This is a genomic window from Micromonospora vulcania, from assembly GCF_042658605.1.
Lineage (GTDB): Bacteria > Actinomycetota > Actinomycetes > Mycobacteriales > Micromonosporaceae > Micromonospora > Micromonospora vulcania.
In genome coordinates, this window is sequence record NZ_JBHSQS010000011.1 from 1 (window position 1) to 226934 (window position 226934).

211 protein-coding genes, 4 tRNA genes, 3 pseudogenes and 1 riboswitch (1 of these 219 running past the window's edge) are annotated in these 226934 nt (G+C 70.8%); of the genes and pseudogenes, 108 read left to right on the plus strand and 110 right to left on the minus strand.

Translation table 11 applies throughout. From position 1 onward, the window contains the following. Positions 1 to 121: 121 nt before the first annotated feature. The 5 genes from ACFQGL_RS19175 to dnaK form a co-directional block, all read right to left on the minus strand. Positions 122 to 316, minus strand: coding sequence for a hypothetical protein (locus tag ACFQGL_RS19175; RefSeq protein ID WP_377513553.1), 195 nt, complete (start codon positions 314 to 316; stop codon positions 122 to 124). 135 nt (positions 317 to 451) lie between these two features. Beyond that, positions 452 to 892: a heat shock protein transcriptional repressor HspR gene (locus ACFQGL_RS19180; protein WP_377513554.1), complete on the minus strand. Its 441-nt coding sequence runs from the start codon at positions 890 to 892 to the stop codon at positions 452 to 454. 30 nt (positions 893 to 922) lie between these two features. Continuing rightward, positions 923 to 2113 (minus strand): molecular chaperone DnaJ, encoded by a 1191-nt coding sequence (gene dnaJ / locus ACFQGL_RS19185; protein WP_377513555.1) that lies wholly within the window; start codon positions 2111 to 2113, stop codon positions 923 to 925. Between the two features lie 85 nt (positions 2114 to 2198). Further along, positions 2199 to 2957: a nucleotide exchange factor GrpE gene (gene grpE / locus ACFQGL_RS19190; protein ID WP_377513556.1), complete on the minus strand. Its 759-nt coding sequence runs from the start codon at positions 2955 to 2957 to the stop codon at positions 2199 to 2201. 47 nt (positions 2958 to 3004) lie between these two features. Next, positions 3005 to 4864: a molecular chaperone DnaK gene (gene dnaK / locus ACFQGL_RS19195; protein ID WP_377513557.1), complete on the minus strand. Its 1860-nt coding sequence runs from the start codon at positions 4862 to 4864 to the stop codon at positions 3005 to 3007. Positions 4865 to 5084: 220 nt separating this feature from the next. Between dnaK and ACFQGL_RS19200 the strand changes: the two genes are divergently transcribed. Genes ACFQGL_RS19200 through ACFQGL_RS19210 form a run of 3 tightly spaced genes read left to right on the plus strand, consistent with a single transcriptional unit; the run spans position 5085 to position 9891 of the window. Next, complete coding sequence (locus ACFQGL_RS19200; protein ID WP_377513558.1) at positions 5085 to 6929, plus strand: ABC transporter; 1845 nt, start codon at positions 5085 to 5087, stop codon at positions 6927 to 6929. Continuing rightward, positions 6926 to 8611: a GTPase gene (locus ACFQGL_RS19205; RefSeq protein WP_377513559.1), complete on the plus strand. Its 1686-nt coding sequence runs from the start codon at positions 6926 to 6928 to the stop codon at positions 8609 to 8611. The genes ACFQGL_RS19200 and ACFQGL_RS19205 overlap by 4 nt, the downstream gene beginning before the upstream one ends. A gap of 56 nt (positions 8612 to 8667) precedes the next feature. Next, positions 8668 to 9891 (plus strand): hypothetical protein, encoded by a 1224-nt coding sequence (locus tag ACFQGL_RS19210; protein ID WP_377513560.1) that lies wholly within the window; start codon positions 8668 to 8670, stop codon positions 9889 to 9891. A gap of 85 nt (positions 9892 to 9976) precedes the next feature. On the opposite strand, the gene ACFQGL_RS19215 is transcribed toward ACFQGL_RS19210, so the two are convergent. After that, on the minus strand, positions 9977 to 10600 hold the full coding sequence (locus tag ACFQGL_RS19215) for a phosphatase PAP2 family protein (RefSeq protein WP_377513561.1): 624 nt from the start codon (positions 10598 to 10600) through the stop codon (positions 9977 to 9979). Between the two features lie 87 nt (positions 10601 to 10687). Between ACFQGL_RS19215 and ACFQGL_RS19220 the strand changes: the two genes are divergently transcribed. The 7 genes from ACFQGL_RS19220 to ACFQGL_RS19250 all read left to right on the plus strand — a co-directional run bounded on the left by ACFQGL_RS19220 (position 10688) and on the right by ACFQGL_RS19250 (position 21119). Continuing rightward, positions 10688 to 11365: a hypothetical protein gene (locus ACFQGL_RS19220; protein WP_377513562.1), complete on the plus strand. Its 678-nt coding sequence runs from the start codon at positions 10688 to 10690 to the stop codon at positions 11363 to 11365. Positions 11366 to 12008: 643 nt separating this feature from the next. Beyond that, positions 12009 to 13184: a pyruvate dehydrogenase (acetyl-transferring) E1 component subunit alpha gene (gene pdhA / locus ACFQGL_RS19225; RefSeq protein ID WP_377513563.1), complete on the plus strand. Its 1176-nt coding sequence runs from the start codon at positions 12009 to 12011 to the stop codon at positions 13182 to 13184. Then, complete coding sequence (locus tag ACFQGL_RS19230; RefSeq protein ID WP_377513564.1) at positions 13184 to 14173, plus strand: alpha-ketoacid dehydrogenase subunit beta; 990 nt, start codon at positions 13184 to 13186, stop codon at positions 14171 to 14173. The genes pdhA and ACFQGL_RS19230 overlap by 1 nt, the downstream gene beginning before the upstream one ends. A gap of 5 nt (positions 14174 to 14178) precedes the next feature. Beyond that, a complete protein-coding gene (locus ACFQGL_RS19235; protein WP_377513784.1) occupies positions 14179 to 15642 on the plus strand; it encodes a dihydrolipoamide acetyltransferase family protein in 1464 nt (487 codons plus the stop codon). A gap of 217 nt (positions 15643 to 15859) precedes the next feature. After that, entirely contained in the window at positions 15860 to 15997 is a 138-nt protein-coding gene (locus ACFQGL_RS19240) for a hypothetical protein (protein ID WP_167454674.1), read from the plus strand. Positions 15998 to 16339: 342 nt separating this feature from the next. Next, complete coding sequence (locus tag ACFQGL_RS19245) at positions 16340 to 19156, plus strand: LppU/SCO3897 family protein (RefSeq protein ID WP_377513565.1); 2817 nt, start codon at positions 16340 to 16342, stop codon at positions 19154 to 19156. Between the two features lie 130 nt (positions 19157 to 19286). Beyond that, the gene (locus ACFQGL_RS19250) at positions 19287 to 21119 is read left to right on the plus strand and encodes an NHL domain-containing thioredoxin family protein (RefSeq protein WP_377513566.1); all 1833 of its coding nucleotides are present in this window, start codon (positions 19287 to 19289) and stop codon (positions 21117 to 21119) included. A 54-nt stretch (positions 21120 to 21173) separates the two neighbouring features. Here the strand turns inward: ACFQGL_RS19250 and ACFQGL_RS19255 are convergent, their stop codons facing one another. From ACFQGL_RS19255 to ACFQGL_RS19265, 3 genes are read right to left on the minus strand one after another with little or no spacing between them, the layout of a single operon-like run. Next, complete coding sequence (locus ACFQGL_RS19255) at positions 21174 to 21923, minus strand: LamB/YcsF family protein (protein ID WP_377513567.1); 750 nt, start codon at positions 21921 to 21923, stop codon at positions 21174 to 21176. Then, entirely contained in the window at positions 21907 to 22869 is a 963-nt protein-coding gene (locus tag ACFQGL_RS19260; protein ID WP_377513785.1) for a 5-oxoprolinase subunit C family protein, read from the minus strand. Before ACFQGL_RS19260 ends, ACFQGL_RS19255 begins: the two co-directional genes overlap by 17 nt. After that, positions 22767 to 23423: a 5-oxoprolinase subunit B family protein gene (locus ACFQGL_RS19265; RefSeq protein ID WP_377513568.1), complete on the minus strand. Its 657-nt coding sequence runs from the start codon at positions 23421 to 23423 to the stop codon at positions 22767 to 22769. Before ACFQGL_RS19265 ends, ACFQGL_RS19260 begins: the two co-directional genes overlap by 103 nt. Positions 23424 to 23530: 107 nt before the next feature. Between ACFQGL_RS19265 and trhA the strand changes: the two genes are divergently transcribed. Continuing rightward, a complete protein-coding gene (trhA, locus tag ACFQGL_RS19270) occupies positions 23531 to 24208 on the plus strand; it encodes a PAQR family membrane homeostasis protein TrhA (RefSeq protein WP_377513569.1) in 678 nt (225 codons plus the stop codon). A 60-nt stretch (positions 24209 to 24268) separates the two neighbouring features. Here trhA and ACFQGL_RS19275 read toward each other — a convergent pair. Further along, positions 24269 to 24554: pseudogene (locus ACFQGL_RS19275) on the minus strand (DUF6458 family protein). 112 nt (positions 24555 to 24666) lie between these two features. Here ACFQGL_RS19275 and ACFQGL_RS19280 point away from each other — a divergent pair. Beyond that, complete coding sequence (locus tag ACFQGL_RS19280) at positions 24667 to 25206, plus strand: SixA phosphatase family protein (protein WP_377513570.1); 540 nt, start codon at positions 24667 to 24669, stop codon at positions 25204 to 25206. Between the two features lie 42 nt (positions 25207 to 25248). On the opposite strand, the gene ACFQGL_RS19285 is transcribed toward ACFQGL_RS19280, so the two are convergent. From ACFQGL_RS19285 to ACFQGL_RS19300, 4 genes are all read right to left on the minus strand, one after another. Further along, positions 25249 to 25518: a DUF6458 family protein gene (locus ACFQGL_RS19285; protein WP_030487564.1), complete on the minus strand. Its 270-nt coding sequence runs from the start codon at positions 25516 to 25518 to the stop codon at positions 25249 to 25251. A 244-nt stretch (positions 25519 to 25762) separates the two neighbouring features. Next, positions 25763 to 27619, minus strand: coding sequence for an acyl-CoA dehydrogenase (locus tag ACFQGL_RS19290; RefSeq protein ID WP_377513786.1), 1857 nt, complete (start codon positions 27617 to 27619; stop codon positions 25763 to 25765). 137 nt (positions 27620 to 27756) lie between these two features. Continuing rightward, positions 27757 to 28887, minus strand: a complete 1131-nt coding sequence (locus ACFQGL_RS19295) for a PP2C family protein-serine/threonine phosphatase (protein WP_377513571.1) — start codon at positions 28885 to 28887, stop codon at positions 27757 to 27759. Between the two features lie 101 nt (positions 28888 to 28988). Further along, positions 28989 to 29621, minus strand: a complete 633-nt coding sequence (locus tag ACFQGL_RS19300; RefSeq protein WP_377513572.1) for a septal ring lytic transglycosylase RlpA family protein — start codon at positions 29619 to 29621, stop codon at positions 28989 to 28991. A gap of 187 nt (positions 29622 to 29808) precedes the next feature. On the opposite strand from ACFQGL_RS19300, the gene ACFQGL_RS19305 reads away from it, so the two are divergent. The 3 genes from ACFQGL_RS19305 to ACFQGL_RS19315 are packed head-to-tail and all read left to right on the plus strand — an operon-like array spanning position 29809 to position 31944. Further along, entirely contained in the window at positions 29809 to 30360 is a 552-nt protein-coding gene (locus ACFQGL_RS19305) for a phosphoribosyltransferase family protein (RefSeq protein ID WP_377513573.1), read from the plus strand. A gap of 33 nt (positions 30361 to 30393) precedes the next feature. Next, positions 30394 to 31455, plus strand: coding sequence for a questin oxidase family protein (locus tag ACFQGL_RS19310; protein WP_377513574.1), 1062 nt, complete (start codon positions 30394 to 30396; stop codon positions 31453 to 31455). Between the two features lie 57 nt (positions 31456 to 31512). Then, positions 31513 to 31944 carry an ASCH domain-containing protein gene (locus ACFQGL_RS19315; protein ID WP_377513575.1) on the plus strand — a complete coding sequence of 144 codons (432 nt, stop codon included), beginning with the start codon at positions 31513 to 31515 and terminating at the stop codon, positions 31942 to 31944. An 11-nt stretch (positions 31945 to 31955) separates the two neighbouring features. On the opposite strand, the gene ACFQGL_RS19320 is transcribed toward ACFQGL_RS19315, so the two are convergent. Further along, complete coding sequence (locus ACFQGL_RS19320; RefSeq protein WP_377513576.1) at positions 31956 to 32837, minus strand: LLM class flavin-dependent oxidoreductase; 882 nt, start codon at positions 32835 to 32837, stop codon at positions 31956 to 31958. A gap of 126 nt (positions 32838 to 32963) precedes the next feature. Between ACFQGL_RS19320 and ACFQGL_RS19325 the strand changes: the two genes are divergently transcribed. Together ACFQGL_RS19325 and ACFQGL_RS19330 are read left to right on the plus strand one after the other, a co-directional pair. Further along, positions 32964 to 33158 (plus strand): hypothetical protein, encoded by a 195-nt coding sequence (locus ACFQGL_RS19325; protein WP_377513577.1) that lies wholly within the window; start codon positions 32964 to 32966, stop codon positions 33156 to 33158. A gap of 130 nt (positions 33159 to 33288) precedes the next feature. After that, complete coding sequence (locus ACFQGL_RS19330; RefSeq protein WP_377513578.1) at positions 33289 to 33990, plus strand: dihydrofolate reductase family protein; 702 nt, start codon at positions 33289 to 33291, stop codon at positions 33988 to 33990. Positions 33991 to 34007: 17 nt separating this feature from the next. Here the strand turns inward: ACFQGL_RS19330 and ACFQGL_RS19335 are convergent, their stop codons facing one another. After that, positions 34008 to 34373 (minus strand): VOC family protein, encoded by a 366-nt coding sequence (locus ACFQGL_RS19335; RefSeq protein ID WP_377513579.1) that lies wholly within the window; start codon positions 34371 to 34373, stop codon positions 34008 to 34010. A 147-nt stretch (positions 34374 to 34520) separates the two neighbouring features. Here ACFQGL_RS19335 and ACFQGL_RS19340 point away from each other — a divergent pair, with 147 nt between their 5' ends. After that, a complete protein-coding gene (locus tag ACFQGL_RS19340) occupies positions 34521 to 34772 on the plus strand; it encodes a hypothetical protein (RefSeq protein ID WP_377513580.1) in 252 nt (83 codons plus the stop codon). Positions 34773 to 34808: 36 nt separating this feature from the next. Here ACFQGL_RS19340 and ACFQGL_RS19345 read toward each other — a convergent pair whose 3' ends face one another. Then, positions 34809 to 35216, minus strand: a complete 408-nt coding sequence (locus ACFQGL_RS19345) for a hypothetical protein (protein ID WP_377513581.1) — start codon at positions 35214 to 35216, stop codon at positions 34809 to 34811. 11 nt (positions 35217 to 35227) lie between these two features. Beyond that, positions 35228 to 35713, minus strand: a complete 486-nt coding sequence (locus tag ACFQGL_RS19350) for a hypothetical protein (RefSeq protein WP_377513582.1) — start codon at positions 35711 to 35713, stop codon at positions 35228 to 35230. Between the two features lie 150 nt (positions 35714 to 35863). Here ACFQGL_RS19350 and ACFQGL_RS19355 point away from each other — a divergent pair, with 150 nt between their 5' ends. The 3 genes from ACFQGL_RS19355 (at position 35864) to ACFQGL_RS19365 (ending at position 37447) form a co-directional block, all read left to right on the plus strand. Beyond that, entirely contained in the window at positions 35864 to 36364 is a 501-nt protein-coding gene (locus ACFQGL_RS19355; protein ID WP_377513583.1) for a hypothetical protein, read from the plus strand. 78 nt (positions 36365 to 36442) lie between these two features. Then, positions 36443 to 36937, plus strand: coding sequence for a GNAT family N-acetyltransferase (locus ACFQGL_RS19360; RefSeq protein ID WP_377513584.1), 495 nt, complete (start codon positions 36443 to 36445; stop codon positions 36935 to 36937). 66 nt (positions 36938 to 37003) lie between these two features. After that, positions 37004 to 37447 carry a GyrI-like domain-containing protein gene (locus tag ACFQGL_RS19365; protein WP_377513585.1) on the plus strand — a complete coding sequence of 148 codons (444 nt, stop codon included), beginning with the start codon at positions 37004 to 37006 and terminating at the stop codon, positions 37445 to 37447. Positions 37448 to 37805: 358 nt separating this feature from the next. On the opposite strand, the gene ACFQGL_RS19370 is transcribed toward ACFQGL_RS19365, so the two are convergent. Beyond that, on the minus strand, positions 37806 to 38168 hold the full coding sequence (locus tag ACFQGL_RS19370; protein ID WP_377513586.1) for a hypothetical protein: 363 nt from the start codon (positions 38166 to 38168) through the stop codon (positions 37806 to 37808). 476 nt (positions 38169 to 38644) lie between these two features. Here ACFQGL_RS19370 and ACFQGL_RS19375 point away from each other — a divergent pair. From ACFQGL_RS19375 to ACFQGL_RS19385, 3 genes and pseudogenes are all read left to right on the plus strand, one after another. Then, positions 38645 to 38812: pseudogene (locus ACFQGL_RS19375) on the plus strand (AAA family ATPase); the annotation flags it as partial. A 363-nt stretch (positions 38813 to 39175) separates the two neighbouring features. Further along, positions 39176 to 40018: an AAA family ATPase gene (locus ACFQGL_RS19380; RefSeq protein ID WP_377513787.1), complete on the plus strand. Its 843-nt coding sequence runs from the start codon at positions 39176 to 39178 to the stop codon at positions 40016 to 40018. A 197-nt stretch (positions 40019 to 40215) separates the two neighbouring features. Beyond that, on the plus strand, positions 40216 to 40761 hold the full coding sequence (locus tag ACFQGL_RS19385; protein WP_377513788.1) for an HNH endonuclease: 546 nt from the start codon (positions 40216 to 40218) through the stop codon (positions 40759 to 40761). Positions 40762 to 40821: 60 nt separating this feature from the next. Here ACFQGL_RS19385 and ACFQGL_RS19390 read toward each other — a convergent pair whose 3' ends face one another. Together ACFQGL_RS19390 and ACFQGL_RS19395 are read right to left on the minus strand one after the other, a co-directional pair. Further along, positions 40822 to 41043, minus strand: a complete 222-nt coding sequence (locus tag ACFQGL_RS19390; protein ID WP_377513587.1) for a ribbon-helix-helix protein, CopG family — start codon at positions 41041 to 41043, stop codon at positions 40822 to 40824. Between the two features lie 75 nt (positions 41044 to 41118). Further along, positions 41119 to 41457: a hypothetical protein gene (locus tag ACFQGL_RS19395; RefSeq protein WP_377513588.1), complete on the minus strand. Its 339-nt coding sequence runs from the start codon at positions 41455 to 41457 to the stop codon at positions 41119 to 41121. Between the two features lie 273 nt (positions 41458 to 41730). On the opposite strand from ACFQGL_RS19395, the gene ACFQGL_RS19400 reads away from it, so the two are divergent. From ACFQGL_RS19400 to ACFQGL_RS19410, 3 genes are all read left to right on the plus strand, one after another. After that, a complete protein-coding gene (locus ACFQGL_RS19400; RefSeq protein WP_377513589.1) occupies positions 41731 to 42486 on the plus strand; it encodes an XRE family transcriptional regulator in 756 nt (251 codons plus the stop codon). A 2-nt stretch (positions 42487 to 42488) separates the two neighbouring features. After that, positions 42489 to 42956, plus strand: coding sequence for an NUDIX hydrolase (locus ACFQGL_RS19405; RefSeq protein ID WP_377513590.1), 468 nt, complete (start codon positions 42489 to 42491; stop codon positions 42954 to 42956). A 322-nt stretch (positions 42957 to 43278) separates the two neighbouring features. Beyond that, complete coding sequence (locus tag ACFQGL_RS19410; protein WP_377513591.1) at positions 43279 to 43935, plus strand: restriction endonuclease; 657 nt, start codon at positions 43279 to 43281, stop codon at positions 43933 to 43935. 106 nt (positions 43936 to 44041) lie between these two features. Here ACFQGL_RS19410 and ACFQGL_RS19415 read toward each other — a convergent pair whose 3' ends face one another. After that, entirely contained in the window at positions 44042 to 44731 is a 690-nt protein-coding gene (locus ACFQGL_RS19415; RefSeq protein WP_377513592.1) for an HAD family hydrolase, read from the minus strand. Next, entirely contained in the window at positions 44728 to 45570 is an 843-nt protein-coding gene (locus tag ACFQGL_RS19420; protein WP_377513593.1) for a GntR family transcriptional regulator, read from the minus strand. Before ACFQGL_RS19420 ends, ACFQGL_RS19415 begins: the two co-directional genes overlap by 4 nt. 139 nt (positions 45571 to 45709) lie before the next feature. On the opposite strand from ACFQGL_RS19420, the gene ACFQGL_RS19425 reads away from it, so the two are divergent. The 8 genes from ACFQGL_RS19425 (at position 45710) to ACFQGL_RS19460 (ending at position 52241) form a co-directional block, all read left to right on the plus strand. After that, a complete protein-coding gene (locus ACFQGL_RS19425) occupies positions 45710 to 46108 on the plus strand; it encodes a transcriptional regulator (protein WP_377513594.1) in 399 nt (132 codons plus the stop codon). Between the two features lie 276 nt (positions 46109 to 46384). After that, on the plus strand, positions 46385 to 48022 hold the full coding sequence (locus ACFQGL_RS19430; RefSeq protein ID WP_377513595.1) for an FtsK/SpoIIIE domain-containing protein: 1638 nt from the start codon (positions 46385 to 46387) through the stop codon (positions 48020 to 48022). Continuing rightward, entirely contained in the window at positions 48019 to 48282 is a 264-nt protein-coding gene (locus ACFQGL_RS19435) for a hypothetical protein (protein WP_377513596.1), read from the plus strand. Before ACFQGL_RS19430 ends, ACFQGL_RS19435 begins: the two co-directional genes overlap by 4 nt. Before the next feature lie 6 nt (positions 48283 to 48288). Further along, the gene (locus ACFQGL_RS19440) at positions 48289 to 48489 is read left to right on the plus strand and encodes a hypothetical protein (RefSeq protein WP_377513597.1); all 201 of its coding nucleotides are present in this window, start codon (positions 48289 to 48291) and stop codon (positions 48487 to 48489) included. After that, on the plus strand, positions 48486 to 49061 hold the full coding sequence (locus ACFQGL_RS19445) for a DUF2637 domain-containing protein (protein ID WP_377513598.1): 576 nt from the start codon (positions 48486 to 48488) through the stop codon (positions 49059 to 49061). The genes ACFQGL_RS19440 and ACFQGL_RS19445 overlap by 4 nt, the downstream gene beginning before the upstream one ends. Continuing rightward, positions 49058 to 50806 (plus strand): replication initiator, encoded by a 1749-nt coding sequence (locus tag ACFQGL_RS19450; RefSeq protein WP_377513599.1) that lies wholly within the window; start codon positions 49058 to 49060, stop codon positions 50804 to 50806. The genes ACFQGL_RS19445 and ACFQGL_RS19450 overlap by 4 nt, the downstream gene beginning before the upstream one ends. Beyond that, on the plus strand, positions 50803 to 51018 hold the full coding sequence (locus ACFQGL_RS19455) for a helix-turn-helix domain-containing protein (protein WP_377513600.1): 216 nt from the start codon (positions 50803 to 50805) through the stop codon (positions 51016 to 51018). Before ACFQGL_RS19450 ends, ACFQGL_RS19455 begins: the two co-directional genes overlap by 4 nt. Next, on the plus strand, positions 51018 to 52241 hold the full coding sequence (locus tag ACFQGL_RS19460; RefSeq protein WP_377513601.1) for a tyrosine-type recombinase/integrase: 1224 nt from the start codon (positions 51018 to 51020) through the stop codon (positions 52239 to 52241). Before ACFQGL_RS19455 ends, ACFQGL_RS19460 begins: the two co-directional genes overlap by 1 nt. A gap of 60 nt (positions 52242 to 52301) precedes the next feature. Here ACFQGL_RS19460 and ACFQGL_RS19465 read toward each other — a convergent pair. Beyond that, a tRNA-Gly gene (locus ACFQGL_RS19465) sits at positions 52302 to 52372 on the minus strand. Between the two features lie 70 nt (positions 52373 to 52442). After that, complete coding sequence (locus tag ACFQGL_RS19470) at positions 52443 to 53009, minus strand: pyridoxamine 5'-phosphate oxidase family protein (protein WP_377513602.1); 567 nt, start codon at positions 53007 to 53009, stop codon at positions 52443 to 52445. A gap of 99 nt (positions 53010 to 53108) precedes the next feature. Here ACFQGL_RS19470 and dcd point away from each other — a divergent pair, with 99 nt between their 5' ends. Beyond that, the gene (dcd, locus tag ACFQGL_RS19475; protein ID WP_377513603.1) at positions 53109 to 53687 is read left to right on the plus strand and encodes a dCTP deaminase; all 579 of its coding nucleotides are present in this window, start codon (positions 53109 to 53111) and stop codon (positions 53685 to 53687) included. 77 nt (positions 53688 to 53764) lie between these two features. On the opposite strand, the gene ACFQGL_RS19480 is transcribed toward dcd, so the two are convergent. Next, complete coding sequence (locus tag ACFQGL_RS19480) at positions 53765 to 54805, minus strand: C40 family peptidase (protein WP_377513604.1); 1041 nt, start codon at positions 54803 to 54805, stop codon at positions 53765 to 53767. Positions 54806 to 54817: 12 nt separating this feature from the next. Beyond that, a riboswitch (cyclic di-AMP (ydaO/yuaA leader) is annotated at positions 54818 to 54950 on the minus strand. 233 nt (positions 54951 to 55183) lie between these two features. On the opposite strand from ACFQGL_RS19480, the gene ACFQGL_RS19485 reads away from it, so the two are divergent. Continuing rightward, entirely contained in the window at positions 55184 to 57163 is a 1980-nt protein-coding gene (locus ACFQGL_RS19485; protein ID WP_377513605.1) for an N-acetylmuramoyl-L-alanine amidase, read from the plus strand. Between the two features lie 59 nt (positions 57164 to 57222). On the opposite strand, the gene ACFQGL_RS19490 is transcribed toward ACFQGL_RS19485, so the two are convergent. The 5 genes from ACFQGL_RS19490 to ACFQGL_RS19510 all read right to left on the minus strand — a co-directional run bounded on the left by ACFQGL_RS19490 (position 57223) and on the right by ACFQGL_RS19510 (position 63483). Next, entirely contained in the window at positions 57223 to 58236 is a 1014-nt protein-coding gene (locus ACFQGL_RS19490; protein WP_377513606.1) for a C40 family peptidase, read from the minus strand. A 168-nt stretch (positions 58237 to 58404) separates the two neighbouring features. Further along, complete coding sequence (locus ACFQGL_RS19495; RefSeq protein ID WP_377513607.1) at positions 58405 to 59406, minus strand: hemolysin family protein; 1002 nt, start codon at positions 59404 to 59406, stop codon at positions 58405 to 58407. Continuing rightward, positions 59399 to 60769 (minus strand): hemolysin family protein, encoded by a 1371-nt coding sequence (locus tag ACFQGL_RS19500; protein WP_377513608.1) that lies wholly within the window; start codon positions 60767 to 60769, stop codon positions 59399 to 59401. Before ACFQGL_RS19500 ends, ACFQGL_RS19495 begins: the two co-directional genes overlap by 8 nt. Before the next feature lie 64 nt (positions 60770 to 60833). Then, positions 60834 to 63032, minus strand: a complete 2199-nt coding sequence (locus tag ACFQGL_RS19505; RefSeq protein WP_377513609.1) for a (Fe-S)-binding protein — start codon at positions 63030 to 63032, stop codon at positions 60834 to 60836. 187 nt (positions 63033 to 63219) lie between these two features. After that, positions 63220 to 63483 (minus strand): cell division protein CrgA, encoded by a 264-nt coding sequence (locus ACFQGL_RS19510; protein WP_377513610.1) that lies wholly within the window; start codon positions 63481 to 63483, stop codon positions 63220 to 63222. 221 nt (positions 63484 to 63704) lie between these two features. Between ACFQGL_RS19510 and ACFQGL_RS19515 the strand changes: the two genes are divergently transcribed. The 4 genes from ACFQGL_RS19515 to ACFQGL_RS19530 are packed head-to-tail and all read left to right on the plus strand — an operon-like array spanning position 63705 to position 67266. Beyond that, the gene (locus ACFQGL_RS19515) at positions 63705 to 64508 is read left to right on the plus strand and encodes a DUF881 domain-containing protein (RefSeq protein ID WP_377513611.1); all 804 of its coding nucleotides are present in this window, start codon (positions 63705 to 63707) and stop codon (positions 64506 to 64508) included. After that, a complete protein-coding gene (locus ACFQGL_RS19520) occupies positions 64505 to 66325 on the plus strand; it encodes a class E sortase (RefSeq protein WP_377513612.1) in 1821 nt (606 codons plus the stop codon). The genes ACFQGL_RS19515 and ACFQGL_RS19520 overlap by 4 nt, the downstream gene beginning before the upstream one ends. 3 nt (positions 66326 to 66328) lie before the next feature. After that, entirely contained in the window at positions 66329 to 66613 is a 285-nt protein-coding gene (locus ACFQGL_RS19525) for a hypothetical protein (RefSeq protein WP_377513613.1), read from the plus strand. Positions 66614 to 66615: 2 nt separating this feature from the next. Beyond that, on the plus strand, positions 66616 to 67266 hold the full coding sequence (locus tag ACFQGL_RS19530; RefSeq protein WP_377513614.1) for an aminodeoxychorismate/anthranilate synthase component II: 651 nt from the start codon (positions 66616 to 66618) through the stop codon (positions 67264 to 67266). Positions 67267 to 67271: 5 nt separating this feature from the next. Here the strand turns inward: ACFQGL_RS19530 and ACFQGL_RS19535 are convergent, their stop codons facing one another. Genes ACFQGL_RS19535 through ACFQGL_RS19570 form a run of 8 tightly spaced genes read right to left on the minus strand, consistent with a single transcriptional unit; the run spans position 67272 to position 77008 of the window. Continuing rightward, positions 67272 to 67964, minus strand: a complete 693-nt coding sequence (locus tag ACFQGL_RS19535; protein ID WP_377513615.1) for a SanA/YdcF family protein — start codon at positions 67962 to 67964, stop codon at positions 67272 to 67274. A gap of 31 nt (positions 67965 to 67995) precedes the next feature. Continuing rightward, positions 67996 to 69819 carry a Stk1 family PASTA domain-containing Ser/Thr kinase gene (gene pknB, locus ACFQGL_RS19540; protein WP_377513616.1) on the minus strand — a complete coding sequence of 608 codons (1824 nt, stop codon included), beginning with the start codon at positions 69817 to 69819 and terminating at the stop codon, positions 67996 to 67998. Beyond that, entirely contained in the window at positions 69816 to 71228 is a 1413-nt protein-coding gene (locus tag ACFQGL_RS19545) for a serine/threonine-protein kinase (protein ID WP_377513617.1), read from the minus strand. The genes pknB and ACFQGL_RS19545 overlap by 4 nt, the downstream gene beginning before the upstream one ends. Position 71229: 1 nt before the next feature. Next, a complete protein-coding gene (locus ACFQGL_RS19550; protein ID WP_377513618.1) occupies positions 71230 to 72735 on the minus strand; it encodes a peptidoglycan D,D-transpeptidase FtsI family protein in 1506 nt (501 codons plus the stop codon). Then, the gene (locus tag ACFQGL_RS19555; protein ID WP_377513619.1) at positions 72732 to 74222 is read right to left on the minus strand and encodes an FtsW/RodA/SpoVE family cell cycle protein; all 1491 of its coding nucleotides are present in this window, start codon (positions 74220 to 74222) and stop codon (positions 72732 to 72734) included. The genes ACFQGL_RS19550 and ACFQGL_RS19555 overlap by 4 nt, the downstream gene beginning before the upstream one ends. 30 nt (positions 74223 to 74252) lie before the next feature. Further along, complete coding sequence (locus ACFQGL_RS19560; protein WP_377513620.1) at positions 74253 to 75731, minus strand: PP2C family protein-serine/threonine phosphatase; 1479 nt, start codon at positions 75729 to 75731, stop codon at positions 74253 to 74255. Beyond that, positions 75728 to 76213, minus strand: a complete 486-nt coding sequence (locus ACFQGL_RS19565) for an FHA domain-containing protein FhaB/FipA (protein WP_074315675.1) — start codon at positions 76211 to 76213, stop codon at positions 75728 to 75730. The genes ACFQGL_RS19560 and ACFQGL_RS19565 overlap by 4 nt, the downstream gene beginning before the upstream one ends. Positions 76214 to 76219: 6 nt before the next feature. Beyond that, complete coding sequence (locus ACFQGL_RS19570) at positions 76220 to 77008, minus strand: FhaA domain-containing protein (protein WP_377513621.1); 789 nt, start codon at positions 77006 to 77008, stop codon at positions 76220 to 76222. A gap of 207 nt (positions 77009 to 77215) precedes the next feature. Here ACFQGL_RS19570 and ACFQGL_RS19575 point away from each other — a divergent pair. The 3 genes from ACFQGL_RS19575 to ACFQGL_RS19585 all read left to right on the plus strand — a co-directional run bounded on the left by ACFQGL_RS19575 (position 77216) and on the right by ACFQGL_RS19585 (position 79286). Further along, positions 77216 to 77298 (plus strand) — tRNA-Leu (locus tag ACFQGL_RS19575). A 69-nt stretch (positions 77299 to 77367) separates the two neighbouring features. Continuing rightward, entirely contained in the window at positions 77368 to 78483 is a 1116-nt protein-coding gene (locus ACFQGL_RS19580) for an NAD-dependent epimerase/dehydratase family protein (protein ID WP_377513622.1), read from the plus strand. Further along, positions 78480 to 79286: a WecB/TagA/CpsF family glycosyltransferase gene (locus tag ACFQGL_RS19585; RefSeq protein ID WP_377513623.1), complete on the plus strand. Its 807-nt coding sequence runs from the start codon at positions 78480 to 78482 to the stop codon at positions 79284 to 79286. Before ACFQGL_RS19580 ends, ACFQGL_RS19585 begins: the two co-directional genes overlap by 4 nt. A gap of 66 nt (positions 79287 to 79352) precedes the next feature. Here ACFQGL_RS19585 and ACFQGL_RS19590 read toward each other — a convergent pair whose 3' ends face one another. Then, the gene (locus tag ACFQGL_RS19590; protein ID WP_377513624.1) at positions 79353 to 81224 is read right to left on the minus strand and encodes a S8 family peptidase; all 1872 of its coding nucleotides are present in this window, start codon (positions 81222 to 81224) and stop codon (positions 79353 to 79355) included. Positions 81225 to 81436: 212 nt separating this feature from the next. Here ACFQGL_RS19590 and ACFQGL_RS19595 point away from each other — a divergent pair, with 212 nt between their 5' ends. Next, complete coding sequence (locus ACFQGL_RS19595) at positions 81437 to 82036, plus strand: hypothetical protein (protein ID WP_377513625.1); 600 nt, start codon at positions 81437 to 81439, stop codon at positions 82034 to 82036. Here the strand turns inward: ACFQGL_RS19595 and ACFQGL_RS19600 are convergent. The 3 genes from ACFQGL_RS19600 to ACFQGL_RS19610 all read right to left on the minus strand — a co-directional run bounded on the left by ACFQGL_RS19600 (position 82004) and on the right by ACFQGL_RS19610 (position 83688). Then, positions 82004 to 82405, minus strand: coding sequence for a hypothetical protein (locus tag ACFQGL_RS19600; RefSeq protein WP_377513626.1), 402 nt, complete (start codon positions 82403 to 82405; stop codon positions 82004 to 82006). The two genes, ACFQGL_RS19595 and ACFQGL_RS19600, sit on opposite strands and share 33 nt — an antisense overlap. Positions 82406 to 82615: 210 nt before the next feature. Continuing rightward, entirely contained in the window at positions 82616 to 82837 is a 222-nt protein-coding gene (locus tag ACFQGL_RS19605) for a DUF397 domain-containing protein (RefSeq protein ID WP_377513627.1), read from the minus strand. Continuing rightward, positions 82807 to 83688 carry a helix-turn-helix domain-containing protein gene (locus tag ACFQGL_RS19610; RefSeq protein WP_377513628.1) on the minus strand — a complete coding sequence of 294 codons (882 nt, stop codon included), beginning with the start codon at positions 83686 to 83688 and terminating at the stop codon, positions 82807 to 82809. Before ACFQGL_RS19610 ends, ACFQGL_RS19605 begins: the two co-directional genes overlap by 31 nt. A 632-nt stretch (positions 83689 to 84320) precedes the next feature. Here ACFQGL_RS19610 and ACFQGL_RS19615 point away from each other — a divergent pair. Then, positions 84321 to 84605: a hypothetical protein gene (locus ACFQGL_RS19615; RefSeq protein WP_377513629.1), complete on the plus strand. Its 285-nt coding sequence runs from the start codon at positions 84321 to 84323 to the stop codon at positions 84603 to 84605. Between the two features lie 98 nt (positions 84606 to 84703). Further along, positions 84704 to 85132, plus strand: coding sequence for a hypothetical protein (locus tag ACFQGL_RS19620; protein ID WP_377513630.1), 429 nt, complete (start codon positions 84704 to 84706; stop codon positions 85130 to 85132). Positions 85133 to 85139: 7 nt separating this feature from the next. On the opposite strand, the gene ACFQGL_RS19625 is transcribed toward ACFQGL_RS19620, so the two are convergent. Both ACFQGL_RS19625 and ACFQGL_RS19630 read right to left on the minus strand, forming a co-directional pair. Continuing rightward, on the minus strand, positions 85140 to 86159 hold the full coding sequence (locus ACFQGL_RS19625; RefSeq protein ID WP_377513631.1) for a PASTA domain-containing protein: 1020 nt from the start codon (positions 86157 to 86159) through the stop codon (positions 85140 to 85142). A gap of 193 nt (positions 86160 to 86352) precedes the next feature. Continuing rightward, a complete protein-coding gene (locus ACFQGL_RS19630) occupies positions 86353 to 87051 on the minus strand; it encodes a PASTA domain-containing protein (RefSeq protein ID WP_377513632.1) in 699 nt (232 codons plus the stop codon). A gap of 122 nt (positions 87052 to 87173) precedes the next feature. On the opposite strand from ACFQGL_RS19630, the gene ACFQGL_RS19635 reads away from it, so the two are divergent. Then, a complete protein-coding gene (locus tag ACFQGL_RS19635) occupies positions 87174 to 88568 on the plus strand; it encodes a hypothetical protein (RefSeq protein WP_377513633.1) in 1395 nt (464 codons plus the stop codon). 20 nt (positions 88569 to 88588) lie between these two features. On the opposite strand, the gene ACFQGL_RS19640 is transcribed toward ACFQGL_RS19635, so the two are convergent. Further along, the gene (locus tag ACFQGL_RS19640) at positions 88589 to 90067 is read right to left on the minus strand and encodes a glutamate-cysteine ligase family protein (protein WP_377513634.1); all 1479 of its coding nucleotides are present in this window, start codon (positions 90065 to 90067) and stop codon (positions 88589 to 88591) included. A 296-nt stretch (positions 90068 to 90363) separates the two neighbouring features. Further along, entirely contained in the window at positions 90364 to 90945 is a 582-nt protein-coding gene (locus ACFQGL_RS19645; RefSeq protein ID WP_377513635.1) for a YceI family protein, read from the minus strand. 100 nt (positions 90946 to 91045) lie between these two features. Here ACFQGL_RS19645 and ACFQGL_RS19650 point away from each other — a divergent pair, with 100 nt between their 5' ends. Next, positions 91046 to 91537 (plus strand): MarR family winged helix-turn-helix transcriptional regulator, encoded by a 492-nt coding sequence (locus ACFQGL_RS19650; RefSeq protein ID WP_377513636.1) that lies wholly within the window; start codon positions 91046 to 91048, stop codon positions 91535 to 91537. Between the two features lie 204 nt (positions 91538 to 91741). Here ACFQGL_RS19650 and ACFQGL_RS19655 read toward each other — a convergent pair whose 3' ends face one another. The 3 genes from ACFQGL_RS19655 to ACFQGL_RS19665 form a co-directional block, all read right to left on the minus strand. Continuing rightward, a complete protein-coding gene (locus ACFQGL_RS19655) occupies positions 91742 to 94435 on the minus strand; it encodes an ATP-binding protein (protein ID WP_377513637.1) in 2694 nt (897 codons plus the stop codon). 135 nt (positions 94436 to 94570) lie between these two features. After that, entirely contained in the window at positions 94571 to 95719 is a 1149-nt protein-coding gene (locus ACFQGL_RS19660) for an acyl-CoA dehydrogenase family protein (RefSeq protein WP_377513638.1), read from the minus strand. Positions 95720 to 95800: 81 nt separating this feature from the next. Then, positions 95801 to 97333, minus strand: coding sequence for an acyl-CoA carboxylase subunit beta (locus tag ACFQGL_RS19665; protein WP_377513639.1), 1533 nt, complete (start codon positions 97331 to 97333; stop codon positions 95801 to 95803). A 185-nt stretch (positions 97334 to 97518) separates the two neighbouring features. Between ACFQGL_RS19665 and ACFQGL_RS19670 the strand changes: the two genes are divergently transcribed. Beyond that, positions 97519 to 98082, plus strand: a complete 564-nt coding sequence (locus ACFQGL_RS19670) for a snapalysin family zinc-dependent metalloprotease (RefSeq protein WP_377513640.1) — start codon at positions 97519 to 97521, stop codon at positions 98080 to 98082. A 60-nt stretch (positions 98083 to 98142) separates the two neighbouring features. On the opposite strand, the gene ACFQGL_RS19675 is transcribed toward ACFQGL_RS19670, so the two are convergent. After that, complete coding sequence (locus ACFQGL_RS19675) at positions 98143 to 99063, minus strand: hydroxymethylglutaryl-CoA lyase (protein ID WP_377513641.1); 921 nt, start codon at positions 99061 to 99063, stop codon at positions 98143 to 98145. A 955-nt stretch (positions 99064 to 100018) separates the two neighbouring features. Between ACFQGL_RS19675 and ACFQGL_RS19680 the strand changes: the two genes are divergently transcribed. After that, entirely contained in the window at positions 100019 to 100798 is a 780-nt protein-coding gene (locus tag ACFQGL_RS19680) for a hypothetical protein (RefSeq protein WP_377513642.1), read from the plus strand. 87 nt (positions 100799 to 100885) lie between these two features. Here ACFQGL_RS19680 and ACFQGL_RS19685 read toward each other — a convergent pair whose 3' ends face one another. The 4 genes from ACFQGL_RS19685 to ACFQGL_RS19700 all read right to left on the minus strand — a co-directional run bounded on the left by ACFQGL_RS19685 (position 100886) and on the right by ACFQGL_RS19700 (position 107675). Further along, positions 100886 to 102223, minus strand: coding sequence for an acetyl-CoA carboxylase biotin carboxylase subunit (locus ACFQGL_RS19685; RefSeq protein WP_377513643.1), 1338 nt, complete (start codon positions 102221 to 102223; stop codon positions 100886 to 100888). A gap of 72 nt (positions 102224 to 102295) precedes the next feature. After that, a complete protein-coding gene (locus ACFQGL_RS19690) occupies positions 102296 to 102895 on the minus strand; it encodes a TetR/AcrR family transcriptional regulator (protein ID WP_377513644.1) in 600 nt (199 codons plus the stop codon). Between the two features lie 83 nt (positions 102896 to 102978). After that, complete coding sequence (locus ACFQGL_RS19695; RefSeq protein ID WP_377513645.1) at positions 102979 to 105885, minus strand: hypothetical protein; 2907 nt, start codon at positions 105883 to 105885, stop codon at positions 102979 to 102981. A 2-nt stretch (positions 105886 to 105887) separates the two neighbouring features. Then, positions 105888 to 107675 (minus strand): HSP90 family protein, encoded by a 1788-nt coding sequence (locus ACFQGL_RS19700; RefSeq protein WP_377513646.1) that lies wholly within the window; start codon positions 107673 to 107675, stop codon positions 105888 to 105890. Between the two features lie 118 nt (positions 107676 to 107793). On the opposite strand from ACFQGL_RS19700, the gene ACFQGL_RS19705 reads away from it, so the two are divergent. Continuing rightward, positions 107794 to 109062, plus strand: coding sequence for an MFS transporter (locus ACFQGL_RS19705; protein ID WP_377513647.1), 1269 nt, complete (start codon positions 107794 to 107796; stop codon positions 109060 to 109062). Here ACFQGL_RS19705 and ACFQGL_RS19710 read toward each other — a convergent pair. Together ACFQGL_RS19710 and ACFQGL_RS19715 are read right to left on the minus strand one after the other, a co-directional pair. After that, a complete protein-coding gene (locus ACFQGL_RS19710; RefSeq protein ID WP_377513648.1) occupies positions 108953 to 109234 on the minus strand; it encodes a VanZ family protein in 282 nt (93 codons plus the stop codon). The genes ACFQGL_RS19705 and ACFQGL_RS19710 overlap by 110 nt on opposite strands. After that, on the minus strand, positions 109158 to 110315 hold the full coding sequence (locus tag ACFQGL_RS19715; RefSeq protein WP_377513649.1) for an FAD-dependent oxidoreductase: 1158 nt from the start codon (positions 110313 to 110315) through the stop codon (positions 109158 to 109160). Before ACFQGL_RS19715 ends, ACFQGL_RS19710 begins: the two co-directional genes overlap by 77 nt. 107 nt (positions 110316 to 110422) lie before the next feature. Here ACFQGL_RS19715 and ACFQGL_RS19720 point away from each other — a divergent pair, with 107 nt between their 5' ends. The 3 genes from ACFQGL_RS19720 (at position 110423) to ACFQGL_RS19730 (ending at position 112803) form a co-directional block, all read left to right on the plus strand. Beyond that, complete coding sequence (locus ACFQGL_RS19720) at positions 110423 to 111010, plus strand: TetR/AcrR family transcriptional regulator (protein ID WP_377513650.1); 588 nt, start codon at positions 110423 to 110425, stop codon at positions 111008 to 111010. Positions 111011 to 111085: 75 nt separating this feature from the next. Further along, positions 111086 to 111625, plus strand: a complete 540-nt coding sequence (locus tag ACFQGL_RS19725) for a SigE family RNA polymerase sigma factor (RefSeq protein ID WP_377513651.1) — start codon at positions 111086 to 111088, stop codon at positions 111623 to 111625. Further along, on the plus strand, positions 111622 to 112803 hold the full coding sequence (locus ACFQGL_RS19730) for a hypothetical protein (protein WP_377513652.1): 1182 nt from the start codon (positions 111622 to 111624) through the stop codon (positions 112801 to 112803). The genes ACFQGL_RS19725 and ACFQGL_RS19730 overlap by 4 nt, the downstream gene beginning before the upstream one ends. Positions 112804 to 112849: 46 nt before the next feature. Here ACFQGL_RS19730 and ACFQGL_RS19735 read toward each other — a convergent pair whose 3' ends face one another. The 3 genes from ACFQGL_RS19735 to ACFQGL_RS19745 all read right to left on the minus strand — a co-directional run bounded on the left by ACFQGL_RS19735 (position 112850) and on the right by ACFQGL_RS19745 (position 115093). Continuing rightward, positions 112850 to 113752, minus strand: a complete 903-nt coding sequence (locus ACFQGL_RS19735) for a sulfurtransferase (RefSeq protein WP_377513653.1) — start codon at positions 113750 to 113752, stop codon at positions 112850 to 112852. A 106-nt stretch (positions 113753 to 113858) separates the two neighbouring features. Continuing rightward, a complete protein-coding gene (locus ACFQGL_RS19740) occupies positions 113859 to 114626 on the minus strand; it encodes an SGNH/GDSL hydrolase family protein (RefSeq protein ID WP_377513654.1) in 768 nt (255 codons plus the stop codon). A gap of 119 nt (positions 114627 to 114745) precedes the next feature. Next, positions 114746 to 115093 carry a hypothetical protein gene (locus tag ACFQGL_RS19745; protein ID WP_377513655.1) on the minus strand — a complete coding sequence of 116 codons (348 nt, stop codon included), beginning with the start codon at positions 115091 to 115093 and terminating at the stop codon, positions 114746 to 114748. A 145-nt stretch (positions 115094 to 115238) separates the two neighbouring features. Between ACFQGL_RS19745 and ACFQGL_RS19750 the strand changes: the two genes are divergently transcribed. The 6 genes from ACFQGL_RS19750 to ACFQGL_RS19775 all read left to right on the plus strand — a co-directional run bounded on the left by ACFQGL_RS19750 (position 115239) and on the right by ACFQGL_RS19775 (position 119727). Then, positions 115239 to 116042 carry a helix-turn-helix domain-containing protein gene (locus ACFQGL_RS19750; RefSeq protein ID WP_377513656.1) on the plus strand — a complete coding sequence of 268 codons (804 nt, stop codon included), beginning with the start codon at positions 115239 to 115241 and terminating at the stop codon, positions 116040 to 116042. After that, positions 116033 to 116218, plus strand: coding sequence for a DUF397 domain-containing protein (locus tag ACFQGL_RS19755; RefSeq protein ID WP_377513657.1), 186 nt, complete (start codon positions 116033 to 116035; stop codon positions 116216 to 116218). The genes ACFQGL_RS19750 and ACFQGL_RS19755 overlap by 10 nt, the downstream gene beginning before the upstream one ends. Positions 116219 to 116310: 92 nt before the next feature. Next, the gene (locus ACFQGL_RS19760) at positions 116311 to 118080 is read left to right on the plus strand and encodes a proline--tRNA ligase (RefSeq protein WP_377513658.1); all 1770 of its coding nucleotides are present in this window, start codon (positions 116311 to 116313) and stop codon (positions 118078 to 118080) included. 58 nt (positions 118081 to 118138) lie between these two features. Continuing rightward, complete coding sequence (locus ACFQGL_RS19765; RefSeq protein WP_377513659.1) at positions 118139 to 118564, plus strand: CBS domain-containing protein; 426 nt, start codon at positions 118139 to 118141, stop codon at positions 118562 to 118564. A gap of 72 nt (positions 118565 to 118636) precedes the next feature. Continuing rightward, positions 118637 to 119065, plus strand: a complete 429-nt coding sequence (locus ACFQGL_RS19770) for a SufE family protein (protein ID WP_377513660.1) — start codon at positions 118637 to 118639, stop codon at positions 119063 to 119065. A 20-nt stretch (positions 119066 to 119085) separates the two neighbouring features. After that, on the plus strand, positions 119086 to 119727 hold the full coding sequence (locus tag ACFQGL_RS19775; RefSeq protein ID WP_377513661.1) for a DsbA family oxidoreductase: 642 nt from the start codon (positions 119086 to 119088) through the stop codon (positions 119725 to 119727). 93 nt (positions 119728 to 119820) lie between these two features. Here the strand turns inward: ACFQGL_RS19775 and ACFQGL_RS19780 are convergent, their stop codons facing one another. From ACFQGL_RS19780 to ACFQGL_RS19800, 5 genes and pseudogenes are all read right to left on the minus strand, one after another. Further along, positions 119821 to 120369, minus strand: coding sequence for a YbaK/EbsC family protein (locus ACFQGL_RS19780; RefSeq protein ID WP_377513662.1), 549 nt, complete (start codon positions 120367 to 120369; stop codon positions 119821 to 119823). Positions 120370 to 120410: 41 nt separating this feature from the next. Next, the gene (locus ACFQGL_RS19785; RefSeq protein ID WP_377513789.1) at positions 120411 to 120605 is read right to left on the minus strand and encodes a hypothetical protein; all 195 of its coding nucleotides are present in this window, start codon (positions 120603 to 120605) and stop codon (positions 120411 to 120413) included. A gap of 441 nt (positions 120606 to 121046) precedes the next feature. Then, a pseudogene (locus ACFQGL_RS19790) lies at positions 121047 to 121454 on the minus strand (SDR family oxidoreductase); the annotation flags it as partial. Positions 121455 to 121652: 198 nt separating this feature from the next. After that, on the minus strand, positions 121653 to 123026 hold the full coding sequence (locus tag ACFQGL_RS19795) for an MFS transporter (RefSeq protein WP_377513663.1): 1374 nt from the start codon (positions 123024 to 123026) through the stop codon (positions 121653 to 121655). Between the two features lie 59 nt (positions 123027 to 123085). Beyond that, positions 123086 to 123403: a hypothetical protein gene (locus tag ACFQGL_RS19800; RefSeq protein ID WP_377513664.1), complete on the minus strand. Its 318-nt coding sequence runs from the start codon at positions 123401 to 123403 to the stop codon at positions 123086 to 123088. Positions 123404 to 123564: 161 nt separating this feature from the next. Between ACFQGL_RS19800 and ACFQGL_RS19805 the strand changes: the two genes are divergently transcribed. Then, positions 123565 to 128049, plus strand: a complete 4485-nt coding sequence (locus ACFQGL_RS19805) for a cation-translocating P-type ATPase (protein ID WP_377513790.1) — start codon at positions 123565 to 123567, stop codon at positions 128047 to 128049. Positions 128050 to 128118: 69 nt separating this feature from the next. On the opposite strand, the gene ACFQGL_RS19810 is transcribed toward ACFQGL_RS19805, so the two are convergent. Next, positions 128119 to 128682, minus strand: a complete 564-nt coding sequence (locus tag ACFQGL_RS19810) for a DUF3592 domain-containing protein (protein ID WP_377513665.1) — start codon at positions 128680 to 128682, stop codon at positions 128119 to 128121. 154 nt (positions 128683 to 128836) lie between these two features. Here ACFQGL_RS19810 and ACFQGL_RS19815 point away from each other — a divergent pair, with 154 nt between their 5' ends. The 5 genes from ACFQGL_RS19815 (at position 128837) to ACFQGL_RS19835 (ending at position 132195) form a co-directional block, all read left to right on the plus strand. Further along, positions 128837 to 129394 carry a class I SAM-dependent methyltransferase family protein gene (locus ACFQGL_RS19815; protein WP_377513666.1) on the plus strand — a complete coding sequence of 186 codons (558 nt, stop codon included), beginning with the start codon at positions 128837 to 128839 and terminating at the stop codon, positions 129392 to 129394. 118 nt (positions 129395 to 129512) lie between these two features. Further along, positions 129513 to 129767, plus strand: coding sequence for a type II toxin-antitoxin system Phd/YefM family antitoxin (locus tag ACFQGL_RS19820; protein ID WP_377513667.1), 255 nt, complete (start codon positions 129513 to 129515; stop codon positions 129765 to 129767). After that, on the plus strand, positions 129764 to 130138 hold the full coding sequence (locus ACFQGL_RS19825) for a type II toxin-antitoxin system VapC family toxin (protein ID WP_377513668.1): 375 nt from the start codon (positions 129764 to 129766) through the stop codon (positions 130136 to 130138). The genes ACFQGL_RS19820 and ACFQGL_RS19825 overlap by 4 nt, the downstream gene beginning before the upstream one ends. Before the next feature lie 397 nt (positions 130139 to 130535). Beyond that, positions 130536 to 131153, plus strand: a complete 618-nt coding sequence (locus tag ACFQGL_RS19830; RefSeq protein ID WP_377513669.1) for a hypothetical protein — start codon at positions 130536 to 130538, stop codon at positions 131151 to 131153. After that, complete coding sequence (locus tag ACFQGL_RS19835; protein WP_377513670.1) at positions 131131 to 132195, plus strand: helix-turn-helix domain-containing protein; 1065 nt, start codon at positions 131131 to 131133, stop codon at positions 132193 to 132195. The genes ACFQGL_RS19830 and ACFQGL_RS19835 overlap by 23 nt, the downstream gene beginning before the upstream one ends. Before the next feature lie 542 nt (positions 132196 to 132737). Here the strand turns inward: ACFQGL_RS19835 and ACFQGL_RS19840 are convergent. Next, positions 132738 to 133019 (minus strand): YrhB domain-containing protein, encoded by a 282-nt coding sequence (locus ACFQGL_RS19840; protein ID WP_377513671.1) that lies wholly within the window; start codon positions 133017 to 133019, stop codon positions 132738 to 132740. A gap of 222 nt (positions 133020 to 133241) precedes the next feature. On the opposite strand from ACFQGL_RS19840, the gene ACFQGL_RS19845 reads away from it, so the two are divergent. The 10 genes from ACFQGL_RS19845 to ACFQGL_RS19890 all read left to right on the plus strand — a co-directional run bounded on the left by ACFQGL_RS19845 (position 133242) and on the right by ACFQGL_RS19890 (position 141708). Next, positions 133242 to 133553 carry a putative quinol monooxygenase gene (locus ACFQGL_RS19845; RefSeq protein ID WP_328419608.1) on the plus strand — a complete coding sequence of 104 codons (312 nt, stop codon included), beginning with the start codon at positions 133242 to 133244 and terminating at the stop codon, positions 133551 to 133553. Further along, positions 133550 to 134764, plus strand: coding sequence for a helix-turn-helix domain-containing protein (locus tag ACFQGL_RS19850; RefSeq protein ID WP_377513672.1), 1215 nt, complete (start codon positions 133550 to 133552; stop codon positions 134762 to 134764). The genes ACFQGL_RS19845 and ACFQGL_RS19850 overlap by 4 nt, the downstream gene beginning before the upstream one ends. A gap of 219 nt (positions 134765 to 134983) precedes the next feature. Further along, positions 134984 to 135415, plus strand: a complete 432-nt coding sequence (locus ACFQGL_RS19855; protein WP_377513673.1) for a hypothetical protein — start codon at positions 134984 to 134986, stop codon at positions 135413 to 135415. An 88-nt stretch (positions 135416 to 135503) separates the two neighbouring features. After that, complete coding sequence (locus ACFQGL_RS19860; protein WP_377513674.1) at positions 135504 to 135968, plus strand: hypothetical protein; 465 nt, start codon at positions 135504 to 135506, stop codon at positions 135966 to 135968. A gap of 3 nt (positions 135969 to 135971) precedes the next feature. Beyond that, a complete protein-coding gene (locus ACFQGL_RS19865; RefSeq protein WP_377513675.1) occupies positions 135972 to 137402 on the plus strand; it encodes an FtsK/SpoIIIE domain-containing protein in 1431 nt (476 codons plus the stop codon). Then, the gene (locus ACFQGL_RS19870) at positions 137399 to 138013 is read left to right on the plus strand and encodes a DUF2637 domain-containing protein (protein WP_377513676.1); all 615 of its coding nucleotides are present in this window, start codon (positions 137399 to 137401) and stop codon (positions 138011 to 138013) included. The genes ACFQGL_RS19865 and ACFQGL_RS19870 overlap by 4 nt, the downstream gene beginning before the upstream one ends. Then, positions 138010 to 138654, plus strand: a complete 645-nt coding sequence (locus ACFQGL_RS19875) for a GGDEF domain-containing protein (protein ID WP_377513677.1) — start codon at positions 138010 to 138012, stop codon at positions 138652 to 138654. The genes ACFQGL_RS19870 and ACFQGL_RS19875 overlap by 4 nt, the downstream gene beginning before the upstream one ends. Beyond that, on the plus strand, positions 138651 to 140381 hold the full coding sequence (locus tag ACFQGL_RS19880) for a replication initiator (RefSeq protein WP_377513678.1): 1731 nt from the start codon (positions 138651 to 138653) through the stop codon (positions 140379 to 140381). Before ACFQGL_RS19875 ends, ACFQGL_RS19880 begins: the two co-directional genes overlap by 4 nt. Further along, complete coding sequence (locus ACFQGL_RS19885) at positions 140378 to 140560, plus strand: helix-turn-helix domain-containing protein (protein WP_334626924.1); 183 nt, start codon at positions 140378 to 140380, stop codon at positions 140558 to 140560. The genes ACFQGL_RS19880 and ACFQGL_RS19885 overlap by 4 nt, the downstream gene beginning before the upstream one ends. 35 nt (positions 140561 to 140595) lie before the next feature. Then, on the plus strand, positions 140596 to 141708 hold the full coding sequence (locus tag ACFQGL_RS19890) for a tyrosine-type recombinase/integrase (protein ID WP_377513679.1): 1113 nt from the start codon (positions 140596 to 140598) through the stop codon (positions 141706 to 141708). Positions 141709 to 141763: 55 nt separating this feature from the next. Here ACFQGL_RS19890 and ACFQGL_RS19895 read toward each other — a convergent pair. From ACFQGL_RS19895 to gyrB, 6 genes are all read right to left on the minus strand, one after another. Then, positions 141764 to 141839 (minus strand) — tRNA-Ala (locus tag ACFQGL_RS19895). Positions 141840 to 141867: 28 nt separating this feature from the next. Further along, entirely contained in the window at positions 141868 to 141996 is a 129-nt protein-coding gene (locus ACFQGL_RS19900; protein WP_363749982.1) for a DLW-39 family protein, read from the minus strand. 42 nt (positions 141997 to 142038) lie between these two features. Then, positions 142039 to 142112 (minus strand) — tRNA-Ile (locus tag ACFQGL_RS19905). A gap of 151 nt (positions 142113 to 142263) precedes the next feature. Continuing rightward, positions 142264 to 143172, minus strand: a complete 909-nt coding sequence (locus ACFQGL_RS19910; RefSeq protein WP_377513680.1) for a DUF3566 domain-containing protein — start codon at positions 143170 to 143172, stop codon at positions 142264 to 142266. Between the two features lie 4 nt (positions 143173 to 143176). After that, the gene (gyrA, locus tag ACFQGL_RS19915) at positions 143177 to 145699 is read right to left on the minus strand and encodes a DNA gyrase subunit A (RefSeq protein ID WP_377513681.1); all 2523 of its coding nucleotides are present in this window, start codon (positions 145697 to 145699) and stop codon (positions 143177 to 143179) included. Positions 145700 to 145829: 130 nt separating this feature from the next. Further along, the gene (gene gyrB / locus ACFQGL_RS19920; protein ID WP_377513682.1) at positions 145830 to 147776 is read right to left on the minus strand and encodes a DNA topoisomerase (ATP-hydrolyzing) subunit B; all 1947 of its coding nucleotides are present in this window, start codon (positions 147774 to 147776) and stop codon (positions 145830 to 145832) included. A gap of 522 nt (positions 147777 to 148298) precedes the next feature. On the opposite strand from gyrB, the gene ACFQGL_RS19925 reads away from it, so the two are divergent. Further along, complete coding sequence (locus ACFQGL_RS19925; protein ID WP_377513683.1) at positions 148299 to 148853, plus strand: hypothetical protein; 555 nt, start codon at positions 148299 to 148301, stop codon at positions 148851 to 148853. Here ACFQGL_RS19925 and ACFQGL_RS19930 read toward each other — a convergent pair. The 6 genes from ACFQGL_RS19930 to dnaA form a co-directional block, all read right to left on the minus strand. Next, the gene (locus ACFQGL_RS19930) at positions 148838 to 148978 is read right to left on the minus strand and encodes a hypothetical protein (RefSeq protein ID WP_377513684.1); all 141 of its coding nucleotides are present in this window, start codon (positions 148976 to 148978) and stop codon (positions 148838 to 148840) included. The two genes, ACFQGL_RS19925 and ACFQGL_RS19930, sit on opposite strands and share 16 nt — an antisense overlap. Positions 148979 to 149065: 87 nt before the next feature. Next, on the minus strand, positions 149066 to 149710 hold the full coding sequence (locus ACFQGL_RS19935; protein WP_377513685.1) for a DciA family protein: 645 nt from the start codon (positions 149708 to 149710) through the stop codon (positions 149066 to 149068). Then, positions 149700 to 150833: a DNA replication/repair protein RecF gene (recF, locus tag ACFQGL_RS19940; protein ID WP_377513686.1), complete on the minus strand. Its 1134-nt coding sequence runs from the start codon at positions 150831 to 150833 to the stop codon at positions 149700 to 149702. Before recF ends, ACFQGL_RS19935 begins: the two co-directional genes overlap by 11 nt. A gap of 16 nt (positions 150834 to 150849) precedes the next feature. Further along, positions 150850 to 151722 (minus strand): phosphogluconate dehydrogenase (NAD(+)-dependent, decarboxylating), encoded by an 873-nt coding sequence (gene gnd / locus ACFQGL_RS19945; RefSeq protein ID WP_377513687.1) that lies wholly within the window; start codon positions 151720 to 151722, stop codon positions 150850 to 150852. Between the two features lie 40 nt (positions 151723 to 151762). Then, entirely contained in the window at positions 151763 to 152896 is a 1134-nt protein-coding gene (gene dnaN / locus ACFQGL_RS19950) for a DNA polymerase III subunit beta (protein WP_377513688.1), read from the minus strand. A gap of 786 nt (positions 152897 to 153682) precedes the next feature. After that, positions 153683 to 155503: a chromosomal replication initiator protein DnaA gene (gene dnaA / locus ACFQGL_RS19955; protein WP_377513689.1), complete on the minus strand. Its 1821-nt coding sequence runs from the start codon at positions 155501 to 155503 to the stop codon at positions 153683 to 153685. Between the two features lie 632 nt (positions 155504 to 156135). On the opposite strand from dnaA, the gene rpmH reads away from it, so the two are divergent. The 9 genes from rpmH (at position 156136) to ACFQGL_RS20000 (ending at position 164783) form a co-directional block, all read left to right on the plus strand. Further along, positions 156136 to 156273: a 50S ribosomal protein L34 gene (gene rpmH, locus ACFQGL_RS19960; protein ID WP_007453904.1), complete on the plus strand. Its 138-nt coding sequence runs from the start codon at positions 156136 to 156138 to the stop codon at positions 156271 to 156273. 34 nt (positions 156274 to 156307) lie between these two features. After that, entirely contained in the window at positions 156308 to 156724 is a 417-nt protein-coding gene (rnpA, locus tag ACFQGL_RS19965) for a ribonuclease P protein component (protein WP_377513690.1), read from the plus strand. Between the two features lie 35 nt (positions 156725 to 156759). Continuing rightward, a complete protein-coding gene (gene yidD, locus ACFQGL_RS19970) occupies positions 156760 to 157005 on the plus strand; it encodes a membrane protein insertion efficiency factor YidD (RefSeq protein WP_377513791.1) in 246 nt (81 codons plus the stop codon). Beyond that, positions 157002 to 157991: a membrane protein insertase YidC gene (yidC, locus tag ACFQGL_RS19975; protein ID WP_377513691.1), complete on the plus strand. Its 990-nt coding sequence runs from the start codon at positions 157002 to 157004 to the stop codon at positions 157989 to 157991. Before yidD ends, yidC begins: the two co-directional genes overlap by 4 nt. Positions 157992 to 158202: 211 nt before the next feature. Beyond that, positions 158203 to 158808: a Jag family protein gene (locus ACFQGL_RS19980; protein WP_377513692.1), complete on the plus strand. Its 606-nt coding sequence runs from the start codon at positions 158203 to 158205 to the stop codon at positions 158806 to 158808. 4 nt (positions 158809 to 158812) lie between these two features. Continuing rightward, positions 158813 to 159679 (plus strand): 16S rRNA (guanine(527)-N(7))-methyltransferase RsmG, encoded by an 867-nt coding sequence (gene rsmG, locus ACFQGL_RS19985; RefSeq protein WP_377513693.1) that lies wholly within the window; start codon positions 158813 to 158815, stop codon positions 159677 to 159679. A 259-nt stretch (positions 159680 to 159938) separates the two neighbouring features. Next, on the plus strand, positions 159939 to 161258 hold the full coding sequence (locus ACFQGL_RS19990) for a ParA family protein (RefSeq protein WP_377513694.1): 1320 nt from the start codon (positions 159939 to 159941) through the stop codon (positions 161256 to 161258). A gap of 27 nt (positions 161259 to 161285) precedes the next feature. Continuing rightward, positions 161286 to 162296 (plus strand): ParB/RepB/Spo0J family partition protein, encoded by a 1011-nt coding sequence (locus tag ACFQGL_RS19995; protein ID WP_377513695.1) that lies wholly within the window; start codon positions 161286 to 161288, stop codon positions 162294 to 162296. A 1413-nt stretch (positions 162297 to 163709) separates the two neighbouring features. Continuing rightward, positions 163710 to 164783: a hypothetical protein gene (locus ACFQGL_RS20000; RefSeq protein ID WP_377513696.1), complete on the plus strand. Its 1074-nt coding sequence runs from the start codon at positions 163710 to 163712 to the stop codon at positions 164781 to 164783. Between the two features lie 236 nt (positions 164784 to 165019). Here ACFQGL_RS20000 and ACFQGL_RS20005 read toward each other — a convergent pair whose 3' ends face one another. Continuing rightward, entirely contained in the window at positions 165020 to 166024 is a 1005-nt protein-coding gene (locus ACFQGL_RS20005; protein WP_377513697.1) for a D-alanine--D-alanine ligase family protein, read from the minus strand. A gap of 7 nt (positions 166025 to 166031) precedes the next feature. Next, positions 166032 to 167345, minus strand: coding sequence for an aminotransferase-like domain-containing protein (locus ACFQGL_RS20010; protein WP_377513698.1), 1314 nt, complete (start codon positions 167343 to 167345; stop codon positions 166032 to 166034). A gap of 294 nt (positions 167346 to 167639) precedes the next feature. Between ACFQGL_RS20010 and ACFQGL_RS20015 the strand changes: the two genes are divergently transcribed. Then, positions 167640 to 168305 carry a GNAT family N-acetyltransferase gene (locus tag ACFQGL_RS20015; protein ID WP_377513699.1) on the plus strand — a complete coding sequence of 222 codons (666 nt, stop codon included), beginning with the start codon at positions 167640 to 167642 and terminating at the stop codon, positions 168303 to 168305. A gap of 51 nt (positions 168306 to 168356) precedes the next feature. Here the strand turns inward: ACFQGL_RS20015 and ACFQGL_RS20020 are convergent, their stop codons facing one another. From ACFQGL_RS20020 to murJ, 7 genes are all read right to left on the minus strand, one after another. Continuing rightward, positions 168357 to 169523: an N-acetylmuramoyl-L-alanine amidase gene (locus ACFQGL_RS20020; protein ID WP_377513700.1), complete on the minus strand. Its 1167-nt coding sequence runs from the start codon at positions 169521 to 169523 to the stop codon at positions 168357 to 168359. A 170-nt stretch (positions 169524 to 169693) separates the two neighbouring features. Next, the gene (gene trxA, locus ACFQGL_RS20025; protein WP_377513701.1) at positions 169694 to 170017 is read right to left on the minus strand and encodes a thioredoxin; all 324 of its coding nucleotides are present in this window, start codon (positions 170015 to 170017) and stop codon (positions 169694 to 169696) included. A gap of 30 nt (positions 170018 to 170047) precedes the next feature. Then, positions 170048 to 171001 (minus strand): thioredoxin-disulfide reductase, encoded by a 954-nt coding sequence (gene trxB / locus ACFQGL_RS20030; RefSeq protein ID WP_377513702.1) that lies wholly within the window; start codon positions 170999 to 171001, stop codon positions 170048 to 170050. 182 nt (positions 171002 to 171183) lie between these two features. Then, the gene (locus ACFQGL_RS20035; RefSeq protein WP_377513703.1) at positions 171184 to 172161 is read right to left on the minus strand and encodes a hypothetical protein; all 978 of its coding nucleotides are present in this window, start codon (positions 172159 to 172161) and stop codon (positions 171184 to 171186) included. Continuing rightward, positions 172158 to 172880 (minus strand): RNA polymerase sigma factor SigM, encoded by a 723-nt coding sequence (gene sigM, locus ACFQGL_RS20040; RefSeq protein ID WP_377513704.1) that lies wholly within the window; start codon positions 172878 to 172880, stop codon positions 172158 to 172160. Before sigM ends, ACFQGL_RS20035 begins: the two co-directional genes overlap by 4 nt. Before the next feature lie 43 nt (positions 172881 to 172923). Further along, positions 172924 to 174528: a protein kinase family protein gene (locus ACFQGL_RS20045; RefSeq protein WP_377513705.1), complete on the minus strand. Its 1605-nt coding sequence runs from the start codon at positions 174526 to 174528 to the stop codon at positions 172924 to 172926. Positions 174529 to 174974: 446 nt separating this feature from the next. Further along, entirely contained in the window at positions 174975 to 176714 is a 1740-nt protein-coding gene (gene murJ, locus ACFQGL_RS20050; protein WP_377513706.1) for a murein biosynthesis integral membrane protein MurJ, read from the minus strand. Positions 176715 to 176840: 126 nt separating this feature from the next. On the opposite strand from murJ, the gene ACFQGL_RS20055 reads away from it, so the two are divergent. Further along, positions 176841 to 178301, plus strand: coding sequence for a CCA tRNA nucleotidyltransferase (locus tag ACFQGL_RS20055; RefSeq protein ID WP_377513707.1), 1461 nt, complete (start codon positions 176841 to 176843; stop codon positions 178299 to 178301). A 93-nt stretch (positions 178302 to 178394) separates the two neighbouring features. Here the strand turns inward: ACFQGL_RS20055 and ACFQGL_RS20060 are convergent, their stop codons facing one another. Both ACFQGL_RS20060 and ACFQGL_RS20065 read right to left on the minus strand, forming a co-directional pair. After that, entirely contained in the window at positions 178395 to 179912 is a 1518-nt protein-coding gene (locus tag ACFQGL_RS20060) for a flotillin family protein (RefSeq protein WP_377513708.1), read from the minus strand. Positions 179913 to 179937: 25 nt separating this feature from the next. After that, positions 179938 to 180459: a hypothetical protein gene (locus ACFQGL_RS20065; RefSeq protein WP_377513792.1), complete on the minus strand. Its 522-nt coding sequence runs from the start codon at positions 180457 to 180459 to the stop codon at positions 179938 to 179940. A 78-nt stretch (positions 180460 to 180537) separates the two neighbouring features. On the opposite strand from ACFQGL_RS20065, the gene ACFQGL_RS20070 reads away from it, so the two are divergent. Both ACFQGL_RS20070 and ACFQGL_RS20075 read left to right on the plus strand, forming a co-directional pair. Continuing rightward, entirely contained in the window at positions 180538 to 181026 is a 489-nt protein-coding gene (locus ACFQGL_RS20070) for a methylated-DNA--[protein]-cysteine S-methyltransferase (protein ID WP_377513709.1), read from the plus strand. Positions 181027 to 181115: 89 nt separating this feature from the next. Then, positions 181116 to 182051 carry a hypothetical protein gene (locus tag ACFQGL_RS20075; protein ID WP_377513710.1) on the plus strand — a complete coding sequence of 312 codons (936 nt, stop codon included), beginning with the start codon at positions 181116 to 181118 and terminating at the stop codon, positions 182049 to 182051. A 60-nt stretch (positions 182052 to 182111) separates the two neighbouring features. On the opposite strand, the gene ACFQGL_RS20080 is transcribed toward ACFQGL_RS20075, so the two are convergent. After that, positions 182112 to 183191: an inositol-3-phosphate synthase gene (locus tag ACFQGL_RS20080; protein ID WP_377513711.1), complete on the minus strand. Its 1080-nt coding sequence runs from the start codon at positions 183189 to 183191 to the stop codon at positions 182112 to 182114. 23 nt (positions 183192 to 183214) lie between these two features. Next, positions 183215 to 183853, minus strand: a complete 639-nt coding sequence (locus ACFQGL_RS20085; RefSeq protein ID WP_377513712.1) for a PadR family transcriptional regulator — start codon at positions 183851 to 183853, stop codon at positions 183215 to 183217. Between the two features lie 175 nt (positions 183854 to 184028). On the opposite strand from ACFQGL_RS20085, the gene ACFQGL_RS20090 reads away from it, so the two are divergent. From ACFQGL_RS20090 to ACFQGL_RS20100, 3 genes are all read left to right on the plus strand, one after another. Continuing rightward, positions 184029 to 184478 carry a DUF5318 domain-containing protein gene (locus ACFQGL_RS20090; protein ID WP_377513713.1) on the plus strand — a complete coding sequence of 150 codons (450 nt, stop codon included), beginning with the start codon at positions 184029 to 184031 and terminating at the stop codon, positions 184476 to 184478. Positions 184479 to 184675: 197 nt separating this feature from the next. Next, positions 184676 to 187561, plus strand: coding sequence for a transglycosylase domain-containing protein (locus ACFQGL_RS20095; protein ID WP_377513714.1), 2886 nt, complete (start codon positions 184676 to 184678; stop codon positions 187559 to 187561). 121 nt (positions 187562 to 187682) lie between these two features. Further along, a complete protein-coding gene (locus tag ACFQGL_RS20100; protein WP_377513715.1) occupies positions 187683 to 189194 on the plus strand; it encodes a glycosyltransferase family 87 protein in 1512 nt (503 codons plus the stop codon). Positions 189195 to 189225: 31 nt separating this feature from the next. Here the strand turns inward: ACFQGL_RS20100 and ACFQGL_RS20105 are convergent, their stop codons facing one another. Next, positions 189226 to 191514, minus strand: coding sequence for a hypothetical protein (locus tag ACFQGL_RS20105; protein ID WP_377513716.1), 2289 nt, complete (start codon positions 191512 to 191514; stop codon positions 189226 to 189228). Continuing rightward, positions 191511 to 192302: a deoxyribonuclease IV gene (locus ACFQGL_RS20110; RefSeq protein ID WP_377513717.1), complete on the minus strand. Its 792-nt coding sequence runs from the start codon at positions 192300 to 192302 to the stop codon at positions 191511 to 191513. The genes ACFQGL_RS20105 and ACFQGL_RS20110 overlap by 4 nt, the downstream gene beginning before the upstream one ends. A 637-nt stretch (positions 192303 to 192939) precedes the next feature. Between ACFQGL_RS20110 and rpsF the strand changes: the two genes are divergently transcribed. The 4 genes from rpsF to rplI all read left to right on the plus strand — a co-directional run bounded on the left by rpsF (position 192940) and on the right by rplI (position 194592). Continuing rightward, positions 192940 to 193230: a 30S ribosomal protein S6 gene (gene rpsF, locus ACFQGL_RS20115; protein WP_117668160.1), complete on the plus strand. Its 291-nt coding sequence runs from the start codon at positions 192940 to 192942 to the stop codon at positions 193228 to 193230. A gap of 80 nt (positions 193231 to 193310) precedes the next feature. Then, positions 193311 to 193850 (plus strand): single-stranded DNA-binding protein, encoded by a 540-nt coding sequence (locus tag ACFQGL_RS20120; RefSeq protein ID WP_377513718.1) that lies wholly within the window; start codon positions 193311 to 193313, stop codon positions 193848 to 193850. A 41-nt stretch (positions 193851 to 193891) separates the two neighbouring features. Beyond that, positions 193892 to 194131: a 30S ribosomal protein S18 gene (gene rpsR, locus ACFQGL_RS20125; protein WP_013289355.1), complete on the plus strand. Its 240-nt coding sequence runs from the start codon at positions 193892 to 193894 to the stop codon at positions 194129 to 194131. A gap of 14 nt (positions 194132 to 194145) precedes the next feature. Continuing rightward, a complete protein-coding gene (gene rplI / locus ACFQGL_RS20130) occupies positions 194146 to 194592 on the plus strand; it encodes a 50S ribosomal protein L9 (RefSeq protein ID WP_377513719.1) in 447 nt (148 codons plus the stop codon). A gap of 75 nt (positions 194593 to 194667) precedes the next feature. Here the strand turns inward: rplI and ACFQGL_RS20135 are convergent, their stop codons facing one another. After that, the gene (locus ACFQGL_RS20135) at positions 194668 to 196230 is read right to left on the minus strand and encodes a hypothetical protein (protein WP_377513720.1); all 1563 of its coding nucleotides are present in this window, start codon (positions 196228 to 196230) and stop codon (positions 194668 to 194670) included. A gap of 383 nt (positions 196231 to 196613) precedes the next feature. On the opposite strand from ACFQGL_RS20135, the gene ACFQGL_RS20140 reads away from it, so the two are divergent. Next, on the plus strand, positions 196614 to 199307 hold the full coding sequence (locus ACFQGL_RS20140) for a replicative DNA helicase (RefSeq protein WP_377513721.1): 2694 nt from the start codon (positions 196614 to 196616) through the stop codon (positions 199305 to 199307). Positions 199308 to 199329: 22 nt separating this feature from the next. On the opposite strand, the gene ACFQGL_RS20145 is transcribed toward ACFQGL_RS20140, so the two are convergent. The 5 genes from ACFQGL_RS20145 to ACFQGL_RS20165 form a co-directional block, all read right to left on the minus strand. Continuing rightward, positions 199330 to 200007 (minus strand): maleylpyruvate isomerase N-terminal domain-containing protein, encoded by a 678-nt coding sequence (locus ACFQGL_RS20145; RefSeq protein WP_377513722.1) that lies wholly within the window; start codon positions 200005 to 200007, stop codon positions 199330 to 199332. A 103-nt stretch (positions 200008 to 200110) separates the two neighbouring features. Continuing rightward, the gene (locus ACFQGL_RS20150) at positions 200111 to 200485 is read right to left on the minus strand and encodes a TFIIB-type zinc ribbon-containing protein (protein ID WP_377513723.1); all 375 of its coding nucleotides are present in this window, start codon (positions 200483 to 200485) and stop codon (positions 200111 to 200113) included. A gap of 19 nt (positions 200486 to 200504) precedes the next feature. Further along, positions 200505 to 201137 (minus strand): phosphoribosyltransferase, encoded by a 633-nt coding sequence (locus tag ACFQGL_RS20155; RefSeq protein ID WP_377513724.1) that lies wholly within the window; start codon positions 201135 to 201137, stop codon positions 200505 to 200507. Positions 201138 to 201178: 41 nt separating this feature from the next. Beyond that, positions 201179 to 202498, minus strand: a complete 1320-nt coding sequence (locus ACFQGL_RS20160; protein WP_377513793.1) for a glycosyltransferase 87 family protein — start codon at positions 202496 to 202498, stop codon at positions 201179 to 201181. A gap of 105 nt (positions 202499 to 202603) precedes the next feature. Continuing rightward, a complete protein-coding gene (locus tag ACFQGL_RS20165) occupies positions 202604 to 205129 on the minus strand; it encodes a putative bifunctional diguanylate cyclase/phosphodiesterase (protein ID WP_377513725.1) in 2526 nt (841 codons plus the stop codon). Positions 205130 to 205525: 396 nt separating this feature from the next. Here ACFQGL_RS20165 and ACFQGL_RS20170 point away from each other — a divergent pair, with 396 nt between their 5' ends. From ACFQGL_RS20170 to ACFQGL_RS20190, 5 genes are all read left to right on the plus strand, one after another. Further along, positions 205526 to 208723 (plus strand): AfsR/SARP family transcriptional regulator, encoded by a 3198-nt coding sequence (locus tag ACFQGL_RS20170; RefSeq protein ID WP_377513726.1) that lies wholly within the window; start codon positions 205526 to 205528, stop codon positions 208721 to 208723. Between the two features lie 267 nt (positions 208724 to 208990). Then, on the plus strand, positions 208991 to 209482 hold the full coding sequence (gene moaC, locus ACFQGL_RS20175) for a cyclic pyranopterin monophosphate synthase MoaC (RefSeq protein WP_377513727.1): 492 nt from the start codon (positions 208991 to 208993) through the stop codon (positions 209480 to 209482). Further along, positions 209479 to 209949: a MogA/MoaB family molybdenum cofactor biosynthesis protein gene (locus ACFQGL_RS20180; RefSeq protein ID WP_377513728.1), complete on the plus strand. Its 471-nt coding sequence runs from the start codon at positions 209479 to 209481 to the stop codon at positions 209947 to 209949. The genes moaC and ACFQGL_RS20180 overlap by 4 nt, the downstream gene beginning before the upstream one ends. A 59-nt stretch (positions 209950 to 210008) precedes the next feature. Further along, positions 210009 to 211259 carry a molybdopterin molybdotransferase MoeA gene (locus ACFQGL_RS20185; protein ID WP_377513794.1) on the plus strand — a complete coding sequence of 417 codons (1251 nt, stop codon included), beginning with the start codon at positions 210009 to 210011 and terminating at the stop codon, positions 211257 to 211259. Continuing rightward, the gene (locus ACFQGL_RS20190) at positions 211256 to 211684 is read left to right on the plus strand and encodes a molybdenum cofactor biosynthesis protein MoaE (RefSeq protein ID WP_377513729.1); all 429 of its coding nucleotides are present in this window, start codon (positions 211256 to 211258) and stop codon (positions 211682 to 211684) included. The genes ACFQGL_RS20185 and ACFQGL_RS20190 overlap by 4 nt, the downstream gene beginning before the upstream one ends. A gap of 4 nt (positions 211685 to 211688) precedes the next feature. Here ACFQGL_RS20190 and ACFQGL_RS20195 read toward each other — a convergent pair whose 3' ends face one another. After that, positions 211689 to 213134 carry a glycosyltransferase 87 family protein gene (locus ACFQGL_RS20195; RefSeq protein ID WP_377513730.1) on the minus strand — a complete coding sequence of 482 codons (1446 nt, stop codon included), beginning with the start codon at positions 213132 to 213134 and terminating at the stop codon, positions 211689 to 211691. A 215-nt stretch (positions 213135 to 213349) separates the two neighbouring features. Further along, the gene (locus tag ACFQGL_RS20200) at positions 213350 to 213895 is read right to left on the minus strand and encodes a DoxX family protein (protein WP_377513731.1); all 546 of its coding nucleotides are present in this window, start codon (positions 213893 to 213895) and stop codon (positions 213350 to 213352) included. 135 nt (positions 213896 to 214030) lie between these two features. Here ACFQGL_RS20200 and ACFQGL_RS20205 point away from each other — a divergent pair, with 135 nt between their 5' ends. After that, positions 214031 to 214579, plus strand: a complete 549-nt coding sequence (locus ACFQGL_RS20205) for a GNAT family N-acetyltransferase (RefSeq protein WP_377513732.1) — start codon at positions 214031 to 214033, stop codon at positions 214577 to 214579. Positions 214580 to 214612: 33 nt separating this feature from the next. Here the strand turns inward: ACFQGL_RS20205 and ACFQGL_RS20210 are convergent, their stop codons facing one another. The 3 genes from ACFQGL_RS20210 to ACFQGL_RS20220 form a co-directional block, all read right to left on the minus strand. Then, positions 214613 to 215854, minus strand: coding sequence for an AAA family ATPase (locus ACFQGL_RS20210; RefSeq protein ID WP_377513733.1), 1242 nt, complete (start codon positions 215852 to 215854; stop codon positions 214613 to 214615). A 134-nt stretch (positions 215855 to 215988) separates the two neighbouring features. Further along, positions 215989 to 216405, minus strand: coding sequence for an LppU/SCO3897 family protein (locus tag ACFQGL_RS20215; protein ID WP_377513795.1), 417 nt, complete (start codon positions 216403 to 216405; stop codon positions 215989 to 215991). 523 nt (positions 216406 to 216928) lie between these two features. Next, entirely contained in the window at positions 216929 to 217525 is a 597-nt protein-coding gene (locus ACFQGL_RS20220; protein WP_377513796.1) for an LppU/SCO3897 family protein, read from the minus strand. A gap of 363 nt (positions 217526 to 217888) precedes the next feature. Here ACFQGL_RS20220 and ACFQGL_RS20225 point away from each other — a divergent pair, with 363 nt between their 5' ends. Both ACFQGL_RS20225 and ACFQGL_RS20230 read left to right on the plus strand, forming a co-directional pair. Further along, positions 217889 to 218893, plus strand: coding sequence for an EamA family transporter (locus ACFQGL_RS20225; protein ID WP_377513734.1), 1005 nt, complete (start codon positions 217889 to 217891; stop codon positions 218891 to 218893). Positions 218894 to 218903: 10 nt separating this feature from the next. Then, complete coding sequence (locus ACFQGL_RS20230; RefSeq protein WP_377513735.1) at positions 218904 to 219557, plus strand: prepilin peptidase; 654 nt, start codon at positions 218904 to 218906, stop codon at positions 219555 to 219557. A 27-nt stretch (positions 219558 to 219584) separates the two neighbouring features. Here the strand turns inward: ACFQGL_RS20230 and ACFQGL_RS20235 are convergent, their stop codons facing one another. The 5 genes from ACFQGL_RS20235 to ACFQGL_RS20255 form a co-directional block, all read right to left on the minus strand. Further along, positions 219585 to 222764 (minus strand): UvrD-helicase domain-containing protein, encoded by a 3180-nt coding sequence (locus tag ACFQGL_RS20235; protein WP_377513736.1) that lies wholly within the window; start codon positions 222762 to 222764, stop codon positions 219585 to 219587. Between the two features lie 61 nt (positions 222765 to 222825). Beyond that, positions 222826 to 224070, minus strand: a complete 1245-nt coding sequence (locus ACFQGL_RS20240) for a metallophosphoesterase (protein WP_377513737.1) — start codon at positions 224068 to 224070, stop codon at positions 222826 to 222828. A gap of 13 nt (positions 224071 to 224083) precedes the next feature. Next, positions 224084 to 224329, minus strand: a complete 246-nt coding sequence (locus ACFQGL_RS20245; RefSeq protein ID WP_377513738.1) for a MoaD/ThiS family protein — start codon at positions 224327 to 224329, stop codon at positions 224084 to 224086. Between the two features lie 12 nt (positions 224330 to 224341). After that, positions 224342 to 225355 carry a GTP 3',8-cyclase MoaA gene (gene moaA / locus ACFQGL_RS20250; protein ID WP_377513739.1) on the minus strand — a complete coding sequence of 338 codons (1014 nt, stop codon included), beginning with the start codon at positions 225353 to 225355 and terminating at the stop codon, positions 224342 to 224344. Further along, the gene (locus ACFQGL_RS20255) at positions 225352 to 226266 is read right to left on the minus strand and encodes a fructosamine kinase family protein (protein WP_377513797.1); all 915 of its coding nucleotides are present in this window, start codon (positions 226264 to 226266) and stop codon (positions 225352 to 225354) included. Before ACFQGL_RS20255 ends, moaA begins: the two co-directional genes overlap by 4 nt. Before the next feature lie 193 nt (positions 226267 to 226459). Between ACFQGL_RS20255 and ACFQGL_RS20260 the strand changes: the two genes are divergently transcribed. Continuing rightward, positions 226460 to 226934 carry the 5' end (the start) of a DUF4192 domain-containing protein gene (locus tag ACFQGL_RS20260; protein ID WP_377513740.1) on the plus strand. It continues 569 nt past the right edge of the window, so 475 of the gene's 1044 nt are visible here — the first part of the coding sequence; the start codon lies at positions 226460 to 226462; its stop codon lies beyond the right edge, outside the window.

Genomic DNA, 226934 nt, shown 5'->3' on the forward strand with positions numbered 1-226934 from the left:
GGCGCGGGGCGCGGGCGCGGGCGCGGGGCGCGGGCGCGGGCGCGGGGCGCGGGCGCGGGCGGGGTGGCGAACGGGCCGGGACCCCCCGTGGGTCCCGGCCCGCACGTTGGTTACCGGTTGGTCAGTCCTGCTTCCGCTGGGTTTCGGCTCGGGCCTGGTCGACACCGTGGTCGACCTGGTCGGCGAACCGCCCTTCGATGATGCGGTCCCGGAAGCTTCCCTCGGTCACCTTGTCGAACTTCTCGCGGACGGTGTCGGCCAATGTTTCCAACCGGTCCTCCGTTTGCTGGGCCACCTTCTTCGCCGGATCCGCCATCGCTCCCCCTCGCCATGCCGGTAGTCCGAATTAAGCCGATAGAACCCGTATCGACAGGCTAACCGAAACGGCCCGGCCCGCGCCGGAATTCCGGAGTGGACCGGGCCGAGAAATCGGAACCGGGTGAGCGACGAGTCAGCGGTCGGGCATCCGCCGGGGCCGCCACACGACCAACGCGGTGGACGTGCGGTTGGTCGGCACCAGATCCCGACCCGGGAAGCGGGCCAGCGACTCCAGCTCGGCCACCCGGCGGTACGCGGCGTCCAGCTCGGCCTCCAGCCGGGCCACCCGCTGCTGCGCCTGCTCCAGCAACCGTTCCAGCCCGATGATCCGCTTGACCCCGGCCAGGTTGATACCGTCGTCCTGGCTGAGCCGCTGCACCTCACGCAGCAGCACCACGTCACGGACGCTGTACCGGCGCCCGCCACCGGCGGCCCGACCGGGCTGCACCAACCCCAGCCGGTCGTACTGGCGCAGGGTCTGTGGATGCATGCCCGCCATCCGTGCCGCGACCGAGATCATCAGCACCTTGGCTTCGTAGGCAGGGTCACTCGAACCGAGGAACTCGCCCGACATCCCAATCACCTCCGCGTCCATCGCACCGGACTAACTGAACCGACGCACCCGTGCGTCGAGATGTTCCCGCGCCGCCGGCGGACTCTGCTCGGCGTACGCCTCCAGCGCCGCTCGCGCCTCGTCCGACAACCGGGCCGGCACCACCACGTCGAGCGTGACCAGCAGGTCGCCGGCCTGCCCGTCGCGGCGGACCACACCCTTGCCCCGGGCCCGAAGCACCCGACCGCTCGGCGTGCCCGGCGGAACCCGCAGGGTCACCGCGCCGTCGAGCGTGGGCACCCGCAGGTCCGTGCCGAGCACGGCCTCCGCGTAGGTGACCGGCACGGTCAACGTCAGGTCGTCGCCGGTACGCCCGAACAGCTCGTCCGGCCGAACCTTGACGTGTACGAACAGGTCGCCGGCCGGACCGCCACGCTCGCCCGGCTCGCCCCGCCCGGCCAGCCGGATCCGCTGACCGTCGGCCACCCCGGCCGGGAATCGCACGTTCATCGTGCGGGTCTTGGTGACCCCGCCGCTGCCGTGGCACTCCGGGCACTTCTCCTCGACCACGGTGCCGACGCCCTGGCAGGTGCGGCACGGCTCGGAGAAGCTGAACGAGCCCTGGTCGCGGGTGGTCACCCCGGCACCGTGACAGACCGGGCAGGTACGCGGCTGGGTGCCGGGCTTGGCGCCGTTGCCGTGGCAGGTGTCGCAGACGCCCGGAGCGCGCAGCGTCAACGGCAGCGTCACCCCGTGCACGGCGTCGCCGAAGTCCAGCGCGACCTCGGTCTCCACGTCCCGGCCCCGGGCCGGGCCGCGCGGCGCGGCCTGCTGTCCGGCCGCTCCGCCGGAGAAGATCGAGCTGAACAGGTCCTGGAAGCCGGCCGCACCGCCGAAGCGACGGTCGCCGCCCCCGGCCGCCCCACCGCCGAACATGTCGGAGACGTCGAACGGCATGCCGCCCGGCTGGCCCCCGCCCCGGGCGTTGCGCCGGAACGCACCCGAGCCGAACAGCGAGCGCATCTCGTCGTACTCCCGGCGACGGCCGGCGTCCGACAGCACGTTGTACGCCTCGGACGCGGCCTTGAACCGCTCCTCGGCCTTGGGATCGCCCGGGTTGTGATCCGGGTGGGACTCCCGGGCCAGCTTGCGGTACGCCTTCTTGATGTCATCCGCGGAGGCGGCCTTGTCCACGCCGAGCACGGCGTAGAAGTCCTTCTCGAGCCAGTCCTTCGAACTCACCGGTTCACCCCCTTCCGACCTTCGTGGCCCGGCCGTCCCGCCCACCGCCAGGCGATGGACGGAACGGCCCGGTCACCGTTTCGCACTATTCCGGATCCGCGACCGCGACCAGCGCGGGGCGCAACAGCCGCTCACCGAGCTGGTAGCCGCGCCGCATGACCTGTACGCACGTCGGCTCGCTGACCTCCGCCGAGGTCTGGTGCGCGACCGCCTCGTGCTGGGTCGGGTCGAACGGGTCGCCCTGCTCGCCGAAGGCGGTCAGGCCGAACTTGCCCAGCGCGGTGGTGAGCTGTTCCGCCACCGTGCCGAACGGCCCGACCAGGTCGCCGTGTTCCCGAGCGCGATCCAGGTCGTCCAGGATCGGCAGCAGTGCGGCCAGCACCGAGCCGGTCGCCTGCTCCTGCACCAGGCTGCGGTCCCGATCGACCCGCTTGCGGTAGTTGGCGTACTCCGCCGACACCCGCTGCAGGTCCCGGGTCCGCTCGTCCAGCTCGGCCCGGAGCGCCTCCAGCTCGGCACCCAGCGACGAGCCGGTGCTGCCGTCCACCGGCTGCGCCGGCGCGTCCACCACCGGCGGACCGGACGGTTGCGGACCGTCTGTCGCGTCGACCTCGACCTCGATCTCGTCGACCACGATCTCGGCGTCCTCGACCAGGCCCTCGGCCGGACTGTCGCTGCTCGCGTCGGCGGCGGCGCCCTCCGGCTCCGCCGTGTCGTCGCTGATCTTGCGGTTGTTGCGGATGACGACCCGCTCCCCGTCGCCGGTGGCCGGCTCGGTGGGCGCGGAGCCACCCGGCGCCGACCCGGTGTCGCCCGGGTCGGCGGCTCGTGGCCTCTGCGTCATGCGGCTACCTCATCCCTTCGCCGTGGATACGTGTCGGAGGCCGACGGTCACTTCTTGCCGTCCTCGTCCACGATCTCCGCGTCGACCACGTCGTCGGCGCCGCCAGCCTGCGCACCGGTCGCGCCGGTGGCACTCGGGCCGGCCTCGCCGCCCGGCTGCTGACCCTGCTCGGCCTGCTGCGAGTAGAGCAGCGAACCGGCCTGCTGGGAGACCTGCGCCAGCCGCTCGTGCGCAGACTTGATCTTCTCGATGTCCTGACCGCCGAGGGCGCCGCGCAGCTCACCGAGCGCCTCGTTGAGCTGCTCCCGGTTCTCGCTGGGCAGCTTGTCGCCGCTCTCGGCCAGGAACTTCTCGGTCTGCCACTGGAGCGCCTCGGCCACGTTGCGGGTCTCGGCGTCGTCGCGGCGGCGCTTGTCCTCCTCCGCGTGCTCCTCGGCGTCCCGGCGCATCCGCTCGATGTCGTCCTTCGGCAGCGAGGAGCCGCCGGTGATCGTCATCTTCTGTTCCTTGCCGGTGCCCAGGTCCTTGGCGTGCACGTTGACGATGCCGTTGGCGTCGATGTCGAAGGCGACCTCGATCTGCGGCACGCCGCGCGGCGCCGGCGGGAGGCCGGTCAGCTCGAAGGTGCCGAGCTTCTTGTTGTAGGCCGCGATCTCCCGCTCGCCCTGGAACACCTGGATCAGCACCGACGGCTGGTTGTCGTCCGCCGTGGTGAAGACCTCGGAGCGCTTGGTCGGGATGGTGGTGTTGCGCTCGATCAGCTTGGTGAAGATGCCGCCCTTGGTCTCGATGCCCAGGCTCAGCGGAGTCACGTCGAGCAGCAGGACGTCCTTGACCTCACCCTTGAGCACACCCGCCTGGAGAGCGGCGCCGACGGCGACGACCTCGTCCGGGTTGACGCCCTTGTTCGGGTCGCGACCGGTGAGCTGCTTGACCAGGTCGGTCACGGCGGGCATCCGGGTCGAACCGCCGACCAGGATGACGTGCTCGACGTCGGAGATCTTGATCCCGGCGTCCTTCACGGCCTGCTCGAACGGGCCCTTGCAGCGGTCCAGCAGGTCCTGCGTCATCCGCTGGAACTCGGCGCGGCTGAGCGTCACGTCCAGGTGCAGCGGGCCGGCCGAGCCGGCCGTGATGTACGGCAGGTTGATGTTGGTGGTGGTGGCGGCGGACAGCTCGATCTTGGCCTTCTCGGCGGCCTCACGGAGCCGCTGGAGGGCCATCTTGTCCTGACCCAGGTCGATGCCGTGCTCGCCGCGGAAGGTCTTCACCAGGTGATCGATGATCCGCTGATCCCAGTCGTCACCGCCGAGGTGGTTGTCACCGCTGGTCGACTTGACCTCGATGACGCCCTCGGCCAGCTCCAGCAGCGACACGTCGAAGGTGCCGCCACCGAGGTCGAAGACCAGGACGGTCTGCTCCTTGGAGCCCTTGTCCAGCCCGTACGCCAGGGCGGCCGCGGTCGGCTCGTTGACGATCCGCAGCACGTTGAAGCCGGCGATCTCACCGGCCTCCTTGGTGGCCTGGCGCTGGCTGTCGTTGAAATAGGCCGGAACGGTGATCACCGCGTCGGTGATCTGCTCGCCCAGGTACGCCTCGGCGTCCCGCTTGAGCTTCATCAGCGTCCGGGCCGAGATCTCCTGCGGGGTGTACTTCTTGCCGTCGATGTCGACGGACCAGTTCGTGCCGACCTCGCGCTTGACCGACCGGATCGTCCGGTCCGGGTTGGTCACCGCCTGGCGCTTGGCGACCTCACCGACGAGCACCTCGCCGTTACGGGCGAACGCGACGATCGACGGGGTCGTCCGCGAGCCCTCAGCGTTGGCGATGACGGTGGGCTCACCGCCCTCGAGAACGCTGACGCAGGAGTTCGTCGTGCCGAGGTCGATACCGACCGCACGTGCCATCTTCGCTTCCTCGCTTCGTAAGGTTGAGCAGGTGGCGGGCACCGCCCGCGAGCTGCTGGCGGGCTCCGCCCGCAGCGGGCCACACCACAAGTTGAGTGAACCGGACTCAATAGTGCCACGCCTCGGCGAATCGTCAAGTCGGGTTGAGCCGACCCGACGCAACCCAGCCGTTATTACCGTCCGGTTGTCTTCCCTTGCATCGGTCGGGCACGCTTTAGCGGTGACGACGCCCGGCGATTCCGCCACCCGTTCCGGCGCGCCCGCCGTCGCAGCCCGCACCGGCCCGCCGGACGCCGCGGAGGAGCCGCCCGCCACCATCGGGGACGACAGCCTCCCCGGCGCGCTGGCGGGCCTCCGGGCCGCGATCGGCGCGAGCCGGTACCCCCTCGCGCTGCCCTCGGCCGAGTCGGCCCGGCACACCGCCACCGCCCTCACCGACCAGCTCGACGACTACCTCCTGCCCCGCCTCGCCCGGCTCGACGCCCCGCTGCTCGTGGTGGTCGGCGGCTCCACCGGCGCGGGCAAGTCGACCCTGGTCAACAGCCTGGTCAAGGCCCGGGTCAGCGCCGCCGGCGTGCTCCGGCCGACCACCCGCTCCCCGGTGCTGGTCTGCAACCCGGCCGACGCGGCCTGGTTCCGGCAGGGTGACCTGCTGCCCGGGCTGACCCGGACCACCGAGCCCAGCGAAGATCCGCGCTCGCTGCACCTGGTCACCGCGCCGGCCCTGCCCGCCGGCCTGGCCTTCCTCGACGCACCGGACATCGACTCGGTGGTCGACGCCAACCGGGCGCTCGCGGGCCAGTTGCTGGCCGCCGCCGACCTCTGGCTCTTCGTCACCACCGCCGCCCGGTACGCCGACGCGGTGCCCTGGGAGCTGCTGCGCAGCGCCCGGGCCCGGGGTGCGGTGATCGCCATGGTGCTGGACCGGGTGCCCGCCGAGGCCACCGACGAGATCGCCGCGCACCTGGCCGAGATGCTGGCCGCGCAGGGCCTCGGCCGGGCGCCGCTCTTCGTACTGCCGGAGACCTGGGTCGACGGCCAGGGGCTGCTGTCCGAACGCATCACCGCGCCGCTGTCCGACTGGTTCGCCCGGTTGGCCGGCGACGCCGACGCCCGCTCGGCGGTCGTCCGGCAGACCCTGGACGGCGCGCTGGCCGCGCTGCACCCGGCTGTCGAGGAGCTGGCCGACGCCGCCGATGAGCAGGTCACCGCCGCGGACGGGCTGGACGAGCGGGTCCGGGCGGCGTACCGGGGTGCCGAGCGCACCGTCGAGCAGGGCCTGAAGGACGGTCGGCTGCTGCGCGGTGAGGTGCTCGCCCGGTGGCAGGAGTTCGTCGGCACCGGCGAGCTCTTCCGCACCCTGGAGGCACGGATCGGGCGACTGCGGGACCGGCTGGTGGCCGCCGTCACCGGGCGGCCGGCACCCGCTGCCGAGTTGCGGAACGCCATCGAGTCGCAGTTGGTCACACTGTTGCGCGGGGTGGCCTCCGAGGCCGCCGAATCCGCGTACACCGGGTGGAAGGCGCATCCGGCGGGGGCTGGTCTGCTCGACCCGGCGCTCGCCCACCCGAGCGAGGATCTGCCCGAGCGCGCCGAACGGCTGGTCCGGGACTGGCAGCGTGGCGTGCTGGAGCTGGTCCGGGTGCAGGGCGGCGACAAGCGGTTCGTGGCCCGCACCGCCGCGTACGCGGTGAACGCCACCGGGCTGGCCGTGATGATCGCCGTGTTCGCCTCCACCGCGTTCATCCCGACCGGGCTGGAGCTGGCCACCGGGGCCGGCACCACGGTCGCCGCGCAGGCCGTACTCCAGGCGATCTTCGGCGACCAGGCGGTGCGTACCCTCGCTGCCAAGGCCCGTGTCGACCTGCTGGCCCGGGTGCGGACGCTGCTGGACGCGGAGGCCGACCGGTTCCTCGCCCGTACCGCCGACGCCCGCACCACCACGGACGCCGGCGCCGGCCTGCGCGAGGCCGCCGGTCGGGTCGAGCTGGCCCGGCACCGCAGCGGCCTGACCACTGGCGACGGCGACACCGCGCTGGCCGCCGACGAGGAGGATCCGCGGTGACCAACATCACCGGCCGGGTACGCGAGGCGTTCCGTGGTGACCAGCGGGTCGACCCGGACGCGCTGATCGCCCGCCTGGAGGCGGTACGCCGGTTCCTGACCGCGGCGGACGGCCTGCTGCCGGACACCGAACTGGTGCCCGCGCACACCCTGGTCGAGCGGGCCGGCACCCGGCTCGCGCTGTCCCGCGACCACACCGTGGTCGCGCTGGCCGGCGCCACCGGCAGCGGCAAGTCCAGCCTGTTCAACGCGCTGGCCCGGCTGGAGCTGTCGCCGGTCGGGGTGCGTCGGCCGACCACCGGTGTCACGCACGCCTGCGTCTGGGGCCCGCTGGAGGGCGCGACGCGGCTGCTCGACTGGATCGGTGTGCTGCCCCGGCACCGCTTCGTCCGGGAGAGCGCCCTGGACGCCGACGACGAGACGGCGCTGCACGGGCTGATCCTGCTCGACCTGCCCGATTTCGACTCGGTCCAGCGGTCCCACCGGCTGGAGGTGGACCGGCTGCTCGGCCTGGTCGACCAGGTGGTCTGGGTGGTCGACCCGCAGAAGTACGCCGACCGCGTGATCCACGACAGCTACCTGCGCGAGTTCCACCGGCACCGGGACGTCACCCTGGTCGTGCTCAACCAGGCCGACCGGCTGCCGCCGGCCGATCTTCCCTGGGTGCTCGACGACCTGCGCCGGCTGCTCGACGCGGACGGGCTGACCGGCGTACCACTGCTGGCCACCACCGCCATCGACCCCGCCGGGATGGTCGGGCTGCGCAGCGCGCTGGAGCGGACGGTCGCCGAGCGGCAGGCGGCGCTGCGCCGGCTCGCCGGTGACGTCGACACCGTGGTCGCCGGGCTGGACGAGTTGGTCGGCTCGGCCCGACCGGCGGGTGGACCGGACGACACCGCCGTCGGCGCACTCAACAAGGCACTGGCCGGGGCAGCCGGTGTGTCGGCGGTGACCGAGGCGGTGGAGCAGGCGTACCGGCACCGGGCCGGCGCGGCGACCGGCTGGCCCGTGGTCCGGGGATGGCGGCGGCTGCGGCCCGACCCGCTGCGCCGGCTGCACCTGCCCGGTCCCTCCGACGGCCCGACCGATCCGGCGGAGAGCCTGGTCGCGGCCACCTCGGTGCCGGATCCGACGGCGGCCCAGCGTTCGGCGCTCGGGTTGGCGATCCGTGCGGTGGCCGACCGGGCCGCCGCCGAACTGCCCGCCGCCTGGCCGGCCGCGGTCACCGCCGCCGCACGATCCCGCCTCGGCGACCTGCCGGACGCGCTGGACCGCGCGATCGCCGGCACCGACCTCGGCCTGGGTCGGCGACCGCTCTGGTGGCGGCTGGTCGGTGGCGTGCAGTGGCTGGTCACCCTGGCCGCTCTGGTCGGGCTGGGCTGGTTGGTGCTCGGCTACGCGCTGCGGGCGCTCGGCCTACCCGCGCTGGACAACCCGATGGTCGGGCAGGTGCCACTGCCCACCCTGCTGCTGCTCGGTGGCCTGCTGGCCGGACTGCTGGTGGCGGCGCTCACCCGACCGGCGGTGCGGTGGGCGGCCCGCCGAGCGCGGAGTCGCGCCGAGCAGCGGCTGACGGCCGAGGTCGCCCGGGTGGGCGAGGAGTACGTGCTCGCCCCGGTACGGATCGTGCTCGGCTCGTACGCCCAGGCGCGCGACGCGCTGCGGGACGCCGCCCGCCGCTGACTTCCACGGGCCTCGCTAGCGCTCTCCGTACCCCCGCAGCGGCGTAGGGTCGGTGCATGGCCACGCCTCAGACCCCCTACGACGCGGTGCTGCACGCCGCACGCGACGTGACCAAGCTGGATACCGCACTGGACGCCGAGATGCTCGGCAGCGCGTTGCTGGGCAGCGTCTACGCGATCGCGGAGACCGACCGGGACACCGCCGTACGGGAGTTCGTCACCGGTTTCCTCGCCGCCACCTCCCGCCGTCGGGTCGCGTCGGCGACCACCATCCGGCAAGTCTTCGCCGCGCTCGTCCCGACCGCCGAGGGCACCGAGCGGGTGCGCCCGGGCAGCCAGGCGCCCGCCTGGACGGGCCAGCTCGGCCGGGTGCACCTCACCGGCAGCTGGGCGTACGGCGACGTGTACGGCGACCAGACCTCCTACCTCGCCACCTTCGCCTACGACGACGCGGCTGGCGGTCCCGAGCACGCGCTGGTGGCACTGGTGGATCACAACATCGGGATCACCAAGGACGTCTTCGTCGGCGGGCCGGCGGAGCGGATCCTGGACCAGGTCCGGCAGATGTGCGCGGACGACGAGCTGACCTGGTTCCGTAGCGAGGACCCGGCCCGACTGCGCGGCGAGGTGGCCCGTCATCTCGCGGTCACCGACGACATGGGTGAGCTGCCCGGCGAGGGCTCGCTCGGCACCGACCGGGCGCTGGTCGGCGCGCGGCTGGCAGTGCTGCCCATCGCGGCCCACCCGACCGGCCCGGCGGAGGTCGAGCCGCTCTCCGCCGCCGAACGCACCGATCTGGTGCGGCGCTTCCTGGCCGCGCCGGAGGCCGCACGGTTCGGGCTGGACTCCGTGGACGGCGCGGAGCTGGCCTCTCTGCACTTCTGCCTGAGCCTGTTGCTGGACCACTCGGCGACCTTCCCGGACGCCGACCCGATGCGGTGGAGCCCCGCGGTGGCCGGGCTCTTCCTGCTCGACTGGGTGCACCGCCGGGCGGTGCTGGACATGGACGACGCGGCGATGCTGCCCCGGGTGCTGCGCGCCTGGGCGCGGTACGCGTCACGCCAGCGCGGCCTGCCCGAGGCGGCGGCGACGCGGACCGACGAGGCGATCGAGGAGATGGTGCCGGAGTTCGCCCGCCTCTATTCGACCGGTGAGCGGCGCAGCCCGGCCACCGCCGCGGTGGCCCAGCTGATGGCCGACGGCGTGGATCCGGACGACCCGGCCGCGCTGGACGCCTGGATCGAGGCCAACCGGCACCGCCTCGCCGACGACGGCGCCTGACGGCACGGGCCGGGCGGCATCAGGCCGCCCGGCCCTCCCGGCCCTCCCAGTGAGGTCCGATCACGCTCAGCCCTTGCTCACTGCGCTAACGCAGCAGCCCGAAGATCACTCCGGCGATCAGGGCACCGAGCACTCCGCCGGCCAGTACCTGCGGCACGGTGTGGTCCTGCAGCCGCACCCGGGACCAGCCGACCACCGCCAGCAGCGGAGCGGCGACCAGCAGCCGAGGTCCGAAGGTGAATGCCAGGATGACCAGCGAGCCGGCGGCCACCGCCGAGTGGATCGACATCTTCCACCAGTGGCTCACCCCCACCGTGACCACCAGGCCGACCAGCCCGGCCACGGCCAGTGCCAGCAGCGGGCGGGGCGCACCGAGCACGACGAGCAGGGCCAGTCCGGCGGCGACCGAGCCGACGCCGACCAGCAACGGCACGCGGCGCTGCTCCCGCCGGCCGATGTGGTGGTCGGTGAAGCGGCCACGGCGTACGCCGCCGACGATGTAGGCGAACGGAATGCCGGTGACGAAGAGTGTGGCGAGCAGGCCCCAGGCCAGGCCGTGACCGGCGCCCCGGGAGGTGTGCCAGCTCACCGCGACCATCAGCAGTGACACCAGCACGGCCGGCGCGGTCAGCTCGGTGACCAGCCGGGCGACCCGTAGCGCCGGCCCGGGCCGGGCGATGACCGGGCGGGGTTCCGCACCGCCGCCCACGCCACCCCCTCCGGTACGCGCCTACCACCGAACAGCGCCGGCACCGGGTCGGTCGCGCCTGATGGTCACCGTACCGCTGGCGACCCGGTGGAGTGCGTCGGACCGGGCAGCGGCGACGGGCTGGCCGTGGGGGTCGACGGGCCCGCTGTGGGTGACGGAGCGGTCGGGCTGGGCCGGGTGGTGACGGAGGGCGGGCTGCTCGGGCTCGGCCGGCCGGACGGTGAAGCGGGGGTGGCGGGCGGCGGCGGTGTGGTGGCCGGCTCGGACAGGGTGCTGGTCGGCTCAGCGGTCGGAGTCGACGTCGGCTCCGGAGTCGATGTCGGGCTGGGGGTCGGGCTCGGGGTCGGGTCTGGTGTCTCGGTCGGCGGGTCGGTCGGCGACGGCACCGGCGACGGACTCGGCGCGGAGGTTGTCGGCGGAACGCCCCAGGTCGGCCGGGCCACCGGCGGCGGCGGTTCCACCCACCTGGCCGGTGCCGGGTCCCAGACGACCGGCCCGGGGACCGACCGGTCCGGAGTACGCGAGGGCTCGGGCAGCCAGCCGGGGGTCGCCGTCGGGCCGACGCTGGGCGTGCCGGGCGGCGGGAGGGCAGGCTGGCTGGTCATCGGCATCGGAATCACCACCGGACCCACCGACGGGGTGGGGATGAACGGGATGCTGCTGTCCGGCAGCGCGGTGCTGCCCGGGGTGGCCGAGCCCGCGCTGATCGCGGCGAGGATGGGCATCGACGCGGTGCCAGCCAACAGGGCGACGGTGAGCAGGTAACCGCGCGACGGGCCACCCACGCCGTACGCGCGGTGCGCACCGACGACGCGCCGGTAGCCGGCGGCCGACCGGTGCCGGCCGAGCGTGGGTGCGCCGGGACCATCACCTGGCTCGTGCACGGCACACCCCTTGTCGTCGGCCCTCGGCAGGCCCTGGAAGGACGCCACCGGCTGGAGAACACCGGCAAATCACTCGTACGGCGCGATCCTGCGGGAATCAGCCTCACCCAGTTACCGTCCGTCAGCCAACCTCCACCGCGTGTCGACACGCGGAGGTGACCGAACGGTGACGAATCGCCACTGGACGGTCGGTGGTCTCGCCGGGGCAGGATGGCGACAAAGGTCGCCAAACAGGGGGCGGTCGGAACGGGGGGCGGGCGTACTGTGGGCGCGCTCACCAGCTCTGCGAATATGGAGCACGACGGCAACGCAGCCGTGACCTCCGCGCACCCTCGCGGCAGGCGCGGTTGAGCGCCGGCGCTCCCGAACCGGGTTCGGCCAGAATCCGGCTCACGCCGCGCGGCAACCCCCACCGGGGCTAGGCGCGGCCGCCAGGAACCGGTCCGGCAGCAGCCGGACAGGCGCACGAGTTGCGCGGCCGGGTAACCCCCCGGTGCCGACGCAGACACGACAGGGAGAGACGGATGGCAAAGGGCGACCCCGGGGGCACCACCCGCGCCAGGCGCGCGGCACCCCGTTCCAAGAAGGGCGCGGTCGGCGATCCCGAGCTGGTGCAGCTCCTCACCCCCGAGGGCGAGCGGATCGACAGCGTCACCGGGTCGGACGGCACCGAGTACCGCGTCGACTTCACCGACGAGGAGTACCGCGGGCTCTACCGCGATCTCGTGCTGGTCCGCAAGCTGGACGCCGAGGCGACCGCTCTCCAGCGCCAGGGCGAGCTGGGCCTGTGGGCCAGCCTGCTCGGCCAGGAGGCCGCCCAGGTCGGCTCCGGGCGGGCGCTGCGGACGCAGGACATGGCCTTCCCGACGTACCGGGAGCACGGCGTCCTCTACTGCCGGGGCATCGACCCGATCATGCCGCTCGGTCTCTTCCGCGGCGTCGACCAGGGCGGCTGGGACCCGAACGAGTTCAAGTTCAACATGTACACGATCGTCATCGGTGCGCAGACCCTGCACGCGACCGGCTACGCCATGGGAATCACCATGGACGGCAAGACCGGCACCGACGACGGCGAGGCGGCCATCGCCTACTTCGGCGACGGCGCCACCAGCCAGGGCGACGTGAACGAGGCGTTCGTCTGGGCGAGCGTGTTCAACGCCCCGCTCGTCTTCTTCTGCCAGAACAACCAGTACGCGATCTCCGAGCCACTGGAGCGGCAGACCCGCGTCCCGCTCTACCGGCGGGCCGCCGGCTTCGGCTTCCCCGGCGTACGGGTGGACGGCAACGACGTGCTGGCCTCGTACGCGGTCACCCGGCACGCGCTGGACAACGCCCGGCACGGGCAGGGCCCGAGCCTGATCGAGGCGTACACCTACCGGATGGGCGCGCACACCACCTCCGACGACCCGACCCGCTACCGGATCGCCAGTGAGGTCGAGGCGTGGCAGGCCAAGGACCCGATCGCCCGGGTCAAGGTCTTCCTGGAGAAGCAGCAGATCGCCGACGCGGGCTTCTTCGCCGAGGTCGACGAGCAGGCCCGCCGCGAGTCGGTGCACCTGCGCGAGCGGGTGCTCGCCATGCCCAACCCGGAGCCGGTGACGATGTTCGACCACGTCTACCCGAACGGGTCTCCGCTGCTCGACGAGCAGCGCGCGCAGTTCAGCCGCTACATGGAGTCGTTCGAGGGGAGCGCCCACTGATGGCCACGGAGACGCTCACCCTCGGCAAGGCCCTCAACACCGGCCTGCGCCGCTCCCTGGAGAACGACCCCAAGGTCATCATCATGGGCGAGGACGTCGGCAAGCTCGGCGGCGTCTTCCGGATCACCGACGGGCTCCAGAAGGACTTCGGCGACCAGCGGGTGATCGACACCCCGCTGGCCGAGTCCGGCATCATCGGCACCGCGGTCGGCCTGGCCATCCGCGGCTTCCGGCCGGTCTGCGAGATCCAGTTCGACGGCTTCGTCTACCCCGCGTACGACCAGATCGTGTCGCAGGTGGCGAAGATGCACTACCGCTCGGGCGGCAAGCTGCGCGTCCCGATCGTGATCCGGATCCCCTACGGCGGCGGCATCGGCGCGGTGGAGCACCACTCCGAGTCGCCGGAGGCGTACTTCGCGCACACCGCCGGCCTGAAGGTGGTCACCTGCTCCAACCCGCAGGACGCGTACGTGATGATCCAGCAGGCCATCGCCTCGGACGACCCGATCGTCTTCCTGGAGCCCAAGCGGCGCTACTGGGAGAAGGGGCAGGTCGACCTGGACGCGTCGGTGTCGGAGGCGTACCCGCTGCACTCGGCGCGGGTGGTCCGGCCCGGCACGGACGTCACCGTGCTGGCCTACGGGCCGATGGTGCGGACCTGCCTGGACGCGGCGACCGCCGCCGCCGAGGACGGCCGGGAGCTGGAGGTCATCGACCTGCGCTCACTCTCCCCGCTGGACCTGACGGCCGCCTACGAGTCGGTGAAGCGCACCGGCCGAGCCGTGGTGGTGCACGAGGCGCCGTCCAACATCGGCCTCGGTGCCGAGCTCGCCGCACGGATCACCGAGGAGTGCTTCTACTCCCTGGAGTCACCGGTGCTGCGGGTGACCGGCTTCGACACCCCCTACCCGGCCGCCCGGGTCGAGGAGGAGTACCTGCCCGACCTCGACCGGGTGCTCGACGCCGTCGACCGCACCTACGGCTGGTGAGCGACATGTCCCGGATCAAGACGTTCAACCTGCCCGACCTGGGCGAAGGGCTGACCGAGGGCGAGATCCTGGCCTGGCTCGTCAAGGTCGGCGACACCATCGAGCTGAACCAGCCGATCGTCGAGGTGGAGACGGCCAAGGCGGCCGTGGAGATCCCGGCGAAGTGGGCCGGCCAGGTGCACCAGATCTTCCACCCGGAAGGCACGACCGTGGAGGTCGGTTCGCCGATCATCGCGATCGACACCGACCCGGGCGCCGGCCCGATCGACGCGCCGTCGACCACGGCCACACCGGACGGCGACCTGCCCACCCCGTCGGCGGCCTCGCTGGCGGCGGTGGAGGTGGCACCAGCCGAGGGCATGGTCGAGCCCGGTCTGATCGGTGGTGCCGCTCCGGGTGGGCGTACCGCCGTGCTGGTCGGCTACGGCCCGCGTACCACCGCCGCGAAGCGCCGTCCCCGCAAGGGCGCGGTCCCGACGCAGGCCGCGGCGGCGCCGGCACCGGTCGCACCGGCACCGCAGCCGACGCCCGTGGTGGCGCCGACTCCGGCTCCGGCCGGCAACGGCCGGGGCGGCGCGACGAACGGCGGACTGGTGCTGGCCAAGCCGCCCGTGCGCAAGCTCGCCAAGGATCTCAGCGTCGACCTGGGCACGCTGACCGGATCGGGGCCGTTGGGCTCGATCACCCGGGAGGACGTGCAGCGGGCGGCGAGCGGTGCCGTGGCGGTCACCGCCACGGCGGTGGCCACCAGCGCCGCGAGCTTCGGCGCGGACCGCGAGCAGCGCATTCCGGTCAAGGGGGTACGCAAGCTCACCGCCGAGAACATGTCCCGCTCGGCGTTCACCGCCCCGCACGTGACGGAGTTCCTGACCGTCGACGTGACCCGGGCGATGAAGGCTCTGGACCGGCTGCGCGGTCGGCGGGAGTGGCGCGACGTTCGCGTGTCGCCACTGCTGCTGGTCGCGAAGGCCGTGCTCCTGGCGGTCCAGCGGCACCCGATGGTCAACTCGACCTGGGCCGGCGACGAGATCGTGGTCAAGGAGTACGTCAACCTCGGCATCGCGGCGGCCACCGAGCGCGGCCTGATCGTGCCGAACGTCAAGGACGCCGGCCGGCTCTCGCTGCGGGAACTGGCGGACGCGCTGACCGACCTGGTGCAGACCGCGAAGTCCGGCCGCACCTCGCCGGCCGACATGTCCGGCGGCACCCTGACGATCACCAACGTCGGGGTGTTCGGGGTGGACACCGGTACGCCGATCCTGCCCCCGGGCGAGTCGGCGATCCTGGCCTTCGGCGCGGTGCGCGAGATGCCCTGGGTGCACAAGGGCAAGGTCAAGGCGCGTCAGGTCACCACGCTGGGGCTGAGCTTCGACCACCGGATCATCGACGGCGAGCTGGGCTCGAAGTTCCTGCGCGACATCGGCGACTTCCTCAGCGATCCGGAGGCGGCGCTGCTCGCTTGGACCTGACCGTCCGAACGCCAGCCACGGCCGGTGTGCCACGGGTTAACACCCGGCACACCGGCCGTGTCCGTTGGGCGACGAAACCGTAGGCCAACTAGCCTCTGGACCTTCGATTGTTAGGCAGGTGTCTCAGCTCACCTAATAATCGATGGAAGTTGGCCGGGTTCTGCGGTTGAATAGACACATCAGGGGCTGACAACCGAATAGCTAGGGGGACCCACCAATGAGCATGATCGAGCGAATCCGCAACCACCGCGACGCCACCCGCCGCGCCCGTGCCATCGAGCACGCGCTGCGCTCCGCGAACTCGCCGGCGGTCCGCGAGGAACTCCTCGTCATCGCCCAGCGTCACATGAGCTGACGCTCCACGACATTCCTCTTCTCCTCCAGATCGATGGCCCGCCCGGCCCACCGGGTGGGCCATCGGCGTTTCCCCACCCCTTGGCACCGGGATTCCGCCCCGCCGCAGCGCCCGGTACGGTGGGCTTCGGTCGCCGCCCCTCGGCCCGGCACAGGCTGAGCCGATAGAAGCTGCTCGACACCGACCGGCAACGCGGAGTGACGACCGGTGCTCCTTGGACGCCCCGAGCGGCAACCGGATACGGTGCGGGGAGCCGGCACGGCCGTACGCCGGCGACGCCGGCAGCCATGCCGAGGAGATGATCGGCACCAGCGGCCGACATGTGATGGAGGAGGCGCACCCATGACGTCCGAGGGCCCGCACCGCACCGGCCAGGAGCCGGACGAGGTGTCACCGGGCGCCGGCGTACCGGCGTCGTACGGCGACCGTCCGGCGCAGCCGGACAACGGTTACAACGCCGCCGGCCCCGATCTGGGCTGGGCACCCCCGCCACCGGCGCGGTCGACCCCGCCAGCCCCGGCCTGGGCTGCCCAGTCCGAGCAGCCGCCGACCCCCGCCTGGGGTGCCGCCCCCGCGCCGCAGGCCGCCGAGCCGGCGCAGCCCGCCTGGGCCACCGGCGGTGGCGCACCGGAGCAGGCGCAGCCCGCCCCGTGGACGACGCAGCAGCAGGGCTGGACGCCACCCGAGCAGAGCGGTCCCAGTTGGACCGCCGCCACCGAGCAGCCCGACTGGGCGCAGGCCCAGCCGGCCGTACGGGGCGCCGCGCAGGTGCCGCCGGCCACCGCCGCCTGGCCGGCCCAGGACGACCCCGCGCGCTCCGGCGGCTGGAGCACCGACACCCAGCAGGACGACCCGTCCCGCTCCGGCGGATGGGGCGCGGCCGCACAGGCCAGCCCGCCCGCCGGTGACTGGCGCGGTGCCGAGCCGCAGCAACCCGAGTCGACGCAGGCCGCCGGCTGGTCCGGCACCCCTTCGCAGGACGACCCGGCCGCCTCGGGCGGCTGGGCAACCGGTTCCGCCGGTCGGGACGACCAGCCTGTGTGGACGCCTGCTGAGCAGTCACCCCAGGCCTGGGGCCAGGCTGCCGAGCAGACCGAGCAGCCGGCTCCCGGGTGGGGGCAGGCCGAGCCTGCTGCTGCGGCACGTGGCGCGGCTCAGGTGCCGGCACCGGCGGCGAACTGGCCCGGCCAGGATGACCCGGCCCGGTCCGGTGGTTGGGCCGCCCAGCAGCAGGCACAGCCCGGTGGTTGGGGTGACGGCGCTGACGGCCAGCAGGACCAGGCCGCGCAGCCCGCCGCCTGGGGTGGCGACGCCGGCCGCCCGCAGCCGGACTGGGTGATTCCGGCGCAGGACCAGCCGTCCGACCAGCCGGCAGCGACGGGCTGGACCCCACCGGAGCAGCCGGCCGGCACCTCGGCCCGGGCCAGCGCCAGCGTGCCCGGCAGCGACGGGGTTCCCGCCTGGACCGCTTCCCCATCCCCGGACAACAACGCCGCCCAGGGCAGCGCCAGCGTTCCGGAAGCCCAGCCGTGGGCACCCGGTGAGGTGTGGGGTCGCGCCGAGGCGGAAGCCTCGGCCCAGTCCCGCGGTGGCTGGGAGCAGCCCCAGGCCGACCAGGCACCGGCCTACCAGCCCGGTCCCGCGCCGGGCATCTCGCCGGCCAACGCGGTGCCGCTGCCCCCGCAGGAGCAGCGTGTGCCGGGTGCCAGCCTGGCCGCCGCCCCGCCGGCCGACTACGCGCCGCAGGCCCCGTACGCCCCGGTCCCCGAGCAGCCGGCATACGCCGAGCGGGAGACCCCGGAGGCCCCCGCACAGTACGAGGCGGAACCGGCCGGTTGGGGCCACACCGAGGAGCCTTCGTCCGGTGGCGCAGTCGTGCCCGCCCCGCGTACCTCCCCGGAATCTGGAGCGGGCCGCGCGGTCGTACCGGTGCCGGAGGCCGAGTCGGCGGCCGGCGCGGCGGGCCGGGCCTCCGCGAGCGCCTCGGTGCCGCTGGCCAGCCGGGTGATGCCCCCGGCCGACCAGGCGATGCGCCCTGCCGCCACGTCCTCGCCACAGCCCCGGGTGTACGGCCGACCGGCCCGATCCGAGGCCGAGGAGCAGCCGGAGCAGTCAGCCCCGGAGGCGTTCCAGGTCGACCCGGGCCCCGAACGCCAGGGTGCGCCCGACTGGCAGACCAGCCCCGAGCGCCAGGGTGCGCCCGACTGGCAGAACGGGCCCGAGCGCCAGGGAGCGCCCGACTGGCAGAACGGCCCGGACCGCCAGGGAGCGCCCGACTGGCAGAACGGGCCCGAGCGCCAGGGTGCGCCCGACTGGCAGAACGGCCCGGACCGCCAGGCCGCCCCGGACTGGCAGAACGGGCCGGAACGGCAGGGTGGCCTCAACTGGGGCGGCGAGCCGGCGGCCGAGCCCCGCTTCGACGACCGGGGTCCGTCGGCGCCGAACGGGTTCGGTGAGCCCGCGCAGGCCGGGTCCGTCCCGGCTGCGTTCCCGCCCGGTGTGCCGTCGTTCGTCGACGCGCCGGGCAACAACCGGCCGGTGAACGGTGTCCGGCCGCACGCCGGTGCCGAGCGCCCGGCCGACCGGTTCGACGGCCCCGGTTCGCCGGCCGCTGGCACCGCCACAGTGAACGGCACGCCGGGTTTCGGCGGCCAGAGCTTCGGCGGTCCGGGCTTCGGCGGCCCGGCCAGCGAGCCGGCACCGGGTGGCGGCTTCCCGCCGGCCTTCCCACCGGCGCCCCAGCAGCCCACGCCGTCGTGGGGCCAGGAGTCCGCCGAGTCGGACCAGGGCCGGTTCGACGCGTTCAAGCCGGACGCCGAGCCGAAGGCGGAGCCGCCCGCGCCGAAGGTACGCAACGGCCGGGTGCTGGCCGCGGTGCTGGTCGCCGCGGTACTCATCCTGGCGGTGCCGCTCGGCCTGCTGATGCTGCTGGGCAAGTTCGGCGGGGACGACGCGCCCGGCTTCGACCCGGCGGTCGGCACCTGCGTCAAGCAGTCCGGCCAGGGCGCCTCGGCGGCGGACTGCGGCGACGCAGGCGCGTTCACCGTGGTCTCCAAGGTGGACGCGAAGGACAAGTGCGCCGATCCGGCCCAGCCGCACGTGGTGCTGCCCGGGGACGGCACCAACCGGGTGCTCTGCCTCAAGCCGGCCACCAACTAGACCCACCGACGGCGGGGGCCACGGGCAACCGTGGCCCCCCCCGTCGTACCCGGGCAGGCTGGTCGCGCCCATCTCGGTGGCTCGGCCCCCTCCGGCGGATGGTGGGCCGGTGGTCAGGCACGATAGGTGCATGAGTGCACGAGTACGGGCCCCCGAGCTGCGCGGTCGGGGCTGGCTGAACACCGGTGGACGCGATCTGAAGCTCGCCGACCTGCGCGGCAAGATCGTCCTGGCGGACTTCTGGACCTTCTGCTGCATCAACTGCCTGCACGTACTCGACGAGCTGCGCCCGCTGGAGGAGAAGTACGGCGACGTGCTCGTCGTGATCGGCGTGCACTCGCCGAAGTTCGAGCACGAGAAGGACGCCGACGCGCTGGCCGCCGCCGTGGAACGGTACGGCGTGCACCACCCCGTACTCGACGATCCCGAGTTGGACATGTGGCAGCAGTACGCCGCCCGGGCCTGGCCGACCCTGTCGGTGATCGACCCGGAGGGTTACGTGGTGGCCACCATGGCCGGCGAGGGTCACGCCGAGGGGTTGGCCCGGCTGATCGACGAGTTGATCGCCACTCACGAGGCCAAGGGCACCCTGCACCGGGGCAGCGGCCCGTACGTCCCGCCGCCCGCACCGGAGACCGCGCTGCGCTTCCCGGGCAAGGCGGTGCTGCTGCCGGACGGCAACCTGCTGGTCTCCGACTCGGCCCGGCACTCCCTGGTCGAGGTGGGCCCGGACGGCGAGACTCCGATTCGCCGGATCGGCTCGGGCGACCGGGGCCGGGCCGACGGTCCGGCCGGGGCGGCGACCTTCTCCGAACCGCAGGGCCTCTGCCTGCTGCCCACGCACGTCGCCGAGGTGGCCGGCTACGACCTGGTGGTCGCCGACACGGTCAACCACCTGCTACGCGGCGTACGCCTGGAGACCGGTGAGGTGGTCACGGTGGCCGGCAGCGGCCGGCAGTGGCGCGCCGAGGTCGACGACCACGCGCACGACGCGATCGCCGTGGATCTTTCCTCCCCGTGGGACCTGGCCTGGTACGACGACAAAGTCATCATCGCGATGGCCGGCATCCACCAGCTCTGGTGGTTCGACCCGATCAAGCGGACCGCCGGCATGTACGCCGGCACCACGGTCGAGGCGCTGCGCGACGGCCCGCTGGACGAGGCGTGGATGGCTCAGCCGTCCGGGCTTTCCGTCTCGGCGGACGGCGCCCGGCTCTGGGTCGCCGACAGCGAGAGCAGTGCCATCCGGTACGTCGAGAACGGCGTCCTGGGCACCGCCGTCGGGCAGGGCCTGTTCGACTTCGGTCACGTGGATGGGCCGGCGGAGTCGGCGCTGCTCCAGCATCCGCTGGGCGTGTGCGCACTGCCGGACGGCTCGGTGCTGATCGCGGACACGTACAACGGCGCGGTCCGCCGCTTCGACCCGGCCAGCAACCAGGTCTCCACCGTCGCCGACGGGCTCGCGGAGCCGAGCGACCTGGTGCTCACCCCGGCCGGCGAGGTGCTGGTGGTGGAGTCCGCCGCGCACCGGCTGACCCGACTGGCCCCGGGCGCGCTGTCCGCCGCCGGCGCCAGCACGGTGGACGGCCCCCGGCACCGCACCGAGCGGAAGCCGACCGACGTCCCGGCCGGCGAGGTCACCCTGGACATCGTCTTCACTCCCGCACCGGGGCAGAAGTTGGACGAGACGTACGGGCCGTCGACCCGGCTGGTGGTCTCGGCGTCCCCGCCGGAGCTGCTGGTGGAGGGTGCCGGCACGGGCACCGAACTGTCCCGCCGGCTGGTGCTCAACGGCGACGTCACCGGCGGGGTACTCCAGGTGACCGCCCAGGCGGCGACCTGCGACGCGGACGTCGAGCACGCAGCCTGCCACCTGACCCGGCAGGACTGGGGCGTACCGGTCCGGGTGGTCGACGGCGCCGCGACCCGGCTCCCGCTGGTCCTGCGCGGCCTCGACGCCTAGCTGAAAGGAAGGGTCCCTTGTTATACAAAATCCGATAACAAGGGACCCTTCCTTTCACGCGAACGGGGCCAGCGGGACTTCGGCGTCGATCAGGGTGGCCCGGACCAGTTCGGTGGCGGAGACCGCGCCGGGAGTGTCTCCGTGTACGCAGATCGACTGCACCGGGCAGGGGATGACGGTGCCGTCCACGGCCACCACGGTTCGTTCGGTGGCCATCCGTAGCGCCCGGTTGGCCACCTGCTCCGGGTCGGTGACCAGCGCGCCGGGTGAACCACGCGGCACCAGGGCCCCGTTGGGCAGGTAGCCGCGATCGGCGAACGCCTCGGCGACGACCGGCAGGCCCGCGCCGACGGCGAGCTGGGCGAGCATCGAGCCGGGCAGGCAGAGCACCGGCATCTCGGGGTCGTGGCCGGTGACCGCGGCGACCACCGCCGCCGCCTGGGACTCGTCGGTGCTGGCCGCGTGGTAGAGCGCGCCGTGCGGCTTGAGGTAGCGGACCCGGGTGCGGAACAGCTGGCAGAACGCGCTGAGCGCACCCAGTTGGTAGGTCACCTCGTCGCGCAGCTCGGCGAAGTCGTACTCGATGCGCCGCCGACCGAAGCCGGCCAGGTCCCGGTAGCCGACCTGCGCGCCCACCGCGACCCCGCGCCGGGCCGCGCCCTCGCAGACCCGCCGCATCGTGGACGGGTCGCCGCCGTGGAAGCCACAGGCGACGTTGGCGGACGTGACCAGGTCCAGCAGCGCCTCGTCGTCGCCGAGCCGCCAGATGCCGAATCCCTCGCCCAGGTCAGCGTTGAGGTCCATGGAATCTGACGGTAGTACCTGGCCGGGCCTGCGCGAGCGGGGTCACGTCGGACACCACCCCGATGACCGGGTATCCACCGGTGGTCGGATGGTCGGCGAGGAAGATCAGGGGTTGTCCGTCCGCAGGCACCTGCACCGCGCCGAGCACGATGCCCTCGCTGGGCAGTTCGCCGGCGATCGCGCGGGGCAGCGTCGCGCCGGCGAGCCGCGCGCCGACCCGGTTGCTCACCGGGCTGACGGTGTACGCAGTGCCGAACAGCCGGTCCAACGCGGCTGGCGTGAACCAGTCGTCACGAGGGCCGGGATGCAGCGTCAGGTGCAGCTCGGCCGGGGCGGCTGTGCCGACGGTCAGGTCCACCGGTGCGGGCTCACCCAGCGGCTGCCCGAGCGGCAGCCGGTCCCCGTCGCGCAGCGGAGGAGGCCCCAGCCCGGAGAGAGTGTCGGTGGCCCGGCTGCCGAGCACCGGCGGTACGTCGATTCCGCCCGCCACGGCCACCCAGCTCCGTACGCCCCGGGGGGCGGGGCCGATCCGCAGCACCGTACCGGCCGGCAGGCTGAGCGGTCGGCCGGTGTCGCCGGGCCGGTCGCCGGCGTGCACGGCCACCTCCGCGCCGGTGATCGCCACGGTGGCGGCCCGGGTCAGCCGCAGCACGCAGCCGGTCAGGGTGATCTCCAGACCGGCGGCGTGCTCCGGGTTGCCGACCAGCCGGTTGGCCAGCCGCAGGGCGGCGGGGTCGAGGGCACCGGAGCGGGGTACGCCCAGGTGCGCCCAGCCGGGCCGACCCAGGTCCTGCACGGTGGTGAGCGCGCCGGCGCGGAGCACCTCGATCTCGACCGGCCCGGTCACGCCGCCGCCATCCGGACCTGCGCGCCCGGGCCGAGCCGGGCCGGCGGGTCGGCGTGCACGTCGAAGAGCACCAGGTCGGTGCGGCCCACCAGCAGCCAGCCACCGGGGGACGCGCCCGGGTAGATGCCGGCGTACGGGCCGGCGAGGGCGACCGAGCCGGCCGGAACCCGGGGGCGGGGGGTGGCCAGCCGGGGCAACGCCAGCTCGGCGGGCAGCCCGGTCAGGTAGGGGAACCCGGGGGCGAAGCCGCAGAAGGCGACCCGGAACCGGGTGTCGGTCAGCCGGCGCAGCACGGCCGGCACGTCGACCCCCCAGTGCTCGGCGACCGTCGGCAGGTCCGGGCCGTCGAAGTCGACCGGTACGACCACCTCCGCGTCGGCGGTCACCCGGCCGGTCGCATCCTCGCCTTCGACGGCGGCGGTGACCGTCCGTGCCCAGCGGGACAGCAGCTCGGCTGTGGCCACCGAGTCGGGCAGGCCGTCGAGCAGAACGGTGTTGGCCGCCGGCACGATTTCGGCGGCGATCAGTTCGCCCTGCGTACGGCGTCGCCACAGCTCGGCCCGCCACGCCTCGACCAGGGCTGGCACGGGTACGTCGGCGGAGGCGGTGCAGTCGAGCAGCAGGGCGTGCGCCCCGACGGGTCGGATCCGCATCCGCTCATCCTCGCCGATGTCGTGCCGGGCAGGTGTTCACGGTGGTGGTGCCGGGCGTCACCAACACGACTACTTGTAAGTAACCTACGGTGCCGTAACCTGATGGCGTGACCACCTCAGCCCCGCTCCGACTGAAGCCAGTCGACATCGGTAAGCCCCGGATGCGCGGCTGGCTGCACACGTACGCCTTCTTCGTCGCCCTGGTCTGCGGCATCGTGCTCTGCTCGATCGCCGCCAACCGACCGGGTTGGGCGCCGTTGGTGAGCTGCGTCGTCTACAGCCTGACCGTCTGCGGTCTCTTCGGCACCAGCGCGCTGTACCACCGTCGAGTGTGGTCCGAGCGTGGCTACCAGGTGATGCGCCGGATGGACCACTCGATGATCTTCGTGTTCATCGCCGGCACGTACACGCCGTTCTGTGTGCTGCTGCTCGACGCCCGTCCGGCCACCGTGATGCTGGCCCTGGTCTGGGGCGGCGCACTGGCCGGCGTGGCGCTCAAGGTGGTCTGGCCGCACGCGCCGCGCTGGGTCTCCGCGCCGCTCTACCTGGCACTCGGCTGGGTGTCGGTGGCCATGCTGCCGGAGATCCTGCACGGTGGCGGCGTCGCGGCTCTGGTGTTGCTGATCGTCGGCGGCGCGGTCTACAGCGTCGGCGCGGTGTTCTACGCGCTGCGCCGGCCCAACCCGTGGCCGACCGTCTTCGGGCACCACGAGTTCTTTCACGCCTGCACCCTGCTGGCCGCGCTCTGCCACCACATCGCGATCTACTTCGCCCTGTTCGCCTGAGCGCACACGCGAGCCGGGGCCCCGCCACGCTGCGGGACCCCGGAGTGCGCGAGCGAAGGGTCAGACCGGCCGGCCCGGTCGGCGCACCTCGCGGTACTCCCGCATGACCTGGTCGTCCTGGACCGGCACCACGCGGTCGGCCACCACCCGGTCGGTAGCGACCGGCGGCGACCACCGTGCGGCGGCGGCTGCTCCAGAAGTAGAGGGTGACGAGCAGGCCGGCGACTCCGGCCAGCATCAGCACCCAGCCGACCACGGCCAGGTTCAGCCAGCCCAGATCGGCCTCCACGGCGAATGCGAAGATCGCGCCCAACGCGATCAGGAAGATGCTGCCACCAATGCCCATGTCTCGCTCCTCGGCTCTAACCTGGCGTACGTCCCGCCGCGGCCGTCGGTAGGGGTGCGGCACCCATCGACATACCCCGGCACGAAGATCGCCAATCGGGCAAGCTGGGGGCATGACGGACGCTCACGCCGAGACGCGGACACTGGTGTTGCTCCGGCACGCGAAGGCCGAGCAGGGTAGCGACGAGATGGACGACGCCGACCGGACGCTCAGCACGCGCGGGCACGCCGATGCCGAGGCGGCCGGCGCCTGGCTGGCCCACCACGGGTTGCTACCCGACGTGGTGCTCTGCTCGACGGCCCGACGTACCCGACAGACCTGGCACGGGGTGGCCATGGGCATGACCGGCTCGCCGCCGGAGGGCGGGCCGGGCGGTCCCCGCCCGAGCGTGCGTTACGAGCCCGGGGCGTACGACGCCCACCCCGAGGAGCTGTTGGCGCTGGTCCGCACCGTCGAGCCGGCAGCCCGGACGGTGCTGCTGATCGCCCACAATCCGGGCATCTCGCTGCTCTCCGCGTTGCTCGACCCGGAGGGGGCAGCCGAGGAGGGTCTGCGGACCGCAGAGGTGGCGGTGCACCGCAGCACGCTCGGCTGGTCGGAGCTGGAGCGCGCGGGCGCGCCGATCACCGAACGGCACACCGCACGCGGCTGAGCCACCCGCCGATGCTCGACGGGTGGCTCAGTCGTACGCGGCTCAGGAGGGCGGCGCGGTCGGTGGCGGCGGATCGGGCGGCGGCGGCATCATCGCCGTGGGGTGGGAGAGCCGGTTCTCCTCCACGATGAGCGTCCGGGCGCGCTTGCGCCGGTCCTGCCAGAACCAGACCGTGGTCAGCAGCACGGCCAACCCGGCCAGGATGAACACCCAGCCGACCGCCCGTACGTCTATCCACCAGACGTTGGCTCTGAGCGCGAAGGTCAGGATTGCGCCGATCGCGATCAGAAAGATGCCGCTTCCTACACCCATGTGCGCTGCACTCCCCCGTGCGGTGGCTCTGGGCGTGCTCTGTCGTGGTCATGCGACGGTTACCCGCCACGCCGCCCGCGTACCCGACCGGGCTCGCCCAATGCGGGGGCCGGGAGCGACACGAACCCGGCAGGCGGACGCCGGAACCGGACACGGCAACGGCCGGTGGGGCAGTTGCCCCACCGGCCGTCGGTGTCGGCGCCGGGTGGTGCGACCCGGAGCCTTCAGGCGTGCCGTGGAACGGTCAGAAGGCCTCCTCCGGGAGGTCCATGATGTCGAGGTCGGCACCCTCGATGATCCGCCGGTCCGCACCGATGCGCGGCAGCACCTCACGGGCGAAGAACCGGGCAGCGGCCACCTTGCCGGTGTAGAACGCCTTGTCGGTGCTGGAAACCTCGCCGGCCAGCGCCTTCAGCGCCACGTCGGCCTGCTTCTGCAGCAGCCAGCCGACCACCAGGTCGCCGATGGCCAGCAGGAACCGCCGGCTGCTCAGCCCCACCTTGTAGAGCGCGCGGGTGTCGCCACCCTGCGCCTCGCCCAGCCAGCCGGTCAGTACGCCGAGGATGTTCTGGATCTCGGCGAGCGCCTTGCCGAGCGCCTGACGCTCCTCCTTGAGCTGGCCGTTGCCCGCCTCGGAGGAGATGAACTCCTGGATTTCGCCGGCGACCGCCAGCAGCGCCTTACCGTTGTCCCGGACGATCTTGCGGAAGATCAGGTCGAGGCTCTGGATGGCGGTGGTGCCCTCGTACAGGGTGTCGATCTTGGCGTCCCGGACGTACTGCTCCAGCGGGTAGTCCTGGAGGAAGCCGGAGCCGCCGAAGGTCTGCAGCGCTTCGTGGCCGAGCAGCTCGTACGCACGCTCCGACCCGACGCCCTTGACCAGCGGCAGCAGCAGGTCGTTGACCCGCTTGGCCAGCTTGGTGGCCTTCTCGTCGCCGGCCGCCTCGGCGATGGCGACCTTGTCCTGCCAGGTGGCGGTGTAGAGGACCAGGGCGCGCAGACCCTCGGCGTACGACTTCTGCAGCAGGAGCGAGCGCCGCACGTCCGGGTGGTGGGTGATGGTGACCCGCGGCGCGGTCTTGTCGCCCTGCCGGATCAGGTCGGCGCCCTGCACCCGGTTCTTCGCGTACTCCAGGGCGTTGAGGTAGCCGGTGGAGAGCGTGGCGATCGCCTTGGTGCCGACCATCATCCGGGCGTACTCGATGATCATGAACATCTGCCGGATGCCGTCGTGCTTGTCGCCCAGCAGCCAGCCCTTGGCCGGTACGCCGTGCTCGCCGAAGGTCACCTCGCAGGTGTTGGAGACCTTCAGGCCCATCTTGTGCTCGACGTTGGTGGCGTAGACGCCGTTGCGCTCGCCCAGCTCGCCGGTGGTCTCGTCGAAGTGGTACTTCGGCACGACGAAGAGCGACAGGCCCTTGGTGCCGGGGCCGCCGACACCCTCCACGCCCACCGGGCGGGCCAGCACGTAGTGCACGATGTTGTCGCTGAGGTCGTGCTCACCCGAGGTGATGAAGCGCTTGACGCCCTCGATGTGCCAGGTGCCGTCCGGCTGCTGGATGGCCCGGGTACGACCGGCGCCGACGTCCGAGCCGGCGTCCGGCTCGGTGAGCACCATGGTGGAGCCCCACTGCTTGTCGATGAAGAGCTTGGCCCACTGCCGCTGCCGCTCGGTGCCCTCGACGTGCAGCACGTGCGCGAAGGACGGACCGGAGGCGTACATCCAGACTGGAGCGTTCGAGCCGAGCACCAGCTCGGCGAGTGCCCACCAGAGGGCGCGCGGGGCGTTGGTGCCACCCAGCTCGGGCGGCAGGTCCAGCCGCCAGAACTCGGAGTCCATGAACGCCTGGTAGGACTTCTTGAACGACTCCGGCAGCGGCGCGGTGTGCGTGGCCGGGTCGAAGACCGGTGGGTTGCGGTCACTGTCCGTGTAGCTGGCGGCCAGATCCTCCCGGGCGAGGCGGTCGACCTCGGCGAGGAAGCTGCGGGCGGTGTCGGTGTCGAGATCCGAGTACGGCTCCTGGCCGAACGCCCGGTCCGCCCCGAAGACCTCGAACAGGTTGAATTCGAGATCCCGGAGGTTGCTCTTGTAGTGGGTCATGCTCACTGGCCCCGCTTCCGGACAGGTGTTACCGATCAGTAACCCCGACTGTATTACTCGCGGGTAGCCACCGACAAGCCGATCGACCAAGTGACGGCCATTACACACTCGCGCGCCGCAGCGCTCGGGCCGACCGGTCAGCTCTCGGCGGCGCCGACCTCCCAGCTGGGTACGGCCGCCGTCGCGCCGGTCCGGGCACCGACGTACTCCATCAGGACCAGCGCGATGTCGTCGTCGAGCCGCCCCTGCACCCACTCGACCAGAGCGGTCTCCAGCGAGGCCAACCCGTCGGCGACGGTGCCGTGGCCGAGCAGTCGCCAGGCCCGGTCGGCGGTGGGAAAGAACTCGCCGTCCCGCCGAGCCTCGCCGAGGCCGTCGGTGAACAACAGCAGGCGGTCGCCGGGCTCCAGGCGTTCCACCCGGGGACGGACCACCGGCATGAACCCGAGCGGGGGCGCCGGCGCCGGTGGCTCCAGCGGGATCACCGCGCCCCGACGCAGCAGCAGCGGCGGCGGGTGCCCGCAGTTGACGATGGTGAGCGTGCCGCCGCGCTCCTCCACGAGCGCCGCGGTCACGAAGTCCTCGTCGCCGACGTTGCGGGCCACCGCGCGGTCCAGGTCGGTGACGACGGCGCGCAGGTCGGCCCGTTCGTAGGCCACGTGGCGGTAGGACCCGAGGACGATGCTGGCCAGCCGGACCGCGTCCAGGCCCTTGCCGCGTACGTCACCGATGATCATGCGTACGCCGTAGGGCGTGTCGATCGCCTCGTACAGGTCGCCGCCGATCTCGGCCGTCGCGGTGGAGGAGATGTAGCGGCCGGCCACCGCAAGCGTGCCGACCTGCGGCCCGAGCGGGCGCAGCACCGCCTGCTGTGCCACCGCGGCGAGCTTGGACAACTCGGCGATCTGCTCCGCCTGCCGCTGCCGCACCCAGGCCACCGCCGCGGCCAGCCCGGTGGCGACCGCCACCCCGACCGCGTTGACCGAGGTGGCCAGCAACATCTCCGGATCGGCCAGAGCGAAGCCGGCCCCGATCAGGGTCGCCGCGACGCCCACTCCCAGCACCACCCGCCAGGACGCCACGGCGGCCGCCAGGAGGGGCGCGGCCACCAGCAGCGCGACGTAGTGCGCCGAGCGGCCGTCCGCCAGATCCACCGCCGAGACGATCGCGAGCAGACCGAGGGCCGCGCCGAGGCCGGCGCGGGATCCGGGGCTCAGTGGGCGGCGGCGGCCCGACTGGAGGAGTCGCGTGGGTACGAGGAACAGCATGCCTGATCCGCGTGCACGGGTGAATGAACCTGGCCCGTCGTCCGAGAGAGTTCTGTCCACCCGGCCCAGGTGCGCGACCGGATCAACACCGCCCGTACCGCTCAGCCGAGCACCTCGTAGCGCACCGTGAGCGCGCCCACGTCGACCGAGGCGATGGTGGCGAACGCGGCCCGGGAGAGGTCCAGGCAGCGGCCGTCGATGAACGGACCGCGGTCGTTGATCCGGACCACCACCGACTTGCCGTTGGCCGGGTTGGTCACCCGGACCTTGGTGTTGAACGGCAGCGTCTTGTGCGCGGCCGTCAGCGCGTTCGGGTTGAACGACTCGCCGTTCGCGGTGAGCTGACCATCGGAGTAGAAGGAGGCACCGCACGAGCCGCTCTCCAGCACCTTCGGTGCCGCCGTGGTCTTCTTCGCGGTAGCACTCGGCTTCGGCGCGGCGGTGCGGGTCCGGCCCCGGGAGGCGGCCTGCGCCGACCGGCTCGCGGACGGGCTGGCCGTCGCGCTCGGCGAGGCGCTGGCGCTCGGGGAGGCGGCCGGCGAGGTGGGGGCGAGGCTGCTGGCGGCGACGGTCGGGGTGAACTCGACAGCGGCCGTCCCGGACTGGGCGGAGCCCGAGGTCAGCTGCACGGCACCGACGGTGCCCCCGACGGCGAGGACGACGCCGACCGCCGCGGTGGCCGCGATGCCCGCCGGAGAGGAGAAGATGCGGGTACGGGAGTGCCTACCTGCCACCGGCCCGGTCCTTTCGTCGAATGAACAAACCGGGTCGGACCGTAACGAGAGAAGTACTTCCGAAGTCAACGTGATCATTGTGGTATGCCCGTATTTGCACTGGTACGTGTAGCCGATCATCCGAGGTGGGGTGGGCCGGCCGGCCCGGGTGCCGACACGTCGGGAGTGCGTACCGCAGGATGGGCGAATGGCCGCCAATCTGACCGAACGCCTCGTCACCCTGTTCCGCTGGATCGACCCCGGTCCGGGCACCAGCCACCTGGTCAGCGACATCTCCGGCTGGTGGCGGGACCCGGCGGTGCTGGCCGAGCTGGGACCGGCCCTGGCGGCGCCGTACCGGGCCGCCCAGCCGACCGTGGTGCTCGCCCCGGCGGTCACCGGGCTGCTGCTCGGGCCACTGGCCGCCACCGCCCTCGGTGTCGGCTTCGTGGCCGCCTACAAACCCGGTGACGGACGGCTGCCCGCCGGGCCGCTCACCTGGGCACAGAGCCCGCCGGACTACCGCGGCCGGCAGGTCGACCTGGCGGTCCGGGACCGACACCTCGGCCCCGGCGACCGGGTCCTGGTGGTGGACGACTGGGTACGGACCGGGGCGCAGATCCGCGCCCTCTACGACATTTGCGCGGCACGCGGCGCCGAGGTGCTGGGCACCTCGGTGGTTGCCGTCGACTGCCCACCCGAGGTCGCGGCCGAACTGCGGATCACCGGGCTGGTGACCGGCGCGGATCTGCCGGGTTGACCTCAACCTCGCTTCAAGCCGGACGATCGATGGATGAGTGACGGAATCCTGGACGAGGCGTACGAGCGACTCCACCACACCGGCCCGGAGTACGAGGGCTGGCTGTCCAACCACGGGCCGATGGCCGTCGAGGCGCTGGCCCGGCACGGCCACCAGCAGCGGGTGCACCGCTGGCTCGACCACTACCTCGGCCGACTCGACGAACTGCCTCGCGGGCTGCGCCCGATCGACGACTGGCGGGCGGCGTTGGGAGACCCGAAACGGGCCGGGGACTGGCTGGCGTACTTCGACCGGCAACTGCGCGAACACCCCTGGCGGGAGGTGCTCGGCACCTGGTGGCCCCGCCTGCTGCCCGGCATCGCGGCCGGCGCCACCCACGGCGTGATCCGGGTCGGGCACGCCGTACGCGCCCTCGACACACCCGACGCCGGCCCGCAACGCCGCACCGAACTGGGCCAGGCGCTCGGCTACTGGGCGGCCCGCTGGCAGCCGGTGCCCGGTGCCGACCGGCTCATCGACCTGGCGGCGGGGGATCAGCCGAACGACTCCGGCGATCGGGGTGCGGTGGATGTGGCCACCGCGTTGGCCGGGCTGCCCCGGATCGACGACCGCTCCGGGGGCATCCTCGATCGGCTGGGCCGGCTGCCCCGCGTACCCCGGTGGGAGCCGGCGCTCGCGGCGCTGCGCCCCGCGCGGACGCCGGCCGAGGCGGAGCGGGGGCTCACCACGCTGGTGCACCGGGCCGGCCTGGACTACCTGCGCTTCGGGCACGCCGCGCCGGTCATGCTGGTGCACGCGGTGACCGCACCGACGGCCGTGCTGCGTACCCTGCCGGCCCTGGATCGGGCGCTCTGGGCGCCGAGCCTCGCCGCGGCCTGGGCCGCGACGGCGGCCATGACCTCGGTGTACGCCCCAGCGGACGGGATCGCGCCGCCCACCGTGCCGGTCGCACCCCCGGCGGAGGTCTTCGCCCGCGCGGCCCGGCACGGCGACGAGCACGTGGTGAAGCTCGCCGACGCGGTGCTGGACGCGCACGCCGCCACCGGCGACGACCGGCTGCTCGCCGCCGCCGGCTACGCCGGTCAACTGATCTGATCGGAGGCCCGCGTATTACGGCGGCGGCGCGGGCCACGCTCGCCTAGCCTCGGCAGGATGTGGCCTCGCATCGGTGAACTGCGCGCGCTCGCCCTCGGCACCCCCGGCGAGCTGCGGGAGACCCTGAACACCCTGGTGCTGGCCGGGGTGAAGACCGCGACCGCCGGCCGGCTCGCCGAATACGCGCAGGAGGGCGAGGAGCTGGAACGGGTCGGCGAACGGCTGGCCCTGGTCGATGACGACGACGCGCTGGCCGGCCTGGTGGAGATCACCGGCGTGGAGGTGGTCCGCTTCGCCGACGTGCCGTGGGACTTCGCCCGGGCCGAGGGCGAAGGAGACCGCTCGATCGAGGAGTGGCGGGCCGGTCACTCGGCCTACTGGGCGCGGCTCGGCACCCCGGTCGAGGACGACACCCCGATCGTCTGCCTCCGACTGCGGTTGGTCTCCGCCGGCGAGGGCGGCGTGGCCAGCGGCGACCTCGGCACCTGAGCCCCGGTCAGTCAGCCGCGCAGCTCGGGCAGCAGCCGGGTCGCCACGTCCGCCAGGACGGCCTCGTCGCCCGCGTACCAGCTGCTGGCCCGTGGCCAGTGCGTCACCACGTCGGTGAAGCCGAGCCCGGCGGCCCGGCCGACCTGGTCGGCGAAGAACTGCGCACTGCTGAGCGAGAAGACCGGTGCCGAGTCCAGTGACAGGTAACGGTCCAGAGTGGCCGGATCGCGGCCGGCCTCATCCAGCGTCCGGTCCAGCCGCGCGGACAGTGCCGTCACGCTGGCCCACCAGCTCTCCAGGTCGTTGTCGTCACCGGTCCCGGTGGTCACCCAGCCCTGACCGAAGCGGGCCACCAGCCGCATCGACCGTGGCCCGTTGGCGGCCACCACGAACGGTACCCGGGGCTGCTGGAGGCAACCGGGATTGTTCCGGGCGTCCACCGCGGCGAACCAGTCGCCGCGCCACGTCGTGCCGTCCTCCCGCAGGATCAGGTCCAGCAATTCGGTGAACTCTGTGAACCGGTCGACCCGCTGGCGCGGCGGCAGGGTCTCGCCGCCCAGCACCGCCGAGTCGAAGCCGATGCCGCCGGCGCCCAGACCGAGCAGCAGCCGGCCTCCGGACACGTCGTCCAGCGTGGTGATCTGCCGGGCGAACGCGGCCGGGTGCCGGAAGTTCGGCGACGCCACCAGGGTGCCCAGCCGCATCCGCGAGGTCACCGTGGCGGCGGCGGTCAGCGTGCCCATCGAGTCGAACCACGGGCCGTCCACGAGGTCCCGCCAGCCCAGATGGTCGTACGTCCAGGCGTGGTCGAAGCCCCACTCCTCGGCCTGGCGCCAGCGGCGCTGCGACTCCGTCCAGCGCTGATCCGGCAGGATCACGATGCCAATCCGCATGATCGCCAGCCTAGCCGCGTCGGGCCGTTACCCGGTCGATTGCCGCCGCTGGCACCGCCTCGAACAGGGAGCTCGCCAGCTAGACCGGGGACGCCGGCGGTGCCGGTTCTTCGCTACCGTCTCATCGTGGACCTACCTGCGCGGCGGATCGGCACGGTACGAACGCTCGGCACCGTGTCGTTGGTGGCCGGCTTCATGACCACGCTGCTCAGCCTGTCGTCCGGCTACCACGGGCTCAAGGCGCACATCCTCGCCGCCTTGCTCATCCTGACCGGCATCGGCCTACGGATCGAGGCGGCGATCACCGACCGCAGGGCGTAGTTCCGCCGCCACCGACCGGCTGATGTGACGCCCGCCACTCTGGCGGTTTGTAGGGGTTCCCTCGGCGGCTCCGACCCCTCGGTGAGCGGGCACCCGGACGGGGTGTCGCCCGAGGAGAGGACCACCCGAGATGACGAAGGTGACCGCACAGCTGTCGGTGTCGGTGGGCGGTTTCTACGCCGGCCCGGTGCACAGCGGCGACGGCGACTGGATCGACTCCGCCGAGAGCGCCGCGTTCTTCCGGGTCACCCGCTGGGTGACCGAAGCGTCGGCGTGGCGCGAGCGGCAGGGCTTCGCCGGCGGGGAGCGGGACACCAACTCGGACGTGGTCGCCGAGTCCTTCGGGGCGGCCGGCGCGTACGTAATGGGGCGTCGGATGGCGGACGGCGGTGAGGTGCCGTGGGGCGACGAGCCGCCGTTCCGCGCGCCGGTCTTCGTCGTCACGCACCGCCCCCGCGAGACCCTGCTGCGCGGCGGTGGCACCAGCTTCACGTACGTCACCGACGGCGTGGCCAGCGCCGTCGAGCAGGCGCGCGCCGCCGCCGGTGGCAAGGACGTCGCGGTGGCCGGGGGCGGCAGCCTGGTGCGGCAGGTCATCAAGGCTGGCCTGCTCGACGAGTTGGAGCTGCACGTCGTACCGGTCGTGCTCGGCACCGGCCTGCGGCTGTTCGACGCGGACCTCGACCTGGACGAGAAGGAGGCGATCGAGTTGACGCCGACCCGCGTCATCTCCACGCCGCAGGTGACCCACATCCGCTACAAGGTCGGTGGTCGCGCCGCGCTCGTGCTCGACGACCGGGGTAGCGGCGGTGGCCCGACGACGGTCGGCTGACCATCGGCGACCGGCACCTACAGGCGGGACAGCACCAGCAGACGGTTGCCGTCGGGATCGGTGACCCGCGCGGAGCGCTCGCCCCACGGCTGGTCGGCCGGCTCCTCGGTCACCGTCGCGCCGCCCGCCCGCAGTACTTCCATGGCCGCGTCACAGTCATCGGCATAGACACACAGCTCCCAACGGCAGGTATGGGAAGGGCCGCCGGCATCCGGGTCGGCGGCCAGGCCCAACTCACTGCTGCCCAGCCGGAGCGCGACGAACTCGGGATCGCCGTCATCCGGAAAGCGGTAGGTCAACTCAAAGCCCACGACCTCCAGGTAGAACGCGATCAACCGCGGCAGGTCGTGCGTAGTCACGATCGGAAACGCTTCGGTGAACACGGGACCACCTCCAGGCCGGACATTAGCCGGCACGGATGCCTACCGCACCAACCTCGACGGCGCTAGTCCCCGTTGACCCTGCTCAATCTGCGACCTAAAGGACGCGACATGGCCTGCCGGTTCCCCTACGGTTCCAGCGTGTCTCGAATGCCGACTCCCTCGGACGACTGGCGCCACGACGAGTTGCGGCGGCTGTGCGACCGTGAGCGTGCGATGACGGCCGAGCTGGCGGATACCCGCGACGCGATCGCGCGGCTCGTCAGGCAACTCCTGCCGGCGCACACTCCGAAGTCGAGGACCGAGCCAGTCGTACAGGCCAGCGGGTACGCCCGCTGGATGATCGACAACATGCGCGACGGCAAGCTGCGGCTCCGACCCGGTTCGCCAGGCGAGTATTGAGCTTGCGTCGGGAAGCCTGGGCCGGGACCGGCACTGTCAGTCGAGCGATCGAGCCACTGACCGCCAGGCGTCGAACGCCCACCGGAGGTGCGTGGTGTCGGCGCTGGTGAAGACCGTTTGCAGGTATGTGGCGTCGACGAAGTTGTAGCCGTAGAGGACGTATTTGACCTCGCCGTCGTGACGGTAGAGCCAAGCGGCGCGATGACCGATCCCACCGCTACCGCCCTCGCCCACCTTGCCGGTCGGGTTCGGTGGCAGCTCGGCATCGAGCGAGGCGATGATGCTGGCACCGTCCGCGCACCGCCATTCGCCTCCCGTTGCGACGCGTACCGTCCGGCCCGGGGCGTGCCACGTCGTGCCGCCAAGCGTGGTGCGACCCCGCGTCCAGGAACCGAGCAGCTCTATCGACCAACCATCGTCCAACGACGTACGGCCCTGATTCATCGCGAGCCCCGCTACTCGTGACGAGCTTCATGCGTAGCCGCTTCGTTGAACCGCCGGCCAAGGAGGGCTGCGCCGCGGAACAGCAGAGCGAGCAGGGTGCCGATGATGCTGGCGGTCAGCAGGGTCCAGGGATCACCCATGACCAGACGCGCCAGTGCGTAGGTGGTCAGCACCACGAGCACAGCCAGCAGGCCCCATTTGAGCCGGTGGATCACCCGGCCGGATCGGGCCAGCCTGTTCCTGAGCAATTCGTTCGTCGCTCCCGAACGGGCGTAGATCACGGCCCCGACGATGATGGCAACCGAGAGCTGCGCGGCGGCACCGCCGATGGCGAACGGCAGCCCGGGCAACTCACCGGCGGTCACCATTGCTGTGCCGCCCGCGGTGAAACCAGTCAAACCGAGGAACACGACCGTGCCTGCCAGGACGCTCTTGCGGGCGCCGCGCCGGGCGGCGGCCGGATCGGCAAGGGGCACGCGGTCGTTGCGTACGTCCATGGGTCAGGTCTCCTCGGCTGCTGCGTCCAGCGACGCCGGTCGCCACAACCTAACGTGCTCGCCCCACTACCGCTGTCCCACGAGCTGCGGTGGCTCCCACCCCCGCGCCGGGGAGGCTAGCCTCTACCGCACTGTGACAGGGGTGCGAGTGTGCAGCATCGGCTGCGGCTGGTGATGGCTGAGCCGCCGGCGGGTCGCCTGCCGGGCCAGCCGTACATTCCTGCCGCCAGGTTCCGCCGCACCCAAGCTGAACGCGTCGATCAACTGCTGTCCTGGGAACGGCCGGACCAGGCGTTCTTCGCGGCTGGCGCGTGCCACGTGCTCGCCTGGGTTGCCGCCGAGCAGTACGCCTCAGCCGGCTTCGGCATCGTCGGACTGCGTCAACGGGATAGGCCGTACGTCAGCCACGTCATCCTCAGCAACGGCAGCTGGGCCTTCGACCACGACGGCTGGACTCCGTTGCCCGAGCTACTGCGCGCCACCGCGGAGTACGAACCAGAACCGGACTGGGAACTACTGCCAATCACGTCGACGCTTCGGGACTTCTGCACGGCTCACAAACACCGAATGCCCGAGCAGTACGCCCACGACCCGCTGCCACGTGCCCGGATCTATCTGCGACAGCGGCCCCGCCCACCGGAGGTGGGCTGATTCCTCCGTACACCCTTGGGGCGCGGAGCGACTCGGGACGTCGGCCTGTGCGTCCGGTGGATCCGGCATGATGGCGGCATGCCGAGCCCCGTCGTCCTTCGGACGGTCCTGCCCGACGACGTGCCCGTCGTGGAACGGCTCTGGCAGCTGTACCGGCACGACCTGTCCGAGTTCCGGGGCACTATGCCGGACGAGACGGGGGTGTTCACCCCTGGCCGCTTGCCCACCTACCTCGACAACCCGGACAGCTCCGGCTACCTCATCTGCCAGGACACCAGGCCCGTGGGCTTCGCCTTTGTGTCCGGCCTGGAAGTCCAGCCGCTGCGCATCGCCGAGTTCTTCGTCGTGCGAAGTGTGCGCCGCTCAGGCGTCGGACGTCTCGCCGCCCAGCAACTCTTCGCCAACCACACCGGACGCTGGGAGGTGGCCTTCCAGGAGGAGAACCCCGGCGCCGCCCGCTTCTGGCGCCAGCTCGCCGCCGAGGTCTGCCCGGCGGGCCACCGCGAGGAACGGCGCGCTGTTCCCGGCAAGCCGCACATCCCTCCAGACTCGTGGCTACTGCTGACGACCTGACACGCACGCTGGATCACACGACTGGACCTCGAAGGAGTACCGGGAATGAGACTGATGATCCGACGGGTGGAGCGGATCGAGACGCCCGTCATGTTCGTAACGGCCAAGGACGGTTCCGACGAGATCGGGCCGGCCTGGGATCGTCTGGAGACGATGCTCGGGTCGCTGAGGGGGCGCAGGTTCTTCGGCGTGTTCGATGACTCGGACGTCTACCGCTGCTGTGTTCAGGTCCGAGCCGGTGACGACGCCGCCCGCCTCGGCCTGACTCTCGGCGTCGTTCCAGGTGGCCGCTATCTGTGCGCCACGGTGCGTGGGCCGCAACCGGCGGCATATGCCCTCCTCACGCCAACGTTCGAAGAGCTGCGGCGCTCGGGTGAGCGAGACGACACCCGGCCGAGCATCGAGTACTACCGCCGCCACGACAGGATCGACCTGCTGATGCCCCTGCGGGACGGTGCCCGAGAACGGCACCAGCATGATCGCCGAGGGTTCGAAGATCGAAGGCCCTGACCGGGACTCGCGTCCTGACCAGGGCCTTCGTGTGGAGCGGGTGACGGGAATCGAACCCGCACTGTCAGCTTGGGAACTCGCTGGGGCCTGGGCATAGCCCAAGGTCAACGCTTCGCGGTCCTGGTCACGGAGCCCTTGGTTGACCGAGGTTCCCCGTGGTTTCCCGGCGCGACGGGCACGTAGGGGGCACGCCCGGCGGCCGGGTACGCCTGGGTGAGTAAGGCGGACCCGTACCGGCCCGCTCGGTGGCAAGCCAGTCCGGGGTGTGGACTGGCGCGGCAGCCGGAAGCCCCAACCCCGGCGGCGGCCAGCCCCGCCCGGCTTCCGAACCACCTGTGCACCCCAGCAAGGTCCGGCCCTATCGCAGGAATGCGCGCTCGTCGACCTGGCGGGATGGCTCGCCGAGGAAGGTACCGAGCGGCACCGGTCCGTACGCGAGGTTGAGGGTGTCGAGACGGTAGGACCAGTCACCGCCACACGACCCGACGAAGCGGTAGTTGATCTGCCACCGGACCCACTCACCCCGACGAAGCAGTACGGCGGGCGGGCGCCGATAGCGCCGGGGCATCCCGAACGGCGTGACGACCAACTCGACCCGTAGCCGCTCATCGACCAGGCGAAGGAGAACGTCGCGTTCAGGATCCTCGCGCAGGGTTTCCTCAGGTCTGAACGCGCTCGACTCCCGCATGTTGACCAGGTGAGTGAGGGGAACCGCCTGCACCGGCAACATGAACGCGACGGGGGCAGCATTCCGCCGGGCGGCCTCAGTGCCACCGCGTGATTGCTTGGTCCACGAGGTCCGGACCCACTGCACGACGGCATCCATACCTGGATACTCAACCGGACCTGCTCCAGCGAGCAACCCACATGCGGGTTTGCGATGGTCCCCGCTCCACGCGGGTGCGGTTGCCCGGCGGTGGTCGGTGGCTTCCCGCCCCGGCCGCGAAGCGGTCCGGGGCGGCTTCCCGCCGGACGGCCCACCGCACCCGCGCCGCGCGCAGCGCGGCGCCTTGATCCAATACAGAGTGATTCGGCAGCAAGCAGCATGGAACAATGGGCTGGGAACGCTGGCTTCGCGGCAGAGGCTGGGTCTGGTTAGGTGGAACGCACTTGGATGTGTTGCTTCGCCGTAACATGGGGGTGTCGCCAGCGGTATTGGAATCGGAAACCGGATTGTTCGACGGAGAGAGTTGTTGCATGTACATATCTCAACTGCGACTTACCGACATTCGCGGGTTTTACGACGAGCGGAGCGTGGAACTTGATCTTAAACGGCCTGACTCCTCGCACGCCGGATGGACGGTAATTGCAGGGAGGAACGGGTCCGGCAAGACATCTCTTCTGCGCGGGATGGCTCTAGCTATTAGCGGCCCCGCCGTGGCTCGAAACTTAGTCCCCGGATTTGAGAACTGGATATCGGTAGGGCACGTTTTTGGTAGGGCAGCAGTTCAAGTTGTATATGACCAAAAGGTAGACCGCACCGGCGGCAAGGGTGGAAGATTGCCAGACGGACCATTCTGGGCGGGCTTGGAATGGATTGCGCCATCGGAGGAGGAACATGGCCCCAGGCGTTTTGCTCAACCCGCATTAGTCGACTATCAGCCGAAGTCGAAAGCGAAGACAGTGCCACGTAGAGGGCCCTGGCAAGATAACCCTACCGGGTGGTTCTGTGCGGCCTACGGACCCTTTAGGCGACTAGAGGGCGGCTCCGGGAATGCGCAGCGCTTGATGCTGAGCCCAGGGCCAGTAGCTCGCCTGGCTAGTCTTTTCCATGAAGATGCCTCTCTGGCTGAGGGCGTTGGATGGCTGATCGAGCAGCATCTTCGATCCCTAGAGGAGAGGCCGGGGGCCGAAGAGGTTAAAAATGCAGCGATAGAAGTTCTCAGAGACGGACTCCTACCCGATGGTTACGATATTGCAAGAGTAGATTCAGAAGGCCTCTGGGTTACCAAGGATGGTCACCTCTACCCATTGCGAGAGATGAGCGACGGATACAGGACTGTCGCCTCTCTAGTTGTTGACTTGATCAAACAGATACATGAAGCGTATGGTGAATTGCTCGTTGACTTCAGTGGCGCCACTCCGCGAATTACAGCGCCAGGCGTCGTTATAATCGACGAGATCGACGCACACCTCCATGTGTCCTGGCAGAAGAGAATAGGCGAGTGGCTGAAAGGCCATTTCCCTCAGATTCAATTCATCGTTACAACTCATAGTCCGTACATCTGTCAATCAGCAGATCCCGGCGGTTTAATTAGCCTGCCGGGCCCCGAGGAGATGCGACCCCCACGTGTGGTCGATGAAGATTTGTACGAGAGAGTTGTTTTTGGTAGTGGTGACGATGCGGTAATGTCGGATCTCTTCGGCCTCGACACACCCTATTCAGAGCGCGCTGAGGCTCTCCGAGCGGAACTGGTGCAGCTAGAAGCGGCCGTTGTCACCGGTCGCGCAACTCGCCAGGAGTCCGAAAGGTACCGTGATCTTTCTAGAACACTAACAAGCTCTCCTGTCGCGAGAACGGAAGAGGTGGCCGCTCGTCTCCATCTTCGCGAATTGGGGCGCGAAGAGTGATTAGGATTTCGCGACCCAACCTCCCGGAGTCGCTTGAAACACGCATGGCAGCACTGGGGCGTGAAATTTCTGCGGTTATCACAGCCGAAAGGGCCACAAAGGCGCGCGCGTTGTGGAGGTCAACCACCACCAGGTCTAACGTCAGGAATCCAGTTCATCGCATCCTCTCTGACATGGCACCCGGTCGTGAACACTGCATGTATTGTGGCGACAATCATGGCACTGACGTCGACCACTTCGAGCCGATCGCCCGCAATCCCTCACGTACCTTCGATTGGCTTAACTACCTCTTGGCATGCTCTGCATGCAATAGTCACCAGAAACGGGACTCTTTCCCTGTAGACATGCGAGGCAGACCTCTTCTAATCGATCCTACCGTCGAAGATCCTTTCGATCACATGTTTCTGTCGCTGGGCGTGGGTGCCTACTCTCCGCTCACCGATAAGGGCACGGCGACAATTTCGATCTGCGGCTTGAACCGCCCCCTATTGACGAGGGGCCGAGTCCAAGCATTACGTGTTGTCATTCTCTGCATCGAGCGATGGAGTATCGCTCGGAACGAAAATGACGAACTCTCTATGCGTGAAGCAGTATTGACCGTCCGCGAACAGCCATTTGCGGACGTATGCCAAGCCATGTTACGCCAAGCTGTCGAGCCGGGAGTTAAAGGCTCCCTTGCAATTCCAAATCGGATTGTTCCACTATTGCGTGACGAGCCACTTCGCTCCGCTCTGCTCAATTGATCCTTTGATCATACAATCCGTGGTTCCCGTGCATCTTCGAACAAGAGGCATCTTCCGATATCAGACCAGGTAAATATCCTTTTCCAAACCATCTGTTAATACAATTTTGAAGTGGCCGTTTGGTGCCATCTCGTGCAGCAGAGTGGCGAGCCTTACCGCGCGGTTAAGGGCGTCAGTTCGACTGCTGCCCTGCCCAGCGGCAAGCCGAGTTAGGGCAGCATCGGTGGGCCGAGTGAGATTAACAGTGACTTTTACAAGCCGGGGCATGCTGGTCTCGTTCATAGAAGCGGAAACCCTAACACGTATTGGTTAGCTGATTCACGCGGACCAACTGTTAGGCGGCTCAAGATTCGACTCCTAGATGGCGCTACACGGGTCGCTGTGGCCGTACAGATACAGGCACCGCCCCTGACTGGGAACGATGCTTCCGCAATAGAGGGGGTGCTGATTAAGCTGGTCGTCCTCAAGACTCACCGAAGTGTCATTCGGCACAAATTCCGGAATGAAGGCAAGGAAGTCGGCGAGCCGCTCGGCTATTCCAAGCGCGCATCCGAGCGTGGGGGCCTTGAAGGGGATGTGGATGACAAACCGCGAGTCGGGCTGCGATAGGTCCACGAGCGGTAGTGGGCGCTGGGTCGCGGTTGGCGTGATTGAATTTCTTGGTGGCGGGCTGCTTGCGTAGCGTGCGTCGGTCACGTGTTAGCTCCTTGGGCTCGTTGCGGTCGGGGTGCGGGCGCCGGCGGGGGGACCTAACCCGCACCCCGACTGGTGCTGTCGTACGCACCTGCCCTCGCGGCCCTTGCGGCGAGCACGAGACCAGGGCCGTCCCCGTACGACGTTGGGTAGTCAACCGGCGACCGGTCGTACGTCGCGCCTGCCCTGGTAGACCCCTCGCGAACGTCTAGGGCCTTCGCGATACGTCCTGTGACGGTCTTGCAACGTCCCGTCCGGAAAACGTCCAATGGAGATATGAATGAACGTCTGAGGACGGTGATGGTGCGGCGGGGCGTCGCTGTTGAGGACCTGGCCGGTGAATGCGGCGTCGACCCGAAGACGGTCGAGCGGTGGATCACCTCTGGGCGAATCCCGCATCGGCGTCATCGGTGGGCGACGGCGCGGCGGCTGGGTGCGGAAGAGGCGTACCTCTGGCCTGACGTACTTGCCTCGGTCACTGCCAAGCGTGGTGAGGCGAGTCGGGCCGAGCTGATCGAGGTGTTCCCGGATCGGGCGTCAGTTCCGCGTGAGACGTGGCTACGGCTGTTGTCGGAGGCGCAGGAACGGGTGGACGTGCTGGTCTTCTCCGGGACCTTCTTCGCGCAGATACAGCCACGTGTCGCCCGGATGCTCGCTGACCGCCTGTCGACCGGGGTGCAGGTGCGGCTCTGCTTTGGCGATCCGAACAGCGACGCGGTGACGGTCCGTGATCGGGAGGAGGGCCTGGGAGGCACGCTCGCGGCGAAGATCCGAGCGTCGCTGACGTACTACCGGGAGATCGCGGGGATGGACGGCTGCGAGATCCGGTTGCACCCGACCACGCTCTACAACAGCCTGTTCCGGTACGACGACGAGATCCTGACGAACCCACACGCGTACGGCGAGGCTGCCAGCGCCAATCCGACGTTCCATCTCCGTAAGGTCGACGGTGGCAGCCTGTTCGATCACTACGTGAGCAGTTTCGAACGGGTGTGGGCTACCGCGATGCCGTGGCTGGGTACGGAGGTCTGAGCGTGGGACGTATCGAGTACTGGAACGATCCGGATGCGCCGAAGGCGAACACACTCGTACCTGCGTGCGGGGTCTTAGCGGTCGACGACCAGGGCGCGATCCTGCTTCAACGGCGGCGCGACACCGGCCAGTGGGCGCTGCCGATGGGCAAGCTGGAGATCGGCGAAACCCCGTCGGAATGCGCGATCCGTGAGACTCGCGAGGAGACCGGCGTCGACGTCGAGGTGATTGGCATCCTGGGCGTCTACTCCGACCCAGGCCACATCGTGGCGTACTCGGACGGTGAGGTGCGTCAGGAGTATGAAGTTACTTTGTTAGCACGTCCAATTGGTGGTGTGCCGACATCGAATGAGGAAGCGAGCGAGGTCGCGTGGTTCCGTCCCGAGAAGTTAGGAGGACTTGATATCCACCCCACTATGCGTCGGCAGATTGCAGATTACCTCGCTAGACGTTTTCCGTGCGTCGATTGACTCGAACCGTATTCGATCTTCTCGGAAAGGAGTAGCAGTGGATTTGCGCGTCGGGTCGGTCGTGAAGTGGCGGATAAATTCTTCGTCCGATACGAGTGGTGGTCTCGACTCTCCGCTCGGTCGGACGTCAACGAGGAAGGCTTCCAGTGACACGTGGTCGATACCTTCACGTGATTACTATCGGAACTTAGACGACGACCCTCGGGGTCCCTACCGGCAGGTGGACCTATTCAGTGCGCGGCATTTGCCGGGACTCGTTTATCCATTGCGCGGATACGTTCCACCCCTCGGGAGATCATGGAGGTATTCCGAGGATAACCTCGTGAAGTTCGACGACGATGAGCGAATCCTTTGGAGGCCGAGAGGAGCGCCGAGACTCAAGCGCTTTTACACGGAGGTGCTTGCGGCAGCTCTTTCGCGGATTCGTGAAGGAGTCACGGATGCGGTGGTACCAGTGGGTCCAGCGCTTCGAATATCTGTCGAACTTATTCTTCGTGAGGCGATGCGGGATGTTGCTAGACGAGTAGCGCTATTTCCAACCGAATTATTCTCGCTTGAATGGCGAGACTTGGAGAGGATTCTCCGAGAGGTATTCGAGGGCCTTGGATTCGGTACTGAACTGACCCGATCTAGTCAAGATGGCGGATTCGATCTAGCTCTGTCCTGTCGCGTTGATGAGCGCGAACTGACGTACCTCGTCGAGGTCAAGCACTGGAAGACTTCGAAGCCCGGAAGGAGGATCTACTCCGATTTCGTTGATGTCGTTGTGAGTAATGGTGCGAGTAAGGGATTGTTGATATCCACTTCGGGATTCGGGAGCAAGTTGCTACATGGGCGCGTTGAGGTAGATCGGCAGCTAGTGAGACTTGGGGCTGCCGACAAGGTGGTGGAGTTGTGTCAGTTGTATGTTAGAAAGGAATTTGGACTCTGGGAGCAGGGTTTGATGCTGCCTACGCTTCTCTGGAATGGAACGAACTAAGCGAAAATCGAACCTCGCCACTTTTGTCGACTGGGTTTCAACGCTCGGAATGGCAATTACCTCGGCGGTGGTGGACACAGTCGTGGGTTGCAAGAACGCAGCAAAGCTACAGCTCCTCGTGTGCGAGTGCGGTGGCGAGTTCGGCCATGCTGCCGATGATGGCTTCGGCTTTGGCGAGGCGGGTGCGTTTGCCTCGTTTGTTGGCGTATCCGATGGCGGTGACTCGGGCGGCCTGGGCGGCTTCGATGTCGCTCTCGGAGTCGCCGACGAGGATGGACTGCTCGGGGTCGGCGTGTAGCTCGCGGATGGCGGCGAGGACTGGTGCCGGGTTGGGCTTCATCTGGTCTGGCTGGCCGTGGGTGCGGCCGATGATTGGGTGTATGTAGTCGGTGAGGCGTCGGGCGGTGAGGTAGGCGCGTACTGCTTCGGCGGAGTTGTTGGAGACGATGGCGACGCGTCGGCCGGTTTGGTGGGCGGTGACGATGACTTCGCGGGCGTACGGGGTGGGTTCGGCGGTGGCAGCCGCGGTGACCTCTGCGGCTCGGAGCGCGTCGTCGATGCGGCGGGTGATGGTCGGTTGGTTCAGGGTGGCGGTGAACCGGAGCACGGCGAGCGGGTCGGTCTCGGTCTGGATGTGCTCGGGGATGGTCACGCCCTGGGCGACGAGCAGGCGGCGCAGCTCGGTCGCGACGGTGGCGGCGGGGTAGTTGGCGAAGATGCTGCACACGGGGCCGTCGAAGTCGAGCAGCACGTAGCGGGTGCGGTCGGCGATGGTGCGCAGGTTGGTCCGGCTCACGACGTGTACTCGCGGGCGATGGTGCGCCACATGCTGTCGAACCAGGCGCGGGCCTGCTCGACGTAGAGGGCGTCGTTGGAGGAGTCCTCGTCGCTGGGCGTAAACGGGAAGAGGATGGCGTCCTTGCCCATGGCGTCGTAGATGGCCATCGGCTTGCCGTCGATGGTGACGGTGTGTTCGACGACGGGGTAGAAGCCGAAGAAGGCTTCTTCCTCGTTGATGACGAACAGCTTGAACAGCGGGGCGGCGTTGTGGACGCGTACCTCGGTTGATGCGCTCTTGACCAGGTCCAGGTCTGCGAGTTCCTGGACGGCGTCGATGACGGCGTGGATCGACCGGTCGGTGATCCGTTGGGCGCGGGCGCGGATGGCGGGGTCGTCGGCCTGGTCCTCGGCGCGGCAGGGGATCGCCATCGGGGCGGTCATGTCGGAGATGAGGATGCGGAGCCGGATCGACTCGGGGGTGAGTCGGCCGATGCGTACCTTGTCCAGAGTTTCCTGGATCGCGTTGTAGAGCGTTTCACCGGAGAAGCCGGCGAAGTCGATCGTGACGTGGGTGGCCTCGAAGGCGCGCTCGACGTGTGGGCGTAGTCCGACGGGGCGTTCGGTGTTGGCGCGGACGAAGGTGCCGCTGCCCTGGCGGGTGACGATCAGCCGTTCCTCCTGGAGCTTGCGGAGGGCGGCTTTGATCGTTTCGCGGGCGACGCTGAACCGCTCGACCAGCTCGTGTTGCGAGGGCAGCTTCTCGCCGGGGGCGAACTTGCCGGTCTTGATCTCGGCGCGCAGGGCTGCCGCGATCTGCTGTGACGGTGTCCGGGGGTCGTCGGGGTCAAGACTCATGCGCGGACGATACCGCTGACTAGCCAAGCTAGGAAAGTTTTCGATCTATCCCTTGACATGGCTAGCCAAGCCGACCTACCTTTGATCCACACCGCTTGGCTAGTCAGGATAGCCAGGCAGACAGTGGAGGTTCGAGCAGATGGCTCTCAGGGGCGGAACGAGGTTCTCGGTCCGGTGTGAGGACGTGTTCCCGGCGGGGTGTGCGTTGGTGCCCGAGTCGATGGGCGAGGTGGAGGACTACGACGAGAAGACCGGCCGGCGGTCCCCGGCGAAGGACAAGGTGACCGGCCAGCGGGTGTGGCAGGTGAAGGTGATGGACCTGGACCCGGAGCTGGGGAAGCGGTCGCGGGAGACGACGGTGAAGATCTCGGCTGACTACCAGCCGGCAGCCCCGACCGGTGCCTACTTCGAGCAGGTGGAGTTCGACGGGATGACGGTCACGCCGTACGTGGCCAACAACGGTCGGATGGCGTATTCGCTGCGGGCGACCGGGATGCGCGCTCCGGCGGGCGTGAGCAGCGGTAAGGCGGCGGCGTAGCCGCATCAGGTACGGGCGGGGCTGTCTGGTCTTGGCGGACGGCAGCCCCGCCCTCTGTCTTCCCCTTCCCCCATTTCTGAGGAGAGGTTCCAACGTGTCCAAGCGTAGGCGCCAGCCTGCCCAAAAGCGGGTGCGGTGCGGCGTGTGCCAGGCAAATTACGACCCGACCAGCGGCGGCACGGATGGCCGTTGCCCGCTCTGCGTCGACCAACTTGTCCTGCCGCTGCCTCCAGTTCGGGATGCCTCGGGCCGGTTCGTGTCCCTGCGGGGTGGCCGATGATCGGGCGGCGGCCTCGGGGCCAGGTGGTGATGACCACCGGCGGTGACTTCGTGGTGTTCCGGCCGAAGCGGTTCGAACTGCCCGTCTGGGCGGTGATCCTCGGCCTGCTCGCCCGGTGGACCGGTAAGGCGGTCTGGTGGTGCCTGCGGCACCCGATCGCCACCACCTCGACCGGCTTCGTCATCGCGGTCTACATCGACTACGGCTGGTCCGGACTGCTGGTACCGCTGGTCCTGGCCGGCGCGGGCTCGGCGGTGTGGCGGTGGAAGCACGAACCGTCGTGGTGGACGTGGCTGGCGGGTCCGTTGCTCGGCCGGTTCCGGCAGGCGTTCGTCTACCGGCGGGTCTGGCGTGAGGCAATGACGCTGTGCGGGCTGGCCAACACGTACGACCATCAGACCGTCCTGCCCGAGCTGCTGTCGGTGCGGTCGGACCCGGCCCTCGATGTGCTGACGATCCGGATGGTGCGCGGCCAGACCCCGACCGACTTCCAACGGGTCACGGCGAACCTGGCGTACGCGTTCGGCCGACGGTACGCACGGGTGTACTCGGAACGGCCCGACGATGCCCCGACCCGTACCGGCCGGTGGGCGTGGTTGCTGCGGTTGGTCGACCGGATGCGGTTCCGGGACCGCCCGACCGTGGTCTACCTGGTCCTGGTGCGTACGGACGCGCTGCGGACGATCGTGCCGCCGTTCCCCGTACCTGCGGTGCCGGACTTCAGCGCGCTTCCGCTGGCCCGGCGGGAAGACCTGCGGACCTGGTGCCTGCATCTGCTCGCCACTCACGTCCTGGTCGGCGGCGCCACCCGACGAGGTAAGGGCTCGGTGCTCTGGTCCCTCGTCCGGTCCCTCGCTGGCGGGGTCGCCTCCGGGCTGGTCCGGCTGTGGGTGATCGACCCGAAGGGCGGGATGGAGTTCGCGCTCGGGCGGCCGATGTTCGCCCGGTTCGCCTGCAAGTCCTTCGAAGCCATGGCCGACCTGCTCGACGAAGCCGTAGCCATGATGCGCGAGCGACAGACCCGGCTGGCGGGCAACGTCCGGGTGCACACCCCGACCGTGACTGACCCCTTGGTCGTGGTCGTCATCGACGAGATGGCGGCGCTGACCGCGTACCTGCAAGACGCGGAACTGCGTAAGCGGATCGCGGCCTCGCTGGGGATGCTGCTGTCGCAGGGTGCCGGCGTCGGGGTCCTGGTCGTGGCCGCGTTGCAGGACCCACGCAAAGAGGTGCTGCCGTTCCGGGACCTGTTCCCGACCCGGATCGCGCTCGGCCTGACCGAGGAATCCCAGGTGGACATGATCCTCGGCGACGGCGCACGCGACCGGGGAGCGCTGGCCGATCAGATGCCTCGCTGGGCGAAGGGTGTCGGCTACGTCATCCTCGACGGCACCCCGGAACCGATGCGGGTCCGCTTCTCCTATCTGACCGACGAGCAGATCCGCGACATGGCACGGGAGTACCCGGCCCCCGCCGACGCGGCGGACATCCTCGCCCAGGTCGGCCGGGAAACCGCCACCGAACCTGTCCGCGTCCCGCTGCCCCGGCGACCGGCGGCCGGGCCGCTGATCCCGGACACCTTGCTGAACCTCCTCAACCGCGACACCGACAACCGAGGAGGCGAGCGGCAGTGACCACCACCCCGAACACACGGCGCTTCTACCGGCTCCGCGCACCCAACGGCACCGACCCGGACACCGCCGTCTCCGTACGCGTCGACCCCGACCGGCCCGACCCGTACCCCGTTTACCTCGCCGTCGGCGGCGGCCGGCGACGCATGTACCTCACCGCCGACGAGGCATGGACCCTCTGGCGCTGCCTCTCCGAAGCCGTCGTAACCCTCGGCGACCCACCCGACCACATCCACACCACCATCCGACCGGCCGGGAGGTAACCAGCCATGACACCCCTCAACCGACTCCCGTACCTGGTCAACCTCATGCGCCGGCCGCTGCGAATCCGGCTCGTCGGCCCACCCGACCAGGCTGCCGCCGCACTCCAGGGCATCGCTCACCTGGTCCTCCGGCGCCGGGACATGAACGGCCGACGTATCCGCATCCACATCACCATCCGCACCCGTCCCAGCGGGGGTGACCGATGATCCGCCAACGCGCAGAGAACGCGGTCAAGGTGCTGATCCTGCTCGCTATTGGCGGGATGGCCGGGGCTGCCGCGTTCACCCACGTACATGACCTGACCGTCGCTCACGGCCAGCCCAACTGGATCGGCTGGGCCAATGCCGTAGCGGTCGAACTCATGGCCATCTACCTCGGCCTGGAAATCCGCTCCCGGCGCCGTACCGGTCGACCGGTCGGGTTCGTCGGCGTCCTCCTCGTCGCCTTCTCCCTGCTCTCACTCGCAGCCCAGGTCGCCGAAGCCGAACCCACCGTCTGGGGCTGGATCGTCGCCGCCGTCCCGTCCCTCGCCTTCCTCGCCCTGGTCAAGGTCGTCCTGTCCAGCGCTCCCGCTGCTCTCACCGTCGCCGACGATGAGCGCCTGGCTGCCGTCGACGAACCCGAACCGGAGCCCGTCGCGGTCGACCCCGAACCGGTACGGGAACCCGTCGTCTACGCGCCCGTCGTTCCACCGGCACGCCCGGCGGCCTCGGCGGTACTGCCTCCGCTGGGCGTCGTACACCCGACCCGACCCGGCGTCGTCGGGATGAACCGATGACCGCCCCCACCCTGCCCGGCCTCGAACCGGCCACTCCCGAACCTCCCCGGCCCGGATCACGGGCGGCCCGGATGGCGCTTCCTCGCTCCATCGACGTACTCAGGGACATCGCCACCGAATACGGCGTCTGCATCCGGCCACTCCCCATGCGTCGAACCGACCTCGACACCGGACTGACCGAGGTCATCGACCTTCCGTGCGGGGCGACCCGTGAGGACAAGTGCCCGCCGTGCGCGAAGAAGAACCGGCGGCTACGGCAGGCACAGATCCGGGAAGGCTGGCACCGGTCCGACGAACCCCTACCTCCACCGGAACCGGCAACGGAGGAACAGAAGGCTCTGATCGTGCTACGGGCGCACTTCGAGTTCGCCCGGGACGAAGCCGTCCGCTCGTCGCAATGGGACCAGGTCGCCGACCTCGACGAAGCAATCCAAGAGGTGGAAGAGGCCATCGCGGCGGAAGGACTACGCGGCCGGGTCGGACCACCGCATCGGGTCGACGGTGACGACCAGGCCGACGAAGACAACGGCCCTCGGCGGAAGCGCTCGACCCGGCGGCGGCAGGACGCACCCGAGCTACCCCGCCGCAAGGTCGAAGCACGCACGCTCGGCAAGACGTACAAGGCACCGGACGGCAGCACCTACCAGCCGTCGATGTGGCTGACCCTCACCCTCGACTCCTACGGCCCGGTTCTCTCCGACGGCACCCCCGTGAACCCCGACCGGTACGACTACCGCCGCGCAGCCTGGGACGCGGTCCACTTCCCCCGACTCCTCGACCGGTTCTGGCAGAACCTCCGCCGCTGCGAGGGCTGGAACGTCCAGTACGCCGGCTGCGTCGAGCCGCAACGACGCCTCGCCCCACACGCCCACTTCGCCATCCGGGGCACCATCCCGCGCGACACCCTCCGCACCGTGGCGGCGGCCACGTACCACCAGGTGTGGTGGCCGAGCGTGGACGTACAGCTCTACCACCGCAACCGACTACCGATCTGGGACGAGCAAGCCTCGGCCTGGGTCGACCCGGACACCCGGCAACCGCTGACCACCTGGACCGAAGCCCTCGACGCACTCGACCAGGACGAAGAAGCCGAACCCGTACACGTCGTCCGGTTCGGCGCCCAGGTCGACGCACGCGGCGTCATGCCCGGCACCGCCGACGCCGAACGAACCATCCGGTACGTCACGAAGTACATCACCAAAGCCACCGGCGACTGCCACAAGATCACCACCGACCGGCAGCAACGCCACCTCGACCGGCTCTGGCACCAACTCCAGATCACACCCTGCACCGACCGGTGCCCCAACTGGCTCCTCTACGGCATCCAGCCAAAGAAGGCGCACGCCAAGCTCAAGCCCGGCCGCTGCAAGGGCAAGGTCCACCAACGGGAAACCCTCGGCATCGGCGGCCGACGCATCCTCGTCTCCCGCGACTGGTCCGGCAAGACCCTCGCGGACCACAAGTACGACGCACGCGCATGGGTGAAAGCACTCCTCGGCGTCACCACCGACCTTGCCGGGGTCGAGCACGTCCAGGGCGCCACCATCGAACGGGTCCGGCACGCGTGGGAACTCGCCCGACCACACGACCCCGACGTGACACCCCTTGCCCACCGGCTCATGCGCTCCATCTCCGAACGCGCCCGGTGGCGCTCCGAACTCCTCGCGGCCAAGGACAGGGCTGCCCAACTGCCGACACCAGATCTTTCGGCAACTGGCAACGGCACCACCACCGGGGAGGCATGAGCATCGTGGAGAACCTGTTGACGGTCGACGAGGCGGCAGAGCGACTGCGGACCTCTCCCCGGTTCGTCCGGCGCCTGATCGAGGAACGGCGCATCGCATACGTGAAGCTCGGCGCTCACGTTCGAATCGAACAGGCCGAGCTGTCGGCGTTCGTTGCTGCGGGTCGGGTCAAGCCGATGACATCGGTGGTCAACCTCGGGAGGGCTGCCTAATGCCCGCGAAGAGGCGGCACTTCGGCCGGGTTCGCAAGTTGCCTTCGGGGCGCTACCAGGTGCGCTACCCCGGACCGGATGGCGTGCTGCGGCCGGCGTCAACGACGTTCGAACGCAAGCGAGAGGCCGATCTCTGGCTTTCGGCAAAGGAAGCGGAGATCGCGCGCGGTGACTGGCTCGACCCAGAGGCGGGCAAGGTCGGCCTCCGCGAGTACGGCGAGTCGTGGATCCGGGAACGGCCCAAGCTGCGGCCGAAGACAGTCGTTCTGTACGAGGGCCTGCTCCGGCTGCACATCGCTCCGGCGCTCGGCAAGCTGACGTTGACCGAGGTGACCACTCCTCGGCTGCGTAAGTGGCGGCGGGACCTGCTCGACGCGGGCGTAGGACCGGTGACGGTGGCAAAGGCGTACCGACTGCTGCGGTCGATCCTGAACACGGCCGTCTCCGACCGGCTGATCACGAAGAACCCTTGCGAGATTCCGGGTGCCGGCCTGGAGAAGAGTCCGGAACGGCCAACGGCGACGATCGAGCAGGTGTTCACGATCGCCGGGGCGGTGCCTGAGCGGTACCGGGTGCTCGTGCTGCTGGCCTGCTTCAACTCGCTGCGCTGGGGTGAGCTGGCCGCGCTGGCGCGTAAGCATGTCGACACGGTGGAGGGAACGGTGGTCGTCGAGCGGTCGGTGGTGGAGCTGCCCACAGCAGAGCTGGTGTTCGGTCCGCCGAAGTCGGACGCGAGCGTGCGCGTGGTGACCCTTCCGATGATCTTCCTGCCGGACGTGGTGCGGCACCTGGCGGACTTCACCGGGAAGGGTCCGGAGGCGCTGCTGTTCGTCGGGCCGAAGGGTGGGCCGCTGCGCCGGTCCAACTTCCAGGATCACTGGCGCAAAGCCATCGCTGAGGCTGGCATTCCCGGCCTGCACTTCCACGACCTGCGGCACACCGGGAACACCTGGGCAGCGGAGACGGGCGCGACTCTGCGGGACCTGATGGACCGAATGGGCCACTCGACCACCCGTGCCGCACTGATCTACCTACACAAGACGGCGGGCCGGGATCGGAAGATCGCCGATGCGCTGAGCAAGCTCGTGGAGGATTCGCGAGGCACCACGGCGAAGGACACGGCCGGTGTCGACGACCAGGGCGCCACCGACCCGGCGGCCGGGGGCACGGACGGGCACGCTGATCGCGAGGGGCACGCAGGGGGCACGACGCCCGACCAGTGATCAGAAATAGCGAAGGCCCAGCGTCAGGAAAAGTCCTCTGACCTGGGCCTTCGTTGTCTGAGCGGGTGAAGGGAATCGAACCCTCACTATCAGCTTGGGAAGCTGATGTTCTGCCATTGAACTACACCCGCAAGCGGGACCACTGTACCTGAGTCACCGAGCACGTGCACCCAGGTACCCCCGCGTAGCGCCAGCGCCGGGTCAGGCGGCCGTGCGTTGAACTTCACGACTGCGCCGGGCCGGACGGGCCTGCGGGACGGCGGCCGGCTCGGCCGCTGCGGGCGGAACATGCGGGTCGAGCCAGACCTGGACAGCGGGCCCGCCCGGCGTGCCGAGCGACCCACCCGGAACGCCGGTGCCGTGCTGCTCGCGGTGGGTCAGCATCGCCACGTCGACCGTGAACTCGAACAGCCGCCAGTCGACCTGCGGCGCGGCCCGGACGGTCTGCGCCAGCCGGGCCACCCGGGCCGGATCGGTCACCGGCAGGGCGTGACCTGCCACGTACGCCTCGTCGTCGCTCTCCTCCGGTGGGAACGAGTGCAGCGCGTAACGGCCGTCGCGTTCGAGGTCGCGGCGCTTGGGCGAGTCGATGATGAAGCAGAAGAGACCCTCGTCGGTGATCACCGGGGAGACCGGGTGCACCCGGGGACCGCCGTCGGCGCGGACCGTGGCCAGATAGCCGAAGCCCGGCCCGTACTGCTGAAGAAGAACGCGGATCCCGTCGGCGAGGCGGGGCTCGTCGGCGGCGAAATCGGACCAGGAAGCCATGCGAGCATTCTATCGAACAAATGTACGAGCAGCGACCTCGGCGCGCTGGTCACCGGCACCGAATCCGGTAGTTGCCGCTGACGCCGCTATGGTGGTCCGATGCTGCTCTCCGACCGCGACCTGGTCTCCGAGATCAAGGCCGGCACGCTGGGCCTGGAGCCGTTCGAGCCCACCCTGGTCCAACCGTCCAGCATTGACGTACGGCTCGACCGGCTGTTCCGGGTCTTCAACAACCATCTCTACACACACATCGACCCGGCCATGCAGCAGGACGACCTGACCTCGGCGGTCGAGGTGCCCGACGGCGAGCCGTTCGTGCTGCACCCGGGGGAGTTCGTGCTCGCCTCGACGCTGGAGGTGATCTCGCTCGGCGACCAGCTCGCGGGCCGACTCGAGGGCAAGTCGAGCCTGGGCCGACTCGGGCTGCTCACCCACTCCACCGCCGGCTTCATCGACCCGGGCTTCTCCGGCCACGTGACGCTGGAGCTGTCCAATGTGGCGAACCTGCCGATCACCCTCTGGCCGGGCATGAAGATCGGGCAGCTCTGCATCTTCCGACTCTCCTCACCGGCCGAGCACCCGTACGGCTCGATGGTCTACGGCTCGCGGTACCAGGGGCAGCGCGGGCCGACTCCGAGCCGCTCCTGGCAGCACTGGCGCACCTGGCCCACCCGGTAATCGACTCGTCGTGTGTTAAAAAGGGGCCCTTTCTCTACCGCAGGCGGTAGGAAGGGCCCCTTCCTTACATCTCAGGCTCAGCCGGGGCGGCCGTAGCTGTGGATCGGGCCGTCGTCGACCTTCTTCATCTTCACGGGTTGGCCCGCCTGCGAGGCGTGCACCACCCAGCCACCGCCGACGTACATGCCGACGTGGTGGATGTCGCTGTAGTAGAAGACCAGGTCACCGGGGCGCAGGTTGGCCCTGCTGACGTCCTTGGTCACCCGGCTCTGCTGGGCCGCGTTGTGCGGGAGTGACACCCCGGCCTTGGCCCAGGCGGCCAGCATCAGCCCGGAGCAGTCGTACGAGTTCGGGCCCTCGGCGCCCCACACGTAGGGCTTGCCGATCTGCGCGCAGGCGAACTTGACCGCCACGCCGGCGGCACCGCCGGGGTAGCTGCCCGGGCAGGGCGCCGGACGCAGTGAGCCGCCGCCGCCGTTGCCGTACACCTTGAGGCGCAGCTTCTGCAGCTTGTCGATCTCCTCGTTGATCTGCTTCTTCTTCGCCGCCAGCTGGGCCTCGGTGACGGTCAGCTGGGCGACCATCTCGTCCAGCGGCGCCTTCTGCCGGGCCAGCTCGTCGCGCAGGTCGGCGACCTCGCGTACGTCCTGCTGCTGGTTGTGCGCGAACCGGTCGAGCATCTCGAGCTGCCCGACCACCTCGCCGGGCGACTGGCTGCCCAGGACGGCGTTGACGGTGGCGACGTTCTCGCCCTTGTAGGCGCGGACGGCCAGGGCGCTGACCTTGTCCATCGCGGCGTCGACCTGGCGCTCCAGCGGGGTGATCCGGGCGGCCAGCGCGTCGGCCTGCCTGCGCTTGCCGGCCAGGTCGGCGCGCGTGGCGTTGTGCCGTTCGATGATCGGTTCGAGCTTGTTCCAGTCGGCGTCGATCTGGCGCTCGATCTCGGCGACGGACGGGTCGGCGTGGGCCGCCGTGGCGCTGCCGGTCAGAACGACGGCGACGCCGACCAGCGCGGCGAGGGCGGTGGTGAAACGGGACCAGCGTGGGCGCGGCACAGTCGCCGTCGGGCCGGCTGACGCCGGCCGCTCGGACGACGGCCGCGGGGCATGGTGTGCCACCGGGCTCCGTACTCCTTCTTCCTGACCGCCTACCGGGTTAGCTGACGGGTTCGGGCGGGAAGTGGGCGCCCTACCGCAGGTGCGGATTCACCCCGAGAAACCTGGGTCCCCGGTTCGCTCGGAAGCGACTCGGCGGTGTCGGTCCGTTACCGCCCGGGGTGGGCGGACCTGCTATCGGCCCGACGAATGACCAGAGTAGAGACGGCTGTTACCGATCCGCAACCCGTGCGGCCGTGACACTCCGTATCGATTGGAAGAAGTTACGCACGGTACGCGAAGAAATTCTTCCGATTGCTTCGATAGATGGAAAGGTATTGACGCGAGCTCCGAGCGGCGCGAAGGTGACCTCACCTTGACCCGTCAGATATAGGGGGTTCGATGCACCATTCAACCCTGCCGACCGGCCGGCGTGCGCTGCTCGCCACCGTGGTCGCCGCCGCGATCACGGTGCCGATACCCGCCGGCCAGGCCGCCGCCGCACCGACCGTCGACCGGCAGCAGCAGTATGCCGCCGCGGCAGCCGAGTACGGCGTACCGACCGACGTGCTGCTCGGCGTCTCCTACCTGGAGTCGCGCTGGGACAGCAACGCCGGCACACCGAGCACCGGCGCCGGCTACGGTCCGATGCACCTGACCGATGCCCGACAGGTGACCGCCCGGTCCGAGGGCGTCCACCACGACGCCGGCACCGAGGACCCGCGCGGTGACGACGCACGGCCCGCGCCGGCCCTCGCTCCGCGGCCGGCCGAGGACAACGCTCCGCCCGCCGCAGCGTTGCAGACCGTGGACGCCGCCGCCGAGCTGACCGGTGCCACCCCCGAGGCGCTGCGCAGCGACGTGGGCGTGAACATCCGGGGCGGGGCGGCGCTGCTGGCCTCGTACCAACGGGAGCTTGGCGCCCCGGTCGGCGCCGGCACCGACCCGGCCACCTGGTACGGCGCGGTGGCCCGCTACGGCGGCGCGGACACCGCGGACGCCGCGGCGGCCTTCGCCGACGAGGTCTACACGACCATCGGCACCGGCGAGTCCCGGGTGACCGACGACGGCCAGCGGATCACGCTGCCGGCGCGCGCGGTGCAACCGGAGCGTTCCTGGCTGGACCGGCTGGGCCTGCGCCGACTCGCCCGCCCGGACGGGCTGGAGTGCCCCCGCACCATCTCCTGCGAGTGGATCCCGGCGCCGTACGCGGCGTTCGGCGACGGTGACTACGGCAACCACGACCTCTCCGACCGGCCCGCCCGGCAGAAGATCGAGTACATCGTCATCCACGACACCGAGGCGAGCTGGGCGACCACCCTGAAGCTCGTCCAGGACCCGACCTACGTGAGCTGGCACTACTCGCTGCGCTCGGTGGACGGGCACGTCGCCCAGCACGTGAAGACCAAGGACGTCGCCTGGCACGCCGGCAACTGGTTCGTCAACGCCAAGTCGGTGGGGCTGGAGCACGAGGGCTTCGCCGCGGAGGGCACCTGGTACACCGAGGCGATGTACCGGACCTCGGCGAAGCTGGTCCGGCACCTCGCGCTGCGGCTGGGCATCCCGCTGGACCGACAGCACATCATCGGCCACGACAACGTGCCCGGGACCATCGCCGCGAACGTACGCGGGATGCACTGGGACACCGGCCCGTACTGGGACTGGACGCACTACTTCGAGCTGCTGCACGCGCCGCGGCTGGACACCGGCACCCCGGCCACCGGGCTGGTCCGGATCGACCCGGACTTCGCCACCAACCAGCCGGCGTTCACCGGATGCGTCACCGCCGGTGTGCCGTGCCCGCCGCGCGGCTCGTCAGCGGTGATCCTGCGTAGCGCGCCGGCCGCGGACGCACCTCTGGTCAACGACATCGCGCTGCGCCCGGACGGCACCCCGAACACGATGGCCGTCTCGGACCATGGCGCACGGGCCTCCGCCGGGCAGACGTACGCGCTCGCCGGGCGCCAGGGCGACTGGACGGCGATCTGGTACCTCGGCCAGAAGGCCTGGTTCCACAATCCGGCGTCCGCGCCGACCGCCAGTTGGACTGTCGGCGTGGTGGCCACCCCGAAGCCGGGACGGGCCACCATCCCGGTGTACGGGCGGGCGTACCCGGAGCAGGCCGCGTACCCGGCCGGAGTGCCCTACCAGACGATCTCGCCGCTGCAGTACACGCTCGCCGCCGGGCAGCGGTACGCCGTCGGGGCGGTGCTGGCCGGCGAGTACTACCGGGCCACCACGTTCGACGGCTCCTCGCCGGGCGACTGGACGGTCATCCGGGGCCAGAACCGTTACGCGCAGATCCAGTTCGGCCACCGCATCATGTACGTCGACCTCGCCGACGTGCAGCTCCTGCCGTCCCCGGTGGGCGCACCCCGCTGAACAACGAACGACGAGGGCCCCCGGTCGTCCGACCGGGGGCCCTCGTGGCGTCTGCTGGATCAGCCGGGTCTGCGGAACCCGGCGACCGGCATGTAGTTGATGCTGGCCACCTGCACCGGCTTACCGGCGCGTGGCGCGTGCACCATCTTGTCGTTGCCGAGGTACAGGCCGACATGGTGCAGGTCGCTGAAGAAGAAGACCAGGTCACCGGGGCGGGCATCGGCCCGCGAGATGGCCTTGCCCTCGTGCCACTGGTCGCCCGTGTGGTGGGTGAGGCTGATCCCGGCTGCCTTGTAGGCGTACTGGGTCAGGCCCGAGCAGTCGAACGAGTTCGGGCCGGTGGCGCCCCAGACGTACGGATCGCCGACCTGCTGGCAGGCGGTCTTGATCGCCTTCTGGGCGGCCGCGTTGACCACGCCGTTGATGGTCGGGCAGCCCTCGGTCTTGACCGTGGTCTTCGGCAGGGCCGCCTCGAGCCGCTTGATCTCGGCGTCGATCTGCTTTTTCTTGGCCGCCAGATCGTTCTGCTGCTTGGTCTGGGTGACGATCAGCGCGTCCAGCTTCTGCTTCTGGCCGTCGTACTTGGCCCGTACGGCCAGCACGCCCTCGACCTCCTTGCGCTCCTGCGCGGCAAGCCGGTCGAGAACGGTGAGCTGCTCGGTGAGCGTGTCCGGCTTGGCGCTGACCAGCAGCGCGCCGATGTCGTGCGACGGCCCGGAGATGTAGTAGCGGGACGCCAGGTCACCGACCCGGTTCAACGCCAGCTGGCTCTGCAGTGCCAACGGCTCGATCTTCTTTTGCAGGTCTCCCGACTTCTTCCGGTTGACCTTCAGCTGCGCCCGCACCTTGTTGTACTGCTCGATGGTGGGCTCCAACTGCTCCCACTGCTTGTCGATCTGCGCTTCGATCTCGTCGACCGAGGGCGCGGCCTGCACCGGCGCGGTGAGCATCCCGGCACCGACCGCCGCGGCAGCGGCCAGGACGAGCAGACGCTGGGCGACCCGACGGAGACCGCCTGATCGAGCGGACAATCCTGGGGCGTGACGATGAGGGGGCATGGTTGCCACCGGCACCGACTCCTTTGCAACCGACCGCCGGGCGCCTCGCGGGAGGGAAGGGCACGAGGCAGACGACCTACAGCGGTCGGTGCCTCACATTAGGGAAGCGCCGGAAAGGAATCAAGGCGAGCGCCGTCACCATCACAGTTCAGGTATCGCCTGAATACCAAGGGTATTCGCCGATCAACCAACGATCGCCGTCAATACATCGTCGAGTGTCACCACACCGAGCGGACGCCGGCCGTCGCTGACCAGCACCATGTGCCGCCGCTCGCGGCGCATGGCCAGCAACAGATCGGCCAGCGTACGTTCCGGCGGCACCACCGCCAGCGGCCGGTACACCTGCGCCGGCACCGGTGCCCGGCGAGCCTGCCCGGCGTACCCGAGGACGTCCTTGACATGGACGAAGCCGAGCACCCGCCGGGTGGATCGCTGCACCACCGGGAAGCGGGACCGGCCGGTACGGGTCGCCAGGACCTCCAGCGACGCCGGTGAGACGTCCTCGGCCACCGTCACCACCGTCGACCACGGCTGCAACGCGTCCGCCGCCGTCCGGCTGTGCAGGGCCAGCGCGCCGGTGATCCGGGCGTGCTGGTCCGCGTCGAGCAACCCCTCGGTACGCGCCTGGGAGACCAGTCCGGCCAGTTCCTCGGCCGTGAAGACCGTCTTCACCGCCTCGGACGCCTCGATCCGCCACAACGCCAGCACCCGGCGGGCCGCCCACTTCATCGCCAGCAGCAGCGGTTTGGTGGCCACGCAGAACGCCAGCATGGCCGGGCCGAGCCAGAGCGCGGAGACCTCCGGACCGGCCAGCGTGATGTTCTTCGGCACCATCTCGCCGACCACCGTGTGCAGGAAGACCACCACGCCCAGGGCCAGCACGAACGCCACCGGGTGCACGGCCCGGTCGGGCAGACCGGCCGCGTGGAACGGTGACTCCAGCAGGTGGGCCAGCGCCGGCTCGGCGATCGCGCCGAGGCCCAGCGAGCAGACCGTGATGCCGAGCTGCGCGCCGGCGATCATCAGCGGGATCTGGTTCATCGCCGACAGTGCCCAGCGGGCCCGCTTCGAGCCGGCCGCCAGCGGCTCGATCACCGTCCGTCGGGAGGCGATGAGCGCGAACTCGCTGCCCACGAAGAACCCGTTGCCGAGCAGCAACAGCACGGTCACCAGCAGCTCAGTCATCGTCGTCCGGATCCGCCGGGCGCAGCACCCGGACCTGCTCGATCCGGTGCCGCTCGACCTCCACCACGGTGAACTCCCAGCCGCCTGCCTCGACCGTCTCACCGGGCAGCGGGATGTGCCCGAGCCGAGCCATCAGGAAGCCCGCCAGGGTCTCGTACGGCCCCTCGGGCAGCCGGAAACCGGTCTGCTCGGCCAGCTCGTCGGAGCGCAGCACCCCGTCGACCAGCACGGTGCGCTCGCCGCCCGGCACGGTCAGCTCGGCCGGACCGGCGTCGTCCACGCTGGCCGGGTCGAACTCGTCGGCGATCTCCCCGACCAACTCCTCGACCAGGTCCTCCACGGTCACCACGCCGTCCGTGCCGCCGTACTCGTCGACCACGATGGCCAGGTCGGCGCCGGCCGCCTTCAAGGCGGCCAGCACCCCGTCCAGGTCCAGGCTCTCCGGCACGTACACCGGCTCGCGGGCCACCGAAGCGACCATGGTCGACGCGCGGGCGGCCAGCGGCACGCCCAGCGCGTCCGGCACCCCGGCCACGCCGGTGACCAGGTCCAGGGTCTCCTCGTACACCGGGAACCGGGTCCGCCCGGTACGCCGGGACTCCTCGAGCAGCTCGGCCACGGTGGCCGTGGCGCGCAGCGCGACCACGTCCACCCGAGGTGTCATCGCCTCGGCGGCACGCTTGTCACCGAACCGGATGGTCCGGCGCAGCAGCATCGCGGTGTCCGTGGGCAGCGCGCCGGCCCGGGCCGAGATGGCCGCCAACAGGCCCAGTTCCTCCGGCGAGCGGGCGCTGGCCAACTCCTCCTGGGGCTCCACCCCGAGCGCCCGGACCAACCGGTTCGCCGAGCCGTTCAAGCCCCGGATCAGCCAGCCGAACGTCCGGGAGAACCGGTGCATGGGACCGGCGGTGGCGAGTGCGGCCGGCATCGGCCGGGCCAGTGCCGCGTTCTTGGGCACCAACTCGCCGAAGAGCATCGAGAGCAGGGTCGCCAGGGCCAGCGCCAGGAACGGGGTGTACCGCTCGGTCGCGTCCCCGGCCAGCGGGCGCAGCAGCGGGGTGAAGATCCGGGCCAGGGCCGGCTCGGCCAGATAGCCGGTGAGCAGCGCGGTGATGGTGATGCCGAGCTGCGCACCGGAGAGCTGGAAGGACAATTCGCGCAGCGCGGTGCGTACCGTCAGGGCGGCCTCGTCACCGGCGGCGGCCCGCCGGTCGATCTCCGCACGGTCGACGGTGACCAGGGCGAACTCGGCCGCGACGAAGAACGCGTTGCCCGCGGTCAGCGCAACGAAGCCGACCAGGGGCAGCAGAGTGGTCAAGAGCAGACCGTCGATGTTCGCCTCACCTCGGCGAGATTCTTGCATGACGACGGCGGCGACACCCGTGGGTGCCGCCGCCGTCGATCGTTCCGATCCGGGGGTACGCGGCTCAGCCGGCGACCGGCGCGCTCTCCTTGTCGCCCTGCGGCTGCTCCGGCTTGACCGAGCGGAGCAGCACGCTGGCCACGTCGATCACCTCGACCTGCTCGCCGGCGCCCTTGCCGTTGACCCCGTCGTTGAGCATCGTCGAGCAGAACGGGCAGCCGACGGCGACGGTCTTCGCGCCGGTGGCCATGGCCTCCTCGACCCGGTCCACGTTGATCCGCTTGCCGATCTTCTCCTCCATCCACATCCGGGCACCGCCGGCACCGCAGCAGAAGGAGCGCTCGCTGTTACGCGGCATCTCGGTGAGCTCGCCCTGGATGGCGTCGCCGAGCACCTCGCGGGGGGCCGCGAAGACCCGGTTGTGGCGGCCCAGGTAGCAGGGGTCGTGGTAGGTGACTCCGCCGTCGACCGGCTGCACCGGGGTGAGCTTGCCGGTGGACACCAGGTGGGCCAGCAGTTGGGTGTGGTGGACCACCTCGTACTCGCCGCCGAGCTGGCCGTACTCGTTGCCCAGGGTGTTGAAGCAGTGCGGGCAGGTGGCGACGATCTTGCGGGACGTCTTCTCCCGACCCTCGAACGCCTCGTTCAGCGTCTCCACGTTCTGCTGGGCGAGCATCTGGAAGACGAACTCGTTGCCGATCCGTCGTGCCGGGTCGCCGGAGCAGGTCTCGCCCTCGCCCAGGATCGCGAACTTCACGCCCGCCTCGTCGAGCAGCGTGGCCACCGCTCGGGTGGTCTTCTTGGCCCGGTCCTCGAACGCACCGGCGCAGCCGACCCAGAACAGGTACTCGAAGTCGTCCACCTCGCCGACCCGGGGCACCTCGAAGTCGAGGCCCTTGGTCCAGTCCTCGCGGGTGTTCTGCGGGGCACCCCACGGGTTGCCCTTGTTCTCCAGGTTGCGCAGCATCACGCCGGCCTCGGAGGGGAAGCTCGACTCGATCAACACCTGGTAGCGGCGCATGTCGACGATGTGGTCCACGTGCTCGATGTCCACCGGGCACTGCTCGACGCAGGCACCGCAGGTGGTGCAGGACCAGAGCACGTCCGGGTCGATGACGCCACCGGACTCCGCGTCGCCGATCAGCGGGCGGTCCGCCTCGGCCAACGACAGCACGTCCAGGTGGGCGAGCTGCGCGGCGGTGGCCTTCTCCTCGCCGGTCAGGTCCTTGCCACCGCCGGCCAGCAGGTAGGGCGCCTTCGCGTACGCGTGGTCGCGCAGGCTCAGCACGAGCAGCTTGGGCGACAGCGGCTTGCCGGTGTTCCAGGCCGGGCACTGCGACTGGCAGCGACCGCACTCGGTGCAGGTGCTGAAGTCCAGCAGGCCCTTCCAGGTGAACTGCTCGACCTGGGCGACGCCGAACTGGTCCTTCTCCGGGTCGGCCTCCTCGAAGTCGAGCGGCTTACCCTGGCTCGTCATCGGGCGCAGCGCGCCGAGGCCGGAGCCCGCGGGCCGGGCCGGCTCGCGCTTGAAGAAGATGTTGAAGAACGCCAGGAAGCGGTGCCAGGCGACGCCCATGGTGACGTTCAGCGAGATGACGATCAGCCAGGTCATCGAGATAATGATCTTGATGGCGGCGGCGACACTCACCCCGGCCGCCCAGTCGGGCAGCACCGCACCGACCGCGTGACTGACCGGAGTGGCCCAGAGCGGGAACTCGAAGTGGTCGGTCGCGACCTTGAAGCCCCGGATCACGAACCCGAAGATCAGGACCAGCAGCACGACCCACTCGACGAAGTAGCCCTGCCACATCGTCGAGCCGGTGAACCGGGACCGACCGCCCGGCCGGTTCGGCCGGTTGCGCAGCCGGATCACCATCAGCACCAGGATGCCGGCCAGACCCAGCACGCCGATGATCTCGGTGGCCAGACCGAAGACCGTCCAGTGCCCGATGATCGGCAACCCGCCGCCCGGCGTGACCACCTCGAAGTACGCCTCGAGCACCAGCAGCGACAGCACGATGAAGCCGACCATCACGAACCAGTGGGCCGCGCCCACCACACCCCACTTGAGCATCCGGGTGTGGCCGGCGGTCTCCACCAGCATGGTCTTCGTACGGGTGGCCTTGTCGCCGAACCGCTCGGGCGCGGGCTGACCAAGCCGGATGACGGCCACCAGCTTCAGGACCGCGCATACCGCAAGCCACACCGCAACCGCGGTGATGGCGGCCGCGAGGATCGTGGTGACGATCTGGACGCTGCCCATCGAGTTGGCCTCCCGGTCTGCTGCCTGTCCGGTGCAGCCTACGCGCAAGGTTACCCAGCAGTAACGTGAGTCTTCTCGCACTTGGCCACGCCGCCCTGCGGACACCATAGGGTGCCCCGCCCGGTCCTGCCGGGCAGGGGCTCCGCGGGGTGACGTGGGTCCTGCGACGCGTCAGCGCCGGAGGGGCTCAGCGCCAGCGAGAGAGCAGGATCAGCGAGGTGACCATCGCACCGAAGCCGACCGCGAGGTTCCAGTAACCCCACGTCGCGACCGGGTACTCCTGCTCGGACAGGTAGTAGACCACCAGCCAACCGATGCCAGCCACGATCAGAGCGACCGCGGTGAGCGGCAGCCACACCGGGCTAGGCTTGCGCGACGACCCCGCCGTCGTCGGACGGACATCCGTCGGCGGGGTGTACACCTTCTTCTTGCGGACCTGAGACTTGGGCACGACGCTCTCCAGAGGGGGTGACGACCTCGTCCGGCCTGACAACCGGGCGCGGGGGCGACGGTCCATGGCCAATAATGTTCGACAGCTAGCGTAGTCCCGAAGGGCCGCCCAGACCACGAATGGGGTCAGGCCGACGCACGGAGTGACCCAAAAGGCAGGACTGTTCGCATCACCGGCCCGGCCGGAGCGGACCGATCCCCGACACGCGGAAGGAACGGTCGGTGGAGTACACATCCGGCGCCGCCTCCTGGCAGAAGGTCCTCCGACGGGCCGTCGCGGGGCTACTGCCCGGGCGACCCCGTCAACGCCGACCCGGCTGGTCGATCGGGGTGCCCCTGATCGCCGCGGCGGCGGGGCTGCTCTTCACCACCAGCGCGACCACGGCAAACGGCACCGCGCTGCGCGAGGATCGTCGGCCCCAGCTCAACCAGCTCATCGCGGACCGCGCCGAGCAGGTGGCCGCGAGCGAGCTCCGGGCCGCCAACCTGCGCGGCCAGGTCGAGCAGCAGACCGACACGCTGGCGCACTCGGACGGCCCGATCAAGGCCCAGCAGGACCGCGCCAAGGGCAGTCTCCAGTCCGCCGGGTTCACCAAGCTGGCCGGCACCGGAGTGACGGTGGAGCTGAACGACGCACCACGCCGCAGCGACCAGACCCCCTCGGACGCCAGCAACGACGACCTGGTGGTGCATCAGAGCGACGTACAGGCGGTGGTCAACGCGCTCTGGGCCGGCGGAGCGGAGGCCATGTCAATCATGAACGTCCGCGTGCTCACCACCAGCGCGGTACGCTGCGTCGGTAACACCCTGCTGCTCCATGGCCGGGTGTACTCCCCACCGTTCAAGATCGTGGCAATTGGCGACCCGGCTGCCCTCCAGCACGCCCTCGCCAGCTCTCAGGGAGTCCGGTTGTTCAAGGACGCGGTCGACGACTATCAGCTCGGCTACAAGGAGACCGTCTCCGCGGTGGAGGTCCCGGCCTTCGAGGACTCGACCGCCCTGCGCTCGGCGACGGTGCCCCGATGAGCGGCCCGGACGACCGGCGCGACGGGCGCCACCGCGACCAGGCCGACGATCCGACCGCGTTCCTGCCCAAGGTCGACCGCCCGGAGCAGACACCGCGCCGGCCGGGCCCGACCGGCAACTGGCCCGATCCGGTGCTGCCGACCCGTGCCAGGACGACACCCCCGCCAGCGGCTCCCGAACCGCCAGCGACCGCTCGGCCGCCCCGCGAGGGTTGGTCGACCCCGCCCCCGGTCGGCCACACCCCGCCCCCGGTCGGCCACAGCCCGAGCACCGACCGCCCGGCCCAGCCGAGCGCTGGTCGACCCGATCCCCAGCGCGCCCCGGGTCACCCTCAGAGCGAGGCACCGCCGCCCTGGCCCGGCACCCCGGCGGCCGGGACGGCCCCGCAGAGCCGTCCCCCCACCGCCACGCCAGGCGTACCGACCGGACCCGGTCCGGGACCGGTCCGGCCGGCGGCTCCCGGCAGCGCGCCCGACCGCCGCCCGGTCACCGGCCCGGCGCCCGCCGGTCCGGCGGCTCCCGGCACCCAGCCCGTCAGTCCGGCCGCTCCCGGCCCCGCGCCCGCCCGCCCGCCGGCCACCGGCGGCGGCACGTCCGCCCGCCCGCCGGCCGGCGGCACGCCCGCTCCGACGACCAGGCCGGGTGGGACGCCGCCTCCGCTGACCAGGCCGACCAGCGGTCTGCCGGGCAGCACCTCGCCCCACCTGGGTACGCCCGGCGGGCCGCCAGCCCGGCCGGCCGCTCCCGGATCCCGTCCGGCGACTCCCGGCACCCCGAGCGCACCCGGTGGCGACGCACCGACCGCGTTCATCCCCAAGGTCAGCGCCGGGCCCAGCCGACCGACCGGCTCCCCGGCCACTCCGGTCTCACCGGCCGGGCCGAGCCGCGCCGCAGACCCGTCCGCCACCGCGCTGATCCCGGCGGTCCCCGCCGGGCCCACGATCCGGCCACCGTCGCTCGACTCCACGGCGCTGATGGGTGCCGTCCCCCGTACGTCGACCGCCGACGAGCCGGCCGGCACCGGAGAGAGCGCCGACGAGCCGCCCCGCCCCCGGCGCGGCGAGCGGGTGGTGCAACTCCGGGCGCACCAGACCGACGATGGCTACAAGAGCGTCTACTCGGAGCTCACCCGCCCGTCGTTCACCTCTCGACTGCGCAGCGGCATCCGGGTCACCGGCGAGGTCCTGATCACCTTCGGTCTGGTGGTGCTGCTTTTCGCCGGCTACGAGGTCTGGGGCAAGTCGGCCATCGTCGACGCCCACCAGAACGACCTCAGCAACGAACTGGCCCAGGAGTGGGCTCCGACCGACGACCCGACGGTCGTTCCGTCGGCCACCCCGAGCGTCAAGCCGTCACCGCCGGTGCACGGCAAACCGATCGCGGGCCTCTACATCCCCAAGCTCGACAAGAACTGGGTGGTGGTCGAGGGCGTCACCCAGGCCGACATCCGGTACGCCCCAGGGCACTACCCGACCAGCGCGCTGCCCGGTCAGGTCGGCAACTTCTCGGTCGCCGGCCACCGCAACCGCGCCACCTTCTGGCGGCTGGACGAGCTGGACGACGGTGACGCCATCGTGGTCGAAGGCAAGACCGACTGGTACGTCTACAAGGTGTCGAAGACCCGGATCGTCAAGCCGACCCAGGTCGAGGTGGTGGCGGCGGTGCCGGGAGAGCCCGGCAAGAAGGCGACCAAGCGGATGCTCACCCTGACCACGTGCAACCCGAAGTTCGACAACTACCAGCGCCTGATCATCCACGCCGAGCTGGATCGGACCCAGCCCAAGTCGGCGGGCCGCCCGGCGGAGCTGGGGGGCTGACCGATGTACGCGTTCATCTGGCGCAAGCTGCCGTTCGGCCTGGTCGGCAAGCTGACCGGCTCGGTGCTGCTGGTCGCCGCCACGGTGGCCCTGCTCTGGTATGTGGCCTTCCCGTGGGCCGAGCCGCTGCTGCCCTTCGACGACGTGCAGGTCACGCAGGATTCCGGCACACCGGGGGATCCGGGCGATGCGGACTCGGTGACCGGGAAGACCCCGGCCGGCGAGGAGCACGAGCTGCCCTACGACACCGACCAGAACAACTCCGCGCCCCCCTCCCCGAACGGCTGACCATGCGCGTCCTGGTGATCGACAACTACGACTCGTTCGTCTTCAACCTGGTGCAGTACCTCGGGCAGCTCGGCGTGGACTGCGAGGTCCGCCGCAACGACGAGATCGACGTCGCCGAGGTGGGCCGGGTCGGCGCGGCCGGCATCCTGCTCTCACCCGGGCCGGGCAGCCCCGACCGCGCCGGCATCTGCCTGGACGTCATCCGGGAGTACGCCGGGAAGCTTCCGATCTTCGGCGTCTGCCTCGGTCACCAGGCGATCGGCGAGGCGTTCGGAGCGACCGTGACCCGCGCCCCCGAACTGCTGCACGGCAAGACCTCCGAGGTGCGGCACCACTCGGTCGGTGTGCTCGCCGGTCTGCCCGAGCCGTTCACCGCCACCCGCTACCACTCGCTGGCCGTGCTGCCCGAGACGCTCCCCGACGAGCTGGAGGTCACTGGCTGGACCGGCTCCGGCGTGGTGATGGCGATGCGCCACCGGACGCTACCGATCGAGGGCGTGCAGTTCCATCCGGAATCGGTGCTCACCGAGGGCGGCCACCTGATGCTCGCCAACTGGCTGGCCACCTGCGGTCACCCGGAGGCCCTGGAGCGTGCTCCGGCGCTGGCCGCCGAAGTGGACGCGCGTCGACTGGCCGCCTTCGCCACCGCCTGACCCGGTCAGCCCCGTAGCGCGTCCTGGACCGCTGAATTCTCTGGTGAACTGACCGCCGGAGACCGGCCCCAGCCCGCGTCCCACGCCGCCTTGCCACTGGCGAAGTAGTCCCGGACCGACTTCCCGGCGATCAGGAACGGCCCGCAGCCTGCGCAGCGAGCTCTCACTCCGTCGACGTCGATGCCGAGATGTCGGCAGAGCGTCACCGCCCGGTTCACGTGGTAGGACTGGGTCACGATCAGTGCCCGCTCGATCCCGTACACCTCGCGTGCCCGGGCACAGCTGTCATAGGTGTCCAGGCCGAACGGGTCGGCCACCACGCGACGCGGGTCGACACCGAGCTCGACGAGGTACGACGTCATCGCGGCCGGTTCGTCACCCGACGTGCCGCCCCCGTCGCCCGACACGAGAACCACCCGAGCCCGCCCGCTGTTCACCAATTCGGCGGCGGTCTCCAAACGGCCGGTCAGCCGGTCACCCGGTTGGCGACGATCGGCCGCCACGGCGGTGCCGAGGACGATCACCACGTCGGAGGACGGCGCGTCGGCCTCGTCGTACACGTGGCCGTGCGCCGCGATCGTCGTCCACAGCCAGGGAAGGCTGGCGAGCAGCAGGGCGACCAACCCGAGGACGGCCGCGCGGCGGAGGCGACGAGGCCATCGACGCACCCGGTCGGCGACGGCTTCCGGAGCGCTCATGCCGACGGGCCCGAAGACCGGGGCACCCGGCCTAATCCTCGGGCAGCCGGATCGGCGGCGGGAACGGCTGCCCGGTGCCGCCACCGTTGCCCGGAGTGGACGGCGTGTTCGTCGGGGTCGCGGTTGGCGACGTCGTGCCCGTGGGCGGCGTCTCGACCTTCTCCGGGATGCCGATCTCGATCGTCACCGTCTTGCCCTGCGCCAGCTCGGTGCCGGGATCCGGGTTCTGCGTCTGTACGCGGCCGGCCTGGTCGGCCGGCACCTCGGTGCCGTCGCGGAACCTGGGGACGTAACCGGCCTCCCGGAGTTCCTTCTCGGCCTCGCTCCGGGTGGAGTTGATGACGTTCGGGACCTTGCTGACATTGCCCCGGGAGACGTCGAGCGTCACCTTGGTGCCCTGGGCGACGGTGGTCCCCGACGGCGGGCTGACCCTGACCACGATGCCCTTCTGGGCCGGGTTGTCCACCTGCCGTTCCACAACCACCAGTCCTCGCTCCACGAGCTGGGGCTTGACGTTCTCGAACTGGGAGTTGACCAGACCCGCGGGGATCTGCACGTCCGGCTTGCCACCGCAGATCTTGATGATCACCGTGCCGGCCTGCTCCAGCCGGGCGTTCGGCGCCGGGCTCTGCTCGACCACCGTCTCCGGCTTACAGGTGCTGTTGAACACCGGCTCCCCCGTCTGGGGCTGGAAGCCGGCGTTACGGATCTCGGTGAACGCGGCCTCCTGGCTCTTGCCGGCGAGCGTCGGAACGGACTTCAGGTCCTTGTCCTTCTGCTGATTCCAGAGCAGGGCGGCGACCAGGGCGATCACCGCCAGCACGCCGACCGCGCTGAACGTCGCGATCAGCCAGGACGACGCCTTGCGTTGACGGGGGTCACCGACACGGGCCGGGACCTGCCGGGTCTGCTGCGTTCCGCCACCGGCCGGGTAGCCCGCTCCGCCACCGGCAGTCGGGGCCATCGCCACCGTCTCGGCCTCCCGCATCACCGGGGTGGCCAGCACCGGGCGGCCCGCGGCGGCACGAAGCAGGTCGGCCCGCATCTCGCCGGCGCTCTGGTAGCGGTTGAGCGGGTTCTTCGACAGCGCCTTGAGCACGATCGCGTCGACCGCCGGAGTGACGTCCGGGTTGATGTCGCTCGGCGTCGGGGGCGTCTCCCGCACGTGCTGGTACGCGACGCTGACCGGGCTGTCCCCGACGAACGGCGGGTGCCCGCAGACCAGCTCGAACAGCACGCAGCCAGCGGCGTACACGTCGGAGCGGGCATCCACGGCCTCGCCACGCGCCTGCTCCGGGGAGAGGTACTGCGCGGTGCCGATGACCGCGCTGGTCTGCGTCATGGTGGTGGCGCCGCTGGCCAGCGCCCGGGCGATGCCGAAGTCCATCACCTTGACCTGGCCGGTCTGGGTGAGCATGACGTTGCCCGGCTTGATGTCCCGGTGGATGATGCCGTGCCGGTGGCTGAACTCCAGCGCCGCGCACATGTCGGCGCAGATCTCCAGTGCCCGGCGGGGCTGCAACCGGCCCTCGGCGCCGAGCACCTCCTTGAGGGTCCGGCCGTTGACGAACTCCATCACGATGAACGGCAACGTCTCGCCGGTCGGCGCGGTCTCCTCGCCGGTGTCGTAGACGGCCACGATCGCGGGGTGGTTGAGCGAGGCGGCGTTCTGCGCCTCCCGACGGAACCGCATCTGGAACGTCGCGTCCCGGGCGAGGTCCGTACGGAGCATCTTGATCGCGACGTCCCGACCGAGCCGGAGGTCGCGACCGCGGTGCACCTCGGCCATGCCGCCGTAGCCGAGCAGCTCGCCGACCTGGTACCTGCCACCGAGCAGGCGGGCCTGCGCTGTCATCGCGTCTGTCGTCCTTCGCTCGTCGTCGTCCCGCCGTCACCCGGCTGGAGCCGTACCTCCCGACGGTACGACGTCCGGGTCGGATCGTCGCGCCCGTCGAGCCGTAGCGCGCCGGACGTCACCGTGTGCGGTGCCAGCGCCCCGGATCGCCCATTCTTGTTCAGGTTGTAGGAAATCACGCCGGAGCAGACCAGGACCAGTACGGCCAGCAGGATGGCGAGAAGCACCATTCCGGGCCGGGACCGGCGGGGGTTCGCGGTCGACAACGCCGGCCCGGCCTGCCGGGCGTACGCCGGTGGGTGCTCCTGACGGGTCTGTGCCGGCGGCACCGCCGCGGCGCCGCGCGGGTAGCTGGTCGGGGCGACCGGCGTGCGTGCCTGCGGGACGGCCGGCGCGACGGTCGTGGGTCGGAGCTGCTGCTGCTGGGCCGGCGCGATGGCGGCCGGGCGTTGCACGGCCGGCGGGCGGGGCGGGGCAGCCGGCGGGCGTAGCTGCTGCGCCTGCGGCACCTGGGCTCGGCCGGGAGCGGCGGGCGAGGCCGGTGCCGCGGAAATCGGCCCGGGGTGCCCACCACCGGCACGGGCCTGCTGGGAGAGTGCGGCCTTGAGCTGACGGGCGACCCCGGCGAGGGCGGCCGCGCTGGGCCAGCGGGCGGCCGGGTCCTTGGCCAGCGCCCGTTCCACCAACGCCCGGACCTGCGGCGGGATGTCGGAGGGCAGCGGCCGCGGCGTCTCCCGGACGTGCCGCATGGCGATGTCGAGCGGGTTGTCGCCCTCGAACGGTCGCCGCCCGGCGAGGCACTGGTAGGCGACCACGCCAAGCGCGTACACGTCGGAGGCCGGCGTGGCCACACCGCCGGTGGCCTGCTCCGGCGAGATGTACGACGCGGTGCCGAGCACCGAGCCGGCGGCGGTGAGCGAACCCACCAGGTCGGAACGGGCGATGCCGAAGTCGGTGAGCACCAGCGTGCCGTTCGGCCGGACGAGCAGGTTGCCCGGCTTCACGTCCCGGTGCACGATGCCCTTCTCGTGGGCGGCGTGCAGCGCGTCGGCGGCCTGCGCGACCAGCGCCATCGTCCGGGCCGGAGTGAGTCGGCCGACCCGGCTCAGGGTGGACGACAGGGCATCACCCTCGACGTACTCCATCACCAGGAAGGCGATCTGCTGGTCGTTGCCGAAGTCGTAGACGTCCACCACGCCGGGGTGGTTGATGGTGGCCATGGTCCGGGCCTCGCCACGGAACCGCTCGCCGAAATCGGGATCGTCGAGCAGGGCGGGGAGCAGGCTCTTCACCGCGACCGTCCGGCCGAGCACCTGGTCGGTGCCACGCCAGACGTCGCCCATGCCGCCGCTGGCGATCCGCTCGTCGAGGCGGTAGCGGTTGCCGAGCTGGACACCGGGGCTGAGCATGTCAGCGACCTCCGGGGTCGGCGATGGCCGCCCGCATGATCTGGCCGCCGATCCGGGCCGCCTCGGCGCTACCGCCCGGGCCGGCCTGCTCCAGCTCCACGCAGACCGCGGAGACGGCGTTGCCGTTCTTGTCCAGGGCGAAGCCGATGAACCAGCCGTGGTCGGGGCGATCCGGGGCGGACTGGGCGGTGCCGGTCTTGCCGCCGACCGTGTAGCCGCTGATCGCGGCCTTCCGGCCGGTGCCGTTCTGTACCACGCTGACCATCATGTCGCGCAGGTCGCCGGCGACCGGGCCGGTGACCGGCTGGCGCAGATCTCGCGGCTTCGCGGTGTAGTAGCTGGTCGTCCGGTCCGGGGCGAGCAGCTGCCGGACCAGGTACGGCCGCATCTGGGTGCCGCCGTTGGCAACCGCGCCCGCGATCATCGCGCCCTGAAGTGGGGTCATCCGGACGTCGCGCTGACCGATCGAGGACTGGGCCAGCGCGGCCGGGTCGTCCGTCCCGTCGGCGTTCTGCATGGTGCCGGTCCGGCTGGCAGCCGTGGGCAGCCCTCCCTCGCCGAGCTGACCGACGGTGAGGTCTTCCTGCTCGAAGCCGAACTGCCGGGCCTTCTCCTTGATGGCGTTGGCGCCGAGCCGCACGCCGAGCTGGGCGAAGCCCGTGTTGCACGATTCGGTGACCGCGTCCAGCAGGGTGACCTGCGACTCCGGGCAGATCGATGCGGCGGCGTTGCGGATCGGCTCACCGGAGGTGGGCGGGGTGTAGCTGGGACCGGCCGGGATCTGGGTGCTCTTGGTGACACCGTTCTCCAGCGCCGCCGCGGCTACCACGATCTTGAAGGTGGAGCCCGGCGGCAGGGTCTCGGAGAGCGCGCGATTCTTCAGCGGTTCTTCCGGGTCCTGCTCGAGCTTGGTGTACGCCGCGGCGGCCTCGGTGCCGGTGTGGCTGGCAAGCGGGTTCGGATCGAAACTGGGCATGGAGACCAGCGCCTGCACCGCCCCGGTACGCGGGTCGATGGCGATCGCCGCGCCCCTCTTGGCGTCCACCTGGTTGTTGCGCAGCTGGTCGTACGCCACGTCCTGGGCCCGCTTGGAGAGCGTGAGCAGCACGTTGCCGCCACCGGTGTCGTCGCCGGTGAACATGTCCTTCACCCGGTCACCGATCAACTGGTCGCTGGTGCCGGCCAGGAAGTCGTTCTCGACCTGCTCGATGCCCTGGTCGGCCAGGTTGACCGGCTTGTAGCCGAGCACGTGGGCATACTTGGCGCCGCCCGGGTAGGTGCGCAGGAACTTCAGCGTGCCGGTGGTCTCCTTGCTGGTGGCCACTGCCGTGCCGCCAGCCTCGATGTTGCCGCGCTTGCGCTTGTAGTCGGCAACCTGGACCCGGCCGTTGTAGTCGCTGGTGCGGTATTCGTCGGCCTTGTAGGCCTGGATCCAGTTCAGGTTCGCGAAGAGCAGGCCGAACAGGACCATGACGACGACGCCGACACGGCGCAGGGGTGCGTTCACGGCTTGATCACCTCCGTGGGAGCACCGTGCAGCTGCTCGGGCGGGCCGGCGGCGGGCCGGGAAGCCTTGCCAGCGGCCCCGGTGACCGGTCGGCGGGCTCCGTCGGAGACCCGCAGCAACACCGCGATGAGCAGCCAGTTCGCCATCAGTGACGAACCACCGGCGGACAGGAACGGGGTGGTCTGACCGGTCAGCGGGATGAGCTTGCTGATCCCGCCGACGATCACGAAGACCTGCAGACCGAGGGTGAACGCGAGACCACCGGCGAGGAGCTTGCCGAACGAGTCCCGCACCGCGAGGGCGGCACGCAGCCCGCGCTCCACGATCAGCAGGTAGACGACCAGCAGCGCGGAGAGCCCGAAGAGGCCGAGCTCCTCACCGATGCCGGCGAAGATGAAGTCGTTCTGCACCTCGGGCAGAATCCCCGGCTGGCCGCCGCCCGGCCCGGCACCGAAGAGGCCACCCGTGCCGAGCGCGAGCAGCCCTTGCACCAACTGGTAGCCCTTGTCGGTCGGATCGGCGAACGGGTCGAGCCAGATCTCGGCGCGCAGGTAGAAGTTGGCGAACGGGCCGCCGACCGTCTCGCCGAGGACGTAGGCGAGGTACGCGCCACCGAAGAAGAGCACCAGGCCGATCAGCAGCCAACTGACCCGTTCGGTGGCGATGTAGAGCGTCACCACGAACATGCCGAAGTAGAGCAGCGAGGTGCCCAGATCCTTCTCGAAGACCAGCACCAGGACGCTGATCAGCCAGACCCCGACCACCGGGCCGAGGTCGCGGCCACGCGGGAAGTCGATGCCGAGGAAGCGCCGGCTGGCCAGCGACAGCACCTCGCGCTTGCGGACCAGGTAGTAGGCGAAGAAGACCAGCAGCGCCAACTTGGCGAACTCACCCGGCTGAATGGAGAAGCCGGCGACCTGGATCCACAGCCGGGCGCCGTTCCTCTCGGAGATGCTGGTCGGCAGCACCGCCGGGAGCATCACCAGCACGATGCCGGCCAACCCCAGGGTGTACGCGTACCGGGAGATCGATCGGTGGTCGCGCATGAGGGCGAGCAGGCCGGCAGCGAGGATCACCGAGGCGAGCGTCCAGGCCAACTGGCGCCCGCCCTGCCCCGCGAAGACGGCCAGGCCCTCCCGGTCGGCAACCGGGGCGTCGCCCAGGTCGATCCGGCGCAGGAAGCCCACCCCGAGCCCGTTGAGCAGGGCCACCGCCGGCAGTAGGGCCGGGTCGGCGAACGGGGCGAGGAAGCGGATGACCAGGTGCAGGCCGAGGAAGACCGCACCGAGCGCGGCGGCGGGCATCCAGAAATCCGGGGTGACCGTGTCCAGCAGGTTCGCCTCGACGGTCGCCCCGTACGCGGCCACCAGCACCAGGGCGAGCAGCAGCAGGGACAGCTCGGCGTTGCGCCGGGACCGGGCCAGGCGCACGCCGGACTGCTCGCCCGTGGTGGCGGGCGAGGTTGCCGGTGTGGCCGCTGCGGTCACGGGTGGAGTCCTTGGGATCTCAGCCGACACTCACTCGGTAGACCGGCAACCGGCCGGATCGAGCGTCGGCGGGGCCGAGTCGGAGGGCGTCGCGTCGGGCGTCGTGGTCGGGGCGGTGAAGCCGGCAGCGGTGGTGGCACCGGTGGTCGGGCTGGCGGTGACGACCCCGTTCGGGGTCGCCGACGCGCTGGCGCTCGGGCTGCCGTTCGGCGCCGGGGTCGTCACGCCCGGGGTCGGAGTAGGCGTCGGCGTCGGCGTGCCGCCAGCCGGGGCCGTGTCGGACGGGCAGAGCGGCTTCAGGTTGGGGTTGCTCGGGGTGTCGCTGGTCAGCTCGGCCAGCTGGCGCTCGGCGTCCGGCTCGTTCTTGGCCCGGATGCCCACCTTGACGGTGTCCTGCGCGGCCACCGTGAGGTCGTCCAACCGGGTGCCGCTGGTGCGGTGCACGGTGGAGAGGTCCATCCCGGCGATTTGGCCCTGGACGCCGCGGAAGACGGCGACCTGGCCCTCCTCGGTGGCACCCACGTAGTACTGCCGCTGGGTGTACGTCCAGCCCCCGAAGACCCCGCCGCCGACGATCACCAGCAGGGCCAGCGCCATGGCGGCGGCCCGCACCGGCCGGTGCTTGGGCCGCTCCGGCTCGTCGTCCGAGGCGGCCGGCTCCTCCGGCGCGGCCGGGCGCGGCGCGGAGAGCGCCGAGGCCCGCGCGGCCGGGGTGGAGTCGTCGGCGGAGGTGGCCATGCCCCGGTCCCGGGCAGCGGCACCGCCGACGATCGGGGTCGCCTCGACGATGTCCTGATCGGTGGCGTCGGCGATGATCACCGTGATGTTGTCCGGTCCGCCGCCGCGCAGCGCGAGCTGCACGAGCCGTTCGACGCACTGCTGCGGATCGACGTACTCACGCAGGGTCTCGCCGATGGTCTCGGCACTGACCACACCCGAGAGCCCGTCGCTGCAGATCAGATAGCGGTCGCCGGGAAGCACCTGGCGCACCGAGTACTCCGGGTCGATGTCCCGGCCGTCCAGGGCCCGGGTCAACAGCGACCGCTGCGGGTGGCTGCTCGCCTCCTCGGCGCTGATCCGGCCCTCGTCGACGAGCATCTGGACGTACGTGTCGTCCTTGGTGATCTGCGCGAACTCGCCGTTGCGCAGCAGGTAGGCCCGCGAGTCGCCGATGTGGACCATGCCCAGCTTGCTGCCGGTGAAGAGGGTCGCGGTCAGCGTGGTGCCCATCCCCTCCAACTGCGGGTTGGCGTCCACGGTGTCGCGGAGTTGTTGGTTGGCGGTGCCCACGGCCGAACGCAACGCGTCGACGAGGGCGTCACCCGGGACGTCCTCGTCGAGCGGCGCCATGGCACCGATGACGATGTTGCTGGCGACGTCACCGGCGGCCATGCCGCCCATGCCGTCGGCAACGGCGAGTAGCCGCGGCCCGGCGTAGACGGAATCTTGATTGCCGTCTCGGATCAGACCGCGGTCGCTGTGGGCCGCATAGCGCAGGGTCAGAGTCATGGCCGTAATTCGAGGGAAGTGCGGCCGATCCGGATCGGCACGCCGAGGGGGACGGGGGTTGGTCCGGTGACCTTAGCGCGATCTAGGTAGGTGCCGTTAGTCGAGCCGAGGTCCTCGACGAACCACTGCCCGTCACGCGGCACGAGCCGGGCGTGCCGCGCGGAGGCGTAGTCGTCGGTGATGACCAGGGTGGAGTCCTCGGCCCGACCGATGGTGATCTGCGCTTCACCGAGAGTGATTCGGGTGCCAGCCAGCTGGCCGGCGGTCACCACCAACTGGTGGGCCGCCCTGCCCCGCTTCACCTTCGCCGGTTTGGCCGCCTGCCCCGTCGAGGCGCCCACCGCGCGCGGTGCGGCCACCAGACGACCCGACCGGGCACCCGCGAAGAGGTCCCGGCGGATGACGCCGACCACCGTGAACACGAAGATCCACAGCAGGATCAGGAACCCGAACCGGGCGACGGTGATGACCAGTTCCGGCAAGGCGGGTCAGCCGTCCACGCGGAAGGTCAACGTCGTGGTGCCGAGCTGGATCATGTCGCCCGGGTTGAGGGCGACGGCGGAGACCCGCTGGCCGTTGACCATGGTGCCGTTGGTCGACCCCAGATCGGTCAGCACAACCTGGCCGCCGTCGAAGTCCAGCCGGGCGTGTCGCCGGGAGATGCCGACGTCGGGCAGGCGCAGGTTGGCCTGGTCGCCGCGACCGATCACCGTCGACCCCATCTGGAGGGGATAGGTGCGCCCGTCGCCGGACACCAGCCGGACGTTGCGGGTGCCGCCCTGGCCGGGCGGAGGGCCGTAGCCACCGCCCTGGTCGTACGCGGGGTAGGCGGGCGGACCGGCGTCGTAGCCGGGTGCCGAGACCGGGGCGACCTCGCCACCGGTGTAGACCTCGGCGGTGACACGGAACATGCCCGTGTCCAGGCCCTCACCCCGTTCGATCTCCACGATCACGTCGCCGTAGACCGTCCAGGCCTGCTCGCCGATGAACTCCGCCTGCGACTGGGCCAGTTCCTGGGCCAGCGCGGCGGCGTACGGCGCCAGCCGACTGTGGTCGTACGGCGAGAGATCGATCACGTAGCGGTTGGGCACCAACGTGCGCCCACCGGCCAGGATCGCCTTGTGCGCCTCGGCCTCCCGCTGCATGGCGTTGAGGATCTCCACGGGGTGGACCACCCCTTTGAAGACCTTGGCAAAGGCCCCTTCGACCAGGCCTTCCAGACGCTTCTCGAAGCGTTGCAGCACGCTCACCGGCTCCTCCTCGGGTCCCGAGGACATGATGGTATCCGGCCGGCGCGCGCGCAGCTCACACGCCGCTCGGCCGCCTGCTACCGGCCCGTTCGGATGGGCCGGGACTACCGTGCTACTCTTTCGTCCGCCACGAACGGTAACCGCTCGTGGCGAGCGCCGGGGACAGCGTAATATCTCCGGGGCCCGTTGGAGACGACGGGCTCGGGGCGGCTAAAGTGTTCCGGGTCGTGCCACGGGGATGTGGCGGAATGGCAGACGCGCACGGTTCAGGTCCGTGTGCCCGAAAGGGCGTGGGGGTTCAACTCCCCCCATCCCCACCCACAGACGAGGGCTCCGCGGAATGCGGGGCCCTTCCGTCATATTCGGGGCGTGCCGGACGTCACGCTATGCTCCGATGGTTTCTGCCTCCGATGGACCAGGAGTGGCGTGTGAGTGTCGCGTTGGTGACCGGGTCGGGCGGTCTGATCGGCTCCGAGGCGGTCCGGCACTTCGCCGGCCTCGGTCTGGACGTCGTCGGCATCGACAACGACATGCGCCGGTACTTCTTCGGCGAGGACGGGTCGACCTCGTGGAGTCTGCAGCGGCTCGGCCGTGACCTGGGTTCCGCGTACACCCACTTCGGGGTGGACATCCGGGACCGGGACGGCCTGGAGCAGGTGTTCAAGAAGTACGGCTCGGACATCGCGGTGGTGATCCACAGCGCGGCGCAGCCGAGTCACGACTGGGCGGCCAAGGAGCCGTACACGGACTTCGACGTGAACGCCGGCGGCACGCTCAACATGCTGGAGAACACCCGCCGGCACGCGATCGACGCGCCGTTCATCCACTGCTCGACCAACAAGGTCTACGGCGACCGGCCCAACAATCTGCCGTTGATCGAGCTGGAGACCCGGTACGAGCTGCCCGAGGACCACCGCTGGTACCAGGGCATCACCGAGGACATGTCGATCGACAGCTCGCTGCACTCGGTCTTCGGTGCCTCCAAGGTCGCCGCGGACGTGATGGTGCAGGAGTACGGGCGCTACTTCGACATGAAGACCGCCTGCTTCCGGGGCGGCACACTGACCGGCCCGGCCCACTCGGCGGCCGAGCTGCACGGGTTCCTTGCGTACCTGATGCGCTGCGTGATGGAGGGCCGGACGTACAACCTGTTCGGCTACAAGGGCAAGATGGTCCGCGACGCGATCCACTCGCGGGACGTGCTGACCGCGTTCGAGGCGTTCTTCCGGGCACCGCGCTCGGCGGAGGTCTACAACCTCGGCGGCGGCCGGCACTCCAACACCTCGCACATCGAGGCGTTCCGGATCGCCGAGGAGATCGCCGGCCGCGAGGCGCAGATCAACTACGTCGAGCAGAACCGCACCGGCGACCACCAGTGGTACGTCAGCAGTATGGCCCGGTTCGAGGAGCAGTACCCGGACTGGAAGATCACCTATGACGTGCCGATGATCCTGCGCGAGATCTACGAAGCCAACGTGGACAAGTGGGTGCCCCAGGCATGACTGCCCAGACCAAGCGGAACGTCCTCGGCGTCCTGGTCGACGCCACCGACTACGCCACCGCGACCGACGCGGTGGTGACCGCGGCGCACGAGCGACGCCCGCTCGCGCTGACCGCGCTGGCTGTGCACGGCGTGATGACCGGCGTGCTGGACCCGGCGCACAACGCCCGGCTCAACTCGTTCGACGTGGTCACCCCGGACGGGCAGCCGGTGCGCTGGGCGCTCAACCTGCTGCACCACGCCGGGCTCACCGACCGGGTCTACGGGCCGACGTTGACCCTGCACGTGCTCTCCCGCTTCGCCGACGAGGGGCTGCCGGTCTACCTGTACGGCTCGACCGACGAGACGCTGGCCAAGCTGATCCCGGCGCTGGAGCGGATGTTCCCGGCACTGAAGATCGCCGGGGTGGAGTCGTCGAAGTTCCGGGCGGTCCAGCCGGGCGAGGACGCCGAGATCGCCGACCGGATCCGGTCCAGCGGTGCCCGGCTCGTCCTGGTCGGGCTCGGCTGCCCGCGCCAGGAGGTCTTCACGTACGCGATGCGGCCGCTGCTCGACATGCCGCTGATGGCGGTCGGGGCGGCCTTCGACTACCACGCCGGGCTGCTGCGTCAGCCACCGTCGTGGATGCAGCGCGCCGGGCTGGAGTGGTTCTGGCGGCTCGGCCTGGAGCCCCGGCGCCTGTGGCGTCGCTACATGATCCTCAACCCGGCATACCTGGCCCGGCTCGCCGGCCAAAAGACCGGTCTGTGGAAGGCCCGCCCGCCGGCGCCGGCCACCGAGCGGCCCGCCACGTTCGCGGTCTGACCCCGATTCGTACGGCCCGAGGCCCCACCCGATGTTCCGGGTGGGGCCTCGGCCGTAGCGACATGCTCAGAGGGTCAGGGTCCAGGTGTTGATGTAGCCGGTGTCACCGGCGTACACGTCCCGCACCTGCAGCCGCCAGGTGCCGTTCGCCGCCTCGCTGGAGACGTTGGCGGTGTACGTCGTGTTCACGTTGTCGGCGCCGTCGAAGTAGCTGCTGTTCTTCAGCCGGTACGCCGAGCCGTCCGGTGCGACCAGGTCGATCACCAGGTCACCGCGGTAGGTGTGCACGATGTTCACCGCGACGGTCGAGGTCGCCGAGGCGTTGCGGCCGCAGCCGGCGATCGTGATCGAGCTGGACACCGTGGCGCCGGTGTCCGGGATCGCGACGTCGGTCCCGTTGCTGCCGGAGCAGCCACCGCCACCCGAACCGGTCACGGTCAACGTGTAGGTGGCCGTACGGGTGCCCGCCGCGCCACTGCCGGTGATGGTGACGGGGTAGCTGCCCGCCGGGGTGCTCGCCGAGGTGGCGATGGTGAGGGTGGACGAGCCGCCCGAGGTCACCGTCGACGGGCTGAACGACGCGGTCGCGCCGGCCGGCAGGCCGCTGGCGGAGAGGCTCACCGACTGGGCGGAGCCGGCGGTGGTCGCCGTGCCCACGGTGGCCGTCACCGAGCCGCCCGGTGCGGTGGAGCCGGAGGTCGGCGACACCGATACCGAGAAGTCGTTGGCCGGCGGAGTGCCGTTCACGACGTAGAGCAGCTGGTTCGGGGTGCCGGTGCCGACGTTGGTCACCATGTTCGGGGTGGAGTTGTTGACCAGGTAGTCCCGCACCTGCTGGGGGCTCCAGGACGGGTTCGCCGAGAGCACCAGTGCTGAGGCGCCGGCGACGTGCGGCGATGCCATCGACGTGCCGCTGATGGTGTTCGTCGCACTGGTGCTGGTGTACCAGGCCGAGGTGATGTTGACGCCCGGGGCCAGGATGTCGACGCAGGTGCCGAAGTTGGAGAAGCTCGCCGCGGCGTCGTTGTTCTGCGTCGCACCCACCGTGATGGCGGAGGCGACCCGGGCCGGGGAGTAGTTGCAGGCGTTCTGGCGGACGCCGAGGCTGTTGCCGTTGCCGGCGGCGACCGCGTACGTGACGCCGGAGCTGATCGAGTTGGCGACGGCCGTGTCGATCGAACTGTTGGCGCCACCGCCGAGACTCATGTTCGCCACCGCCGGCTTGATCGCGTTGGCGGTCACCCAGTCGATGCCGGCCACCACCTGGGCGTTGGTGCCGCTGCCCTGGCAGTTGAGCACTCGGACGCCGACGATCTGCACGCCCTTGGCCACCCCGTACGCCGAGCCGCCAACCGTGCCGGACACGTGCGTGCCGTGGCCGTTGCAGTCGTCGGCGGAGCCGCCGTCCACCGCGTCGAAGCCGGAGACGGCCCGTCCGCCGAAGTCGTTGTGCCCGTACAGCACGCCGGTGTCAATGATGTAGGCGTGCACGTTCGACGCCGTGTTCGGGTAGGTGTAGGAGCTGTTCAGGGGCAGGTTCCGCTGGTCGATCCGGTCCAGGCCCCAGGATGGCGGGTTGGTCTGGGTACCGGCGATCGAGACGGTGTGGTTCTGCTCGACGTACGCCACCGCCGGGTCGGCGGCGATCCGTGCGGCCGCCTTCGCGCCGACCCGGATCTCGAAGCCGCGCAACGCCGCGCCGTAGGTGCGGGCAACCGTGCCGCCATGCCGACCAACGAGCCGGCTCGCGTTGTCGCCGACCGTGCCCCGGCTGACGGCGGTGTCCTTGAAGACGACGATGTAGCTGTCCGCGACGGCCGTGTCCCCGCCCGCCGCCCGGACAGTTCCCGTCGGCTCAGCGGCCAGGGCGGGTGTGGCAGCGGCCAGCAGGGTCAGTGTGGCCACCCCGACGAGTACGGACCTGTGGGCAAGACCCATCTCCTACCTCCCTCCGACCGGCAGCCGCCCGACGCGGGTCCCGCTCAGATCCATGGCAGCCGATCTTCCCGAGAGTAGGCCAACGCAGTGATGAAGATAAACATGTCGAATCTTTCATAACGCGGAGAGGATGCCCCTACGGGATGGCGTCCGGGACGAACAGGGGCTGCTCCCCGATTCGCGGACGGCCGCGACGGGCAAGGCTGTCCAGCATGGAGAGCCCCCTCGCCGCACTGCTGCCGATCGTCGTCGTCTGGCTGGCCGCTGGCGTGGTCGCGGACGGCCTGCCCCGGCTCGATCGCGCCCGCGCACTGCGCCGACGCGCCGGCCAACTGCTCATCCTGACCCTCACGGGTCTGACGCTCACGGTGACCGTGCTGGCCGTGGGGCTGTTCAGTGTCGGGAACGCCCCGGCTGACCAGGCCGCCACCGCCCTCAACCTCGCCGGACTTCCCGCGCTCGTGGTGACGGTATGCACCGTACGCCGGGTGCGTCGGCTCTGGGCGGGCGCGGGAGCGTTCGCCGCGGCGCCGGAGACGCCCGCTCCGTACGGCCTGCGGGCCGCTGCGGCACACCCGCTGATCGGGCTGCCGTTGCAGGTCACCGGCCTGCTGACGGTGCCCGCGGTGATCGCGGCGAGCGACACCGACCTGTTCGCCGCGCCGGGTGTCACCGGTCCGGCGATCACCGTCGGGGCGCTCGGGATCCTGGCCATCGGCGTACGGCACGCACTACGGCACAGCCGGCTCGCCGAGCGGGCCCAGCCGGAAACGCCTCGATCAACGCGATCGGCCGGACCCCTGCACGTATAGCAGTTCCAGGATCGCTCGGGTCGCCTCGAACCAGCGGTCCAGCCAGCCCGGCGGCGGCACGCTGCCCCTGGGCGGCAGCTCCAACAGCAGACCGCGCAGCAGCGGGTGGTCGGCCAACGACCCGGCGGACTCCGTGGGCCAGCCGGTGGGCGGGAAGGACGGCTCGATCAGCGGATTCGGGTCCAGCGACGGCAGAGTGAGCGGCCCATCGGCCGCCTCGGACGGCGACGCGTCCCGCCCGCTCAACTCCTCGTCGGTCGAGACCACCTCGGTCAGTACGGTGTCCCGGCGAGCCCCGCGGTATTTACCACCGAATCGTTCCGGCTTGGCCGGACCATTGGTGAGGTTTTCTGACCCGATCGTCGTCATCCGTCTCGCCTACCTCGCTCGGTTGCGGGATGCGTGCGGCGCGTCGTCGACCAACGCCGTACCGATCGGTTCAACGAGACGGACCCCCGGCGGCGACGGGAATCCCGGCGGAACCTCGTCCGGGGTCGCCGCCAACGTGGCCGGCAACGCCCGGATACGGGAAGTCCCCCGTCCGGTCGGGACCGGACGAGGAACCACCCGACCACGCGATCAGGCTGGGCCGAACGCACCGCCTCTGGTGCCGGCGACGAAGGCGTGCCAGCCGCCCGGGCCGAAGACCAGGGCCGGGCCGGCCTTGTCCTTCGAGTCCCGCACTCCGACCGCCCCGGTCACGTACGCCACCTCCACGCAGTTGTCGCAGTTCGGCCCGCTCTTCGAGCTCTTGAACCACGTCGCCCGCGTCAGGTCCACGGGGAACCCCTTGGTCGCCATTTCCACAACGGCTCCTCTGCCAGTTTTGCGATGTGTGCGACGGACTCCTCCGGGCGGATGGCAGCGGCGCGGATGTGATCGAAGATGAAGCTGTACTTCTGTAGTTCGTCGCTCTTCTCGAGGAAGAGCCCACCCGTGGCGTTCTCCGCGTACACGACATCCGGATCACCGGGCTCAGGGAAGCTGAGGATCGTGAAGGTGCCGTCCATGCCGGCGTGCGCGCCCACCTCGAAAGGCAGGATCTGCAACGTCACGTTCGGCAATTCGGCAACCTCGACCAGCCGTTTCAGCTGGCCACGCATCACTTCGTCCCCGCCCACCGGCCGGCTCACCACCGCCTCATCGAGCACCACCCACAGATCGACCGGATCTTCCTGGGTCAACAACGACTGACGGCCCAATCGGACACGCACTCTCTGGTGGACCTGATCCGCGGTGAAGTCCGGCCGGGCGGCGCGGATCATCGCACCGGCGTACTCCTCGGTCTCGAGCAGACCGGGCACCACCTGCTGCTCGTACGCCCGGATCGAACTCGCCGCGGCCTCCAGCCCGACGTACGCCCCGACCAGCACGGTGCTGTAGGGATGCCACCAGCCCTTCTGTCGGGCCTCCCGGGCAATTTGTACGAGTTCGTCGCTTTCGGCACCCACCACGCCGTAGATCCGCAACATGTCCCGAACGTCGCGTGGGGTGGCCGTGGTGTGGCCGGTCTCGATCCGGGAGACCTTCGACGACGAGCACTCCAACTGCTCGGCGACCACCTCGATGGTGATCCCGGCCGACTCCCGCTGGCGGCGCAACTCGGCACCGAGCCGCCGCCGACGGATCGTCGGGCTACGCCGCTCGCTCACGGCGCCTCCCCAGTGCCTGGTTCTGGCTCCCGCCGCTGGCTGCTCGACCCCACCCGGGCTACCTCCGGTCGACGCGCCGGTGGCTGCCGCTCGCCGCGGGCGCGATCGTCGACCGACGAGCGGTCGCGGCGAGGGGGTGGTGCCGGTCATCGGCCGGCCGCGACGGGCGAAACCGGCCCTCAGTGTGCCGTCCGGACGTGAGTGGCTTCAAGCGCTGCTTTGCGCGAGCCGCTCACGTATCGGCAAAAGTCGACGTGCAACTTGCATGACGCACGTCCCTGATGCACTCTGTCCGTATGGCACGGGTCACTCAGAGTCTCCGTCCGCTCCCCCGGAGTGGTGATCCCACCGTCCCGGGGAAGCCGGGCGCGACGTGGGCCCGGTACGCAACACCGAGACCTGCTCCGGGGTAAAGACCCCGCCGCTGCAAGCCGGCTTGGCTGCGGCGGCGGGCGCGGTTCCCCGGAAGCAGCCGGGTGATGGTCGGGTGGCGGCACGCCACCAGCGGGGTACGGCCCGACCACCACCACCCACACCACGGTCCACGAGGCACGACCCCGTCCGCCGGGCCGAAACGTCCCCGTTCAGATATCGCCGGCAGAACCGCCGGCCAACCCTCCCCAGGAGCCCATGTGCTTCCCCGCTCCGGTGACGTTCTGCACGTGACTCGCGCGGCGAGTGTCCAGTTCCTCAGACCCATCATGTTCCGGGTGATCCGGGTGATGGACTGGCCGACCTACGACGGTTGGCTCTGGCTCGAAGGCTACGAGTTGAACGCGGCGGGGGACGCGGTCAACCGTCGGTCGATCTTCGTACAACGGGAAGGGCTCCAACAGGTGCAGGCCGCACCCGAGCCCCGCCCGCACACCGTACGGACCCGGCGACCGGTCGTCCGTACTCCCGCCCGGGTGGGCTGACCCGCGCGAACCGCCGTCGGTGGGCGTGCCGTCGCCATAGAATTGGTACGCCCACCCCGGCACCGTTCCACCCGCACGTCCAGGGCCCTGAGCCTGGGATGGTCATGGTCAATCAGCCCGCCGTGCGGCGGCACCACCGCTCTCGTATCGCCTACGCTCTCGGACTCCTCGCCCTGCTCGGGGCCGTGACCACGATCGTGGTCCTGGTCCGCGATCCAGCGATGTCGTCCACCCGGCTGACCACCCCGGTGCCGGCACCGGAGATCACCGTGGTCGACGCCGACCCACCGCCGGACGACGAACCCGGCTGGGCCGGTGCCGGTGCCACGGCCAGTGCCGATGCCACCGCCAGTCAAGCCGGGGCGTCCGGCGCCGGGGCCGGCGGTCAGCAGGAGATCACCGAGGCCGCTCCGGCCCGGCACACCGACGAGGACGTCCGCCGCTCACTGTTCTGGTCCGGGCTGTTCGGCCTGACCATCTCGCTGGCCGGCCTCGGTCTGGTCGGCACCCGTCGACGAATGTGGTGAGCGCCGGTCAGGGCGTACCCGTCGCAGTCGGGCTCGACCCGGTCGGCCCGGTGCCGGTCGAGGGCCGGGCCTGGGAGACGATCAGCACCAACTCCTCGTCCGCCGGCACCGTCGTGCCGGCCTCCGGCTCGGTGCCGACCACCGTGCCCGGCGGCAACGCCGACGGGCGGTACTCCACCCGGTAGGTCAGGCCGAGTCGGCCCAGCAGCCCCTCGGCAGTGGCCTGCGACAGGCCGGCGAGCGGCGGCACCGGCACCTCGGCCGGCGCGGTGGTGGTGGCCGGCGGGCTGCTCGGCGACGCGGTGGTCGGTGCCGCCGAGGTCGGGGTCGCGCTGGTCGGTGCGGCACTGGTGGCACTGGCGGGCGGGAGTGACGGGGTGGGTCCGTCGTCGTCGTCCCGATCGTCCCGCGCCGCGAGGAGTACCCAGAGCGCGGTCCCGAGCAGGCCGGCGAGCAGCAGCGCGAGCACGCCCCAGAGGATCGGCAGCCACCAGCGTCGGCCGGCCTGCTCCTCGGCGTACCACTCCCCGGCGGGTTCGGTCGGTCGGGACGGTCGCACCTCCGCCCGCCCGGACCAGGGCGCCGGGGTCGAGCGCTCGGCGGGCATCCGCGCGGTCCGGTCGGCCGGCGTGCCGGGCTGGGTCAACGCGGAGCGGTCGATCGGCATGGTCTGGTCAGGCGACGCGGCGGGCCCACCCGGCCCGGCGCGATCGATCGGCGCGGTCTCGTCGGACGACGCGGCGGACCCACCCGGCACGGTGCGATCGATCGGCGCGGTCTCGTCGGGCGACGGGAGCCGTCGTGGCGGCGGGGCCGGCTCGGTCGGCTGGGTCGGCTGGGCCGGCTCGGTCGGCTGGGCCGGCTCGGTCGGCTGGGCCGGCTCGGTCGGCTGGGCCGGCTCGGTCGGCGGGGCCGGCTCGGTCGGCGGGGCCGGCTGGGGTGGCTCCGGCCGGTTGCCGGACGGCATCGGGCGGGTCCGGTCGTCGTCGGGCTCTCCGGCGGGCGGCTCCTGGCGGTCGTCGCTCATCGCACGTCCTTTCCCGAACCGGGCGGGCGGCATGGCCCTCGACCGCCAACCTAACCGCCCGCAGCATCATCGGTGGGGATCAACGGCCCGAACCGCCCGGCCCGGATACCGGCGGCCACGCTGAGTTCCGGGCCGAGCGTGCCGGGTGCGCTGCCGGTTCGGTACGGCGGTGTAGGTGAAGTCGCCGCAGCGATCAGAGCGTGGGTTTGACGACCGGCTGGCTGGGCGGAGCCGCCCCGCACCAGATGCTGACCTCGTCGTTCCAGCGGGCGGTACCGTCCTCGGTCGGGTCCTGCCGGCTGACCTTTCCGCTGCGTCCGCTGCGGTAGCGCGGGTAGAGCCCCTCTTCGACCAGTTCGTCGGCAGCCTTGGCGCAGTCGTCGCCGACCACATCGGGCACCTCGGCGATGGGCGCCGGCCCAGCCACCTGAAGTTGCACGGTGGTGCCCCGGGACACCTCGGTGCCGACGACTGGTGAGGTGCTCTCGACCGTACGACCGAAGCCGGTGCCGAAGACCAGCCGCCAGCCCAGTCGCTGCTTTCGCAACGCGTCCCGGGCCTGCACGAAGTCGGTGCCGACCACCGGTGGCACGGTCAGCCCGGTCCCCTTGGTCGAGGTCGCGGAGGTTCGTGGGGCCGAGGGCGTGGTCCGACCGGTGCTCGGCCGAGATGCGGTCGCCCGGCCGGTCGGCGTACCGGGCGTGGTCACCGCCGCCTGCGGCACCTCCTGCGGTGCGTCGTCCCTGCTGGCCAGCCACCAGCCGCCAGTCGCACCGATCACAGCCATGAGCACGGCGACCAGCCCGCCGCCCAGCAGCACGGTGGCCCGGCTCGCACCGCCGTCGCCCTGGCCGTCGGCGGAATCCTGCCGACCCGTGTTTCCGTCCGTCATACCGCCCACCGCCTCATCACCGGCGACCGTACCGCTCGCCGCCCAATCCGTTGCGCCGGCGGTCCACTCCGGCAGGTCGCCGCGACTCGCCGCGCCGACGACGGGACGTTACGCTGCCCGGCATGGCCAGACGGGGCTGGGGAGTATCGATCGCAACGGCGATCGGGGTCGCTGCCGGCGCTGGTGCCGCGCAGCTGGGGTTCGGCTACGGGCTCGGCGTCATCACCTGGACGCCCACCGATGCCGGGGCGGCCGACACCGCCTGGGCGGGAGGCCTCGCCTGGGCGACCTGGCTCGCCGCCAGCTCGACGGTGCTGGGCGCGGTCTGTGCGCAGCGGCTGCATCAGCGGGCCGTGCCGCCGGTGACCGTTGCGGATTCGACGACTCCCCTCGCCGAAGGCGCCGGAGTGGCGGACGGGTCCGACCCGGTGGAGCCGACGACACCCGGGACCGCGCGGGCAACTGCGGTCGAGAGCACCGACCGGCCGAGCACGACAACCCGGCGAGCCACCCCGCACACCGAGCGCGGGGGCCTGCTGCGGCGGGTCGCCGTGGCCCTCGGCGCCGGGTTCGGCGGACTGGTCACCGTACTGCTGGTCGCCGTACCGGCCCGGGTCGCGGTGGGCGCCGACACGGGTTCACCGCAACGGGTAGCGGCCGTACACGCGGGGCTGGGCATCCTGATCGGCGTGCTCGTGGCGGTGTGGGCGCTGCGCTCCCGTACCGCCGCGGCGAACGTGACCGCGACGGCCGCCTGGCTCTGGCTGCTCGCGGTGGTCTCGGTGATCGACGGAGTACGCGTCGGGCGCGGACTGACCGGTGCCCAACTCGGCACCTGGCAGCTCGATCCGGACCTCCCGCGGTACTGGATCGGGGACCACCTTTACTGGCCTGGTGCACTGCTGGCGCTCGTGCCCGCGCTGCTGATCGGCGCGCTGACCGCTCGACGGGCCGCCCGATCGGCCGGGCACCGGGTGGGCGCGGCGGCCTCCGGCGCAGCCGGTCCGCTGCTCGTCGCACTCGCCTACCTGACCACCGTGCCGCACTGGTCGACACCGGGTCCCGAGCAGTTGTCCACCCAACTGATCGCCCCGTACGCGGTGATCGCCGGCATCGGCGGCTCGGTGCTGGTCGCCGCCCTCGCCGAGCGGGCCGACCGGAACCGGACCGCTGAACCGAACCTGGCCACCGACTCCGAATCGACCCCGACCTCGACCTCGACCCCGACCTCGACCGTTGGGGCTGAACCCGAGCCGTTGGCGCCCGGCTCGTCGGCCGGGACCGCCGCTCGTCGCGGCGGGTCGGACACCGGCACCGCACCGACGACCGGGGCGAATCGTCGGACGCGCGACGCGACCGCCGTACCTCGGGTGCCCGCGCCGCGGACGGCCCCGGACCTCACCGACCCAGCCGCACCAGCCAACCCTGCCGACGGCGAGGCAGCCAAGGCCGCCCCGGCCCCGAGCAGCCGGCGCAACCGACCGACGCCCCGCCCAACCCGTCCCACCACCGACTGACCCAACCGGCGGGCGGCTGGTTAGTCGACTGGCCAGGTGTGGACTGGTTCGTTGCTCCGCTGGAGTTCCGCGTAGCGCTGGACCATGTGGTGCAGGGCGGCGTCCCGGTCCATGCCTCGGTGGTGCTCCGCAGCCCAGACCGCCTCGGTCTGCCAGACGGCACCGTTGCGGCCGGTACGGCAGCGCTGCTCGATGATGCCGAGCAGTCGATCCCGCTGCTCCGGCACGACCCCGAACCCGTCCAGGCCAGCCGCCGCGGTGGGCAGCAGTTGCTCCAGCACCAGCTTGGTGACCGGCACGTCGCCGACCCCGGGCCAGTGCAGTACGGCGTCCAGGCCACGTCGGGCGGCGGCGTGGAAGTTCTCCTCGGCGGAGCTGAAGGTGAGCTGACTCCAGATCGGCCGGTCCGCCTCGGCGAGGCCCCGCGCCAGTCCGAAGTAGAAGGCGGCGTTGGCCAGCATGTCCACCACCGTCGGGCCGGCCGGGAGCACACGGTTCTCCACCCGCAGGTGCGGGCGGCCATTCATGATGTCGTAGACCGGGCGATTCCACCGGTAGACCGTGCCGTTGTGCAGCCGCAGCTCACCGAGCTTGGGCACGCCACCGGCGTGCAGCACCTCCACCGGGTCCTCGTCCTCGCAGATCGGCAGCAGTGGCGGGAAGTACCGGACGTTCTCCTCGAACAGGTCGAAGATCGAGGTGATCCACCGCTCGCCGAACCAGACCCGGGGGCGTACGCCCTGGGCTTTCAGCTCGTCCGGGCGGGTGTCGGTGGCCTGCTCGAACAGGGCGATCCGGGTCTCGGCCCAGAGCTGGCGGCCGTACAGGAAGGGAGAGTTCGCCCCAACCGCCACCTGGACGCCGGCGATGGCCTGGGACGCGTTCCAGTAGTCGGCGAAGCTGTCCGGTGCCACCTGAAGATGAAACTGGAGGCTGGTGCAGGCGGCCTCGGGTGCGATCGAGTCGGTGTGGGTCCGCAACTGCTCGACGCCACGGATGTCGAGCTCGATGTCCTCACCTCGGGCACCGACGATCTGGTCGTTGAGCACCCGGTAGCGCTCGTTGGTGGAGAGGTTGTCCTCGACCAGGTGCCCCTCGGTGAGGGTGGGCAGGATGCCGACCAGGACGATCTTCACATCGGACTTGGCTGCGCGCTCTTCGGCACGGGAGAGGCTGCTGCGCAGGTCGTGTTCGTAGTTGGCGAAGCCGGCGCCCTCGATCAGCCGGGGTTCGGCGTTGAGTTCCAGGTTGAACTGCCCCAACTCGGTCTGGAAGAGCGGGTCGGCGATGTCGGCGAGGATCTCCTCGTTGCGCATCGCCGGCTCGGCTGCCGAGTCGACCAGGTTGAGTTCGATCTCCAGGCCGGTCATCGGTCGGTCGGCGTCGAAGCCGAAGTCGTCCAGCATCAGGGCGAAGACGTCCAGGCACCGCCGGACCTTCTGCCGGTAGCGGACGCGGTCCTCTCGGGAGAAGGCGCCCTGCACGACGTCCCTGCCCATGTGTCCTCCCGGCGACTGGCGCGGTCCGGATCCACCTGTCCCGGAATGCGCATTGTGAACCATCCACGTTAAGAGCGCTCGCCTGGTCAGGGCCAGAGGCCGGCGCCGAGGATCCCGACACCGACCGAGCGGACTCACCCGTGAAGCCACCTGTACCCAGCGAGCCCGCGCCGCATCGGGTGGCGGCGCGATCAACTCGTGACAATTCACACGCGATCGAACGGCCGGGTGCCGGAGACGGCGCCGGGCCCGCGCCGATGTTCGACGCGGGCCCGGCGTACCGGCGATCCGAGGGATCAGGCCTGGCGGACGCCCTCGCCCTCGATCTCAATCTTGATCTTGCGGCTGACCAGCACGCCGCCGGTCTCCAGGGCGACGTTCCAGGTCAGACCGAACTCCTCGCGGTCGATCTCGGTGCTCGCCGAGAAGCCGAAGATGTCCTGGCCGAACGGGCTGCGGCCGACACCCTCGAACTCCACCGTCAGGTCGACCGGACGGGTGACGCCCCGGATGGTCAGCTCACCGGAGAGCACGAACTCGCTGCCACGGCGGGACTTGACACCGGTGCTGCGGTACTCCAGCGTCGGGAAGTTCTCGGCGTCCAGGAACTCGGCGCTGCGCAGGTGCGCGTCCCGGTCGGCCTGGGTGGTGTCGATGCTGGCGGCCTGGATGGTCGCAACGACCGAGGACTGCAGCGGGTCCTCGGCGACGGTGATGGTGGCGGTAGCCTCGTTGAACTCACCGCGAACCTTGCTGACCATCATGTGCCGGGCGACGAAGCCAACACGCTTGTGCGCCGTGTCCAGCGCGTAGGTGCCGGGGGTCGGGATGGTGAGGCCGTCCCAGTCGCGGGTAACCGCTTCGGTGCTGCTGGTCATGCTGCTGTCCTCCAGGAGAATTGTTTAGTAGCCCAACGACTGCCTGAGCAACTATAGCGGCTGCAACATTCCCCGTGTCAAGTACTGGTATGGTGAACCGGTGACCAACGTGTTCGACGACCCCCGGATCACCGCCGTTGGCCTGCTCGTCGAGGCACACGCGGGGCTGCAGGCCCGCTTCGCCGCTCAACTTGAGGAGCACGGCTTCTCCACGGTCGAGTTCGAGGTGATCACCCGACTGGCCCGCTCGCCGGGCAACCAGTTGCGGATGACCGACCTCGCCGCGCAGACCTCCCTGTCCACCAGCGGAGTCACCCGGGTGGTGGACCGGATGGAACGCGACGGGCTCCTCGCCCGCCAGGCCTGCCCGTCCGACCGGCGCAGCTCGTTCGCCGTGGTCACCGCCGCCGGCATGCAACGGCTGGACGAAACGCTGCCTGGGCATCTGCGGATCATCGAGCAGTGGTTCACCGGCCAGCTCGATCCCGAGGCACTGGCGGCGCTGCTGGACGGCCTGCGCCGGGTCCGCGACGCCGTGCACCCGTGCGCAACGGCCGGCAGCACCGACGGCGACTCCGTGACCCAGTGCTGAACGCCTCGGACACCTACCGGCAGAAAGACCGGCAGAACTGACCTTGACAACCGGACATAGCGCCTGTTGAGCCTCTTTTCCCCCGGCTAGCGGTGGCAGGCTTCGCCCACCGGGGATTCACCGGGGGGTGACGGCGCGGGCGAACAGCGAGGGGCAGAACCAAGGGGGCTCTTCGTCCGCGCCACTCCCAGCCCGACTGCGGCTCTACCGGGAAGCCGGCCCGCCACGGGCGGCGGTCAGTGCGTACAGCAGTGCCGTCTCCTCCGGCAGCAGCCGGATGCCGCTCTCCCGGCAGACCTGGTCGAGCCGATCGAGGATGGCCGGGTCGGCGGTGCTCGCCGCGAGCCCGACCAGGGCCTCCACCACGTCGCGCCGGCTCTGGCCGGCCTCGGCGGCGGCGGCGAACCACTCGGCCGCCAACTCCCGGTCACCCCGGTGCAGCGCCAGGTTCCCCTCGATCAACGCACAGACCGCCGCACCCGGGCCGCCCCAGCCCAGCACGACACCGTTCGGGCGTGGTCTGGACGGCCCGTCCCGCTCCGAGCGGGGCCGCAGAGGTACGGCCACCGCCAGCTCGGCGGCGCTGGCGCGCAACTCGGTGAGCACCTCGGTCGCCTCGTCACCGCGACCGTCCTGGGCGAGCGCCAGGCCCACCGTCCCGAGCAGCCGTCGGCGATGACGTGGATCACCCAACTCGGACAGCACCGCCATGACCCGTCGTCCCTGGTCCACCGCGTCGGCGTACCGACCCTCAAGGCGGGCGACCTCGGCCCGGTTCGCCCAGGCTAGTAACCGCAGCCGCTGTTCCCCGCACTCGGCGGCGAGCCGGTCCACCGCAGCCAGCCGGCGATGCGCCGCGGCCAGGTCGGCGGCCCGGATCTCGTGCCAGGCGAGGCTGTTCTGGGCCACCGCCATGTCCCGGATCCGGCCGTTGCGGGCAGCCAGTCGGAGCACCGCCTCGGCGTGCTCGCGGGCCTCGACGCGCCGCCCGACACCGACCAGCAGCGCGCCCAGCACGATCCGTGCCTCCAGCTCCCCGGTGATGTCGCCGATCTGCTGGAACGTGTCCAGTGCGGCCTGCGCGGTCGGCAGTTCATCGGCACCCGCGCCGTGCTCGGCGGCGAGCCGGGCCACCCCGACGGCCGCCCAGCCGCGCAACACGGGCTCGGCGTGGACGGTCCGTGGATCGGCCAGCAGCCGGCGCAGCCACTGCCGGCCCGTGACGTCGCGCCCACGGAAGCGCCACCAACGGGGTAGGCAGGCCGCCAGGCGAAGCGCGGTGAGCGGGTCGTCGCTGGCCGCGTGCGCCAGCGCGGAGCTGATGTCGCTGCTCACCTCGTCCAGCCGATGCACCGCGGCGGACAGGCCGGGACCGACCAGGTCGGCGGCGGTCCGTGCCACCAGCCGGGCGATCACCACCGCGTGCCGGCGTCGGATGAAGGCGAGCTCACCGTCGCCGGCCGCCTGCTCGACGGCGAAGTCGCGGACCGCGTCGAGCAGTCGGAATCGGAACGCCCCGGTGCCCCGTACGCTCAGCAAGCCGAGTTCGACGAGCCGGTCCAGCAACGGAACGGGGTCGATCGCCACGGTGCCGTCCTGGTCGGCATCGTCGACGAGCATCTCCTCGGCCAGTTCCACCGACCAGCGGTTGCCGAACACGGCGAGCCGGCGCAGTGCGGCCCGCTCGTCCGGCGCGAGCAGCCGGTAGCTGGTCGCCACCGCATCGCGGAGTGTGACCGCCTCCGTTGGCGGGGCGGTGTCCACGCCGGCCGGGCGACGTGTGGTCACGTCCGGTCCGTCCCAGCCGGGACGGACCGCCGGCTCGCTGGGAGTGGGCAGGTCGAGCACCCGGTCCCCGTACCGGTCGAGCAGTTCGGTGAGGTCCAGGATCCGGCCCCGGGCGGCCATCAGTTCGATGGCCAGGGGCAGCCCGCCCAGTCGGCGGACCAGTGCGGCCAACGCCGGTAGCTCGTCCACGGTCGCGGGCGCCCGACGAACCTGGGCCAGTCTCGCGGTGAACAGCGCGACTGCCGGCCACGCCCCGAGCGCGGCCGGCCCGGACCGTTCGGCGCCCACCGGTGGCACCTCGAGTGGCGCGACCGGCCACACCCGCTCGCCGGGCAGCCCGACCGGATGCCGCCCGGTGACCAGCACCCGCAGCGAGGGCAACGCCCCGGTCAGTCGGTGCAGCGTCTCGGCCACCGGGCCGGGGGCGCGCTCCACCGCGTCCACCACCAGCAACGCCGGCCGGCCAGCGATCCGGGCCACGAGTTCCGGTGCCCTGCTCGCGCCGAGCACGGCCACCGAGGCGGCGAGCACGTCCGGCCCGTCCGAGCCCTCGCCGACCAGAACCCCGGCCACGCCGCCCGGATGAGCACCGGCGACCGCGTGCGCCACCGACAGGGCCAGAGCGGTCTTACCGACCCCGGCCAACCCGACCAGGCTCACCAGCCGGGGGCCGCGCTCCTCGGTCAGCATCCCGGCCAACTCTTTGACGTCGCGGTCCCGGCCGATCAGTGCGACCGACGGCGGTAGGGCGACCGGCGGGTCGGACCCGGCGGGCTCGGCCGTCGGCGCGGCGGTGCCGGTGATCGTGAGCGCCGCCGGGATCGCGTCCGGCCGAGACTGTTCACCGCCACTCGGGCCGCGGGCCGCGGCCAGGAACGCCGACCGGGTGGCACCGGTCAACTCCAACGCTCCGGCGAGCAACTCCACCGTGGTGCGCTGCGGCCGGACCGACCGACCGCGCTCCAGGTCACGCACCGTCCGCACACCCACGCCCGCACGGGACGCCAGCTCGGCCTGGGTCAGGCCGACGGCACGTCGGTGCCCGCGGAGCAGCTCCGGCAGCCCGGTACGGCCGGCCGGGCTCCGCGACCGATCATGATCCGGAGTCATGGGCAGGAAGAGTACGGATCGACCTCGGCCATCGGCAGTCGTACGTCGGGCTGCCGACGTACGCTCGCCGATATCCGACAGCCGAAACGGGAGCCCGTGCCGGATTCGGTCGGTGGACCGATCCCGGGCGGTCGCTCAGAGGCCCAGGTCGCGAGCGATGATCATGCGCTGCACCTCGCTGGTGCCCTCGCCGATCTCCAGGATCTTGGAATCCCGCCAGAACCGGGCCACCGGGTACTCGTTCATGAACCCGTAGCCGCCGTGGATCTGGGTGGCCTCCCGGGCATTGTCGACGGCGATCGTGCTGGCGTGCAGCTTGGCGATGGCGGCCTGCCGCTTGAACGGCTCGCCGGCCAGCATCCGGGCTGCGGCGTCGTAGTAGGCGAGCCGGGCGGTGTGCGCCTTCAGCTCCATGTCGGCGATCTTGAACTGGATCGCCTGGTTGGCACCGATCGGTCGGCCGAAGGCGTGCCGCTCCTTGGCGTACTTGATCGACTCGTCGACGCAGCCCTGTGCGAGACCGACGGCCAGCGCGGCGATCGCGATCCGGCCCTCGTCGAGGATCTGCAGGAACTGGGCGAAGCCCCGGCCCCGCTCGCCGAGCAGGTTGGCCGCCGGCACCCGGCAGTCGTCGAAGGTCAGCTCGTGGGTGTCCGAGGCGGTCCAGCCCACCTTCGAGTAGCCGGGCGCCACGGTGAAGCCGGGAGTGCCGGTGGGCACGATGATGGTGGACAGCTCCTTCGAGCCGTCCGGGTTCGTGCCGGTGACCGCGGTGACGGTGACCAGGGCCGTGATGTCGGTGCCCGAGTTGGTGATGAACGCCTTCGAGCCGTTGATCACCCACTGGTCGCCGTCCAGCACCGCGCGCGTCTGGGTGCCGGCGGCGTCCGAACCGGTGCCCGGCTCGGTGAGCCCGAAGCCGGCCAGCGCCTCGCCGCTGAGCAGCTTTGGCAGCCAGGTCGCCTGCTGCTCCGGCGTACCGAAGCGGTAGATCGGCATCGCGCCGAGCGAGACCGCCGCCTCCAGCGTGATCGCGACGCTGGAGTCGACCCGGGCGAGCTCCTCCAGGGCGAGGCAGAGCGCGAAGTAGTCGCCGCCCATCCCGCCGTGCTCCTCGCCGAAGGGCAGGCCGAACAGGCCCATCTTGCCCATCTGCCGGATCACCTCGTACGGGAAGGTGTGCCGCTCGTAGTGCTCGGCGATGACCGGTGCGATCACCTCTCGCGCGAAGTCCCGCACGCTCTCCCGCAGCGCCGTTTGGTCGTCGGTGAGCCGGAAGTCCATCTCATCCTCCTGTGTGGACGGGCCGCTGGGCGCTCGTGACGCCGAGGCGGTTCGCGGTGGCGGGTCGGGCCGGTCGTCCGGTCAGACCGGGGTGACGCCGTGCCGGCGCCGGGAGAAGTGCCGGTCCTTGGTACGCGCGGCGGCGAACCGCCGGACCAGGTCGGTACGCAGGTCGTGCGGCTCGACGATGGCGTCCACCACCAACTCGCTGGCGAGCCGGACGATGTCGATGTCCTGCTCGTACTCGGCCCGCTTCGCGGCGACGAAGGCGGCCCGCTCGTCCGCGTCCGGGATGGCGGCGATCTTGTTGGCGTAGACCGCGTTGACGGCCGCCTCGGCTCCCATCACCGCGATCTTCGCCGACGGCAGTGCGATGGTGGCGTCCGGCTCGAAGCCGGGACCGGCCATCGCGTAGAGACCGGCGCCGTACGCCTTGCGCACCACCACGCAGATCTTCGGTACGGTCGCCTCCGAGATCGCAGTGATCATCTTGGCCCCGTGCCGGATGATGCCCTGCTTCTCCACCGCGCTGCCGACCATGAAGCCGGGCACGTCGCTGAGGAACAGCAGAGGCACGTTGAACGCGTCGCAAAGCTGCACGAACCGGGTCGCCTTGTCCGCCGAGTCGACGAAGAGCACGCCACCCTTGAACATCGAGTTGTTGCCGAGCACGCCGACGACCTCGCCGTCCAGGCGACCGAAACCGATGGTCAACTCCTTGGCCCAGAGGGCCTGGATCTCGAAGAAGGAACCCTCGTCGAGCAGCCCCTTGACGTACCGCCGCATGTCGAACGCCTGCCGTTCGCTCGCCGGCACCAGCGCCGCGAGATCGGCCTTCGCCGGCGCGGCGACCGGTGCGGCGGCCGGCGGCGTCTGCGTCCAGTTCGCCGGCAGGTACGACAGGTAGCGCCGGACCACGTCGAGCGCGTCGGCCTCGGTCTGGCAGAGGAAGTGCCCGACGCCGGATTCGGCGGTGTGCACCTTCGCTCCGCCCATCGCCTCCAGGGTGGTCTTCTCGCCGGTGACCATCTCGACCATCCGGTCGGAGCCGAGGTACATGCTGGCGTTGCCGTCGACCATGGCCACCACGTCGCAGAACGCCGGGATGTACGCCCCGCCCGCGGCGCTCGGCCCGAACAGCGCGCACACCTGGGGGATCGAGCCCGAGGCGCGAACCTGGTTCCAGAAGATCTTGCCGGCGCCACGCCGGCCGGGGAAGAGGTCGACCTGGTCGGTGATCCGGGCGCCGGCCGAGTCGACCAGGTAGACCATCGGCACGCTGGTGGAGTACGCCCGTTCGATGATCCGGATGATCTTCTCGACGGTGCGGGCTCCCCAGCTGCCGGCCTTGACGGTGGAGTCGTTGGCCATCAGGCAGACCTGGCGGCCGTCGATGGTCGCGGTGCCGGTGACCACGCCGTCGGCGGGCAGACCCTCGGCCAACGCGTTGGCATAGAGGCCGTCCTCGACGAACGAGCCCTCGTCGACCAGGAGCGCGACCCGCTCTCGGGCAAAGAGCTTGCCCTTGGCGGCGTTGGCCGCGTGGTACTTGTCCGCGCCGCCGGACCGGGCCCGCTTGCGCAGCTGCTCCAGTGCCTCACCGTCGAGCGTCACGCCGACTCCCTCGCCATCCAGACCTGAACGATCGTTAGGCTAGCGCATCCACGCGAGCCTCGGCGACCCATGGCCGGATCCGAGTGGCGGGGACCAGCGAGCAACCACTGTTTCGAACGAAACATTGAAATCTATTAATCTCTCAGATTAGGCTCCTGGCACCCCCTCTCAGATTGGAGTCAGCGATGACCTCACGACTCAGTCGGCTCGCCGTCGCGTTGGTGGCGACGGCAGGTGCCACCCTCGGCGTCACGGTCGCCAACCCGGCGCCCGCGTCCGCTGCCATGACCATCTGCTACAACACCAGCCAGGCAGGTGCCTACGCCGGCACCGCCAACTCGGCGGCCTCGATCTGGAACAACGCCACCTCGAACCTGACGCTCTCCGCGAACTGCGGCTCCAACCTGCGGATCTACCAGATCACCGGCGGTGGCTCGTACGCCGTCCGGACCAGCCTCGGCAACGGCCGGGTCTACATCGACACCCAGCAGGCGGCGCAGTACAGCCCGCTGCGGATCATGACCCACGAGATCGGGCACATCCTCGGCCTGCCGGACAACTACAACGGCAACTGCGCGCTCCTGATGTCCGGCGGTAGCGCCGGCACCAGCTGCACCAACCCGTACCCGAGCACCGCCGAGGCCAACCGGGTGACCAACCTCTTCGCCGGCACCCGCATCGCCACCGACAGCACCGGCGCGGACATCTTCCGCGACAGCTGGCCGAGCATGCTTACCTCGGTGAACTGACCGACCGGATACGTCGGAGGGGCCGGCATCGTGCCGGCCCCTCCCCGCGTTCCGGACCGATCAGCTCGGCATCGGCGTCAACCGGGTGCGAGGGCCTGCGCGCAGCACGCCGGACGGAAGCTTCTTGCCCAGCAGATGCTCGGCCAACTCGGCCGCCTCGATCAGGGCCGCCAGGTCGATGCCGGTGTCGATGCCCATGTCGTGCAGCATGTGCACGGCCTCCTCGGTGGCCAGGTTGCCGCTCGCCCCCGGCGCGTACGGGCAGCCGCCCAGACCGCCGACGCTGGCGTCGAACTCGGTCACCCCCAGCTCCAGCGCGGTCAGCAGGTTGGCCAGCGCGGTACCCCTGGTGTTGTGGAAGTGCAGCAGCACCGGCACGTGCGCGTTGCGGTCGCGTACCGCCGTCAGCAGCTCTCGGACCCGACGTGGGGTGCCCATGCCGGTGGTGTCGCCGAACGCCACCCGGTCCGCGCCGTCGCGGACCACCCGGTCCACGATCCCGGCCACCCGCTTCGGGTCGACGTCCCCCTCGTACGGGCAGCCGAAGCTGGTCGCGACGATCACCTCGACCCGCGCGGACGCGCCGTGCAGCAGGTCGATCAACTCGGCGATGTCGTCCAACGACTCGTCGGTGGAGCGGTTGACGTTGCGCCGGTTGTGCGTGTCGCTGGCGGACACCACCACCTCGATCTCGGTGAACCCGGCGGCGAGCGCCCGCTGGGCACCCCGGGTGTTCGGCACCAGCGCCGAGTAGCGCACCCCGTCGGCCCGCACCGCCCGTCGCCACACCTCGTCGGCGTCGGCCATCTGCGGGATCGCCTTCGGGTGCACGAACGACACCGCCTCGATCCGGCGTACGCCGGTGGCGGAGAGCGCGTCGAGCAGCCGCACCTTCGCGTCGGTCGGGATCGGCTCCTCGTTCTGCAGCCCGTCGCGCGGCCCGACCTCACGGATCGACACGGAATCTGGCAGGTCCGCCATGGGTGGTCACCTCACTGTCTGCTCTGCTGCGGGCAACGGTAGCGGCACCCGCCTCGCTAGCCGGTGGCGCGAAGTGTAGGACGGACAACGTGTGCGCCAGACCTGTATCGAGTTGGCCCGTCCGGCCAGGCTCCGGCCACCTCTTCGGCGGATGAATCGGGCCGGAAGGTTCCGTTCAACCTCGGCGCGATGGAACCACGGACACCAGGGTGGCTACGTTGGTGCCGGCGCGACGACGGGGCCGACCCTCGGTTCGACCCCATCGTCAGTACGCCTCCGGTGGTCAGCGCTGCGACGGTCCTTCCAAGAGCTCCGCAGCGCATCGGAGTGCGGTCGAGAGGGCGCCGGCGCATGCGGCGGCGTCCTCCCGACCCACGACCAGGGCCATCACCACGGCGCCATCGGTGCCCAGGGATGCCCTTCGCAGCATTCGGACCGTACGCAGGCCCGCGCTAAGCCACCGTTCGCCATTGCCGTTCATCTCTCTTCCTCCCGGTAATCGGTCCGCAATAGCGACGGGATTGACAGTCGGTGGAAGTTCCACGGCTGTCCCACCGATCGACAACCAATCCAGGTGTTTCCCGTCCGCTACGACAACGACCCGATCCGATGAGCATGACGATCTTGTGACCGGGTTGCCGTCGGGCTACCCGGCCAACACGGGAGGCGGCGGCAATGTGGCCACGACCCAGCCAAAGTTGGTCTGTCGCAAGGCCGAACGCCGGTTGACCGGCGGTCCAACCCGGCCAGGCACCCGGCCAGAATCTGACTGGTGACACAGCCGCAAATACACCGATGCTTGATCAGAGGCGGTACAAATACTGGTCCGTGTCATGTGAGCTCTTGGAAGGACCCACATGATGAACCAATTGAGGGGACCGACATGACCACCGAAGCCGATGTGCCGTTCCCAGCAGAGGAGCGCACCCGAAGACACCACCTGATACCGCGATCGGTGCTCGAAGCGAAGTACCTACAGCGCTGGAAGGACCCCGCCGTGTCGGCGTACGCCCTGGCGGTCCGCGACGTCGTGGAGAACTGCCCCGAGATCGGGCCGATCGACCCCTGGCAGAAGCTGGCCGACCGGATCTGCCTGCCCCGTTCCGATCGTGACCGGGCCAGTGCCCGTAAGAAGCTGTCCCGTCTGCGCAAGAAGCTGTCCCGACACTTCACCGCCGAGAGCAAGGGCCCGCCCTGGCAGACCGTGGTGCTCGTGGTCGAGCACGCCCTGCCAGCGGAGTTGCGGCAGCAGAAGCTGGCCGAATTCGCCAGGTTGTACGAGTTCGCCCGGGGCGAGAAACCGCCGACCGGGGACCGCGACGAGCGGGCCGAGGATGCGGTCGAGCCACGGAGCGGCCCGGACACCGAGCGGAAACTGCTCCAGCGGATTGCCGAGTTGGAACGGAAGCTGCTGGCCAGCAGGGTGGAGGTCAGCCAGTTGCGGGCCGACCAGGCGGCTCAGTCGCTCGGCCTCAGCCCAGCACCGGACGACCTGCCCCGACAACGCGCGCCGTTGAGCGGCCCGCCGGCCGGCACTCCGAACACCAGACACTTCCCGCCGGCCCAGGCCAGAGGCGGCGGTTCCGCGGAGAGTCACTACCGGCAGCCGCGGCTGGACATGGCCTCCATCGGACTACCCGGCCAGAGCCGGGGCGAGCGTTATTGGGTCGTGCAGCTCAGGCACGGTCGTCAGCCGGAAGGTGGCGCACCGAGCAACCTGCGTAGCAACCTCTGACGGTCGGTGGCCGACAGGCGGCCGGCGCGGCCGACGGGATTCAGCCCGCGTGGCCGTGCCGGCCGCCTGTGCACTCGACCAGGTGGGTCAGCGCATCCGACCGACGATGCCGGTGTCGTAGGAGCCGGAGAGGAACTCGTCGTTCTCCAACAGCTCGACGAAGAAGGGCAGGTTGTTCTTGGGACCCGCGATCTGGAACGCGGCCACCGCCGTCCGGGCCCGCTCGATCGCCTGCTCGCGAGTGTCGCCGCTGACGATCAACTTGGCCATCAGGCTGTCGTAGAACGGGGTGACCGTGTTGCCCTCGGTGTAGCCGGAGTCCACCCGGACGCCGTCGCCGGTGGGCTCCACCCAGGTCTTGATCACGCCCGGGCCGGGCAGGAAACGCTTCGGGTCCTCGGCGTTGATCCGCAGCTCGATGGCGTGGCCACGCGGGGCCAGCGCGGCCGGGTCGAAGGTCGGGGCCAGCCCGGACGCCACCCGCAACTGCTCCTCGACCAGATCGACGCCGTAGACGTACTCGGTGACCGGGTGCTCGACCTGGAGCCGCGTGTTCATCTCCAGGAAGAAGAACTCACCGGAGGCCGGGTCGAACAGGCACTCCACCGTGCCCGCGTTGCGATAGCCGACCGCCTCGCCAGCGCGTACCGCCGCGGCCAGGAGACGCTCGCGCAGCTCGGGCGACACCGCCGGCGACGGCGACTCCTCGACCAGCTTCTGGTTGCGTCGCTGCACCGAGCACTCCCGCTCGCCGAGCGCCACCACCCGGCCGTCGGCCAGGCCGAGGATCTGCACCTCGACGTGGCGTACCCGGGGGAAGTAGCGCTCGATCAGCACCGAGCCGTCGCCGAACATCCGCTCGGCGAACGCGCGCACCTTGTCGTACTCGATGCGCAGCCCGGCCTCGTCGGTGGCCACGCCCATGCCCATGCCACCGCCACCGGCGGCGGCCTTGACCATCACCGGATAACCGATCTCGGCGGCGGCGGCCACCGCCGCGTCCAGGTCGGCGGCCGGATCGGTGGTGCCGGGCGCGACCGGCACGCCGGCCGCCGCCATCAGGTTCCGGGCATTGATCTTGTCGCCCATCGCGGTGATCGCGTCCGCGCCGGGGCCGACCCAGATCAGGCCGCTCGCCTCGACGGTACGGGCGAAGTCGGCGTTCTCCGACAGAAACCCGTACCCGGGGTGGATGGCCTGCGCGCCGGTCGACTTCGCGGCGGCCAGGATCGCCTCGGTGTTGCGGTAACTCTGCGTCGGGTTGGGCGGGCCGATGAGCACCGCCTCGTCCGCCTCGGCGACGAACGGCAGGTGGGCGTCGGCCTCGGAGTACACCGCAATCGCGCGGATGCCGAGCCGCTTGGCGGTCCGGATGATCCGGCGGGCGATCTCGCCCCGATTGGCGACGAGCAGCGACTCGATCATGTTTCCTCCCGGCGTCCGGATGTTGGGACGATGGTTAGGGAATCATGACCGGCGGGCTTTTGACGAGCCGGCTCAGGCGAGCAACGCGGCCAGGGTCGCGCCACGGAGCAGTTCGGCACGGCGGCGACGGTCCACCTCGCCACCGAGGAACGGGGTCGAGTTCATCAGACCGAACGCGGCGTGCGCGAGCACCCGCGCCTCGCCGTCCGGCATGCCCGGGTGCAGTGCGGTGAGCACGGTCACCCACTCCTCGACATAGAGCCGCTGCAGGCGGCGGATCCGCCGACGCGGCTCATCCGGCAGGCGGTCCAACTCGTGCAGGTGCAGCGCGATCACCGCAGGGTTGGCCAGCGCGAACTCGACGTGGAAGTCGATCAGTGACTCCAGTACGCCACGCGGATCGTCCGGCTGGCCGGCGGAACGCTCCCGCCCGCCGGCCAACAGGCCCTCGCTGACCGGGATCAGCGCGGCGGCCAGCATCGCCTCCTTGCCGGCGAAGTGGTGGTAGAGCGCCGGACCGGTGACCCCCGCGGCAGCACCGATGTCGTCCATCGACACGCCGTGGTAGCCGCGAGCGGCGAACAGGCCGACCGCGATCTCCAGGATCTCGTCCTTGCGGGACCGGCGCCGACCCGCGCCCGCCGCCCCCCGTGCCTGCTGGTCCACTGTCACCGGGCAAGCGTAGACCGCCAACTCGCCGTGGTGGAGCGGTGGTTACCGGTCGGTTGCACAGGTGGCCGCGTCGGCCGACGCGCTCAGTCGTCCGGGTCGAGATCGTGCTCCGTCCGCAGTGCGGCGGCCTCCGCGGGCCGATCCAGCAGATCCAGTGCGCGTGCCAACAACCAGGCCGTCTGGCGGACCGGCCGCGAGTCGGCCGGTAGCCCACCGAGCACCCGGCGCAGCAGCGGCTCCGCCTCGGCCGGCCGCTCCAGGCGAAGCAGCAGCTCACCGGCGAGGATCTCCACCTGCGCGGCCTCACCGAACGCCTCGATCGACCGCAACCGGTCGGGTACGCCGGCGAGCCGATCCATCGCCTCGTCCGGTCGGCCCTCCCCGACGAGCACCCGCGCGCCGACCTCGGCCGCCATCGCCAGCTCGTACGTCACCGGCGGCGACTGCTCCTGCTGCCCGGCCAGCGCCGCCGCCAGCCCGTCCACCTGCTCGACGGCGTGCAGAGCCGCCGGCCGGTCGTCGGACCAGAACCAGGCGTACGCCTCCCGCCGTCGGGCCCGCAGCTCGTCGAGTGGCAGGTCGGCGAGCCGGTACGCGGTCGCAGCCGCCGCGAACCGCTCGCCGGCCACCGCGTCCCGGTCGGCGTCGTAGAGGATCCCGCCGGCCTCCTCCAGCACCTGCGCCCGGTGTGGGAGGTTGTCCGGTCCGTCCAGATTGCTGGCCAACTGCTCCAGCAGCGCGAGCGCCGGGTCGATCTCGCCGAGCGCGGCGTAGACGCCGGCCAGCAGGTGGCGACAGCGGTCCGCCTCGGCCTGTGCGCCGAGCCGGTCCAGCCCGAGGACCGCCTCCTCAGCGACCTCGGCCGCCTCGGCGAGCCGGCCCACCACCCGGTACGCGTTCGCCAACTCCCAACGCAGGAAGGCGTCCCCCTCGGCGCCCCGCTCCACGCAGAGCGTCACCGCCTCGACGAAGTCGTCCACCGCCTCGGCGGAACGCCCAGCGGCGAGCAGCGCCCGGGCCCGGGCGACCCGGACCGGCAACTCCCCGTCGACCGGTGCCACCAGCAACGCCTCGTCGCAGGCGGCCACCGCGTCGGCCGGCTCGTCCACCATGCCGGCGTACGCCAGGCAGGCCGCCGTGACCAGCTCACCGACGCCCAGCTCACGGCCCAGCCGGCGGGCCTCGTCGGCCGCTGCGAGCGCCTCGTCGACGCGGTCCAACTGCCCCAGCAGGTGTGCCCGGTGCAGCGCGATCCGGGTCGCCAGGTAGCGGTCACCGCCGGCGTCGGCCGGCACCCGGTCGAGCGCGTCGAGCGCGTCCGCCCAGCGTTCCCGGTGCAGCAGCGCCAGCGCCACCCGGTCGTGCCCGGCGGCCCGCTGTCGGGCGTCGCCGAGCCGATCCAGCACGTCGGCGGCCTCCCGGACCAGCGACAGCCCCTCCTCGGTCTCCTCGTCGGCCCGGGTCAGCAGCACGCCGAGCCGCCCGGCGACCACCTGGGCGGGCAGTTCGTCAGCCGCCTTCCGGTACAGGTCCAGGGCGGCCCGGTTCAGCTCGACCGCGCCCTCGAAATCGCCCTCCTCGCCGCGCTCGGCAGCACGCAGCGTCAGCCGCTGCGCGACCGTACGCTCTGGCAGCTCGTCGGCACCGAACCGGTCGTCGAAGGCCACCAGCGCCGCGCGGAACGTGGCGAGGTCGTGCCGGCTCCAGCTCTCCTCGGCGAGTTCCAGCAGTTCGTCCGGCTCCGCGTTGGCCGGCAGGTTCACCGTGGGCTGGTCGCCGACGCCCGCCCGGGCCCGGCCACCCCGGTCGACGGCGGCCGGCGCCGCCCCCTGGTCGAGCGGGATGGTCGGCTCGTCCCCGGTCGGGCGGGCCGGACGACGGCGGACGCTCGCGGAGAGCGGCAGATGCTCGCCGGTCGGCCGCACGGCGATCCGCCGGGCGATCCACTCCGACTGGTTGCTGGTGCCGTTGCGGGTGTCGAAGCGCGCGGCCAGCTCGGTCGCGGTCGCGGCCAACTCGTCGGCCAGCGCGGCTGTCGACACCTCACCGGCCGGCCGGCCCTCGGCGGCGCGGCGGTACACGGTCGACGCGCCGACCCGCTCGGCCTGGCGCAGTGCGGCGGCGGCCCCCGCCGCGAAGTGCATGGCGGCGGCCGGGGACGGCGGCCGGTCCAGCCAGTCCAGGTGCCGCTCGACCAGCTCCATCGCCCGCGCCTCGTTGCCGGTCAGCGTGCAGAACTCGATGTGGTCGCCGATGTCCCACAGGTCGGCGAGGTTGCCGCGCAGCCGGCGGTACGCCTCGCGGTGCGCGTCCCGCGCCGCCTCACCCCGGCCGGTGCGCAGGTATGGCAACAGCAGCGCGGTGAGGATGGCCTGCGGCTGCTCGGTGCAGGTGAGCCGGCCGGCGAGCACCGGCTCGGCGAGCGCCACCGCCTCGGCGTCCCGCCCGGTGTCGGCGAGGTAGCCCACCTGGCTGGTCGGGTCGCAGCCGGCGCAGTCGGAGAGGTCGTCGCGTGGGGTGGTCTGCCAGAGCCGGTACCAGTGCGCGGCGGCCTCGGCGTCGCCCACGTGGTCGGCGACCCGGAAGCGGTGCTTGTGCACCGTCTGCAGGCTGTGCCCGCCGGCCCGGTAGCGCCGCTCCATGTCGTCCAGCACCGCGTACGTGCGGTCCAGTGGCACCTCCGGGAACTTCAGCAGACCGGACACCATGTACTTGAAGTGCCAGAGCAGCTGGTGCAGGTGGCGCTGGTGGTAGGGCTGCGGGTCGCGGTCGAACTCGGACAGGCACCAGGAGAACGTCACGAAGGACTTCGCCGGTTCGCCGCCGTAGATGTAGCCGGTGGTGGCCTGCATCCGCGTGACGAAGGCGAGGTGCCGGTCGTCCGCGGTGTCCACCCGGCGCAGCAACTGCTCCAGCGCGGCGATCTGCCCCGCCCCGTACGGCATGTCGGCGATGCCACGCAGCACCCGCCACAGATCCTCGTCGCCCATGCTCACTCCCGTCCCGGCACGGCCCGGCCGAGCAGGCCGAGGAAGGAATCGTTCAGCAGCGCGGCGTCGGCCGCGCGGATCGGATGGTGGCCGAGTAGCAGCGCCTGCCCGTACAGCGCCTCGATGGCGAGCCCGACCAGCTCCGGGTCGGCCAGCATGGTGACCCGGCGGACCAGGGGGTTGCGGTGGTTCAGCACCAGCTGCGGACGGTCCGGCGGGGCGGTGGCGGCGAGCGCGTCGAGCACACCACCCCACAGCTCGTCGGCCCGGTCCCGGCTGGCCGCGAGCTGGTCGTTGAAGGCCGCCGACCGGCTGACCAGATAGAGCGCGGGCAGCGAGACCGGGTCGTACGCCCGGATGACCACCTCGCAGCCTGATCGCTCGACGGCCCGCTGCGCGGCGTTGAGGAACGGCCGCAGCGCCAGCTCCACCTGCGGGTCGAGGGCGTCGAAGCGGGTGGTGAGGTCGCTCGGCTCCAGCCGCTCGATGAGCACCGAGCGGTCCACCGCCGGCAGCCGCTCGATCAGCTCGGTGTCGTAGGTGTAGCCGGCGTTGACCACGGCCAGGTCCTGCGCGGCGGCCACGGCGGCGAGCTGGCGGAACTCGTCGAGGCTCGCCGCGTAGCGGAGCACCCCGTACCGCTCACGGAACTCGGCGAGGGTGAGGGTGCCCACGTTGGTGTCCATCGGCCACCACCGGTCGACCAGCCGGAGCATCTCGTCGTCGTGCAGCGCGAGGGCCTTCACGCCGAGGTGGTGCACCTGGAGAAACTCGGCCAGCCGGTGCGGGTCGTGCCGGGCCAGCCGGACCAGCCAACCGCGTACCTGGTCGCCGAGCGCTTCCCGGGTGGCGGTGAGCAGGGTGTCCTCGTAGAGGGCCTCCCGGCTGGCGGTCGGGCGCAGTTCGGTGGCGTCCACCACGCAGTGCGCGAAGAACGCCCAGTCCGGCAGCAGCCCGTCGGCGTGCTCGGTGAGCAGCATCCGCTTGAGGTAGACGCGGTGCCCGGCGCGGGCGGCCGGATTCACCGGGGTGGGCAGGATGAAGGCGACCCCGGTCACCCCGGCCTCGGGCACCGCCAGCGGCAGTACGTCGAACGGGTCGACGCCGAGCGTCTCCCGGGCGTACCGGATCAGCGCCGCGCGGTCCAGCGGCGCCTCCGGCGTGGTCGGCCAGGGCGGCTCGCCGGTGGTGGTGGTCACGTCGCCGACCCGGACGGTGACCGGCAGCAGCGAGCCGAAGAGGCGGGCCAGGTCGGTGACGGTCGGCGTGCTGAACCACTGGTCGGCGTCGCGGCGGGGCACCAGCGTGACGGTGGTGCCCGGCTCGGCGCGGGCGGCCTCCGGCGGTGCCACCGTCACGGCGTAGCGGCCGTCGGCGTACCCGGTCCAGCGGACCGTGGGCTGGTCGCCGTGCCGGGTGAGCACCTGGATCTCGTCCGCCACCAGGAAGCAGGAGAGCAGGCCGATACCGAACTGGCCGAGGAACTCGTGCCGGGAGAAGCCCAGCTCGTCCCGCTTGGAGCTACGGCCGATGGTGGCCAGCAGCTCGTGCACCTGCGCCTCGGTCAACCCGATGCCGGTGTCGTGCACCCGCAGTGTGCCGTCCCCTGTGCTGTCCGGTGGCTCGATGCGGACCAGCGCCGGCGCGTCCGGCTCGTTCGCGCGCCGCGCGGTTATCGCGTCCACCGCGTTCTGCAACAGCTCGCGGACGTAGACCCGCGGGCTGCCGTAGAGGTGATGACTGAGTAGGTCGACCACTCCACGGAGGTCGACCTGGAAGGTGTGGTCCACGCCTGAGTGCTCCCCGGTCCGATACCGGCGCTCACCGTACCGATGATCACTGCCCGGCGCGGTCCCCTTATGCGGCCGACTTGACCCTCGACCCGGTCGAACCCGCACTGTCGGCGGCATGAGCTCCTCCGCACTCGGCCGGGACTTCCGGCTGCTCTGGTCCGCCGCCGTCTCCTCCCGGTTCGGCGATGCCCTGCGTACACCGGCGTTGGCGCTGTTGGCCGCGACGGTGACCCGCGACCCCCGGGTCATCGCGGCGGTCACCGTGGCCGGGCAGTTGCCGCCGCTGCTCTTCGGCCTGCTCGGCGGCGTGTACGCGGACCGCTGGGACCGCCGTCGGACGATGGCCCTGGTGGACGGGTTGCGCGCCGGCGTGGTGGCGGCGCTGGCCGTGGCGATCGCCCTCGACCGGGCCGGAGTGTTGACGCTGCTGGTGGCCGCGTTCCTGCTCGCCGCACTGGGCACGCTCTTCGACTCCGCCTCGTTCGCGCTGCTCCCCGCGTTGGTGCCACCTGCCGCGTTGCCCCGGGCGAACGGCCGCCTCCAGGTGGGCACCGCGGTGGCTGGAGGTTTCCTCGGCGCTCCCGCCGCCGGCGTCCTCTTCGCCGTCACCCCCGCCCTGCCGTTCACGCTCGACGCGCTCACCTTCGCCGCAGCCGCGCTGCTCGTGCTGGCCCTCACCCCGTCACCCGCGCCGCCCACCGGATCGGGGGCGCCGCGGCGACCGGTGTGGGGCGAGATCGTCGAGGGGCTGCGGTGGCTGCGCGGTCACCAGACTCTGTGGAGGGTGACCCTGCTCGCCGCCGCGAGCAACCTGGCGATCAGCGGTCTGCTGGCGGTGCTGGTGCTCTACGCGCTGGACGTCCTGCGGGTGCCTCCGGCCGGGTACGGGCTGTTCGCCGCGAGCGCCATCCTGGGCGGCATCGCCGGGGCACTCGGGGCGGGGCGGCTCGCCGCCCGGCTCGGCACGGTGTCCGCGCTGCGCGTCGTGCTCGCCGTGCAGACCGTCGCGCTGGCCGGGTTCACGGTGTCCCGGCACCCGGTGCCGGGTGGGCTGGCGTTGGCCGTCTTCGCCGCCGGGACGGTGGTGTGGAACAGCCTGTCCGCGTCGTACGGGCAGCAGCACGTGCCGGCCGGGCTGCTCGGGCGGGTGGGTGCCGGCCAACGGATGGTCGGGCTGCTCACCGCACCGGTCGGCGCGGTGCTCGCCGGGCTGATCGGCGCGGCGTACGGGACGGTGCCGGTGGCGGTGGCCGCCGCGGGCACGTTCGCGCTGGTCACGCTGGCGGCGTGGCGGACACTGCGACCGGCCGCTCCGGTGCCGCCGACCGCCGCGCCCACCAGCGGCGGGACAGCAGACCGGCCAGCGCCGCACCCGTCGCGTTGAGCAGCACGTCGTCCACGGAGGAGATCCGACCGAGGTCCAGCGCGTACTGGAGGGTCTCGACGAGCAGTGAGCCAGACCTGACCCATCGGCGCAGCCTAGCTGGGCTGCCGTTCGCGGTGGGACAGCCCGGAGAGGCGCAGCGCGATCTGTCGCCGGGCCGGCGGTACGGCACCGAGCAGCCGGAGCAGCACGTCGCGGAACGGCCGCCGGGCCGGGGAGAGCGTGGCGAGCCGGGTCAGCCCGGCGGCGAAGCTCATCACGTCCTCGGCCATCGGGCGCTGCCGGGCGCTGTAGTCGTCGAGCAGCGTCTCCGGGCCGCCGGCGAACACGTCGGCCAGGCTGGTGCCGAGGGCCACCGCATCGCAGATGCCGAGGTTCATTCCCTGCCCACCGGCGGGACTGTGCACGTGCCCGGAGTCGCCGGCCAGCAGCACCGGCCCGGAGCGGAAGGTGTCGGCGATCCGGTGGTGCACCCGGAACCGGGAGCCCCACAGCACCTCGGTCAGCCGGTCGGGTCGCCGCTCCGGGCCCCGCTCGTCGAGCAGTGCCTGGAGGTAGGCCAGGTCCGGTTCGGCGGGGGCCGTCGGCACGGCGGCGACCAGCCGGACCACCCCGTCCGGTAGCGGTGCCCAGATCAGTGGTCCGGAGCGGGCGAGGAAGAGCGCCGCCTCGTCCCGGGGCAGCGCGCTGCGCACCCGGACGTCGGCGAGCACGAAGGACTCCTCCTCGCTCGGGCCGGTGAAGCCGATGCCGGCCAACTGCCGGACCGTGCTGTGCAGGCCGTCCGCGCCGACGATGAACCGGGCCCGCAGCGGGGCCCCGTCGAGCTGCGCGACCACCCCGTCAACGCTCCGGCTCAGACCGGTCAGCCGGCACGACCGTCGTACCTGCACACCGAGGTCGGCCAACCGCTCGGTGAGCACCGCCTCGGTGACCGACTGGGAGACCATCAGCGCGTAGGGGAACGGGGATGGTAGCTGGTGGAACGGCACCGCCAGCAGCACGCGATCGCGGTCGCGCACGGTGAAGCGCGGCGCCCGCACGCCCTGGGCGACCAGCGGCGCCGCAGCGCCGATCCGGTCCAACACCTCCAGGGTGTACGCGTGCACGACCGCCGCGCGGGACGTCTCCGGTGGGCGGGCCAACTGGTCCACCACGGTCACCTCGACCCCGCGTCGGGCCAGCGTCAGCGCGGTGGCGAGGCCGGTGGGACCGGCCCCCACCACCAGAACGTCGGTACTCGTGGGCAGCATGGCCACCTCCGGAACGACTTATGCCAACGAGTGTTGGCAAACAATTGTTGGCAACGCTAGGCCCGACTACGTTGTGTGTCAACACCTGTTGGCATACGGTCGTTGACATGACAGCGCCGGCCCAGCCGACCCACCCCCGCCGCTCGGACGCCACCCGCGCGGCGATCCTGCGCGCCGCCCGCGAACGGTTCGCCGCCGACGGCTACGAGCGCGCCACGATCCGGGCGATCGCCGCCGACGCCCAGATCGACCCGTCGATGGTGATGCGCTACTACGGCAGCAAGGAGGGGTTGTTCGCGGCGGCGGCCGAGTTCGACCTCCGACTGCCCGACCTGACCAAGGTGCCGCCCTCGCGACTCGGCGAAACGCTGATCCGGCACTTCCTCGCCCGGTGGGAGGGCGACGAGACGCTCGTCGCGCTGCTGCGGGCCGCCAGCACCAACCCGGGCGCGGGCGAGCGGATGCGGGGCATCTTCGCCGATCAACTCACCGGAGCCGTGGCCATCTTCGGCACCGACCCGGCAACCACCGGCCGACGGGCCGGCCTGGTGGCCAGTCAGGTCCTCGGCCTGGCCTTCACCCGCTACATCGTCCGGCTGCCGCCGATGGCGGACGCGGACCCGGAGGAACTCATCCGGTGGATCGCGCCGACCCTCCAGCGCTACCTGACCGGATCACCCGACGAGGCCGCCTGAGACCTGGCCCAACCTTTTACCCCTTGCCATGCGTCTGCCAGGTGACGTGGAAAGTGACGGCTGGGAGGGGGGCGGATGGGACCGACGGCGACCGACGGACGCGACGGTTACGTCGCCTTCGTGGAAAACCACCAGCACCGGCTGCTGCGCGCGGCCTACCTGATCTGCGGCAACCGGCACCAGGCCGAGGATCTCCTCCAGGACGCGCTGCTCAAGTTGGCCCTGCGCTGGACCTCGGTCCGTGAGGGCGACCCCGCCGCGTACGTACGGGCCATCCTCTACCGGGACGCGGTCTCGTGGTGGCGTCGCCGGCGCCGCGAGTGGCTCAGCGCCGTACCGCCGGAGCAGGTGGCGCACGACCGGGACGGCGCGCTGCGGCTGACGCTGCACGACGCGTTGGGCCTGCTGCCGCCCCGCCAACGGGCCGTGCTGGTGCTGCGCTACTACGAGGACCTGACCGAAGCGGCCACCGCCGAAGCGCTCGGGGTGACCGTCGGCACCGTGAAGAGCCAGTGCCACGCGGCGCTGCGCCGGCTCCGCGAGGTGGCCCCGGACCTCACCCCGCACCCGGCGTCTCCCGACGACCTCGCCACCGGCTTGGAGGTGAACCCGTGAACGAGCAGGACCTGCGCCGCCTACTGACCGTCAGTGTCGAGGACGTCCGGCCCAGCCACCCCGCGGTGACCGGGTGGGAGCGGGCCCGGCGTACCCGGCGTACCCGCCGCGCGGTCGGCGCGGTGGCGGTGGCCGTGCTGCTGGTCGGCGGCGGCACGGTGGCCGCCCTACGACCGCCCGCCGACCAGCCGCCGGACGGGCCGGTCGCGCCGACCGTCGCGCCCAGCCCCGCCCCGCCGGTGGTACGGGTCCCCGCCGAGCTGACCTACCCGCCCGACCCCCTGAACCGGCTCGGCGCACCGGCGACCGTGTCGCTCTCCGCCCGGCCGGTCCAGCGGGCACTGGCCCTGTTCCAGCCGTTGGACCAGGAGCTCCGCACGGACGGCCCGGTCCGGGTGCTCGGCGACGACGGCGTGGTCCGTGCCCTGGACGTGGTGACCCTGACACCCACCCGGGACGAGGGCGGCAACCAGGCGCCCGCCGTCAAGCCGGGCGTGCTGTCGCCGGACGGCCGGTCGGCCGCGTTCCCACAGACCAACGAGCTGATCCTGGTCGACCTCACCACGGCAGGCGTACGCCGGATCCCGCTCGCCGGCTTCCTGGAGCTGGTGGTCTGGGCGAACGACCGGGTGCTGGTCGGCGCGGACGCCAAGACGTACGCGGTCGACCTCGCCTCCGGTGCGGCGAGTGAAGTCGAGGTCTCGCCCTGGGATCTGGTCGCGCCGGACCCGGCGGCCGGCCGTGAGGCGGCGCTGGTCGAGGTGGGCGGCGAGCGGGACGGCCTGTTCGTCCGCAGCCGGACCGCCCGCGAGGGAACGCTCCGCTCCGAAGAGCCGGTCACCAGTGCCCTGCTGCCGGCGCCCTACCGGATCAACGAGTTCTACGGCCGGGGTTGGCTGCACGGCGCACGGCTGGTCCGGGCGGCGTGGATCACCAGCGACGAGATCGACGGCGCCGAGGGGGTGGCCGAGTTGGACGCCCGCACCGGGGCGGTGGCCCACGTGCTGGACCTGGGCCGGGACCGGTGGAAGGGCTGCTGCGAAGTGCTCGGCTGGGACACCCGGGGGGCCGTGCTGCTGCGCGTACAACCGGGCGGTGTGCTGCGCTGGCACCCGGAGACGGGGGAGATCACCGGCGTGGTCCGCGAGCTGAACGGGGTGGTGGCGCTGGCCGGCTGAGCCGTCCCCGCGCGACTCCCGGTCGCGCGGGGACGAGCCCGGCTCGTCAGGCGGCGAGGCCGCCGGGCTGGTCGCCCTTCACCACGGGGGCCCGGACCAGGTTGCCCCACTCGGTCCACGAGCCGTCGTAGTTGCGCACCTGCGGGTAGCCCAGCAGGTACCGCAGCACGAACCAGGTGTGGCTGGACCGCTCACCGATCCGGCAGTACGCGATCACGTCGTCGTCCGGGCTGAGCCCGAGCTGGTCGGCGTAGATCGCGCGCAGCTCGTCGAACCCCTTGAACGTGCCGTCGTCGTTGGCGGCGGACTTCCACGGCTTGCTGACCGCGCCGGGGATGTGCCCGCCGCGCATCGCGCCCTCCTGCGGGTAGTCCGGCATGTGCAGCATCTCGCCGGTGTACTCACCCGGAGACCGGACGTCGACCAGCGGCCGACCAGCGGCGATGTGCGCCATCACCTGCTCGCGGTAGGCCCGCAGGGGTGCGTCGTCACGCAACGGCACCGGGTAGTCGGCGCGCGGGCGGGTCGTCTTGTCGCGGGTCACCTCGCGGCCCTCGGCGATCCACTTCTGCCGGCCGCCGTCGAGCAGCCGCACGTCGGCGTGGCCGAAGAGCGAGAAGACCCAGAGGGCGTACGCGGCCCACCAGTTGAAGTTGTCGCCGTAGAAGACGACGGTGTCGCCCCGGCCGATGCCCTTCGCGGCACACAGCTCGGCGAAGCTCTCCGCGTCGAGGTAGTCCCGGGTCACCTGGTCGTTGAGTTCCAGGTGCCAGTCGACCTTGACGGCACCCGGGATGTGACCGGATTCGTAGAGCAGCACATCCTCGTCGGACTCGATCACCACGAGGCCCTCGTCGCCCAGGTGCTCGGCCAACCACTCGGTGGTGACCAGCCGCTGCGGGTCGGCGTACGACTGAAGACGGGGATCAGGATCGTTCGGCACAGACATGATCCCCAAGTTACGCCGCAACGCTGCCCGCCGACCCACCATCGGCGATCGGATACCGCGGATGCGACGCAGCGCACGTGACCGTGCCGCAGTGGGTGAGCACCCGTCAGTCGACGATCGGTCCGAGCAGCGGACGCTTCGCGGTGACCGTGTCGCCGGACGACCGGCCGGTCAGCCGGCGCTTGATCCACGGGGCCAGGTGCTGCCCGGCCCAGCGCAGGTCGGCCGCGCGGGCGGCGAGCCACGGCGAGGGTGCCGGGTGCGGCGGAACCAGCAGCCATTCCTCGTCGCAGCCCACGCCGAGCGCGGTGAGCACCTGCCCGGCGACCCGCCGGTGCCCGGCCGGCGAGAGGTGCAGCCGGTCGGTGCTCCAGAGCATCGGGTTGAGGAACGTGTCGTCGGCGTACAGGTCGACCATGATCGCGCCGTGCCGCTCCGCGGTCTCGCCGACCGCCTGGTTGAGCAGCTCCACCCGAGGGGCGACGAGCCGCTGACCGGGCAGCCGGGCCATCACGTCCGCGAACCGGAAGAGCAGCACGTCCGCGCCGCCCGAACGCAGTTGCCGGACCACCTCGTCGAAGCGGGCGACCAGAGTGTCCGGGTCGAAGGTGCGGCGCAGCACGTCGTTGCCGCCGGCCGCGAAGCTGATCAGGTCGGGCTTCATCGCCACCGCGGCGGGCACCTGCTCGGCGACCACGCCGGGGAAGAGCCGGCCCCGGATGGCCAGGTTGGCGTAGCGGAAGTCCGGTCCCGCCTCGGCGGCGAGCCGGGTCGCCACCAGGTCCGCCCATCCCCGGAAGGTGCCGTCCGGGTACGCGTCGTCCATACCCTCGGTGAAGCTGTCCCCGACCGCGACAAAACTGCGCCAGCGCACCCGCGCCCCCCTCACGCCATTCGTTGCCTGCGGCGACAAGTCTTTCACCGGACGGCGCTGCCCGGTCACCGGTGGGGTGTGGGGCACGCCACCCGACCACGGCATCCGCGCGATGCCGGTCATCGGTCCGGATCGACGATCGGTCGGCGGTGTGGCCCCCAGGCGACGAACCGCTCGAACAGCTCGCGCGGCGTCGGGCCGTCGTACGGGTTCAGCCGGAACAAATCGTGCGTCGCCTCGTGGTAGAGCCCGGAGAGGTAGATGGCCAGTTCGACGTAGTGGTTCTCGTACTCGGCCTTGAGCAGTAGCCGCGCGTCCGCGCAGGGCCACGGCAGCCCGCAGGCCCGGCACAACCACAGCGGACGGATCGGCAGGTGCGGCCGGTGGCCCGGTGGGTACGGCCGAGGCCGGTCGGCGTACGGGCCGAGCCGAGGTACCGGCAGCTCACCGGACAGGCGTTTGTGCATCTCGACCTCCTTCAGGCGTACGTGACACTCTGCTGAAGGACGAACTACTGTCGGAAGGCATCGACGGCGGTACGGGCGAGGTCGGGTCGGTGCGCGGCGATCGTCCGGAGCGGCCGGGGAAACGCGGAGGGACTGTGGAGGACATGTGGAAGGTGAACCGACCACGGAACTGATCCGGGCACAGCTGCGTCGACTGCGGCTGAGGGCCGAGCTGAGTCAGGAGGAATTCGGGAAGCTCGTCCACTTCTCCGGCTCGCAGGTGTCCGCTGTGGAGCTGGGTCAGCGCCCACTCGACCGGTTCTTCCTCAAGCGGGCGGACGAGGTGCTGGGCACGGGCGGGCTGCTGATGTCGCTGCTGAAGCTGGCCGAACGCGACGGGCAACCGAGCTGGCTCCGTCCCTGGCTGGAAGCCGAACGCCAGGCCCAGCAGATGCGGTGTTACCAGCCGACCCTCATTCCAGGGTTGCTCCAGACGGAAAACTACGCGCGGGCAGTGATCCGGAGTGACAACACGATCAACGACGATGAGGTCGAGAAGCGCCTCGCGGTCCGGATGGATCGGCAGACGATCCTTTGCCAGGCAGACCCACCCGTGTACGTCGCGGTCGTCGAGGAAACCGTTCTGCGCCGTTCGGACGAGAGCGTCCAAGCGCTCATGGCTGAACAGGTGACGCGCCTTGTCGAGTGTGCGGAGCGCCCGCACATCAGCATCCACATCATCCCGACCGACATCCCCATGCACGTCGGACTGGTGGGTCCGTTCGCTCTGGCGCGAAGTGGCGACGGTGGCTGGGTTGGCCATCTGGAGACTCAGCTCGGCGGCGTGGTGGTCGACCGGGACCAGGATGTCGCTATCCTGCTCGCCAGGTGGGAGAGCGTCCGCAGTCAAGCACTGCCTCACCGGCAGTCGGTCGAGCTGTTGAAGGAAGTGATGACGTCATGGAGCTGATCGGCGCTACCTGGCGCAAGTCCACCCGCAGCGGCACGCAGGGCGACTGCGTGGAGGTGGCCGACAACCTCGTCGGCGTCGTCGGTGTGCGGGACAGCAAGGATCCGTCCGGCCCGGTGCTCACCTTCGATCCGCAGTCCTGGCGAGCCTTCGTCACCTCTGCCAGACGACGCTGACTCCGCCGCACCGGAGCTGATCCATCCGGGAACCGCGACGCACCGGACGAATTGGTTCGCCCATCCGGCCGGAACGGTCCTACGCTGCGCCCATGCTGCTACGCATGTCGACCCTGTTGCTGCGGACCCTGCGCGAGGACCCGGCCGACGCGGAGGTGCCGAGCCACCGGCTCCTGCTGCGTGCCGGCTACATCCGTCGCGCCGCACCGGGCGGCTACACCTGGCTGCCGCTGGGCAAGCTGGTACTGGACCGGATCACCGAGGTGGTACGCGCCGAACTGATCGCCATCGGTGACCAGGAGGTGCACTTCCCGGCGCTGCTGCCGGCCGAGCCGTACCGGACCAGCGGCCGGTGGGCGGAGTACGGCGACGACATCTTCACCCTCGCCGACCGGCGTGGTGCCGAGCACCTGTTGGCGCCGACTCACGAGGAGATGGCGGCGCTGCTGGTCAAGGACCTGTTCACCTCGTACCGGGACTTTCCGGTGACGCTGTTCCAGGTGCAGACGAAGTTCCGCGACGAGGCCCGGCCCCGGGCCGGTCTGCTGCGTGGCCGGGAGTTCCTGATGAAGGACGCGTACTCCTTCGACCTGGACGACGCGGGGCTGCGGGACGCCTACGCGCGGCACCGGGCGGCGTACCGGCGGATCTTCGATCGGCTGGGCCTGGACTACACGGTGGTGCACGCGATGTCGGGCGCGATGGGCGGCACGGCGTCGGAGGAGTTCCTGGCCGCCACTCCGGTCGGTGAGGACACCTTCGTCGGCTGCACGGCCTGCGACTACGCGGCGAACACCGAGGCGGTCACCACCCGGGCGCCGGCCGCCGTCGACGCGGCGACGCAGCCGGCCGTCGAGGTGTACGACACCCCGGACACCCCGACGATCGCCAGCCTGGTGGCGTTGGCCAACGCGCGTCGGCTGGGCGGTCGGGACGGCTGGACCGCCGCCGACACGTTGAAGAACGTGGTGCTGAGCGTCCGCCAACCGGGCGCGGATCGGGCCGAACTGCTGGTGGTCGGGCTGCCGGGTGACCGGGAGGTCGACCTCAAGCGGGTCGGCGCCGCGCTGCACCCGGCCCAGGTGGCCGTCTTCGAGGCGTGGGACGACCACCCCGAACTGGTACGCGGCTACATCGGGCCGCAGCTGCTCGACAAGCTGGCCATCCGCTACCTGGTCGATCCGCGGGTGGTGCCCGGCTCGGCCTGGTTGACCGGGGCGAACGAGCCGGGCCGGCACGCCACCGATGTGGTCTGCGGGCGGGATTTCACGCCGGACGGCACGATCGAGGCCGCCGAGGTGCGCGCCGGTGACCCCTGCCCCACCTGCGACGGTGGTGAGCTGACCATCCGGCGGGGCATCGAGATCGGGCACATCTTCCAGCTCGGTCGCCGGTTCACCGACGCGTTCGCCGTCGACGTGCTCGGCCCGGCGGGCAAGCCGGTCCGGCCGACCATGGGCTGCTACGGCATCGGGGTGTCCCGGGCGGTGGCGGCGGTAGCCGAGCAGCACCACGACGACCGGGGGTTGAGCTGGCCGGCGGCGATCGCGCCGTGCGACGTACACCTGGTGGTGGCGGGCAAGGGCCCGCAGCTCGACGCGGCGCTGGAGCTCGGCGGCCAGCTCGCCGCGGCCGGCCTGCGGGTGCTGGTCGACGACCGCACGCACGTCTCGGCCGGGGTCAAGTTCACCGACGCCGAGCTGATCGGCATCCCGCGCGCCGTCGTGGTCGGCCGCCGACTCGCCGACGGGTACGTCGAGCTGCGCGATCGGGCCGGCGACGGGCGCACCGAACTGCCGCTGGCCGGTCTGGTGGAACGCTTGGTCGACGAGGTACGCCAGGAACGTGGAAACCTGGTGTAGCCACCGCGTCACGGGGTACCGCAGTTCGATCGGGTGGAAACGTATTCGGAGGGCTCTCATGACCGGTTACCGGGTCAGCGACGTGATGACCAAGCAGGTGGTCTACCTGCCGGCGGAGACCACCCTGGACGAAGCCGCCAAGGTCATGAAGGAGGCGGACATCGGCGACGTCGTGGTCACCGACGGCGCGAGCCTCGCTGGGATGCTCACCGACCGGGACATCGTGGTCCGGGCGGTGGCCGAGAACAGCTCACCCGCGGCCACCACCATCGGCTCGATCGTCACCCGCGAGGTCGTCATGATCGAGCAGCACTGCACGGCCAGCGAAGCGGCCACGCTGATGCGGGACCGGGGCATCCGCCGGGTGCTGGTCTGCGACTCCGACCGCAAGCTGGTCGGCATCGTGTCGCTCGGTGACCTGGCCATGCAGCTCGACCCGACGAGCGCCCTCAGCGAGATCAGCGAGCAGTCCCCGACCACGTGACCCGCACCACGCCTCCGTCGCACACCGCCCGGTGCGGCGGAGGCCGTGCGGCGACGGCGGTAGCCTCGTCGCATGGCTGATATGCCGGCCCGACTGGCCGAGATCGTCGACGAGTTCGCCGCCGCGCCGCGCGACCTGGTGCTGGAGATGCTGCTCGAATACGCCGACGTCATTCCGTCGCTCCCGGTCGATGCCGCCGAGCGCGAGGGCATGGAGCAGGTCCCGGAGTGCCAGACGGCATTCTTCCTGCGGGCCCGGGTGACCCCGGAGCGCACCGTGGAGACGCTCTTCGACTGCCCACCGGAGGCGCCGACCACCCGGGCGTTCGCCGGCATCCTCGCCGAGGGGCTGGCCGACGCGAGCGCCGAGGAGGTGCTGGCCGTGCCGGACGACCTCTACCAGCGGATGGGCCTGGCGCAGGCGATCAGCCCGCTGCGGGTGCGCGGCGGCACCGCGATCCTGGGCCGGCTCAAGCGTCAGGTCCGGGAACAACTCGCCTGACCGAAGAGTTGCCACCGATCATGGAGATCGAGATCTACGCGGACGTCGTCTGCCCATGGTGCTACATCGGCAAGCGACGGCTGGAGCAGGCCCTCGCCACGTACGACGGTGACGTGACCGTCCGCTACCGACCGTTCCAGCTCGACCCGTCACCGGTGCCGGAGCCCCGCCCACTGCTGGAGGCGATGGCTGGCAGGTTCGGTGGCCTGGACCGGGCTCGGCAGATGTTCGCCCACGTGACCGAGGTCGCGGCGGGTTCCGGGGTCCGGCTGGACTTCGACCGGGCGGTCATCTCGAACACCTTCGACGCGCACCGACTGGTCGCCTATGCCAACGAGCACGGCCGGGCGGGCGAGATGGTGGAGGCGCTCTACCAGGCGCACTTCACCCAGGGCGTCAACCTCGGCTCCCGGGAGGCCCTGGCCACGGTGGCCGGCGGGATCGGCCTGGACGCCGCCGACGTCCGCCGCTTCCTCGACTCCGACGAGCAGACCGCCGAGATCGCCGCCGAGCTGGCCACCGCCCACGAGTTGGGCATCACCAGCGTGCCGACCTTCATCCTGGCCGGCAAGTACGCGGTCTCCGGCGCGCAGGAGGTGGAGACGCTGCTGGCCGCGCTGACCGAGGTCGAGCAGCGCGAGGCGGCGGCACACTCCCGCTGAGCGGGCCGCACCACGCCACGACGCAGCCGATCAAGGCACCGGCATCGACCGCCGCGATGTTTCACGTGCAACGGTATCGATGCCGGTGTCTGGTCAGGCCGGCCTGGCCAGGCCCTCCACCACCTGAGCGCCGGGCAGCGCGCCCAACGCCGGCCCCGGCAGCGCGATCTTGCTGTGCCGTACGCCGGACCCGATGATCACGTGCGGCGTGGCGATCACCCGCGCGTCCACCAGGATCGGCCACTGCGCCGGCAGCCCGATCGGGGTGATGCCGCCGTATTCCATGCCGGTCAACTCGACCGCATCGGCCATCGGGGCGAAGCTCGCCTTGCGCACGTCGAGCGCCCGGCGGGCCACGCCGTTCACGTCGGCCCGGGTGGTGGCCAGCACAATGCAGGCCGCGTAGCGGACCACGCCCTCACGCTTCCCGGCCACCACGACACAGTTGGCCGACACGTCCAGCCCCACCTCGTACGCGGCGCAGAACGCGGCGGTGTCGGCGAGGTCGGCGTCGATCGGCGCGACCAGCACGTCGTCGACGTCCACCGGCGCCTCGGCGGGCCACTGGGCGATGGCCGCCGCCACCGGCGGGGCGAGCAGGTCGAGGCGGACACGGGCCGGTTCGGTCTTCAGCGTTCCCATCACGGATGCGATCCTCGCACCCGTCGCGCCGAACGGCAGCCTCAACTGCCCGCGAGGAAGGCGTTGTCGCGCAGGAAGCTGCGGTCGCGGGAGGCAGCCAGCTCCTCGGCACGCCGGGCAGCGACCCGCTGCGCCTCCAGGTCCTCCATGGCATGCCGGACACCCAGCCGGATCACCCCGTAGAGGAAGACGAAACCGAAGACGTAGAGCAGCACGGTGACCACGACAGCGAACATGGCGTCACCGTAAGACGAACGTGAACCGGGATTCTCCTCATGACCGCCCGGTTCCCCCGTACGTGTCGGCGAGATGGTCCGCCCAGGTACGCGAGCCCTTGGGCAGCGCCTCGGTGACCAGGCCACCGGCGCGCAGCTCGCGACCGAGGCGACCCGGGATGCTACCGGCAGCAGCGGCCGGCGTGACCCTCGGGCCTCCCGCCAGGCACGGACCGCCTCGTCGAAGCGGAGCACCTGCGGCCCACCGAACTCCTCGACGGCGCGCAGCGGCCCGGCGACCAGCCGAGCGGCCAACCGCGCCGCCACCTCCGCCGGGTCGACGGGCTGAGCGAGCACCCCTCGATCCCCGATCACCGGCCCGAGGCGGGAGCTGGTGGTCAGCAGGTCGTCCAGGAACTGCGGAAACTGCGTGGCGCGGAGCACCGACCAGGGCACCGGGCCAGCCGCGATCACCTGCTCGGCGGCGAGCTTGTGCCGGTAGTACGGGATCGGCACCCGGTCCACCCCGACGATCGAGATGTAGACCAGGTGCTGGACGTCGGCCGCGCCGGCGGCGAGCACCAGCCGGCCGGTGCCCAGCACGTCCACCTGGTGGGTCCGCCTCTGCGGCGACGACGCCAGGTGCAGCACCGCATCCACCCCGGTCACCGCCTCGGTCAACCCCTCGCCGGTGGCCAGGTCGGTCACCACCCACTCCACCCCGGAGCCGGTACGCGGCCGTCGGCTGGTGGCCCGGACGCTGATCCCGTCGTCGTTCAGCCGGGCCAGCAAGGCTTCGCCCAGGTGGCCGCCCGCCCCGGTGACCAGAACCCTCATCCCGTACTCCCGTTCCGCCGCGGACCGCGGCATCCGTCGGCCCACCGACCTGTCCGACGCCCGGTCCGCGCCGCGCCGTGGGCTCACCTGCCCATGACGGCACGACACGACCGCCTGTGACCCGGTGTGCGGCGGGTCACCCCGAGCGGATCAGGTCCAGCACGGTCAGCAGCGCGAAGAACGCCGCCATCCTCCCGGCCCTCCCGGCTCGGACAGCATCGAATCCGAGAATCACCCGGGCCGTACGCTGCCGCGCACCACCACCCGGCCGGCCAGGAGCGCACCGAGCAGTGCCAGGCCGGCGGCCACCACCAGGGTCGCGGTGTAGCTGGCCGGACCGGGCGAGCTGCCGGCGGCCAGCACCGCACCGGTGAGCGCCAACACGGTCGCCGCGAAGAGCGAGTCACCCAGTTGCAGGGACGAGCTGTTGCGGCCCTGCTCCCCGGGAGCGGACAACTCCAGGGTGAGCACCGACAGCGAGGGATAGAGCAGCCCCATGCCGAGACCGGCGACCGCCCAGCCCAGCACGGCGACGAACACCGGCACCTCGGGCCGTACGGCCAGCGCCACCGTGGCGGTGCCGACCGTGATGCAGGTCAGCCCGGCCCGGGGCAGGCTGGCGCGGGATGCCGGCACCGGGATCCGGCCCTGCACCCACGAGCCCACCGACCAGGCCAGCGCGCCGACCGTGAGCACCAGCCCGGCTGCGGTCGGCGACAGACCCCGCTCCCGGGAGAGCAGCAACGGGATGACCACCTCGGCACCGACGAACGCGGCGGAGGCCAGACCCCGCAGCCCGATCACGGTCGGCAGGCCTCTGGCCGCCCGGAGGAACCCGGCCGGCAGCAGGCGCGGGGCACAGACCAGCAGCCCGGCCACGGCGAGCGCGATCAGGGCGACGGCGGTCGCACCGCGCTGCTGCCCCCCGATGTGCAGCAGTGCGGCACTCACCGCGGCCCCGCAGGCCCAGCCGATCCGGGCCGCCGCGCCGGCCGGCACCCGGGCCGTCGCGCTCCGACCGAGCGACCGCAGGCCGGGGTGGATCAGCAGCACCGCCGGCACGGCCACCACCGGTACCACCATGAAGACCCAGCGCCAGCCCAGATGCTCCACGATGAGACCGGCCACCGCCGGTCCGACCAGTGACGGTACGACCCACGCCGCCGCGAACGCGGCGAAGATCCGCCGGTGCAACTCCTCCGGGTACGCGTGCCCGACGATCACGTAGAGCGCCACCGAGAGCAGCCCGGAGCCGAACCCCTGCACCACCCGGCCGACGACCAGCGCGCCCATGGCCGATGCCGTCCCGGCGATCAACAGCCCGACCACGAACCACGCGACGCCCTGCCACATCGGGCCCCGGGGTCCCCGCGCGTCGCACCAGATTCCGGAGACCACCATGGCCAAGACACCCGCGGCGAACGGGCCGCCGAAGGCGATTCCGTACAGCGCGAGCCCGTCCAGGCTGCGGGCGACCGTCGGCATCGCCGTACCGACCGCCAGCGCCTCGAACGCGAGCAGTGAGATCAGCGCGACGCTGCCCACCGTCATCGCCCGGTGCCGGGGTGCGAACAGCCCCGGTGGGGCGGGCACGGTGGTCAGCATCCACCGATCATGCGACCTCAACCGGGATTGAAGTCAATCATCGGTGACCCGGCTCTCGGTCAGGCGTCCTTCAACGCCTGCCCGACGCCCCGCACCAGACCCGAGAAGTGCTGATCGGCCAGCAGGTGCCCGGCGGTGATCGCCAGGGCCAGCGGCCACTCGATGACCTGGAGCGCGGCGAGCACCCCGAGCCCGGCGTAGTAGGCGATCTTGTCCGGCGGTGGTACCGCCACCTCGCCCAGCATCGGCACCTCCACCCGCCGGGAGTACATCCGGACGGTCTCCTGCGCCCCGTTGAGATTTCGCGTCAGTGTGCTCATTCCGGTCCTCCCCGTGTCCGGTGATGGTCGCCGGGTTCCACCGCCCACCCCGTCCATGCGCCACCGCCAGGGGAAAGTTCCCCCATGCCGGGGGCATAACGGATGGCGGGGCGGGAAGCCAGGCCGCCGGACGTGATGCGGTGGGGGGACGAGATGACCGACGGCAGGAACAACAGCAGCGGGGAGTCGGGCCGGCGTCCGTCCAGCCGTACGCCTCGATGACGGCGGCGGGTCGCGCAGCCGGCCGGTTCCTGCCGTCCCTCGGCGTGCCGAACCTGGTGGGTGAGGCGTCCCGGACCATCGGCTCGGCCGCGAACAAGCTGGCCCGGACCGCCGGGCTGACCCGGCGGCGGGTCTGGTCCCGACCCGGCCGGCACCACATCGAGGTGCACGGCGTCTGCCAGGACGGCGGTGACCGACTGGCCCGCCAGGTGGAGCGTGCGGTGGAGCGGGTGCCCGGCGTGGCGTGGGCCCGGGTGAACGCCCCGTCCGGCCGGGTGGTGGTCGCCATGCAGACCCCCGAGCCGAAGCTACGTGACCTGATCACCGCGATCGCCCGGATCGAACGGACCTGTGACCACGAGCCCGACCCGGAGATCCCGCCCCCGCACCCGCCGGAGGAGGGGCCGCGAACCCCGCGCACCCTCGGCGCGTTGGCTTCGGACGCGCTGGGCCTGACGATCTCGGCGGCCACCCGGATCCTGCCGTTCGCGCCGGTACCCGGCGAGGTGGCCGGGTTGTTCACCGCGATGGACCTGCAACCGAAGCTGCACGCACTGGCCGGTCGAGGGCTGCGCGCCGACCCGCGCGCCGACATGCTCTTTCCGCTCGCCGAGGCGGTGGTGCAGGGGCTGGCCGGTGGCTGGGCCGGGATCGTCCTGGACGGCGCCCAACGGATCGTGCAGTGGGGTGAGGCGCGGGCCCAGCTCACCGCGTGGGAGCAGGCCGAGCCACGGCTGACCGGGGACCCGGAGCACGCCGTCGCCCGCTGGACGGTCGGCGAGCGACCCCGGCCGAAACCGGACGGCCCGGTCGAGCAGTACATCAACCGGGCGCTGGCCGCCGGCGCGGCCGCTGCGGCGGCCGCTGCGCCGTTCGCCGGTCCCAAGCGGGCCGCCGCGCTGGGCCTGTCCGCCCTGCCCAAGGCTCCGGGCAGCGGGCGCGAGGGGTACGCCGCCCAGCTCGGCCGGATCCTGGCCCGACGCGGTGTGATCGCCATGGACGGCAGTGTGCTGCGGGAACTGGACCGGCTCGACACGCTGGTGCTGGACTCCGCGATGCTCGGCTCCGACCGGGGCGTACTGGCCGACCTGGCCCCGGCACCCGGAGTGGACATCGACCAGGTGGCGGAGCGGGCGTTCGCGCTGTTCGACCCGGCGGATCCGGCCGGCTCGCGAACGGCCGACGGTTGGCGGCTCGGGCCCCTGAACCAGGTGCCCGCTGCCCAGACCACCGAGATCCCGGACGGCGACCGGTTGCGGGCGGCCGGCGGCCAACTGCTCGGGCTGGTCCACGGTGACCGGCTCGCCGCGCTGCTGCGGGTCGAACCGGAGCCGGCCCCGGGCGTCGACGGCCTGCCGACCGCCGCTCGACACGCGGGCCTGCGGCTGATCGTGGCCGGCGGCGACAAGCAGCGGTACGGCTTCGCCGACGCCGTACTGCCGGGCGGGGAACAACTCGCCGACTCGGTACGCACGCTGCAGCGCGACGGGGCCGTCGTGATGCTGGTGTCCGCCGACCGGACCGCGCTCGGCGCGTCCGACTGTGGCCTCGGAGTGGCCGGTCCGGAGGATCTGCCGCCGTGGGGGGCGCACCTGCTGGTCGGCGCGGACCTGCGGGTGGTCGCTCTGCTCGTCGAGGCGGCCGGGGTGGCTCGGCGGATGACCCAACAGAACATCCGGCTCGCCATGGCCGGCACCGGCCTGGGTGCGCTGAGTGCGTTCACCGCCGTACCGACCCAGCTTCCCCACCGGACGTTCCACGCGGTCAACGGCGCGGCCGGGCTGGCCTTCGCGCACGGTGTCTGGCGGGCCCGCAGACTGCCCGACCAGCCGGACACCCCGGCAGCGGTGGCGACCGCCTGGCACCTGATGCCGGTCAGCACCGTGTTCGACCGGCTCGGTAGCGGCCCGGACGGCCTGGACAGCGCGGAGGCCCAACGCCGCAACGACGGACACGGCGCGAGCGACGGTGCCACACCCGCGGGCGGTGGCCTGCTGCGCGCGTTCGTGGACGAGTTGGCCAACCCGCTCACCCCGGTACTGGCCGCCGGGGCGGTGCTCTCCGCGTCGTTCGGCTCGCTCGTCGACGCCGCGCTGGTCGGTGGTGTGGTCGGCGGGTCCGCCCTGATCGGTGCGGTGCACGAGCGCAACACCGAACGATCACTGGCGGAGTTGCTGTCCCGGTCGGCGGTGACCGCCCGGGTCCGTCGGGACGGCACCGAGCGGGTGGTCGCCGCCGAGGACCTGGTCCTCGGGGACGTCATCACCCTCGAATCGGGTGATTCGGTACCCGCCGACTGCCGGGTGCTCGAATCCGTCGGGCTGGAGGCGGACGAGTCGTCACTGACCGGCGAATCCCTGCCGGTCGGCAAGTCGGACCGACCGGTGGTCGCCGCCGCCGTCGCCGACCGGCACTCGATGCTGTACGACGGCACCACGATCGCCGCCGGGCACGGCACCGCCGTGGTGGTGGCCATCGGCGCCGACACCGAGGCGGGACGCAGCCTGGCGTTGGTCCGGCAGGCACCGCCGACCAGCGGAGTCGAGGCTCGGCTGGGCAAGTTGACCAGCGCCGCCATTCCACTGGCCGCCGGTTCGGCGGTGGCGGTGGCCGGCGCCGGCCTGCTTCGGGGCGTACCGCTGGCCGAAACGGCGGCGACCGCCGCGAACCTGGCCGTGGCGTCGGTGCCGGAGGGGCTGCCTTTTCTGGTCAGTGCGGCGCAGCTGGCCGCCGCCCGGCGGCTGGCCGAGCACGGCGCCCTGGTCCGCAACCCGCGCACCATCGAGGCGCTGGGTCGGGTGGACGTGCTCTGCTTCGACAAGACCGGCACCCTCACCGAGGGTCAGTTGCTGCTCGCCGGGGTCGGCGATGGCGTCGCCGACCGGTACTCCCCACTGGACCGGCTGGACGACCGACTCCGGTTGACACTCGCCGCGGCGTTGCGGGCCACTCCCGCCGCAGCCAACCCCGAAGAGCTGGCGTTGCAGACCGACCGGGCGGTCCGGCGAGGTGCCGGGGTGGCCGAGGTGGTGGAGCAGACCGGTGCTCCCGGCTGGCAGGCTGCCGGCGGACTGCCGTTCGAGCCGTCCCGCGGCTACCACGCCAGCGTCGGGGAGAGTGACGGCCACCTGCTGCTGAGTGTCAAGGGCGCACCGGAGACCGTGCTGCCGCGCTGCTCGGACCGGCGCACCGACGGCCGGCGAGAACCGCTGGACGACGCCGGCCGGGCGGAGCTGCAACGGGTGCTGGCCGACCGGGCGGGGGCGGGACACCGGATCCTGGCCGTCGCCGAGTGCCAGGTCGACGACTCGAAGGTGACCGACGAGGACGTCCGGGGGCTGACCTTCGTGGGCTTCCTGGCCCTCGCCGACGGCGTCCGGGAGAGCGCCGCCCCCGCGGTACGCCGGATCCGGCAGGCCGGCGTGCACACCATCATGATCACCGGAGACCACCCGGCCACCGCCGAGGCGATCGCCGCCACCATCAGCGAACACGACGAGCAGCGCGTGGTCACCGCCGGCGAACTCGACCAACTGGACGACGAGGCACTCGCCGAGCGCCTAGCCAGCACCGACGTGGTGGCCCGCTGCACCCCGGCGCACAAGGTACGCATCATCCAGGCGCTGCAGAAGTGCGGGCGGACCGTGGCGATGACCGGCGACGGCGCCAACGACGCCCCCGCGATCCGGCTCGCCGACGTGGGCATCGCGCTCGGCCAACGGGGCACCCCGGCGGCACGGGCCGCCGCCGATCTGGTGGTCACCGACGACCGGCTGGAGACCATCATCGCCACCCTGGTCGAGGGTCGGGCCATGTGGTCGTCGGTCCGGCACGCGCTCAGCATCCTGGTCGGCGGCAACCTCGGCGAGATCGCGTTCAGTGTGCTCACCGCAGCGGCAACGGGTCGCTCCGCGCTCACCGGGCGGCAGTTGCTGCTGGTCAACCTGCTCACCGACCTGGCACCGGCGCTGGCCATCGCGGTCCGTCCGCCCGCGTCGGATCGCACCGACGACCTGCTTCGGGAAGGCCCGGACGCCTCGCTCGGTGAAACCCTCACCAGGGAGATCGGGCTGCGCGCCGCGTCCACCACGCTGGGCGCCACCGTCGGCTGGACGTTGGCCCGCTACACCGGCCGCCGCCAGCGGGCCGGCACGGTTGCACTGGTCTCGCTGGTCGGCACCCAGCTCGGCCAGACCATCCTGGCCGGCGGCACGAGCCCGATGGTCCTGGCGTCCACGGCGGCGTCGCTGGGGGTGCTGGTCGTGGTGGTGCAGACGCCCGGCGTCAGCCAGTTCTTCGGCTGCACCCCGCTGGGGCCGGTCGGTTGGACCATCGCCACCGGTTCCGCGCTCGGTGCGACCTTCGCCAACGGCGCGCTGACCAGGCTGGCGGAGCACCTGCCGCAGTCCCGGCCCGACGCACAGAGCCCGGCTGAGCAACCGACGTCCGGCGGCACCCGCCAGGACGAGCGTCATACCTGAGAGTCATATTTATACCTGAGAGTCATAATGCTCAACGCGGCGTCTGACCCCGCCGCAGTCGGCCCGCGGTCAGCGTCGGATTCTCCGCTTGTGCTTGGAACGGCTCGTGAAACCGGCGCCGCCCCAGACCGAGGCAGCAGGCCGCCGCCGCGAACGGGGCGGGCGGGGCGGAAACCAGCGTCCAAAGGGGATCCGGGAGAGCAGCAGGGGAATCGCCAGGACCAGTACCGCGAAACCGGCGGCGCCCAACACTCCTTGAAATCGACCACGATGCCCGCTGAGCTGGCCGAAGTCGGTGACGAAGTCGGTCGGGTCCGCGCGGTTGACCCAGATCGGCACCTGGTCGCCGGCTGATCGGCACACCTCGACGCAGGCGACCTCCTGCTCGTACGTCCGGCCGGACACCTCGTACCGGAAGTACATGGTCTGCGAGCTGCCACCGCGCTTCGTCACCTGGTCGTAGACGACCGCCCGCGCCGGCAGGCCTCGAACCCGAAGTTCGGTCCCCCAGTCGTCGAGCGCGGTCTGCGTGTGGAACGGCAGCCAGAGCAGCGCCCCACCGGCCACGACGAGCAGCACGCACCCGAGGGTCACCACGGCCGGAGACCGTCGCAACATGATCACGAGACGCACCCGGTCATGATGTCGCCCAGGTGCAACCCTTGGCCGCCGGTACCGCTGGCCATGGCCTGGCACAGTGACTCGGATGACCACCCGGACGCACTGGCAGACGTGGCATGAGCCGTACGCCGACGAAGACTCCCCGCTGTCGCGTCGACTGCGGCTGGTGCAGCAGCACATCGCCTCGTGGCTCGACCAGCGTTCCGAGCAGCGGTTGACCGTGGTGAGCGCGTGCGCGGGGCAGGGCCATGACCTGATCGGCGTCCTGGCCGCACGGCCCGACGCCCATCGGGTCCAGGCAACCCTTCTTGAGTACGACGCGGGCAATGTCGCCGCCGCCCGAGCCGCCGCCCGCCAGGCCGGGCTCTCGAACCTCGTGGTCGAGCAGACAGACGCTGGGCAGCTCTCGTCGTACGCCGGCGCGGTTCCGGCTGATCTGCTGCTCATGGTCGGTGTCTTCGGCAACGTCTCCGACATCGACGTACGGCGAACCGTTGCCGCCCTGCCCCAGTTGTGTGCGGAGGGCGCCACCGTGATCTGGACCAGGGCGCGGCGGGCACCGGACCTGACACCAGCCATCCGGTCGTGGCTCCGTGATGCCGGCTTCGCGGAGGAAGCGTTCCACGCTCCGGACGACGTGCTTTTCACCGTCGGCGTTCATCGCCTCGTTGGCGCACCGCAGCGAGTGAACGCCGCGGAAACGGTTTTCACGTTCCTGCACTGATCACGTCGCGATTCACCACCGCCCGCCTCTCAGGACTCCGCCCCAAGCAGCCGAACCAATGGCGCTTGGGGTCAAGCAGGGTAAACTAAGCGCTTAGCTAACCGGAGGAGGTTGCGCCATGTCGGCCGAGGCCGCGCACTACAACATGCATGATGCCAAGACCCACTTGTCGCGCATCATCGAACGGGTGGAACACGGCGAGGAGATCATCATCGACCGGGCCGGCACACCGGTGGCCAAGGTCGTGCCGCTGGTCCGGCGGGCCAACCGCACCGCGGTCGGATCCCTCGCCGGGCAACTGGACCTCTCCGGCGACTGGGACTCACCACAGACCAACGCCGAGATCGCCACCGACTTCGGCATCGGCGCATGACCCTGCTGCTGGACACCCACGTCGCGCTCTGGGCCATCACCGGCGACGCGACCCTTGGCACCGATTTCCTCGACCGACTACGCCACGATCCGGACATCTTCCTCTCCCCGGTCACCCTGTGGGAGATCACCATCAAACAGAGCACGGGGAAACTCGCCGGCCCCCCTGACCTCGCCGAGCGGATCAAAGACATGGGCTTCCGCGAACTACCGGTGACCCACGCCCACGCCATCGCCGCAGGCCGTCTGCCACCGCATCACCGCGATCCCTTCGACCGCATGTTGGTAGCCCAGGCGATCACCGAGAATCTGGCCCTCGCGTCCCGCGACGCGTCAATAGCGCTGTACGACGTGGACGTCCTGAAGGTCTGATCGAACTGCCCCGAGGGCGACTACTTCCCGACCGAACAGTGGTCCGACAAGCAGGTGAGATCAACCAAGGGAAAGTGCTGGTGGAGCCCAGGGGACTCGAACCCCTAACCCCTGCCTTGCAAAGATCAAGACTGCTGTCGGCCGGCGTCGGCCAGTGCGGCTGACCTGCTCGTCCCGTCGGCTTGCGTCCACTCATGACCGGCTCGGTCCGCCGGCTTGGCTGTACGGATGGCTGTACAGCTGACGCCTCTCTCCGGAATCCTGGTGCGTGGAAATCCCACCCTCGCACAGACGTTCTATCTGAGCTACCCTCGCGTATTCCTGCGGGACCCTCTGCCGCGCAACCCGCCGAACCGGAAGGCTTGAGTGTGAAATCTGGGGTGATAATATCACCGGCATGGCCACCGAAGCCGAGCGTGAGTTCATCCTGGCTGCCCTCGCACCCGTCTGCGAGCCTCTGCACGAGGCTCTCACCAAGGGCAGCGAGCGAGCTCTTGACCACTTCAAGCGCCACGACATGAGCGCCAAGGACTACGCGCCCTTCGTGGCGCACCTGACTCGCGGTCACGTCATCGACATCCTCAGTAACACGAGGCTGGGCGAGTGGCGGGTGGCTCGGCGGCGGCCTAACGGCCAGGCCCTCCTCCACAACGGGGCGATGAACCTTCGGCTCCTCCGTCCGAACCACGAGGGCGCCATCCCTGCTCCCGGGCCGAATCAGGCTCGGATCGACTACTACCGGAACCCGGACCGGACTCTGTTCGGGCCGGCTTCAAGCAAGTTGATCGGAATTTGGACCTTCGACGAGGAGATCGGACAGCCCGAGGTCCGGGTGGTTCGTCCGGTTGGGGCCTGGAAGAACGGCCAGAAGGCTAGGCTCGATCTGGACTTCATCCTGCCCGAGGACCCGGACGAGCTGAACAACCTGGAGTTCGTTCCCACCGACGAAGGGCTGACCCTGCCAATTGCGTTCGAGGAAGGGGATGGTGGAGGTGTCTACGGCTCTGGCGGGTGAGCGGATCCGCGCTGTTCGTCGACTGCTCGGCATTTCTCAAATCGAACTCGCCGAAGCGGCCGGCGTCAGCCAGTCCCTTATCTCGCAAGTTGAAAACGGCGTAAAGGAGGCGACAGATGACCTCCTTTACGCCGTTGCGTCTGCAACGAACACTCCGAAACTGTTCTTTGACATACTGCCACCGGAGATCCCGCTTGGTTCACTCCGTTTCAGGAAAGCTGCCAGCGCCAGAGTTGGTGACACCAAGCGCGTAAAGGCTCTTTTCGATGAGGCGTATCGAGTAGTTTCCTCGCTTTTTGCCGAGACACACTATCCGCTGCCTGATCTCCCCATTGCACAAGGGGACATTACCGCCGATGACATTGAGCGGTTAGCAAATGAGACTCGTGAAGCATTGCAGATCGGGGACGATGGTCCAATCCGGCACCTGACGCGGTCTTGTGAACGCGCAGGTATTGCGGTCGTCCCACTGACGTTGCCAGGAAGCCACGACGCATCGGATGAGATCGTCGGGCATTTTGGCATCTCGTTCTGGCCCAGCAGAGAAGAGCCTGCTCTAGTTGGATACTTTAGTAATGGGCCTGGGGATCGACTGCGCTACACCCTAGCTCATGAACTCGGGCATCTAGTTCTCCACACTCGACGTCGATCGGCAGCAGATCCAGAAGCCGAAGCGAATAGATTCGCCGGGGCGCTACTGATGCCCCAGGAGAGAGCCAAGACGGTTTTTGAATCTGGTCTGACACTGAAAGAGTACGCCCGGCTTAAGGCGCACTGGGGAATTGCAATCCAAGCGCTGGTCATGCGAGCCGCACACCTCGATCTCATTAGCGAAGAAAGAAAATCTTCTCTCTTCCGCCAGATCTCGGCCAGGGGTTGGCGGAAGCAAGAGCCGGTCATGGTTCACCCCGAGCAGCCGATGTTGGTCAATCATCTAATGGCGATCAAGTACGGGAATTCTGGGACTTACGCTAAGGCTTCCGAGAAACTTGCTTTGGGCGCGATGGTGCTGCGATCCCTAGCACCGAAGATGGCGGCGTAGCCGCGTTGAACGTTAAACGCTGCTAGAGCCCTCGTTGAGCAGCCGGGCCACGGTCACCAAAAGGCTGCAACACGGCCCGTCGGCAGAGGCCCGGCTGCTGCTCACGCCGAAGCTGCCATCCCGTCTGCCGCCGACCCACACACCGTGGTGCGGTCCAGGGCCAGGGCGACAAGGTGGAGCGCCCCACCGGACGAACGACCTTGTCGCCCTGGCCCTGGACTGCTCGGCTCTGCCTAAGTCGGTGGCTGGCGGGATGGCATCCCACCACCCACGAACCGCAACCATTCGGCAACTCCATCTCGGAGTCGTCTGGCCCCCGCCGGAGGCAACGCCCTTGTCGGCCGGCGCGCCGGCTGATGCCGGCGCTTGCGCCGCCAGCAGGCCGAGCGCGACCGGCGCGGCCCGCTTGCGGGCCGCCTTGATTCTGTAGAGGGCAATTCGGCAACGAGCTATGCCCAGCATCTGTCCTCCGTCGGCTGACGTGCGACAGTCGTCCGCCAACTGATCAGCGACGTCCGCGCGGATCGTGGCATGTAGTGCGTTCAGCCGAGGGTGGGCCGGCCCTCGGCGATCTGTTCTTCCACCGGCCGACCGGACCAGGACAGCCATGGGTCCGCGCCGGACTTGGGCACAACCACAGGCCCGTTGCCGGCCAACGCGTCGGAGATGCGGCCTGACTCGACGAAGGCGCGGGACTGGTAGCCCACGGACCACGCGGTCTCGTGCTCCCACGCACCGGTGACCACCCATTCACCGGTGCGGATCTCGTCAATGCGGTCAGCGAGGAAGGCAGATGCGATCTCGCGAGCCTCTTCATCGGTCATGCTCGCGACCCTAACGCCGGGACGACATGCAGGACCGAGCCAAGGCGCTGTCATCGGCTACTCCGTGCACTCACACTCCGCCGACCTAGCGCTAAGCCCTAACCCCCGTCGCACATCACCGGAGGAGATGTGTAGCGGATCAGTTGGCGGATCACAGCTACGCCCAGCATCGCCGGTACCATGGCGTACATAGAGTGCGGCTCACTATCCAGGAGGTTGCCCATGTTCGCGTTGGTAGTCCGTTTTGACCTCAAGGATGAGGATGCTGCGGCGGGCTTCGATCGGCTCGCGGCCGAGACGTTGCCCGGCATTCAGCAGGACGAGCCGGGCACGCTCGTGTACGCCACGCATCTGGTGGAAGGTGAGCCGTTGGCGCGTGTCTTCTACGAGGTCTATCGGGACCGTGCGGCCTTCGACGCGCACGAGCGTCAGCCTCACACCCTGCGGTTCCTGTCCGAGCGCGAGCAGTACTTGTCCGGCGTCCGGGTGGAGTTCTTGGACCCGCTCGGCAGCAAGGGCGTGAGTGGGTCATGAGTGACGGCACACCCTCGGAGCGGGCCGTCGGTCGACGGATCGCCTTCTACCGGCAACGTCGTGGGCTGTCACAGCGGGAGTTCGCCCGCCTGATTGATCGCTCGGAGACCTGGCTATCCCAGGTTGAGCGCGGCGTGCGGAAGATCGATCGAATGACGGTCCTTGAACGTCTCGCAGGCGTCTTGGAGGTGCCGCTTTCCGAGCTGGCCCCTGAGGCGCCGGTTGTCGCCGCCGCTCACGAGGAGCCACCCGCCGCGACCGAGCTGGGCCTTGCGCTCAGCTCCAGTCACGCCCTGGCGGCGGTGCTCGGCACCAGCCACGACCCGGCTGACGTTGATGAGTTGTCGGCCAGAGTCGCGGAAGCCTGGACGTACACGCACGCCTCCGAGTTCAGCCAGGTGGGTGCGATGTTGGTGGCCCTGCTGCCGGACCTGGAAACTGCGGCACGGACGACGGAGGGTGAGGCGCAGCGGGCAGTGTTTGCGGCTCTCGCGCGGGCCTACCACGCCTGTGCTGCCGTGCTCGCCAGGATGTCCGAGCCGGGCGCGGCTTGGGTGGCCGCCGACCGGGCGATCAGTGCCGCCGAGCGATCCGGGGACACGCTACTCATGGCAGAGGGAGCGTTTCGCCTGACGCTGGTGTTCCAGGCTGCTCGGAGGCTCGATCGCGCACAGCAGACAGCCGCCACAGCAGCGGCCGCCCTGGAGGATCGGGCGGAGGCGGACGAGCCGGAAGCGCTCTCGATCTGGGGTGCTCTGCACCTGCAGCTAGCCGTGGTGGCTGCCCGGCGGAACGACGCGGAAGCGGCTTACGAAGAGCTCGCGATTGCCGGTCGGGCAGCGCAACGGCTTGGCGAGGACCGGAACGACTACAACACCGAGTTCGGCCCAACCAACGTCGCACTTCACGAAGTTGCGGTGGCGGTCGAGTTGGGGGACGCGGGTCGCGCGCTGCGTGGCGCTGCAAACGTGGATCCGTCCAGCCTCTCGCCTGAGCGACAGGGCCGCTTCCTTATCGACGTGGCTCGCGCTCATTCTCAGCGACGGAACGTGCCCGGTGTGGTCGAGGCGCTTTCACGCGCAGTCGAGGTAGCACCGGAGCAAGCACCCGCTCACCCACTAGTGCAACGGCTCATGACGGACATGCTGCGGTCGGATCTGGCCGATGAGCCGGGCCTCCGTGAGCTTGCGGACCGGCTTGGCCTGAGCTAGTCCAACGTCCACGCAGGACGGCCCTCCGCTGCAACCCAATCGCCCGCCACCAACCCTCTCCGGTTGGTGGCGGGCGATTTCCATGCGCAGTAGTCAATCTCTAGCACTTTAAGTGTTGCCTAGTACTAAAAGTGCGGCTAGCGTGATGCCATGCGGCGCGAGCCGCACTCAAACCGCCAGAGCCGGCCGAAGGCCAGCGGCAGACGACAGGAGTCGACAGTGGCAGTCCCCAACTCGATCAAGGTTCCGGTTCCGTTCGATTACGTCTTCCCGCAGGGTGCGCTGTGCCTGGGCGTGGAGCCGATGACGGACTTCGACAAGCGCGGCCAGGGCGACGACCAGGCCCGCGACAAGGACACCGGCGAGCGGCTGTGGGTGGTCAAGGTCCTGGACCTGGACCCGGAGGCCGGGAAGTTCGGCGGAACCAAGGAAGTCAAGGTGAAGATCGCCGCCCCGGTCCAGCCGGTCCCGCCGGCGTCGAAGATCCCCGGCTACCCGCCGGCGGTCACCTTCACCGACGTGACGCTGACGCCGTACGTCGACAGCCAGCGGTGCAAGGGCTCGGGGAAGTGCCGGGCGCGTCAGGCGTGGTCGATCCGCGCGGGCGCCATGACCGAGCCCACCGCCACCGCGACGAAGCAGGCGGCCTGACCAGACCTAAACGCGCGGGGCGGGCCTCTTCCGCCAAGTCGACTCCCGCCCCGCGTCTCACCCGATCACCTTGGAAGGAGCTGGGCTGATGCCCACGCTAGCTGACGCTGCCCGCATCGTCGGGAACCCGCGCCCCGCCCCCCACCGTCGCACTCACCGCCGCACGGTGATGCGCCTCGCTGGCCCTGGTATCCGGGCCGCCCGCGAGGTCTACACCACCGTCCCCGCCGACGCGGTCCGCGTGGCCGCGCTAGTGGAGATCGCCGCCGCCGCTGCCGCTCTGGCCCGCACAGTGGTCAAGCTGCGCCACCTCGACCCGGACCTGATCGCCCCGCACGTCTCCGACCGCGTCGACCTGCGCGCGGTCCTCGGCCGGGGCCGGTGGCTGCCGACCATGACCCGCCACGTCCCCGCCCCGGAATCCGGACCCGTGAACCTGGCCGCGCTGCTGCCGGCCCGTCCGCCGGTGCGTCGTCGGGTGGTGCGCCGTGGTCCCGGTACGCCGGGGCAGGCCGCCCTGTTCGCCGCCGCCGCGACGGTCGGGGAGGGCTGAGCAATGCCGCTGGTCAACGTGATCCGGGGTGACCGGATCGAGGGCGCTCCGATCAACGTCCGGACCCCGTTCGTGCGCATTCCGATGTGGCTGGCCCTGACCTGGTGGACGCTCAAGGCGTTGGCCCGGCTGGTCTTCGTGGCGGTGCGGTTCTGGTACGTCACCGCCCCGGCGGTGTTCTTCGCCTGGCTCTACGGCCGGTTCGGCTGGGCCGGTCCGGTCGGGTTCGTCGCCCTGGTCGCCTCCGCCGCCACCGGTTGGGCGTTTGGGCATCGGCCGTCGTTCCTGCGCTTCGGGTGGTGGCCGGTCCTGTCCTGCTACCGCCGGATGCTCTACCGCCGTAAGTGGATGGCGGCGATGGTGACCGCCAAGCTCGCCGTCTCCTTCGACGGGCACACCGTGCTGCCGGTGCTGCGTCGGGTGCGCTCCGGCGGTGGTGTTGACGTGGTGGCCGTGCGGATGGTGACCGGGCAGATCCCCGACGACTTCGCCCGCGTCGCCGAACGCCTCGCCCACACCTTCGGCGTCCGGCAGGTCAAGGCCGCGCCCGGCCCGCGTTCCGATGTGGTGCTGCTTCACCTGTTCCGCGGTGACCCCCTCGCCAAGCTCGTCCGTCCGATGCCGGTGCCGGCGGTTCCCGAGTTCACCGCCCTGCCGGTGGGCAAGCGCGAGGATGGCGACTGCTACGAGCTGCGCCTGTTCGGCACACAGGTCCTCGTCGTGGGCGCCACGGGTTCGGGCAAGGGTTCGGTGATCTGGTCCGTGGTCCGCTCCCTCGCCGCCGGGGTCACCTCCGGGCTGGTGCAGATCTGGGGCCTGGACCCGAAAGGCGGCATGGAACTCGGCATGGGTGCGCCGATGTTCACCCGGTTCGCCCGCAAGGACTACGCGGCGATGTGTGAGCTGATCGAGGAAGCCGCTTCGGTCGCCAAGGACCGGGCTGCGAAGCTCTACGGCCGTACCCGCCAGCACACGCCGACGCCGGATGAGCCGCTGATCGTCCTGGTGATCGATGAGCTGGCGAACCTGACCGCCTACCTCACCGACCGGCAACTCAAGGACCGGATCAAAGCCGCGTTGTCGATTCTGCTCAGCCAGGGGCGGGCGGTCGGTGTGCACGTGGTCGCCGCGATTCAGGACCCCCGCAAGGAGGTGCTGCCGTTCCGGGATTTGTTCCCGACCCGCATCGGCCTGCGACTCGCTGAGGCTGCTCAAGTGGACCTGGTGCTGGGTGAGGGGATGCGCGATCGCGGGGCGTTGTGCGATCGCATTCCGCAGTCCCTGCCCGGCGTGGGCTTCGTGGTTATCGACGGTGACCCCACTCCGATGCGGGTCCGCTTCTCCTACCTGTCCGATGACGAGATCCGCGACATGGCCCAGACCTACGGCCGGCTTCGCGTGATCGACGGCGAGATCCTGGACGGTGCCGCATGAAGCCCCACCCCACGGCCACGCGCGCCGACCGCGCTGAGGGCCTGGTCCTCGTCGTCATCCTGCTCATCGTCGCCGGCTTCGCGGGCGCCGCATCGTTCACCCACGTCAAGGACTGGACCCTCGACAACAGCCCGGCCGGCACGGGCGAGTGGTTCGGCTGGGCCAACGCCGTCATTTCCGAACTCATCCCCGCCGCCGCACTGCTCACCATCCGCCGCCGACGCCGCAGCGGCGGGCCGATCGGCTACCCGATGTTCCTGCTCGTCGCGGCCGTCGCCCTGTCCCTGGCCGCGCAGCTCGCCGTGGCCAAGCCGGGCCTGTCCGGGTGGCTGCTGTCCGCCGTCCCGGCGCTGGCGTTCATCGGCCTGTCCAAGCTCGTCCTGTCCACCGCCCCGCCCTCCGCCGACCCCGCGTCGGCCCGCCCGGTCGAGCAGCCCGCCCCGGCCCGCCCGGTCGAGCAGCCCACCGCGCCGGATCCTGCGCCGGCCGTGGCTGAGCCCGTCGCCCTGGTCCCCGTCGAGCCGACCAACCCGGCACCGGTCGTTCCGGTGGCTCCGGCTGCCTTCGTTCGCCGCAATGGTGTTCCGCTGATGGGAGAGGTGACCCGATGACTGACGCACTCCTGTCCGGCCTACTTCTCGTCGCCTTCCTTGCCCTGCTCGCCTGGGATCAGTACCGGCTCTACGTCGCCCGCTACGAACTGGCAGCCCTGCAACGGGCCACCCTCCGCGACCCGCTGACCGGCCTGGCGAACCGGGCGGGCCTCGCCGCTGGCTGGGAACAGCTCGCGCCACTGCGCCCGTGGGTGGTCGTGGTCGACCTGGACGGCTTCAAGCCGGTCAACGACACCCACGGCCACGCCGCCGGGGACCTGGTCCTCACCGCCGTCGCCTCCCGCCTGCGCACCATCCACGGCGTGCCCGCCCGCCTCGGTGGGGACGAGTTCGCCGCACTCCTGCTCGACCCGAACCCGGCCACTGCCGCGCGGCAGCTCGCCTCCGCGATCGCCACCCCCGTCCGGCTCCCGTCCGGGGTGTCGGTGTCGGTGACCGCGAGCATCGGCCTCGCACCCGCCAGTCCGGTCGGCCTCGCCGCCGCTCTCGCTGACGCTGACGCGGCCATGTACCGGGCCAAGACCACCCGGGCCGGCGTGGTGGCGTTCGACCCGCTGCGCGATGACCACGCCACCACTGACCCCCGCCCCGTCGTGCGTGTCCGCGACCTCAGCCCGACGCTGGGGGTGGGCCGATGACCATCACCCCGACGCTGCCCGGCCTCGAACCCGCCACCGTGGTGGAGCCGAGGCCGGGCTCCCGGGCCGCCCGGATGCTCATGCCCCGATCCGTCGACGTGGTCAAGGACCTCGCCGCCGACTACGGCGTCTGCACCCGCCCCGTGAGCCTGCGCCGCACTGACCTCGACTCCGGGCAGACCGAAGTCATCGACATGCCCTGCGGCGCCACCCAAGAGGCCAAGTGCCCCGCCTGCGCCACCCGCGCCCGCCGGCTACGCCAGCAGCAGATCCGCGAGGGCTGGCACCGCGACGACGAACCCGACCCCGGCCCGCAACCCGCCACCGACGCGCAACGCGGCCTGATCGTCGCCCGCGCGCACCTCGAATTCGCCCGCGACGAAGCGGCCCGCGTCTCTCAGTGGGATCAGGTCGCGGACCTGGACGACGCGATCGCCGAACTGGAATCACAGATCACCACCGAAGGCATGCGCGGTCGCCCCGCCCCGCCCCACGGCGGTGACGACCAGGAGGACGGCGACGGCAAGCGGCGGGTCCGGTCGACCAAACGGCGACAGGATGCCCCGGACCTGCCCCGCCTCCCGGTGGAGAACCGGACGGTCGGGCGGACCTTCGACGGGCGCGGCGGGCAGGTGTTCCGGCCGTCAATGTTCCTGACCCTCACCCTCGGCTCCTACGGCCGGGTCCACTCCGACGGCACCCCCGTCGACCCGGACAGCTACGACTACCGGCGGGCCGCCTGGGATGCCGTGCACTTCCCCCGGCTGCTCGATCGGTTCTGGCAGAACCTGCGCCGCGCGGTCGGCTGGAACGTCCAATACGCCGGTGCCGTCGAGCCACAACGCCGGCTCGCCCCTCACGCGCACTTCGCCATCCGGGGCACCATCCCCCGCGCTCTCGTGCGGCAGGTCGCCGCCGCCACGTACCACCAGGTGTGGTGGCCGTCCGTCGATCAGCGGGTCTACGAACCGGGCCGGGCGCCGCAGTGGAGCGCCGACGCTGGCGGCTACACCGACCCGACCACCGGCCGGTTGTTGCCGTCGTGGGATGACGCCCTGGACCTGGTCGACGCCGACCCTGACGCCGAACCTGTGCACGTCGCCCGCTTCGGTGCCCAGGTCGACGCCAAAGGCGTGCTCGCTGGGACCAAGGACGCCGATCGGTGCGTCGGCTACATCACCAAGTACCTCACCAAACAGGCTGCCGACTGCCACGACGTGACCACCGGCCGGCAACGGTCGCACCTGGAACGGCTCTGGCAAGAGCTGCGGCACACGCCGTGCTCGGAGCGGTGCGCCAACTGGCTGCTCTACGGCGTCCAACCCAAGAAGGCCAAGCAGGGCCTGCGACCCGGCAACTGCAAGAACAAGGTCCACAAGCGGGAAACCCTCGGCATCGGCGGCCGACGCGTCCTCATCTCCCGCCAATGGTCCGGCAAGACACTCACCGACCACCGCGCCGACCGCCGCGACTGGGTGAAAGCCCTTCTGGGCGTCACCACCGACGCCAACACCGCGCCGGCCGGTGGCGAGCAACGGCATGCGTGGGAACTCGCCAAGCCAACCGACCCTGACGTTGCGCCGCTCGGGCATCGGGTCCTGCGGGCGATCTCCGAGCGCATCCAATGGCGCGTCCAACTCGACGCCGCAAGACGCGCGACCGACCCACCCGACGTTTCGGCAATCACCTCACATCACTCCGCAGAGCAGGAAGGGACCGGAGCATGAGCGAGAAGAAGAGCGTCCGCCCGGCTGAGGCTGCGGCCCTGCTCGGCGTCTGTCGGGACACCGTGTACGTCCTGATGCGATCGGGTCGACTGCGTTCGATCAAGGCGGGTCGTGCTCGGTTGATTCCGCTGTCCGCGCTGGATGAGTTCTTGGCGGCGGATGAGGAATTCGCGGCATGACGGGCCGGCGGCGGCGTTCTCACGGTGAGGGCTCCGTGTACGAACAGCGGCCGGGCGTGTGGGCTGCGGTGGTCGACCTCGGTTGGATCGACGGGAAGCGGAAGCGGAAGTACGTCTACGCCAAGAGCGAGGCTGAGGCGGTCCGGAAGCGGGACGAGCTGCGGCGCCAACTTCAGCTCGGCGTCGACCTCTCCGCGCAGCCTCGGACCCTCGAAGCCTGGTTGACCGAGTGGCTGCGGGACGTGAAGGCACACGACGGCACCCGGCCGTCAACGCTGGTGCGCTACCGCCTGGCCGTGAGCAAGCACCTCGTGCCGGGCCTGGGCCGGGTGAAGCTCGACCGGCTGACGCCTCGCGATGTGCAGCGGTTCCTTAGCGGGCTGCGCGGGAAGCTGGCGCCGGCCAGCATCATCAAGGTGCACGCCGTGCTGCGCGTCGCCCTGGCCGACGCTGAGCGGATGGACTTGATCCCGCGCAACGTCGCCAAGGCCGCCAAGCCACCGGCCCTCGGCAGAACCGAGCGGCGCGCTCTGACCCCCGAGGAAGCCAAGACCCTGCTCTCGGTGCTGACCGGGGACCGGCTGGAATCGCTGTTCGTCCTGGCGCTCGCGACCGGGCTGCGGCGAGCTGAACTGCTGGGCCTGCGGTGGTCGGATATCGACCTGCCGGGAAGGGCGCTGTTCGTTCGGCAGACGCTCCAGCGAACGGATCGCGGGTTGGAGTTCGTGCCACCGAAGACGCACCGATCGGCCCGTCCGCTGCCGCTGTCGGCTCTGGCCGTTCGGGCGTTGGAGGCACAGCGTGTGCGCCAGGCCAAGGAACGGCTCGCGGCCGGGGAGGTGTGGTCGGATCTGGGCCTGGTCTTCGCCAGCACCATCGGCACCGCGATGGAGCCACGGAACGTCAACCGGCGCTTCGAGCAGCTCCGCGCGGCGGCCGGACTGGACTGGCTGCACCTGCACGACCTGCGGCACGCCTTCGCCACGTTCCTGCTCGACCAGGGCGAGGAGCTGCGGACGGTAATGGAGCTGCTCGGGCACTCCACGATCCGGATGACGGCCGACACCTACGGCCACGTTCTGCCGGCCCGGGCTCGTCAGGCTGCCTCGGCCATTGACCGAATTCTCGGCCAGGAGGGATTGGCGTGAGCGGCTTGGCTGTACGAATGGCTGTACTCGGACCGAGATCAACCAAGGAGAGTGCTGGTGGAGCCCAGGGGACTCGAACCCCTAACCCCTGCCTTGCAAAGGCAGTGCTCTGCCAGTTGAGCTAGGGCCCCGTGCGCGCCGTGCCGAACGGGCCGGTCTTCAGCGCAGGTCGGGCGAGGTGGTCGCCTCGTGCCAGAGAGCGCGCTCGTCGTTGGCGGCCTTGACCTTGTTGAAAACGACGGCGGCCACGCCGACGACGCCAGCCAGGATCAGCAGCTTCTTGAACATGGGGCGACCCCTCGCGCTCAACTACCGTCGGACGACATGCGGTGGGGCTAGATGGAATCGAACCATCGACCTCAGAGTTATCAGCTCTGCGCTCTAACCGACTGAGCTATAGCCCCGCGTTGCGACGAGCAAGATTAACCCATCCGCTCTGCTGGCCCCAAATCGGGGTCCGAGCCTGCGAGCCGGGCCCGTCGCCGCCTGCAAAACCTACCCGAGTACGGGACGCCGGGGCGACCGCTTTACGCGGTGCCCCGGCGCTCCGATCGCTCAGTCCCGCTCGGCGAGGGTCAGCTCGATCCCGCCGACCAGGTCGGCGCAGACGTTGTAGACGAACGCTCCCAGCGTGGCCAGCGCGGTGAACAGCACCACGTTGACCAGGCCGATCAGCGCCGAGCTGAGGATCACGCCCTTGGCGGTGATCTGGAAGCCGTTGGTGCTCTGTCCACCGCCGGCGTTGACCAGGTCACTCAGGCTGTCGTTGACGCTCTGGAACACGCCCATCGCGTCCAACGCCAGGTAGAGCACCGACGTGGCGACCACCACGACGATGAAGAGCACCACCGAGACGGCGAACGCGAACTTCATCACGGACCAGGGGTCGATCCGCTTCAGGTTCAGACGGGCCCGGCGCGGCCCGCGGGACGCGGCCGAGCTGACCGAGGTACGCGCGGCGCGTACCGCGTCACCGACCCGCGCCGCCCCGACGGCGGACGCGTTGCCGATCCCCGGGGGCAGGCCACCCCCGCTGGCCGGACGACCGGCAGCGGGGGTACGCGCCGGATCCGGCTGCGGCTGGGTCATGCCGGGCGTGATCCGGGGCTGGGTGCCGGTGCTCCCGGGGGACGTCGCCTGACCGGCCCGAGCGCTGATCGGCTGGGTCGTTGTCGGACGGGCCGCCGGGGTCGGTGCCGCCGCCGGGGGTGTACCGGTGGACGTCGGCGCCTCGGCAGCCGGCGCCTCGGTCTTCTCGCCCGACCCGCTGTCCCCGCTGGGCTCTTCCGGCGGGGGTGTCATGCCGGGAGCCCTGGTGAATTTCGGGGCAGGCGCATCGGCGGGAACCGTTGCCCGGCCCACGGCCGCGCGGCCGGTCGCTGGTGTGCCGCCCTTGGCGGCCTCCTCGTCGACCGGGTTGGCCGAGGTCCCCGTGTTCCCCGACTTCGCCTGTGTCTCCGTCATTCAACTAGTCCTGTTCGTCAGGCTCGTCGGCATTGCGAGCAATCGCCACGATAGTCACGCCGTCCGGGAGGTCCATCAGCTTGACCCCCATTGTGTTCCGGTCACGCGTACGGCGTACAGGCTTCACCGGAGTCCGGATGACACCACCGTTGCTGGTGATGGCGAACAGTTCGTCGTCCGGGTCGATCACCACGGCACCGACCAGACCACCGCGTCGTTCGGTGATCTTCGCAGTCAGCACACCTTTACCTCCCCGGCCCTGCACCGGGTATTCCTCGATCGGAGTACGTTTCGCGTATCCACCGTTGGTCGCCACCAGAACGTCCAGACCCTCCCGGACGACCTCCATGGCGAGCAGGACGTCATCGTCCGTGAACCGCATGCCGATCACACCCGAGGTGGCCCGGCCCATCGGCCGCAGCGCCTCGTCCGAGGCGTTGAAGCGGATCGCCTGTGCCTTCTTGGAGACCAGCAGCAGGTCGTCCTCCGGCGCAGCCAACGCAGCACCGACCAGCTCGTCCTCATCGCGCAGGTTGATCGCGATGATTCCGCCGGAACGGTTGGAGTCGAACTCCTCGAGCCGCGTCTTCTTCACCAGGCCGTTCTTCGTGGCCAGTACCAGATAGGGGGCTACCTGGTAGTTCGGGATTTCGATGATCTGCGCGATCTGCTCGTCGGGCAGGAAGGCGAGCAGGTTGGCCACGTGCTGGCCCTTGGCTACCCTACTGGCCTCCGGCAACTCGTACGCCTTGGCCCGGTACACACGGCCCTTGTTCGTGAAGAACAGGATCCAGTCGTGGGTCGAGCAGACGAAGAAGTGGCTGACGATATCGTCCTGCCGCAGTGTGGCGCCACTGACGCCCTTGCCGCCGCGCCGCTGGGACCGGTACAGGTCGACCTTGGTCCGCTTGGCGTACCCCGTCCGGGTGATCGTGACGACCACGTCCTCCCGGGCGATGAGGTCCTCCATCGAGACCTCGCCGTCGAACGGGATGATCTGCGTCCGCCGGTCGTCGCCCCACTTGGCGACGATCTCGCCCAGTTCCTCGGAGACGATCCGCCGCTGCCGCTCCGGCTTGGCGAGGATGTCCTTGAGGTCGGCGATCTCGAGCTCCAGCTTGGCGAGATCGTCCACGATCCGCTGCCGCTCCAGAGCGGCCAGCCGGCGCAGCTGCATGTCCAGGATCGCGGTCGCCTGGATCTCGTCGATCTCCAGCAGCCGGATCAGGCCCTGCCGGGCGTCCTCGACGGTCGGCGACCGCCGGATGAGGGCGATCACCTCGTCCAGTGCGTCCAGCGCCTTACCCAGACCGCGCAGGATGTGCGCCCGCTCCTCGGCCTTGCGGAGCCGGAACGCGGTCCGCCGCCGGATCACGTCGATCTGGTGCTCGACGTAGTAGCGGATGAACTGCGCCAGGTTGAGCGTGCGCGGAACCCCGTCGACCAGGGCCAGCATGTTGGCGCCGAAGGTCTCCTGGAGCTGGGTGTGCTTGTAGAGGTTGTTCAGCACCACCTTGGCGACCGCGTCGCGCTTGAGGACCAGCACGATCCGCATGCCGGTACGCCCGGAGGACTCGTCGCGGATGTCGGCGATTCCGGCGAGCTTGCCTTCCTTGATCAGCTCGGCGATCCGCTCGGCCAGGTTGTCCGGGTTGACCTGGTAGGGCAGCTCGCTGACCACCAGGCAGGGCCGGCCACGCTTGTCCTCCTCGACCTCCACCACGGCCCGCATCCGGATCGAACCACGACCCGTGCGGTACGCGTCCTGGATCGCCGTGGTGCCGACGATCAGGCCGTGGGTCGGGAAGTCCGGACCCTTGACGATGCCCAGCAGGGCTTCGAGGGTGGTCTCCTCGTCCTCGTCCGGGTTCTCCAGGCACCACTGCACCGCCGCGCCGATCTCCCGCAGGTTGTGCGGGGGGATCTTGGTGGCCATGCCGACCGCGATGCCCTCGGAGCCGTTCACCAGCAGGTTCGGGATCCGCGACGGCAGGATGGTGGGCTCCTTGGCCCGGCCGTCGTAGTTGTCCTGCAGGTCGACGGTGTCCTCGTCGATGTCCCGCAGCATCTCCATCGCCAGCGGGTCGAGCTTGCACTCGGTGTATCGCATGGCGGCGGCCGGGTCGTTGCCCGGCGAGCCAAAGTTGCCGTTGCCGTCGACCAGCGGGTACCGCAGCGACCAGGGCTGCGCCATCCGGACCAGCGCGTCATAGATCGCCGAGTCGCCGTGCGGGTGGAACTGACCCATCACGTCGCCGACGACCCGGGAGCACTTCACGTAGCCGCGGTCCGGCCGGTAGCCGGAGTCGAACATCGCGTAGAGGATCTTGCGGTGGACCGGCTTGAGCCCGTCCCGGACGTCCGGCAGCGCTCGACCGACGATGACGCTCATCGCGTAGTCGAGGTAGGAGCGCTGCATCTCCACCTCGAGCCCGACCGGTTCGATCCGGTCGTGCGCGACCACGGCGGCGATGGCCTCGGCGGGGACCTCGGGCTCGTTCGGTGTGGACTCGGGGGAATCGGTCACTGTTTACCCTTATCAGACTCAGAGTCGTTTTCGTGCTGTGGATAACGGCTGTGGATACCGGCCAAGCTGTGGATAACTCTGTGGATCGGCGGGTCGGCCCGGGGATTCCCGGCCGACCCGCCGTGCTCCGTCAGATGTCCAGGAACCGGACGTCCTTGGCGTTGCGCTGGATGAACGACCGGCGGGCTTCGACGTCCTCACCCATCAGCACGCTGAACAACTCGTCGGCGGTCGCCGCGTCGTCGAGCGTGACCTGACGCAAGGTACGCGTCGCCGGGTTCATCGTGGTTTCCCACAGCTCGGGATAGTTCATCTCGCCGAGGCCCTTGAAGCGCTGGATGTCGTCCGGCTTGGCGTTCGGCTTCTTCTGCTGGCGCAGCGCGATCAACCCGTCCCGCTCACGGTCGGAGTACGCGTACTGCGCGTCGTCGCCCTTCTTGTTCCACTTGATCTTGTAGAGCGGCGGGGCGGCCAGGTAGACGTGGCCCAGCTCGACCAGCGGACGCATGAAGCGGAACAGCAGGGTGAGCAGCAGCGTCTGGATGTGCTGGCCGTCGACGTCCGCGTCGGCCATCAGCACCACCTTGTGGTACCGCAGCTTCTCCATGTCGAAGTCGTCGTGGATGCCGGTGCCCAGCGCCGTGATGAGCGCCTGGACCTCGTTGTTCTTCAGCACCCGGTCGATCCGGGCCTTCTCCACGTTGAGGATCTTGCCGCGGATCGGCAGGATCGCCTGGGTCCGTGGGTCCCGGCCCTGCTTGGCCGAACCACCGGCCGAGTCGCCCTCGACGATGAACACCTCGGACTCACGCGGGTCGGTGGACTGGCAGTCGGCCAGCTTGCCCGGCATCGAGCCGGACTCCAGCAGCGACTTGCGCCGGGCCAGCTTGCGCGCCTGCTGCGCGGCGATCCGGGCTCGGGCCGCCTGCGACGCCTTGGTGATGATCATTTTGGCTTCGGCCGGGTTGCGGTCGAACCAGTCGACCAGCCACTCGTTGCAGACCCGCTGCACGAAACTCTTCACCGGGGTGTTGCCGAGCTTGGTCTTGGTCTGGCCCTCGAACTGCGGGTTGGCAAGCTTGACCGAGATGATCGCCGCGAGCCCTTCCCGGATGTCCTCGCCGGAGAGCTTCTCGTCGCCCTTGAGCAGCTTCTTGTCGGTGCCGTACCGGTTGACCACGCTGGTCAGCGCGGACCGGAAGCCCTCCTCGTGCGTGCCGCCCTCGTGGGTGTTGATCGTGTTGGCGAAGGTGTAGACCGACTCGCCGTACGACTCGTTCCACTGCATGGCGATCTCGACCGACATGCCCTCCTCCTCGGCACCGAACTCGACCACCGTCTTGTGGATCGGGTTCTTGGAGGCGTTGAGGTGCCGGACGAAGTCGGCGATGCCGCCCTTGTAGCAGAAGGTGACCTCGCGCTGCCGGCCGTCCTCCTCCTCGGCGACCCGCTGGTCGAGCAGGTGGATGGAGAGGCCGCGGTTGAGGAAGGCCATCTCCTGGAGGCGCCGGTAGATGGTCTGGAAGTCGAAGTCGACGGTCTCGAAGACGTCCGGGTCGGGCCAGAAGGAGACCGCCGAACCGGTGCGGTCGGTGGCCTCGCCCTTCTCCAGCGTGCCCGGCTTGGAGTTGTGGTACTGCTGCCGCCACACGAAGCCGGACTTGTGGATCTCCACGGCCATCCGGGTGGAGAGCGCGTTGACCACCGAGACACCGACGCCGTGCAGACCGCCGGAGACCGCGTACGCCTTGCCGTCGAACTTGCCGCCGGCGTGCAGTACGGTCAGCGCGACCTCGACACCCGGCTTCTTGAGCTTCGGGTGCAGGTCGACCGGGAAGCCACGGCCGTTGTCGGTGACCTCGACCCCGCCGTCCGCGAGCAGCACCACGTCGATGGTGTCGCAGTAACCGGCCAGCGCCTCGTCGACAGCGTTGTCGACGACCTCCCAGACGAGGTGGTGCAGACCACGCTCACCGGTGGACCCGATGTACATACCGGGCCGCTTGCGGACCGCCTCCAGCCCTTCGAGAACGGTGATCGACCCTGCGCCGTACTCCTGCTTGTCCTGCGCTGCCACCCTCGGCCACTTTCTCGCGTCGTCCACGCCGGGAGGGCGCGTCGGGCGCGGGTTCGGCGGACAGGACGCGACGTCGGCGCGCGGACCGGTGCCGGAGACCTCCGAACAGCGGGTCGAACGCGCCGGTCGCCGCGGTTGCCCGCGGATCGCGATCGGCTAGACCCGACGTGGAGAATGATCCTGGGGCCACCGGCCCCCGTCCCTCGCTCCGCACCGGGTCTTCGTCTCGCTGTCAATCCTACTGTGCGCGGAGGACAGATCCACCACTCGGCACCTTCAACGAGGCGGCTGAGACCGCCATAGCCGGCAGAACCCCGTTGCCCACGACTCCCCCCACACGCCGGGCTCCGATCGCACGCGCCGCCGCCCGACGGGTTGACCCGCGCCCGGGCGGGTCGGGGGTCGCGGCCGGGCGGCGGTTGCCGTACGTTAGCGGCGCCCCGGAAGCGGCCTTGATCTTTGTCGGCCAAAACCGGACGATCGACCCGATCGAACCGACACGTGCTCTTTAAGAGGTGACAGATGGGGCTGGACAACGTCGCGGTGCACTGGCCGCGGACCGGCCGCTTCTACGACCCGGTCGCGCCGGCCGAGTTCGTTGACTTCGGCGAGATCGTCGATCTGCCGCGAATCTCGGCGCCGACCGCGGCGCTGGCCGAGATGATCGCGAAGACCGGCACCGTCCGGGCGACCGCGTACACCGAGCTGGTGGATCTTCTCCTCGGCCTCGAAGGTGTGTTGTACGCCACAGACGCCGCCGCCGAGGACGAGGACCCGGTGATCGACCCGGACGGCTGCGCCTGGGTCGCGGGCGGCATCGAACGGTTCGTGGCTGCTCATCGCCCGCAGAGCGAGGCGGTGACCTTCGAGTCGGTGAGCGAGGTACTGCGCTCGCTGCTCGGCGACGGTCGGTTGGCCGAGCAGCAGCTGCGCTGGCTGGACAGCCGGCTGGACGCGCTACGCGACGAGAGTGGCGATCCGCCGCAGTGGAACTTCACCTGCGCCGAGTTGGGCGTGCTGGCGGCGTTCTACCGGCGTTGCGCCGAGCGCGGCTTCGCCATCTACGCCGACGCCTGACCGGCGGTAGCGGGGTCCGGGGCGAGCTGGCCGCCGTCGCCGGGTCGGTTCGCCGCGGCGATCACCCGGGTGAGCACGGTGTGCAGGTGTTGCAGGTCCTGGACCGGTAGCCCGAGCCGCTGCACGATCGCGGCGGGGATCTTCTCCGCCTGCCCGCGTAGGGCAGCCCCGCTCGCGGTGCAGTGCCGACCGGCGGAGCTGAGGCACCCCGCTCAGCCGTAGGTGTCCCGTGGCCCCCGGCCACGTACCCGACGCGGCCCCTTCGACCAGGACGGCGCGGCCGGGCCGTGAATGTGCAGCTTGCGCACCACGTTGTGACCGACCTCCCGGCCGATCTGCTGGAGCAGCGAACCGGCGAGCAGCCGTAGCTGGGTGGCCCACGCCGTCGAGCGGGCCTCCACGGTCAGCTCGCCGTTCTCCAGCTTGACCGGCCGGCTGTGCTGGGCCACCTCCGCACCGACCACCCGCTCCCAGGCACCGAACACGGTGGCCTCGGCGGCCGGTTGCTGCCAGCCGCGCGCCTTCATCAGCCGGTTGAGTACGGCCCCGAGCGGCTGCGGGTCGCGCGGGTCGGGGCCCGGGCCGGAGTAACCGCGCAGCCGCCGCCCCGAGCCGCCGGCACCGTCGCCACTCCCGCCACCGCCAGGGGTACGCCGGGTGCGCGCCGCCGCCTGCCGCCGGGACAGCGCCGCGTCGAGCACCGCCCGCGCCAACTCCGGGCCGGTCGCCGCGCCCGGCTCGCCGCCGCTCGCGGACGGCTCCGATCCTGCGGTACGCGCTGGCGAGGCATCGCCGGCGCCGCTCTTGCCTCTGCCCCGCCCAGGGTCGCTTCGGTTGGTTCGTGGCTCATCCGACACGGCGTACCGTCCCCTCGCCGACCTGGTAGCGGGTGCCGCGCAGGGCGGCCGGAACGTCGTCGTCCACCGCGCAGGTGACCAGCAGCTGGCTCGCGCCGCCGACCAGCTCCGCCAGCCGCTCGCGGCGCCCGGTGTCCAGCTCCGCGAAGACGTCGTCCAGCACCAGCACCGGTTCGATGCCGTCCGCGCGTAGCAGGTCGTACCCGGCCAGGCGCAGTGCGAGCGCGAACGACCAGGACTCACCGTGGCTGGCGTACCCCTTGGCGGGCAGCGGGCCGAGAGTCAGCGCCAGCTCGTCGCGGTGCGGACCGACCAGGGTGGTGCCGCGTTCGATCTCGGCGCTGCGGGACGCGGCGAGGGCGGCGGTCAGCGCGTCGGCCAGCGCGGCCCGGTCGGTGGTCGGCTCGGCCAGCTCGATCGAGGGCCGGTAGGCGATGCCGGCCGCGCCCCGACCGGCGGCCACCGCGTCGTACGCCTTGGCAACGTGCGGAGTCAGCGCGGCGACCAACTCCAGGCGGCCGGCGAGCAACTCCGCGCCGTGCCGGGCCAGGTGGGTGTCCCAGACCGCGAGGGTGCCGAGATCCCCGCCGCGGGATCCGCCGGTCTTGCGAGCCAGGTACGCGGTACGCAGCAGGGCGTTGCGTTGCTTGACCACCCGCTCGTAGTCGGCCCGCACACCGGCGTACCGGGGCTGCCGGTTGACCAACAGGTCGTCCAGGTAGCGGCGGCGCTCGGCCGGGTCACCCCGGACCAGTTCCAGGTCCTCCGGTGCGAAGAGCACCAGCCGCAGCGCACCGAGCACGTCCCGGGCCCGCCGAGCCGGAGAGCGGCCCAGCCGGGCCCGGTTGGCCTTGCCGGGTACGATCTCCAGCTCGACCAGGAGCTCCCGGCCATCGTGCGTCACCGCGCAGCGGATCACCGCTGACGCGGCGCCCATCCGGACGAGGGGCGCGTCCGTGGCGACCCGGTGCGAATCCAGGGTCGCCACGTAACCGAGCGCCTCGACGAGGTTGGTCTTGCCGACGCCGTTGGCGCCGATCAGCACGTTCGCCCCCGGCTGGAGGTCGACGGCCACCCGCTCGTACGAGCGGAAGTCGACCAGTTCCAGCCGGTGGACGTACACAGGTTGTGGATACCGCTCAGCGCTTGTGGACGGCGTGGCCGCCGAACTGCTGACGCAGCGCGGCGACGGCCTTCATGGCCGGCGAGTCGTCCTGCCGCGAGGAGAAGCGGGCGAACAACGAGGCGGTGATGACGTTCAGCGGAACGGCCAGGCGGACCGCCTCGTCGACCGTCCAGCGGCCCTCGCCGGTGTCCTCGGTGTAACCGCTCAGCTCGGACAGGTCCGGGTCCTCGTCGAGCGCCCGGTCCAGCAGGTCGAGCAGCCAGGAGCGGACCACCGTGCCCTCGCGCCAGGACTTGAAGACCCCCGGCACGTTGGTCACCAGCTCGGAGGCCGCCAGCAGCTCGTAGCCCTCGGCGTAGGCGTGCATCAGGCCGTACTCGATGCCGTTGTGCACCATCTTGGAGTAGTGCCCAGCGCCCACCGGCCCGGCGTGCACGAAGCCGAACTCGCCCTCCGGCTTGAGCGCGTTGAAGATCGGCATCAGGCGCTCGACGTGCTGCTCGGCTCCGCCCACCATGAGCCCGTAGCCGTTCTGCCGGCCCCAGACGCCGCCGGAGACGCCGACGTCCAGGTAGCCGATGCCGAGCTCGCTGAGCCGCTCGGCACGGGGAGCGTCGTCGCTGAACCGGGAGTTGCCGCCGTCGATGATGATGTCGCCCTCGCCGAGCACCGCGGCGAGTTCGTCGATGGTGGCGTCGGTGACGCCGGCGGGCACCATGACCCAGACCGCGCGCGGCGACTCGAGCTTCTCTGCCAGCTCTGCGAGGGTCGCGGCGTCGCTCAGCTGCGCGTTGTGGTCGAAACCGACCACCTCGTGGCCGGCGGCGCGCAACCGCTCCCGCATGTTGCCGCCCATCCGGCCGAGTCCTACAAGGCCGAGCTCCATGTGTTCCTACCTCCGTGGATCTGGGTGTTGCTGGGCGCGATCAGCGAGACACGCGGATCGGCATGATGAGGTACCGGTACCCCGGGATGGACTCGCCATCCTCGCCGGCGGGTGAGATCACCGCGGGCTTGAAGGCGTCGACGAACGAGAGCACGGCGGTCTGCGCGCCCAGGTTGGCCAGGCCGTCGATGAGGTACTGCGGATTGAACCCGATGGTCAGCGCGTCACCGGTGAAGGTGGCCTCCATCGCCTCGCTGGCCCGCGCCTCCTCGGAGCCGCCGGCCTCGACCACCAGCCCGTCGGCGCTGAAGCTGAGCAGCACCGGGGTGGTCCGTTCGGCGACCAGCGCGACCCGCTTGACCACCTCGATCAGGGTGCTGACCGACACCCGGGCCTCGGCGTTGTGGGTGGCCGGGAAGAGCGAGCGCACCGGCGGGTAGTTGGCACCGTCGAGCAGCCGGCTGGTGGTGCGCCGGGTGCCGCCGGCCAGGCCGACCATGCCCTCGCCCGCAGCGCCCTGGGCGAGGGCGAGAATGACCTCGCCGCCCAGCGGGCCGAGTGCCTTGGCGGTGTCGTTCAGGGTGCGGGCCGGCACCAGGGCGTTGAAGCTCACCTCGGGGTCGTCCGGCCGCCACTGGATCTCGCGCAGCGCCAGCCGGTAGCGGTCGGTGGCGAGCATGGACAGGGTGTTGCCGGAGAGCTCGACGCGAACGCCGGTCATCATCGGCAGCGTCTCGTCGCGACCGGCGGCGATGGCCACCTGGGCCACGGCGGTGGCGAACGTGGCCGCGTCGACCGTGCCGGCGCTCTGCGGCATCTCGGGCAGCGCGGGGTAGTCCTCCACCGGCATGGTGGGCAGGGTGAACCGAGCGCTGCCGCAGACCAGCTCGAGGTGGGCGCCGACCGCGGCGATGTCCACCGGCTTGGCCGGCAGCGCCTTGGTGATCTCGGCGAGCAGCCGGCCGGAGACCAGGGCAGCGCCGTCGGCGTCGCCCTGCACCTCGACGGTGACCTGGCTGGAGACCTCGTAGTCGAAGCCGGACACCCGCAGGTTGCCGTCGGTGACGCGGAGCATCACACCGGCGAGCACTGGCACGGATGGCCGGTTGGGCAGGCTCTTCGCGGTCCAGGCCACGGCCTCAGCGAGCGCGTCGCGCTCCACTCGGAACTTCATCAATGCCTCCGCGTCGACGTCAGCGACAACTCTCTCATGCCGACCGCTGCCTACCGTCCCGCCCGACCGTGCGGGTACCCATCGCACCTTAGGGCGCGGTGGCATCGGCTGTGCGCCCGACCCCATGGATCGTGTCGGTGCTGACCGGCTGATCCGGGAGCGTTCGGCCCGATCCACAGAAAGTCCAACGGTGATGATTGGTTTTTGTTCTCTTAGAAGAGATAACTCATCGTCTTCATCGCACCTGTGCAAACTGTGGAGAACTCGGGTCTGCGCAGCTCAGACAGGTTATCCACCGGTGATTTAGCTGTGGAGAACCGGGGGTACAACCGGCTTGGTTCTCCACAGCCCGGCTGTGGGCGCTGGTTGTCCACCGTTGTCCACCGGTTGTCCACCGGTAATCCACCGACTTTCTCCCCATGCCTGTGGACAGCCACGAAGATCACCATTGCCGTCATCCCCAGAATCTTCAACAGGTCGTACACAGGTCGACGATCATCGGTGGATAACGTCACGGTTGTCCCCAGGCGTCCACAGCGTCGTACACAGGGTTTCTCCACAGGCTGTGGGTAACCGGCGGAGGACGGACCGTAGTTATCCACCGACGGTGGACAACGAGCTGTGGACAACGAGTGGGAAACACGGCGGTCACGGCCTCGATGCTGTGGTCTGAACCTTGTCGAGGGTCAAGCCGGAGACCCGTCGGGAGGGGAAAAAGAACGCCCGGCCGGAGATCCGGCCGGGCGTGTCCCGGGTGCCGCGAGCCGTCGCGGCGGCGGGCGTACGTCAGGTGTTCTGTTTGATCCGGTTGGTCAGCTCGGCGATCTGGTTGTAGAGCGAGCGGCGCTCGGCCATCTGCTGACGGATCTTCCGGTCGGCGTGCATCACCGTGGTGTGGTCCCGGCCACCGAAGGCCTGCCCGATCCGGGGCAGCGACAGCTCCGTCAACTCCCGACACAGATACATGGCCACCTGCCGGGCGTTGACGAGCACCCGGGAGCGGGACTGGCCGCGCAGGTCCTCCAGGCTCACCCCGAAGTAGTCCGCCGTGGAGACCATGATCTGGTCCGCGGTGATCTCCGGGCCGGCGCCGTCCGGGATGAAGTCCCGCAGCACCTCCTCGGCCAGCGACAGCTCCACCGTCGACCGGGTCAGGCTGGCGAACGCGGTCACCCGGATCAGCGCGCCCTCCAGTTCCCGGATCGAGTTCGACACCCGGGAGGCGATGAACTCCAGCACGTCCGGCGGGGCGTAGAGCCGCTCCTGCGCCGCCTTCTTCTGCAGGATCGCGATCCGCGTCTCCAGGTCCGGTGGCTGGATGTCGGCGAGCAGGCCCCACTCGAACCTGGTCCGCAGCCGGTCCTCCAGCGTCGCCAACTGCTTGGGCGACCGGTCCGAGGTGATCACGATCTGCTTGTTGGCGTTGTGCAGGGTGTTGAAGGTGTGGAAGAACTCCTCCTGGGTGCGCTCGCGGTTCTCCAGGAACTGGATGTCGTCGATCAGCAGGATGTCGACGTCGCGGTAGCGCCGCTGGAACGCACTGGTCTTGTCGTCCCGGAGCGAGTTGATGAAGTCGTTGGTGAACTCCTCGGTCGAGACGTACCGCACCGACCGGGCATTGCCGAGCGTCGTGGCGTAGTGCCCGATCGCGTGCAGCAGGTGCGTCTTGCCCAGCCCCGAGCTGCCGTAGATGAACAGCGGGTTGTACGCCTTCGCCGGTGACTCGGCCACCGCCACGCTCGCCGCGTGGGCGAAGCGGTTGGACGAACCGATGACGAACGTCTCGAACATGTACTTCGGGTTGAGTCGGTTGCCACCGGTGTCGGTGCCGGGCAGCCGCCGATCGTCGCGGCCCCCCGCTCGGTGTTCCACGCCGCTACGACCCGGGCCGCTGTCCGTTCCGCTGTCCCGGGGAAGCGCGCGGATCACGTGCTGGTCCCGCGGTGACGCCGCGTCCTCGCGGTAACGGGGCTCGTAGGGCCGGGTGTCCGGGCCGGGCGGGTCCAGGCGGGTGGCCTGCTCGTCGTAGCCGTGCCGGTCCTGCCCGGAACGAGGCGACCGCAGCGGCTCCACGAACGCGGCGCTGAAGAGCGCCTCCTGGCCGTCCCTGCTGGCCGGGATCAGCCCCGCCCGGTGCCCGTCGAGGCTCGCGGCGAGGGGCGGACCGGCCGGAGCCGCTGGGACGCCCTGCTCGGGCGTCCGCCCCGCGGTCGGCTGCTCGGGGATGACCGTCTCGGCCGGTCGCCCCGCCAGGTCGCCGTCGAACGGCCCGTCGGTCGGACCCTCGGCGTCGACCGGCTCCAGGGTGCTGCGGTAGACGGTGCCGGCCGGGCGGCCGGTGGCGTCCTCGGCCACCCGTACGGTGACCGCCACCTGGATCGGCCGGCCGAGTCGACGGGTGAGTGCCTCGGTGATCGCCGGGCGCAGCCGTGACTCGATGACGTCGCGGGTGAACGCGTCCGGGACGGACAGCAGCGCGGTGTCCTCGACGATCGCCCGAAGCCGGGTCAGTCGGAGGTAGGCACGCTGCTGCGCGGAGATGATCTCGTCGGCGAGCTCGTCGGTCGCCGCCAACCACACCGCGGCAAGGTCGGTCGTACCGGCCACCGTCGTGCCACCCCCTCGCCTCTGCTCCCGGCCGCCGCTGTCTGCCAGCCGGCCATCCCGGGCCCGCCGCGTTCGCGGGTGGAACAACACCCACCCGGATGGGTGACCAGTGGTCGTCCACAGGTTATCCACACCCTGTGTACCGACCGATTGTGGCCGCCCGCCGGACGCGGGTGGGACCTGCCCCTGCCTGAACGGGCGCTGAAGCGGGTTCACCGTGCCGAACGATTGACTGCCTTGTCCGGTCTTGCCCTCGCGTGAGGACCGGAGCCTGGAGACGCTTACCGCAATCGGGCACGGTAACAGCGTTGTCCCTGCGCCATCAACCGGCGACGTGGCCGGGTCCTTGTCGGCATCAGCGAAAACCGCCCCTTCGGTCCCGGGCGCGTCCCGATGTCCGACCTCGCGAGGTGTTTGACGGTCATTGCACCCCTGCGTAGGCTGGAGCGGCTGCTCTCTCGTCCTCTGCTAGGGTGATGGGTGCTTGCTGTCCGCGGTCGCACCCTCGCCTTGCCGGGGGTCCCGCTCCGCCGGGCAGCACCGATCGGGGGCCACCGTCGAGGTGGCCTGGACCACCCCACGACCCCGGCGATCCCGTCGCGCGGGGCGCGTACGAAAACGGAGAGCCTGACGTGAGCAAGCGCACCTACCAGCCGAACAACCGCCGGCGCGCGAAGACCCACGGCTTCCGGCTGCGCATGCGCACCCGTGCCGGCCGTGCCATCCTCTCGAGCCGTCGCGCCAAGGGTCGCACCACCCTGTCGGCCTGAGCCGACCGGGCCGGTCCGGGGGACGTGGGCAGTCGTGCTGGCGGCCGCACAGCGACTGCGGCGCAGCACTGACTTCGCCGCAGCGGTCCGCGGTGGCCGACGCGCCGGACGAGGCGCCGTCGTGGTCCACCTGACGGTGCCAGCGACCCCCGACCCCAGCACACCGACCTCGCCGGAGCCGGCGCGGGACGCCGGTGCGGAGCAGTCGTCCGCACCGACCCGCGCCGGCTTCGTCGTCTCCAAGGCCGTCGGCAACGCGGTTGTCCGTAACCGGGTCCGCCGCCGCCTTCGGGCGTTGACCCGGGAACGGTTGACCGCACTGCCCCCCGGCAGCACGCTGATCGTCCGGGCGCTGCCCGCGGCAGCGGATGCGTCGTACCCCCGTCTCGCCGCCGATCTGGCCGACGCCATCGCGGTGGCCCAGGCCCCCCGAGGGCGGCGGTCCAGGTGAGCGCCGACCCACGGCCGACGACAACCGGCGCGAGGGTGCTGATCGGCCCCATCATCGCGTACCGTCGGTGGATAAGTCCGGCGCTGCCGGCCCGCTGTCGGTTCTACCCGTCGTGCAGTGCGTACGCCCAGGAGGCGGTGGCCCGGCACGGCGCGCTCCGGGGAGCCGCGCTGGCGGTCCGGCGGTTGTTGCGCTGCCACCCCTTCCACCCTGGTGGACATGACCCGGTGCCGGAGCCGGGCGGTCGCCGCCGTGCCGATGTGACTGGAGCTCCGAATTGAGTCTCGACTGGATCTACTTCGCGATTTCGTGGATCCTGCTGACCTGGCACTCCGCCTGGGACGCCATCGGGGTGCCCGTCGGCGCGGTGCTCGGCACCAACTTCGCCTGGATCCTGTCGATCGTCTTCCTGGTGGTCACCGTCCGGGTGATCCTGTTCCCGGTCTTCGTCAAGCAGATCAAGTCGCAGCGGGCGATGCAGGCCCTCCAGCCCAAGGTCAAGGAGCTGCAGGAGAAGCACAAGGGTGACCGGGAGACGCTCCAGAAAGAAATGATGGAGCTCTACCGGAAGGAAAAGGCCAACCCGCTGATGGGCTGCCTTCCGATGTTCCTCCAGATCCCGGTCTTCCTCGGCCTCTTCCACGTGCTGCGCCGGCTCGACCCGGACAAGCAGAGCAAGACCCTCTACGGCTGGACCGTCGACCAGTTCAACAGCGCGTCCAGCGCGAAGCTCTTCACCGCCCCGATCTCCGGCAAGTTCGGCTCCACCGCCGAAGAAATGGCCAGCCTCGGTGCCAACGGCACCACCGTCAAGGTCATCGCTGGTGTCCTGGTTCTGGTGATGATCGCCACCACCTACCTGACCAGCCGGCAGATGATCCTCAAGACCGGTTGGGCCGAGGACCCGCAGCAGCGGATGATCCAGCGGCTGATGCTCTACGGCATCCCGGCCTCGCTGCTGATCTCCGGCGCGATCTTCCCCATCGGCGTGATCATCTACTGGGTCACCAACAACCTCTTCACCCTCGGCCAGCAGCAGTGGGTGCTGCGCAAGTTCCCGCCGCCGGTGACCGCCAAGAAGGCCACCACCCCCGCTGCCAACCGCGGCCCGGTTCAGCCGGCCAAGTCGGGTGGCCTGTTCGGGCGGAACAAGCCGGCCGCCACCGCGCCGGCCACGGTGACCGCGCCCAAGGTGGCCGCGCCGAAGCCGGGTGCGAAGCCGGTCAACAACCCCAAGAAGAGCCGGCCCGCCAAGCGGCAGGGCTAGCCCCCTCCGGGCCGTCGTCGGGTGACCGGCGGCGGCCCGTCCGCTCCGCGCAGCCGCCGTACGGCCGGCGCCGGACGGAACCGACCGCGCGCGACGCGGCCACGGGCGACACTGCCCGTACAGACGTGCCCGTGGGCACCGGCGACCTCCCGCCGGCCCCGGGGAACCAGCGGACCCGACGGTCCGGCCGAGCGAGTACGGAGATGAGACCGTGACCGAGACCAGCATCCCCCACGCCAAGCAGTCCCTGGACGAGGAGGAGACCGCGCCGCTCGCGGTGGACGACGCCGACGACACCGAAGCCGACGACGACGCCGAGCCCACCGCTGGCGGCCGGGAGAAGAAGGCCGCGGGCGAGAGTGACCTGTTCCGCCAGAGCGAGATCGCAGCCGACTACGTGGAGGGGCTGCTCGACATCCTCGACTACGACGGCGACATCGACGAGTTGGTCGCCGGTGGCCGCCCGATGGTCGAGGTGGTCGGCGAGCGACTGCAGAACCTCGTCGGGCAGCGCGGGGCCACCCTGGAGGCGCTCCAGGAGCTGACCCGTCTCGCGATCTTCCGGCAGACCGGTACGCCGAGCCGTCTGCTGCTCGACGTCGGCGGCTACCGCGCGACCCGCCGCAAGGAACTCGCGGCGGTCGCCAAGAACGCCGTCGAGAAGGTCAAGGAGCACGGCGAGGCCGTTCGGCTGGAGCCGATGTCCGCGTTCGAGCGGAAGTGCGTACACGACGTGGTCAACGCCATGCCCGGCGTGGAGAGCGAGTCCGAGGGCGTCGAGCCGAACCGGCGCATCATCGTACGGCCGGCGGACTGACCGGGTGACCCACGACGACACCACGGCTGACGCCGTGACCGGCCCGGGCGGCACGCCGCCCGGGCCGTCCGCTGTCCGGGCCGACGACGGGGGTACCGACAGCGGCCCGACCGGGGACGGTGCGGGCGACGGCACACCGTCGCCAGCCGACGCGGCGCTGCCACCCGAGCTGGCTCCGGCCGCCGCGACCCTCTTCGGTGATCGGCTCGACATCGCCGCCGCGTACGCCGAACTGCTGGCGACCGACGGGGTGGTGCGCGGTCTGATCGGCCCTCGGGAGGCACCGCGGATCTGGGACCGCCACCTCCTCAACTGCGCCGCGGTCGCCGAGCGGATCCCGGCCGACGCCACCGTGCTCGACGTCGGTTCCGGCGCCGGTCTGCCCGGTCTGGTGCTGGCCATCGCGCGCCCGGATCTGACCGTCACCCTGATCGAACCGTTGGCCCGTCGGACGTCGTTCCTGATCGAGGTCGTCGAGCGACTCGGGCTGACCAGGTCGGTACGGGTGTTTCGGGGCCGGGCCGACGAGGCTGCCAGTGGATCGTCCGGCCGGGAACCCATCAGCGGGGACGTGGTGACCGCCCGCGCGGTCGCGCCGCTGGACCGGTTGGCGACCTGGAGCCTGCCACTGGCTGTGCGCGGTGGACGACTGCTGGCGCTCAAGGGCGCGTCTGCCGCCGACGAGATCAACGAGCACGCCGAGGTGGTGGCCCGACTCGGTGGCGGCGAGCCGGCCGTACACCTCTGCGGCGTCGGGGTGATCGATCCGCCCACCACCATCGTGGAGATCGTGCGCGAGCGGATGGTCGGTCCGACCCCTCGCCCGGCGGCCAGCAAGCGGTCCCGTGGCGGGCGGGCACGCCGCCGCTGACGCTTTGCGCCATCGGACGTCCGGCCGGTGGGTTACCTCGTTGTACCGGTGCGGATGGAACGAGGAGATGAGATCCCGGCGTGGACCGGCCGCGCCCGTCCGCCGTAGGCTGACCGCGCGTCGATAATGTGGAGCGGGCGACGGACGTCGCGGGTTCTCCGACCGCTCCCGAGGAGCCGTACGCTCCGGGGTGCGAGCGCGGGTGCGGCCAAGTTGACCGGGGCGCGGACCGACCATCCGAAGCGGGCAGGGATGACAGGTGCATGACGACGGCAGGTACGACGATCCACGCGTGACCGGGTCAACCAGCGACTCTGTTTCACGTGAAACCGACTACCCCAGCTGGTCGCCCGGAGCGTCCGGGCCATCTGCCGTACCGGCGGACAACGATCCGCTGGTGGTGCAGAACGAGTCACCGGGCCAATCGACTGGCCCGGAGCTTCCGGATTCGACGGCGGTACGCCGGGCAGCGGACGGGTTGACCCGACCGGTCAACGCGGCCGAGGTGCGGCCCACGTCAGTCCGGCGGAACACTGCCGCGGCGGTCCGCTTCGAAGCGGCGGTGCCGCACCAACCCGTGGCAACGGCGGTTCGGGACGCCGCGCCGGTGGTCGTCGACAAGCCAGTCGCGTCGACCGAGTCGCTGGCCGCGGTGACGTCCGATCCCACGTACGTTTCACGTGAAACCCCGACGCGCGAAGAGGATGACCCACCGTTGGCTATGGAGGCGATGCGCGCCGTGCAGATCCTGAATCCCAGTGGCGAGGTGAGCATGCCTCGGCCGGACCGGACCCGGGTCATGTGCGTCGCGAACCAGAAGGGCGGCGTGGGTAAGACCACGACGACGGTCAACCTTGCGGTGGCGCTGGCGCTGCACGGCAACCGCGTGCTCGTGGTGGACCTCGACCCGCAGGGCAATGCCTCGACCGGGCTCAACGTCCCGCACCACACCGGTATCCCAGACGTCTACGACTGCCTGATCAACAGCGTGCCGTTGGCTGAGGTGGCACAGGCCGTCGAGGGCATCCCGAATCTCTGGTGCGTACCCGCGACGATCGACCTCGCCGGCGCGGAGATCGAACTGGTGTCGGTGGTGGCGCGGGAGTCGCGCCTCGACCGGGCCATCGCCGCGTACCCGGGGCAGTTCGACTACGTCTTCATCGACTGCCCGCCGTCGCTCGGCCTGCTCACGGTCAACGCCCTGGTAGCCGCGCAGGAGGTGTTGATCCCGATCCAGTGCGAGTACTACGCGCTGGAGGGCCTCAACCAGCTGATCAACAACATCAACCTGGTCCGGCAACACCTCAACCCCAAGCTGGACGTCTCCACCATCCTGCTGACCATGTACGACCGCCGTACCCGGCTGGCTGACGCGGTCGAGCAGGACGTTCGGAACCACTTCGGTGACAAGGTCCTGCAGTCGGTCATCCCCCGCAACGTCCGGGTCTCCGAGGCACCCAGCTACGGCCAGTCGGTGATGACCTACGATCCCGGTTCGCGGGGCGCCACGAGTTACTTCGAGGCGGCCCAGGAGATCGCCGAGCGGGGCGTCAAGGAGCCGGTGGGTCGGAATGCGTAGTGCGGACAAGTCGCTGGGAGGCGTGGCATGAAGAACCGTCCTCGGGGCGGTCTGGGTAGGGGCCTGGGGGCGTTGATCCCGACTGGGCCGGTGCCGGGCGCCGACACCATGACGGCCGAGCCGGAGAACGGGCCCGTCGATGACGGGCTCGCCGTAGCCGCACCAGCGACGCCCGCTGCCGTGCCGGCCGAGACCCAACCGGCGCTCAGCCCGGTGCCGGGGGCCCGCTTCGCCGAGATCCCGGTCGACGCGATCGTGCCGAACCCGAAGCAGCCCCGCCAGGTCTTCGACGAGGAGGCGCTGGAGGAGCTGAAGACCTCCATCCAGGAGGTCGGCTTCCTCCAGCCCATCGTCGTACGCCAGCTCGACGACGAGAAGTACGAACTGGTGATGGGTGAGCGGCGTTGGCGAGCCGCCCAGGCGGTCGGGCGGGAGAACATCCCGGCGATCGTGCGGGACACCCGTGACGACGCCATGCTCCGCGACGCGCTGTTGGAGAACATCCACCGGGCCAACCTGAACCCGTTGGAAGAGGCAGCCGCGTACCAGCAACTGCTGGAGGAGTTCGGTGCCACCCACGAAGAGTTGGCTCGCCGGATCGGCCGGAGTCGGCCGCAGATCTCGAACACCATCCGGTTGCTGAACCTGCCGCCGCAGGTGCAACGCCGGGTCGCCGCTGGCATCCTGTCGGCGGGCCACGCCCGCGCTCTGCTGAGCCTCGACGAGGCCGAGGCGCAGGAGCAGTTGGCGTTGCGGATCGTGGCCGAGGGCCTGTCGGTCCGGGCGACCGAGGAGATTGTCGCCCTGGCGCTCAACGACGGACCGGCCAAGGGGCAGGCCGCCAAGCGGCGCCCGAAGCCCCACGCGCCAGCCCTGACCGACCTCGCGGACCGACTGTCGGATCGGTTCGACACCCGGGTGAAGGTCGACATCGGCCGGAGCAAAGGCAAGATCACGATCGAGTTCGCGACGGTGGACGACCTGGAGCGGATCGTCGGGATCATCGGGGTGCAGCAGGAAGAGGAATCCGGGGACTGATCACCCCTCCGACTGCGGCCGCGCTCCCTTTCGGGTGCGCGGCCGTTCTGCGTCCGACGCCGGTCGGTTTCACGTGAAACGGCGGCGGCCGGCTCGCGGTTGGGTTTGGTGGGTGTCGGCGCTAGACAGCGCGATGAGTGTGCCCGGGCCAACTCGGCAGCCACGATGTCGTGGCTCGTGGCTCGTGGCTCGTGGCTCGTGGCTCGTGGCCGCTGGCGGCCGGGCCCACCCGAAGCCGGCTCCCGTTTCACGTGAAACGGTGCCATGCGTCAAGGGGCGACGCCTCCTGGCCAGAGCGCAATTGCGGGCCGGGCGCTGTTGAACTGCTCCCCGTCAAGTCGGCCCCTGGCGGCCGTGTGGGACCGGATGGCCTCCCAGGCGGGTTCCGCTGCGGCGTCGACCGACGATTGCTGCTTCCCCGATCATGAGGGCGAGTGCCGGGAAACCCCGTGCGGCCCGCTGAACGGCCCGCTGCCGCTTCGTGGGCGGCGCTTGGTGGTCTTGTAGGGCTGAGCGCCGCAGCAGACCCTCTCGTTGCTCTGGCCGTCAGTTGACCCGATCGGGTCAGTCGCGACGACCCGGATCTCTCACTGGAGCGGGTGGGGTCCCCTGGCCGCGCAGTCGGCGGCCATGCGGGCTCCGCGCCCGGTGCCCTGCCCTGCACTGCCCCGTGCTCAAGATCCGAGCAACTTCAGGGGAGTTGCTGCTTCGACAGTCTCGGAGGTAGCACTTTCCCCGAAAGTGCCGGGATCTTGGGCCGCGTCGGGCGCGAGAGGGCGAGGGCGACGGGGAAAGGCGAGGGACAAGGGGCCGAATGCGGCGCGGGGCGCGGAGGGCAGGGCGTGTAGGGCACAACGGCGTGAGGCGTTTAGGCAGACGGGCACGCTGCCCGTGTGTCCGCCACGATCGTCCCTCGCGCCCTCGCGCCCTCGCGCCCTCGCGCTTAGGTCAAGATCCACACAACATCCTGGAGGTTGTGGTCTTCCGCCGGCGGCGAGGCCACAACATCCAGGAAGTTGCGTGCCAACTACCTTGCGGTCCTGTCCGAGCGACTGCTGGAGCGACAGCCGCACCCCGTCATCGTCGACCGTCGGGCGGTACATGGATGCGTCGCACCGTCGAGCAGAGGCGACGGCCGGAGGTCAGCACTGGCGGGTGCGGGTGGCTTGTGCGAGTCGATCGCGAGCAACGACCGGCCGGCCAAAAAGTTATCCACACCGGTTGTCCACAGGCACCCCCTGTTTCACGTGAAACACCGCGTGAAAGCGGGTGCCAGCCTGTGGATGACGGCCCGTGTTCGGCATCTCGGCAGCCTGTGGATATCGCTCCGTCTGGGCGTTGGTGGCCCGGGTACCGATCGACGATGAACACTGATTCGGTCGCCCCGGACCGGTCGAACAGGTAGGGACAGCGATGCCAGACTCGGTTAGGGTCAGCGTCGTGCACGACACCCCTCCCTCAGTTCCGGACTTCACCCAGTGGCCATCGTTTCCCTTCGAGGGTGACCTTCGCGTCAAGCAGCTCGACGACCCGGTCCCGGTCGAACCGCCACGCAAAGGCGAGGGCCTCCGGGAATGCACCGCCTGCAACGCGCCAGACGACGCCTACATCTGGGTGGGAGAGCGCTGGCGGGTCCGTGCCATGGACCGGCCCACCGGCCTGCCCATGGTGCTCATTCTGGAATCCCGAACCCACCTCGACCTGGGTGACCTGCCGAACCTGCTGGCCGCCGAGCTGGGCGTGATGACCGTACGTCTGGAGCGGGCGATCCGCTCGCTGGACGGCGTCGCGCGGGTGCACGTCAACCGGTGGGGCGACGGCTCCGCGCACCTGCACATGTGGTTCCTCGCCCGTCCGTACGGCCGACTTCAGCTGCGGGGCACGTTCCTGTCGCTGTGGGATTCGATCCTGCCACCCATCTCCGAGGCCCAGTGGCGGGAGAACCTGGCGCTCGTCGCCGCTTGGCTCGCCGAGTTCGGTGGCCGTCCGCTGGCCGAGCCGCCGCGCATTCAGTGGCAGGCACCGTCCAGCCTGCTTGCGCAAACCGCCGCCGCGAATGCAGCTGCGGCAGAGGTGGAAGCCGTGTCGGTCATCGAAGCGGCCGAAGAAATCCCAGAGCCGGAGACCGCCACCACGTCTGCCGACTCTGATGCCGGCCCCGACGCTGGTGCCGAGTTCGAGGCCGATGCCAGCCCCGACGCCAACGCCGAAGCCGCCGATTCTGGCCCCGGCAATGTCCCCAGTCCTGGCATCGTCACCGCGGACCTCGACACCGCCCCGGTGAGCGGGCCCGCCGCCGCTGAGGCCGCTACCGACACCGACCCTGCGGCCCAACCCGCCGCCGGCGAAGGCCCGACCGCCGAATCCACCACCGGTTCAGCCCCAGGCTCCACCACGGCCAAAACCAGCACAACGCCGGCAACCTCCGGCCGCAAAACCCCGAACGCCACCTCGCCCGCCGCCGCCCCACCCGGCGACACCCACTGACCGACTCGATCATGAGGTTGGCGGCGAAATGTGTCCCTGAAACACCCGCCAACCTCATGATCGACCGGCGACCGGCGACCGGCGACCGGCGACCGGCGACCGGCGAGCGGGGACCGGCGAGCGGGGACCGGCGACCGGCGACCGGCGACCGGCGACCCGGCAACGGCGACCCGGCAACGGCGAGCGGGGACCGGGCGACCGGCGAGCGGCGACCCGGCAACGGTGAGCGGGCGGGGCTAGGGAGTGGTGAGGCGGGCGGCGGCTCGGGTCACCAGCGACCCGAGGAGCCGGCCGAAGTCCATGCCTGCCGCCTGCACGGCCAGCGGAAGCAGCGACGTCTCCGTCATGCCCGGCGAGACGTTGACTTCCAGCACGTGAGGCTGACCGGTCGAGTCCACGATCACGTCGACGCGGGATAGGTCACGCAGACCGAGCGCGGTGTGGGCGGCGAGGGCCACGTCGGCGACCGTCGCGGCCACGTCCGGGTCCAGCCGGGCCGGGGCGTGCCAGGTGGTTCGCCCGGCGGTGTAGCGGGCGGCGTAGTCGTACACCCCGTTACGCGGCACGATCTCCACCGGCGGCAGCGCCTGCGGCCCGTCACCGAGGTCGATCACGGAGACCGCGACGTCCATGCCGGGGACGTACCGTTCGACCAGGGCCGTGGAGTCGTACGCGAAGCAGCCGACCATCGCGGCCGGGAGCGACGCGGCGTCCCGGACCACCGCGGCGCCCAGGCCCGAACCGCCCTGCGCGGGCTTGACCATCAGGGGCAGGCCCAGCCGGTCGGCGATCCGGTCCAGCACGGCCACCGCACCCAGCTCGGAGAAGCGGTCGTGCGGCAGAGCCACCCAGTCCGGGGTGGGGATGCCGGCCTCGCGGAGCACGGCCTTGGCCGAGGGCTTGTCCCAGGCGAGCCGGGAGGCACGGGCGTCGCAGCCGACGTACGGGATGCCGCAGAGGTCGAGCACCCCGCGCAGTGAGCCGTCCTCGCCGGTGGCCCCGTGCAGCGCGATCACCACGGCGTCCGGCGGGTCGGCGGCCAGCGCCGGCAACAGGGCGACGTCGGCGTCCCGCAACTCGGCCTCCAACCCGACGGCGCGCAGCGCGTCGAGCACCCGGCGACCGGAGCGCAGCGACACGTCCCGCTCGTAGGAGAGCCCGCCCGCGAGCACCAGCACGCGCAGGTCAGCCGCGACGGCGGAATCGGTCACGAGGTAATGCTCGGCAGCGGTCGTACCCATGCCGGCATCATGCCAAGTCGGGCCCTGGCACGTCGGAGCCGGCCTGGCCGCGACGCCCGGCGGACCCACCCACGGCGCCGAAGACCCGGCGCGTCGCGATCTCCTGCTCCATCACACCGGCCAGCCGGCGGACGCCCTCACGGATTCGCTCAGGGGGCGGGAAGCTGAAGTTCAGCCGCATGGTGTCGGTGCCGGTGCCATCGGCGTAGAAGCCGGTGCCCGGCACGTAGGCGACCCGCGCGGCGACCGCACGCGGCATCATGGCCTTCGAGTCGAGCCCGTCCGGAAGGGTGGCCCAGACGAAGAGGCCGCCGGCCGGCGTGGTCCAGGTGGTGCCCTCGGGCATCAGATCGGCCAAGGCGTCGAGCATGGCGTCCCGGCGTTCCCGGTAGACCTCGCGGTAGACCTTGAGCTGCTGCCGCCACGGCATGGTGCCGAGGTAGGTCGCGACGGCGGCCTGGGCGTAGCCGCTCGGGCAGAGGATCTGTGCCTCGCTGGCGATGACCAGCTTGTCGCGGACCGCGTGCGGCGCCAGGATCCACCCGACCCGCAGCCCGGGGGCGAAGGTCTTGGAGAAGGTGCTGAGGTAGAAGACCCCGTCACGGCGGCGGGCCCGCAACGGTGCCGGCGCCTCGCCCTCGAACCCCAACTGGCCGTACGGGTCGTCCTCGACCACGAGCAGGCCGGCCCGCTCGCAGATGTCGAGCACCCGCTCCCGGCGCTCCTCGCTGAGCGTCACACCGGTCGGGTTCTGATAGGTCGGGATGGTGTAGAGGAACTTGACCCGTCGGCCCGCACGGGCCAGGTCGGCGATGGTCGCCTCCAGCGCCTCGGGGATCAGCCCGTCGGCGTCCATCGGAATGTGGGCCACCTGTGCCTGGGCGGCCTGGAACACTCCGAGCGCGCCGACGTACGTCGGGCCCTCGGCGAGCACCACGTCACCCGGGTCGAGGAAGAGCCGGGCCACCAGGTCCAGCGCCTGCTGCCCGCCCACGGTGACCACCACGTCCTCCGGGGAGGCGCCGCAGGCGGCGTCGATGCCGGAGAGGGCCATCACTTCGCAGATCCGCTCGCGCAGCTCCAGGGTGCCCTGGCCGATGCCGTACTGGAGGGTGGTTACCCCGTGCTCGGAGCCGAGCCGGCCGAGCATCTCGCCGACCGCGTCCAGGGGCAGGGCGGCGATGTAGGGCGCGCCGCCGGCGAGCGAGACGACCTCCGGTCGACTGGCCACCGCGAACAATGCTCGGATCTCGGAGGCGGTCATTCCGCGTACCCGCCGGGCGTACCGGTCGGTGTAGTCGTCGAGCGTCGTGCCGGTCATGACCTCACCTCGATCATTGCTCGGGTGGTTCCCGCTCCGGGTACCCCGGACGCCAGCGACCATGGCGGCGGGAACACCGGTTGTCGATCCTAGTCCGCCAGAGCCAGCGTGCAGGCCCGCCGCGGCAGGTCGTCCACATCCCGGACCGTCCGCGGTGTCACCCGGTGCGGTGGGTGTCTGCGCGTCCCCTCCCGTACCGTCGATCGGCGGCGTACGATCGCTCGTCGGGGGCAGGAAGCCGGCGCCGTCGTTCCGTGCCGTCTCAGCACTGAGCCTATTGTGGGGATGCGCCGTATGTCGCGACGTCTGGTCAGCCTGACCCTCGACACCTTGGAAGACCTTCCTCGCCCGTGCCGCCAGTGCGTCTACTGGGAGCTGGATCCGGTCTCCGCGGACCGCGCCTGCGCTGCTGGGGACCCGGGCCTGGAAAAGGAAGCGTGGGTGTCCCAGACGCTGCTGGAGTGGGGCTCCTGCGGCAAGCTCGCGTACGTCGACGGCATGCCGGCGGGCTTCGTGATGTACGCGCCGCCCGCCTACGTACCCCGCTCGATGGCCTTCCCGACGTCGCCGGTCTCCGCCGACGCGGCGCTGCTGATGACGGCCAACGTGGTCGCCGCGTTCGCCGGCGGTGGGCTGGGCCGGATGCTGGTGCAGGGCGTCGCCCGGGATCTGACCAAGCGCGGGATCAAGGCGATCGAGGCGTTCGGGGACGCCAAGTTCGGCGACGCCGACGACCCGGTGGGTGCCTGTGTGGCACCGGCCGATTTCTTCCTCTCCGTCGGTTTCAAAACCGTACGTCCGCATCCGCGGTTCCCCCGGCTGCGACTTGAGCTGCGCACCGCGTTGAGCTGGAAGTCCGATGTCGAGTACGCGCTGGAGAAGCTGCTCGGCTCGATGAGCCCGGACACCCTGCTCCGCCCGGTCCGTCCCGCCCCGGCGACCCGCTCGACCAACGGCTGACCGCCGCGCGGCCGACCAGCCAAGCGCGGCCGAGCGATCGAGCGCGGCTGGTCAGTCGAGCACCGTGCCGGCGGCCACCACGGCCCGCAGCTCGCTGACGTCGATCGAGCCGGTCGGCACATCCCGCTCGATCGGGAAGTACATCCGCTGCACCGCGGCCACGATCGCCTCCACCACCCGGTCCCGGAACCGCGGATCGACCAGCTGGGCGCGGTCCGTCGGCGAGGTGAGGTAGCCGACCTCGACCCGGACCGCCGGCATCCGGGTCAGCCGCAGCAGATCCCACGCCTTGGCGTGGGTACGGCAGTCGCGCAGCCCGGTCCGCGCGACGATCTCCCGCTGCACCAGCCCGGCCAGCCGCTCGCCGGTCGCCGAGGTCACCCCGTTGTCGGTGCCGTAGTGATAGGTCGCCACGCCCTCGGCCTCGGGGTTGGCGTGCCCGTCCAGGTGCAGTGAGATGAACACGTCGGCGCCGAGTGAGTTGGCCAGCAGCGCGCGGTCGGTGTCCGGCAGGCAGCTGTCGGGCGCCGGCCCCCGGGTGAGCTGCACCCGTACCCCGGAGGCGGCGAGTCGCCCCTCCAGCCGGCTCGCCAGGTCGTGCATCAGGTCCGCCTCGCTCCACCGCAGCGAACCGTCCGGGACCACCACGCCCGGGTCGGTGCCGCCGTGGCCGGGGTCGATGACCACCGTCTTGCCGACCAACGCCGGGCCGGACTGCCGGATCGCGTCGGACTCGCGTAGCCACTGCGGGCGGCCACCGACCACCTTGCGGCCGATCCGGCGCAGCGCGTTCATCGTGTACGGCCCGCAGGCGCCGTCTGGGGTGAGCCCGACCTCGCGTTGGAACTGAGCCACCGCCCGCGAGGTCCGGATGCCGTAGATGGCGTCCGCGCGGCCCACGTCGTACCCCATCTCCAGCAGTCGCTCCTGGAGTGACCGGACGTCCTCGCCGGTGAGTGGGTCGGGCACCGCGTGGTAGAGGGTGCGGGCCCCGAGCCGCCAGCGGGCGGCGTCCAGGGCCCCCCAGGTCTCCGTGCCGACCCGGCCGTCCACGCTGAGCCCACGGGACTGCTGGAACGCCCGGACCGCGCGCTCAGTGTCGAGGTCGAACTCGTCGAGGTGCGTGCCGGGAGCGGAGGCGAGCAGGTCGAGGCCGGTCAGGATGGTACGGATCTCCGTGACCGCAGGCCCCCGGTCACCAGGTCGGATCGGACGCACGCGCGACCCCCTCTGCACGACGCTGGCTGGCCGGGCGGCCCCGGCTTGAGGCTATGCGCTCCAAGGCGGGGAGGTGGCTCGGGCCGGGAAAAACGCCGGTGGCCCGGTACTGGAGACACCGAACCCCGCACCCGGCGAGCGGGTACGGGGTTCGGAGACGTCGCTGGTGGTCAGAGCGCAGATTGGATGAGCTTGACCAGCTCGCCCTTCGGCTTGGCACCGGCGATCGACTGCACCGGCTGGCCGTTCTTGAAGACGGTGAGCGTCGGGACCGACATGACCCGGTAGGCGCGTGCGGTCTCCGGGTTCTCGTCGATGTTGAGCTTGACGATGGTGACCTGGTCGCCCATCTCGCCGGCGATCTCCTCGAGCAGCGGCGAGACCTTGCGGCACGGCCCGCACCACTCGGCCCAGAAGTCCACCAGTACCGGCTTGTCGGCCTGCAGTACGTCAGCGACGAAACTCTTGTCGGTGACCGCCTTGGTTGTTCCCACTATGCCCTCCTCCGGGATGTGTTCGGTTGTTCAGTCGAGCAGCGTCGCGATGAACCGCTCGGCGTCGAGCGCGGCGGCACAGCCGGTGCCGGCCGCGGTGATCGCCTGACGGTAGGTGTGGTCGACCAGGTCGCCCGCGGCGAAGACGCCGGGCACGCTGGTACGGGTGCTCGGGGCCTGGACCTTCACGTACCCCTCGTCGTCCACCTCGACCTGGTCGCGGAAGAGTTCACTGCGGGGGTCGTGGCCGATCGCCACGAAGACGCCGGTCACGTCGAGCACCTTGGTCTCGCCGGTGTGCACGTCACGGGTCCGTACGCCGGTGACCTTGCCGTCGGCGCCCAGGATCTCCTCGATCGTGCTGTTCCACTCGACCTTGATCTTCTCGTTGCTCAGCGCCCGGTCAGCCATGATCTTGCTGGCCCGGAACGAGTCGCGCCGGTGGATGATCGTGACGGAATCGGCGAAGCGGGTGAGGAAGCTGGCCTCCTCCATCGCCGAGTCACCGCCGCCGACGACCACGATGTGGTGGTTGCGGAAGAAGAACCCGTCGCAGGTGGCGCACGAGGAGACGCCGTGGCCGAGGTATTCCTGCTCGCCGGGTACGCCCAGCGGACGCCAGGCCGAACCGGTGGAGAGGATGATGGCGCGGGCCCGGTAGGCGGTCTCGCCGACCCAGACGGTGCTCACCGCGCCGGAGCCGACGTCGCCGGTGTCCACCAGCTCGACCCGGGTCACGTCGTCGGTGAGGAACTCGGCACCGAACCGCTCGGCCTGCTTGCGCATGTTGTCCATCAGCTCGGGGCCGAGGATGCCGTCGGCGAAGCCGGGGAAGTTTTCCACCTCGGTCGTGGTCATCAGCGCGCCGCCCGACTGCACGCCCTCAATGATCAGCGGCTTCAGGTTTGCGCGAGCGGCATAGACCGCCGCCGTGTAGCCGGCCGGCCCGGAGCCGATGATGATCAGGTTGCGGACCTCGTCCACTGCCGTCTCCCGAGTTGTGTGTGTTCGGCGTCGGCGCGCGCACCGATGCTGATCCAAGTGCCGACGCCTGGGGGGTGTCGACAGCTGACTTCCAGAACGTCATCGTACGAACCGGGGATTCCCGAGCAGGGCGTCCGGTGGGTCAGGTCACGTGGACGGTTATCGTCCCGTAGACCGTCGATTCACCCTACCCGCGCCGAATACCGGTTGTCCGAGCCGGAGCCGGGGACTCCGCACTCCGGGCCACTGACCCAGACCCAGCGAGCCCCGGCCGAGTCGGTGAACCGGATCACCAGCGCCGGCTCACCCTGGAACGCCGCATAGTCGATGACCTCGACCACCAGCGGGGCGGATTTGTGCTCCGCAGCCACGTCGGCCAGACAGGCGGTCAGCGCGGCCTCGGTGGTCAGCCGGGTCAGTTGATTCAGCCCGTCGGGCGAGGGCCGCCGGCCCCCCTCGGACTCCACGCCGGGCGGCTGCTCGGCGCGCGCACTGCGAGAATGCTGCGAGGTGGAGAGCGCGCTCCCGTCGGCGAGGGTCTGCGGCGAGTAGTCCGTGCCACTGTGCAGTGGCGGTCCGGTCGTACGGGCCGCACCAACTGCGGCGTTGGGCGCACTGACCGGCTGGTCCATGGCAGCGGTACCGGCGGTGTCCGAATGGTTCTCCGCCAGTTGGTTGAGGCCGAGCCCGATCGCGACGACGGCGACCGCGGCGACCGCCACCACCGGAGCGGTGCGCCGGGCCCACCGGTGCCGGCGGCGACCTGGGCCGGTGGGTGTGCCGCGCCCCGGGTCGGCCGGGGAGGCCCCGGCTGGCCGGCGAACGCTACCTCCCTGCGCCGGCACGATCACGGGCCTACCGGTCGGCGGTGCGTCCTCGTCCACCGGGACGCCGGTCGGCGGTGGCTCGGCCGCGGCCAGCGCGGCGGCCAGCCGGTCCGCGATCGCCGGCGGCAGCTCCGGGGTCGGCTCGGCCCACCGGCTCAGGTCGGCGCTGACCGCCGTGACCGCGGGGGCCAGCAGCGCGTACGCCTGTGCCCAGGCCGGGTCGGCGTCCACCAGCCCGGCCACCTCCGCCTGCTGCGGGGTGCCGTCCAACGCCCCGCCGAGGTAGTCAGCGAGCAGGTCGTCGTCGACCTCCCGGAACCCCTCGGTCGTCACGTGTCCTCCTGATTGGCGTCCTGCCGGTACCGGCCCGACCCCGATCCGACGCCCTCCGCCGGGCGGGGGTTCCCCGTGGTGACGCCCGGCACGTCCGCGGCCGGGCCCCCGGTCGGGTCACGCTGGGCTGTGCGCGTCCCGGTGCCGGCGGCCGGACGGAGATGCCCGAGCAGCACCGCCAGTCGGGCCCTGCCCCGGGCACATCGGCTCTTCACCGTCCCCTCGGCGACACCGAGGATCCGGGCGACCTCGGCGACCGGATAACCCTGCACGTCCACCAGTACCAGGGCGGCGCGCTGCTCGAAGGGCAGCGCGGCAAGCGCCTCGCGGACCACCAGCACGGTGTCGTGGTCGTGCGCCGGTGCGGCCGGTTCCACGCCCACGGCGCCCGATCCGTCCGCGGCCCGGGTCCCGTCGGGCAGTGGCACGGTGGGGTGCGCCTGCCGTCGGCGGATCCGGTCCAGGCAGGCGTTGACCACGATCCGGTGCAGCCAGGTGGTGACCGCCGAGTCGCCCCGGAAGCGACTGGCGGCCCGATGGGCGGACAGCAGCGCGTCCTGGAGCGCGTCGGCGGCCTCCTCGCGGTCGCCGAGCGTCCGCAGCGCCACCGCCCAGAGCCGGTCGCGGTGCCGGTGGAACAGCACCGCGAAGGCGTCCCGGTCCCCGTCGACGTGGGCGCGCAGCAGATCGAGATCCGGTACGCCGTCGCGCCCGTCCATCACCACATCCAGCGGATGCGGCGTCCGGATCGTGGTGAGCGGATCACGACCCCTGGACCGTGATCTCCTGGACGTCGACCTGGAAGCCCCGCTCGCTGGCCGGCAACTTGGTGATCCAGAACAGCAGGTACCGGTATTTCTTGTCGGGGTCGAATCCGTTGAAAGCCATGGTGGTGCCGTCGTGGTCGTCGAACGGCTGCCCGATGGGGGTCAGCTTGTAGTTCGCGATCAGTTGCCGGTCACCGCTGGAGGTCGACGGCGGGGCGATGGTGCCGGTGAGGAGTTCGGCGGACGCGCCGGTGGCCGACAGCACCGCCTGCACCGACTTGACGGTGTGCGGCTCACCAAGGTCCAGCCAGACACCCATGCCGGACTTGCGGTTACCGAACTTGGCCGCCGTGTACGTGTCGGTTTCCCAGCCCTTGTCCGCGTTGCCGTCGATGGCCTTGTCGGCGTCCTTCAGCTCATCACGGACCTGGCTGTCCGGATCGATGATCCGTATGTCCTTCACGGTCAGCTTTCGTACCGTGGTGGCGGCCGGGGTGGCGTCGCCGGCGGGAGCGCTCGAGCTGGGCGTGGCCGCGGCGTTGTTCTTCGGGTCCTTGTCGTCGCCGCCCAGCGCGCTGATCCCGATCAGCAGACCGACCAGGGCGACCGCCAGCAGGCCGGCGATGCCGATGGCGACCTTGCGCCCGCCGGCCGCGGCCAGCGGGGACGGCTCGTCCTCGGTGTCGGCGGTGAACCGCAGCGGCCCACTGGTGTCGAAGTAGTGCTCCTCGGACGGCACGTCCAACCGGGCCAGCTCGGCGGCGAGCACGTCCGACGAGGGCGGCGCGATGCCGGCGTCGAGCAGATCCATGGTCAGGTCGTCCAGGTACGCGGGCACTCCGGCCCGGACCTGGCGAGGCGCTGCGATGCCGCCGGCGGCATCGCGAACCGCGTCCGGGATGGCCGCCCGGCCGTGGCCGGCGGTGGCACCCCGCAGCGGCGCCTCGGCGTGCGGCCAGTGGCCGGTCAGGGCGAAGTAGAGGACGCCGCCGACCGCCCGGATGTCGTTCTCCTGGCTGTCATCACCATCGGTGCGCGCGTCGGCCAGCACCACGCGACCCTCGTCGCTGATCATGACCGTGCCGGGGTGGACGTTGCCGTGCACCATCCCGGTGGCATGCACCGCGGCGAGGGCACTGGCGACGGAGTTGCCGATCGCGGTGGCCCGGGCCGGATCCAGTGGACCCTCGGCCGCCAGGTCGCGCAGGGACTGCCCGTCCACCCACTCGCGCACCACGTAGGCCCGCTCGGCCTCGTCGATCGCGTCGTAGACGCCGACCAGGTTGGGGTGGATGACCCGGCTCGCCGCGACGGCGGCCTGGAGCATTTCGGTGGCGGAGTCGCCGCCCGGGTAACGCAGCACCACCGCGACGGGGCGGCGCAGGATGACGTCGACCCCGCGCCAGACCAGCCGACCCGCGCTGTCGTTGTTGATGTGCTCGACCAGCTCGTACCGCTCGGCGAGAATCTCACCGGCCGTGGGAGCACCGAAGGTCATGACCGGAGGAGCGCTCTCGTCCGCCTCCTGACCCTCGCCGACCTGGGTCACCCGTCCTCCCTCGGTGATCGTGTCGATCGATGGACCCGCACTGCTGGGCATGTGGCTTCCCGCTCTGCCGTCGAAGGAACCGGCCGACCGGTGTCGACGCGCAGCGTCGGCGCCTGCCGTACCCGTCGAGAGCGACCTTACCTGGGTTGCCCGTCTCCCCGACATGTCATCTTCCCGCCGCACTCGGCGGGGTGCCGGGAGTCGGGAAACTCGTCCGGTTACGACCGTTGTCAGCCACGTTGCTGGCACATGTACTAACCAATCTACGGCGTCACCGCAAGTGACCGACGTCGGGGCCGGGACCGGTGCGGTGCTTTCGCCGGCCGACGAGTTCCCGCCGATCGGACCGGCACGCTCAGCCGTACGGCTGGTTATCCACAGGCCGATCCGGTGGCTGAGCGGCGAAACGCGGAGTTGTCCACAGGTGCATCCCCAGCCTGGTGATCCGCAGTAACCGTCCGTGCGGACGGCGACGTCTCGTGTGTGAGCGGTCGCGCTCAGCGACCAAGTCGACGCCGGACCATGCCGACCACCTCGGTGATCTCCCCGATCCGCAGGACCATGGCCAGTCCCAGGTAGGTCCCGCCGATCACCGCTCCACCCACGACGAGCTGGATCGCCGCCTCGGTCCAGCCCGGCGTGTCGTCACCCGGGAGCAGAGCGATCACCAGCCAGCCGACCAGCGCCGCGCCGAGTGCGGCGACCACAACCAGGCCGAGGGTACGCATGATGGCGCCCAACCCGATCCGGCCGACCCTCGGACGAAGCAACCAGGCCGAGCCGATCGCCGCGGCCAGGTAGGACACGGCATTGCCGATCATCATCCCGGCCGCCGCGAAATGCGCGGCGAACGCGGCGAACAGCACGATCTGCACGCCGACCCGCAGCGCGACCACCGGAATGTTGATCAAGGCCGGGGTGCGGGTGTCCGGCAGCGCGTAGAAGGCAAAGGTGAAGAGCTGGCTGATCGCGAAGGGCACCAGGGCGAGCGCGGCGGCCAGCAGCACGGTGGACGTGGCCGTCGCGTTCTCGGCGCTGAACGCGCCGTACCTGAAGACCACCACCGAGATCGGGGTGGACAGCACCGCGTAGCAGACCGCGATCGGCGCGAGCACCGCCGTCACCATCCGGATGCCCCGGGAGAGATCGGCGGTGACGTCGTGGAACCGCCCGTCAGCCGCGGCAGCGGCCATCCGGGGCATCAGCGCGGTGATGATCGAGACGGCGATGATGCCGTGCGCCATCATCAGCAGCAGGAAGACGTTGTTGTAGATGAGGATGCCGGCCTGGTCCTCCCCGGCCGCCCGGGTGAGGAGATTGACCACCACGAAGAGCCCGAGCTGGTTGACGGCCACGTAGCAGAACATCCACGCGCCGAGTTGGGCCAGCTCGCGCAGCCCCAACTCGCGGAAGTCGAACCGCCACCGCCAGCGGAAGCCGACCTTGCGCAGCGCCGGCAGCAGCCCGGCGGTCTGCACCGCCACGCCGAGCAGGGTGCCACCGCCGACCAGCAGGGTCCGCCCCACGCCCATCTCCGACGGCTGTAGCCCCTTCGCCCCGAAGGCCAGGATGTAGAGGCCGAAGGTGCCGATCACCACCAGGTTGTTGAGGATGGGCGCCCACATCGGGGCCGCGAAGTGGCCTCGGGTGTTGAGCACCGCAGCGATCAACGCGCTGACGCCGGTGAAGAAGAGCATCGGCAGCATCAGCCACGACAGGTGCGTGACCAGGCCGGTGTAGCTCTCGTCCTTGCCGCTGGCATAGATGGCGGTCAGCAGGGGTGCCGACGCCATGGCGAGCAGGGCGGCGGCGGCCAGCGCCAGCACCGCCAGGCTGAGCAGCCGCTGGGCGTACGCCTCGCCCCGGTCCGCGTCGCTCTTGCGCCGACGAACCAGCACCGGGATCAGCACGCTGGTCAGCACCCCGCCGAGCAGGAACTCGTACACCTGGTTGGGGAGGAACTGGGCGGTCGTGTAGGCGTTACCGATCAGGTTGCCGAGAGCGGCACCGATCATCAGGTTCCGGATGAAGCCGGTACCCCGGCTCACCAGACTGCCGATCGCCATGACCGCGCTGTTCGCGGCGGCGCTGGTCTCGGCGACGACCTCCGGCGGGGGCGCCGTAGCTTCCACCGCGGGCTGGTTCAGTGGCTCCGCGGAGATGAAAACCGCCCCGTCAGCCGGCGGCACGTTGCCGTCCGGCATGGCGTTGGCGCTGCGGTATAGCCCGCCGCTCATCTCCAGCCTCCAAGGGGTACGTCGAGCCGGGCACCGGCCCGCACGTCACAGACCTTAGTCAACCCCCAGCCGTTAGCCGCGCCCGGCGGATCGGATCACACCCCGGCCCGATAGGCTGGCGATCCCATGTCCGAAGCCTCCGCTCCCCACGCCGCCGACCGCCGCGAACTCACCGCCGCGCAGCGCAACGCCGTCGCCGAACTGCTCCGGGTCTCACCGGTCGCCGACGAGTTGGGCCACCGGTTCGTCCGCGCCGGTCACGAGTTGCACCTGGTGGGCGGTTCGGTGCGCGACGCGCTGCTCGGCCGGCTCGGTGACGACCTCGACTTCTGCACCGACGCGCACCCCGACGAGACGTTGCGGATCATCAAGGGCTGGGCCGAGTCGATCTGGGAGACCGGCCGGGAGTTCGGCACCATCGGCGCCCAGCGCGACGGCCTCCGGCTGGAGATCACCACCTTCCGCGCCGAGTCGTACGACCAGGTCACCCGTAACCCGGTGGTGGAGTACGGCACCAACCTCGACGAGGACCTGAAGCGACGCGACTTCACCATCAACGCGATGGCGGTCAGTCTGCCGGACCACCGGTTCACCGACCCGCACGGCGGGCTGGACGACCTCTCGGCCAAGGTGATCCGTACCCCCGGCACCCCCCGCGAATCGTTCGGTGACGACCCGCTGCGAATGCTGCGGGCCGCCCGGTTCGCCGCCCAACTGCGCTTCGCGGTGCACCCGGACGTGCACACGGCCATGAGCCGGATGGCCGCCGACCTGGACCGGATCACCGCCGAGCGGATCCGGGACGAGTTCACCAAGCTGCTCTGTGGCGACGACCCGATCACCGGGCTGCGGCTGCTGGTCGACACCGGTTTGGCCGAGCGGTTCCTGCCGGAGCTGACCGGGCTCAAGCTGGAGATCGACGAGCACGCCCAGCACAAGGACGTCTACGAGCACACGCTGACGGTCGTCGAGAACGCGGTCTCCTACGAGGAGGAGGGCTGCGACTTCATCCTGCGGATGGCCGCCCTCATGCACGACGTGGGCAAGCCGGCGACGAAGGCCGCCGCCCCCGACGGTCGGGTCAGCTTCCACCACCACGAGGTGGTCGGCGCCCGGCTGACCAAGGCCCGGATGAAGGCGCTGCGCTACCCCAAGGACGTCACCGCGCAGGTGACCGCGCTGGTCGCGCTGCACCTGCGCTTCTACGGGTACGGGCGGGGCGAGTGGACCGACTCGGCGGTACGCCGCTACGTCGCCGACGCCGGTGAGCTCCTGCCCCGGCTGCACAAGTTGACCCGCTCGGACTGCACCACCCGCAACCGGCGCAAGGCAGCCCAGCTCGCGGCCGACTACGACGCGCTGGAGGACCGGATCGCCCGGATCGCGGCCGAGGAGGACCTGGCCCGGGTCCGCCCCGACCTGGACGGAAACGCGATCATGGAGTTGCTGGGCGTACCGCCGGGGCCGGTGGTCGGGCGGGCCTGGAAGCACCTCAAGGAGCAGCGCCTGGAGCACGGCCCGCTGGACCGCGACGCCGCCGAGGCCGAGCTGTTGCGCTGGGCCCGCGCCGAGGGCCTGATCGCGTAGCCCTGGCCGCTACGGCAGATCTTGGAGGCAAAGCGCCCCTCCGGGGGCACCTTCCCTCCAAGATCCACTTTGGCTTCTCCGCAGGGTACGACGTCAGCGGGTCTCGACGGCCGTCCCGTCCACCGACGCGGTGCCCTTGCCGGTCGGGGTGGACGCCGAGCCGAGCCGGGCCAGCAGTCCGGCCAGGTCGATCCCGGTCAGGTCGCTGCCGAGTTGGAGCCCCTGCGCCACGTTGCCGGCCACCGACTTCGTCAACGACGACGCGCCATCGGTGGAGATGACGGTCATCTTGTCGATCGCCCCGATCGGGGCGCTGGCCGCCTCCACGACCTGCGGCAGCACCTTGACCAGCAGGTCCAGCACCGCCGCCTCCCCGTACGCGGCGAACGCCTCGGCCTTGCGCGCCATCGCGTCGGCCTCGGCCTCCCCCTTCGCCAGGATGGCCGCCGCGTCGGCCTGACCCTCCCGCTCCACCGCCTCGGCGATCGCGGAGCGCCGGCGCTGCTCGGCCTCACCCTCCTTGGCACCCTCGATCGCGTTCGCCTCGGCGAGCGCGGCGCGGCGGGCCCGCTCGCCCTCACCGGTGAGCCGAGCCTGCTCGGCCGAGGCCTGTGCGGCGGCGATGACCGACTGGCGCTGTGCGTCCGCGTTCAGCACCGCCGCGTTGCGGGCCGCCTCGGCCTCCTGCTCCACCTTGTAGCGGGCCGCGTCGGCCGGCTTGCGCACCTCGGTGTCCAGTTGCCGCTGCTTGAGCTCGGCGTTGCGCTCGGCCACCTTCTGCTGCTCGGAGAGGATCGCCTGGTCCCGCTCCGCCTGGGCGAGCGGACCGGCCGCCGCGGACCGCGCCTTCGCCGCGTCGATCTCGGCCTGGATGCCGGCCTGCTTGAGGGACAGGTTCCGGTTCGCCTCGGCGATGGCCTCCTCGGCGAGCAGCCGCTCCTGCTCGGCCTGCTGCCGCGCCCGCGCCTCGGCGATCGCCGCGTCCTTGAGCACCCGAGCGGCCTCGGGCCGGCCCAGGTCCTGCAGGTACGAGCCCTCGGCGAGGATGTCCTGGAGCTGGAAGGTGTCCAGTACCAGGCCCTGGTTGGTCATCGAGTGCTCGGCCTCCTCGGCCACCGCGTTGGCGAACGCCGCCCGGTCGCGGATCACCTCCTCGACGGTGAGCCGACCGACGATCGAGCGCAGTGCGCCGGCCAGCACCTCCCGGGTGAAGTTGTCGATCTCGTCCTGCTGGTGCAGGAAACGCTGGGCCGCCGCCCGGATCGCGTCCTCGGTGCCGCCGACCTTGACGATCGCGACGCCGTGCAGGTCGGTGCGGATGCCCTGCTTGCTCACCGCGCCGCGGATGCCGACGTCGATGCGTCGACTCGACAGGTCGAGCGACTGGAGCTTCTGCACCACCGGCAGCACGAAGACCGAGGCGCCCAGCACGACCTTCTGCCCGGACATGTCGGTGGACCGGCCGCCGTCGGCGGTCTGCGTGGTGCGGCCCTTGCGGCCGGTGACGATGAACGCCTCGTTCGGCCCCGCCACCTTGATCCGGGAGAGCACGAAGAGCACCAGGACGAGCACGAGGAGGACCGCGCCGCCGATGGCGATTAACAGGAGCATGGAGGAGTCCCGTCTGGAGGAGTTGTCAGTAGGTCTCGACGTGCACGCTGGTCTCACTGAGCGCCTGCACGACGAAGACCTGTGCGCCGATCGGGATCGGCTGGTCGGCGCGGGCGTAGAGCTTGACCGGCTGACCGGCCACGCGTACCCGGACCTCGCCGTAGCCGCTGACCGGTACCGGGGTGACCACCAGGCCGAGCGCGCCGACCAGGTGGTCCCGGGTGGGGGTGGGGTCCGTGCGCATGTTGCGCGCCGCCCGACTCAGCCGGGAAGCCAACCAACCGGTGGGTACGGCGGCGAGCAGGCCGCCGACCGCCGCGCCCGCGACCATGCCGGGCGTACGCGCGCCGAGCAGTTCGTTGACGATGGCCGCGCCGAAGCCGAACGCACCGGCGAAACCGGCGACCGTCTCGGTCGAGATCGGCCCGTCCACGTCGACGTGCCCGAGATGGAGTAACTCGGTGCCGAGTAGGGCGAGCGCCAGTACCGCGACGCCCGCCCCACCGATGATCAGAAAAATGAGCGTCCCCGTGGCCACGACCTGCACGGTATCGACGCCACGCAACGCCGATCGGCTCCTGCGGCGGGGTTGGTTCCCGTTGCCCGCGCCAGGAACAATGGGTCGATGCGTTGGACCGTGCTCGACTCACCGATCGGCGAGTTCTCCGTGGCGACCGACGGCACGAGCGTCTGCGGCGCGCACTTCGGCCGGGTCGACGCGGCGGTCGAGGCCCCCGACGACGCGGCCTCCCGGCAGGCGGTCGCCGAGCTGCGGGCGTACTTCGCCGGTGAGCTGACCGGCTTCACCGTTCCGGTGTCGGTTCCGCGCGGGTCGGCCTTCGAGCGGGCGGTGTGGCGGGAGATGACCCGGATTCCGTACGGCGAGATGCTGACGTACGGCGAGGTGGCGGGTCTGGTCGGCGATCCCGGGGCGGCACGGGCGGTGGGTGTGGCCTGCAATCGCAACCCGATTCCGGTCATCGTCCCGTGTCACCGGATCGTCGGTGCCGGTGGCAAGCTGGTCGGCTTCGGCGGTGGCCTGCCCCGCAAGGTCAAGCTGCTGGAGTTGGAGGCCCGGGTCGCCTTCGAGCGGGAGGTGCTCGGACTGGGCTGACCGCTGGAGCCGTTCGGTCGTTGTGGCGGCGTGTGCAGAGGGTGAGGATCGATGATGTAGAAAATCGTCGATACCCCTTGGGGGTCCGGATGAGCAAGGACCAGGACAACACCGTCAACCGTCGTCGGCTGCTGCGGCGTGCCGGCACCGTCGCCGCGGGGCTGGCCGGCACCAGCGTGGTCGGCGCGGCCGCCGCCCTGCCCGCCGAGGCCGCGCCCGGTGACCCCGTGCTCCAGGGTTCCGACAACAATGCCGTCAACGCCACCACGCTGCGTAGCTCCTCCAACACCGCCACCCTGCGGCTGGCGAACGGCAAGGTGATCACCGAGCCGAACGGGCGGGTGTTGACCGCGCCGACGTTACGCCTGACACCCAACGGAGAAGGGCTCTCGTCCTCCGCCGAGGTCGGGTCGATCGGGCTGGACACCGCCGGGAACATCTGGGCGGCCACCGGCAGGTACGAGGAGTACGGCAAGGTGGATCGGGTCCACACCAGCACCAATTCGAACCGGATCGTGCCGGTCATACCGCAACGGGTGCTCGACACGCGGACGGCACAGGGGCGGGTCAACATCTACGAGCCCGACAACCCGGACGCCCCGGTCAACCTGGACAGCGCGGGCCGGCTGCTGGGCGGCCACACGATCGAGATCAACCTGGCCCGTTACGTCTATATCAGCGAGGCGACGTTCGGCACCGTGACGGCCGTCGGGTCGCTCGCGGCCGGCTTCCTGCAGATCTTCCCGGGCGGTCTGCCGCGTCCGACGACGTTCGCCACGCTCAACTTCGAGACCGGCCGGACCATGTCGAACGGCTTCATGTCCGGCGTCAACTGGAGCACCGATCGGATCTCCGTCTATGCCCAGCGGACCACCCACGTGGTCATCGACGTGGTCGCGTTCGTGATCGGGTTCGGCCAGGTCTACCCGCAGATACTGCTGCCGAACGACGACTGGCTTCCGTTGAAGCCCGACCGGGCGGCGGTGGCGCGGCAGCGCCGGCCGAGCTGGGAACAGGGCAACTAGACGAAGGAGGCCGGACCCGAGTGGGTCCGGCCTCCTTCGGTGCTGCTGGTGGTCAGCGGGTCAGCGCTCGACCTCACCGGCGATGAACTCCTCCACGGCCTGGTGGGCGTCGTGGTCGGCGTACTGCACCGGCGGGGACTTCATGAAGTACGACGAGGCCGACAGGATCGGGCCGGCGATCTTCCGGTCCAGCGCGATCTTCGCGGCCCGAACGGCGTCGATGATGACGCCGGCCGAGTTCGGGGAGTCCCACACCTCGAGCTTGAGCTCGGCGTTGAGCGGGGTGTCGCCGAACGAGCGACCCTCCAGGCGGATGTACGCCCACTTGCGGTCGTCCAGCCACGGCACGTGGTCCGACGGGCCGATGTGCACGTCGCTCTTGCTCATCTCGTGCGGGATCTGCGAGGTGACCGACTGGGTCTTCGAGATCTTCTTCGAGACCAGCCGCTTGCGCTCCAGCATGTTCATGAAGTCCATGTTGCCGCCGAAGTTGAGCTGGTACGTGCGCAGCAGCTCGACGCCGCGGTCCTCGAAGAGCTTCGCCAGCGCGCGGTGCACGATGGTGGCGCCGACCTGGCTCTTGATGTCGTCACCGACGATCGGCAGGCCCGCGTCCTCGAACTTCTTCGCCCACTCGGGGTCGGAGGCGATGAAGACCGGCAGGGCGTTGACGAACGCGCAGCCCGCCTCGATCGCGGCCTCGGCGTAGAACTTGGCGGCCTGCTCGGAACCGACCGGCAGGTAGCAGACGACGACGTCGACCTGCGCGTCGCGCAGCGACTGCGCCACGTCGACCGGGGTGGCGTCGGACTCCTCGACGATCTCACGGTAGTACTGGCCCAGACCGTCGAAGGTCGGGCCGCGCTGCACGCTGACGCCGGTCGGCGCCACGTCGCAGAGCTTGATGGTGTTGTTCTCGCTGGCGACGATCGCCTCCGCGAGGTCCATGCCCACCTTCTTGGCATCCACGTCGAACGCCGCGACGAACTCCACGTCGGAGACGTGGTAGTCGCCGAAGGTGACGTGCATGAGACCCGGGACGCGGTCGTTCGGGTCGGCATTCCGGTAGTACTCGACGCCCTGAACCAGGGACGAGGCGCAGTTACCCACACCGACGATGGCGACGCGGACGGAGCCCATAGCGTCTGCCTCCTTCTTTTCTGTCACGGCCGCTCTTTCCTGGTCTCTCCAGGCGGAGGCGGGCTGATGTCTTCTCGTCGGCCACCGGCCGTCCCGGTTTGCGGGACCGTCGGGGCTCGGCCGGAGCGCTCATTGGCAATGAGCTCCTCCAACCAGCGGACCTCACGCTCACAGGCGTCAAGGCCGTGGCGCTGCAGTTCCAAGGTGTAAGCGTCGAGGCGCTCGGCCGCCCGGCCCAGCACGTCACGAAGCCCTTCGCGACGCTCCTCGATCTTGCGGCGGCGACCCTCCAGAATGCGCAGTCGGGTCGCCTGGTCGGTCCGGGCGAAGAACGCGAAGTGCACCCCGAAGCCCGTGTCGTCGTACGTCTCGGGCCCGGCTTGTGCGATGAGCTGGGCGAAGCGTTCCTTGCCGTCCGCGGTGATTTTGTAGACCACCCGACCTCGTCGGCTGGTCAGTGCGGGAACCTCCTCGGCGGTGGCGGGCGTCTCGGCGGCTTCGGTGATCCATCCCGACGCCTGCAACCTGCGCAGAGTGGGATAGAGCGAGCCGTAGCTGATCGCCGCCCGGATCGCGCCGAGTTTGGCGGTCAGCTCCTTGCGCAGCTCATAGCCGTGCATCGGAGACTCCTGCAGGAGGCCGAGGATGGCGAACTCGAGCACAGGCCACCCTCTCTTTACCCTCCGGCGCTGAGTGGTAACCGCCGCGATGTATCGGACCGATACATCGCACGTTAGCGGGTCGCGGAGTCCAGGGCAAACCCCGAATCCGGGGTGTCTCCGTCACGGATAGTGACCGTGGTCGCCTGGTCGGGCCGGACCGCGTACCCTTCTCCGCATGCGTACGCAGCGCCAGGTCGTCGACTACTCGCTACAGAAGCGAGCGGTGCTGCGTGAGCTCCTGGCGGGCCGGGTCGGCACGTACGACGTCTGCGACGCGTCGCCCTACCTGAAGAACGCCGCCCGGTTCCACGGCGAGCCGACCGACCGGCGTTGCCCCATCTGCCGGAGCGAGAACCTGACCCTCGTCCACTACATTTACGGGGACGAACTCAAGCAGTCCGCCGGGCAGGCCCGGACACTGGCCGAGTTGCCCGTGCTGGCGATGACGCTAAGTGAGTTCCAGGTCTTCGTGGTGGAGGTGTGTCTCGGCTGTGACTGGAACCATCTCGTCGAGCAGTACCTGCTCGGCCGGGACGGTCTGACCGGCGACGGCGACGTCGCGGGCGAGCAGGACGTGGCCGGCACCGGTGGTGTCGGTCGGCGGAGGCGAGAGGCGCAACGGTGATCCGAGCTGGCTCGACCGGCCCCGGGGCCGCAGATGTGACCCGGGACGGCCGACCGCTCGTTGGTCTGATTAGCCCGATTGATACAGCAATGCCCCCGGCGAACCGGCACCCCCGTGCCGGCGTTACGGGTGAAGCAACTCACGGCAACCCGGTGGCGGCGCAGTCGCGCCCCACCGCGACCGGCAGGGTGTGAGGAATGAACTCGTACGGCGATCCCAGTTCTGCGCGCGGGCGGGCCCAGTACCCGGGCCCGGACGGCGACCCCGGACCGGGCGCGGACGACGCGTACCGCCGATCCGGCGACGACGCTCGCGGAGGCGGCTGGTCGGCACCGGAGGGTGCCGCACCCCCCGGCCGTGCCCCGGTGACACCCCGGGCCGCCGGCGGGCGAGCCTCGGTCGGCGGTTCGGCCGCCGTACCGCCGCGCGGTGGTGCCGCCGCCGGCTCCGCCTCGGTGGGCCCCGCCGCGGCCGGCCGGGCCGGTCGTGCCTCGGTGCCGGTGTCGCCGGCACCCGGTGCGGCCGCCGGTCGTGCCGGCGCGGGCCGCGCCTCGGTGCCGGTCTCTCCGGCGCCGGGCGGACCAGCGGGCCGGGCCAGTGTCGGGTCCGCATCCGTGGGCGCCGCCTCGGCCGGCCGGGCCAGTGTCGGCTCCGCGTCGGTGGGTGGCCGGGCCGCGGTCGCCCGGGCGAGCGTCTCCCCGGTCTCCGGTGGCCCGGGTGGCCCCGGTGGGCCTGGTGGACCGAACGGCCCCGGTCGGGGCGGTCGAGGTGCGGGTGACCCGAGCGGGATGGCCCGCGCCAAGAAGCGCAAGCGGACGAACCTGCTGATCGCCGGGTTCGCGGTCTTCATCATGCTCGCCGGCATCGGCGTGGTTGGGTTCACCTACTACTCGACCAACGTGGTGCTGCCCGACGAGATCACCCCGCCCCAGGCGACCACGCTGTACGCGGCGGACAACAAGACGATCATCGCGAAGGTGGGTGACCAGAACCGCACCCTGGTGACCATCGAGCAGATCCCGGAGTACGTGCAGCACGCGGTGGCCGCCGCCGAGGACCGGAACTTCTACCGGCACTCCGGTGTGGACTACAAGGGCATCGCCCGGGCCGCCTGGAACAACGTCTCCGGCGGCGACAAGCAGGGTGCGTCCACGATCACCCAGCAGTACGCGCGTAACGCCATCGACAACCTGAAGGACGACACCTACGGCCGTAAGGTGAAGGAGGCGATCTTCGCCTCCAAGCTGAACGACGAATACACCAAGCCGCAGATCATGCAGCACTACCTCAACGTCATCTACTTCGGTCGGGGCGCGTACGGCATCGAGGCGGCGGCGCAGACCTACTTCGGCAAGTCGGTGAGCGCACTCAAACCCGACGAGGGCGCGGTGCTCGCCGCCCTGATCAAGCAGCCGGAGCCGAGCGCCACCCACCAGGGGTACGACCCGGCGATCAACCTGCCGGCCGCCCAGGATCGCTGGAACTACGTGATCGAGGGCATGGTCAAGGAGGGGTGGCTGGGCGTGGCCGGCATGCCGGAGCGGCCCACCGCGTACCCGAAGAACATCAAGTCCCCCAAGAAGGGCGGCATCGGCATCGACTACGGCGTCGACACGCCGTACGGCAACGTGATCAACTACGTCCGCGAGGAGATGCGGGACAAGGGCATCTGCGTGGACAAGGACACGCTGGTGACCGCCGAGAAGCCGCTCTGTTCACAGGCCCTGATGGCCGGCGGCTATCGGATCCGCACCACGATCGACACCAAGATGCAGGCCGCGGCGGTCGCGACCGCCCAGCGCAAGACCAAGGGCTCCGAGCTCGCCGACCAGCCGAAGAACCTGATGGCGGCGGTGGTCGCGATCGACCCGCAGAACGGTCGGGTGGTCGCCTACTACGGCGGCGACAACGGCACCGGCACCGACTACGCCGGCAAGAACACCGACATCGCCGGCAATATCAGCGGCGGTCACTCACCGGGCTCCAGCTTCAAGATCTATACCCTGGCCGCCGCACTCAAGGCCAACAAGGCGATCGAGTCCCGCTGGAAGGGCAAGGCGTTCACCCCGGAGGGCACCAAGTTCAAGGTCAGCAACGCCGGCGACGATGACCCGGACTGTCACAACTCCTGCACGCTCCGGGTGTCCACGCTCAAGTCGCTGAACGTGCCCTTCTATCACGTCACCGAGGACATCGGCGCCGACAAGGTGATCGACATGGCCAAGCAGGCCGGCGTCACCACCATGTGGCGTACCGACGTCGACCCGGCGAAGCCGTACGACCTGACCAAGAGCGACCCGAAGGACCTCGCGCCGTCGCCGTTCTTCAACGTGGTCGGCTACGGCCAGTACCCGATCACCGTGCTGGACCACGCCAACGGTGTGGCCACCTTCGCCAACGGGGGCGTCTACAACAAGGCGCACTTCCTCTATTCGGTGGAGAAGCAGAACCCCAGCACCGGTAAGTGGGACAAGGTCGCCACCGAGAAGCTCGACTCGAAGCGGCGAGTCGAGCAGGACGTGGTGGCCGACGTGACGTCGGTGCTGAAGGACTACCCGGCCGCGGTCCATCACAAGCTCGACGACGGCCGCAAGGCCGCTTCCAAGACCGGTACCTGGGAACTCCGGGGCGACAGCTCCGACAACGGCGATGCCTGGATGATCGGCTACACGCCGCAGCTGGCCACCGCGGTCTGGGTCGGCAACGTGAAGGATCGCAAGCCACTCATCCTCAAGGACAACCGCAAGGTCAGCGGTGGCAACCTGCCCGGTGACATCTGGGAACGGTTCATGAACGAGGCGCTGAAGGGCAAGGACAAGCTCGACTTCCCGCCAGCGGCGAACAAGGGCGACCCGAACTCCGGCGACGGTGAAGCGGCACCGCCGCCCCCGCCGCCGGCGGGCCAGCCGACCATCCCCGGTCTGCCGACCTGCGACCCACTGACCAACCCGTTCTGCCCGCGTAACGACGGTGGCAACGGCGGCAACAACCAGAACCCCGGCGGCCCCGGTAACGGGGGTAACGGCGGCAACGGCGGAGCTGGCGGCGGTCTGCTGCCCGGTCTGCCACCCAACCGGGACTGATCCGTATCGCTCAACGCCGCCGCCGGCCGGACACCTGTCCAGCCGGCGGCGGCGTTTGCGTGCCCGGAACACCGTGCCGCGACGGGACGCGCACCCCGGTCGTACGGCAGGATGCCTCTTCATGAGCACCCAGTCGACGCCCGGCATCGACGACGCCGGAACCACCGACCACCCGTCCCGCTCCGACGGGTTCGTCCGCGGCATCTCCGGCGTGATCGGCGGGCCGCTGGGCGACCACGCGACGGCGCTCAACCGGCCGGCGGGTGGGGAGCGCCGGTTCTGGACCGCGGTCCGGATCGTGCTAGCGCTGGCCTGCCTCACGCTAGCCCTGCACTGGGTGCAGAAGTCGCCGTGCCAGGACGGCGCCTGGCAGAACAACACCCAGTACACCCGGTTCTGCTACACGGACGTGCTCGCGCTCTATTACGCCGAAGGGCTCAACGAGGGCAAGGTGCCCTACCGCGACCACCCGGTCGAGTATCCGGTGCTGACCGGCTACTTCATGGGTGCACTGGGCCTGCCGGTGCACGCCATCGGTGACGGCGACCCGAGCATCAACCAGGGCCAGTGGTTCTACAACCTCAACGCGCTGGTGCTCGGCGCGCTCGCGGTGGCCACGGTGGCGGTGATCCTCGCGCTACGCCGCAAACGACCCTGGGATGCGGCGCTGTTCGCGCTCGCACCGGCACTGCTGCTCACCGCCACCGTCAACTGGGACCTACTCGCCGTGGGTCTGGCCGCGTTCGGCCTACTGGCCTGGGCCCGACGACGACCGGCGGTGGCCGGCGTACTGCTCGGGCTCGCCGGCGCGGCCAAGCTCTGGCCGCTGTTCCTGCTGGGCCCGGTGCTCGTGCTCGCGCTGCGTGCCGGACGGATGCGCGCCGCACTCACCGCGACCGGCACGGCGATCGCCGCGGTGGCACTGGTGAACCTGCCGGCCGCGCGGTCCTACCCGGACAACTGGGGCCGGTTCTTCGAGCTGAACACCACCCGACCGATCGACTGGGGAACGCTCTGGTACATCGGGCGCTACCTGGACGGCAAGGTCGGCAACGACCCGGCTCAGCTCGGCCCGTTCGAGTGGCTGAACGCCAACATCCCCACCCTGAACACCCTCTCGTACGCCCTCTTCGGGCTGGCCTGCCTCGGCGTGGCGGTGTTGGCGCTGCGGGCGCCGCGCCGGCCACGGCTCGCCCAGCTCGCCTTCCTGGTCGTCGCCGCGTTCCTCATCTTCAGCAAGGTATGGTCCCAGCAGTTCGTGCTCTGGCTGCTGCCGCTGGCGGTGCTGGCCCGGCCCAAGTGGGGTGCCTTCCTGGCCTGGCAGCTCGCCGAGGTGTGCTACTTCGCGGCCTTCTATGGCGAGCTGCTGGGTGCGGCGACCAGCCGCCCGGTCTTCCCGGAGGGAGTGTTCGTGCTGGCCGCCACGCTGCGGCTGACCACCGTGGTGGTGCTCTGCGTGCTGGTCATTCGGGAGATCCTGCACCCCGAGCGGGACGCGGTGCGGATCAACTACGCGGACGACCCGGACGGCGGCGTCCTCGACGGCGCACCCGACGAGCCCTGGTTGGACCGATGGCGCCAGCGCCCGAAGCGCACCGAAACCCCGCGCGACCTAGCCACCACCGCCACCTGATCCGCAGAGGATTCCTACGGCGCCAGCCGAATCAGAGCCGGTAGACCACCGCGTCGCCGACGTCCTGGCGGGTGATGCCGAGCGCGTCGACCGGCGCGTCGATGCTGATCTCCCACGGTGTGCCGGCCACCTGGCCGCGCAGCAGCACCACCGTGCGGACGCCGAACAACCGCAGGTAGTCGATGCTGGTCTTGTCCGGGAACGACTGGCTCACCCGGCGAACGTCGTCCAGCTGACGCGGGGTGAAGCCGCTGCCGCCGTTCACCACGTCCGGGAAGCCGCTGGTCGACCAGAGCATCACGTGCTGGTCCAGGCTCTGGTTGCTGGGCAGCACCAGAAGAGGTCCCTCCGCCGTACGCAGCGCCGCCGGCTGGGTCGGCACCACCGGATGCGGGGTGGTGTTCAGGCCCTCGACGGCGACCAGCAGCAACGGCAGCAGGGTGGCCAACCGCAGCCACGGCCCCGGCCAGGACGGGATGCGCTGCGCCGCCAACTCGCGGACCCGGTCGGTGAGGGCGGTGACCGCGCCCGCCGCGAGCAGACCGAGCAGCAGCGTGGTCCAGAGCATCAACCGACCCGGCGTACGCAGCGCGCTCCAGCCCGGCGCGTGCTCGAACAACGGGACGTAGGTGAAGCTGCCGTCGAAGAAGCGGGTGCCCATCGCGAAGGCCATCGTCACCAGCACCCCGGCGAGCAGCAGCAGCCGGTGCCGCAGCCGCCACACCGAGAAGAACAGCCCGCCGGCGGCCAGCGCGTAGAGCACGAAGCCCGGCAGCAGGGTCATCTCCGGGTGCCACGGCAGGGCCGCCCGGGCACCCTCGTGCAGCCCACCCCAGATCCGCGACTCCGCCGGTGCGGTCACGAAGCCGGACGCCGGCGGCGAGAAGATGTCGATGTCGCCGATCGTGCGCTCGGCGTACGGGTGCAGCTCGGTGACCTTGAAGAACGGGTACGCCATCAGCAGACCCACCCCGGCGAAGAACACCCCGCCGACCAGGTCGGCGACGAGCAGCCGGCGGCCGAACAGCGGTGCCGTACCGGTCCGGAGCCGCCGCGCCAGGAAGAGGATGGCAGCGACCACCACCACGCCGGCCAGGAAGTACGCGAACGGCAGGCCGATGCCGAAGCCGAGGCTGAGCTGCCAGGCCGCCACCAGCCAACCGGCGTAGACCCAGCCGTCGTGGCGGCGCTCAGGGCGGTAGCCGTGGCGCAGCGACCAACCGTGCCCGCGCGCCAGCATGGCCAGCGCCAGCGGGATGCCGCCGTTGGAGAGCACGTGCAGGTGCCCGGCCTGCGCCAGCAACCACGGCGCGTAGGTGTAGCCGACCCCGGCGACCGCCGCGCCGATCCGGCCCGCGCCGAGCTGCCGGGCCAGCGCGTACGCCCCGAGCGTGGCGAGCGCGTGCGCCAGCACGAACATGATGTTGTAGCGCAGCACCGCGTCCTCGGGGCCGCTGCCGAGCATGCCGGCCGGGGCGTAGCCGAGCAGCGTGTCGGAGAACGCGAAGCTCCACAGCTCGGGGAAGAACGTGTTGGACTGCCACAGGTGCGCCGGGTCGGCCAGCAGGATGTGCCCCGACCAGGCCATCTGCCAGGCCTGCAGACTCGGGTCCCAGTAGTCCTGCGGGAGCGTGTAGCGCGGGTAGCGCAGCGTCGGCCACGTCATCAGAACGGCCAACGCCAGCGCACCGAGGGCCGCCAGCGTCCACTCGTGGATCAGGGCCCGCCCGACGGCCCGGGTCGCCCGACTGATCAGGGAGGGCACCGGCTCCGGCGCGGAGGCGAACGCCTCCCAGCGCTCGGGTGTCACCGGCTTGGGCTCGCCGTCGGGCGTCGCGTCCTTCCCGACGTCCCCTACCCCGGCCTTGCCCTTCCCCGTTTTGCCCTTTCCTGCCTTGCCCTTGGCAGGTACGTCCTCGGTGCCCTTGTCCTCGCTGGCCTTGTCCTTGCCGGAATCGTCCTTGGCGGCCTTGTCCTTCTCGGTGCTGCTCTGGCCCGTCTTGTCCGCACCGCCGTTGGCCTTGGCGAGATCCGCCTCGTCCGTACCACCGTTGGTCTTGGTGGGTTCCGCCTCGTCCGTACCACCGTTGGTCTTGGTGGGTTCCGCCGTGCCCTTGTCGCCGTTGTTCCTGGCGGGACCCGGCTCGGGTGCGTCACCCGTTGCGGTCGCGGTCTTCCCGCCCGAGTCGAGGGCGGCGTCCGTGGGGGCGGCGGTGCGGGCGGGCGGGGTGCCCGTGGCGGGCGGGGTGGCCGGTCGGATCTCGCCGTTGCCGGTGGAGGTGGGCCGGGCGCTGCCGGTCCCGGACTGTCCGGTCGTCATGCTGCCGGGATCTCCGTTCCGAGCTGCTGACGGAGGAAGTCGATGTCGGCCGCCTGACCGGTCACGCCTCCCGGGGTCTCGACGACCACCGGCGCACCGGCAGCCCGGATCACCGCCACGACCAGCTCCGGGTCGATCGTCCCGCCGCCCAGGTTGTCGTGCCGGTCCTGGCCGGAGTTGAACGCGCCCTTGGAGTTGTTGGCGTGCACCAGGTCGATCCGCCCGGTGATCGCCTTGACCCGGTCGACCAGACCGAGCAGTTCCTCACCGCCGGCGTACGCGTGGCAGGTGTCCAGGCAGAAGCCGACCTCGTGGTCGCCGATGGCGTCCCAGAGTCGGGCCAGCGCGTCCAGTCGGCGGGCGCACGCGTTGTCGCCGCCGGCGGTGTTCTCGATCAGCACCGGGACACCGAAGCCGCCGGAGTCGGCGGCGTAAGCGAATGTCTTGCGCCAGTTGTCGAAGCCCACGGCCAGGTCGTCCCCGGCATTGACGTGCCCACCGTGGACGATCAGGCCCTTGGCGCCGATCGCCGCGGCTGCGGTGGCGTGCCCGAGCAGCAGCTTGCGGCTGGGGATCCGGATGCGGTTGTTGAGGGTCGCCACGTTGATGACGTACGGCGCGTGCACGTAGAGGTCGACCTCGGCCGCGCGCAGCCGCTCGGCGTCCTCCCGCGGCTTGGGCGCCTTCCACCCCTGCGGGTCGGAGAGGAAGAACTGCACGGTGTCGGCGGACCGTGCGGTCGCCTCCGCCAGCGGGTCGGTCGAATCGACGTGGGCTCCGATACGCATGCGAGCGAGCCTACGTCGCGACCCCGACGGGTGGGGTGAGGGTCGGCGCGCCGAGGCCGCCGGCCGCGTCACCGGGCGGACCGACGATCGTTGATGAGTTGGAGCCGGCGGTCAACGCCCGGTACCGCTGGCGGCGCGAGCGCCGCGTACGGCGACCGGTGGCCGACGGACCGACAGCGAGGTCACCCCCGCCGCGCGGCCCGGCGTGGCGGGGGCGGCCCCTCGGGGCACCAGATCCGGTCGATGAAGAATCTCGGAAATTTGTGCTTTTCCCCCCGACAAGGTACGAGAGCCGTTGTATCGTCAGATAACAACACGATAAAAGCTCCGCGGGGCGTCTTCGGTCCAACCTCATCGGTGTGGTCGTTCCTCCCCAGGTCCCACCCAAGGAATGCGGACGGGACGCCCCGCGGCCTCGTTGACGGGGGCCCACCACCGACCGGTGACGGTTGGCCGGCGGGCCCCCGTCGGCACGCCTGGGCGCTGACCCGACCGCCCCGGGCATGATCGTCCGGACCGGGTATCCTGGTCCGGTTGTCCGCGTCCGGCCGGGTTCCCCCGGCACGTGCGGGCACGACGCACGACCTCCTGCCACGGAAGGACCGTGGCCGCTTAGCCCACAGGAGGTGAGCACGTCTTGCGTCATTACGAAGTTATGGTGATCCTCGACTCCAGCCTCGAGGAGCGCACCGTCGCCCCGTCGCTCGACACGTACCTGAACGTGATCCGGACCGCGGGTGGCTCGGTTGAGAAGACCGACGTGTGGGGCCGCCGGCGCCTCGCGTACGAGATCAACAAAAAGGCTGAGGGCATCTACGCCGTCATCGACCTGCAGGCCACGCCTGCCGCGGTGGCTGAGCTGGACCGTCAGCTGCGACTCAACGAGTCCGTGCTGCGCACCAAGGTCATCCGACCGGAGATGCGCTAAGCATTCAAACCCCGGTTCGTCCGGATCAGCCTCCGCGGCTCTGTCGTACGGCTCTGGGAGCCTGTACGACGAGACGTTGAGTGCGCGAGGAGATGGTCATGGCAGGAGACACCACCATCACGGTCATCGGCAACCTGACCGATGACCCCGAGTTGCGATTCACCCCCTCCGGGGCTGCGGTCGCCAAGTTCCGGGTCGCTTCGACGCCCCGATTCATGGACAAGGCGTCCGGCGAGTGGAAGGACGGCGAGCCGCTGTTCCTCGCTTGCACCGTCTGGCGGCAGGCCGCCGAGCACGTCGCCGAGTCGCTGCAGCGCGGCGCTCGGGTGATCGTGTCGGGCCGGCTGCGTCAGCGGTCCTACGAGACCCGCGAGGGTGAGAAGCGCACCGTCATCGAGCTTGAGGTCGACGAGATCGGCCCGTCGCTGCGCTACGCCACGGCAAAGGTGCAGAAGATGTCCCGCTCCGGTGGAGCGGGCGGCGGCTTCGGTGGCGGCAGCGGCGGTGGTGGTGGCCAGGGTGGCGGCGGAGGCAACTTCGACGACCCCTGGGCTTCGGCCGCACCCTCTCCCGCGCGTGCCGGTTCGGGCGCCAATTTTGACGAGGAGCCCCCGTTCTAATGGCGCCGAGCGCCCGCGATCGCAAACCAGGAGCACGTGCAATGGCCAAGGCTGCGGCACTTCGCAAGCCGAAGAAGAAGGTGAACCCGCTCGACAAGGACGGGATCACCTATATCGATTACAAGGACACCGCGCTGCTGCGCAAGTTCATCTCCGACCGCGGCAAGATCCGCGCTCGGCGGGTGACCGGCGTTACCTCGCAGCAGCAGCGGCAGATCGCCCGCGCGGTCAAGAACGCCCGTGAGATGGCGCTCCTGCCGTACACGGCTACCACCCGCTGAGAGGAGGCACCGATATGAAGATCATCCTGACTCAGGAAGTGTCCGGCCTCGGTGCCCCGGGCGACATCGTCGAGGTCAAGAACGGCTACGGCCGTAACTACCTGCTGCCGCAGGGCTTCGCGATCGTCTGGACCAAGGGCGCGGAAAAGCAGGTCACGGTCATCAAGCGGGCCCGTTCGGCCCGCGAGATCCGGGACCTCGACCACGCCACCGAGGTCAAGGGTCAGCTCGAGGGCCTCAAGGTCAGCCTGAAGGCCCGCGCCGGCGACGGCGGTCGGCTCTTCGGCTCGGTCACGTCGGCCGAGATCGTCGACGCCGTCAAGGCCGCCGGTGGCCCGGTCCTCGACCGGCGCCGGCTGGAGGTGCCCGGTCACATCAAGTCGACCGGCAGCTACCCGGTGAAGATCAAGCTGCACCCCGAGGTGACCGCGTCGTTCAACCTGAACGTCGTTCAGGGCTGACGCCCGCAACACCGCCACCAGGGCCCGTACCGAGCGATCGGTGCGGGCCCTGGTGCATCCAGGGCCGTCGAATGGTCAGCCGATCGGCTGACCGGTCACCGCGCTGATCAGCACCGTGGAAAGGCCCCCACCGACCACCGCAGCGGCAATCGCGATGGTCGCCGACCGCCAGGTGGTGCCGACCCGACGCAGCAGCGCCGCCACCACCAGGCTGCTCACCAGGGCCAGTCCGAAGCGCGGCGAGCCCGCCAGCAGCGACTCCAGCGCGCGCGACCGGGGCGAATCACACCCACCACCGCTGATATCCGTGACACACCCGGCCGGCGCCTGACCGTCCAGGGTCAACAGCCAGACGAAGACCAGCACCGCCGGCAACAGGTAACACGCGGCGGTGTACAACAGCGGCCGGATCGACCCACCGGGATCCGGATCGAGCAGGTCGTCCTCCAGACGCCGCGACCAACCAGCCGAGGCCGCCGACTCGATCCGCCGACGCACCGACGCCGTCCCGACCGGCGACTGGTCCGCCCGACGGCGCGGCCCGGTACGAGGAACCGGGGCGCTGCGCGGGCGCGGAGCCGTGTAGCCGACCACCGGCGACCGGGGCGCCGACGTGGGCAGATCCATCCAGCGCGGGTCGTCACCAGCCAACCGGGTGCCGGACCAGAACACCCCGTCGTCCCGACTCGGCCAGCCCTGAGCAGCAACCGCCCGGTCCGACGTCGGCGGCAACGTCCGGTCCCACTGGTCGTCCTCGACCGCGGACCGCTCCCACTGACCGGTGCGATCGGACAGCTCCCAACCACCGACGCTCTCCGTCTGCGACCACTGACCACTCACGTCCGTGTCGCCCGCCCGGTCCGTACGGGCCGTCGGCGACCACGCGTGCAGACCGGACGCATCCCACGGATCCACCGCAGGCGCGTACGACGGGTCGGGCTCGACCGCCCGATCGGAACCGCGCTCCCACGGGTCGACCGCCGGACGGGACCAGGACTCCTCAGCAGCACGGCGGCTGCGCCGAGTGGGCCGCTCCGCGTCCCGACGGGGCGGCGGCTCGGCCGGCGCGGGATCGAGGTCACCACCGGACCAGATCACCTGGGGCCGGCCCGCCGGCGCACGGCGGGGACGCCGGTCCGGAACCGCCCCGGAGACCGGCTGCTCCTCCGCCGAATCGGCACGCCGACTACCGACGTACCCCTGCTCCTGCGGACGGTCGAGAGTCCACTCCCCGGTGTGATCCGAATCAGGACCCGCACCGATCGCCGGCCGCTCGCGCCAACTCGTCTCGCCGCCCCGCCAACGCGTGCTCGTCACCTCGGCCGCCCGCCAACCGGCCCCGGAACCCGGCCGGGCTCGCTCGTCACCGTCACCGTCACCGTCGTCGTCGTCCGGCGCGGCGTGCCGGCCACCACCGTCAGCGCGTTCGACCCCCGACTCCAGAGCCCACCGGGGCAGGTAGGCGTCGACCGGCTCGTCCTGCCCACGGTCCAACGCGCGCCGCCGGCTGGAGGTGCGATAGCGCCCGTCCTCGTCGTACGGATCGACCGGAAGCGACGACGCGGAATCACCCCACGAAGCGGTCGGCTGGCGCTCGCGCGGGCTGCCCTCCCCGCGTCCCCAGTCCCGGTAATTCACGGCCGGAGTGTGACCCTTCTGAACCGAAAGCGGAATCCGCTGTCCAGGTGTAGCCGTTCGCTGGAGATAGTACGGGACGATCGTGTCACCAGGCCGACCGAAATATTCTCCTCCACAGGCTGGGGAACACGTATCAGCAGGTCAGAGCACTGGAGCCGAGAATTCCCCAACAGTTGTCCACAGGCTGTGCACACGCTGCGCACATGCTCGCCCACCAGCATCCACAGGTTGTCCCGAGGCTCATCCACCGGCTTTGTTGGCCGCTGACCTCGGGGTCCGTAAGGTTGGCCCCCGACCGCCGGCGCGATGGCCCCCGATCGACCGGCCTGGTCGGACGGGAAGTGTCGCACCCAGGCGGTAAAGCTGGGACCGGATCCGGCGCAGTGGAGGGGGGACCCGTGTCGGTCACCGACGACATGCGGGCAGAGCCACGTTCCGGTGGCCAACCACCCGTGCAGCGGGACGGCCAGTTCGACAAGACCCCACCCCAGGACGTCGCAGCCGAGCAGTGCGTCCTCGGCGGCATGCTGCTGTCCAAGGACGCCATCGCCGACGTCGTCGAAATCCTCAAGACCAACGACTTCTACCGGCCCATCCACGCCACCATCTTCGACATCATCCTCGACATCTACGGTCGGGGTGAGCCGGCAGACTCGATCACCGTGGCCGCGGCGCTCGCCGACTCGGGCGACCTGGTGCGTGTCGGCGGTGCGCCCTATTTGCACACCCTCATCGCCAGCGTGCCTACCGCCGCGAACGCCGCCTACTACGCGCGGATCGTCAGCGAGCGGGCGGTGCTGCGCCGGCTGGTCGAGGCCGGCACCAAGATCGTGCAGCTCGGCTACGGCACCGCCAACGGCGGCAGCCGAGACGTCGACGACGTCGTGGACCTTGCCCAACAGGCCGTCTACGACGTCACCGAGCGCCGGGTCAGCGAGGACTTCGCGGTCCTGGCCGACATGTTGCAGCCGACGCTGGACGAGATCGAGGCGGTGGGGGCGCAGGGCGGGGTGATGACCGGCGTGCCGACCGGCTTCACCGACCTGGACCGACTGCTCAACGGCCTGCACCCTGGGCAGCTCATAATCGTGGCCGGACGGCCCGGTTTGGGAAAGAGCACGGCAAGTATGGACTTTGCTCGAAATGCAGCCATTCGTGCCAACCAGGCAGCCGCCATCTTCTCGCTGGAGATGAGCAAGGTCGAGATCGTCATGCGACTGCTCTCCGCGGAGGCGCGGGTGCCGCTGCACGTGCTGCGCAGCGGGCAGCTCTCCGACGACGACTGGACGAAGCTGGCCCGGTGCATGGGCGAGATCAGCGAGGCGCCGCTCTTCGTCGATGACACGCCGAGCATGAACCTGATGGAGATCCGGGCCAAGGCCCGGCGGCTCAAGCAGCGGCACGACCTCAAGATGATCGTGGTCGACTACCTCCAGCTGATGACCTCACCGAAGCGCACCGAGAGCCGGCAGCAGGAGGTCGCGGACCTGTCCCGGGGCCTGAAACTGCTGGCCAAGGAGGTCGAGTGCCCGGTCATCGCGGTGAGCCAGCTGAACCGTGGCCCCGAACAGCGCACCGACAAGCGCCCGCAGCTGTCCGACCTGCGCGAGTCGGGTTGCCTGACGGCAGAAACCCGAGTGGTACGCGCGGACAACAACAACGAGATCACTCTCGGTGAGTTGTTGGCCGCCGGCGCAAAGGACATTCCAGTCTGGGCGCTTGATGAGAGCCTGCGCTACACCCCCCGCACCATGACCCATGTCTTCCCCAGCGGCACCCGAGAGGTGTTCCGGCTAACCCTCGCGTCCGGCAAGCAGATCGACGCGACGGCGAACCACCCCTTTCTCACGTTTACCGGATGGGTACCCCTGGGAGATCTGTCGGCCGGAGATCGACTCGCCACGCCACGCCACCTGCCGCCCCCGATGGCGATCCGTCCGTGGGTTGACGCGGAGGTCGTGATGCTGGCGCACCTACTTGGTGACGGCTCTTTCGTGCGGCGCCAACCGATCCGATACGCCAGCCGGGACGAGTTGAACCTGCAGGCCGTGACGGAAGCGGCGAAGCACTTCGGGATCTCTGCCATCCGCGACGACCACGCGGCGGCGAGGGTGACCACTCTCCGGCTGCCCGCCCCCGATCGGCTGGCCCGCGGTCGGCGTAACCCCATCGCGGCGTGGCTGGACGAACTGGGGCTCTTCGGCCTCAGGTCGCATGAGAAGTTCCTTCCCCAGGCGTTGTTCAACCTGCCCAAGGAACAGGTCACCACGTTCTTGCGGCACCTGTGGGCCACGGACGGCTCGGTGACCGTCAACAGTTCGAGCCGCGGTGGGCGCATCTACTTCGCGTCCACGAGCCGTCGAATGCTCGAGGACGTCTCTCGGCTACTCCTCAGGTACGGCATCACCGCTCGGCTGAGGGCAGTACCCGTGGTTGGGCACCGGCCGCAGTACACGCTCGACATTTCGGGGCGGGATGACCAGCTACGGTTCCTACGCGAGATCGGCGTACACGGACAGCGGTCGGAGGGTTGCGAGGCTCTGCTCGCCGCGCTGGAGTCGACGGAGAGCAATACCAACGTCGACACGGTGCCGCGCGAGGTTTGGACCAGGGTGAGGGAGATCCTGGTCGAGCAGGGAATGACCCACCGCGAGTTCGCGAAGGCCATCGGTACCCAGTTCTGCGGCAGCGCGCTGTGGAAGCGCGCACCGAGCCGGTCCCGGCTGGCGAAGATCGCTGCTGTCCTCGACGCGGCCGACTTGGACCTGCACGCCACCAACGACATCTTCTGGGACTCGATCGTTTCCATCGAGTCGATCGGTGAGCGGGAGGTCTTCGACGCTACTGTGCTGGGGAAGCACAACTTCATTGCCAACGGCATCGCCACCCACAACTCGATTGAGCAGGATGCCGACGTTGTCATCCTGCTGCACCGCGACGACTACTACGACAAGGAGTCGCCGCGGGCCGGGGAGGCGGATTTTATTGTTGCCAAGCATCGAAATGGTCCCACCGACACGGTGACCGTGGCGGCCCAGCTGCACCTGTCCCGCTTCGTCGACATGGCCATCGTCTGAGCGACGCAGCACCCCGTGCCGATCAGCCCAGCAGCGGGAACCAGCCGGCCGACTCGCCGAGCTCCAACCGGTCCCGGTCGGTGAGCGGGACCCTCCCGGTGGCCTTCAACAGGAATTCCTGGTCGTCCCAGCCGGTAGGGCGGACCGCCTCGTCGCTCAACAGGCCGTCCATGGTGGTCACCGCGACCCGTACCGCCAGTGGCCCGGGCGGCGGTGCGCCAGGCAGGTCCGGTGTCAGGTCCAGGTGGTGCACCACGGCCTCGGTGGTCAGGGTGGCGAGGAAATCCGGTACGCGCAGCACGTGACCCTGTGTGGTCACGTGGCCCGCCGGGTCGGCCGCCGCAGCGGCCCGGACCGCCGCCGGAGCGGTGTCCGCCCAGAGCCTGACGATGCCGCCCGGCCGTTCGAAGGCGGCCGCTGACCGGCGGACCCACCAGGCGTGCCGGGCCGAGTCATCATCGCCGGGCGGGAAGCCACGCCAGTAGCTCACGTCATCCGCGTCGGCGGGGCCGTCGACCGGGCTGGCAAGCGTGACCAGTGCCCGTTGGGCATCGCAGAGAACATGGAACAGCAGGTCCGCGACCACCCACCCGCGACAGCGGGTGGGCCGCAGCAGGTCCGCATCGTCGCGCTCGGCGACCACCGCGGTGATTCCGTCGTACGCCTGGGCCAGCGCCTCGTCCGGTCGGATCGCGGTCATCGAAGCAGCCTCGCACGGACCGTCCGGCTCGCCAACCGCTGACGCCGAGTGGCGCGCCCGGGCCGACGCGTGGACCGACCCGGGCGGGAAGAGCGCTGTCGGCTCAGCCGAACATCTCGTCGAGGAAGCCCTTGCGCTTCTTCTGCCGGTAGTGGCCGTGGTAGCCGTGGTGCTGCTGACCGTGGCCGCCGTAGGCCGGAGCCGGCGGGTAGCCGTGGGCGGGCGGGGGCGGCGGCGGGGGGACAGTGCCGTAGCCAGGCTGGTGCGGCGGAGGGTAGCCGCCCGGCTGCTGGGCGGGCTGCGGCGGCGGGCCGCCGGCCTGTTGGCGGCTCCAGTTGGCCTCCGCCTCGAACAGCTTCTCCAACTCGCCGCGGTCGAGGAAGATGCCTCGGCACTCCCCGCACTGGTCGATGACGACCCCGCTGCGCTCGTACTGACGCATTTCGCCGTGACACTTGGGACAGGTGAGACTCATCATCCGACGGTACCCGGTCAAGCTACGCGGTTGCTGTGAGCGCCTCGATGACCTCGTCGTCGGACACCTCGTGGAAGTCCTCGTAGAACGCGCTCACCGCGCCGAACTCGGGCGGTCGCTGGGCGCAGACGACCTGGTCGGCGTCGGCGGCCAGCAGTTCGTACGCCTCCTGCGCGCCGACCGGCACGGCGACGACCACCCGGCGGGCGCCGAGTTGGCGGGCGACCTGTACCGAGGCTCGTGCGGTCGCGCCGGTGGCGAGGCCGTCGTCGACGATCACGGCGGTGCGCCCGTTGAGGTCCAACTGCGGGCGACCGCCCCGGTAGAGCTGTTCGCGGCGCTCCAACTCGGCCTGCTCCCGGTGGCTGACCTCGGTGATGTCGTCGTTGCTGAGTCGGCTGGCCACCGCCTCGTTCAGCACCTGCACGCCGCCGGGGCCGAGCGCGCCGAAGGCGACCTCCCGGGCCCAGGGCATGCCGAGCTTGCGGACCACCAGCACGTCCAGTGGGGCGCCGAGTCGTTCGGCGACCACCCGGGCCACCGGCACGCCGCCGCGCACCAGGCCGAGGACGATGACGTCCGGCTCCCCGATGAGTGCGGTGAGTCGGTTGGCGAGTACGCGGCCCGCCTCGGCTCGGTCGCGGTAGGTGGTCATGACTTCAGGTCTACGCGCTGCCGGGCGGTTTCGCGCGACAGTTAGGCCGATGTGGCCCGACCGGACAGTTGGCCGTGCGTCGGCGCGGTCGGTGTGTCGGTCGTACGGTGCAGGGCGGGTGCCCAGGTGAGCAGGGCCAGCGGGTACAGCAGGTAGCCGAATCGGGTCGAGGGCATCAGGGCGATCGCGGCGAGTAGCCCGTACCCGCTGATCAGCGCGGTGGCGACGGCGGTGCGGGGCGGGCGGCGGGCGAGCCGGACGGCGATGGCCACGCCGGCCGCGATCAGCAGCGCGGCGGCGATCAGGCGGCCGGCGGGCAGTGCGGTGGCGATCAGGTGGCCGGGGAACGGGGACTGGGCGGGGCTGGTGACCAGGCCGTGGCCGAGCGGGAAGCGCAGCACGTTCTCGGTGAGCGCGTCGCGGTCGACCAGTAGGGCGGGGAGCAGCGCCGCGAGGGGCAGTCCGATCGCGCCGGCGGCGACCCGGGTGCCGGCCCGTCGGGTCAGCCCCCAGACGATCAGGACCAGGGCGATCGGCCAGGCGAACAGCTTCAGCGCGCCGGCCAGTCCGACCGCGAGGCCGGCCCGGCCGGGCCGGTCGGCGGCGGCGAGTGCGAGGGCCAGCAGGCAGAGCGCGAGTACGGGGAGGTCGTCGCCGCCGGTGGCGAGGGTGAGTGCGCAGATCGGGAGGACGGTGGCGGCCTGGATGCCGCGTAGCAGCGTGCCGCCGCGTGGGCTGTTCGCGGTGGCTGGCGTGGTGCGTAGGGCGGCCACGGCCAGTGCGAGCGCGAGTGCCGTTGCCACCGCGAACCAGACCCGGGCATCGGTCCACCAGGTGTCGATCAGGGCCCTGGGCAGGCCGAACAGTGCCATTCCCGGCTGGTACGGGGTGTAGCCGAGCAGTTGCTCGCCGGGTGGCAGGGAGGCTATCGCGTCGTGCCCGAGGTACGGCGTGCCGTGCTCCAGCAGGCGGCTGCCGGCCTGCTCGACGACGAGAACCTCCTCCTGGGCTCGGTCGGTGCGTCCGGCGGCACGCTCGATGCTCTGCCAGAGCAGGGGCAGCAGTGTGCCGCTGGCCCAGGCGAAGCCGGTGACCGTCCAGCGGGCTGGCAGGCCGGCCAACGGGGTGGTCGGGGTGCGGCGGCGGAGCAGGAGTTGGGCGACGACGGTGAGTGCCGCGATCAGGTAGCCGACGGCGGCTACCGCACCCCAGGCGCGGTGCGGCGGGAGCGTGGAGGTGGCGGCGGTGATCGCGGCGAAGGCGGCCGAGATGGCGTAGAGGCCGAGGTCGAGGGCGAGCCCGCCGGCCGCGGTGTCGATGGTGTGCCAGCGACGACGGAGGGCGGTCGGGGCGTCGGCGATCACGCGGGCCAGTCTGGCAGACGGCTGTGCGCGTCCGGCGGTCCGCGTCACCCCGGGCGGCGCACGCTTGGCCGTCGGGGAGGCCTCTGACCTGGGCCGGCTCGGTCAGGCGGGGAGGTGCGGGAGGCGGTCGGGGCGGGATCTGCCGTTCTGGCGGCGGGTCTGGGTCAGCCGGATCACCGCGCCGGCGTCGTGCAGCGGCGGTGCGAGGGCGCCCGGACGGCCGCCCGAGCCGCGCTGCAACGCCGCGAGGAGCGTGCCGGCCGGCATCGGTCGGGCGAACAGGTGGCCCTGGCCGGCGACGCAGCCCAGCTCCCAGAGGGCCCGCCGTTGTGGCTCGCTCTCCACTCCTTCGGCCACGACGTCCAGGTCGAGGCTGCGGCCCAGGTCGAGGGTGGAGCGGATGACGGCGGCGGCCTCCGCCGAACTCTCCATCGTCGTGACGAAGCTGCGGTCGATCTTGAGCTCGTGCACCGGGATCCGGGAGAGCAGGGAGAGCGAGGAGTAGCCGGTGCCGAAGTCGTCGAGTGCCAGCCGGACGCCCTCGTCGCGTAGCCGGCTGAGTACCCGGTCGACCACGTCGAGTTGGCTGAGCGTCAGTGTCTCGGTCAACTCCAGTACCAGCCGGTCCGGTGGCAGGTCGTGGGCGCGCAGGCGGGCCAGCACCGACCCCGGGAATCGCGCGTCGAGCAGGCTGCGCGGGGACACGTTGACCGCGACCGGCACGTCGAAGCCGGCGTCGCGCCAGCTGGCCGCCGCGATCAGCGCCTGATCGAGGATCGCCTCGGCGAAGGCGGGCAGCAGGCCCGAGCGTTCCACGGCCTCGAGGAAACGCAGTGGATCGATCATGCCGTGGGTGGGGTGGTGCCAGCGGGCGAGCGCTTCGGCGCTGGTCACCTCGCCGGTGCCGAGGTCGACGATGGGTTGGAAGTTGACGATGAACTCGTGGTCGGCGACCGCGCGGGGCAGGTCGCCGCCGAGGGTGAGGCGGCCGAGGTCGGCGGTGTCCCGGGTCGGGGCGTACGTGGAGATCCGTTGCCCGGCACGTTTGGCCTGGTACATCGCCACGTCGGCGCGGCGCAGCAGTTCGGGCATGCCCCCGCTGGCCGGGGCGGCGGAGATTCCGCCGCTGGCCTCGACGCTGATCCGCATTCCGTCCAGCTCGAATGGTTCGTGTAGTGCGGCGAGCAGGGTCTCGGCCCGGTGTGCGGCCACCGCCGGTGCCGGCAACCCCCGCAGGAGTACGGCGAACTCGTCGCCACCGAGGCGGGCCACCAGGTCGTCGCGCTGGGCTGCGTGTCGTAGCCGTTCGGCGACCTGAACCAGCACCTGGTCGCCGGCGGCGTGCCCGAGTGTGTCGTTGACCTCCTTGAAGTGGTTGAGGTCGATCAGCACCAGGGCGGTCACGCCGTCCGCGTGTCGGGCGATCAACTGCTCGGTGCCCTGGTCGAGCAGGTGCCGGCGGTTGGCCAGGTCGGTCAGCGCGTCGTGCGCGGCGGCGTACGCGTGTTCGTCGGCCACCCGGGCCAGCTCGGCGTACGCCTGGGCGTTGCGTACCGCCGTGCAGAGCGCGGAGGCGAAGGTGCGCAGGGTGTACTGCTCGCGCTCGGAGAGTTGCACCGGGCCGCGGAAGCGCAGCCGCAGGACGCCGACGTCGACCGAGCGGTCGTGCCCCTCGAGTGGCGTGGGGATGATGGTGCCGTCCACGTCGGTGGGGGTGCCGGTCGGTCCGTCGAAGGTGATGCCGGCGGTGCCTCCGCGTACGGTGCGGACGCCTTCGTGCAACTCGATCTCGACCTCGTCGGCGGAGAACAACTCGGCGGCCCGGGTGACTGCGGTGGTGAGGACGTTGTCGAGTTCCACCACGTTGAGCGCGTCGGTGGCGCGGGCGAGTCGTTGCCAGGCCTGCTGCTCGGTGCGGCCGCGGATTCGCGCGGAGTAGGCCAGGTGCAGGCTCAGGACCAGGGGCGGGACGGCGAGTAGGAGCCGAGGGTCGGCCCGGAGGATCAGCAGGGTGACGGCAGCCACCACGAAGCGGACCGCGTAGCCGGCGAGCCGTAGGTCCAGGTTGCTTCGGAACTGCGTGGCGATTCTGGTCCCGGAGGCGAGCGCGATCACGGGGATGGCCAGCACCTCATCGAGGAACGTGGCGAGGAGGTAGGCGACCGACAGGATTCCGACCAGCTGCGGGGCGTGCATGGTCGGCCAGGTCCAGTGGAGGGCAGCGAAGGCGAAGCCGGCGCCAGCCGCGACGAGGATGTTCTTGCCGACGCCGAAGGCCAGCTTGACCGGTGGCAGGCGGACCGAGGCGAGGCTGATCCCGATGCAGGTGCAGAGCACCACCCACGGGATCGGGGCGATGGCGGCCGCGATGACAACCGCGGCCTCGCTCCAACTGATCAGATGGACGGTGGAGCGGACCCGTACGCGCGCCTTCACGAACGCGCCCAAGGCGATCATGAAGGTGAGCGTCACGAGGGTCGCGCCGTCGGGCGTCGGAGGCCCCGAAGTGGAGAAGAGGATCAGCTTGAGGGAGGTGAGCGTAACGAGCGTGGCGGCAACGACGAGGAGACCGACCATCAGCCGTAGCCGTCGGTCGGTCTCGCCCTCGCGTCGCTGAGAAGAGGCCACGCAACTCCTGGATAACCATGCCTGCCGTGCTCGAACCATACCGCTCTGTGACGCAGAAGTCCTGCGTCGATGTCAGCCCCACTCGTTACCGCGCATTTCACCTACTCCTTCCGTTTGTATGACCGCCGGACTCCGCTGGGATCCGGATCTCTACGAACGGAGCTTAAATGGAGTAGACCCTGGTTAGGGATGATAAATGTCGGTATCCTCAATATTAGTCAATACCGTACGGATTGGTAACATTCTGCTTTCACTTGGGTGCGGAGAGCGTTGGGATGCTCCCCCGAGTCAGCCGCTCGGTAGCGGAATGTCGCTGACTCGCCCTGATTGATCGGGCCATGAGCATCAGTGTGGACACCCCGGATGGCTGAGCTCATCCGCCGATTCGGTTAACCGGTGTCGGCCTCGGGCTGGGCGCACCCTGGTCGGCCGAGCCGCAGCAGCTCTGGGAGCAGATGTTGGTTATCGTGGCATCGAACCAGATCGCCCTCGATGTTGGGGAGCCGGGGGATGGTGGAGATTCAAGTACTTGGTGGCATTTCGCTCCTTCTCGCCGGGGAGCGGCAGGAGTTGGGTACGCCCAAACAGCAGACGGTACTTGCGATGCTCGCGCTGCATCCGGGTCGCCTCGTCACAATCGACGAGTTGATCGACGAGCTGTGGAGCGAGGACCCCCCGCGGTCTGCGCTGCCCAATGTCCGTACTTACGCCGCCAACCTGCGCCGTATTCTCGAATCCACCGAGACTGGACGGGGTGTTCTGGTTCGAGAGAGCAACGGTTATCGACTGAATCTGCCACCCGAGAAGATCGACTTATTCCGCTTTGTAGCGGATCATCAGCGGTCCCGAAGGCTCGCCGCCGACGGGGACCTCGATCGGGCCGAGACCGCGTTGGAACACGCGATGGGCCAGTGGCAGGGGCTTCTGCTCGCCGGTCTGACGCTGGGCCCCGTACTTTCGGCGCGACGTGTGGCCATCCAGGACGAACGCCTGTTGGCTGCCGAGTTCCTCGCCCACCTGCAGATCCAGGGTGGTCACGCACAGCGGGCGGTACCGCTGCTGCGGAGTTTGGTCGCCGTGCATCCACTGCGGGAACATGCCCGGTTACTGCTGATGCGAAGCCTCCACGAAGTGGGCGACACGGCCGGCCTGGTGGAGGCCTATTCCGAGGCCCGGGTGGCGTTGCAGAATCAACTCGGCGTGGAGCCTGGACCGGAGATGCGTGCGCTCTACGAGGCTGAGCTGAGCCGCGAGCGCAGGATGCAACGGACCTCCACCGTCGCGTCGGGCAACGACGGGGCGCGTGGGCCCGGGGCTGGCCGAGCCACCGAGGGAGACTGGGCTACCGCCGACTGGCTCCCCAGGTCGGTGAGCGAGTTCGTCGGGCGCGAGGAGTGCGTCCGCCGGCTGCACGAGGAGGCCCGACGCCTGCAGGACCGTGGGTCGGCGGTACTCGTGATCGATGGCATGGCAGGCAGTGGCAAGACCACTCTGGCCGTGCATGTGGCACGCCAACTTGCTCCGGACTACGGCGACGCGCAACTCTTCATCGACCTTCGCGGGCACGGGGAGGAGGAGCCGGTCGAGCCACCGGCAGCGCTCTCCAGCCTGCTTCGTCAGCTGGGTGTACCCGGGGGCCGCATTCCCGCGGAGCTCGATCAGCGTATGGAGCTGTGGCACCGGGAGCTTGGTGCCCGCAAGGCTGTGGTGGTCCTGGACAACGCCGCCGACAGCAAGCAGATCCTGCCCCTGCTGCCGACCCTGCCGGGCACCGTCGTCCTCGTGACCTCCCGTCTGCGCTTGGTCGACCTGGACGTGGGCCCACCCGAGTCGCTGCCCCTGATGACTCCCGAGGAAGGGCTGGTGCTGCTGGCGCAGAGCGCGGGCATGGAGCGGGTCACGGAGGAACCGGCGGCGGCCGCCGAGGTCGTGCGCCGCTGCGGATACCTTCCGTTGGCAATCCGGCTCGCTGGGTCGCGGCTGGCTCATCGACCATCGCGTAGGGTCGCGGAGCTGGCCGCACTCCTGGCCGCCGAGCCGCCGGCACTGAGCCAGCTCAAAGCCGGTGACCGAACCCTGGAGCGGGCGTTCGCCGCGTCCTACGGGCCGCTGCCCGAACCCACCAAGCATGCCTTCCGCCTGCTGAGCATCCACGGCGGCCAACACAGCGTCGAGATGGCCGCGGCCCTGTTCGATCTGCCCCTGGAGGCCACCGGCAGGCTGCTTGATGATCTGGTCGATCGGCACCTGGTCGAGGAGGTCGAAGGAGGGCGATACCGCCTGCACGACCTCGTCCGTCAGTACTCGCAGGCGCAACTCCGGGCGTCCGAGGCACCCGAGGCCGTGATCTCGGCCGTCACGCGACTACTTGATCTCGTCCTGCACGCCTCTCTGCGGGCCGTCGCGGAGCTGCATCAATCCTTCGACGTGCACGGGGACGTCGATCCGGGTCCGCCGACCCGCCCCGACCTGATCGGTCCGGACATCGTGGCCGGGATCGACTGGCTCGAACGGGAGCGCGCGAACTTGGGCCTGCTGGTGGGCCTCGGTGCCGTTCACGGGCTCCACGACCACGTGTGGAAGCTCGCCCGGGTGCTCTGGCGCTTCTATTACGTGCGGGGCTACTTCGACGACATCCTCGACACCCACCGGACAGGACTCGCCTCGGCGAAGGTGCTCGGACGACAGAGCGCGACCGCCATGATGCACAACTATCTGGCATCGGCGCTGCTGAAGACCGGCTCCCATCCGCTCGCGTTCACTCATCTCCACGCAGCTATCGCGCTCTGCCACGAGATAGGTGATTGGCGGCAGTTGGCGAGGCTCCGTGCAAATCTGAGCGTCGTCAACCTGTTCAGCGGGAACCTCGAGGAGGCTGTGGCGCAGGGACGACAGAGCATGGCCGACCCTCGCCTGTACGAGGACCGGGTACCGCTGGCCCTGCCGAATCTGGGTATCGCGCTGGCCGCACTCGGTAGGTGGGACGAGGCCCTCCGGACGCACCGGCAACACCTGTTCCAGGCTCGACTCGGCCGGGACTACTTCCACATCGCGAACGCGCTGAGTCACCTCGCGGCGGTACGCGTTCGCACCGGGCAGTTCCGGCGGGCCGTGTCGTTCCTGAACACCTCGCTGGTGTTGTTCGGCCGCACGGGCCACCGGTACGGAGAAGCCGAAGCCCGGAACACTCTGGGCGTCGCGTACCGAGGACTGGACGAGTTGGATCTGGCTCGGCAGCAGCACACGGCCGCGTTGGGGTTGGCCGAGGACTCGGGTGAGCGGCACGTGCAGTGCGCAGCGCTCAACGACCTCGGCACCACGCTGCTGGCGATGGGGGACGCGGCGTCCGCGTACGAGGCTCACCAGCGAGGACTACAGCTCGCCGGACGCGTCTCGAACCCGTACGAGCAGGGTCGGGCCCTGGCCGGCCTCGCCGAACACTTCGCCCAAGTCGATCCGGCGGAGGCGCGACGGCACTGGGAACGGGCGCTGGCGATCTTCCGCCGGATGGGCGTGCCGGAGCGCCTCGACGTGGAGCGCCGCCTCGCCAAGTTGGGCGACGTCGTCGCGCACGCGCCGGTGCCAGGCCGCTGACCTGCCCGAACGGCTCTTATCGATTTCTTATCGCCGGGCCCGGTAGCTTGTCGATCGTCTCGACGAACGGGGGAGGTTCTGCCCACGGGCAGGACCGCGTCGTCGACGCGCGTCCGCCACCGGGTCCCCCCAGCGACCTCGGCGGCGGGCTGGTTAAGGGGGGAGCGGCGTCCCACCGTTGCGCCGACAGCACCCGGTGCACCGGTAGTCGGGGCGCCGCTCCTTCCGCGCAGCAGGCCGTCGTACCGCACCGATAGGCTCACGCCCGTGACCGAACCCGCGCAGCTCAGCCACGTCGACCACGTCGGCGCGGCCCGCATGGTCGACGTCTCCGCCAAGGCCGTGACCGGCCGGCTGGCCGTCGCGGCGGGTCGGCTGCGCACCACGCCCGAGGTCATCGACCTGCTGCACCGCGACGGGTTGCCCAAGGGCGACGCGCTCGCGGTCGGCCGACTGGCCGGGATCATGGGCGCCAAACGCACCCCGGATCTGATCCCGCTCTGCCACCCGATCGCGCTGCACGCTGTCACCGTCGATCTGCGACTGACCGCCGACACCGTGGAGATAACCGCCACCGCCCGCACGGCGGACCGGACGGGCGTCGAGATGGAGGCGCTCACCGCGGTCGCGGTCGCCGGTCTCGCCCTGGTCGACATGGTCAAGGCGGTCGACCCGGCGGCCTCGGTGGAGGCGGTCCGGGTGCTGCGCAAGGAAGGCGGCAAGACCGGCGAGTGGGTCCGACCCGAGGACCGGCCGTGATCCGGGCCCGGGTGATCGTCGCCTCCAATCGGGCAGCGGCCGGTGTCTACGCCGACACCAGCGGCCCGCTGCTCGTCGCCGGGCTGCGCGAGTTGGGCTGCCAGGTCGACGACGCGGTGGTGGTGCCCGACGGCGAGCCGGTCGCCGCCGCCCTGGAGGGCGCCCTCGCCGACGGCATCGACGTGGTGCTGACCAGCGGTGGCACCGGCGTCACGCCCTCGGACCGGACGCCCGAGGTCACCCGTCCGCTGCTGGATTACGAGATCCCCGGCATCGCCGAGGCGATCCGCGCACACAGCCGCGACCGGGTGCCCACCGCCGTGCTCTCCCGGGGGCTGGCCGGGGTCGCCGGCCGGATGCTGGTGGTCAACCTGCCCGGCTCGACCGGTGGTGCCCGCGACGGGCTGGCCGTGCTCGGGCCGATCCTCGGGCACACCGTCGACCAGCTCCGCGGTGGCGACCACTGACCGGTCCACGCTCAGGCCCGGCGGGTGTCGCTGCACCCCGATAGGCTCGACCGGTGAGCATGAAAGCCGCACCGACCGCCGACCGGGTCGCCGCGCCCCCGCCGGCCGGCTGGGACGAGGCGCGCGCCCGGGTCTACGCCGTCGGCCTGGCCGCCGCGCTTCCCACCCTCGCCCGTCCGCTGGTCGACACCGACGGGCTGACCCTGGCCGAGCCGTTGACCACCCGCACCGACCTGCCGGCCTTCCCCACCTCCAGCGTGGACGGGTGGGCGGTGCGTGGCGTCGGCCCATGGCGCGTCGTCGGTCGGGTGCTGGCCGGCAACACCCCTGCGCCGCTCACCGAGGACGGCACCACGGTCGAGATCGCCACCGGCGCGATGGTGCCCGAGGGCGCCACCGCCGTCCTGCGCGTCGAGGAGTCCACCACCACCGATGGCCTGGTCAGCGGCACCGTCCGGGAGACGCCGGAGTGGCGGCAGCCGGGCGAGGAGGCGTACGCCGATGAGGAGCTGTTGCCCGTCGGCACGCCGGTCGACCCGGCGGTGATCGGCCTGGCCGCCTCCTGCGGGCACGACACGCTGCGGGTCCGGCGCGCGCCGCGCGCCGCGCTGCTGGTCTTCGGCGACGAACTGCTCACCGCTGGTCCGCCCGCGGCCGGCCGGGTCCGGGACGCTCTCGGGCCGGCGGTGCCCGGGTGGCTGCGCCGATACGGCTGCCAGGTTCGCCCCGCCGACGTGGTCGGTCCGGTGGCCGACACGCTCTCCGCGCACGTGGCCGCGCTGCGCGCGGCGTTGACGAACGCCGACCTGGTCTGCACCACCGGTGGCACGATGCGCGGCCCGGTCGACCACCTGCACCCCGCGCTGGAGGCGCTCGGCGCCGACTACGTGGTCAACACCGTCGCGGTCCGGCCGGGCTTTCCGATGCTGCTGGCCCGGGTGGCGGGCACCGACGGGCGGGTCCGGTTCGTCGCCGGGCTGCCGGGCAACCCGCAGTCCGCCATCGTCGCGCTGGTATCGCTGGTCGCCCCGCTGCTCGCCGGCCTCCAGGGGCGCCCGATGCCGGTACTGCCGCAGGCCACGCTGGCCGAGACGGTGCCGGGCCGGGGTGATCACACCCATCTGGCACTGGTCCGGCTGGACCACGCCGCAGGCACGGCCCACCCGGTGCGACACGTGGGTTCGGCGATGCTGCGTGGCCTGGCCGGTGCGGACGGATTCGCCGTCATCCGGCCGGGCACCAGCGGCAAGCCGGGCGACCGGGTGTCGGTCGTGCCACTGCCGTTGCTGTCCGGGGAGCGGGCATCGTGACCGCGCCGGCACTCACCTTCGGCGCGGTCACCGACCGACCGCTCGACCTCGCCGCCCACGAGGCGGCGGTCGCCGACCGGCGGGCCGGTGCGGTGGTCTCCTTCCAGGGCGTGGTCCGCGACCACGACCACGGCCGTCCGGTGGTGAGCCTGGAGTACGAGGGGCACCCGAGCGCCGAGCAGGTGCTGCGTGACGTGGCCGCCGAGATCGCTGCCGAGCCCGAGGTGTACGCGGTGGCGGTCTCGCACCGGGTCGGTCCGTTGGCGATCGGTGACGTGGCATTGGTCGCCGCGGTCAGCACGGCGCACCGTGCGGCGGCCTTCGCGGCCTGCGCCCGCCTGGTCGACGAGGTCAAGGCTCGGCTGCCCATTTGGAAGCGTCAGGTCTTCGCCGACGGCACCGAGGAATGGGTCAACTGTCCCTGACCGGTCAGCGGCGGCCGTTGACCGCCACGGCGCGGGCGAGCCGGTCGCCGTAGAACGCCGGCTCGGCACCGGGGCGCCACGGCAGCGCGGCGACCAGCACGATCAGCGCGAGCGCGAGCGAGTTCTCCATCAGCGCGCCGAAGAGACCGTCCTGGTAGTGCGACATCTCGGGCAGTTGGTGCTCGTACGGCCAGATCGGCGAGATCAGGAAGAGCAGATAGAGCCCGATCGCGGCGACTCCGTGCCGGAGCCCGGTCAACGTGGGGTACCAGATGGGCGGGTGGAGCCCGTTGAGCCCGGGTAGCCCGCCCACCGTCGGGCCCGGGCCGGACCGCTGCGCCAACCCTCGGCTCGCCTCCCGGCGGCGCACCGCGGCGTCGGCCAGCACGATGATCGCCGGGATGACCCAGACCAGGTGGTGCGTCCACGAGATCGGGCTGATCACGTTGGCGGTCAGACCGACCAGCGTGAACGCGGTCAGCTCGTCGCCGTCGGCGCGGGAACTGGCCGCACGGGACAGGCCCAGTGCCAGCAGCAGCACCGAGAAGGCGAGCCAGAGCAGCCCGGGGGTCTCGATCGAGTCGTACAGCCGGGCCAGCAGGCCGGCGAGCGACTGGTTCGGCGTCATGTCCGCCGCGCCGACCCGCTCGGTCTGCCAGAGCACGCTGCCGAAGTAGGCCCGCGACTCGTCGCCGACGATCACGAAGGTCCCGACGGTCACACCGATCGCGGTGCCGATGGCGGTGGCCGCCACCCGCCACTGGCGAGTGATCAGCAGGTAGGCGATGAACAGCGCCGGGGTGAGCTTGACCGCGGTGGCCAGGCCGATGCCCGCGCCCGCCCAGGCACCTCCGTAGAGGAAGCGCAGCAGGGGGCCGTCGGTCGCGGCGTAGTGGGTGCCCCGGCGGGAACGCCAGCGCAGCCCGATCAGGTCGGCCATGATCAGGGCGAACAGCAGGAGATTGACCTGCCCGTAGCCGAGCGTCTCCCGGCCCGGCTCGATGGCGACCGCGAGCGGCACGGCCACGGCCACGGTGAACCACAGTGGCCAGCCCAGCCGGTCCACGATCGGGCGGAGCAGTCCGGCCAGCACCAGCGCCAGCGCGGCGATGCTGGCGAGTGCGTTGACCATCCCGGCTGAGTCGATCGGCAGCTGCGCCATCGGCAGCATGACCAGACCGGCGAACGGTGGGTAGGTGAAGCCGAGCGTGGTGCCGGGCGCGATGAACTCATAGAGCTCGTGACCGCTCGCCCACCACACCACCGCGCCGTGGTAGATCTTCATGTCGAAGAAGTTGTACGGTCGCCCGAACGCACCGATGGCGAGCCATGCGGCATAGGCGACGGCGGCCACGATGGCGCCCCGTACGACTTTCCTGCGATCGATCCCACGCGTGACGCGTTGGAGTGGGGCGAGGCGGTCCGCCCGTCTACCGACAGTCGTCGGCATGGCGTGGCCACCCCCGTACCAAGGTCGTCCTACCCGTCCAGGTCCTGCACGGAGCCTAGAACGGCGCCTCACGTCAGTGCCTCCCGCGTTATGCGACCGTGTCCGATCCCACACATGTTTTTGACATTTCCACCGCGTTAACGCCTACCGGGTGGTTCAGGTAATTCGCGGCCTTAGCGGGGGGTGGGGTGACACGCGAGAGGCATCGATGCAGGTCAGCCGGGGAGTCGGCGGGCGGTGGAGGCCGATCGGACGGCGATCCGGGCCTCCCGCCGGGCGGTGCGGACGGCGCGCTGCATGGAACGTCGAGAGTGGCCGATGCGGTGGCCGGTCCGCCAGCGCAGACCCGGCTTGCCGCCGGTGTCGGCTGCGGCGAGCAGGAGCCCGCCCAGGAGGCCGAGGTTCTTCAGGGCGTGGATCTGGTTGTTGTTCTTCGCGGCGGGGTCGTCGTTCTTCCAGAAGGGATGCCCGGCGATGGTCACCGGCACCAGTGTGCCGGCGAGAACCAGCGCGGCCGGCCGGCTGAACCGGCCGGTGGCCAGCATCAGGCCGGCACCGACATGCACCGCCGCGTTCATCCGGACCAGCGTCGCGGGATCGGTGGGGAAGCGCGGGTGCGCCTTCTGCAGGATCGGCGCGACCTTGTCGGTCACGGGTTTCGCCGCCACCGCCAGCCGGTGCGGGTTGCGGAGGTTGCGGTACCCGGTGACCACGAAGATGCCGCTCAGCATTGCGCGGGCGAGGGAGCGTACGGGCGTCATGGTTCAGTCATACCCCGTCGGGGCGTTTGCTACCCCGTCAACCGCCGGATCCGGATCGGTGATCGTGCACGTCGCGCCACGCCGAGTCGAGCGACCACCGCTGATGGACCGGCCCTGCCGGGTAACGTCGCGCGGATGACGACGCTGCGGCTGCGACCCGAGGATCCGGCCGACATCGGCCTGGTACGTCGGGTGCTGGCTGCGGCGTTCGCCCGGCCGGACGTGGCGACGCCACCGGAGGTGGGCCTGGTCGACGAACTGCGCGGCACCGCGGCCTGGCTGCCGGAGCTGGCGATGGTCGCCGAGTACGGCGGCGAGGTGGTCGGGTACGCGCTGCTCACCCGGGTGCGGGTACGGCCCGAACGGGGCGCCGACGCGCCCGCCCTGGCGTTCGGCCCGGTGGCGGTCGCGCCACACCGCCAGCGGGTCGGGCACGGCACGGCGGTGGTGCAGGCGGCGCTCGATGCCGCCACCGAGCTGGGCGAGCGGCTGATCGTGGTCCTCGGTGACCCGGCCTTCTATCGTCGCTTCGGCTTCGGCCCGGCCGGGGAACTGGGCCTGACCAGCCCCTGGGCCGGTCTGGGTGAGCCCTGGCAGGCGCTCGTGCTGCCGCCGTCCACCAGTGAGGAGGGTCCACCGCCGCGCGGTGAGGTGCTCTTTCCGGCACCCTGGTCCCGGGTCTGACCACGCCGCACCGGCGCGGTCCCTCGATGTCGGTCAGGCCGGCTGCGTGCGCAGGTACCGGCCGAAGTGCGGGACGGTGAAGGCCACCGTGCCCCGCTCGCCGGAGTAGATCAGGCCCTTTTTGATCAACGCGTCCCGAGCCGGAGAGAGGCTGGCTGGCTTACGGCTGAGGGCGCGGGCGATCTCCGCGGTGGGGACGGCGGCGTCCATGTCGTCCCGGACCACGTTCCCGGTCTCGGCCTCCACCAGGGACAACGTGGCCATCGCCCGCATGTACTCGCGCTCGGCCGGAGTGGCCCGCTCGAACCGGGAGCCGAAGAAGCCCACCGCCAGCTCGGCCTCCGCCTCCGGCGCGGCGACCCGGACGTCGGCCGCGGTGATCGGTGAGCGTGGAGCATGGTCCCAGGTCGCCTTCCCGTACGCCTGGACGAAGTACGGGTAGCCGCCGGACTTCTCGTAGAGCAGGTCGAGCGCCTTCTGCTCGTACTCCACCTCTTCGCGCTCGGCCGGCGCGCAGAGCGCCTGGTCGGCGGCGATCCGGTCGAGGCGGTCGATGCGCTGGTAGCGGAACAGCCGCTCGGAGTACGACTTGGCGGCGCTGAGCACCGCCGGCAGGTGCGGGAGGCCGGCACCGACGACGATCAACGGCGCACCGAGTTGGGACAGCTCGTGACAGGCGGCGCAGAGCGCCGAGATGTCCTCCGGGCCGAGGTCCTGCATCTCGTCGATGAAGACGGCGATCCCGGTGCCCACGTCGCTGGCCACGGTGGCCGCGTCGCTGAGCAGCTCGACCAGGTCGATCTCGATGTCGCCGGAGTCGGCCCGCCCGCTGGCCGCCGGCACGTCGATGCCCGGCTGCCACCGGTCGCGGAGTTTCGGGGCGGACCCGGCCCGACCGGTCGGGGCGGAACGCTGGGCGAACGCCTTGAGGACGCCGAGGAACGCGTCGATCCGGTCGGGCGCCCGGTGCCGAGGGGCGAGCTCCCGGACCGCCATGTGCAGGGCGGCGGCGACCGGGCGGCGCAGCGACTGGTCCGGCCGTGCCTCGATCTTGCCGGTGCCCCAGAGCCGGTTGATCGCCTGCGACCGGAGGGTGTTGAGCAGGACGGTCTTGCCGACGCCGCGTAGCCCGGTGAGCATCAGGCTGCGCTCGGGTCGACCCCGGGCGATGCGCTCCAGCACGATGTCGAAGACATCCAGCTCACGCCCGCGCCCCGCGAGTTCGGGCGGGCGCTGGCCGGCACCTGGCGCGTACGGGTTGCGGACCGGATCCACGCATCGGAGAGTATCGGGCCATCTAGCTGGGAGGCTAGACATGGATAGATGGGGCTACCGGCGTGTCGGGGCTGTCGAGCACAAACTAGGGCTGTCTAGCGTCCACGCTAGACAGCCCTAGTTTCGGCTACCAACTACCGCTTCTTCAGGCAGAGCACGTAGTCGAACAGGTCGACCGAGTTGTCGTGCACGTAGTTCGCCCGGGACTGCGGCGCGAGGGTCTTGCACCGTTCCCCGTCCGTGGTGGCCGGAATTCGCAGCAGCACTTCGTACGTGTTCGGCCCGCACGGCACCTTGCGCAGCTTCGCGTCGTCCTCGGTGCCGTCGTTGACCACACAGTCACCCTTGGCGAACTCGTCCTCGTCGTCCTCGCTGGGGCTCGGGGCGGACGACTCCGGTGCTTCGCTGGGCACGACGGGTGGTACGACCGGCGCACTCGTCGACGGAGTGGGCGCGCCGCTGCTGTCGCTGTCGGCGGCCTTGTAGACGGCCCAACCGGCCAGGCCGAGGCACGGGCAGAGCAGGAGTACCACCACCAACCCGATGATCAGCGCGACCTTCCGCCCGGACTTCCGCACCGGCGCGGCGGGCGGCATTCCGTATCCGGGCACCGGCGGCCCCCACGGCGCGGCCGGCTGGCCCGGCAGTTGCCCGGCGGGCTGGCCCGGCAACGGCCCGGCCGGCGGAAAGGGCCCGGGCGGCGGCGGGTAGCCGGCCCCGGGACTGGGCGGCGGATAACCGGCCCCCGGAGTGGGTGGCGGGTAGGCCGGGCCGGGGGCGGGTGGCGGGTAGGCCGGGCCGGGGGTGGGTGGCGGGTAGGCCGGGCCGGGGGCGGGTGGTGGCGACCAGCCGGAACCATCGGGCGGCGGGTAAGCCGCGCCTGAGGTCGGGGGCGGACCCCACAACGGCGCGGTCGGCGGCTCCGCACCACCCGGCGGCTGTCCCCACTGGGGCAGGGTCGGGTCGACCGGCGGCCCGTCGGAGCCGGCCGGCGCGCGCTGGTACGGGTCGTCCGGCTGTCCGGAGCCCGCTGGTCCGTAGGTCGTCATGTCATCCCCCCGGGGGTGGGTGGTGTCAGCGCTGCTTGAGGCAGAGGACGAAGTCGAGAGTGTCCAGCTCGCTGTCGAAGAAGTACCAGTTGGTGTAGTTCTCGACCTTGGCGCACTTGGCCTCGGCGTCACGCTCGCCGCTGGTCGGGCCGTCGACCCGGCTCAACACCTGGTACGACTTCGCCGCGCAGCCGCTGATCAGCAGCTTGGGCTTGCCGCCGACCGGGCCCTCGTTGCGGACGCACTGGCCGACCTTGACGAATCGTGGGTCGGCGGACGACTCCGGGGCTGCGGCGCTCGGTGCCGGGCCGGCCGGCTGGGTCGCGTCCGCGTCGGGACCCCCGACCTCGGCCGACGCGGTCGGGGCGGTGACCGGCGCCGGATCGTCCTTCCCGCGCAGGAACCAGAACGCACCGCCGCCGGCCACCGCCAACAGCACGACGACGGCCAGCACCGTGATGAGCGGGCCCCGGCCACGCCGCTCCGGGTCCGGCGCGGGATCGCCGCCGTACGGGCCGTTGTCCGGCCGGTACGGCTGCCCGCCGTACGTCGGATTCGGCTCGAAGGGCCGGTACGGCGCACCGCCGTACGGTGACTCCGGAGCATCGCCGTAGGGCCTCACCGGCCCGCCGCCGTACGTCGCCTGAGGCGCACCGCCGTACGGCCCGCCCGGCGCACCACCGCCGTACGGGTCCTGAGGCGCACCGCCGTAGGTGCGGTCGGCACCGCCGCCATAGGGGCCGGGTCCCCCGGGATGGGTTGGCGAATAGGGCTGCACCACGGGCGGGTACGGCTCCGCTGCCGGTGGATAGGGCTGCTGAGTCGGCTCGGGCGTGTCGTCGGGTCGCTGCCTACGCCATGGCGTCGGAACGCTGCCGCCCGGTTGTCCGTAGTTCGTCATGCCCGCCCTTCTGCATGCGAGTGGTGAGAGGCCGGCCACCATTACGCGACGCCGACGCCGAGGTCACCGTAGCGTGATCCACCGATGAGCTCATCTCCACCGAGTGCCCTCGGCCCCACCGTCCGACCCGCTGGCGCAGCACCGACCCTGATCTGGACCGCTCTGATCACGGTCTACCTGCTCTGGGGTTCCACCTATCTGGGCATCCGGATCGCGGTGGAATCGCTGCCTCCGCTGACCTCGGCGGCCCTGCGGTTCGCCGTCGCGGGCCTGGTGCTGGCGGCGGTGCTACGGCTCCGCCGGGGGCCCGGCGCGCTGCGCGTGGACGGTCGGCAACTCGCCTCTGCCGCGCTGATCGGGGTGCTCCTGCTCGCTGGCGGCAACGGCCTGGTGGTGCTCGCCGAGTCCGGGCCGCCCGGAGTGGCGTTGCCGTCCGGAATCGCCGCACTGCTCGTGGCGACCGTGCCGCTGCTCGTGGTGCTGCTGCGCAGCTCCACCGGGGACCGGCCTCCGCTCTGGACCTTCGCCGGGGTGACCCTGGGCTTCGCCGGGCTGGTCCTGCTGGTGCTGCCCACCGGCGGTGCGGACGCGGTGCCACTGGTCGGGGCGCTGACCGTGGTCGCGGGCGCCGTCTCCTGGTCGGTCGGGTCGTTCCTGTCCAGACGAATTCGGATGCCGGACGACCCGTTCGTCGCCACGGTCTACGAGATGGTGGCCGGCGCGCTGGTGCTCGCCGTCGTCGCCGCCGCTCGGGGCGAGCTGAGCGACTTCCATCCGGCGCAGGTCACCGCCCGGTCCTGGCTCGCGCTGGGCTACCTCATGGTGGCCGGCTCGCTGGTGGCCTTCACCGCGTACGTCTGGCTGCTGCACAACGCGCCCATCTCGCTGGTCTCGACGTACGCCTATGTCAACCCGGCGGTCGCGGTGGCGCTCGGGGCGCTGCTGCTGGCCGAGCCGGTCACCATGCAGGTCCTGCTCGGCGGTGCGGTCATCGTCGCCGGGGTGGCCCTGGTGGTGAGCACCGAGCGCCCCCGCAGGCCGACCGCGACATCGCCGTCCGGGACCGTGGCCGGAGGCGACCGCCGGTAACGTCCGGCCCATGTCGGCCGCTGCGCTGGTGCCGGTCGCGCTGCTCGGCGTGCTCGTCGGCCTCGCCGTACCCGCGATGGCCCGGCCCTTCACCAGCGCGGCGGTCCCGGGCCGGACGGGCCTGAGGACGCGGCACGGTGGGTCGGGGTGGCTCGGCCCGGTGGTGGGGGCCGGGGTGTTCGCCGGGCTCGCCGTGGCGCTGGGTGACGACCCGGCGCTGCCGGTCTTCCTCGCGGTGGCGGCGGTCGGCCTGGTGCTGGCCGAGGTCGACCTGGCCTGTCTGCGACTGCCCGATCCGCTGGTCCTCGCCGCTGGTGTGCTGTGCGTCGGTGGCCTGACCGTTGCGGCGCTGCTGGGTGGCACTCCCGGGCGGCTGCTCGGTGCGCTGGCCGGTGCGGTGGTCGCGGGATCGGCGCATGTGCTGCTGGCCCTGCTGCCCGGGTCCCGGCTGGGCTTCGGGGACGTGAAGCTGGCCGCCGTCCTCGGTCTGCCGCTCGGCTGGCTGGGTCGTGAAGCCCTGCTGACCGGGCTGCTCCTGCCGCACCTGCTGCACGGCGGCCTGGTGCTCGGCCTGCTCGCCGCCCGGCGGGTACGCAGGGACACCCTGCTGCCGGTCGGGCCGGCCCTGCTCGCCGGCGCCTGGCTCGGCGTGCTCCTCGGCTGACCAGGAACGCGAGGCCCGCCCCGTCGATCAGATGAGGCGGAGCTGACGGTCCTTCGGGCGGCGGGGTTCGGTCTCGCCGAACCGCTCGAACAGCCCGGGGTCGATGACGCCGAGGAACGGCGACGGCGGGTTCTCACGTTCCACGCCGTGCCGGGTACGGCGGGAGGCGTGGCTGACGTACAGGCGGTCCTGGGCCCGGGTCAGACCGACGAAGAAGAGCCGGCGCTCCTCGGCGACCGCGTCCTGATCGAGCGTCGAGCCCGGCCAGCGCAGCGGCAGCAGCCCGTCCTCGGCGCCGACCAGGAAGACCACCGGAAACTCCAGGCCCTTCGCGGCGTGCAGGGTGAGCAGCGTGACCGCCTCGGCGCGCGGGTCGAGCGCGTCCACCTCCGCGCCGGTGGCCAACTGCGACAGGAACGTCTCCAGGTCGTCGCCGCAGCGCCGGGCCAGTGGGGTCAGCAGGTCCACCGCCGAGCGCACGTCCTCGGGACGGACCGCGCCGGCACCGTCCAACGTCGGCACGGCGAACCGCTCCGCGACCACCTGACCGGCCAGCCGTACCCGGGCGGTCAACGATCCGGCCAACCCGTCGGCGTGTCGCAGCTCGCGGGCGATGGCCGGTACGCCGGGTCGGTCCCGAAGCCGGTCGTGTGAGCGCTTCTGGACCGGAATGTTGGCCCTGGCCAGGGCGTCCACGATCGGTGCGGCCTGCGCGTCGGTGCGGTACAGCACCGCGATGTCGGAGAACGACAACGACGTGGCCCGGCCGTCGATCCGGCCCGAGTCCAGCGACCGGTGGGACAGCCCGCCGACCAGCTCGTCGATGGTCCGGACGACGAAGTCGGCCTCCTCGGCGACGGACGCCGCGGGGTAACGGCCGACCAGCGGCGCCTCGGGGTCGAGCCGGGCCGGGTCCAACCGCCGGCCACGGACGAGCGACGACGGCGCGATGGCCTGCACGGCGGCGGCCAGAATGGGCGCCGACGAGCGGTAGTTGCGGTTCAGCCGGACCAGCCGGGCGTCGGTGAAGTCCTCGGAGAAGCGCAGGAAGTAACCGACGTCGGCACCCCGGAACGAGTAGATCGCCTGGTCCGGGTCACCGATCGCACAGAGGTTGCCGTCGGCCGGGCTGAGCAGCCGCAGCAGCTCGTACTGCACCGCGTCGACGTCCTGATACTCGTCCACGAAGATCCACCGCCAGCGGTCCCGGTACCGCTCGACCAGCTCCCGGTTCGCCCGCAGCAGCTCCACCGGCAGGCTCACCAGCTCGTCCAGGTCGACGAGGTCCTGCTTGCGGAGCAGGGCGGAATAGCTGGCGAGGTCGTCGCCGGCCTCGGACCGGGCCGCCGCCCGCTCGGCGTCGTCGGCGATCCGGAAGTTGGCCGGCAGGCCGGCCGCGTCGGCGTTCTCCCGCAGGATGGTCAGGCCCAGCGCGTGGAAGGTGCCCACGGTGACGTCCTCGGCGACCGGGCCGAGCAGGCCGTCGAGGCGGTGCCGCAGCTCCTCGGCGGCCCGGCGGGTGAAGGTGATGGCCAGGCAGTGCTCGGGAAAGACGTTCAGCTCCGCGCAGAGGTACGCGATCCGGTGGGTCAACGTCCGGGTCTTGCCGGTGCCGGGACCGGCCACGATGAGCAGCGGACCACCGGGTGCGGAGGCGGCCACCCGCTGCATGGCGTCCAGGCGGTCGAGCAGGCCGGTGCCGACCTCCTCCATGCCCGCGAGCATCGGCTCGAACGGCTCGTGCGGTGACGGCGGCGGTGCGATCGGTGGGGCGGGCGAGGGGGCCGGCTTGCGCTTCGGCTCGGCCTTCGCCGTCGCCGGGCGCTTCGTCCGTACCGCCGGCTCCGCCGGTCGTCGTTGTGCCGGCACCGGTACGTCGAACAGTGTCTCCTGCGCGGTGCCGGCACCCAGCTCGGTCGGGTCGAAGAGGGTGATCACCCCGTACTCGCCGTCGTAGCCCGGCACCCGGCGCACCTCGCCGCGCCGCAGCCGACCGATGCCCTCCGCGAGCAGCTCACCGCCGGCCTGCGCGATGTCGGCCAACGGGGCAGTGGTCAGGATCTCCAGCTCGGGGCCGAGCGCGGCGATCAGCTCGTTGAGCCGCCCCTCGACCTTCTTCGACCGGGCCCCCACCTTGTTGATCTCGCCGAGGATCTCGGCCAGCGGCACGAGGTGGGTGACCTCCCGGGCATGTGCCGGCCGGTGCCCATCGGCACGGTCGGCCAACTCCTCGATCCGGCTGAGTACGCCCACGGTGAGCGGCTTGCCGCACTCGGGACAACGTCCGTCGGCCGCCCTGGTCCGCTCCGGCGACCAGTTGACCCCGCACAGCCGGTGCCCGTCCGCGTGGTACTTGCCCTCCTCGGGGAAGAACTCCAGGGTGCCGGCCAGGCCGTCGCCGGTCCGTAGCGCCTCCCGGACGGCGAAGTAGTCCCGCTCGGAGGTCAGCACGGTCGCCTCCCGGCCCAGTGCCGGCGGGGAGTGCGCGTCCGAGTTGGAGACCAACTGATAGCGGTCCAGGCTGCCGACCCGCCAGTTCATCGCCGGGTCGGAGGACAGGCCGGTCTCCACGGCGAAGATGTGCTCCGCCAGGTCGGCGTAGCAGTCGGCGATGGCGTCGAAGCCGGACTTCGAGCCCAGCGCGGAGAACCAGGGCGTCCAGATGTGCGCCGGGACCAGGTAGCCGTCCGGGCTGGCCTCCAGCGTGATCTCCAGCAGGTCCCGGGAGTCCAGGCCCAGGATCGGCCGGCCGTCCGAGCCGAGGTTGCCGATCCGGCCGAGCGCCGCGTTGAACCGGGCCACCGCGTCCAGGTCAGGCAGGTAGATCAGGTGGTGCACCTTGCGGGTCCGGTCGTCCCGCTTGTAGATGGTGGAGATCTCCACGCTCAACATGAACCGGACCGGGGTCGACTCCGCCGTGCTGGCTAGCCGGGGCGGGAGCCGGCGAGCGATGTCCCGCTCCGCCTCCGGGTCGAGCCGGTAGAGCCCCGGTTCGGCCGGGCGCAGGGTCTCCCGCAGGTGGTCGTACCAGGCCGGGTGGGTGAAGTCTCCGGTGCCGAGCAGGGCGATGCCCTTGCGTCGGGCCCACCACGCGAGGTTCGGCAGGGTGAGGTCGCGGCTGCACGCGCGCGAGTATTTCGAGTGGATGTGCAGGTCCGCGACGAATGGCGGGAGGCCACCGGGGGGTACGGCGCTGAACGGGGGCACGCCGCATCCTGTCACGCCCGCCGCGCCGGCCGCCCGCCGCCACGCGCGGACGTGACGTCCGCTATGCCGAGCGCAACTCCACGAGACTGATCTGTGGCTTCGCCCCGACCCGTACCGGGGGACCCCAGAAACCGGCGCCGTTGGTCACGTAGACCTTCGTGCCGTCGACCTCGCCGAGGCCGCTGACCACCGGCTGCGCCAGGCCGACGACCAGGTTGAACGGCACCACCTGCCCACCGTGGGTGTGCCCGGACAGTTGCAGGTCGACGCCGTAGTGCGCCGCCTGGACCGCCGCCAGTGGCTGGTGTGCGAGCAGGACCACCGGGCGGCTCGGGTCGCGGTCACCGAGGGCGGCGGCGAAGTCCGGCCCCGCGGCGAGGCCGGTGCCCGCGCCGTCCAGGTCGTTCACGCCGGCCAGGTCGAGCACGCCGCCCCGGGCCTGGATCTCCTGCCGCCGGTTCTGCAGCACCCGCAGACCGAGCCGGTCCACCTCCTGGACCCACTCCTCCACCCCGGAGTAGTACTCGTGGTTGCCCGTCACGAAGAAGTTGCCGTACCGGGAGCGCAGGTCGCGCAGCGGTGCGGCGGCCGAACCCAGCTCGGCGACCGAGCCGTCGACCAGGTCACCGACGACCGCGACCAGGTCCGCGTCGAGTCGATTGATCGCGGCGACGATCCGTTCGGTGTGCGCACGACCGCGCAACGGGCCGAGGTGGATGTCGGAGACGGTCGCGATGCGCAGGCCGTCCATGCTGCGGGGGAGCTTGGCGAGCGGGATCTGCACCCGGTCCAGTTGTGGCGGCCCGAGAGCGGTGCGTACCCCGTACCCCGTGATGCCGGCGGCGGTGAGGCCGGCGAAGATGGCCGCCCCGCGAGCCAGCAGCAGTCGGCGGCCCGGGTCGTGGTCCGGTGCCGTGACGGCGCCGGCGGCCGGCGGATCGGCCGGCCCGGCGGCGCCGACCAGCACCGGCTCGGGCGCGGCGGTGGTCGGCTCGGCGGCCGTCACCCGGCGGCGCAGTAGCAGCCGGGTGACCAGCATCGGCACTTCCAGCACGACGAGCACGACCAGCAGGTAGAACATCAGCGCGAGCCACAGGTAGCCCGGCCAGGCGAGCCAGTAGAGGCCAGCCTCCGTCCCGGCGAGGGTGGCCGGCACGAGCAGCGCCAACGCCAGCGCGGCGATCCCGCCGATCAGCCGCCAACGGCCCGGGGTGGTGGTGTCCCGGATCAGCCGCTTCCACAGGTAGAGGTGGATCAGGCCGGTGACGAGCGCCAGGACGGCCATGAACCCCACAACCGCCAACATCCGTGCGCCTCCCTCAGCCGCCCGCGAACGGGGGTAGGACATCGATCGTTGCCCCGCCCGGCAGGGGTGCTTCACGATCATGACAGGTGACGCCGTCGACCAGGAAACTCGCCACCCGCAGGACGGCGGCGAGTCGGGCACCGTGCCGCTGCGCCAGATCGGCGGTGAGATCGTCGAGCGATCGGCCGGCGGCGGTGACCTCCTCGGAACGGCCGGCGGCGGCGCGCGCGCCAGCGAAGTAGCGGACGGTCAGCGGCATCGGGTCCACGTCTCAGCCGCCGATCGCGGACATCGGCCGGGTCGGCTGGAGGAAGGTCGGGTCGTCGATGCCGTGCCCGGCCCGCTTGCCCCACATCGCGCTGCGCCAGCGGCGAGCCAACTCCTCGTCGTCCGCGCCGCCGCGCAGCGCGGCACGTAGGTCGGACTCCTCGGTGGCGAAGAGGCAGGCGCGGACCTGGCCGTCGGCGGTCAGCCGGGTGCGGTCGCAGTCGCCACAGAAGGGGCGGGTGACGCTGGCGATCACACCGACCCGGGCCGGGCCGCCGTCGACCAGCCAGGTCTCCGCCGGTGCCGCGCCGCGGTGGGCCGGGTCGGGGCTGAGCTCGAAGGCGGTACGCAGAGAGGTCAGGATCTCCTCGGCGGTGACCATCGTGCCGCGGTCCCAGCCGTGCTGCGCGTCCAGCGGCATCTGCTCGATGATCCGCAGCTCGTAGTCGTGGTCGACGGCGAAGCGGAGCAGCGCCGGTGCCTCGTCCTCGTTGACGCCGCGCATCAACACGGAATTGATCTTCACGGGGGTGAGCCCGGCGGCGGCGGCCCCGGCCATCCCGGCCAGCACCGCGTCCAGTCGGGGACGGCGGGTGAGCTGGGTGAACCGGGCGTGATCGAGGGTGTCCAGAGAGACGTTCACCCGGTCCAGGCCGGCCGTGCTCAGCGCCGGCGCGAGGCGGTCCAGGCCGATGCCGTTCGTCGTGAGCGAGATCTGCGGACGCGGCTCCAGCGCGGCGACCGCGGCCACGATGCCGACCAGCCCGGGCCGGATCATCGGCTCACCGCCGGTGAACCGCACCTCGGTCACGCCGAGCCGCTCGACGGCCACCCGGACCAACCGGACGATCTCGTCGTCGGTGAGCAGCTCGGGGCCGGCCAGCCAGGGCAGCCCCTCGGCCGGCATGCAGTAGGTGCAGCGCAGGTTGCACTTGTCGGTGAGGGACACGCGCAGGTCCCGGGCGACGCGGCCGAACCGGTCGACGAGGACGCCGTCGGTCCGCGGGGCGACGCTCACCTGTCGACCGTAGCGCGCTCGGCCCGGGCCAGGGCGGCACGGGCGCTCTGGACGACCGCAGCGCGGTATCCGCCGCCGAACAACGCCGTGTGTACGAGCAGCAGGTGCAGTTGGTGCAGTGGCACCCGGTCGCGCCAGCCATCGTGCAGTGGCCAGGTCTCCTGATAGGTCGCCAGCACCCGATCGAGGTGGGGAACGCCGCCGAAGAGAGCGAGCTGGGCGAGGTCGGTCTCCCGGTGCCCGCCGTGCGCCGCCGGGTCGACCACCCAGGCCCGGTCGTCGGCGCCCCAGAGCACGTTGCCCGGCCACAGGTCGCCGTGGACGCGGGCCGGCGGCTCGTCCCCGCCGAACTCGCCGACCTGGTCGATCACCTGCTCGACGAGCGCGGCGTCGGCCCCGGTCAACGCGCCGCCGTCGACGGAGCGCCGCAGGTAGGGTGCGAGCCGTCGCTCGGCGAACCAGGTCGACCAGGGACCGTCGTCGGGGGTGTTGTCCTGCTCGAGCGCCCCGATGAAACCGGGCCAGCTCGACCCGAAGGTGGGTGCGCCGGCCCGGTGCAGGCCAGCCAGTTCCCGACCGAAGCGCTCGGCCGCCTCCGGCGTCGGCTCGCCGGGCTCCACCCAGTCGAGCGCCAACAGGTCGGGCAACGCCACGATCACCTCGGGTACGGCCACCGCGCCGGCCTCCCGCAGCCAGCGCAATCCGGCCGCCTCGGCGGCGAAGAAGCCCGCCGGCACCGGCCGGCCGGCACGTTCGGGCCAGGACTTGGCGAAGACCGAGTGACCGTCGTCCAGGGTGAGCCGGGCAGCGGCGCAGATGTTCCCACCGGCGACCGGCGTCTCGCGGATCCGCTGATGGGTCAGGAACGTCGGCAGGTGTTCGGGATGCGCGCGCAGGTACGCCAGGTCCATCAGCGCACCGTAACCGCTTCCCACGACAGAACGGTGCCGCCCGAACACATCGGGTCGTCCGTACCTGCGCACGCCCCTTCCCGGTCATCCCCGATCGGCACTGAGCAGGGAGAACACGCTGTGTGACTGTGGATAAGCCGCGTGTCGTCCACAGGGGCGGCGGACCCTGGTGCCCCGGTCGCAGGCTCCCGGCATGACCTCGACCGAACGCCCCCGACTCGCCGTCCGCTCACCCGCCGACCTGCTCGCCGCCGTGCCGTACCTGCTCGGCTTCCACCCCGCCGACAGCGTGGTCGCGGTGGCGCTGCGCGGCCGACAGATCATCTTCGCCGCCCGCGCCGACCTGCCCGACCCGTCCGACGACCCGGGCGGGCGGGCTCGGCACCTGGCCGGAGTGATCCACCGCCAGGGCGCGGAGGCCGCGACGGTGGTCGGCTACGGGCCGCCCGACCGGGTGACTCCGAGTGTGGACGCGGTGCGCGCCGCCCTGACGGATGCTGGGTTGGAGGTGCTCGACGCGCTGCGGGTGACCGACGGCCGGTGGTGGTCCTACCTCTGCACCGAGACCGACTGCTGCCCGCCCGAGGGCCGCCGCTACGACCCGGCGGCCAATCCGGTGACCGCGTCGGCGGTCTTCGCCGGCCAGGTCGCACTTCCCGATCGGGCCG

Bases quoted from the DNA above. Each gene is read 5' to 3' on its own strand.
- ACFQGL_RS19175 (WP_377513553.1), bottom strand. From the start codon at position 316: ATGGCGGATCCGGCGAAGAAGGTGGCCCAGCAAACGGAGGACCGGTTG.
- ACFQGL_RS19180 (WP_377513554.1), bottom strand. From the start codon at position 892: ATGTCGGGCGAGTTCCTCGGTTCGAGTGACCCTGCCTACGAAGCCAAG.
- grpE (WP_377513556.1), bottom strand. From the start codon at position 2,957: ATGACGCAGAGGCCACGAGCCGCCGACCCGGGCGACACCGGGTCGGCG.
- dnaK (WP_377513557.1), bottom strand. From the start codon at position 4,864: ATGGCACGTGCGGTCGGTATCGACCTCGGCACGACGAACTCCTGCGTC.
- ACFQGL_RS19210 (WP_377513560.1), top strand. From the start codon at position 8,668: ATGGCCACGCCTCAGACCCCCTACGACGCGGTGCTGCACGCCGCACGC.
- pdhA (WP_377513563.1), top strand. From the start codon at position 12,009: ATGGCAAAGGGCGACCCCGGGGGCACCACCCGCGCCAGGCGCGCGGCA.
- ACFQGL_RS19230 (WP_377513564.1), top strand. From the start codon at position 13,184: ATGGCCACGGAGACGCTCACCCTCGGCAAGGCCCTCAACACCGGCCTG.
- ACFQGL_RS19235 (WP_377513784.1), top strand. From the start codon at position 14,179: ATGTCCCGGATCAAGACGTTCAACCTGCCCGACCTGGGCGAAGGGCTG.
- ACFQGL_RS19240 (WP_167454674.1), top strand. From the start codon at position 15,860: ATGAGCATGATCGAGCGAATCCGCAACCACCGCGACGCCACCCGCCGC.
- ACFQGL_RS19245 (WP_377513565.1), top strand. From the start codon at position 16,340: ATGACGTCCGAGGGCCCGCACCGCACCGGCCAGGAGCCGGACGAGGTG.
- ACFQGL_RS19250 (WP_377513566.1), top strand. From the start codon at position 19,287: ATGAGTGCACGAGTACGGGCCCCCGAGCTGCGCGGTCGGGGCTGGCTG.
- ACFQGL_RS19255 (WP_377513567.1), bottom strand. From the start codon at position 21,923: ATGGACCTCAACGCTGACCTGGGCGAGGGATTCGGCATCTGGCGGCTC.
- ACFQGL_RS19265 (WP_377513568.1), bottom strand. From the start codon at position 23,423: ATGCGGATCCGACCCGTCGGGGCGCACGCCCTGCTGCTCGACTGCACC.
- ACFQGL_RS19280 (WP_377513570.1), top strand. From the start codon at position 24,667: ATGACGGACGCTCACGCCGAGACGCGGACACTGGTGTTGCTCCGGCAC.
- ACFQGL_RS19285 (WP_030487564.1), bottom strand. From the start codon at position 25,518: ATGGGTGTAGGAAGCGGCATCTTTCTGATCGCGATCGGCGCAATCCTG.
- ACFQGL_RS19290 (WP_377513786.1), bottom strand. From the start codon at position 27,619: ATGACCCACTACAAGAGCAACCTCCGGGATCTCGAATTCAACCTGTTC.
- ACFQGL_RS19295 (WP_377513571.1), bottom strand. From the start codon at position 28,887: ATGCTGTTCCTCGTACCCACGCGACTCCTCCAGTCGGGCCGCCGCCGC.
- ACFQGL_RS19305 (WP_377513573.1), top strand. From the start codon at position 29,809: ATGGCCGCCAATCTGACCGAACGCCTCGTCACCCTGTTCCGCTGGATC.
- ACFQGL_RS19310 (WP_377513574.1), top strand. From the start codon at position 30,394: ATGAGTGACGGAATCCTGGACGAGGCGTACGAGCGACTCCACCACACC.
- ACFQGL_RS19315 (WP_377513575.1), top strand. From the start codon at position 31,513: ATGTGGCCTCGCATCGGTGAACTGCGCGCGCTCGCCCTCGGCACCCCC.
- ACFQGL_RS19320 (WP_377513576.1), bottom strand. From the start codon at position 32,837: ATGCGGATTGGCATCGTGATCCTGCCGGATCAGCGCTGGACGGAGTCG.
- ACFQGL_RS19330 (WP_377513578.1), top strand. From the start codon at position 33,289: ATGACGAAGGTGACCGCACAGCTGTCGGTGTCGGTGGGCGGTTTCTAC.
- ACFQGL_RS19340 (WP_377513580.1), top strand. From the start codon at position 34,521: ATGCCGACTCCCTCGGACGACTGGCGCCACGACGAGTTGCGGCGGCTG.
- ACFQGL_RS19345 (WP_377513581.1), bottom strand. From the start codon at position 35,216: ATGAATCAGGGCCGTACGTCGTTGGACGATGGTTGGTCGATAGAGCTG.
- ACFQGL_RS19350 (WP_377513582.1), bottom strand. From the start codon at position 35,713: ATGGACGTACGCAACGACCGCGTGCCCCTTGCCGATCCGGCCGCCGCC.
- ACFQGL_RS19360 (WP_377513584.1), top strand. From the start codon at position 36,443: ATGCCGAGCCCCGTCGTCCTTCGGACGGTCCTGCCCGACGACGTGCCC.
- ACFQGL_RS19380 (WP_377513787.1), top strand. From the start codon at position 39,176: ATGCTGAGCCCAGGGCCAGTAGCTCGCCTGGCTAGTCTTTTCCATGAA.
- ACFQGL_RS19385 (WP_377513788.1), top strand. From the start codon at position 40,216: ATGTATTGTGGCGACAATCATGGCACTGACGTCGACCACTTCGAGCCG.
- ACFQGL_RS19390 (WP_377513587.1), bottom strand. From the start codon at position 41,043: ATGAACGAGACCAGCATGCCCCGGCTTGTAAAAGTCACTGTTAATCTC.
- ACFQGL_RS19400 (WP_377513589.1), top strand. From the start codon at position 41,731: ATGAATGAACGTCTGAGGACGGTGATGGTGCGGCGGGGCGTCGCTGTT.
- ACFQGL_RS19420 (WP_377513593.1), bottom strand. From the start codon at position 45,570: ATGAGTCTTGACCCCGACGACCCCCGGACACCGTCACAGCAGATCGCG.
- ACFQGL_RS19425 (WP_377513594.1), top strand. From the start codon at position 45,710: ATGGCTCTCAGGGGCGGAACGAGGTTCTCGGTCCGGTGTGAGGACGTG.
- ACFQGL_RS19430 (WP_377513595.1), top strand. From the start codon at position 46,385: ATGATCGGGCGGCGGCCTCGGGGCCAGGTGGTGATGACCACCGGCGGT.
- ACFQGL_RS19440 (WP_377513597.1), top strand. From the start codon at position 48,289: ATGACACCCCTCAACCGACTCCCGTACCTGGTCAACCTCATGCGCCGG.
- ACFQGL_RS19445 (WP_377513598.1), top strand. From the start codon at position 48,486: ATGATCCGCCAACGCGCAGAGAACGCGGTCAAGGTGCTGATCCTGCTC.
- ACFQGL_RS19450 (WP_377513599.1), top strand. From the start codon at position 49,058: ATGACCGCCCCCACCCTGCCCGGCCTCGAACCGGCCACTCCCGAACCT.
- ACFQGL_RS19455 (WP_377513600.1), top strand. From the start codon at position 50,803: ATGAGCATCGTGGAGAACCTGTTGACGGTCGACGAGGCGGCAGAGCGA.
- ACFQGL_RS19460 (WP_377513601.1), top strand. From the start codon at position 51,018: ATGCCCGCGAAGAGGCGGCACTTCGGCCGGGTTCGCAAGTTGCCTTCG.
- ACFQGL_RS19470 (WP_377513602.1), bottom strand. From the start codon at position 53,009: ATGGCTTCCTGGTCCGATTTCGCCGCCGACGAGCCCCGCCTCGCCGAC.
- dcd (WP_377513603.1), top strand. From the start codon at position 53,109: ATGCTGCTCTCCGACCGCGACCTGGTCTCCGAGATCAAGGCCGGCACG.
- ACFQGL_RS19485 (WP_377513605.1), top strand. From the start codon at position 55,184: ATGCACCATTCAACCCTGCCGACCGGCCGGCGTGCGCTGCTCGCCACC.
- ACFQGL_RS19495 (WP_377513607.1), bottom strand. From the start codon at position 59,406: ATGACTGAGCTGCTGGTGACCGTGCTGTTGCTGCTCGGCAACGGGTTC.
- ACFQGL_RS19500 (WP_377513608.1), bottom strand. From the start codon at position 60,769: ATGCAAGAATCTCGCCGAGGTGAGGCGAACATCGACGGTCTGCTCTTG.
- ACFQGL_RS19505 (WP_377513609.1), bottom strand. From the start codon at position 63,032: ATGGGCAGCGTCCAGATCGTCACCACGATCCTCGCGGCCGCCATCACC.
- ACFQGL_RS19520 (WP_377513612.1), top strand. From the start codon at position 64,505: ATGAGCGGCCCGGACGACCGGCGCGACGGGCGCCACCGCGACCAGGCC.
- ACFQGL_RS19525 (WP_377513613.1), top strand. From the start codon at position 66,329: ATGTACGCGTTCATCTGGCGCAAGCTGCCGTTCGGCCTGGTCGGCAAG.
- ACFQGL_RS19530 (WP_377513614.1), top strand. From the start codon at position 66,616: ATGCGCGTCCTGGTGATCGACAACTACGACTCGTTCGTCTTCAACCTG.
- ACFQGL_RS19535 (WP_377513615.1), bottom strand. From the start codon at position 67,964: ATGAGCGCTCCGGAAGCCGTCGCCGACCGGGTGCGTCGATGGCCTCGT.
- pknB (WP_377513616.1), bottom strand. From the start codon at position 69,819: ATGACAGCGCAGGCCCGCCTGCTCGGTGGCAGGTACCAGGTCGGCGAG.
- ACFQGL_RS19545 (WP_377513617.1), bottom strand. From the start codon at position 71,228: ATGCTCAGCCCCGGTGTCCAGCTCGGCAACCGCTACCGCCTCGACGAG.
- ACFQGL_RS19560 (WP_377513620.1), bottom strand. From the start codon at position 75,731: ATGACTCTGACCCTGCGCTATGCGGCCCACAGCGACCGCGGTCTGATC.
- ACFQGL_RS19570 (WP_377513621.1), bottom strand. From the start codon at position 77,008: ATGTCCTCGGGACCCGAGGAGGAGCCGGTGAGCGTGCTGCAACGCTTC.
- ACFQGL_RS19580 (WP_377513622.1), top strand. From the start codon at position 77,368: ATGCTCCGATGGTTTCTGCCTCCGATGGACCAGGAGTGGCGTGTGAGT.
- ACFQGL_RS19585 (WP_377513623.1), top strand. From the start codon at position 78,480: ATGACTGCCCAGACCAAGCGGAACGTCCTCGGCGTCCTGGTCGACGCC.
- ACFQGL_RS19590 (WP_377513624.1), bottom strand. From the start codon at position 81,224: ATGGGTCTTGCCCACAGGTCCGTACTCGTCGGGGTGGCCACACTGACC.
- ACFQGL_RS19595 (WP_377513625.1), top strand. From the start codon at position 81,437: ATGGAGAGCCCCCTCGCCGCACTGCTGCCGATCGTCGTCGTCTGGCTG.
- ACFQGL_RS19600 (WP_377513626.1), bottom strand. From the start codon at position 82,405: ATGACGACGATCGGGTCAGAAAACCTCACCAATGGTCCGGCCAAGCCG.
- ACFQGL_RS19605 (WP_377513627.1), bottom strand. From the start codon at position 82,837: ATGGCGACCAAGGGGTTCCCCGTGGACCTGACGCGGGCGACGTGGTTC.
- ACFQGL_RS19620 (WP_377513630.1), top strand. From the start codon at position 84,704: ATGGTCATGGTCAATCAGCCCGCCGTGCGGCGGCACCACCGCTCTCGT.
- ACFQGL_RS19625 (WP_377513631.1), bottom strand. From the start codon at position 86,159: ATGAGCGACGACCGCCAGGAGCCGCCCGCCGGAGAGCCCGACGACGAC.
- ACFQGL_RS19630 (WP_377513632.1), bottom strand. From the start codon at position 87,051: ATGACGGACGGAAACACGGGTCGGCAGGATTCCGCCGACGGCCAGGGC.
- ACFQGL_RS19635 (WP_377513633.1), top strand. From the start codon at position 87,174: ATGGCCAGACGGGGCTGGGGAGTATCGATCGCAACGGCGATCGGGGTC.
- ACFQGL_RS19640 (WP_377513634.1), bottom strand. From the start codon at position 90,067: ATGGGCAGGGACGTCGTGCAGGGCGCCTTCTCCCGAGAGGACCGCGTC.
- ACFQGL_RS19645 (WP_377513635.1), bottom strand. From the start codon at position 90,945: ATGACCAGCAGCACCGAAGCGGTTACCCGCGACTGGGACGGCCTCACC.
- ACFQGL_RS19655 (WP_377513637.1), bottom strand. From the start codon at position 94,435: ATGACTCCGGATCATGATCGGTCGCGGAGCCCGGCCGGCCGTACCGGG.
- ACFQGL_RS19660 (WP_377513638.1), bottom strand. From the start codon at position 95,719: ATGGACTTCCGGCTCACCGACGACCAAACGGCGCTGCGGGAGAGCGTG.
- ACFQGL_RS19670 (WP_377513640.1), top strand. From the start codon at position 97,519: ATGACCTCACGACTCAGTCGGCTCGCCGTCGCGTTGGTGGCGACGGCA.
- ACFQGL_RS19675 (WP_377513641.1), bottom strand. From the start codon at position 99,063: ATGGCGGACCTGCCAGATTCCGTGTCGATCCGTGAGGTCGGGCCGCGC.
- ACFQGL_RS19685 (WP_377513643.1), bottom strand. From the start codon at position 102,223: ATGATCGAGTCGCTGCTCGTCGCCAATCGGGGCGAGATCGCCCGCCGG.
- ACFQGL_RS19695 (WP_377513645.1), bottom strand. From the start codon at position 105,885: ATGGGCGACGAGGATCTGTGGCGGGTGCTGCGTGGCATCGCCGACATG.
- ACFQGL_RS19705 (WP_377513647.1), top strand. From the start codon at position 107,794: ATGAGCTCCTCCGCACTCGGCCGGGACTTCCGGCTGCTCTGGTCCGCC.
- ACFQGL_RS19715 (WP_377513649.1), bottom strand. From the start codon at position 110,315: ATGCTGCCCACGAGTACCGACGTTCTGGTGGTGGGGGCCGGTCCCACC.
- ACFQGL_RS19720 (WP_377513650.1), top strand. From the start codon at position 110,423: ATGACAGCGCCGGCCCAGCCGACCCACCCCCGCCGCTCGGACGCCACC.
- ACFQGL_RS19725 (WP_377513651.1), top strand. From the start codon at position 111,086: ATGGGACCGACGGCGACCGACGGACGCGACGGTTACGTCGCCTTCGTG.
- ACFQGL_RS19735 (WP_377513653.1), bottom strand. From the start codon at position 113,752: ATGTCTGTGCCGAACGATCCTGATCCCCGTCTTCAGTCGTACGCCGAC.
- ACFQGL_RS19745 (WP_377513655.1), bottom strand. From the start codon at position 115,093: ATGCACAAACGCCTGTCCGGTGAGCTGCCGGTACCTCGGCTCGGCCCG.
- ACFQGL_RS19755 (WP_377513657.1), top strand. From the start codon at position 116,033: ATGGAGCTGATCGGCGCTACCTGGCGCAAGTCCACCCGCAGCGGCACG.
- ACFQGL_RS19760 (WP_377513658.1), top strand. From the start codon at position 116,311: ATGCTGCTACGCATGTCGACCCTGTTGCTGCGGACCCTGCGCGAGGAC.
- ACFQGL_RS19765 (WP_377513659.1), top strand. From the start codon at position 118,139: ATGACCGGTTACCGGGTCAGCGACGTGATGACCAAGCAGGTGGTCTAC.
- ACFQGL_RS19770 (WP_377513660.1), top strand. From the start codon at position 118,637: ATGGCTGATATGCCGGCCCGACTGGCCGAGATCGTCGACGAGTTCGCC.
- ACFQGL_RS19775 (WP_377513661.1), top strand. From the start codon at position 119,086: ATGGAGATCGAGATCTACGCGGACGTCGTCTGCCCATGGTGCTACATC.
- ACFQGL_RS19780 (WP_377513662.1), bottom strand. From the start codon at position 120,369: ATGGGAACGCTGAAGACCGAACCGGCCCGTGTCCGCCTCGACCTGCTC.
- ACFQGL_RS19785 (WP_377513789.1), bottom strand. From the start codon at position 120,605: ATGTTCGCTGTCGTGGTCACCGTGCTGCTCTACGTCTTCGGTTTCGTC.
- ACFQGL_RS19795 (WP_377513663.1), bottom strand. From the start codon at position 123,026: ATGCTGACCACCGTGCCCGCCCCACCGGGGCTGTTCGCACCCCGGCAC.
- ACFQGL_RS19800 (WP_377513664.1), bottom strand. From the start codon at position 123,403: ATGGACGGGGTGGGCGGTGGAACCCGGCGACCATCACCGGACACGGGG.
- ACFQGL_RS19805 (WP_377513790.1), top strand. From the start codon at position 123,565: ATGACGGCGGCGGGTCGCGCAGCCGGCCGGTTCCTGCCGTCCCTCGGC.
- ACFQGL_RS19820 (WP_377513667.1), top strand. From the start codon at position 129,513: ATGTCGGCCGAGGCCGCGCACTACAACATGCATGATGCCAAGACCCAC.
- ACFQGL_RS19825 (WP_377513668.1), top strand. From the start codon at position 129,764: ATGACCCTGCTGCTGGACACCCACGTCGCGCTCTGGGCCATCACCGGC.
- ACFQGL_RS19830 (WP_377513669.1), top strand. From the start codon at position 130,536: ATGGCCACCGAAGCCGAGCGTGAGTTCATCCTGGCTGCCCTCGCACCC.
- ACFQGL_RS19840 (WP_377513671.1), bottom strand. From the start codon at position 133,019: ATGACCGATGAAGAGGCTCGCGAGATCGCATCTGCCTTCCTCGCTGAC.
- ACFQGL_RS19845 (WP_328419608.1), top strand. From the start codon at position 133,242: ATGTTCGCGTTGGTAGTCCGTTTTGACCTCAAGGATGAGGATGCTGCG.
- ACFQGL_RS19850 (WP_377513672.1), top strand. From the start codon at position 133,550: ATGAGTGACGGCACACCCTCGGAGCGGGCCGTCGGTCGACGGATCGCC.
- ACFQGL_RS19860 (WP_377513674.1), top strand. From the start codon at position 135,504: ATGCCCACGCTAGCTGACGCTGCCCGCATCGTCGGGAACCCGCGCCCC.
- ACFQGL_RS19865 (WP_377513675.1), top strand. From the start codon at position 135,972: ATGCCGCTGGTCAACGTGATCCGGGGTGACCGGATCGAGGGCGCTCCG.
- ACFQGL_RS19870 (WP_377513676.1), top strand. From the start codon at position 137,399: ATGAAGCCCCACCCCACGGCCACGCGCGCCGACCGCGCTGAGGGCCTG.
- ACFQGL_RS19875 (WP_377513677.1), top strand. From the start codon at position 138,010: ATGACTGACGCACTCCTGTCCGGCCTACTTCTCGTCGCCTTCCTTGCC.
- ACFQGL_RS19880 (WP_377513678.1), top strand. From the start codon at position 138,651: ATGACCATCACCCCGACGCTGCCCGGCCTCGAACCCGCCACCGTGGTG.
- ACFQGL_RS19885 (WP_334626924.1), top strand. From the start codon at position 140,378: ATGAGCGAGAAGAAGAGCGTCCGCCCGGCTGAGGCTGCGGCCCTGCTC.
- ACFQGL_RS19900 (WP_363749982.1), bottom strand. From the start codon at position 141,996: ATGTTCAAGAAGCTGCTGATCCTGGCTGGCGTCGTCGGCGTGGCCGCC.
- ACFQGL_RS19910 (WP_377513680.1), bottom strand. From the start codon at position 143,172: ATGACGGAGACACAGGCGAAGTCGGGGAACACGGGGACCTCGGCCAAC.
- ACFQGL_RS19925 (WP_377513683.1), top strand. From the start codon at position 148,299: ATGGGGCTGGACAACGTCGCGGTGCACTGGCCGCGGACCGGCCGCTTC.
- gnd (WP_377513687.1), bottom strand. From the start codon at position 151,722: ATGGAGCTCGGCCTTGTAGGACTCGGCCGGATGGGCGGCAACATGCGG.
- dnaN (WP_377513688.1), bottom strand. From the start codon at position 152,896: ATGAAGTTCCGAGTGGAGCGCGACGCGCTCGCTGAGGCCGTGGCCTGG.
- ACFQGL_RS19995 (WP_377513695.1), top strand. From the start codon at position 161,286: ATGAAGAACCGTCCTCGGGGCGGTCTGGGTAGGGGCCTGGGGGCGTTG.
- ACFQGL_RS20000 (WP_377513696.1), top strand. From the start codon at position 163,710: ATGCCAGACTCGGTTAGGGTCAGCGTCGTGCACGACACCCCTCCCTCA.
- ACFQGL_RS20005 (WP_377513697.1), bottom strand. From the start codon at position 166,024: ATGGGTACGACCGCTGCCGAGCATTACCTCGTGACCGATTCCGCCGTC.
- ACFQGL_RS20010 (WP_377513698.1), bottom strand. From the start codon at position 167,345: ATGACCGGCACGACGCTCGACGACTACACCGACCGGTACGCCCGGCGG.
- ACFQGL_RS20015 (WP_377513699.1), top strand. From the start codon at position 167,640: ATGTCGCGACGTCTGGTCAGCCTGACCCTCGACACCTTGGAAGACCTT.
- sigM (WP_377513704.1), bottom strand. From the start codon at position 172,880: ATGGACGGGCGCGACGGCGTACCGGATCTCGATCTGCTGCGCGCCCAC.
- ACFQGL_RS20045 (WP_377513705.1), bottom strand. From the start codon at position 174,528: ATGCCCAGCAGTGCGGGTCCATCGATCGACACGATCACCGAGGGAGGA.
- murJ (WP_377513706.1), bottom strand. From the start codon at position 176,714: ATGAGCGGCGGGCTATACCGCAGCGCCAACGCCATGCCGGACGGCAAC.
- ACFQGL_RS20055 (WP_377513707.1), top strand. From the start codon at position 176,841: ATGTCCGAAGCCTCCGCTCCCCACGCCGCCGACCGCCGCGAACTCACC.
- ACFQGL_RS20060 (WP_377513708.1), bottom strand. From the start codon at position 179,912: ATGCTCCTGTTAATCGCCATCGGCGGCGCGGTCCTCCTCGTGCTCGTC.
- ACFQGL_RS20070 (WP_377513709.1), top strand. From the start codon at position 180,538: ATGCGTTGGACCGTGCTCGACTCACCGATCGGCGAGTTCTCCGTGGCG.
- ACFQGL_RS20075 (WP_377513710.1), top strand. From the start codon at position 181,116: ATGAGCAAGGACCAGGACAACACCGTCAACCGTCGTCGGCTGCTGCGG.
- ACFQGL_RS20080 (WP_377513711.1), bottom strand. From the start codon at position 183,191: ATGGGCTCCGTCCGCGTCGCCATCGTCGGTGTGGGTAACTGCGCCTCG.
- ACFQGL_RS20090 (WP_377513713.1), top strand. From the start codon at position 184,029: ATGCGTACGCAGCGCCAGGTCGTCGACTACTCGCTACAGAAGCGAGCG.
- ACFQGL_RS20095 (WP_377513714.1), top strand. From the start codon at position 184,676: ATGAACTCGTACGGCGATCCCAGTTCTGCGCGCGGGCGGGCCCAGTAC.
- ACFQGL_RS20100 (WP_377513715.1), top strand. From the start codon at position 187,683: ATGAGCACCCAGTCGACGCCCGGCATCGACGACGCCGGAACCACCGAC.
- ACFQGL_RS20105 (WP_377513716.1), bottom strand. From the start codon at position 191,514: ATGACGACCGGACAGTCCGGGACCGGCAGCGCCCGGCCCACCTCCACC.
- ACFQGL_RS20110 (WP_377513717.1), bottom strand. From the start codon at position 192,302: ATGCGTATCGGAGCCCACGTCGATTCGACCGACCCGCTGGCGGAGGCG.
- rpsR (WP_013289355.1), top strand. From the start codon at position 193,892: ATGGCCAAGGCTGCGGCACTTCGCAAGCCGAAGAAGAAGGTGAACCCG.
- rplI (WP_377513719.1), top strand. From the start codon at position 194,146: ATGAAGATCATCCTGACTCAGGAAGTGTCCGGCCTCGGTGCCCCGGGC.
- ACFQGL_RS20145 (WP_377513722.1), bottom strand. From the start codon at position 200,007: ATGACCGCGATCCGACCGGACGAGGCGCTGGCCCAGGCGTACGACGGA.
- ACFQGL_RS20150 (WP_377513723.1), bottom strand. From the start codon at position 200,485: ATGATGAGTCTCACCTGTCCCAAGTGTCACGGCGAAATGCGTCAGTAC.
- ACFQGL_RS20155 (WP_377513724.1), bottom strand. From the start codon at position 201,137: ATGACCACCTACCGCGACCGAGCCGAGGCGGGCCGCGTACTCGCCAAC.
- ACFQGL_RS20185 (WP_377513794.1), top strand. From the start codon at position 210,009: ATGAAAGCCGCACCGACCGCCGACCGGGTCGCCGCGCCCCCGCCGGCC.
- ACFQGL_RS20195 (WP_377513730.1), bottom strand. From the start codon at position 213,134: ATGCCGACGACTGTCGGTAGACGGGCGGACCGCCTCGCCCCACTCCAA.
- ACFQGL_RS20200 (WP_377513731.1), bottom strand. From the start codon at position 213,895: ATGACGCCCGTACGCTCCCTCGCCCGCGCAATGCTGAGCGGCATCTTC.
- ACFQGL_RS20205 (WP_377513732.1), top strand. From the start codon at position 214,031: ATGACGACGCTGCGGCTGCGACCCGAGGATCCGGCCGACATCGGCCTG.
- ACFQGL_RS20225 (WP_377513734.1), top strand. From the start codon at position 217,889: ATGAGCTCATCTCCACCGAGTGCCCTCGGCCCCACCGTCCGACCCGCT.
- ACFQGL_RS20230 (WP_377513735.1), top strand. From the start codon at position 218,904: ATGTCGGCCGCTGCGCTGGTGCCGGTCGCGCTGCTCGGCGTGCTCGTC.
- ACFQGL_RS20240 (WP_377513737.1), bottom strand. From the start codon at position 224,070: ATGTTGGCGGTTGTGGGGTTCATGGCCGTCCTGGCGCTCGTCACCGGC.
- ACFQGL_RS20245 (WP_377513738.1), bottom strand. From the start codon at position 224,329: ATGCCGCTGACCGTCCGCTACTTCGCTGGCGCGCGCGCCGCCGCCGGC.
- ACFQGL_RS20255 (WP_377513797.1), bottom strand. From the start codon at position 226,266: ATGGACCTGGCGTACCTGCGCGCGCATCCCGAACACCTGCCGACGTTC.